At 69.7% G+C, this 191,245-nt stretch carries 183 protein-coding genes, 2 pseudogenes and 1 riboswitch (1 of these 186 only partly in view); of the genes and pseudogenes, 100 read left to right on the forward strand and 85 right to left on the reverse strand.

Annotated elements, in window-relative coordinates; all coding sequences use genetic code 11:
• Nucleotides 1-1,165, reverse strand: partial view of a DUF1266 domain-containing protein gene (locus AB0I69_RS26280; RefSeq protein WP_363098130.1) — the 5' portion only. Its footprint begins 86 nt before the window's first position; only the first 1,165 of its 1,251 coding nucleotides appear in the window; the start codon lies at nucleotides 1,163-1,165; its stop codon lies beyond the left edge, outside the window.
• A gap of 208 nt (nucleotides 1,166-1,373) precedes the next feature.
• On the reverse strand, nucleotides 1,374-1,949 hold the full coding sequence (locus tag AB0I69_RS26285) for a TerD family protein (RefSeq protein ID WP_200717071.1): 576 nt from the start codon (nucleotides 1,947-1,949) through the stop codon (nucleotides 1,374-1,376).
• 184 nt (nucleotides 1,950-2,133) lie between these two features.
• Here AB0I69_RS26285 and arfB point away from each other — a divergent pair, with 184 nt between their 5' ends.
• Together arfB and AB0I69_RS26295 are read left to right on the forward strand one after the other, a co-directional pair.
• The gene (gene arfB / locus AB0I69_RS26290) at nucleotides 2,134-2,562 is read left to right on the forward strand and encodes an alternative ribosome rescue aminoacyl-tRNA hydrolase ArfB (RefSeq protein ID WP_363098131.1); all 429 of its coding nucleotides are present in this window, start codon (nucleotides 2,134-2,136) and stop codon (nucleotides 2,560-2,562) included.
• An 82-nt stretch (nucleotides 2,563-2,644) separates the two neighbouring features.
• Nucleotides 2,645-2,975: pseudogene (locus tag AB0I69_RS26295) on the forward strand (sigma factor-like helix-turn-helix DNA-binding protein); the annotation flags it as partial.
• Nucleotides 2,976-3,069: 94 nt separating this feature from the next.
• On the opposite strand, the gene AB0I69_RS26300 reads toward AB0I69_RS26295, so the two are convergent.
• Nucleotides 3,070-3,642, reverse strand: a complete 573-nt coding sequence (locus AB0I69_RS26300; RefSeq protein ID WP_363098132.1) for a flavin reductase family protein — start codon at nucleotides 3,640-3,642, stop codon at nucleotides 3,070-3,072.
• Between the two features lie 316 nt (nucleotides 3,643-3,958).
• On the opposite strand from AB0I69_RS26300, the gene cdgB reads away from it, so the two are divergent.
• Entirely contained in the window at nucleotides 3,959-5,617 is a 1,659-nt protein-coding gene (gene cdgB / locus AB0I69_RS26305; RefSeq protein ID WP_363098133.1) for a diguanylate cyclase CdgB, read from the forward strand.
• Between the two features lie 119 nt (nucleotides 5,618-5,736).
• Nucleotides 5,737-6,708 carry a carbohydrate-binding protein gene (locus AB0I69_RS26310; protein ID WP_363098134.1) on the forward strand — a complete coding sequence of 324 codons (972 nt, stop codon included), beginning with the start codon at nucleotides 5,737-5,739 and terminating at the stop codon, nucleotides 6,706-6,708.
• A gap of 566 nt (nucleotides 6,709-7,274) precedes the next feature.
• Here the strand turns inward: AB0I69_RS26310 and AB0I69_RS26315 are convergent.
• The 3 genes from AB0I69_RS26315 to AB0I69_RS26325 form a co-directional block, all read right to left on the reverse strand.
• A complete protein-coding gene (locus AB0I69_RS26315; protein ID WP_363098135.1) occupies nucleotides 7,275-8,207 on the reverse strand; it encodes a 1-phosphofructokinase family hexose kinase in 933 nt (310 codons plus the stop codon).
• A 147-nt stretch (nucleotides 8,208-8,354) separates the two neighbouring features.
• Nucleotides 8,355-9,566 carry an N-acetylglucosamine-6-phosphate deacetylase gene (gene nagA / locus AB0I69_RS26320; protein ID WP_363098136.1) on the reverse strand — a complete coding sequence of 404 codons (1,212 nt, stop codon included), beginning with the start codon at nucleotides 9,564-9,566 and terminating at the stop codon, nucleotides 8,355-8,357.
• Nucleotides 9,566-10,510, reverse strand: coding sequence for an ROK family protein (locus AB0I69_RS26325; RefSeq protein ID WP_363098137.1), 945 nt, complete (start codon nucleotides 10,508-10,510; stop codon nucleotides 9,566-9,568). The genes nagA and AB0I69_RS26325 overlap by 1 nt, the downstream gene beginning before the upstream one ends.
• Before the next feature lie 131 nt (nucleotides 10,511-10,641).
• On the opposite strand from AB0I69_RS26325, the gene AB0I69_RS26330 reads away from it, so the two are divergent.
• From AB0I69_RS26330 to otsB, 3 genes are all read left to right on the forward strand, one after another.
• Nucleotides 10,642-11,886, forward strand: coding sequence for an extracellular solute-binding protein (locus AB0I69_RS26330; protein ID WP_363098138.1), 1,245 nt, complete (start codon nucleotides 10,642-10,644; stop codon nucleotides 11,884-11,886).
• A 42-nt stretch (nucleotides 11,887-11,928) separates the two neighbouring features.
• On the forward strand, nucleotides 11,929-12,180 hold the full coding sequence (locus AB0I69_RS26335; RefSeq protein WP_363098139.1) for a DUF3263 domain-containing protein: 252 nt from the start codon (nucleotides 11,929-11,931) through the stop codon (nucleotides 12,178-12,180).
• A gap of 65 nt (nucleotides 12,181-12,245) precedes the next feature.
• Nucleotides 12,246-13,109 carry a trehalose-phosphatase gene (gene otsB / locus AB0I69_RS26340; protein ID WP_363098140.1) on the forward strand — a complete coding sequence of 288 codons (864 nt, stop codon included), beginning with the start codon at nucleotides 12,246-12,248 and terminating at the stop codon, nucleotides 13,107-13,109.
• Between the two features lie 162 nt (nucleotides 13,110-13,271).
• Here the strand turns inward: otsB and AB0I69_RS26345 are convergent, their stop codons facing one another.
• Both AB0I69_RS26345 and AB0I69_RS26350 read right to left on the reverse strand, forming a co-directional pair.
• Complete coding sequence (locus AB0I69_RS26345; RefSeq protein WP_363098141.1) at nucleotides 13,272-14,777, reverse strand: trehalose-6-phosphate synthase; 1,506 nt, start codon at nucleotides 14,775-14,777, stop codon at nucleotides 13,272-13,274.
• A gap of 105 nt (nucleotides 14,778-14,882) precedes the next feature.
• Nucleotides 14,883-15,827 (reverse strand): glucosyl-3-phosphoglycerate synthase, encoded by a 945-nt coding sequence (locus tag AB0I69_RS26350; protein ID WP_363098142.1) that lies wholly within the window; start codon nucleotides 15,825-15,827, stop codon nucleotides 14,883-14,885.
• Nucleotides 15,828-15,998: 171 nt separating this feature from the next.
• A riboswitch (SAM riboswitch) is annotated at nucleotides 15,999-16,155 on the forward strand.
• Between the two features lie 17 nt (nucleotides 16,156-16,172).
• Between AB0I69_RS26350 and thrC the strand changes: the two genes are divergently transcribed.
• The 6 genes from thrC (at nucleotide 16,173) to AB0I69_RS26380 (ending at nucleotide 22,752) form a co-directional block, all read left to right on the forward strand.
• Complete coding sequence (thrC, locus tag AB0I69_RS26355; RefSeq protein ID WP_363098143.1) at nucleotides 16,173-17,468, forward strand: threonine synthase; 1,296 nt, start codon at nucleotides 16,173-16,175, stop codon at nucleotides 17,466-17,468.
• Nucleotides 17,469-17,553: 85 nt separating this feature from the next.
• The gene (locus AB0I69_RS26360) at nucleotides 17,554-17,829 is read left to right on the forward strand and encodes a MoaD/ThiS family protein (RefSeq protein ID WP_067371782.1); all 276 of its coding nucleotides are present in this window, start codon (nucleotides 17,554-17,556) and stop codon (nucleotides 17,827-17,829) included.
• Nucleotides 17,830-18,260: 431 nt separating this feature from the next.
• Nucleotides 18,261-18,467, forward strand: coding sequence for a cold-shock protein (locus AB0I69_RS26365; RefSeq protein ID WP_019057200.1), 207 nt, complete (start codon nucleotides 18,261-18,263; stop codon nucleotides 18,465-18,467).
• 339 nt (nucleotides 18,468-18,806) lie between these two features.
• On the forward strand, nucleotides 18,807-20,435 hold the full coding sequence (groL, locus tag AB0I69_RS26370; RefSeq protein WP_043673463.1) for a chaperonin GroEL: 1,629 nt from the start codon (nucleotides 18,807-18,809) through the stop codon (nucleotides 20,433-20,435).
• Between the two features lie 205 nt (nucleotides 20,436-20,640).
• Entirely contained in the window at nucleotides 20,641-21,771 is a 1,131-nt protein-coding gene (locus AB0I69_RS26375) for an NADH:flavin oxidoreductase (RefSeq protein WP_363098144.1), read from the forward strand.
• A gap of 114 nt (nucleotides 21,772-21,885) precedes the next feature.
• Nucleotides 21,886-22,752, forward strand: coding sequence for a metallophosphoesterase (locus AB0I69_RS26380; protein ID WP_363098145.1), 867 nt, complete (start codon nucleotides 21,886-21,888; stop codon nucleotides 22,750-22,752).
• A 270-nt stretch (nucleotides 22,753-23,022) separates the two neighbouring features.
• Here the strand turns inward: AB0I69_RS26380 and AB0I69_RS26385 are convergent, their stop codons facing one another.
• Nucleotides 23,023-23,589, reverse strand: a complete 567-nt coding sequence (locus AB0I69_RS26385; RefSeq protein ID WP_363098146.1) for a hypothetical protein — start codon at nucleotides 23,587-23,589, stop codon at nucleotides 23,023-23,025.
• A gap of 565 nt (nucleotides 23,590-24,154) precedes the next feature.
• On the opposite strand from AB0I69_RS26385, the gene AB0I69_RS26390 reads away from it, so the two are divergent.
• Nucleotides 24,155-25,234 (forward strand): hypothetical protein, encoded by a 1,080-nt coding sequence (locus AB0I69_RS26390; protein WP_363098147.1) that lies wholly within the window; start codon nucleotides 24,155-24,157, stop codon nucleotides 25,232-25,234.
• Between the two features lie 58 nt (nucleotides 25,235-25,292).
• Here AB0I69_RS26390 and AB0I69_RS26395 read toward each other — a convergent pair whose 3' ends face one another.
• Nucleotides 25,293-26,180 carry a hypothetical protein gene (locus tag AB0I69_RS26395; protein ID WP_363098148.1) on the reverse strand — a complete coding sequence of 296 codons (888 nt, stop codon included), beginning with the start codon at nucleotides 26,178-26,180 and terminating at the stop codon, nucleotides 25,293-25,295.
• A complete protein-coding gene (locus AB0I69_RS26400) occupies nucleotides 26,177-26,710 on the reverse strand; it encodes a SigE family RNA polymerase sigma factor (RefSeq protein ID WP_363098149.1) in 534 nt (177 codons plus the stop codon). The genes AB0I69_RS26395 and AB0I69_RS26400 overlap by 4 nt, the downstream gene beginning before the upstream one ends.
• A 277-nt stretch (nucleotides 26,711-26,987) precedes the next feature.
• Here AB0I69_RS26400 and AB0I69_RS26405 point away from each other — a divergent pair, with 277 nt between their 5' ends.
• Nucleotides 26,988-27,752 carry an SDR family oxidoreductase gene (locus AB0I69_RS26405; RefSeq protein ID WP_363098150.1) on the forward strand — a complete coding sequence of 255 codons (765 nt, stop codon included), beginning with the start codon at nucleotides 26,988-26,990 and terminating at the stop codon, nucleotides 27,750-27,752.
• 88 nt (nucleotides 27,753-27,840) lie between these two features.
• Here the strand turns inward: AB0I69_RS26405 and AB0I69_RS26410 are convergent, their stop codons facing one another.
• The 4 genes from AB0I69_RS26410 to AB0I69_RS26425 all read right to left on the reverse strand — a co-directional run bounded on the left by AB0I69_RS26410 (nucleotide 27,841) and on the right by AB0I69_RS26425 (nucleotide 29,868).
• The gene (locus tag AB0I69_RS26410) at nucleotides 27,841-28,449 is read right to left on the reverse strand and encodes a TetR/AcrR family transcriptional regulator (RefSeq protein ID WP_363098151.1); all 609 of its coding nucleotides are present in this window, start codon (nucleotides 28,447-28,449) and stop codon (nucleotides 27,841-27,843) included.
• A 79-nt stretch (nucleotides 28,450-28,528) separates the two neighbouring features.
• Nucleotides 28,529-28,729: a helix-turn-helix transcriptional regulator gene (locus AB0I69_RS26415; protein ID WP_363098152.1), complete on the reverse strand. Its 201-nt coding sequence runs from the start codon at nucleotides 28,727-28,729 to the stop codon at nucleotides 28,529-28,531.
• A gap of 106 nt (nucleotides 28,730-28,835) precedes the next feature.
• Nucleotides 28,836-29,045 (reverse strand): DUF397 domain-containing protein, encoded by a 210-nt coding sequence (locus AB0I69_RS26420; protein ID WP_363098153.1) that lies wholly within the window; start codon nucleotides 29,043-29,045, stop codon nucleotides 28,836-28,838.
• Nucleotides 29,026-29,868: a helix-turn-helix transcriptional regulator gene (locus AB0I69_RS26425; RefSeq protein ID WP_363098154.1), complete on the reverse strand. Its 843-nt coding sequence runs from the start codon at nucleotides 29,866-29,868 to the stop codon at nucleotides 29,026-29,028. The genes AB0I69_RS26420 and AB0I69_RS26425 overlap by 20 nt, the downstream gene beginning before the upstream one ends.
• A 110-nt stretch (nucleotides 29,869-29,978) precedes the next feature.
• On the opposite strand from AB0I69_RS26425, the gene AB0I69_RS26430 reads away from it, so the two are divergent.
• Together AB0I69_RS26430 and AB0I69_RS26435 are read left to right on the forward strand one after the other, a co-directional pair.
• A complete protein-coding gene (locus tag AB0I69_RS26430; RefSeq protein WP_363098155.1) occupies nucleotides 29,979-30,371 on the forward strand; it encodes a hypothetical protein in 393 nt (130 codons plus the stop codon).
• A gap of 26 nt (nucleotides 30,372-30,397) precedes the next feature.
• Entirely contained in the window at nucleotides 30,398-31,072 is a 675-nt protein-coding gene (locus tag AB0I69_RS26435; protein ID WP_363098156.1) for a class I SAM-dependent methyltransferase, read from the forward strand.
• Nucleotides 31,073-31,094: 22 nt separating this feature from the next.
• On the opposite strand, the gene AB0I69_RS26440 is transcribed toward AB0I69_RS26435, so the two are convergent.
• The gene (locus AB0I69_RS26440) at nucleotides 31,095-31,607 is read right to left on the reverse strand and encodes a MarR family winged helix-turn-helix transcriptional regulator (RefSeq protein WP_363098157.1); all 513 of its coding nucleotides are present in this window, start codon (nucleotides 31,605-31,607) and stop codon (nucleotides 31,095-31,097) included.
• 87 nt (nucleotides 31,608-31,694) lie between these two features.
• On the opposite strand from AB0I69_RS26440, the gene AB0I69_RS26445 reads away from it, so the two are divergent.
• From AB0I69_RS26445 to AB0I69_RS26455, 3 genes are all read left to right on the forward strand, one after another.
• Nucleotides 31,695-32,603, forward strand: a complete 909-nt coding sequence (locus AB0I69_RS26445; protein ID WP_363098158.1) for an alcohol dehydrogenase catalytic domain-containing protein — start codon at nucleotides 31,695-31,697, stop codon at nucleotides 32,601-32,603.
• Between the two features lie 54 nt (nucleotides 32,604-32,657).
• Nucleotides 32,658-33,053, forward strand: coding sequence for a limonene-1,2-epoxide hydrolase family protein (locus tag AB0I69_RS26450; protein ID WP_363098159.1), 396 nt, complete (start codon nucleotides 32,658-32,660; stop codon nucleotides 33,051-33,053).
• Between the two features lie 233 nt (nucleotides 33,054-33,286).
• Complete coding sequence (locus tag AB0I69_RS26455) at nucleotides 33,287-33,682, forward strand: DUF6234 family protein (protein ID WP_363098307.1); 396 nt, start codon at nucleotides 33,287-33,289, stop codon at nucleotides 33,680-33,682.
• Nucleotides 33,683-33,975: 293 nt separating this feature from the next.
• Here the strand turns inward: AB0I69_RS26455 and AB0I69_RS26460 are convergent, their stop codons facing one another.
• From AB0I69_RS26460 to AB0I69_RS26470, 3 genes are all read right to left on the reverse strand, one after another.
• Nucleotides 33,976-34,197, reverse strand: a complete 222-nt coding sequence (locus AB0I69_RS26460; RefSeq protein ID WP_363098160.1) for a hypothetical protein — start codon at nucleotides 34,195-34,197, stop codon at nucleotides 33,976-33,978.
• Nucleotides 34,198-34,380: 183 nt separating this feature from the next.
• Nucleotides 34,381-35,286 (reverse strand): TIGR03620 family F420-dependent LLM class oxidoreductase, encoded by a 906-nt coding sequence (locus tag AB0I69_RS26465; protein WP_363098161.1) that lies wholly within the window; start codon nucleotides 35,284-35,286, stop codon nucleotides 34,381-34,383.
• Between the two features lie 74 nt (nucleotides 35,287-35,360).
• Nucleotides 35,361-36,410 (reverse strand): AraC family transcriptional regulator, encoded by a 1,050-nt coding sequence (locus AB0I69_RS26470; RefSeq protein ID WP_363098162.1) that lies wholly within the window; start codon nucleotides 36,408-36,410, stop codon nucleotides 35,361-35,363.
• A gap of 91 nt (nucleotides 36,411-36,501) precedes the next feature.
• On the opposite strand from AB0I69_RS26470, the gene AB0I69_RS26475 reads away from it, so the two are divergent.
• Nucleotides 36,502-37,641: an acyl-CoA dehydrogenase family protein gene (locus tag AB0I69_RS26475; protein ID WP_363098308.1), complete on the forward strand. Its 1,140-nt coding sequence runs from the start codon at nucleotides 36,502-36,504 to the stop codon at nucleotides 37,639-37,641.
• Here the strand turns inward: AB0I69_RS26475 and AB0I69_RS26480 are convergent.
• The 3 genes from AB0I69_RS26480 to AB0I69_RS26490 form a co-directional block, all read right to left on the reverse strand.
• On the reverse strand, nucleotides 37,619-39,040 hold the full coding sequence (locus AB0I69_RS26480; protein ID WP_363098163.1) for a PTS transporter subunit EIIC: 1,422 nt from the start codon (nucleotides 39,038-39,040) through the stop codon (nucleotides 37,619-37,621). The two genes, AB0I69_RS26475 and AB0I69_RS26480, sit on opposite strands and share 23 nt — an antisense overlap.
• Before the next feature lie 16 nt (nucleotides 39,041-39,056).
• On the reverse strand, nucleotides 39,057-39,992 hold the full coding sequence (murQ, locus tag AB0I69_RS26485) for an N-acetylmuramic acid 6-phosphate etherase (RefSeq protein ID WP_363098164.1): 936 nt from the start codon (nucleotides 39,990-39,992) through the stop codon (nucleotides 39,057-39,059).
• Between the two features lie 186 nt (nucleotides 39,993-40,178).
• Nucleotides 40,179-41,099: a MurR/RpiR family transcriptional regulator gene (locus AB0I69_RS26490; protein ID WP_363098165.1), complete on the reverse strand. Its 921-nt coding sequence runs from the start codon at nucleotides 41,097-41,099 to the stop codon at nucleotides 40,179-40,181.
• A 55-nt stretch (nucleotides 41,100-41,154) separates the two neighbouring features.
• On the opposite strand from AB0I69_RS26490, the gene AB0I69_RS26495 reads away from it, so the two are divergent.
• Nucleotides 41,155-41,529, forward strand: a complete 375-nt coding sequence (locus tag AB0I69_RS26495; protein ID WP_363098166.1) for a hypothetical protein — start codon at nucleotides 41,155-41,157, stop codon at nucleotides 41,527-41,529.
• Complete coding sequence (locus AB0I69_RS26500; protein ID WP_363098167.1) at nucleotides 41,526-41,804, forward strand: DUF4031 domain-containing protein; 279 nt, start codon at nucleotides 41,526-41,528, stop codon at nucleotides 41,802-41,804. The genes AB0I69_RS26495 and AB0I69_RS26500 overlap by 4 nt, the downstream gene beginning before the upstream one ends.
• Here the strand turns inward: AB0I69_RS26500 and AB0I69_RS26505 are convergent.
• Nucleotides 41,786-42,859, reverse strand: a complete 1,074-nt coding sequence (locus tag AB0I69_RS26505) for a GNAT family N-acetyltransferase (RefSeq protein ID WP_363098168.1) — start codon at nucleotides 42,857-42,859, stop codon at nucleotides 41,786-41,788. The two genes, AB0I69_RS26500 and AB0I69_RS26505, sit on opposite strands and share 19 nt — an antisense overlap.
• Before the next feature lie 26 nt (nucleotides 42,860-42,885).
• On the reverse strand, nucleotides 42,886-43,530 hold the full coding sequence (locus AB0I69_RS26510) for a hypothetical protein (protein ID WP_363098169.1): 645 nt from the start codon (nucleotides 43,528-43,530) through the stop codon (nucleotides 42,886-42,888).
• Between the two features lie 44 nt (nucleotides 43,531-43,574).
• Here AB0I69_RS26510 and AB0I69_RS26515 point away from each other — a divergent pair, with 44 nt between their 5' ends.
• Entirely contained in the window at nucleotides 43,575-44,255 is a 681-nt protein-coding gene (locus tag AB0I69_RS26515; protein ID WP_363098170.1) for a maleylpyruvate isomerase family mycothiol-dependent enzyme, read from the forward strand.
• A 99-nt stretch (nucleotides 44,256-44,354) separates the two neighbouring features.
• Entirely contained in the window at nucleotides 44,355-45,047 is a 693-nt protein-coding gene (locus tag AB0I69_RS26520; RefSeq protein WP_363098171.1) for a copper homeostasis protein CutC, read from the forward strand.
• A gap of 14 nt (nucleotides 45,048-45,061) precedes the next feature.
• Here the strand turns inward: AB0I69_RS26520 and AB0I69_RS26525 are convergent, their stop codons facing one another.
• A complete protein-coding gene (locus AB0I69_RS26525) occupies nucleotides 45,062-47,026 on the reverse strand; it encodes a UvrD-helicase domain-containing protein (protein WP_363098309.1) in 1,965 nt (654 codons plus the stop codon).
• Nucleotides 47,027-47,381: 355 nt separating this feature from the next.
• Here AB0I69_RS26525 and AB0I69_RS26530 point away from each other — a divergent pair, with 355 nt between their 5' ends.
• The gene (locus tag AB0I69_RS26530; RefSeq protein ID WP_363098172.1) at nucleotides 47,382-47,564 is read left to right on the forward strand and encodes a hypothetical protein; all 183 of its coding nucleotides are present in this window, start codon (nucleotides 47,382-47,384) and stop codon (nucleotides 47,562-47,564) included.
• Between the two features lie 26 nt (nucleotides 47,565-47,590).
• On the opposite strand, the gene AB0I69_RS26535 is transcribed toward AB0I69_RS26530, so the two are convergent.
• Nucleotides 47,591-49,231, reverse strand: coding sequence for a DNA repair helicase XPB (locus AB0I69_RS26535; protein ID WP_363098173.1), 1,641 nt, complete (start codon nucleotides 49,229-49,231; stop codon nucleotides 47,591-47,593).
• 108 nt (nucleotides 49,232-49,339) lie between these two features.
• On the opposite strand from AB0I69_RS26535, the gene AB0I69_RS26540 reads away from it, so the two are divergent.
• Nucleotides 49,340-50,899 (forward strand): recombinase family protein, encoded by a 1,560-nt coding sequence (locus tag AB0I69_RS26540; RefSeq protein WP_363098174.1) that lies wholly within the window; start codon nucleotides 49,340-49,342, stop codon nucleotides 50,897-50,899.
• Between the two features lie 679 nt (nucleotides 50,900-51,578).
• Here the strand turns inward: AB0I69_RS26540 and AB0I69_RS26545 are convergent.
• The 4 genes from AB0I69_RS26545 to AB0I69_RS26560 form a co-directional block, all read right to left on the reverse strand.
• Entirely contained in the window at nucleotides 51,579-51,938 is a 360-nt protein-coding gene (locus AB0I69_RS26545) for an ASCH domain-containing protein (RefSeq protein WP_363098175.1), read from the reverse strand.
• Nucleotides 51,935-53,050, reverse strand: a complete 1,116-nt coding sequence (locus AB0I69_RS26550; protein ID WP_363098176.1) for a hypothetical protein — start codon at nucleotides 53,048-53,050, stop codon at nucleotides 51,935-51,937. The genes AB0I69_RS26545 and AB0I69_RS26550 overlap by 4 nt, the downstream gene beginning before the upstream one ends.
• Nucleotides 53,051-53,700: 650 nt before the next feature.
• On the reverse strand, nucleotides 53,701-54,141 hold the full coding sequence (locus tag AB0I69_RS26555) for a hypothetical protein (RefSeq protein WP_363098177.1): 441 nt from the start codon (nucleotides 54,139-54,141) through the stop codon (nucleotides 53,701-53,703).
• Between the two features lie 55 nt (nucleotides 54,142-54,196).
• The gene (locus AB0I69_RS26560; RefSeq protein ID WP_363098178.1) at nucleotides 54,197-55,426 is read right to left on the reverse strand and encodes a helix-turn-helix transcriptional regulator; all 1,230 of its coding nucleotides are present in this window, start codon (nucleotides 55,424-55,426) and stop codon (nucleotides 54,197-54,199) included.
• A 713-nt stretch (nucleotides 55,427-56,139) separates the two neighbouring features.
• On the opposite strand from AB0I69_RS26560, the gene AB0I69_RS26565 reads away from it, so the two are divergent.
• On the forward strand, nucleotides 56,140-56,451 hold the full coding sequence (locus AB0I69_RS26565) for a hypothetical protein (RefSeq protein ID WP_363098179.1): 312 nt from the start codon (nucleotides 56,140-56,142) through the stop codon (nucleotides 56,449-56,451).
• A gap of 121 nt (nucleotides 56,452-56,572) precedes the next feature.
• Here AB0I69_RS26565 and AB0I69_RS26570 read toward each other — a convergent pair whose 3' ends face one another.
• From AB0I69_RS26570 to AB0I69_RS26585, 4 genes are all read right to left on the reverse strand, one after another.
• On the reverse strand, nucleotides 56,573-57,211 hold the full coding sequence (locus AB0I69_RS26570; protein ID WP_363098180.1) for a hypothetical protein: 639 nt from the start codon (nucleotides 57,209-57,211) through the stop codon (nucleotides 56,573-56,575).
• Entirely contained in the window at nucleotides 57,204-58,466 is a 1,263-nt protein-coding gene (locus tag AB0I69_RS26575) for a hypothetical protein (RefSeq protein ID WP_363098181.1), read from the reverse strand. The genes AB0I69_RS26570 and AB0I69_RS26575 overlap by 8 nt, the downstream gene beginning before the upstream one ends.
• Nucleotides 58,466-59,218 carry an ATP-binding cassette domain-containing protein gene (locus tag AB0I69_RS26580; protein ID WP_363098182.1) on the reverse strand — a complete coding sequence of 251 codons (753 nt, stop codon included), beginning with the start codon at nucleotides 59,216-59,218 and terminating at the stop codon, nucleotides 58,466-58,468. The genes AB0I69_RS26575 and AB0I69_RS26580 overlap by 1 nt, the downstream gene beginning before the upstream one ends.
• Before the next feature lie 78 nt (nucleotides 59,219-59,296).
• Nucleotides 59,297-59,644, reverse strand: a complete 348-nt coding sequence (locus tag AB0I69_RS26585) for a hypothetical protein (RefSeq protein ID WP_363098183.1) — start codon at nucleotides 59,642-59,644, stop codon at nucleotides 59,297-59,299.
• A gap of 923 nt (nucleotides 59,645-60,567) precedes the next feature.
• Here AB0I69_RS26585 and fxsA point away from each other — a divergent pair.
• The 5 genes from fxsA to AB0I69_RS26610 all read left to right on the forward strand — a co-directional run bounded on the left by fxsA (nucleotide 60,568) and on the right by AB0I69_RS26610 (nucleotide 68,811).
• Complete coding sequence (fxsA, locus tag AB0I69_RS26590; protein WP_363098184.1) at nucleotides 60,568-60,876, forward strand: FxSxx-COOH cyclophane-containing RiPP peptide; 309 nt, start codon at nucleotides 60,568-60,570, stop codon at nucleotides 60,874-60,876.
• 157 nt (nucleotides 60,877-61,033) lie between these two features.
• Nucleotides 61,034-62,362 carry an FxsC protein gene (gene fsxC / locus AB0I69_RS26595; RefSeq protein WP_363098185.1) on the forward strand — a complete coding sequence of 443 codons (1,329 nt, stop codon included), beginning with the start codon at nucleotides 61,034-61,036 and terminating at the stop codon, nucleotides 62,360-62,362.
• Complete coding sequence (gene fxsT / locus AB0I69_RS26600) at nucleotides 62,346-66,317, forward strand: FxSxx-COOH system tetratricopeptide repeat protein (protein WP_363098186.1); 3,972 nt, start codon at nucleotides 62,346-62,348, stop codon at nucleotides 66,315-66,317. The genes fsxC and fxsT overlap by 17 nt, the downstream gene beginning before the upstream one ends.
• A 150-nt stretch (nucleotides 66,318-66,467) precedes the next feature.
• The gene (locus AB0I69_RS26605; protein ID WP_363098187.1) at nucleotides 66,468-67,679 is read left to right on the forward strand and encodes an FxsB family cyclophane-forming radical SAM/SPASM peptide maturase; all 1,212 of its coding nucleotides are present in this window, start codon (nucleotides 66,468-66,470) and stop codon (nucleotides 67,677-67,679) included.
• A gap of 61 nt (nucleotides 67,680-67,740) precedes the next feature.
• Complete coding sequence (locus AB0I69_RS26610; RefSeq protein ID WP_363098188.1) at nucleotides 67,741-68,811, forward strand: HEXXH motif-containing putative peptide modification protein; 1,071 nt, start codon at nucleotides 67,741-67,743, stop codon at nucleotides 68,809-68,811.
• Here AB0I69_RS26610 and AB0I69_RS26615 read toward each other — a convergent pair.
• Both AB0I69_RS26615 and AB0I69_RS26620 read right to left on the reverse strand, forming a co-directional pair.
• Nucleotides 68,801-69,703: a UTP--glucose-1-phosphate uridylyltransferase gene (locus tag AB0I69_RS26615; protein ID WP_363098189.1), complete on the reverse strand. Its 903-nt coding sequence runs from the start codon at nucleotides 69,701-69,703 to the stop codon at nucleotides 68,801-68,803. The two genes, AB0I69_RS26610 and AB0I69_RS26615, sit on opposite strands and share 11 nt — an antisense overlap.
• A 134-nt stretch (nucleotides 69,704-69,837) precedes the next feature.
• A complete protein-coding gene (locus AB0I69_RS26620; RefSeq protein ID WP_363098190.1) occupies nucleotides 69,838-72,423 on the reverse strand; it encodes a helicase-associated domain-containing protein in 2,586 nt (861 codons plus the stop codon).
• Between the two features lie 353 nt (nucleotides 72,424-72,776).
• On the opposite strand from AB0I69_RS26620, the gene AB0I69_RS26625 reads away from it, so the two are divergent.
• Both AB0I69_RS26625 and AB0I69_RS26630 read left to right on the forward strand, forming a co-directional pair.
• Entirely contained in the window at nucleotides 72,777-73,769 is a 993-nt protein-coding gene (locus AB0I69_RS26625; protein ID WP_363098191.1) for a hypothetical protein, read from the forward strand.
• Between the two features lie 61 nt (nucleotides 73,770-73,830).
• Complete coding sequence (locus tag AB0I69_RS26630; RefSeq protein ID WP_363098192.1) at nucleotides 73,831-74,463, forward strand: haloacid dehalogenase-like hydrolase; 633 nt, start codon at nucleotides 73,831-73,833, stop codon at nucleotides 74,461-74,463.
• Here the strand turns inward: AB0I69_RS26630 and AB0I69_RS26635 are convergent.
• The gene (locus AB0I69_RS26635) at nucleotides 74,442-74,690 is read right to left on the reverse strand and encodes a hypothetical protein (RefSeq protein ID WP_327403192.1); all 249 of its coding nucleotides are present in this window, start codon (nucleotides 74,688-74,690) and stop codon (nucleotides 74,442-74,444) included. The genes AB0I69_RS26630 and AB0I69_RS26635 overlap by 22 nt on opposite strands.
• Nucleotides 74,691-74,841: 151 nt before the next feature.
• Between AB0I69_RS26635 and AB0I69_RS26640 the strand changes: the two genes are divergently transcribed.
• Nucleotides 74,842-75,225 carry a cold-shock protein gene (locus AB0I69_RS26640; protein WP_019057239.1) on the forward strand — a complete coding sequence of 128 codons (384 nt, stop codon included), beginning with the start codon at nucleotides 74,842-74,844 and terminating at the stop codon, nucleotides 75,223-75,225.
• Nucleotides 75,226-75,274: 49 nt separating this feature from the next.
• Here the strand turns inward: AB0I69_RS26640 and AB0I69_RS26645 are convergent, their stop codons facing one another.
• From AB0I69_RS26645 to AB0I69_RS26660, 4 genes are all read right to left on the reverse strand, one after another.
• Nucleotides 75,275-76,138, reverse strand: coding sequence for a 1,4-dihydroxy-6-naphthoate synthase (locus AB0I69_RS26645; RefSeq protein ID WP_363098193.1), 864 nt, complete (start codon nucleotides 76,136-76,138; stop codon nucleotides 75,275-75,277).
• On the reverse strand, nucleotides 76,122-76,829 hold the full coding sequence (locus AB0I69_RS26650; RefSeq protein WP_363098310.1) for a futalosine hydrolase: 708 nt from the start codon (nucleotides 76,827-76,829) through the stop codon (nucleotides 76,122-76,124). The genes AB0I69_RS26645 and AB0I69_RS26650 overlap by 17 nt, the downstream gene beginning before the upstream one ends.
• Nucleotides 76,799-77,263: a DUF2771 domain-containing protein gene (locus AB0I69_RS26655; protein ID WP_363098194.1), complete on the reverse strand. Its 465-nt coding sequence runs from the start codon at nucleotides 77,261-77,263 to the stop codon at nucleotides 76,799-76,801. The genes AB0I69_RS26650 and AB0I69_RS26655 overlap by 31 nt, the downstream gene beginning before the upstream one ends.
• A gap of 73 nt (nucleotides 77,264-77,336) precedes the next feature.
• The gene (locus tag AB0I69_RS26660) at nucleotides 77,337-78,761 is read right to left on the reverse strand and encodes an MFS transporter (protein WP_363098195.1); all 1,425 of its coding nucleotides are present in this window, start codon (nucleotides 78,759-78,761) and stop codon (nucleotides 77,337-77,339) included.
• Between the two features lie 400 nt (nucleotides 78,762-79,161).
• Between AB0I69_RS26660 and AB0I69_RS26665 the strand changes: the two genes are divergently transcribed.
• Together AB0I69_RS26665 and AB0I69_RS26670 are read left to right on the forward strand one after the other, a co-directional pair.
• Complete coding sequence (locus tag AB0I69_RS26665; protein ID WP_363098196.1) at nucleotides 79,162-80,088, forward strand: DUF3027 domain-containing protein; 927 nt, start codon at nucleotides 79,162-79,164, stop codon at nucleotides 80,086-80,088.
• Nucleotides 80,089-80,126: 38 nt separating this feature from the next.
• On the forward strand, nucleotides 80,127-80,663 hold the full coding sequence (locus AB0I69_RS26670; protein WP_363098197.1) for a Uma2 family endonuclease: 537 nt from the start codon (nucleotides 80,127-80,129) through the stop codon (nucleotides 80,661-80,663).
• A 10-nt stretch (nucleotides 80,664-80,673) separates the two neighbouring features.
• Here AB0I69_RS26670 and AB0I69_RS26675 read toward each other — a convergent pair whose 3' ends face one another.
• The 3 genes from AB0I69_RS26675 to AB0I69_RS26685 form a co-directional block, all read right to left on the reverse strand.
• On the reverse strand, nucleotides 80,674-81,282 hold the full coding sequence (locus tag AB0I69_RS26675) for a Uma2 family endonuclease (RefSeq protein WP_363098198.1): 609 nt from the start codon (nucleotides 81,280-81,282) through the stop codon (nucleotides 80,674-80,676).
• A gap of 52 nt (nucleotides 81,283-81,334) precedes the next feature.
• Nucleotides 81,335-82,204 (reverse strand): helix-turn-helix domain-containing protein, encoded by an 870-nt coding sequence (locus AB0I69_RS26680; protein WP_363098199.1) that lies wholly within the window; start codon nucleotides 82,202-82,204, stop codon nucleotides 81,335-81,337.
• 214 nt (nucleotides 82,205-82,418) lie between these two features.
• Nucleotides 82,419-82,919: an ATP-binding protein gene (locus AB0I69_RS26685; RefSeq protein WP_363098200.1), complete on the reverse strand. Its 501-nt coding sequence runs from the start codon at nucleotides 82,917-82,919 to the stop codon at nucleotides 82,419-82,421.
• A 157-nt stretch (nucleotides 82,920-83,076) separates the two neighbouring features.
• Between AB0I69_RS26685 and AB0I69_RS26690 the strand changes: the two genes are divergently transcribed.
• The 3 genes from AB0I69_RS26690 to AB0I69_RS26700 are packed head-to-tail and all read left to right on the forward strand — an operon-like array spanning nucleotide 83,077 to nucleotide 84,355.
• Nucleotides 83,077-83,943, forward strand: coding sequence for a helix-turn-helix transcriptional regulator (locus AB0I69_RS26690; RefSeq protein WP_363098201.1), 867 nt, complete (start codon nucleotides 83,077-83,079; stop codon nucleotides 83,941-83,943).
• A complete protein-coding gene (locus AB0I69_RS26695; protein ID WP_363098202.1) occupies nucleotides 83,940-84,149 on the forward strand; it encodes a DUF397 domain-containing protein in 210 nt (69 codons plus the stop codon). The genes AB0I69_RS26690 and AB0I69_RS26695 overlap by 4 nt, the downstream gene beginning before the upstream one ends.
• Nucleotides 84,146-84,355 (forward strand): DUF397 domain-containing protein, encoded by a 210-nt coding sequence (locus tag AB0I69_RS26700; RefSeq protein ID WP_363098203.1) that lies wholly within the window; start codon nucleotides 84,146-84,148, stop codon nucleotides 84,353-84,355. The genes AB0I69_RS26695 and AB0I69_RS26700 overlap by 4 nt, the downstream gene beginning before the upstream one ends.
• On the opposite strand, the gene AB0I69_RS26705 is transcribed toward AB0I69_RS26700, so the two are convergent.
• Nucleotides 84,309-84,581 (reverse strand): hypothetical protein, encoded by a 273-nt coding sequence (locus tag AB0I69_RS26705; RefSeq protein WP_363098204.1) that lies wholly within the window; start codon nucleotides 84,579-84,581, stop codon nucleotides 84,309-84,311. The two genes, AB0I69_RS26700 and AB0I69_RS26705, sit on opposite strands and share 47 nt — an antisense overlap.
• Nucleotides 84,582-85,324: 743 nt before the next feature.
• Nucleotides 85,325-85,885 carry an RICIN domain-containing protein gene (locus AB0I69_RS26710; RefSeq protein ID WP_363098205.1) on the reverse strand — a complete coding sequence of 187 codons (561 nt, stop codon included), beginning with the start codon at nucleotides 85,883-85,885 and terminating at the stop codon, nucleotides 85,325-85,327.
• Nucleotides 85,886-86,262: 377 nt separating this feature from the next.
• Here AB0I69_RS26710 and AB0I69_RS26715 point away from each other — a divergent pair, with 377 nt between their 5' ends.
• From AB0I69_RS26715 to AB0I69_RS26725, 3 genes are all read left to right on the forward strand, one after another.
• Nucleotides 86,263-86,778: a hypothetical protein gene (locus tag AB0I69_RS26715; RefSeq protein ID WP_363098206.1), complete on the forward strand. Its 516-nt coding sequence runs from the start codon at nucleotides 86,263-86,265 to the stop codon at nucleotides 86,776-86,778.
• Between the two features lie 366 nt (nucleotides 86,779-87,144).
• Complete coding sequence (locus tag AB0I69_RS26720) at nucleotides 87,145-90,273, forward strand: molecular chaperone Hsp90 (RefSeq protein ID WP_363098207.1); 3,129 nt, start codon at nucleotides 87,145-87,147, stop codon at nucleotides 90,271-90,273.
• Between the two features lie 245 nt (nucleotides 90,274-90,518).
• Nucleotides 90,519-91,355, forward strand: coding sequence for a hypothetical protein (locus tag AB0I69_RS26725; protein WP_363098208.1), 837 nt, complete (start codon nucleotides 90,519-90,521; stop codon nucleotides 91,353-91,355).
• A gap of 128 nt (nucleotides 91,356-91,483) precedes the next feature.
• Here the strand turns inward: AB0I69_RS26725 and AB0I69_RS26730 are convergent, their stop codons facing one another.
• Both AB0I69_RS26730 and AB0I69_RS26735 read right to left on the reverse strand, forming a co-directional pair.
• Complete coding sequence (locus AB0I69_RS26730; protein ID WP_363098209.1) at nucleotides 91,484-93,880, reverse strand: cation-translocating P-type ATPase; 2,397 nt, start codon at nucleotides 93,878-93,880, stop codon at nucleotides 91,484-91,486.
• Between the two features lie 113 nt (nucleotides 93,881-93,993).
• The gene (locus tag AB0I69_RS26735; protein WP_363098210.1) at nucleotides 93,994-94,284 is read right to left on the reverse strand and encodes a DUF2530 domain-containing protein; all 291 of its coding nucleotides are present in this window, start codon (nucleotides 94,282-94,284) and stop codon (nucleotides 93,994-93,996) included.
• Nucleotides 94,285-94,416: 132 nt separating this feature from the next.
• On the opposite strand from AB0I69_RS26735, the gene AB0I69_RS26740 reads away from it, so the two are divergent.
• Nucleotides 94,417-95,811 carry an NCS2 family permease gene (locus tag AB0I69_RS26740; protein ID WP_363098211.1) on the forward strand — a complete coding sequence of 465 codons (1,395 nt, stop codon included), beginning with the start codon at nucleotides 94,417-94,419 and terminating at the stop codon, nucleotides 95,809-95,811.
• A 10-nt stretch (nucleotides 95,812-95,821) separates the two neighbouring features.
• Here the strand turns inward: AB0I69_RS26740 and AB0I69_RS26745 are convergent, their stop codons facing one another.
• Entirely contained in the window at nucleotides 95,822-96,013 is a 192-nt protein-coding gene (locus AB0I69_RS26745) for a ribbon-helix-helix protein, CopG family (protein ID WP_359606864.1), read from the reverse strand.
• 154 nt (nucleotides 96,014-96,167) lie between these two features.
• Between AB0I69_RS26745 and AB0I69_RS26750 the strand changes: the two genes are divergently transcribed.
• Nucleotides 96,168-96,605, forward strand: coding sequence for a MarR family transcriptional regulator (locus AB0I69_RS26750; RefSeq protein ID WP_363098212.1), 438 nt, complete (start codon nucleotides 96,168-96,170; stop codon nucleotides 96,603-96,605).
• Between the two features lie 121 nt (nucleotides 96,606-96,726).
• The gene (locus AB0I69_RS26755; protein ID WP_363098311.1) at nucleotides 96,727-97,998 is read left to right on the forward strand and encodes an MFS transporter; all 1,272 of its coding nucleotides are present in this window, start codon (nucleotides 96,727-96,729) and stop codon (nucleotides 97,996-97,998) included.
• Between the two features lie 37 nt (nucleotides 97,999-98,035).
• Here the strand turns inward: AB0I69_RS26755 and AB0I69_RS26760 are convergent, their stop codons facing one another.
• Nucleotides 98,036-98,563 (reverse strand): GNAT family N-acetyltransferase, encoded by a 528-nt coding sequence (locus AB0I69_RS26760; protein ID WP_363098213.1) that lies wholly within the window; start codon nucleotides 98,561-98,563, stop codon nucleotides 98,036-98,038.
• 9 nt (nucleotides 98,564-98,572) lie between these two features.
• Complete coding sequence (locus AB0I69_RS26765; RefSeq protein WP_363098214.1) at nucleotides 98,573-99,334, reverse strand: DUF4239 domain-containing protein; 762 nt, start codon at nucleotides 99,332-99,334, stop codon at nucleotides 98,573-98,575.
• A gap of 83 nt (nucleotides 99,335-99,417) precedes the next feature.
• Between AB0I69_RS26765 and thpR the strand changes: the two genes are divergently transcribed.
• Nucleotides 99,418-99,990 (forward strand): RNA 2',3'-cyclic phosphodiesterase, encoded by a 573-nt coding sequence (thpR, locus tag AB0I69_RS26770; protein ID WP_363098215.1) that lies wholly within the window; start codon nucleotides 99,418-99,420, stop codon nucleotides 99,988-99,990.
• Between the two features lie 330 nt (nucleotides 99,991-100,320).
• Here thpR and AB0I69_RS26775 read toward each other — a convergent pair whose 3' ends face one another.
• Both AB0I69_RS26775 and AB0I69_RS26780 read right to left on the reverse strand, forming a co-directional pair.
• Complete coding sequence (locus tag AB0I69_RS26775) at nucleotides 100,321-101,313, reverse strand: aldo/keto reductase (RefSeq protein ID WP_363098216.1); 993 nt, start codon at nucleotides 101,311-101,313, stop codon at nucleotides 100,321-100,323.
• Between the two features lie 56 nt (nucleotides 101,314-101,369).
• Nucleotides 101,370-101,963 (reverse strand): Uma2 family endonuclease, encoded by a 594-nt coding sequence (locus tag AB0I69_RS26780; protein WP_363098217.1) that lies wholly within the window; start codon nucleotides 101,961-101,963, stop codon nucleotides 101,370-101,372.
• Nucleotides 101,964-102,108: 145 nt separating this feature from the next.
• Here AB0I69_RS26780 and AB0I69_RS26785 point away from each other — a divergent pair, with 145 nt between their 5' ends.
• Nucleotides 102,109-103,638 carry a Stf0 family sulfotransferase gene (locus tag AB0I69_RS26785; RefSeq protein ID WP_363098218.1) on the forward strand — a complete coding sequence of 510 codons (1,530 nt, stop codon included), beginning with the start codon at nucleotides 102,109-102,111 and terminating at the stop codon, nucleotides 103,636-103,638.
• A 35-nt stretch (nucleotides 103,639-103,673) separates the two neighbouring features.
• On the opposite strand, the pseudogene AB0I69_RS26790 reads toward AB0I69_RS26785, so the two are convergent.
• Nucleotides 103,674-104,339, reverse strand: a pseudogene (locus AB0I69_RS26790) (SGNH/GDSL hydrolase family protein); the annotation flags it as partial.
• Nucleotides 104,340-104,418: 79 nt separating this feature from the next.
• On the opposite strand from AB0I69_RS26790, the gene AB0I69_RS26795 reads away from it, so the two are divergent.
• Nucleotides 104,419-105,420 (forward strand): WD40 repeat domain-containing protein, encoded by a 1,002-nt coding sequence (locus tag AB0I69_RS26795; protein ID WP_363098219.1) that lies wholly within the window; start codon nucleotides 104,419-104,421, stop codon nucleotides 105,418-105,420.
• On the opposite strand, the gene AB0I69_RS26800 is transcribed toward AB0I69_RS26795, so the two are convergent.
• A complete protein-coding gene (locus AB0I69_RS26800) occupies nucleotides 105,404-106,183 on the reverse strand; it encodes a TetR/AcrR family transcriptional regulator (RefSeq protein ID WP_363098220.1) in 780 nt (259 codons plus the stop codon). The two genes, AB0I69_RS26795 and AB0I69_RS26800, sit on opposite strands and share 17 nt — an antisense overlap.
• A gap of 86 nt (nucleotides 106,184-106,269) precedes the next feature.
• Here AB0I69_RS26800 and AB0I69_RS26805 point away from each other — a divergent pair, with 86 nt between their 5' ends.
• Both AB0I69_RS26805 and AB0I69_RS26810 read left to right on the forward strand, forming a co-directional pair.
• Nucleotides 106,270-107,274 carry an ATP-binding cassette domain-containing protein gene (locus AB0I69_RS26805; RefSeq protein ID WP_363098221.1) on the forward strand — a complete coding sequence of 335 codons (1,005 nt, stop codon included), beginning with the start codon at nucleotides 106,270-106,272 and terminating at the stop codon, nucleotides 107,272-107,274.
• Nucleotides 107,271-108,146, forward strand: coding sequence for an ABC transporter permease (locus AB0I69_RS26810; protein ID WP_363098222.1), 876 nt, complete (start codon nucleotides 107,271-107,273; stop codon nucleotides 108,144-108,146). The genes AB0I69_RS26805 and AB0I69_RS26810 overlap by 4 nt, the downstream gene beginning before the upstream one ends.
• Nucleotides 108,147-108,158: 12 nt before the next feature.
• On the opposite strand, the gene AB0I69_RS26815 is transcribed toward AB0I69_RS26810, so the two are convergent.
• Both AB0I69_RS26815 and AB0I69_RS26820 read right to left on the reverse strand, forming a co-directional pair.
• The gene (locus AB0I69_RS26815) at nucleotides 108,159-108,629 is read right to left on the reverse strand and encodes a hypothetical protein (protein ID WP_363098223.1); all 471 of its coding nucleotides are present in this window, start codon (nucleotides 108,627-108,629) and stop codon (nucleotides 108,159-108,161) included.
• A gap of 120 nt (nucleotides 108,630-108,749) precedes the next feature.
• Nucleotides 108,750-108,974: a DUF397 domain-containing protein gene (locus AB0I69_RS26820; RefSeq protein ID WP_363098224.1), complete on the reverse strand. Its 225-nt coding sequence runs from the start codon at nucleotides 108,972-108,974 to the stop codon at nucleotides 108,750-108,752.
• Between the two features lie 386 nt (nucleotides 108,975-109,360).
• Here AB0I69_RS26820 and AB0I69_RS26825 point away from each other — a divergent pair, with 386 nt between their 5' ends.
• The 5 genes from AB0I69_RS26825 (at nucleotide 109,361) to AB0I69_RS26845 (ending at nucleotide 112,324) form a co-directional block, all read left to right on the forward strand.
• Nucleotides 109,361-109,618, forward strand: a complete 258-nt coding sequence (locus tag AB0I69_RS26825) for a hypothetical protein (protein ID WP_363098312.1) — start codon at nucleotides 109,361-109,363, stop codon at nucleotides 109,616-109,618.
• Entirely contained in the window at nucleotides 109,593-110,126 is a 534-nt protein-coding gene (locus AB0I69_RS26830) for a DUF6879 family protein (protein WP_363098225.1), read from the forward strand. Before AB0I69_RS26825 ends, AB0I69_RS26830 begins: the two co-directional genes overlap by 26 nt.
• Nucleotides 110,127-110,148: 22 nt before the next feature.
• On the forward strand, nucleotides 110,149-111,000 hold the full coding sequence (locus AB0I69_RS26835) for a helix-turn-helix transcriptional regulator (RefSeq protein ID WP_363098226.1): 852 nt from the start codon (nucleotides 110,149-110,151) through the stop codon (nucleotides 110,998-111,000).
• A gap of 52 nt (nucleotides 111,001-111,052) precedes the next feature.
• Nucleotides 111,053-111,580 (forward strand): DUF6879 family protein, encoded by a 528-nt coding sequence (locus AB0I69_RS26840; RefSeq protein ID WP_363098227.1) that lies wholly within the window; start codon nucleotides 111,053-111,055, stop codon nucleotides 111,578-111,580.
• A 204-nt stretch (nucleotides 111,581-111,784) separates the two neighbouring features.
• Nucleotides 111,785-112,324, forward strand: a complete 540-nt coding sequence (locus AB0I69_RS26845) for a hypothetical protein (RefSeq protein WP_363098228.1) — start codon at nucleotides 111,785-111,787, stop codon at nucleotides 112,322-112,324.
• On the opposite strand, the gene AB0I69_RS26850 is transcribed toward AB0I69_RS26845, so the two are convergent.
• The 3 genes from AB0I69_RS26850 to AB0I69_RS26860 all read right to left on the reverse strand — a co-directional run bounded on the left by AB0I69_RS26850 (nucleotide 112,321) and on the right by AB0I69_RS26860 (nucleotide 114,204).
• Nucleotides 112,321-112,767, reverse strand: coding sequence for a PPOX class F420-dependent oxidoreductase (locus tag AB0I69_RS26850; protein WP_363098229.1), 447 nt, complete (start codon nucleotides 112,765-112,767; stop codon nucleotides 112,321-112,323). The genes AB0I69_RS26845 and AB0I69_RS26850 overlap by 4 nt on opposite strands.
• Complete coding sequence (locus AB0I69_RS26855) at nucleotides 112,764-113,441, reverse strand: hypothetical protein (RefSeq protein ID WP_363098230.1); 678 nt, start codon at nucleotides 113,439-113,441, stop codon at nucleotides 112,764-112,766. The genes AB0I69_RS26850 and AB0I69_RS26855 overlap by 4 nt, the downstream gene beginning before the upstream one ends.
• 343 nt (nucleotides 113,442-113,784) lie before the next feature.
• Nucleotides 113,785-114,204: an ATP-binding protein gene (locus tag AB0I69_RS26860; protein WP_363098231.1), complete on the reverse strand. Its 420-nt coding sequence runs from the start codon at nucleotides 114,202-114,204 to the stop codon at nucleotides 113,785-113,787.
• A 187-nt stretch (nucleotides 114,205-114,391) separates the two neighbouring features.
• On the opposite strand from AB0I69_RS26860, the gene AB0I69_RS26865 reads away from it, so the two are divergent.
• Nucleotides 114,392-115,255 carry a helix-turn-helix transcriptional regulator gene (locus AB0I69_RS26865; RefSeq protein ID WP_363098232.1) on the forward strand — a complete coding sequence of 288 codons (864 nt, stop codon included), beginning with the start codon at nucleotides 114,392-114,394 and terminating at the stop codon, nucleotides 115,253-115,255.
• A gap of 2 nt (nucleotides 115,256-115,257) precedes the next feature.
• Nucleotides 115,258-115,440: a DUF397 domain-containing protein gene (locus AB0I69_RS26870; RefSeq protein WP_363098233.1), complete on the forward strand. Its 183-nt coding sequence runs from the start codon at nucleotides 115,258-115,260 to the stop codon at nucleotides 115,438-115,440.
• Between the two features lie 124 nt (nucleotides 115,441-115,564).
• Here the strand turns inward: AB0I69_RS26870 and AB0I69_RS26875 are convergent, their stop codons facing one another.
• From AB0I69_RS26875 to AB0I69_RS26910, 8 genes are all read right to left on the reverse strand, one after another.
• On the reverse strand, nucleotides 115,565-116,398 hold the full coding sequence (locus tag AB0I69_RS26875; RefSeq protein ID WP_363098234.1) for a hypothetical protein: 834 nt from the start codon (nucleotides 116,396-116,398) through the stop codon (nucleotides 115,565-115,567).
• Between the two features lie 196 nt (nucleotides 116,399-116,594).
• Nucleotides 116,595-117,713, reverse strand: a complete 1,119-nt coding sequence (serC, locus tag AB0I69_RS26880; protein ID WP_363098235.1) for a phosphoserine transaminase — start codon at nucleotides 117,711-117,713, stop codon at nucleotides 116,595-116,597.
• 118 nt (nucleotides 117,714-117,831) lie between these two features.
• Nucleotides 117,832-119,052: a cytochrome P450 gene (locus AB0I69_RS26885; protein ID WP_363098236.1), complete on the reverse strand. Its 1,221-nt coding sequence runs from the start codon at nucleotides 119,050-119,052 to the stop codon at nucleotides 117,832-117,834.
• Nucleotides 119,053-119,171: 119 nt separating this feature from the next.
• A complete protein-coding gene (locus AB0I69_RS26890; RefSeq protein WP_363098237.1) occupies nucleotides 119,172-120,389 on the reverse strand; it encodes a cytochrome P450 in 1,218 nt (405 codons plus the stop codon).
• Nucleotides 120,386-121,084: an ATP/GTP-binding protein gene (locus AB0I69_RS26895; protein ID WP_363098238.1), complete on the reverse strand. Its 699-nt coding sequence runs from the start codon at nucleotides 121,082-121,084 to the stop codon at nucleotides 120,386-120,388. Before AB0I69_RS26895 ends, AB0I69_RS26890 begins: the two co-directional genes overlap by 4 nt.
• Entirely contained in the window at nucleotides 121,065-121,409 is a 345-nt protein-coding gene (locus AB0I69_RS26900; protein ID WP_363098239.1) for a DUF742 domain-containing protein, read from the reverse strand. The genes AB0I69_RS26895 and AB0I69_RS26900 overlap by 20 nt, the downstream gene beginning before the upstream one ends.
• Nucleotides 121,409-121,813: a roadblock/LC7 domain-containing protein gene (locus tag AB0I69_RS26905; protein WP_019057294.1), complete on the reverse strand. Its 405-nt coding sequence runs from the start codon at nucleotides 121,811-121,813 to the stop codon at nucleotides 121,409-121,411. Before AB0I69_RS26905 ends, AB0I69_RS26900 begins: the two co-directional genes overlap by 1 nt.
• Nucleotides 121,810-123,570, reverse strand: coding sequence for an ATP-binding protein (locus AB0I69_RS26910; protein ID WP_363098240.1), 1,761 nt, complete (start codon nucleotides 123,568-123,570; stop codon nucleotides 121,810-121,812). Before AB0I69_RS26910 ends, AB0I69_RS26905 begins: the two co-directional genes overlap by 4 nt.
• A gap of 199 nt (nucleotides 123,571-123,769) precedes the next feature.
• Here AB0I69_RS26910 and AB0I69_RS26915 point away from each other — a divergent pair, with 199 nt between their 5' ends.
• From AB0I69_RS26915 to AB0I69_RS26980, 14 genes are all read left to right on the forward strand, one after another.
• Nucleotides 123,770-126,643, forward strand: a complete 2,874-nt coding sequence (locus AB0I69_RS26915) for an FAD-binding and (Fe-S)-binding domain-containing protein (protein ID WP_363098241.1) — start codon at nucleotides 123,770-123,772, stop codon at nucleotides 126,641-126,643.
• On the forward strand, nucleotides 126,640-127,401 hold the full coding sequence (locus tag AB0I69_RS26920; RefSeq protein ID WP_363098242.1) for a metallophosphoesterase family protein: 762 nt from the start codon (nucleotides 126,640-126,642) through the stop codon (nucleotides 127,399-127,401). The genes AB0I69_RS26915 and AB0I69_RS26920 overlap by 4 nt, the downstream gene beginning before the upstream one ends.
• A 53-nt stretch (nucleotides 127,402-127,454) precedes the next feature.
• A complete protein-coding gene (locus tag AB0I69_RS26925; protein ID WP_363098243.1) occupies nucleotides 127,455-128,582 on the forward strand; it encodes a peptidoglycan bridge formation glycyltransferase FemA/FemB family protein in 1,128 nt (375 codons plus the stop codon).
• Between the two features lie 235 nt (nucleotides 128,583-128,817).
• A complete protein-coding gene (locus AB0I69_RS26930; RefSeq protein ID WP_327403241.1) occupies nucleotides 128,818-128,946 on the forward strand; it encodes a hypothetical protein in 129 nt (42 codons plus the stop codon).
• Between the two features lie 104 nt (nucleotides 128,947-129,050).
• Complete coding sequence (locus AB0I69_RS26935; RefSeq protein ID WP_363098313.1) at nucleotides 129,051-131,099, forward strand: ABC transporter ATP-binding protein; 2,049 nt, start codon at nucleotides 129,051-129,053, stop codon at nucleotides 131,097-131,099.
• A gap of 175 nt (nucleotides 131,100-131,274) precedes the next feature.
• A complete protein-coding gene (locus tag AB0I69_RS26940; protein WP_363098244.1) occupies nucleotides 131,275-132,156 on the forward strand; it encodes an EamA family transporter in 882 nt (293 codons plus the stop codon).
• Nucleotides 132,157-133,116: 960 nt separating this feature from the next.
• Nucleotides 133,117-133,920 (forward strand): TIGR03084 family metal-binding protein, encoded by an 804-nt coding sequence (locus AB0I69_RS26945; protein ID WP_363098245.1) that lies wholly within the window; start codon nucleotides 133,117-133,119, stop codon nucleotides 133,918-133,920.
• Complete coding sequence (locus tag AB0I69_RS26950; RefSeq protein WP_363098246.1) at nucleotides 133,917-135,638, forward strand: acyclic terpene utilization AtuA family protein; 1,722 nt, start codon at nucleotides 133,917-133,919, stop codon at nucleotides 135,636-135,638. The genes AB0I69_RS26945 and AB0I69_RS26950 overlap by 4 nt, the downstream gene beginning before the upstream one ends.
• A complete protein-coding gene (locus AB0I69_RS26955) occupies nucleotides 135,635-137,233 on the forward strand; it encodes a carboxyl transferase domain-containing protein (RefSeq protein WP_363098247.1) in 1,599 nt (532 codons plus the stop codon). The genes AB0I69_RS26950 and AB0I69_RS26955 overlap by 4 nt, the downstream gene beginning before the upstream one ends.
• 26 nt (nucleotides 137,234-137,259) lie before the next feature.
• A complete protein-coding gene (locus tag AB0I69_RS26960; protein WP_363098314.1) occupies nucleotides 137,260-139,116 on the forward strand; it encodes a biotin carboxylase N-terminal domain-containing protein in 1,857 nt (618 codons plus the stop codon).
• 70 nt (nucleotides 139,117-139,186) lie between these two features.
• The gene (locus tag AB0I69_RS26965) at nucleotides 139,187-140,317 is read left to right on the forward strand and encodes an acyl-CoA dehydrogenase family protein (protein WP_363098248.1); all 1,131 of its coding nucleotides are present in this window, start codon (nucleotides 139,187-139,189) and stop codon (nucleotides 140,315-140,317) included.
• A gap of 29 nt (nucleotides 140,318-140,346) precedes the next feature.
• Nucleotides 140,347-141,915 (forward strand): 4-coumarate--CoA ligase family protein, encoded by a 1,569-nt coding sequence (locus AB0I69_RS26970; protein WP_363098249.1) that lies wholly within the window; start codon nucleotides 140,347-140,349, stop codon nucleotides 141,913-141,915.
• Nucleotides 141,912-142,646, forward strand: a complete 735-nt coding sequence (locus AB0I69_RS26975; RefSeq protein ID WP_363098250.1) for an enoyl-CoA hydratase family protein — start codon at nucleotides 141,912-141,914, stop codon at nucleotides 142,644-142,646. The genes AB0I69_RS26970 and AB0I69_RS26975 overlap by 4 nt, the downstream gene beginning before the upstream one ends.
• Nucleotides 142,634-143,251, forward strand: coding sequence for a TetR/AcrR family transcriptional regulator (locus AB0I69_RS26980; RefSeq protein ID WP_363098251.1), 618 nt, complete (start codon nucleotides 142,634-142,636; stop codon nucleotides 143,249-143,251). The genes AB0I69_RS26975 and AB0I69_RS26980 overlap by 13 nt, the downstream gene beginning before the upstream one ends.
• A 75-nt stretch (nucleotides 143,252-143,326) precedes the next feature.
• Here AB0I69_RS26980 and AB0I69_RS26985 read toward each other — a convergent pair whose 3' ends face one another.
• Complete coding sequence (locus tag AB0I69_RS26985; RefSeq protein WP_363098252.1) at nucleotides 143,327-144,439, reverse strand: citrate synthase 2; 1,113 nt, start codon at nucleotides 144,437-144,439, stop codon at nucleotides 143,327-143,329.
• 138 nt (nucleotides 144,440-144,577) lie between these two features.
• On the opposite strand from AB0I69_RS26985, the gene pdxH reads away from it, so the two are divergent.
• The 4 genes from pdxH (at nucleotide 144,578) to AB0I69_RS27005 (ending at nucleotide 148,166) form a co-directional block, all read left to right on the forward strand.
• A complete protein-coding gene (pdxH, locus tag AB0I69_RS26990; protein ID WP_363098253.1) occupies nucleotides 144,578-145,285 on the forward strand; it encodes a pyridoxamine 5'-phosphate oxidase in 708 nt (235 codons plus the stop codon).
• 72 nt (nucleotides 145,286-145,357) lie between these two features.
• The gene (locus AB0I69_RS26995) at nucleotides 145,358-145,831 is read left to right on the forward strand and encodes a DUF3592 domain-containing protein (RefSeq protein ID WP_363098254.1); all 474 of its coding nucleotides are present in this window, start codon (nucleotides 145,358-145,360) and stop codon (nucleotides 145,829-145,831) included.
• Between the two features lie 342 nt (nucleotides 145,832-146,173).
• The gene (locus AB0I69_RS27000) at nucleotides 146,174-146,620 is read left to right on the forward strand and encodes a GNAT family N-acetyltransferase (protein ID WP_363098255.1); all 447 of its coding nucleotides are present in this window, start codon (nucleotides 146,174-146,176) and stop codon (nucleotides 146,618-146,620) included.
• A 130-nt stretch (nucleotides 146,621-146,750) separates the two neighbouring features.
• Complete coding sequence (locus AB0I69_RS27005; protein WP_363098256.1) at nucleotides 146,751-148,166, forward strand: PAS domain-containing protein; 1,416 nt, start codon at nucleotides 146,751-146,753, stop codon at nucleotides 148,164-148,166.
• Between the two features lie 4 nt (nucleotides 148,167-148,170).
• Here AB0I69_RS27005 and AB0I69_RS27010 read toward each other — a convergent pair whose 3' ends face one another.
• On the reverse strand, nucleotides 148,171-148,926 hold the full coding sequence (locus AB0I69_RS27010) for an SIS domain-containing protein (protein ID WP_363098257.1): 756 nt from the start codon (nucleotides 148,924-148,926) through the stop codon (nucleotides 148,171-148,173).
• A gap of 237 nt (nucleotides 148,927-149,163) precedes the next feature.
• Between AB0I69_RS27010 and AB0I69_RS27015 the strand changes: the two genes are divergently transcribed.
• Together AB0I69_RS27015 and AB0I69_RS27020 are read left to right on the forward strand one after the other, a co-directional pair.
• On the forward strand, nucleotides 149,164-149,856 hold the full coding sequence (locus tag AB0I69_RS27015) for a metal-dependent transcriptional regulator (RefSeq protein ID WP_352183275.1): 693 nt from the start codon (nucleotides 149,164-149,166) through the stop codon (nucleotides 149,854-149,856).
• Between the two features lie 567 nt (nucleotides 149,857-150,423).
• Nucleotides 150,424-151,281, forward strand: coding sequence for an alpha/beta hydrolase (locus AB0I69_RS27020; RefSeq protein WP_363098258.1), 858 nt, complete (start codon nucleotides 150,424-150,426; stop codon nucleotides 151,279-151,281).
• A 124-nt stretch (nucleotides 151,282-151,405) separates the two neighbouring features.
• On the opposite strand, the gene AB0I69_RS27025 is transcribed toward AB0I69_RS27020, so the two are convergent.
• From AB0I69_RS27025 to AB0I69_RS27035, 3 genes are all read right to left on the reverse strand, one after another.
• Nucleotides 151,406-153,013 (reverse strand): transporter, encoded by a 1,608-nt coding sequence (locus tag AB0I69_RS27025; RefSeq protein WP_363098259.1) that lies wholly within the window; start codon nucleotides 153,011-153,013, stop codon nucleotides 151,406-151,408.
• Nucleotides 153,010-153,780, reverse strand: a complete 771-nt coding sequence (locus AB0I69_RS27030) for an ABC transporter ATP-binding protein (RefSeq protein WP_363098260.1) — start codon at nucleotides 153,778-153,780, stop codon at nucleotides 153,010-153,012. The genes AB0I69_RS27025 and AB0I69_RS27030 overlap by 4 nt, the downstream gene beginning before the upstream one ends.
• A gap of 107 nt (nucleotides 153,781-153,887) precedes the next feature.
• On the reverse strand, nucleotides 153,888-154,550 hold the full coding sequence (locus tag AB0I69_RS27035; RefSeq protein WP_363098261.1) for a bifunctional DNA primase/polymerase: 663 nt from the start codon (nucleotides 154,548-154,550) through the stop codon (nucleotides 153,888-153,890).
• A gap of 256 nt (nucleotides 154,551-154,806) precedes the next feature.
• On the opposite strand from AB0I69_RS27035, the gene AB0I69_RS27040 reads away from it, so the two are divergent.
• The gene (locus tag AB0I69_RS27040; RefSeq protein WP_363098262.1) at nucleotides 154,807-156,192 is read left to right on the forward strand and encodes a transcriptional regulator; all 1,386 of its coding nucleotides are present in this window, start codon (nucleotides 154,807-154,809) and stop codon (nucleotides 156,190-156,192) included.
• Between the two features lie 189 nt (nucleotides 156,193-156,381).
• Nucleotides 156,382-158,220 carry a hypothetical protein gene (locus AB0I69_RS27045; protein ID WP_363098263.1) on the forward strand — a complete coding sequence of 613 codons (1,839 nt, stop codon included), beginning with the start codon at nucleotides 156,382-156,384 and terminating at the stop codon, nucleotides 158,218-158,220.
• Between the two features lie 25 nt (nucleotides 158,221-158,245).
• On the opposite strand, the gene AB0I69_RS27050 is transcribed toward AB0I69_RS27045, so the two are convergent.
• Nucleotides 158,246-159,556 carry an ABC transporter substrate-binding protein gene (locus AB0I69_RS27050; protein ID WP_363098264.1) on the reverse strand — a complete coding sequence of 437 codons (1,311 nt, stop codon included), beginning with the start codon at nucleotides 159,554-159,556 and terminating at the stop codon, nucleotides 158,246-158,248.
• A 117-nt stretch (nucleotides 159,557-159,673) separates the two neighbouring features.
• Here AB0I69_RS27050 and AB0I69_RS27055 point away from each other — a divergent pair, with 117 nt between their 5' ends.
• On the forward strand, nucleotides 159,674-160,174 hold the full coding sequence (locus AB0I69_RS27055) for a hypothetical protein (RefSeq protein WP_363098265.1): 501 nt from the start codon (nucleotides 159,674-159,676) through the stop codon (nucleotides 160,172-160,174).
• A gap of 91 nt (nucleotides 160,175-160,265) precedes the next feature.
• The gene (gene purU, locus AB0I69_RS27060; protein ID WP_363098266.1) at nucleotides 160,266-161,147 is read left to right on the forward strand and encodes a formyltetrahydrofolate deformylase; all 882 of its coding nucleotides are present in this window, start codon (nucleotides 160,266-160,268) and stop codon (nucleotides 161,145-161,147) included.
• 194 nt (nucleotides 161,148-161,341) lie between these two features.
• Here the strand turns inward: purU and AB0I69_RS27065 are convergent, their stop codons facing one another.
• Both AB0I69_RS27065 and AB0I69_RS27070 read right to left on the reverse strand, forming a co-directional pair.
• Nucleotides 161,342-162,526, reverse strand: a complete 1,185-nt coding sequence (locus tag AB0I69_RS27065; protein ID WP_363098315.1) for a zf-HC2 domain-containing protein — start codon at nucleotides 162,524-162,526, stop codon at nucleotides 161,342-161,344.
• Nucleotides 162,527-162,654: 128 nt separating this feature from the next.
• Complete coding sequence (locus AB0I69_RS27070) at nucleotides 162,655-163,236, reverse strand: sigma-70 family RNA polymerase sigma factor (protein ID WP_363098267.1); 582 nt, start codon at nucleotides 163,234-163,236, stop codon at nucleotides 162,655-162,657.
• 324 nt (nucleotides 163,237-163,560) lie between these two features.
• Between AB0I69_RS27070 and AB0I69_RS27075 the strand changes: the two genes are divergently transcribed.
• Nucleotides 163,561-163,947: an STAS domain-containing protein gene (locus AB0I69_RS27075; protein ID WP_363098268.1), complete on the forward strand. Its 387-nt coding sequence runs from the start codon at nucleotides 163,561-163,563 to the stop codon at nucleotides 163,945-163,947.
• Between the two features lie 142 nt (nucleotides 163,948-164,089).
• On the forward strand, nucleotides 164,090-164,602 hold the full coding sequence (locus tag AB0I69_RS27080) for an EF-hand domain-containing protein (RefSeq protein WP_363098269.1): 513 nt from the start codon (nucleotides 164,090-164,092) through the stop codon (nucleotides 164,600-164,602).
• Here the strand turns inward: AB0I69_RS27080 and AB0I69_RS27085 are convergent.
• The gene (locus tag AB0I69_RS27085; RefSeq protein WP_363098270.1) at nucleotides 164,581-166,098 is read right to left on the reverse strand and encodes an AMP-binding protein; all 1,518 of its coding nucleotides are present in this window, start codon (nucleotides 166,096-166,098) and stop codon (nucleotides 164,581-164,583) included. The genes AB0I69_RS27080 and AB0I69_RS27085 overlap by 22 nt on opposite strands.
• Before the next feature lie 86 nt (nucleotides 166,099-166,184).
• Here AB0I69_RS27085 and AB0I69_RS27090 point away from each other — a divergent pair, with 86 nt between their 5' ends.
• From AB0I69_RS27090 to AB0I69_RS27105, 4 genes are all read left to right on the forward strand, one after another.
• Nucleotides 166,185-167,381 carry an amidohydrolase family protein gene (locus AB0I69_RS27090; RefSeq protein WP_363098271.1) on the forward strand — a complete coding sequence of 399 codons (1,197 nt, stop codon included), beginning with the start codon at nucleotides 166,185-166,187 and terminating at the stop codon, nucleotides 167,379-167,381.
• A complete protein-coding gene (locus tag AB0I69_RS27095) occupies nucleotides 167,381-168,514 on the forward strand; it encodes an acyl-CoA dehydrogenase family protein (protein ID WP_363098272.1) in 1,134 nt (377 codons plus the stop codon). The genes AB0I69_RS27090 and AB0I69_RS27095 overlap by 1 nt, the downstream gene beginning before the upstream one ends.
• A gap of 3 nt (nucleotides 168,515-168,517) precedes the next feature.
• The gene (locus tag AB0I69_RS27100) at nucleotides 168,518-169,426 is read left to right on the forward strand and encodes an acyl-CoA dehydrogenase (protein WP_363098273.1); all 909 of its coding nucleotides are present in this window, start codon (nucleotides 168,518-168,520) and stop codon (nucleotides 169,424-169,426) included.
• A 509-nt stretch (nucleotides 169,427-169,935) separates the two neighbouring features.
• Nucleotides 169,936-170,406, forward strand: coding sequence for an ATP-binding protein (locus tag AB0I69_RS27105; protein WP_363098274.1), 471 nt, complete (start codon nucleotides 169,936-169,938; stop codon nucleotides 170,404-170,406).
• Between the two features lie 360 nt (nucleotides 170,407-170,766).
• Here the strand turns inward: AB0I69_RS27105 and AB0I69_RS27110 are convergent, their stop codons facing one another.
• Nucleotides 170,767-171,702, reverse strand: a complete 936-nt coding sequence (locus AB0I69_RS27110) for a cyclase family protein (RefSeq protein ID WP_363098275.1) — start codon at nucleotides 171,700-171,702, stop codon at nucleotides 170,767-170,769.
• Between the two features lie 95 nt (nucleotides 171,703-171,797).
• Between AB0I69_RS27110 and AB0I69_RS27115 the strand changes: the two genes are divergently transcribed.
• From AB0I69_RS27115 to AB0I69_RS27135, 5 genes are all read left to right on the forward strand, one after another.
• Nucleotides 171,798-172,709, forward strand: a complete 912-nt coding sequence (locus AB0I69_RS27115; protein ID WP_363098276.1) for an SDR family oxidoreductase — start codon at nucleotides 171,798-171,800, stop codon at nucleotides 172,707-172,709.
• 109 nt (nucleotides 172,710-172,818) lie between these two features.
• On the forward strand, nucleotides 172,819-173,973 hold the full coding sequence (locus tag AB0I69_RS27120; protein ID WP_363098277.1) for an acyl-CoA dehydrogenase family protein: 1,155 nt from the start codon (nucleotides 172,819-172,821) through the stop codon (nucleotides 173,971-173,973).
• A complete protein-coding gene (locus AB0I69_RS27125) occupies nucleotides 173,973-175,022 on the forward strand; it encodes a Zn-dependent alcohol dehydrogenase (RefSeq protein ID WP_363098278.1) in 1,050 nt (349 codons plus the stop codon). Before AB0I69_RS27120 ends, AB0I69_RS27125 begins: the two co-directional genes overlap by 1 nt.
• Before the next feature lie 157 nt (nucleotides 175,023-175,179).
• A complete protein-coding gene (locus AB0I69_RS27130; protein ID WP_363098279.1) occupies nucleotides 175,180-176,430 on the forward strand; it encodes an MFS transporter in 1,251 nt (416 codons plus the stop codon).
• A 162-nt stretch (nucleotides 176,431-176,592) separates the two neighbouring features.
• Complete coding sequence (locus tag AB0I69_RS27135; protein WP_363098280.1) at nucleotides 176,593-177,771, forward strand: beta-propeller fold lactonase family protein; 1,179 nt, start codon at nucleotides 176,593-176,595, stop codon at nucleotides 177,769-177,771.
• 32 nt (nucleotides 177,772-177,803) lie between these two features.
• Here the strand turns inward: AB0I69_RS27135 and AB0I69_RS27140 are convergent, their stop codons facing one another.
• Complete coding sequence (locus AB0I69_RS27140) at nucleotides 177,804-178,847, reverse strand: helix-turn-helix domain-containing protein (RefSeq protein ID WP_363098281.1); 1,044 nt, start codon at nucleotides 178,845-178,847, stop codon at nucleotides 177,804-177,806.
• A 114-nt stretch (nucleotides 178,848-178,961) separates the two neighbouring features.
• Between AB0I69_RS27140 and AB0I69_RS27145 the strand changes: the two genes are divergently transcribed.
• Complete coding sequence (locus AB0I69_RS27145) at nucleotides 178,962-180,272, forward strand: MFS transporter (protein ID WP_363098316.1); 1,311 nt, start codon at nucleotides 178,962-178,964, stop codon at nucleotides 180,270-180,272.
• 17 nt (nucleotides 180,273-180,289) lie between these two features.
• Here the strand turns inward: AB0I69_RS27145 and AB0I69_RS27150 are convergent, their stop codons facing one another.
• A complete protein-coding gene (locus tag AB0I69_RS27150; RefSeq protein WP_363098282.1) occupies nucleotides 180,290-180,823 on the reverse strand; it encodes a VOC family protein in 534 nt (177 codons plus the stop codon).
• Nucleotides 180,824-180,894: 71 nt separating this feature from the next.
• Nucleotides 180,895-181,506: a flavin reductase family protein gene (locus AB0I69_RS27155; protein WP_363098283.1), complete on the reverse strand. Its 612-nt coding sequence runs from the start codon at nucleotides 181,504-181,506 to the stop codon at nucleotides 180,895-180,897.
• Between the two features lie 225 nt (nucleotides 181,507-181,731).
• On the opposite strand from AB0I69_RS27155, the gene AB0I69_RS27160 reads away from it, so the two are divergent.
• Nucleotides 181,732-182,325 (forward strand): HAD family acid phosphatase, encoded by a 594-nt coding sequence (locus tag AB0I69_RS27160; RefSeq protein ID WP_363098284.1) that lies wholly within the window; start codon nucleotides 181,732-181,734, stop codon nucleotides 182,323-182,325.
• Between the two features lie 21 nt (nucleotides 182,326-182,346).
• Here the strand turns inward: AB0I69_RS27160 and AB0I69_RS27165 are convergent, their stop codons facing one another.
• The 4 genes from AB0I69_RS27165 to AB0I69_RS27180 all read right to left on the reverse strand — a co-directional run bounded on the left by AB0I69_RS27165 (nucleotide 182,347) and on the right by AB0I69_RS27180 (nucleotide 188,572).
• The gene (locus tag AB0I69_RS27165; protein WP_363098285.1) at nucleotides 182,347-183,135 is read right to left on the reverse strand and encodes an enoyl-CoA hydratase-related protein; all 789 of its coding nucleotides are present in this window, start codon (nucleotides 183,133-183,135) and stop codon (nucleotides 182,347-182,349) included.
• Complete coding sequence (locus AB0I69_RS27170; RefSeq protein ID WP_363098286.1) at nucleotides 183,132-185,357, reverse strand: acetate--CoA ligase family protein; 2,226 nt, start codon at nucleotides 185,355-185,357, stop codon at nucleotides 183,132-183,134. The genes AB0I69_RS27165 and AB0I69_RS27170 overlap by 4 nt, the downstream gene beginning before the upstream one ends.
• Nucleotides 185,358-185,492: 135 nt before the next feature.
• Nucleotides 185,493-186,686: an NAD(P)/FAD-dependent oxidoreductase gene (locus AB0I69_RS27175; protein WP_363098287.1), complete on the reverse strand. Its 1,194-nt coding sequence runs from the start codon at nucleotides 186,684-186,686 to the stop codon at nucleotides 185,493-185,495.
• 278 nt (nucleotides 186,687-186,964) lie between these two features.
• Entirely contained in the window at nucleotides 186,965-188,572 is a 1,608-nt protein-coding gene (locus AB0I69_RS27180) for a subtype B tannase (RefSeq protein WP_363098288.1), read from the reverse strand.
• 231 nt (nucleotides 188,573-188,803) lie between these two features.
• On the opposite strand from AB0I69_RS27180, the gene AB0I69_RS27185 reads away from it, so the two are divergent.
• From AB0I69_RS27185 to AB0I69_RS27200, 4 genes are all read left to right on the forward strand, one after another.
• On the forward strand, nucleotides 188,804-189,256 hold the full coding sequence (locus tag AB0I69_RS27185) for a DoxX family protein (protein WP_363098289.1): 453 nt from the start codon (nucleotides 188,804-188,806) through the stop codon (nucleotides 189,254-189,256).
• On the forward strand, nucleotides 189,253-189,660 hold the full coding sequence (locus tag AB0I69_RS27190) for an OB-fold domain-containing protein (RefSeq protein WP_363098290.1): 408 nt from the start codon (nucleotides 189,253-189,255) through the stop codon (nucleotides 189,658-189,660). The genes AB0I69_RS27185 and AB0I69_RS27190 overlap by 4 nt, the downstream gene beginning before the upstream one ends.
• Nucleotides 189,661-189,725: 65 nt before the next feature.
• Nucleotides 189,726-190,325, forward strand: a complete 600-nt coding sequence (locus AB0I69_RS27195) for a GNAT family N-acetyltransferase (RefSeq protein ID WP_363098291.1) — start codon at nucleotides 189,726-189,728, stop codon at nucleotides 190,323-190,325.
• A 58-nt stretch (nucleotides 190,326-190,383) separates the two neighbouring features.
• A complete protein-coding gene (locus AB0I69_RS27200; protein WP_363098292.1) occupies nucleotides 190,384-191,073 on the forward strand; it encodes a pyridoxal 5'-phosphate synthase in 690 nt (229 codons plus the stop codon).
• Nucleotides 191,074-191,245 lie beyond the last annotated feature (172 nt).

Raw genomic sequence — 191,245 nt, forward strand, 5'->3', positions numbered from 1 at the left:
CGAACTCCTCCTCGTCGAAGTGCAGGCAGCGGCCGAGGATGTAGCCGGCGGAGAAGTCCGGCCAGGAGCGGTAGGAGTGGGCGGCGGTGCGGCCGGCGCGGGCGACGGCGGACTCGGCCTCCGCCAGGGTGGCGAAGCGGGCGCCGAGTCCCCAGCGGGCCATCTTCGAGGCGCGGCCCAGGTCCCAGGCCTCGACCGAGGTGACGTAGCGGTTCTCGGCGAGGATGCCGTCGGCCCGCATGCGGGCCTCGTAGCGGGTGATGCGGCCTATGAGGCGTTGCACACCCTCTATACGGGCCTCGGTCTCCGACTCGGGGCGCGGGTCCGTCCGGGTGACGCCGTCCTTGGTGATCACCGTGGAACCCTCGGAGTCGGCGCGGATGACGGTGGCGACGGCCTGGCGCCAGTAGCCGGTGTCGACGTGGCCGCCGAAGTCACGGGAGATCGTGCGGCGCAGGCTCAGCGCGAACTCCCATACGGAGCTGGAGGCTTCGCAGGCGAGCAGGTTGCGCAGGTGGTACTGCCACTCGGCGCGGGTGGTGATGCCCCACCACTCGCGCAGCCGCCGGCGCTCACCGTCGTAGCCGTGTCCGTGCCAGGCCAACGCGTTCCAGAGGGAGCCGTTGTTGACGCAGAGGAGAGCTCCGCAGGCCAGGCCGTGGGCGACGGGGCCGTGCAGCACACCGCCGACGTGGAGGGCGCGCAGCCGCATCGACATGGAGGGGGCGGCCTGTCGCGCCACGTGCGACCAGTCCGTCGTGCCCGGTGGGCCGTAGGGCAGGGCGAGTTCGCACGGGGTGCCGGGGTTGACGACGATGGTGGGCGGGCACTGCGGATCCCAGGCGTCCGCGATCCAGTCCAGCGAGTTGCGCGAATACACCACGTCGGTCCGCGGTGCGGGCAGCATGCCGTCGGTGAAGAGTTCCCAGTGCCTGGCGCCGGTACGGGTGTCGCGGACGAACACGCGGTGCACACGGTCCGGTTGGGCGTCGTAGGCCTCGCGGGACATCACGTAGTAGAGGCGGACCCGGGCGAGGACGTCGTAGTACGCGGACCGGTCGCCGCGTGCCCTGGCCTCGGCCAGTGCGCGTTCCGTATCGGTCGGCGGGATCCAGGCGGGCGGTGGAGGAGGCCCGAAACCGGCGGGGGACGGTCCGAACGACATAGGGCTCGCTGTCCTTCCAGGGGCCAACGAAATGGTGATCCCGGCACATTCTCATACGGGACTGAGACCCCACTGTGGACCCCCCTGTGGACCTCCCGTGCGGGCCTCCCTGCGGGCCTCCCCGTCCTGTTCCGGACACGCCGAAGCCCCCGGCCACAACCGCAGCCAGGGGCCTCACACACGGCACTGCATACGAACGCGGCGAACCTCAGACGTTGACGCCGAAGTCCTGCGCGATGCCGACCAGGCCGGAGGCGTAACCCTGGCCCACCGCGCGGAACTTCCACTCCGCGCCGTTGCGGTACAGCTCGCCGAAGACCATGGCCGTCTCGGTGGCCGCGTCCTCCGACAGGTCGTAGCGGGCGATCTCCGCGCCGCCGGCCTGGTTCACGATGCGGATGTACGCGTTGCGGACCTGGCCGAAGTTCTGCGAGCGGGTCTCCGCGTCGTAGATCGAGACCGGGAAGACGATCTTCTCGACGTCCGCCGGGAGGCCGGCCAGGTTGACGTTGATCGCCTCGTCGTCGCCCGCGCCCTCGCCCGTGCGGTTGTCGCCGGTGTGGACGATCGTCTGGTCCGGGGTCGACTTGTTGTTGAAGAAGATGAAGTGACCCTCCGAGTAGACCTTCCCCTCGGGGTTGACCGCGATCGCCGAGGCGTCGAGGTCGAAGTCCGTGCCGGTGGTGGTGCGGACGTCCCAGCCGAGGCCTACGGTGACAGCGGTCAGGCCCGGGGCCTCCTTGGTGAGCGAGACGTTGCCACCCTTGGACAGGCTTACAGCCATTGTTGGGAGTCCTTCCCTCGTTGCGGTGCGGGCTTCGTACTGAGGACGAAGCTACCGGTACCTCTATGAACGCCAAGAGGGGTACCGAAGGTTCCACGTGGCTTTACTTTCTTTACCCGCGTCTCGCGGAACATCCGGGGTAATTGGCGTGACGTGGACCGGACAGGCAGGCGACCATGGGGGCATGTCCGGTCCCTATCTCATCCGCGGCTCCGTCTCCCTGCCCGAGGCCGAGCTCATGTGGCGTTTCTCGCGGTCGTCGGGGCCGGGCGGGCAGCATGTCAACACCAGCGACTCCCAGGTGGAGCTGCGCTTCGACCTGGCGAAGACCGAGGCACTGCCCGAGGTGTGGAAGGCACGCGCGCTGGAGCGCCTCGCCTCCCGGCTCGTCGACGGGGTCGTCACCGTACGGTCCTCCGAGCACCGCTCCCAGTGGCGCAACCGGGAGACCGCCGCCGTACGCCTGGCGGCGCTTCTCGCGGAGGCCACCGCACCGCCACCGAAGCCGCGCCGGGCCACCCGTATTCCTCGCGGCATCAATGAGCGCCGCTTGCGCGAGAAGAAGCAACGCTCCGACACGAAGCGGGGGCGGACCGGGCGGGACTGGGGATAACCCCGTCCGGAAAGGAACCGGGACGACGGCGAATTCCTCGCCGCCCGATTCGCATCCTGCCGCCCGCACCTCCGCGCCCGGCCCCGAGCAGGACGCACTCCTCGCCGACTCGGTCGGGGCGCGCTGCTCGTCGTACTGGAGACCCTGGCACCGGCCGAGCGCCTCGCGTTCGTGCTGCGCGACCTGTTCGCGGTGCCGTTCGAGGAGATCGCGTCCATCGTCGGGCGTACGCCCACGGCGGCACGGCAGTTGGCGAGCAAGGCCCGGCGCCGGGTGCAGGGCGCTCTCGCGCCGGACGCGGATCCCGCCGGCAGCGGGCGGTCGCCGACGCCTTTCTCGCCGCCGTGCGCGAGGGGGACTTCGATGCCCTGGTCGAGCTGCTCGACCCGGATGTCCTGGCGCGCTCCGAGGGCGCGGTGACCGCCAGTGCGGGCGGTTACGCGTGCTTCGCCGGCCTCGCGCGGCTCGCGGGCGGTCCTGCCGACCGTCACGCTGCTCGGCGGCTGGTCACCCCAACTGCCGGTACCTGCCCCGGAAGTAGGTCAGTGGGCCGCCCTCCGCGCTGCCCACCTCCGCCGTCAGTACCCGGCCGATGACGAGGGTGTGGTCGCCGGCCGGGATCCGTTGTTCCGTGCGGCATTCGAGGGTGGCCAGGGCGCCGCGGACCAGGGGGGCGCCGGACGCCTCGCCGTGGACGTACGGAATGTCGTCGAAGAGCAGTCGGTCGCTGATGCGGCCCTTCATGGCGAAGCGGCCCGCGATGTGGCGCTGGCTCTCGGAGAGGACCGAGACGGCCCACAGGGGCTGTTCGTCGAGGAGGTCGTCCATGCGGGAGCCGTTGCGGAGGCTGACCAGCACCAGCGGCGGGTCCAGGGAGACCGACATGAAGGCGGTCGCCGTCATGCCCACGTCCTCGCCGACCGGAGCCTGGGGGTCGTCCGGGTCGTACGGCTCCTCGTGCGCGGTCACCAGGACCACGCCCGCGGCCAGCCGGGCGAGGGCGGCGCGGAACTCGTCGTTGCTCACCCCCACAGCATGCCCGGAGGGAAGGGAGTTGGTGATCGACGCGGTGTTCAGCACGCCGGGAACGCTAATCTCCGAGTACCGCGCACCGCATCGGACCTCGGTCCCGACAGGATCCTCACAGGGTCCTAGGACCAATGGCCCACGTGACGGAACATCGTCGTGCATCATGTCCACACACCCGCATAGTTTGCGTTCAGTAAACGCACAGGGAAAATGCAGAAACTCCACTCAATTGTTCATCTTCTGCTGTGACTTGAGTCACAAGGGGTATTAATTGTTGACCCTGTGTACCGAGTGGGCAGCGCGCTGTGATTCAGTGGCGGGGAAGATGACCCTTGATTCGCTGCGAGGTCTCGGGGGGAGGGCGAGTATGGAGACCGAGTCGGAACCCTACGTCCGTCTTGAGAACCTGCGGCAACTGCATACGGTCATGGCGGACATGAACACCGCCCGCAGCCTGGCGGACACCCTGCAGACCGTCGCCGACGGCGTGGTCCACGGCCTCGGGTACGAGCTGGCGTGCGTCAACCTCGTACGCCCCGACGGCGACCTCGTGGTCGCCGCCTTCTCCGGCAACTCCGCCGCCGAGGCACTCATCACCGGCCGGGTCGGCTCACGCGCCTCCTGGGAGCGCCGGCTCGGCATGGGCGAGGACTGGGGCGACCTGCGCTTCATCCCGCACACCGAGGGCTGGGTCCTCGACGAGGACGACGTACCGCAGTGGTACACCGACGGTCCCGCACCCCGCTTCGACGACGAATGGCACCCCTCCGACCGGCTGTTCGCGCCCATGTACACGCCCGGCGTGCCCGGCGGCTCGTGCGGCGAGCTGATCGGCGTCCTGTCCGTGGACCGGCCGCGCAACGGGCGCAGGCCGGGCGCATGGGGGCGCGAAGCACTCCAGATGTACGCCTTCCAGGCCGCCATCGCGATCAGCAACGCACGTCTACGCGCAAACATGCAGCGCGCACTTGTCAGGCTGGAGCGCGAGCAACAGGCCCTGCGCGCAAGCGAGGAGAGCTTCCGGCAGGCCTTCGAGTACGCCCCCTCCGGCATGGCGATAGCCGAGATGGGCGGCGACCAGCACGGCCGAATACTGCGCAGCAACGACGCCCTGTGCCGCCTCCTTGGCCGCCCCGCCTCCGCGATGCGCCGCTACTCCTTCTCGGACCTCGTCCACCCCGAGGACATAGGCACCCTGCTGAGAACCTCGGCGGAGGGCGGACGCGCGGAGCTGCGCCTGGGCCGCCGGGACGGCACCTACCTCTGGGTCTCACTGCGCAACTCCGTCGTCGCCGACGCCGCCGACGGACCGCGCTTCCTCCTCACCCACGTCGAGGACATAGAGGACCGCAAGCGCCGCGAGCTGCAGCTCGCCCACCGCGCCGCGCACGACGCGCTGACCGGCCTGCCGAACTCGGCCGAGCTGCGCACCCGCCTCTCCGCCCGCCTCTGCCAGCGCCCGACGTCCGCGTTCCCCGGCGAGATCGAGTCCATCGACGCCGCGTACGGACACGCGGCCTACGACGCGAACGGCCACGGCTTCGACTTCCGGCCCGGCGCCGACCTCCTCGACGCCTACGACCACCACGTCCACACCATCGCCCCCGAGGGCGAGCGCGACGACGGCACCAAGGGGCTCGCGGTCCTCTTCTGCGACCTCGACGGCTTCAAGTCGATCAACGACCGGTTCGGGCACAACGCGGGCGACGCGGTCCTCATCGAGGTCGCGCGGCGGCTCGGCCGGGCCGTGCGCGACGGCGACACGGTGGCCCGGCTCGGCGGCGACGAGTTCGTCGTCCTCGCCGACGGCCTCGGCAAGGCCGACGCCGCCGACCTCGCCGTACGCCTGCGGAACGAGATCATCCAGCCCATCCGGGTCGACGGCCGGGCCATGCGGGTCGGGGCCAGTTTCGGCATCGGATGGGCCCACTGCGGCATGACGGCGGACGAGGTGTTGAAGTCCGCTGACGAACGGATGTACATCGAGAAACGATCTCGTCCCAAACAGCACAGACGCGCGGGATGATCTCCAGGTCAGCGATCTGATGCGACCCGAGTCACCCGTTTGGACGACGCGGAGCGGGTAGGCTCGCAGTTCTCCAGACGTACGTATCTGCACCCGCACCTGTTGAGGAGTACCTAGGGATGACGCCCGGCAACAACGGCGCGAGCACGCCCGAGGACGACGACCCGTTCGGCTACCTGTACGAGGACGGTCAGGCCGCCGGCGCCCAGCCGCCGTCCGGCGGCGGTTACGGCTACCCGGGTTCGGTCAACCGAGTGCGCCCGGTGGGCGAGCGCCAGTACGGCGGCCAGCAGGCCGCCGCGGCCCCCACCGCGCAGTACCAGCAGCCGTACGGCCAGACGGTCCCGCAGCAGCAGCCCTACGGCGCCCAGCCGAACGCGCACTACCAGGCCCCGGAGACGTTCCCCGGCGGCCCGCCCGGCGGCCAGCAGCCCCCGTCGTACGACGGCGGTCGCGGCGGCCGGGGCCGCGGCCCCAACACCAAGGGTCTGCTGATCGGCGCCATCGCGGTGGTCGCGGCGGTCGTCATCGGCATCAGCGTGGCGATGATGAACGGCAACGACAACAACAAGACGGGCGACCGGGCGGGGTCGACGCCGTCGGCGTCGCAGAGCGTTTCGTCGAGTCCGTCGCCGAGCACCAGCGCGTCGAGTGGGCTGGCGACCCAGACCATCGACGCCAAGGCGCTGAACCTCCAGGGCGGCGCCACACTGGCGTCGGACGTCAAGGGCGCCGACGCCGACGGCGGCATCTATGTGACGGGCCTGAACGCCGCTGGCGCCTCGGTCACCTGGCAGATCAACGGCATCCCCTCGGACGGCATCTACACGGTGTTCGCGCACTACAGCGCGACCAGCGACGACCAGCAGATGACGCTCAGCGTCAACGGCAAGAAGTTCGGCAGCCCGTTCGGTCTGAAGAACTACAGGGGCGCCAAGGACGGCGACTTCGCCAACGGCTGGACGACGAGCTTCGTTTGGCCCTCCCTCACCAAGGGAACCAACACGATCGCCCTGTCCTGTGAGAACCCTGACAACTGCAACGTCCTACTGGACCAGTTGTGGGTGAAGCAGGGACAGGTCAAGAAGTAACCGGGCCACCAGGTCAGGATTGGGCCGGGGCGCATCAGGCCGCGGCGTTCGACGGCCGTCGGAGAGTGAGCTTCCGACGGCCGTCGATCAGACGCCAGGCGATGACACCGCGTTGCTTAGATGCGTCCGCCTTCGACGCAGAGGATGGCTACCCAACCCGTCTTGCCGCCCCAGCTCACCTTGACCCAGTCGTTGCCGGAAGGCCCCCCGGACCAGCACGTGTAGGAGCCACCGCTGTTGTCTCGCGTGCAGGGAGTCGTGGTGCAGGGAACCCTGGTGCCAGGGTCGGTGATCGAGTAGAGCACGGTCGATGAAGTGCTGGCACTGCTTCGGATCTTGAAGGAGTGACCATCCGTCATCCAGACACCTGCCTGATCCGCCGACGCGGTGGAGCTCAAGGAGACGACGAGTCCCATTGAGGCCATTCCCAGAACAGTGAGTCGCTTGATGGCCGATGATTTGCGCATGTGTTCCCCCAGTGAGAGGTAGATCTTGGTCGCTGGCGACTATATGTTTTGAGGGTTGGCGGGTGTCGACGGTTGTCGGCCAAGGTTGGTTGGTCGGTTTCAAGCCGCGCTGGCGTCCCCCGTCACCGCGACCCGCCCCAGCAGCTCCTCGTAGGCCGAGCGGTCGAACTCGCCCGCCACCGGCGCCAGTACGGTCGCCGCCGACAGGGCTACGGCCCGTGCCAGGCGGTCCGGCCACGGCAGGCGTTCCACCAACCCTGACAGCAGGCCCGCGACCGCCGAGTCGCCGGCGCCGGTCGGGTTGCCGGGTACGCGTGTCGGGGGCGTCGCGTGCCAGTGGCCCTCCGAGGTCGCCGCCAGCAGGCCTTTCGCGCCGAGTGAGGCGACGACCGCGCGGGCGCCCCGGCGCCGCGCGTCCTGCGTGGCGCGCAACGGCTCGTGGGAGCCGGTGAGTTCGGCCAGTTCGTCGGCGTTGGGCTTGACGATGTCGGGGCGGGCGGCGACTCCGCGGCGCAGGGGTTCACCGCTGGTGTCGAGGAGGACGGGGACGCCGGACGCCCGCGCGGTGCGGATCAGGCCCGCGTACGCGCCCACCGGCAGCCCCGGCGGCAGACTTCCGCACAGGGCCACCGCCGAGACCCCGTCACCCAACAGGGCCTCGTACACGTCCTGGAACGCCGACCACTCCGCCGAAGTGACCGTCGGGCCGGGCTCGTTGAGTTGAGTCGTGTCACCGGTCAGCTCGTCGACCACCGCTATCGTGCGCCGGGTCGCGCCGGCGACCGGGACGAGCGCGTCCAACACGCCTGGCGTGCCCGCGAGTTGTTCCTGTACGACGCGTCCGGTGGCGCCGCCCGTGAACCCGGTGACCGTCACCTCGTGACCGAGGGCGGCGAGCACCCGGGCCACGTTCAGCCCCTTGCCGCCCGGCCGTTCGGTGACCTCGGACACGCGGTGCGAACCGTGCGGTCGCAACTCCCGTACCCGATAGGTGATGTCGAGAGCGGTGTTCAGTGTGACCGTGAGGATCACCCGGGCCGACCTCCCCCGAATACCGCATGAATGCGCTTGCCGTGTGTTCCGGAGGCTCGATGATGCCAAACGGACGGCGGTCCTCCCAGCCCCCCAGGACAACCGCCGCCCACCTCCATCGGTCTCCGCCTTCAACGGCGGTGCATATCAACCCAGTTGGGGATCGACCACCCATTCACCGCGGCGCATCACGCCCTTGAGGTCGAACGCGGAGTCCAGCAGCACGAGGTCCGCGTACTTGCCGGGTTCCAGCGAGCCGATCTCGTCGTAACTCCCCAGCAGCCTGGCCGGGTTGGCCGAGATCGCGGCGACCACGTCCTCGACCGGCAGCCGGTCGACCGTCACCGAGCGCTTGAAGGCCCGGTCCAGGGTCAGGGTCGAGCCCGCGATCGAACCGCCCTCCACCAGCCGCGCCACGCCCTCACTGACCTCGACCTCCAGCGGGCCGAGCATGTAACGCCCGTCGCCGAAGCCCGCCGCGTCCATCGCGTCCGTGATGAGCGCCACCCGGTTCGCGCGCGCGTGATGGAACGCCAACTCCAGGGAGGCGGGGTGGAGATGGGTGCCGTCATTGATCAACTCGACCGTGATGCGCTCGTCTTCGAGGAGCGCCGCGATCGGACCGGGTTCGCGGTGCCCGAGCTGCGGCATCGCGTTGAACAGGTGCGTGGCGACCGTCGCGCCCGCGTCGATCGCCTCCACCGTCTGCTCGTACGTCGCGTCCGTGTGCCCGATCGCCGCGATGACGCCGTGTTCGGCGAGCAGGCGTACGGAGTCCAGGCCGCCCGGCAGTTCGGTCGCGAGGGTGACCATCTTCGCCCAGCCGCGCGCCGCGTCGACCAGCTTGCGGACGTCCGCCGGGTCGGGCTCGCGCAGCAGCGCCTCGGAGTGCGCGCCCTTGCGGCACGGCGAGATGAACGGGCCCTCGAAGTGGATGCCGGCGAGGTCGCCCTGCTCGGCCAGCTCCGAGAGCAGTCCGGCGCGCTGGGCGAGGAAGTCCATGTCGCCGGTGACCGTTGAGGCGACGACGGTCGTGGTGCCGTGCAGGCGGTGGGTGTGGATGCCCTTGAGGACGTCCTCGACGGTGCCGGAGGTGAACGAGGCGCCGCCACCTCCGTGGTTGTGCAGGTCTACGAATCCCGGTACCAGCGTGAAGCCGGTGACGTCGAGTACCTGGGCGTTCTCAGGAGCGGCACCGGTGATTCGGGTGCCGTCGATGATGAGTCGGCCGTTCTTGACGGTTCCGGTGGGCAGGACCAGGTTGGCACCGGACAGGATCAGGGGGGCATTGGCCGTTGCGGGGCGCGGGCTCGTCGTGGCTGGTCGCGCAGTTCCCCGCGCCCCTGAGGTGGGTGCCATTAGGGTGCTACCTCCGTGCGGTCGGTTGAGTTGAGGAGATCCCAGGCCAGGAGGCCTGCACCTAGACATCCGGCTGTGTCCCCCAGGGCCGCCGGGACGATGGACGGCAATTTCTGGAAGGTGACCCTCTGCCGGACGGCGTCCCGCAGTGGTGTGAACAACGTTTGCCCCGCTTCCGCCAGGCCGCCACCGATGATGATCGTGCGGGGGTCCAGGAGGGTGAGGGCGGTGAGCAGGCCGTCGGCGAGGGCGTCGATGGCTTCCTGCCAGACCTTTTCCGCGCGGAGGTCCCCGGAAGCGACCGCCTTCGCGCAGTCCGCCGCGTCCGCCCCGGGGTCGCCGGAAACGGTCGCCCACGCCTCGGTCACCGCCGCCGCGGACGCGTACCGCTCCAGGCAGCCGGTCTGGCCGCAGGGGCAGGGGGTGCCGCCCGGTCGTACGACGATGTGGCCGATCTCGCCCGCGAAGCCGTGCGCGCCCGCCTCCACCCGGCCGTCGATGCCGATCGCGCCCGCTATACCGGTGCCCAGCGGCACGAACAGGAAGCGGTCGGCGCCCTTGCCCGCGCCGATGCGGCCCTCGGCGAGGCCGCCGGTGCGGACGTCGTGGCCGAGGGCGACCGGGACGCCCCCGAGTCGGGCGGCCAGCAGGTCGCGCAGGGGTACGTCGCGCCAGCCGAGGTTGGCCGAGTAGGCGGCGATGCCCCGCTCGGCGTCGACGATGCCGGGGACGGCGACGCCGGCGGCGGACGCGGGCTCGCCGTAGTGCTCCTCGCCGTACGCGCGCAGCTCGGCGGCGAAGTCGAGGATGTGCTCGACGACCGCGTCCGGACCGCGCTCGCGGCCGGTCGCCCGGCGGGCACGGTGGAGCAGCTCGCCGCCCGCGCCTACGAGGGCGGCCTTCATCCCGGTGCCGCCCACGTCGAGGGCGATGACATGTCTCACGGGGGACAGTGTGGCCCGTCTACCCGGGAGAGGTCTAGTCCACTCACGTGGTGTAGACCTTATGGGTTCGCAGAGCGAACGTCACGACAGCAAAGGTTGGGGATTCGGCAGTGCAGCGGCGTAGGACAGGAATGATCGCGGTGACGTCCGTACTGGGCATGACGGCGGTCCTCGGTGGGTGCGGCCTCGGCGGGGGCTCCGGTGACGTCACCCTGAAACTGGTCGCCGCCGACTACGGCGACTCCGCGTCCAACAGCTCGCAGAAATACTGGGACGCACTCGCCAAGGCGTACGAGGCGAAGCACGCGAACGTCAAGGTCGAGGTCAGCGTCTACTCCTGGAACGACGTCGACCGCAAGGTCAAGGAGATGGTCGACGCCGGCAAGGCGCCCGACATGGCGCAGATCGGCGCGTACGCGGACTACGCGGCGGCGGGCAAGCTGTACTCCACCGCCGACCTGCTCTCCATCCCCGTGGAGGCCGACTTCCTGGAGCCGCTCGCGGACGCGGGGGAGGTGGACCACAACAAATACGGCATGCCATTTGCCGCATCTACGCGCGTCCTCTTCTACAACAAGACCCTCTTCACCGAGGCCGGCATCACCCCGCCGAAGGACTGGAGCGAGCTGGCCGCCGACGCGGAGGCGTTGAAGGAGAAGGGCGTGAAGTACCCGTTCGCGCTGCCCCTCGGCTCCGAGGAGGCGCAGGCCGAGACGATGCAGTGGCTGCTCGGCGGGGGCGGCGGCTACACCGACGACATCGGCACCTACACCCTCGACTCCACGCAGAACGTCTCCACCTTCACCTGGCTGCGCGACAACCTTGTCGCCAAGGGCCTGACCGGTCCCGTCGCGCCCGCCGAGCTCAACCGCGCGGACGCGTTCGCCGCCTTCGCCAACGGTGACGTCGGCATGCTCAACGGGCACCCGACCCTCATCCAGCAGGCCACCAAGAAGGGCGTCAAGTTCGGCACGGTCGCGATGCCCGGCCGTACCGGCAAGGCCAAGACCACGATGGGCGTCGCCGACTGGATGACCGCGTTCAAGCAGAACGGCCACAAGGACCAGATAGGCGACTTCCTCGACTTCGTCTACAGCGAGAAGAACGTCCTCGCCTTCTCCCGCGAGTACGACCTGCTGCCGGTGACCAACTCCGCGTCCGAGGCGATGACGGTGTCGAAGCAGGACCAGAACCTACGGCCCTTCCTGGAGGAGCTCCCGCTGTCCACGCTCTACCCGGTCGGCAACACCTCCTGGGCCACGGTCAGCGCCGACATCAAGAAGCGGATAGGGCAGGCGGTGGCCGCGAACGGCAGCCCGGGTGCGGTGCTGGGGCAGCTGCAGGCGGCGGCGTCGTTGGCGGAGAGCGGAAAGTAGTAGCTGGGGTCGTTGTCAGTGGCGGGGGTTACGGTGCAGGGCATGGACAAGGACCGGCCCCCGCGGCTTCCCGCGCTGAACCGAAGGGAACAGGACATCCTCGCGTTGGAGCGCCGCGGCTTCCCGGGCCCCGGCGTGAAGGAGCGCGCGATACGCGAGGAGCTGGGCCTGGCCCCCGTGCGCTACTACCAGCTGCTCAACGCCCTGCTGGACGACGAGCGGGCGCTGGCGCACGACCCGGTCACGGTGAACAGGTTGCGACGGGTGCGGGAGACGCGTCGGTCGGAAAGGTGAGGGTCCCCTGGCCGTGCGGCGGTGAGCGAGGGGTGCGTTCGGCCAGGCCCGGATAGGGTCGCCGTATGGGCAGCCCTCAGGACTCCACCGATCCCCTGCACGTACTGCCGACCCCCGTCACCCGCGCCGGTCGCGAGGCTCTGGAGGCGATCCTCGCCAAACCGGCCTCCGCGGTGATCGGCCTCGACTTCGACGGCACGCTCGCACCGATCGTGCCGGACCCCGAGCAGGCCCGGGCGCACCCGGACGCGGTACCGGCGCTGGCCGCACTCGCCCCGAAGGTGGCGTCCGTGGCCGTGATCACCGGCCGCCCGGCCGGCGTGGCGGTCCGCAACGGCGGCTTCGCGGGCGTCCGCGGCCTGGAACACCTCGTCGTGCTGGGCCACTACGGCACGGAACGCTGGGACGCGGTGAGCAGCACGGTCAGCGCGCCCGCCCCCCACCCCGGGGTCGCGGCGGTCCGCGCCGAACTCCCGGGCTTCCTCGACCGGATCGGGGCCTGGCAGGGCACGTGGATCGAGGAGAAGGGCCGCGCGGTCGCCGTCCACACCCGCCGCGCCACCGACCCCCAGGCCGCCTTCGAGGCCCTCCGCGCCCCCCTCACCGACCTCGCCACCCGCCACGGCCTGATCGTCGAACCCGGCCGCCTGGTCCTGGAGTTGCGCCCGCCCGGCATGGACAAGGGCGTAGCCCTCCTCGACTACCTCCGCGAGACCGGCGCCGAGTCCGTCCTCTACGCAGGCGACGACCTCGGCGACCTCCCCGCCTTCGCGGCAGTCGAGAAACTCCGCTCGGACGGCGTCCCGGGGCTGCTGGTGTGCAGCGGCAGCGACGAGGTCACGGAACTACGGGAGCGGGCGGACCTGGTGGTGGACGGCGCGGCGGGGGTTGTGGCCCTGCTGTCAGCGCTCGCGGCTCAACTGGGGTGACTCGCTGCCGGGTGTTGGGGGCGTGGACCTACTGCCCCTCCGGAAGCTGGGGTCCTTTCTAACCATTCACTATCCACTTCAGTGGTTAGAAATGACCCCAGCTTCCAGCGACTCCCCGCTGCCGCCGCACCGCTCCTCCGACGCGCCCCGCCCCGGCCCCGCTCAACTCACTTGATCCCGCAGCGCGTTCAGTTGCTCCAGGAACCACTGAGCCGGAGGAAGCGCTGTAGCCGCCGCCGCCAACCTCTTTGTGCGCTCGGCTCGTTCCTCGACCGGCATGGTCAGGGCCTCGTGGAGGGCGGCGGCCGTGCCGATCACGTCGTACGGGTTGACGGTGATCGCGTCCTTGCCCAGCTCCTGGAACGCACCCGCCTCCCGGGACAGCACCAGCGCGCACCCCTCGTCGGAGACGACGGGCACCTCCTTGGCGACGAGGTTCATGCCGTCCCGGATCGGGTTGACGAGCGCCACGTCGGCGAGCCGGTACGCGGCCAGCGAGCGGGCGAAGTCGTCCTTGACATGCAGCACCACCGGGGTCCAACCAGGCGTCCCGTACTGCGAGTTGATCTCGTCCGCGAGCCGCTGCACCTCGGCGGTGTAGTCCCGGTACACGGCGAGGTCCTGCCGTGACGGGTAGGCGAAGGCCACGTGTACGACCTGCTCCAGCAACTCCGGGTGGTCGTCGAGGAGTTGGCGGTACGCCAGCAGCCCGCGCACGATGTTCTTGGAGAGTTCGGTGCGGTCCACCCGGACGATCGTCTTCCGGCCTGCGCCGATCTCCTCGCGCAGGGCCACCAGGCGCTCCTCGACGTCCGCCTGGTGCGAGCGGGCGTGCAGGAACTCGGCGTCGGCACCGAGGCTGTGGACACCGATGAGCGTCTTGCGGGTGATCCGCTCGCGGCCGGTATCCGGATCTTTCCGCAGGTGCTCGACCGCACGGGGAGCGCCCGACGGCCACTCGGGCAGCCACCGATAAGGGTCGAGACCCTGCACACACCTCTCGAACGCCGTCGCCCACGGCCAGGTCAGGAACGCCACCCGGTCCGCCCCGAGCAGGCCCTCCATCAGCCGCACCTGGATGTCGTCCGGCAGCATCGCGAAGTACTCCGGCGGCGCCCACGGCGTGTGCGAGAAGTGCCCGATCCGCAGATCCGGCCGCAGCTCGCGCAGCATCCCCGGCACCAGACACAGGTGGTAGTCCTGCACCAGCACCGCCGCACCCTCGGCCGCCTCCTGGGCCAACGCCTCCGCGAACGCCCGGTTGTACGTCTCGTACGACGCCCACTGGCGCCGGAACTCCGCGTCGAAGACCGGCTCCAGCGGGGTCTGGTACAGCATGTGGTGGACGAACCACAGCACGGAGTTGGCGATGCCGTTGTACGCGTCGGCGTGCACGTCCGCCGGAATGTCCAGCATCCGCACGCCGTCCTCGCCGACCCCGCGCCGGACCGCCTCCCGGTCGCCGTCGGACAGCGCCGAGCACACCCACAGCGCGCCCGCGTCGGGCCCGATCGCCGACAGCCCGGACACCAGCCCGCCACCACCGCGCCTGGCGTTCAGCGAACCGTCGTCGCCCACCTCGTACGAGACCGGACCGCGATTGGACGCGACGAGCACCTGAGCAGCACCGCGAGGGGGCGTGGAAGCCGTAGAAGCCGTGGAAGCCATACGCCACAACCTAGCCCGGCCCGGAAACGCTCAAACGTACGGACGGCCGTCGGCGGACTGCGAGAGTCCGTATACGACCGTCCGTGACCGTCTATGACTGTGCGGTTATGCCACCTTGCGGGACTGGTACTCGGTGATGTCCGCCATCGGCGGCCGTTCCTCCGTGTCCACGGAGTACGTGCGCGGCTCGAAACCGTCCGGGCCCCGCTCGAACTGGGTCAGGGACGGCCGGATCAGGTGACCGCGGGCCAGCCTCAGCTGCGCCGTGCGGTAGATCTGCGCGGCCATCCGCCCCAGCGCCTGCCCGTCCTGGTGCCGGTGCTTTCGCACACCGACGTCGACCTGGGCGAGGGCGTCCAGGCCCACCAGGTGCAGCGCGTCGACGAGCATGCCCAGCTCGACGCCGTAGCCGACGGGGAAGGGGAGCTGCTCCAGCAGCGAGCGCCGGGCCGCGTACTCGCCGCCGAGCGGCTGCACGAAACCGGCCAGCTGCGGCCAGTGCATGTTGAGCAGCGGGCGGGCCATCAGCTCGGTGACGCGTCCGCCCTGGCCCGCCGCGCCACCGAGCGGGCGGTCGTACATCGCCTTGACGAGGTCGACGCCGGGTTCGGTGAGCAGCGGGCCCACGATCCCGGTGACGAAGTCGGAGGAGAACTCCTTCAGGTCCGCGTCGATGAAGCAGACGATGTCGCCACTCGTCACCAGCAGCGAGCGCCACAGCACCTCGCCCTTGCCGGGCACGGCGGGGATCCGCGGCAGGATGTCGTCCCGGTGGACGACCCGGGCGCCCGCCGCGGCGGCCACCTCGGAGGTGCGGTCGGTGGACCCGGAGTCGACGACGACGATCTCGTCGACGAGCGGGACCTGCTGCATGAGGTCGTGACGGATGATGGCGACGATCTCGCCGACCGTCTCCTCCTCGTTGAGCGCGGGCAGCACCACACTGACCGACTGGCCCGTGCGGTGTTTGGCGGCCAGAATCTTATGGAGCGGGCGATCGGTCACAGACCAGGAGCGGGTGCTCAGCCAGCGCTCGACATCCTTCAGCACGTTGCGCGGCTCCTCTGCGTTCTCTCGGCGAGGGCTGGTCACAGACAGTGAGTATGTGATCCATCTCGCGGTTCGGACGGCTCACTCAACTGTCCTGGCCTTCGGTTACAGTCTTGAACAACGCTGATGACCATCGCATGTCGGGGGTCGTCGGTGTACACAATCGAATACCGCTCATCCAGAGGGGCAGAGGGATACGGCCCGATGAAGCCCCGGCAACCCTCCAGCCGGTCTTGTCACGCAGATGCACATTGACGTGGTGAGGCTCCCGGCTCGGGAAGGTGCCAAATCCGTCTCACGGCGAGATGCGTCGTGAGGAAGATGAGGAGAAAGGGCCTCCCCTCCATGTCTGCGCAGACTGTCGCAAGCACCACGAACCCCCTGAACAGCGTCGATCTCGGCCCCGCCGCCGCGCTTTCCTGCCGCGAGTGCGGCCACCGCGTCCCGCTCGGTCCGGTCTTCGCCTGCGAGGAGTGTTTCGGCCCGCTGGAGATCGCCTACGACTTCTCGGCCTACGACACCGAAGAGCTCCGCAAGCAGATCGAAGCGGGCCCCGCGAACATCTGGCGGTACGCGCCCCTCCTGCCCGTCCCCGCCGACGTGGCCGACAAGCCGAACATCAACCCCGGCTGGACCAAGCTCGTCCAGGCCGACAACCTCGCCCGCGAACTGGGCGTCGACGCGGGCAAGTTGTTCGTCAAGGACGACTCCGGCAACCCGACGCACTCCTTCAAGGACCGCGTCGTAGCGCAGGCCATCGAGGCCGCACGCGCCTTCAACTTCACCACCCTCTCCTGCTCCTCCACCGGCAACCTCGCCGGCGCGGTCGGTGCCGCCGCCGCCCGGGCCGGCTTCCGCTCCTGCGTGTTCATCCCGCACGACCTGGAGCAGGGCAAGGTCGTCATGGCCGCGATCTACGGCGGCGAGCTCGTCGGCATCGAGGGCAACTACGACGACGTGAACCGCTTCTGCTCCGAGCTGATCGGCGACCCGGCCGGCGAGGGCTGGGGCTTCGTCAACGTCAACCTGCGGCCGTACTACGCGGAGGGCTCCAAGACGCTGGCGTACGAGATCTGCGAGCAGCTCGGTTGGCAGCTTCCGGACCAGCTCGTGGTTCCCATCGCCTCCGGGTCGCAGCTCACGAAGATCGACAAGGGGCTGCAGGAGCTGATCAAGCTCGGGCTCGTCGAGGACAAGCCGTACAAGATCTTCGGCGCGCAGGCGGAGGGGTGCTCGCCGGTGTCCGTCGCGTACAAGGCGGGACATGACGTCGTACGTCCGCAGAAGCCGAACACGATCGCCAAGTCGCTGGCTATCGGGAACCCGGCGGACGGGCCGTATGTCCTCGACATCGCTCGGCGGACCGGTGGGGCTGTTGAGGACGTCAACGACGAGCAGGTTGTCGACGCGATCAAGTTGCTTGCGCGGACCGAGGGGATCTTTGCGGAGACCGCCGGTGGTGTGACGGTGGGTGTCGCTAAGAAGCTGATCGAGAACGGGTTGCTGGATCCGACGTTGACCACGGTTGTGCTGAACACCGGTGATGGGCTCAAGACGTTGGACGCGGTTGCCGGTACCGGGCTCACTGCGACTATCCGACCCAGCCTTGAGTCGTTCAGGGAAGCTGGACTCGCGTCCTAGCGTCGTTCTTTGGCTGCGGGCCGGTGGGGGCTGGTCGCGCAGTTCCCCGCGCCCCTAGGGCAATCATCTGACCGGAGGTTTCATCGTGAGCGTTAGTGTCCGCATCCCTACCATTCTCCGCACCTACACCGGCGGGCAGGCCGAGGTCTCCGCCGAAGGTGCCACCCTTGCTGAGGTCATCACCGACCTTGAGAAGAACCACACCGGGATCTCCGCCCGGGTCCTGGACGATCAGGGCAAGCTGCGGCGGTTCGTCAACGTGTACGTGAACGACGACGACGTGCGGTTCGAGCAGGGGCTGGAGACGGCGACTCCGGACGGGGCCGGCGTCTCGATCATTCCGGCCGTTGCCGGTGGCTGATAATTACCCTCGGTAACGCCGATTACTGAGAGTTCATCGAATTGCCCCCTCCGTGAGAGAAGCGGAGGGGGCAATTCTGTAGGGTTGAGCGGGGTACAGTTGGGGAACCCGCTCCACTCCGCATGCCGGACGCATATGAGTACCGGCTCCGCGTGCGATGAGAAGTAGCCAAAGTGTGCAGGTATTTTGCGCCTTATGTTCCCTTTGTCGGGCCCGACTTGCCCTGAAGTCGGACGAATTCTCCGTACATTCCCGACCGGTCCTGCCCGGAATTCTCGTCGGATTGACCTGTTGCAGAGGGCAGTTGGACGGATACATTCGGCCGCGGTCGACGCGTTCCGGCGCACGCCCCCAATCCTGTGGGGGGTGAGGTCTGACCCGGATCCGCGAAGTGTGGATCCGTGCAAGGGCCAGTAATAGGGGAGTTAGGCATGGCTCAGGGCACCGTCAAATGGTTCAACGCGGAGAAGGGGTACGGCTTCATCGCGGTCGACGGTGGTGCGGATGTTTTCGTCCACTACAGCGCGATTCAGATGGACGGCTACCGCACCCTGGAAGAGGGTCAGCGGGTCGATTTCGAGATCTCGCAGGGTCAGAAGGGGCCGCAGGCGGACATGGTCCGGCTCGCGACCAGCTGAAGCACGCGCCGACGAACAGCAGCGACGTTCTTCGTTCCTGACCGAAGGGCTCGTACTCCTGGGGGGCACCTCCTGGGGTACGGGCCCTTCGGCATGCCCGGCGCGTGCCTCGCGCGCCCCCGCGAGGGAGGGCCCAGAACCCGAGAGCCGCTTGCACTCGACCATGCCGAGTGCTAATCATTGGCGTTAGCACTCTGCAGGTGAGAGTGATAACGAAGGATCGGGTCGGTGAGGCCCGCAGGCCAAGTGGTGCAAGGAATCACGGGGCAGGCGAGCCGTCCGTCGCGGGCGCCAGCGCGGTCCGGAGCAATCCACCCCAGTCCGGGAGGACCACTTCACATGGCCAAGATCATCGCGTTCGACGAGGAGGCGCGGCGAGGCCTTGAGCGCGGCATGAACCAGCTCGCCGACGCCGTCAAGGTCACCCTCGGCCCCAAGGGCCGCAACGTCGTCCTTGAGAAGAAGTGGGGCGCCCCCACGATCACCAACGATGGTGTCTCCATCGCCAAGGAGATCGAGCTGGAGGACCCGTACGAGAAGATCGGCGCCGAGCTGGTCAAGGAAGTCGCCAAGAAGACGGACGACGTCGCCGGTGACGGTACGACCACCGCGACCGTCCTCGCCCAGGCCCTCGTCAAGGAAGGCCTGCGCAACGTAGCCGCGGGCGCCAACCCGATGGCTCTCAAGCGCGGTATCGAGAAGGCCGTCGAGGCCGTCTCCGGTGCCCTCCTTGAGCAGGCCAAGGACGTGGAGACCAAGGAGCAGATCGCTTCCACCGCCTCCATCTCCGCCGCCGACACCCAGATCGGCGAGCTCATCGCCGAGGCGATGGACAAGGTCGGCAAGGAAGGCGTCATCACCGTCGAGGAGTCCCAGACCTTCGGTCTTGAGCTGGAGCTCACCGAGGGTATGCGCTTCGACAAGGGCTACATCTCGGCGTACTTCGCCACCGACATGGAGCGTATGGAGGCGTCGCTCGACGACCCGTACATCCTGATCGCCAACTCGAAGATCGCCAACGTCAAGGACCTGCTCCCGCTCCTGGAGAAGGTCATGCAGTCGGGCAAGCCGCTGCTGATCATCGCCGAGGACGTCGAGGGCGAGGCCCTGTCCACGCTGGTCGTCAACAAGATCCGCGGCACCTTCAAGTCCGTCGCCGTCAAGGCTCCGGGCTTCGGTGACCGTCGCAAGGCCATGCTCGGCGACATCGCCATCCTCACGGGCGGCGAGGTCATCTCCGAGGAGGTCGGCCTCAAGCTGGAGAACGCGACCGTGGACCTGCTGGGTCGCGCTCGCAAGGTCGTCATCACCAAGGACGAGACGACGATCGTCGACGGCTCGGGCTCGGCGGACCAGGTTGCCGGTCGCGTCAACCAGATCCGCGCCGAGATCGAGAACAGCGACTCGGACTACGACCGCGAGAAGCTCCAGGAGCGCCTCGCCAAGCTCGCCGGCGGCGTCGCCGTCATCAAGGCGGGCGCGGCCACCGAGGTCGAGCTCAAGGAGCGCAAGCACCGCATCGAGGACGCCGTTCGCAACGCGAAGGCGGCCGTCGAGGAGGGCATCGTCGCCGGTGGCGGCGTCGCGCTCATCCAGGCCGGCAGCGTCTTCGAGAAGCTTGAGCTCGAAGGTGACGAGGCCACCGGTGCCGCGATCGTGAAGCTGGCCCTTGAGGCCCCGCTGAAGCAGATCGCTGTCAACGCCGGCCTCGAAGGCGGCGTCGTGGTGGAGAAGGTCCGCAACCTCACCCCGGGTCACGGCCTCAACGCCGCGACCGGCGAGTACGTGGACCTCATCGCCGAGGGCATCATCGACCCGGCGAAGGTGACGCGCTCTGCCCTGCAGAACGCCGCCTCCATCGCCGCGCTGTTCCTCACCACCGAGGCCGTCATCGCCGACAAGCCCGAGAAGGCCGGTGCCGGCGCGGGTGCCGGCGGCGGCATGCCGGGCGGTGACATGGACTTCTGATCGACCTCTGGTTGATCAACGGTCTTACCGAGGGCGGTACTTCCTGCTTCTGGCGGGGGGTACCGCCCTCGGGCGTGTCCGGGATCACAGGGTGCGGAGCGGGACGATCGGAATGAGGGACTTGGCCCGGAGGTTGTCGTTGACGCATGATCGATGCATACGCACATACCACCTGGTACCTGGTTATCCCGAGGAGCCCCCACTCGTGTCTACGACCGCCCCCGCCTCCCGAGCGGCCGAAGTCCTCGCCCGCCCGATCACCCTCAACGGCCTGACCGTCCCGAACCGGATCGTCATGGCGCCGATGACCCGGCAGTTCTCGCCGGGCGGGGTGCCTGGTGAGGACGTGGTCGGCTACTACTCCCGTCGCGCCGCCGCGGGCGTGGGCCTCATCGTCACCGAGGGCACCTACGTCGGTCACGACTCGGCCGGGCAGAGCGACGACATCCCGCGCTTCCACGGCGCGGAGCAGCTCGCGGGCTGGGCGAAGGTCGCCGAGGGCGTGCACGCGGCGGGCGGCACGATCGTGCCGCAGCTGTGGCACATCGGCATGGTCCGCGAGCAGGGCCAGCCGCCGTACGCGGACGCCCCCGCGGTCGGCCCCTCCGGGCTGCGCATCGGCAGCGACGAGGTCACCGGTACGGCCATGACGCAGCGGGACCTGGACGACGTCATCGGCGCGTTCGCCGAGGCGGCTGCCGCGGCGGAGCGGATCGGTTTCGACGGGGTCGAGCTGCACGGCGCCCACGGGTATCTCCTCGACCAGTTCCTGTACGCGGGCACCAACCGTCGTACGGATGCCTACGGCGGTGACGCGGTCGCCCGTACGAAGTTCGCGGCGGAGATCGTGGCCGCCGTACGGGAGACGGTGTCGGCGGAGTTCCCGATCATCTTCCGCTACTCGCAGTGGAAGCAGGACGTCTACGGTGCCCGTCTCGCCGAGACGCCGGAGGAGCTGGAAGCGATCCTGACTCCGCTCTCGGCGGCCGGTGTGGATGTCTTCCACGCGTCCACTCGTCGTTACTGGCTCCCCGAGTTCGAGGAGACCGGCTCCGATCTCAACCTCGCGGGCTGGACGAAGAAGCTCACCGGCAAGCAGACCATCACCGTCGGTTCGGTCGGCCTCGACGGGGACTTCCTCAAGGGGTTCCGGGGTGAGGGTGCTCCGGTCAAGGGCATCGACGATCTCCTCGACAGCCTGGAGCGGGACGAGTTCGACATGGTGGCTGTGGGGCGGGCGCTGCTTCAGGATCCGGAGTGGGCGGCGAAGGTGCTTGCGGGGCGGGTTGAGGAGCTGGCGCCTTATGACGCGGCTGCGCTGCGCTCGCTGAGCTGAGTTTGTGGCTGCGGGTGGGTGGGGGTGCGCGTCCCTGGGGGCTGCGCCCCCAGACCCCAGGCGTAGCCCCGTCCCCTGTCCGCCGCACCCCAACTCGGGCTAGCGTTCGCGCACATGAGGATCCTGCACCTGTCCGACACCCACCTGGAGCGTTTCGACGCCCCGAATCGCCACGGCATCAACGCGACCGACTCGCTGCGGCTGATGCTCGCCGAGTTGCGGCATCAGCGGGGTGTGGACGCGATCGTCGTCACCGGGGACATCGCCAACGACGGGGCGGTGGAGGCGTATGCGGCCGTGCGGGAGTTGGTGGGTGGGTTCGCGCGGTCGATGGGTGGGGTGCCGGTCTTCTACACGACCGGGAACCATGACGAGCGGGAGGCGTTCGGGAAGGTGCTCGGGAGTGGGCACGTGGCCGCGGACGCGGTGTTTCCGGTGGAGTTCGGGTGTGCTGCCGTCAGTACGGTCGGCGGGTATCGGTTCGTGACGCTCGACTCGCTCGTGCCAGGAGAGGTGTACGGGCAGTTGAGCCGGGCCCAACTGGACTGGCTGGAGGAGGAGTTGAGGACTCCGGCCGAGCACGGGACCGTTCTTGCCTTTCATCATCCGCCGATCGCCCTCGATTCGCCGATGCAGCGGGCCTTCGGGCTGCGGAATCCGGGGGAGTTGGCGGACGCGATCCGGGGGAGTGACGTACGGGTCGTCCTCACCGGGCACTTCCACGTTCAGCTCTTCGGGTTTCTGGAGGCGACTCCGGTGTGGGTCACGCCCGGTGTCGTGAACCGGATCGATCTGACCACCGCGCGCGGTACGGAGCGGGCGGTGCGGGGCGCCTCGGCCTCGCTGGTGGAACTGGGCGGGGAGACCGGGCCGATGTTCCACACCTTCCACGCGCGGGATCCGCGGGCCCACGAGACGGTGTACCAGCTGGACCAGGAGCAGGTTCGGTCGATCCTCGAACGGCACGCGCCCAAGGGCTAGGGCCTGTCCGGCGGATCATGCCGCAGACGCGGGGCCTGGCACGCACTCCCCCACTGCCTTAAAGGCGTGGGGGGACCCCCAGCGGCGTTGTCGTCGGTTGCCAACTCCCCTACGCTCGAACAACCTCGCGCGGGGGGACCCCCATCGCGTTGACGCCCTCCTCCGCCTTGCAGCTGCACGTACCAGGCCCCGCTCACCGGCGCTGATCAGGTGCCGTTGCTCTCCTGCGACCTGATCCGCCGGACAGGCCCTAGTTGGGCCGCTCAGGGACTACAGGTTCCCCAACGGCTCGATGTCCACGTGCACCGGCGTACCCCAGACGCGGAGCACCTCGTAGTCCGTGAACTCGTGCACGAGGCGGTACGCCATCGCCGGGCGGGAGCCGCGGCGTGCGGCGTTGATGTACAGCTCGGCCTCGTGGCGGTCGCGGCGCGGGGTGCCGCAGAGCTGCCAGGCCTGGCCGTTCCACAGTTCGGGGAGCCAGCGCTGCTGGGCCTGCGGGCGGTCCTCGCGCACGCCGTAGCGCGAGGGTGTGGTGTCGGTGGGCCTGGGTACGGCGGGGCCGTTGATCTCGGAGCGGCGGGCCGCGCGGCGCCGGGTCTCGCAGAGCAGGCAGAGGTCGGGGGCGTCGGCGTCGACCGGGCCGTTCGGGTGCTCGTTGCAGCGGGTGGTGGGCGCGGCGCCGCTGACGCTGTCGTCCAGCAGGTCCAGGGCGCGCTTGAGGTCCGCTTTGACCTCGTGGAGCTTGCCGTCGGGAGTGTCGGACGTGAGGGCCTCGCCGTGCTCGCCGAGGAGGCGGAGGGCGCGGCCTAGGGCGGTCTGCTGGGCGTGGTTCATGGTCCTGCGGGGCTCCAGAGGGCGGGGAGAGGGTTTTCCCTTCGGTCGACCATAGCCGCGCCGCTGGATGTTGGACGAACCTGTGGGGACGTGAGCCTGTGGGGACGCGAGCCCGTGACGACACGGGAACAAGTTTTCCAAAAAGGGACACGTGTTTTCCGTGCCGCCACATACGATGCCTCCATCGCACGGCTCGACACGAGCCACAAGAGTGCGATGAGTGTCATGCACACGACGGGGGTTGGGTGGCGTGAACAGTCTGTTCATTGTCGGTATGGGGTTCGGAACCACTGGGATTCCGCCCGCGAGGTCGTAGCCGCCGCCATCGGCGGCAGACCACCAGCGAGATGACGACACGCACGGCTTCGGCCGCGTACGTGTGCCTCCCGCCGGGCTGATCCCTGTCGGCATCAGAAACCGAACATCACCGGACATCAGCGAGCGACTTCGGCGCGGACGCGCCTCGGCCGCTGATGTCCTCGTCCCGTACCGAAGGAGAAACATGAGTCCGTTTCGGGCAACAGCAGTCTCCCGTGTCCGGAAAGTCTTAGTCGCGGCAAGCTCGATGGCGATCGCGACCGCCGCCTATGTCGCGGTCCCCGCGACGACCGCGAACGCCGTACCGGTGTCCGACACGGCATCGGCCACGGGGTGCACACCCCTCAGCGCCACGCGTACGCGGCTGATCGGTTCGGACGGCCGGACGGTGTCGTCGTCGGCCGCGGCAGCCGTCCGATCCGCAGCTGGCAAGGAGCTGACGTACAGCCTGCCGGACGGCGTGACCATGTCGACGGTCGTCCCGCCCCAGGGCTTCCGGCCGCAGACGGCGGCGCCCGCGACCGCACGGGCCTACGGCTTCAACGCCCCCGACAACCCGGCCGCGCTGACGGCATGGCGGGCGAAGTACAAGGGGTATCGCGAGACCGTCCCGTCCGTCCCGTGCCTGGGCGGGTCCGGCAGCTCGGCGGTGCGGTTCACCAAGTACAGCGGGAACTGGGGCGGCTACATGGGTACCGGCCACTCCAACTACAACGAGGTCTACGACGACCAGAACATCCCCACCTACTACACGACGTGCGGGGCCAACACCGCCTCGCTGGCAGCCCCGTGGATCGGGCTCGGCGGGTGGAACTCCGGCAAGCTGATCCAGCAGGGCTTCGCGTCGGGCTCGTCGAGCACGCAGAGCGGGCCGGGCACGGCCACCCAGGGCGCCTCGCTGTGGTTCGAGTACCTCAACGCCGCGCACGAGAACCCGCCCGTCTACATCGGGCGCACGACGAAGACCAATCACGTCATCTCGCAGTACATGACCTACACCGCGGGAAAGGTCGTATTCCACTGGTACGACCGGACCGCCGGATCCGGCTGGTCGCCCGTCACTGTCAACAGTCTGTCGTCGTACTACGACGGGACGACGGCGGACTTCATCACCGAGAAGCCGTACGGCTTCAAGCTGCGCAAGTTCAGCCGGCAGACGCTCAGTGCCGCCGGCGCGAGGTACGCCAGCACCTCCAAGAACCTCTTCAGCCTGCCGAACACGGAGGTGCGGCTGACCACCAACGGTGTCTCGTCCGGTGCCGCCCTGTTCACCGACACCCGCTCCAGTACGAGTGCGTTCTACCAGACCTGGAAGCGCTGCTCGTAGCGTCGGGACGACCTGACCCGAAGTGAGGCTCCCGACGGTCGGCCGGTCGGTCGGCCGTCTAGAGCCTCACTTTCCGGCCGTCGGCCGTGACCGCGTAACTGATGAGCGACCCCTTCTCCCTGAACGAGCAGTTGACGGCGACGGTGCCACCGGGAACGCCGGGCAGCACGTTCCCGGGATCGGGGTCCGTGGCCGCCAGGCGTTTCGCGCGGATCCGCTCGACGGTGGTGAACATGCCGTAGGAGACGGCCTTGGCTCCGAACGCCTTCTTGCACACGGTGTCGGGCGACTTGATCGTGGTGTCCTCGCGCCACTGTGCGACGAGCCGTTTGTGGCTGTCCAGGAAGCGCAGTGTCCGGGCGGCCGAGCCGCCCGCCTTGTCCACGGTGACGTAGGCGGTACGCCCGAGCGCGTCCCGGAGGTCCGGGGTCGGCGTGCTGAGCATCGGGCAGGACTGGAATCGCAGCGGGGGCAGCAACGCGGTGAACGAGCCGTCCTCCCGCAGTGCGAAGGTGCCGGCGATCAGTGGCCCGCAGGCCCCGTTCACCTGCCATCCGTTCTGTGATCCGTCGGCGCCGATCACGAGGTTCGCCGGGAGGCCACTGACGTCGCGCCACGACGAGACGTCGCGACCGTCGACCGAGACGGCGATCCAGCGTCCGCGGAGGTCTTCGGCGGGCAGGTTCGCGCCGCCGAACATGGGAGCGGTCAAGGTGTCGCTCCTGTCGTGGCCCGCCCGCGTGGCGACGGCCGCCGACCCGGCGACGGCCACGACGCAGGCGAACACGCCCGCGACGGCGAGCCGCCGGCGAAGGCGGCGCCTCGTCCCGGCGCGAACCGCCTCGTCGATGTCGACGCGGTCGGCGGGAGCACTGATGCGGAGGGACGCGATACGCGCGCCGAGTTCTTCCGGTCCTTCCGGAGTCTGCGTCTGGTCGGGGTTCACGATGCTCCTTCGAGCTTGGCCGCTGGTGCGATCTCTGCCGGTCTCGTCCGGAGCGCGGTGCGCAGTGCCTCCAGGCCGCGGCTCGTCTGGCTCTTCACATTGCCCCGACTCGTCCTGAGCAGGGTTGCGGTCTGCTCGACGGACAGATCCTCGAAGAAACGCAGGACGAGTACGGTCCGCTGGCCGGCCGGGATCATCAGCAGAGCGGCGATCAGATCGTCGTCACGCTCGGCCATGCTGGTGTCCGGGTGCCGGCCCAGCGTGGCCACATCCGCCTCGCTGATCTCGCGCCTGGCCGGCCGGCGCTGGTGGTCGGTGTGGAGATTGCACAGGATCCGACGGACGTACGCACGGGGATCACCGGCCGCCGACACCCGGCCCCACCGGGAGTAGAGCCGTCCGAGCGCCTCCTGGACCAGGTCATCGGCGAGGTACCAGTCACCGCACAGCAGAAACGCCGTCGTGCGCAGCCGTGTCCGATGCTCCAGCACCCAGGTGCGGAAGTCGGTCTCGCGGGGATGATCGGTCACGCTCTCCCTCGTCTCACCCATGCGGACGTGGCCCGCTCCGGATCCCCACCGACCCGGATCCGCCTCTCCCTGCTCTCCCTACGTCCTACACGGAACTCGGACCGAGCGGGGTTGCACGGGGCCGCGAAGTCGTCGCCGACCGGTTTGCGGACGTGTCCCGCCGCTCCTCGCCCTCGGACCGGGGCCACCTGCATTCTGGACTTGCAAGTCCAATTTCATCGTCGCACAGTGGCACTCCGCCGTGGAGAACCGACCGGACAACGGAGTGAACCGAACCATGTCGAAGAGGCTTGTGGGCAAGACCGCGCTGGTGACCGGCGCGACCAGCAACATCGGGCGGGCCGTCGCGGAGGCGTTCGCCGCCGAGGGGGCGCATGTCGCCGTCTCGGGCCGTAGCGCGGAACGCGGCAAGGAGGTCGTCGACGGGATCCGCGCCCGCGGCGGCCGTGCCGACTTCGTACGGGCCGACCTGGACGGCACCGCCGCCGCCTCGCAGGGGCTGGCGCGGGAGGCGACGCGGGTGCTCGGCGGCCGTGTCGACGTGCTGGTCAACAACGCCGGCATCTACCCCGCCGACCGCACCGCGGACACCGACGAGAAGACCTTCGACCAGGTCTACGCGGTCAATGTGAAGGCCCCGTTCTTCCTCACCGCGGCTGTCGCGCCCGCGATGGTGGAGGCCGGTGGCGGAGCGATCATCAACCTGGGTTCCTGGATCGCGCGCCTCGGCATTCCGATGGGCGCTCTTTACAGCTCGACCAAGGGGGCCATGGAGACCCTGACCCGGGCGTGGGCGGCGGAGTTCGGGCCGCAGGGGGTACGGGTGAACGCGATCTCCCCGGGTGTCGTGCTGGAATCCGCTCCAGGCGAGGCCCATCCCGCCGTGGTCATGATGAAGGGCACCCCCGCGGGCGGTCCGGGAACCCCGGACGCCATCGCGAACGCCGCCGTGTATCTGGCCGGTGACGAGTCCGCCTTCGTGCACGGCATCGTGCTCGACGTGGACGGGGGCCGGACCAACGTCGCCGTCATTGCGGGCTGACGCGCGTCCGTGGTGGGGCAGTTCGAGGCCGGGTGGGTGTGTGAAGCGTCCGTGCGCCCGTCGGGCGGGTGGCGCGTCCTGTGTTGGGTCACGTCACCGTGGAGCCCGCGCGGCGCAGGTCCGCGATTCCCTGGTCGAGAGCGGCGCGCAGGTGATCGGAGCGGCCCGTCGCCAGGAGGATCGACACGCCCCCCTGGATCGCGGCCAGCAGCGCCGCGGACCTCGCCTCGACATCGACATCGGCGGGGAGTTGACCGGTGGCCTGTAGCGACCGTATGCCCGCCGCCAGGCTCTCCTGCCACTGCCGCGTCAGCTCGATCATGATCGCCCGGGCCCCGGGAGTCGAGCGGCCGATCTGCTGGAACAGCGACCCGAGCGGACATGTGTCGCCCTGGGCCTCGTAGCGTTTGATCACCGTGTCCCGCCACTGCGCCCACGCCTCCCACGAGTCCAGGCAGCTCAGATACGGCTGCTGGTCCTCCAGGATCTGGTCCGCCTCGAACTGGGCGACCGCGAGGAGCAGTTCGTCCTTGCCGGCCGGGAAGTAGTGGAACAGCTGGCTCTTGCTGGTGCGGGTCTGTGCCATGACGTCGTCCAGCGTCGCCGCGGCGAACCCTTTCTCCCGGAGCACCGTGGCAGCGCCTACGACGATCCGGTTCCGGGTTGCCTTCCCCTTCGCCGTCAGCTGCCCGGGCATGGCTCGCCTCCCTGGAGTGGACTGGAGGGTCCAGAATAACCCGGGAGGCAGGCACGGGTCGGCACGGAGTACGGCTCGTTCAAGCTGCCGGGTGAGCGATGAACGTGACTTCTTCGTGGTCGTCGTCGAACGCGATGTTCAGCGAGGCGTCCAAGGCCGGGGCGAGGCGGCGCAGCAAGGGGAGGGTCGGCACGGTGTCGGCGCCTTCGACGCGGGAGATCTTCGCCTGCGTCAGCCCGGCACGCTCTGCGAGCTGTGGCGGGCGGCCACCGCGCGCCACCTGGGCCGCCTCACGCCGCCCAGTGTGGGGCGCAGTTCGTACACGCCCTCTTCCAGAGGGAGGGCGAAGGACGGAGGGTCACCGCATGGAGTGATGCGCGTCGGTGTCAGCCGTGCTTGAGATCCCCGACGAACGCGGACCAGGCGTCGGCCCGGAACGCGAGCTTCGGGCCGAGGGGGTTCTTGGAGTCGCGGACGGGGACGAGGGCGGGGTGGCCGTCGGCTACTTCGAGGCAGTCGCCGCCGCTGCCGCCGCTGTAGCTGGACTTGTGCCAGGTGGCCCCGCGGAGATTGTAATCAGGGGTGTTGTTCGCCATGTTCATAATCCTGAGCCACTGACTCGATCAACGCCAGGGAGTCTTCCGGGGACAGTGCGGAAGCGGCGAGGAACTCGAAGGTGATCCTGTGGCGGGCGACGGTGGCCGGGTCGTCCTCCAGCCGCCCGGTGCCGACGGAGTCGAAGTAGGCGAGGGGAGGGGCGTCGTCGAACTCCATCAGTTTCATGGAGCCCTCCATCGAGGCATGCCCTCCCGCGTTGAACGGCAACACCTGCACGATGATTCGGCGTTGGTGGATCAGTCCTGTCACGTGCCGCAAGGCTGCCGCCATCACCTTCCTCCCGCCGGTCTCCCGGCGCAGTACCGCCTCGTCCAGAACCGCCCACAGCAGCGGCTTTGTTGGATGCTTGAGGACGCGGGCACGGTCCACGCGGGTCGCCACCAGCTCGTCGACGTCCTCGTCCGTCGCGGTCGGCCGATAGGCGCGGAAGACGGCTCGTGCGTAGTCGCGCGTCTGTAACAGTCCGGGGATCAGCATGGCCTCGTACTGGCGGATCGCGGTCGATACGGCTTCCGCCTCCACCGCCTCCGCGAAGTGCTCCGGGTAGCGGGACTGCGCAGCCGCGTCGCAGTTGCGAGTGAAGAAATCATCCGTGCCGAGGACTTCGTCGAGCACGACGGCGTACTCCAGGTGCATCCGCCGTGTGCCTGCTTCGAGTTGGCCGATGAACGTGCCGCTCACGAAGAGCATCTGGCCCAACTCCGTTTGGCTGAGGCCTGCTTTCTCGCGGGCGTGGCGCAACTCTGCGCCAAGCATCGAGCGGGGGGACGAGGACGGGTCGAGATCCTTCGGGCCTGGCATGGCAACTCCATGTTGAACAGGCGGGTTGTTGGTGCGCTGCCTATGGCCAGGCTAGACATCTGACAGCCACGCTGTGTTGCAAACAGCAAACTCTGCGTGGAGGTGAAGGAATGTTGCGGTCGACGGAGGAAGTCGTCGCCTCGTTGCGGGACGCGCTTACCGGTGTGGGTGTCGCTCTGCCGTCCCTGTGTGTGGACCCGGTGACCGGTGCCAGCGAGGAACCGTTCGCGTTGGTGGTGCTGGGGCGTTGCAACGTACGTACCGCCGAGAAGCTCGCGTCCGTGCTGCGCGGGGAACGGCCGCCGATCGGGGCGCATGCCGTGGACGTACGGGACGGGCGGGTCGGCGAGGTGATGGGGCACGTGGGCGGCAACGTGCAGTTGAGGCCGGTCGGCGGGGGCCGGGAGTGGGACTGCCCGCCGGAGTCGACCGGGCCCGCGGCGCAGGAGGAGGTGTTGCGGGCGCGGGTGCGGGAACGGAATCGCGAGGCTCGGCTCCCCTGAGGTTGCCGGCGTGATCGACTGGCCCGATGGCCATGCTCCCGCCGCGAGTCCTCCAAGCCCTCAGCGACTTCAACTCCGCCCACCCCTGGAGCCACAACGCCCACTACCACCCCTGGCTGCTACGGCAGTTGCCCCGCCGGTTCGGGCGGGCGCTGGATGTCGGTTGTGGGAGTGGTGACTTGGTGCGGTTGCTCGCCGTACGGAGCACGGGTGGTGTGGAGGGGGTCGACTCCGATCCCGAAATCATCGGCCGGGCACGGGAGTTGACCCCGGCCGGTGTCCCCGCGGCCTTCGCCGTCGCCGATGCCTCGGCCGGACTCCCCGCCGGCCCCTACGACGTCATCACCTGCGTCGCCGTCCTCCACCATCTCCCGTTCGCCGAGGCGCTCAGCCGCTTCCGCGATCAACTCGCCCCGGGTGGAACCCTCGTGGTCGTCGGCTGCGCCCGCGAGGAGGATCTCGTCGACCACCTGCTCGGCGTGCTCTCGATCCCCCTGAACCTCGCCATGGGCTGGCTGAAGAACCGGGGTCGTAGGGCCGTGTCCCGGCCGGTGTCCATGACCGCCGTCACCCGGCCACCGGAGATGACCTTCTCCGAGATCCGCCGCGAGGTCGACCGCCTCCTGCCGGGGGCTCGGCTGCGGCGGCGGTTGTTCTGGCGGTACACGCTGGTGTGGCGGCGGGGGGAGGTGGAGGGGTGAGCTGTGGCTGTCGATCAGCCGATCAGTCCACCGGCGGCGGCAGCGTGCCCTGCGCGATGATGTTCGCGTAGACGCTCTCCAGCGCCTGGCTGAGCGGCCCGACGAGCTCGGGCGGCAAGCCGTCGAAGAACAGGCGACGTACGAGTTCCACGTGTCCCACGGCCGCGGCCTCAAGCACCTTCCGGCCGTGTCGGGTCAGGCTCACCTCGGTCACGCGCCGGTCGTTCGCGGACGGGCCGCAGCTCACCAGTTCCCGCTTGGCCATCCGCCGCACGTGGTGCGAGACCCGGCTGCGCTCCCAGCCGATCTGCGCGGCCAGCACCGTGATCGGCATCAGGCCCTCGTCGGCGTCGCTCAGGGCCGTCAGGACGTCGTAGTCCGGCAGGGACAGCTCGCTGTCGGACTGCAGCTGGCGATTCATCTCGTAGGTCAGCCGCAGCTGGACCCGGATGTACGCCAGCCAGGCCCGTTGCTGTTCGCCGTCGAGCCACCCGCCCTCGGGTACCGGCGCGCTGCCGTTGGCATTGCGTGACATGTCACCTATGCTTTCTGTCCAGCACCACCGTCGAGGCGTGCCGCTCCCTCATCATCTCGCGCGGACCGCCAGGAGCAGGAGGTACCGATGCCGTACGCGGCAGTGCTCACCGGATACGGATCGCCCGAGGCGCTCGTGTGGTCGGAAGTCGCCCTGCCCGTACCCGGGCCCGGCCAGATCAGGATGCGCGTCCACGCGGCGGGAGTCGGCCCGACCGACCTGAAGATCCGGCGCGGTGACCTCCGAGGGGTCTTCCCGCTGCCCGACCCCGCCGTTCTCGGCTTCGAGGCCGCCGGCACCGTCGACGCCGTCGGCCCGGGCGTGACCGGTGTGTCGCCGGGTGACGAGGTCGCCGCCCAACTGCCCACGCTCGGCGGGTACGGCGAATACGCCCTCGCCTCGGCCTGGACCGTCAAACCGGCCACCGTCAGCTGGGCCGACGCCGCGGCGCTGCCGGCCTCGGCCGAAGCCGCCGTCGGCGTCCTGCGTCAGCTCGGCGTCACCTCCGGCGAGACCCTGCTCGTCCTCGGCGGCGGAGGCTCGGTCGGCGTGATCGCCACCCAACTGGCCGTGACCCAGGGCCTCACGGTCTTCAGCGCCACCGGCCCGAGCGACGAGCGGTTCGCCAAGGATCTCGGCGCGATCCCGGTCCGCTACGGATCGGCGCTTCTCGCGCAGATACGCGCGCACGTCGGCACAGTGGACGCCGTCCTCGACGCCGGAGGCAAGGGCGGCCTGCGTGACGCCGTCGAACTCGCGGGCGGCCCCGCGCGCGTGATCACCCTCGCGGACGAGCACGCGGCCGACTTCGGCGTCGCCCTCTCCGCCCCGACCCCGGACCGCGCCCCCGACGCGGTCGAGCAGACCATGCCGCTCCTCGCTTCCGGGCAACTCCGCCTGCGTGCCCAGCGGTTGCTGCCGATGCGGGACGCGGCGCAGGCGCACGCCCTCCTCGAAGCGGGCACAGCGCACGAAAAGATCGTCCTCACTGCTTAACTGCTTAGTGGCCCGTCGCAGTGCACTGTTCAGATCAACCGCGGGAGGAGCCAAATGGAGAGCCTGATGGAGAGCCCGATCGAGGTAGTGCGCAGGTTTTGCGAGGCGTGGTCGGACAATGCCGGGGTCGCCGAACTGGCGGCGTTTTTCACCGACGACGCTATTTACCACAACATCCCGCTGACGCCGATCACCGGCCGGGAGGCCATCGCCGACACCATCACCTCGTTCATCCGCCCCGGCCCGCCGGGCATTGAGCACATCGAGTTCCGCGTCATCAACATCGCAGCCGACGGACCGGTCGTGATGACCGAGCGGGTGGACGTCTTCAAGCTCCCTGACAAGTCGTTCGAACTGCCGGTTATGGGGACCTTCGAGGTCACCGACGGCAAGATCAGCGCCTGGCGCGACTATTTCGACATGAACCAGTTCACCAGCCGGATGGGATAGGGCTGGACCTCCTCGGCGCTTGAACCCACCTTGAGCTTCTGAGGCAAGCCCACCGGCGGCCGGCCGTGGGCCCTGCCCCTGGAGGACCGCACCGCTCACACCTGAGCAACAAGCCGACAACGCCGTTCACCGCCGGCGAAACCGATCTCAAGGACCACGGCGCGTGGGGAGTGCCTAATCACACCCCCGCACCCATTTAAGTACGGATACTCATGACTCCGCGTGCCTGTCGGATGGATTCTGGCCGGGTGAGTACAGATCCTGAACGTACTGGTCGGGCCGTGGCCGTGTCCGTGGGCTTGGCTGTTTTCGAGCTGTTGGCTCTAGGCCTGATCTGGTTGTTCTGGATTTCGTCCTACTGGTCGGCCTTTGACGCGCAGGACTACGGCGCACCGCCGGGTCCCTATCTGCAGAAGGCTATGTTCGTGGCGGCAGCCGCCCTGGTTGCAGCTGTTGTAGCCGGAGTCCGCCGGGTACCTGTGGTTGCCGTCACCCAACTTGTCATGGTCCTCGCCATTTGCGCGGCCCTGACCGGCGCGAAGGTCGCTGGTGGACGCATTTATGAGTCCTCCTACCGGAATGCCTGTCTCTCAGGTCTGGCCTGTGACGCACCTTCGCCCCCGCGATGAGCTGTTCCTGACGCAGATCAGGCTCCCACCGGTCCAGGCACGTTGGGCGCCGCGGCGGGGCCCGACGGTCGCAGACCCGCCTCGGGCTGCCTCAGCGTCGGGGTCTTCATTCGGGAGAAGGCATGTTCGACGCGGGCTCCGGCCCGTCGGTGAACGGCGTTGTCGGCTTGTTGCTCAGGCGTGAGCGGTGCGGTCCTCCAGGGGCAGGGCCAACCCACTCCGGCTCGGCCGCCGGCACCACAGCATCCACACCAAGATCACCACATGTCTGAACAGGGCTTACTAGACATCGTTCAGTAGTCGACTTCTTGTGAGTGTGAATAGTGCGGCTTAAGGGGGCTGTTTTGCCATTCGCCGCTGTTCTTCGCAGTCGTTGTCAGCGCCAGGATGATTCCGCCGATGGCGATGCCGATGACGAGAACTATCCATTCATTCTCAATAAGGTCCGTGAGTCGGTTGACTAACCATATGGCGGCTACGGCTCCGACGATGATAAAGAACCCCGCAATTCCCATGTCTCCCCCGTGTGCATTCGCGTGGAGCCGAATCATCTCGCCGAGAAAAGATGATGTCAATTTACGGAAGGTAGGAAAATGGCGACTCCCTACCGGTCGTGAGGCAGAAGTGTCGACTCCCTCGAATGAGACGGCTGGGAATGGGGCAAAGGTCGCTACTACGGGACGGGGCATTCCGAATCCTCATGCACCGGTGAGCGCGGGTGCCAGCTCGCGCCACGGCTCCGTCGGTACCTCGAACGGGGACTCCATCAGGACCTGGACGCAGACATGGTCGGCGCCCGCGGCGAGATGCTCGCGCACCCGGCTGAGGATCGCCGCCTCGTCGCCCCAGGCGATCAGCGCCTCGGCCAGTCGGTCGGAGCCGCCGCGTACCAGGTCCGTCTCGTCGAAGCCGCCCCGCAGCCAGTTGTTGCGGTAGTTCGGCAGGCCGGTGTAGATGTCCAGGTGGGCGTGGGCCCGGCGGAGCGCGGTCTCGCGGTCCTTGGTGAGTACGGCGCCCATCTCTACGGCCACGATCTTGTCCGGCCCGAGAGCCGCGCGTACCTCGGCGGTCTGGGTCGGTGTCACCAGGTAGGGGTGGCTGCCGTCGGCGAGTTCGCGGGTCAGCTCCAGCATGCGGGGGCCGAGGGCCGCGACCAGGACGGGTGGGCGCGGGGCGTCGGCCTCGGCGGCGTAGAAGGTCGCGCCCGCCATCGCCGTGAGGTACTCGCGCATGGCGGCGACGGGTTTGGCGTAACTGCCGCCGCGGACCCGCTCGACCAGCGGCCGGTGGCTGACCCCGAGCCCGAGTACGAACCGGCCGCCGTACGCCGCGGACAGCGTGCGGGACGCCGCGTTGGCCGCGACCGCGTCGCGCGCCCAGATGGTGGCGATGCCGGTCGCCACGCGCATGCGTGAGGTGGCGGCGAGCAGCAACCCCGCCTGGGTGAACGCCTCCCGGCCGTACGCCTCGCCGAACCACAGGGTGCCCCAGCCCTGTTCCTCCAGCTCGCCCGCGAGCTGTCCGGCCGCCGCCGGAGGCACCGCGTCCAGGCTCGCGGTCCAGATGCCCACACGGCCGAGTCCCGCTTCTTCCAGCACTGTCATGCCGGGACTGTAGGGGCCGGGGCGCGGCGGATGCCGTGACCGTGGCGCTCATGGTCCTTGACCGGGGTGTTCGTTCAGTCGCCGCCGGGCCGGTAGGAGCGGGGCGCGGAGCCGGTCCAGCGTTTGAAGGCGCGGTGGAAGGCGCTCGGTTCGGAGAAGCCCAGCCGGTGTGCCAGGTCCTCGATGGAGACGGTGCCCTCGGCCAACGCCGCGATGGCCACGTCACGCCGCAGTTGGTCCCGGATCCGCTGGAACGAGGTGCCCTCCGCGGCGAGCCGGCGGCGCAGGGTCTGTGCGCTGACCGACAGCCGGGCCGCGATGTCCAGCGGGTCGGGCATCCGGTCGGGGAGCGACTGCCCGAGCAGTCGGCGGACTTGGGCCGCGGCGGTGCTGCCGTAGTCCAGGCGGGCGAGTACGTCGTCCGGGGCGCGGCGCAGGAAGGTGTGCAGCCCCAACTCGTCCTGGACTACGGGGAGTTCGAGGAGCGAGCGGTCGAAGACGAGGGCGGTGCGCGGGGCGCGGAAGGTGCACGGGGCGCCGTAGAGGAGGTCGTATTCGAGCGCGTGGGGTGGGGCCGGGTGGCTGAACTCGACCCGGGTGAGGCTGATCCGGCGGCGGATCAGCCAGCCCGCGAAGCGGTGGGCTACGACGGTGGCGGACTCGGCGAGGTAGTGGTCGGGGTCGTCGAAGGCCGTGAGGTCGAAGACGAGCCGTGCCTTGTCCGACTCGGCCGCGGGCTCCTCCTCCAGGTGAAACCTGGGACCGCCGGGGAACAGGCCGTAGAAGGTGCTGCCTCGGTTCAGGGCGGTTCGCAGATCGGGGCTGCAGTGCACCACGGCGTGGCACATCATCGCGAAGGTGCCCACCTTGAGGGGCTGCGGCCCCAGGCCCTGGAACTCGTCGTCGAGTGCCTCCCACACCGCCTTCGTGAGCCGGGCGAACTGCTGCGGCGACACCCGGGCGAGCGGGACCTCCAGCAACTCCGGTGGGATGGCGGCCTGTTCGAGGAGTGGGGTGATGTCCACGCCGTGCCGTTCGGCTCCGCGCAGCGCGGCCCGTACGTGGTGGATGGCGACCGAGCGGGTGGGCGCGCCGTACGCGTCGCTCTCCAGAGGTGCGGACATGGCCGCCGATCGTACGGGACGCGGAAGTCAATGGCGGTGAGCGCTGCGGTCATGACGGCCCGTAGCGCCACCCGCCTACCGTCGGGGCGTGATCAGAAACGGATATTTCGACGAGGCCCACGAGGCGTACCGGACCGCATGGCGCGGTTTCATCGAGCACGAGGTCGTGCCGAGGCAGGCCGGCTGGGAGCGCGACGGGATCGTCGGCAAGGACGTCTGGCGGCTCGCGGGCGAACAGGACCTGCTGTGCCCGTGGGCCGATCCCGCCTACGGAGGTCTGGGCCTGGCCGACCTGCGGTACGAGCAGATCGTGATCGAGGAGTTGGCGGACGCGGCCGAGTCCGGGTTCGCGGTGCCGTTGCACTCCGGGGTCGTCGCCCCGTATCTGGCGGCGTTCGGCACCGAGGACCAGAAGGCCCGCCACCTCACCCGCGCGGTCTCCGGCGAGACAGTGCTCGCCATCGCGATCACCGAGCCCGGTACCGGTTCGGACGTGGCCGCGATCCGTACGCACGCGGTGCGCGCCCCGGACGGGGACGGCTGGCTGCTCAACGGGGCCAAGACCTTCATCTCCAGCGGCGTCAACGCCGATCTCGTCATCGTCGCCGCCCGCACCGGCGAGGACCACGCGATCGGCCTGTTCCTGGTGGCCACCGGCACCCCCGGTTTCACCCGGGGCCGCACGCTCGACAAGCTCGGCATGCGGACCTGGGACACCGCCGAGCTGTTCTTCGACGACGTCCACGTCCCGGACGCCGACGTGCTCGGCGGGCCGGACCAGGGATTCACCCTGCTGATGCGGCAGTTCGCCCTGGAACGGTTGGGTGTCGCCATGGGCGCGGTGGCCCACGCGGGGGCCGCGCTGCGGGAGACGGTCGCCTACACCAAGCAACGCACCGCCTTCGGGCGGCCGTTGGCGAAGTTCCAGGACACCCGCTTCCGGCTGGCCGCGATGCGGGCCGGGATCACCTCCGCCCAGGCCTTCGTCGACGCCTGCGTCCTCGCCCACAACCGGGGCACCCTCACCGCCGACCAGGCCGCCGAGGCGAAGCTCGTCACCACCGAACTGCAGGGCCAGGTCGTCGACGACTGCCTGCAGATGTTCGGCGGCTCCGGCTACCTGTGGGAGTCCCCGATCTGCCGCCGCTACGCCGATGCCCGCGTCCAGCGGATCTACGGCGGCACGTCCGAGATCATGAAGGAGATCATCAGCCGTTCCATGGACCTCTGACCAACCTCCTTCTGTTCCGGGCGACTTGGTGCTGCCGGCTGAAGCCGAAGGCGTACGTGGCCAGGAAGCCGACCGCGTACCCCGTCAGCAGCCCACCCCCGTAGATCGCCACCGTCGTCCCGAGCCCCCTGTTCCCCGCCAGCAACGGGAACAGTGCCCACCCCGACGGTCCGATCGCCGTCGCCCCCACCCGGTCGCCCAGCATCGCGAAGAACCCGACGAACGCCCCGCCCGCCGCCCCGCCCGCGCAGGCGGTCAGGAACGGTCGGCCGAGGGGGAGCGAGACACCGTAGATGAGCGGTTCGCCGACGCCCAACAACCCTGCCGGAAGCGCCGACTTGATGGTCGTACGGATCGAAGTGTCGTGGCGCAGGCGGAAGTACACGGCCACCGCCGCACCCACCTGGCCCGCGCCCGCCATCGCCAGGAGGGGCAACAGGACGGTGTAGCCCTGCTGTTCGATGAGGGTGGTGTGGATGGGGATGAGGGCCTGGTGCAGGCCCAGCATCACCAGGGGGAGGAAGAGGCCGCCCAGGATCAGGCCCGCGAAGGGGCCCGTGGTCGACAGGAGCCAGTTCGCCGCCGTGCCGATCGCCGTGGAGATCTCACCGGCCGTGTACATGAGGCCGTAGAGCGTCGCGAGGCCCGCGACCAGGACCGTCAGGGTGGGGGTGACGAGGACGTCGAGGGTCGCGGGGACCCAGGTGCGGCACCACTTCTCGACGTACGTGCCGAGCAACGCGGCGGCCAGCGCGCCCAGTACGCCGCCCTGGCCGGGGGAGAGGGCGACCCCGAAGGCCGTGACCTTCGCGACCCCGGGGTACACCACGACCGCGGCCACTGCCCCACCCAGCACCGGCGTCCCACCGAACTCCTTCGCCGTGTTGTAACCGACGAACACCGCGATGAGGGTGAGAAACGCGGAGGGGATGACGGCGAGGGCGCCCGTCACTCCCGGGAGCCAACCCATGTTGATCAGCAGTCCGTTGAGGCCGGCGAGGACTCCGCAGCCGATCAGGGCGGGGATGAGGGGGACGAAGATGTTGGCGATCCGGCGGAGGAGGAGCTTGCCGGGGGTGGCGTTGCGTGCCCGCTGCTCCGCCTTCAACTCGGCGCCACGCGCGGCCAGTTCACCCGCGGCACCCATCAACTTCTCGAACTCGGGGGTCACTTGTGTCACCACCCCCGGCCCCAGCACGATCTGGTACGTGTCGTCGTCCACGACCCCGAGCACGCCGGGCAGCGCCCGCAGCGCCTCCTCGTCCACCAGCGACCGGTCGGCCAGGCCGAGCCGGAGGCGGGTCATGCAGTGGGCCACGGAGGTGACGTTCGCGGGGCCGCCGACGAGGGGGAGGATCGCGGCGGCGGTGGCGGTGGCGTCGGAGGGTGAGGTGTTCACCCTCCGAGCGTGCTGGTCAGGTGGTCGCCGCGGTCAGCGCCGCGCGCAGTCGGCCGCCGGACTCCTCCAGAAGGCGGGCGGCCGTCGGGCCGTCGACCTCGGCGAGGACCACCAGGATCGCGTTCTTCACCTCGCCGTCGGTGGCGGACAGGGCCCGTTCGATCTCCGCGTCGTCCGCGCCGGTGGCGAGCGCGACGATACGGCGGGAGCGGGCGCGCAGCTTCTCGTTCGAGGCGCGTACGTCGACCATCAGGTTCCCGTACGTCTTGCCCAGCCGGATCATCGTGATCGTCGACAGCATGTTGAGGACGAGCTTCTGGGCCGTGCCCGCCTTCAACCGGGTTGATCCGGTGAGGAGTTCGGGGCCGACGACGACCTCGATGCCGTGCTCGGCGGCTGCGGCGAGCGCGCTGTGCTCGTTGCAGGACAGGCCGATGGTCAACGCGCCTTCGCTCCGCGCGTGTTCCACGGCTGCGATCGCGTACGGGGTGCGTCCCGAGGCGGAGATGCCGACCACTGTGTCGTCGGCGGTGAGCGCGAGTGCGTCGAGGTCGGCCTCGGCCAGTTCCCGGGAGTCCTCGGCGCCTTCGATCGAAGTGACCAGGGCCTCCGGGCCGCCCGCGATCAGGCCGACCACCTCGGAGGGGTCGGTGTTGAAGGTCGGCGGACACTCGGACGCGTCCAGAACGCCTAGCCGTCCGGCGGTACCGGCGCCCATGTAGATCAGCCGGCCGCCATGTCCCATCCGGTCGGCTACGGCGTCGATCGCGGCGGAGATTTCAGGAAGCCGTTGCGCGACGGCGGCGGCCACCGTGGCGTCCTCGGCGTTCATGAGGCGGGCGATTTCGAGGGTGGGGAGTTGATCGATACCGGCGAGTTCCGGGCGGAAGGCTTCGGTGGTGAGTGACTCCAACTCGGCGCGGAGGTCACGGGGGTTGGACGTAGAGGACATGGAGAAGCGGCTCTTTCCGTTGTGTCTCGTCTGCTGCCCGGTGGGGGCTGGTCGCGCAGTTCCCCGCGCCCCTGAGGGAGGTACGGCCAGCGGTACTTTCAAGTGTGCGGCGAGAAGACTGACCTTTTAGGGGCGCGGGGAACTGCGCGCTCAGCCCCCACCGGGCCCGCAGACGACCACGAATCGTCAGCGCCTGTGCCGATGTGCCAGCGCCTCATAAGACGCCGACAACGCGGGCGCAGCCTGTTCATACGTCCGCTGCGCGACCCCGATGAACAAACAGTCCACCACCAGCAACTGACTCGTCCGGGACGACATCGCCGCCGGCCGCAGCTCACTCTCCCGAGCCGTGGACGTCGTAAGGATGTGATCGGCGTACTGCGTCACCGCCCCGTCCGGCCGCCCGGTGATCGCCACGGTCGTAGCACCGTGCTCGAAGGCCACCCGCAACGGCTCGATGACATCGCCGGTGGACCCGGAGTGCGTGATCGCGATCGCCACATCCCCCGCCTTCAGCTGCACGGCGTTGGTGACGGCGAGGTGCGGGTCGCTGTGGGCGTGGGCTATGAGCCCTATGCGCAACAGCTTCTGCGTGAGGTCCTGCGCGACGAGCCCGGACGCCCCGACGCCGTATATGTCGGTACGGCGGGCCGCGGCGAGCGCGGTGACGGCGGCGCCGAGCTGAACGGTGTCGAGCCCGGCCGCGGTGTCCGCGAGGGTCTGCTGCTCGTCGTAGGCGAGTTTCGCGACGACGTCGGCGATCGGGTCGTCGACCGCGATGTCGGTGGTGAGGGCGGGCGCGCGGCCGGACTGCTGGTGTGCGGCGAGGCCGGCGAGGGCGAGGCGCAGGTCGCGGTAGCCGGGGTAGCCGAGGATGCGCGCGGTGCGGACGACCGTGGCCTCGCTGGTGCCGGTGAGTTCGGCGAGGCCGGTGACCGTGAGGGCCGCGCAGCCGGCCGGGTCGGCGGCGACGGTCTCGGCGACGCGCTGCATGGAGCGGGTCATGGAGGGGGCGAGGGTGCGCACCTTGGCGGCCAGGGCCGCGGGTGGCGTGCTCCCGGAACTCCCGGAGGCGCTTCCGAAAATTTCCTTCACTTCCTGGGTCACCTCTGAAAGATATTTTCGGGGCGGTGGTCCGGTCAAGAGTGCGCACAATGGGTGCATGGACCCCAGTAGTGATCCCGTCAGCCCCCTGGAGCAGGCGCTGCACGCCGCCCGCGCGCTCGTGCTCGCCGATCTGGCCGCGCGCGAGGTCGTGGCGGCGGACGTGGTGTCGATGGTGGAGGAGTCCGTCGTGCAGCGGCGGTGGTGGGTGGAGCAGTGGCCGGAGGGTGTGGAGTACGTCGCCGGACTGGTCGCCCAGGACGTGCAGGACGCGCTGCTGGAGGCGTACGGGCGTTGGCCGCTCTGCCCGGTCTGCGAGGCCGGGGACCCGCACGCCCTGGAAGTCGAACCGGAACTCGGCCCCGACCCGCACTGGGTGTGCCACAAGGCGGGCGTGAAGGTCGCCGCGGTGGGCAGCCTGGGGTCCGTGTGACCGTGTACATCGACCCACCGACGTGGCCGGGGCACGGGCGCCTGTGGTCGCACCTCGTGAGTGATGTCTCCTACGACGAACTCCACCTGTTCGCCGATGAGTTGGGCGTGCCGCGGCGGGCCTTCGAGCGCGACCACTACGACATCCCGTCGCATCGTTACGCGGACGCGGTGGCCGCCGGTGCGGTGGAGGTCAGGAGCCGGGAGGTGGTGCGGCTGCTGACGGAGGCCGGGCTGCGCAGGCCCAAAGGGCGCGCTCAGCGCCCGAGTTCGTAGGCGAACTCGTTCTCCTCGTCGTCCTCGCTCACCTTCTTGAAGCCGGCGCGGGTGACGACGGCCTGGGAGGCGAGGTTGTCGCGGGCGATGGTCGCGAAGACGGTGCGTACGTCGTCCCTGGCCAGCGCCCAGTCGCACAGGGCGCGCAGGGCCTCCGTCGCGTAACCCTGACCGCGGGCGCCCTCCGCCAGGTCGTAGCCGATCTCGGTGCGGCCCTCCTCGTCGGGTACGCCGTGGAAGCCGATGCCGCCGACCGCGCGGCCGTCCTCGCGGCGGACGACGGTGAACACGCCGAACTCCGGGCGGTGTACGCCCGACACGTAGGCCTTCAGTAGGAAGGTCGAGGCCTCGCGGGTGCCTTCGTACGGGCCGCCCTTGATCCACTCGAACCCGCCGTCGCCGCCGTTGACCAGGTCGGCGGCTGCCGCCGGTGTGACGCCCTGGAGGGTGAGGCGGTCGGTGGAGTGGACGAGGTTGTTGTGCCAGCGCCAGTCGGTGACGGGGGCGCGGCCGGGCAGGTCGCCGCGGCCGGTCGCCCACAGCAGGGTGCGCCAGTGGTCGGCGGCGGGGCGGATGTGCGGGAAGATCCGGCCGAGGACGAACTCACTTAGTTCGGGGGCGGGTTGGTAGGTCAGCCCCAGGCCCTCGGCGATGTCGTGCGTGTGCAGCAGCACCTCGGCGACGCCCATCGCGGCGAAGCCCTCGCGGTTCGCGCTGCGGAACGGGTACGGGTGGAAGGCGCGCACCTCGCGGGGTGTGGTGCGGACGGTGGCGGCGAGCAGGGTGCCGGTCGTCTCGATCACGTCCAGGACACCGGAGTTGTCGGTGCCGTCGTCGAAGGTGATGTCGAAGGGGACGTACGCGTGCTGCGCGCGCCCGGCCAACTGCCCCGCGTACGCGATGAGATCACCGGCGATGTGCTCGGCGGTGAACCGGCAACTCCACTCCAGCCGCCCCGCCTTGGCCTTCTCCCAGTCCTGGCCGGTCGCCGTCCGGAGCAGTGCGACGGCCCCCGCGACGGCCGTCTCCACCTGTTCCCCACTCATGTCTCGCATGCGGGCAGGCTAAGTGGTGGGGCCGTTCAGGGCGACAGCATTTCCAGCTCGCCCCGCAGGTTGTAGCGCGCCGTCGCCTCCCACTCCGCCGCCCCGTACGGCGTCCTGAACAGCCGTGGCAGCGCGAGGAGTTGCCGCAGAATCGCCGAACGGCCCTCGCGGAAGGCGTCGTTGGGGACGAAGTGGTACTCCTCGCGGACGGCCGCGGTGTAGGCGGCGTACGGCGACGGCGGCGCGGCCAGGATCGCGAGGTCGGCGTCGCACAGCACCTGGCCGTCGCGGTCGTCGTCGGCGGGAGCGTGCGTGACGGTGAGCCGGACGAGGCGGGCGACCTCGGCGGTCCGCGCGTCCGGCACCCCCGCCTCGGGCAGCGCCCGCTGGGCCAGCCGCGCCGACCGCTCCTCGTTCTCGGAGCGGTCGGGGAGGTAGACCGCGTCGTGGAACCAGGCGGCGAGGCGTACGACGTCCGGGTCCTCGGCGTGCTTCTCCAGCACGTCGACGTGGTCGAGGACCGCGGTGAGGTGCGTGAGCGTGTGGTAGTGCCGCTGCGGCTCCTGCCAGCGGGCGAGGAGGTTCTCGGCGTACGGGGCGGGGTCGGGTCCGCCGCCGGGCGCCCGGGCCCCTTCGAGAGCACGGGTCCAGCGGGCGCGGAGGGCGTCAAGATCGGCCATGTTCCTTATTTTCCTCCCGCGGCCCGGCCCCTAGCGTGGAACGCATGACTTACGCCGACGCGACATCCGACGTACGTGACCCCGAACTGCCCGGCCGCCTCCTCACCACCGAGCGCGACGCCCTGATCCCGCTCCTGCGCTCCCGGCCCGACGAGGACTTCGCGCTCGCGACCCTCGCGTGTCCGGGCTGGACCGTGCGGGACGTGCTCGCGCACTGCTCGGCCGCGCTGACGCGCGTGGTGGAGGGCCGGTTCGAGAAGGGCGTGTTCTCGCCGGAGGCCAACGACCGGGACATCGCGGAGCGGGCCGACTGGACGAACGCGCAGGTCGTCGACGAACTGGAGCGGGGCATGACCGAGGCCGGCGCGGCCATCGCCCGCGCGGGCGGCGTGCTGGACATGGTCGCGCTGGGCGAGTGGGTGCACGCCGGTGACGTACGGGACGTCTTCGGAGCGCCCGGAGCCTACGGTGGTCAGGGGCTGGGGTCCGCTCTAACCCTTCTCACCCTCGTGACCCGTCAGAAACGCCACCAGCCTCTCCACGCCGACCTCGACGACCTGGACGATCCACTGCGGCTGGGCGATGCGTCGGGGGAGCTGACCCCGGCGCGGTACATCGGCGACGCGCCCACGCTCGTACGGCTGTACTCGGGGCGGCCGGTGCCGGACGGGACGGCGTACGAGCTGGCGGGCGCGCAGGCCGAGGACCTGAACATTTTCGGCTGATGTTCGCGGGGGCGATCTCGCGGCCCCCTGACCTCCCGCGTACCCTGGATATTGGACTAGACCTGTAGCCGCTCCAGGGAACACGACGGAAGGGGTCCTATGAGCACGCGTGCAGTCCTGGAGGTGATCGCCCTCGGCGCCGAGGACGCGGTCGCCGCCCAGGCCGGAGGCGCGGACCGTCTCGAACTGGTCACCGACATGGCGGCCGACGGACTCACCCCGCCGGTGGAGACCTTCGCCGCGATCCGCGCCGCCGTCGACATCGACCTGCGCGTGATGCTGCGCCTCGCGGACGGGTTCGCCGCGGGCGACGTGGACCGGCTGGTACGGGTCGCCGGGGAGCTGCGGACCGCCGGCGCCGACCAGTTCGTGCTCGGGTTCCTCGACCCGGACGGCCGCGTCGACCTGGACGCGGTGGAACGGGTCGTCGCCGAACTGGACGGCTGCGCCTGGACGTTCCACCGCGCGATCGACCGCGCCGCCGACCGCGACGCCCTGCGCAAGCAGCTCGCGGACCTGCCGGGCCTGGACGCCTACCTCACCGCCGGTTCGGCGGACGGCGTCGACGACGGCCTCCCCACGCTGCTCCGCGAGGCGGCACTGCGCGGGGAACCCGGATACGAGCAGCGCGTCCTGGTCGGCGGCGGCCTGCGCCTCGACCACGTGCCGACGCTGCTGGCCGCCGGAGTCGACGCCTTCCACATCGGCGGGGCCGCCCGGCCGGAGGGCTGGGAGCGGCCGGTGTCGGCGGCGGCCGTGGGCGAGTGGCGGGCGGTGCTCGACCGAGCCTGAACCACCCTCTCGACTCAGGCGAGTTGGGGCGGCAGCGGAGCCGTGTGCGTGACGATCAGGCCCGACACCGCTCGGGTCAGGGCCACGTACAGGCGGCGCAGACCGGTGCGTTCGTCCGGTTCGCCGTCGACCACGGCCTGCGGCTCGTCGAGGACCACGTAGTCGTACTCCAGACCCTTCGCGAGCGAGGCCGGGACCAGCGTCAGACGCGTGTCCACGGTCGTCTCCTCACCCGGGTCGATGTAGCCGATGCCTGCCGCCGTGAGGGCCTCCGCCAGTTCGGGGATGCGGGCGTCGGCCGCGATCAGACCCGTCGACCCCTCGTTGCCCAGCAACTCCTCGCAGGCGGCGACCACTTCGGCGGTGCCGGTGACGGAGCGGAGGTCGAAGAAACCGGGGTTCTCACGGACCGAGGCGACGGGGGTGAGCCCCGGGGCGATGTGGGGGAGGAGCCGCGAGGCATACGTGATGACGTCCGTCGGCACCCGGAAACCGGCCGTCAACTCCTCGATCACGCCCTCCGACTTGCCGAGGTGGGCCAGCGCCTCGTCCCAACTCCGCGTCGCCCAGGGCGTGGTGCCCTGCGCCAGGTCGCCGAGGACGGTCGCGGAACCGGTGGTGCAACGGCGGCCGACCGCCCGGTACTGCATGGGGGAGAGATCCTGCGCCTCGTCGAGCACGACATGCCCCAGCGAGTGCGTGCGTTGGACGAGGTCGGTCGCCTCGTCGATCAACACGGCGTCCGCGGCAGCCCACTTGGCGGCCTTCACGCTCCGCACGGCCTTCGCCCAGAGGATCGTCTTCTGCTCGTCCTCGTCGAGGATCCCGGACGCGTGGACGGCGAGGAAGCCGGCGTCTGTGAGCAGCCGCAGCACGAGCTTCGCGGGCTCGACCGGCGGCCACACCGCCTTCACGACGGCCTTCACCGAGGCGTTGCGGGCCACCGCGTCCTGCACCCGGTCGTCCGGCGCCTCACCCGACCGCTCCATCTGCACCAGCACGGCATGCGCGATGCGCTGCGGAAGGGCCTCGCGGGCGGCGCCGTAGCGGATGTCCCGGTCGAGCAACTCCCGCACGATGGCTTCGAGTTCGTACGCCGGGACCCGCCAGCGGCGTGAGCCGCGCACCACCATCACCGGTTCGGTGGGCATGCTGACGTGCGAGTAGAGGGCCTTCCTCAGGACCTCGGCCATGCGGGCGTCGCCCTTGATGACGGCGGCCGGTGCCTCGTCGGTGCCGTGCACCTCGACGTGCGAGACCAGGTCGTCGACCGTGCCCTGGCGGACCGTCAACTCGCCCAGCGCGGGCAGGACTTGCTCGATGTAGTGGAGGAAGGACTTGTTCGGCCCGATGACGAGGGTGCCGGTGCGGGCGAGCCGCTCGCGGTGGGCGTAGAGGAGGTAGGCGACCCGGTGCAGGCCGACGGCGGTCTTTCCGGTCCCGGGGCCTCCCTGCACGCACACCGTCCCGCCCAGCCCGCTGCGCACGATCTCGTCCTGCTCGGGCTGGATGGTGGCGACGATGTCGCGCATCGGGCCGACGCGGGGCCGCTCGATCTCCTGCTGGAGCAGCTTGCTGGTGGCGGCGGCCTCGGCCGGGTCCATGAGGTGCTCGTCCTCGTACGCCGTGAGGTCGCCGCCCGTGTAACCGAAGCGGCGGCGCAGCGCGATGTCCAGCGGGTCCTTCTTGGACGCCCGGTAGAACGGCTGCGAGACCGGCGCACGCCAGTCGATGACCATCGGGTCGCCGTCCCCGTCGTGCACATGCCGGCGCCCGATGTAGAACTGCTCTCCCTCCGTGCCCTCCGCCTGTTCGGCGCCGGGGGAGTGCAGGTAGTTCAGTCGACCGAAGAACAGCGGGGTGTCGCTCAGGTCGGCCAGCGCCTTGATGCGGTCGTCGATCTGGCGGGCGAGGACCTCGGCGTTGACCCAGTTCGCGGTGACGTCCTTGATGTCGAGCGACTCGACGTCCTCGCGCATGGCGCGCAGTGCGGAACGGGAGGAGGCGAGGTGGGTGCGTTCGCGGGCGAGCGGATCGTCAGTGGGCGTGGACAAGGGGGTGCCTCCGGAGGGCCTGCTGCGGCTGCTGAGCGCGTGCTGGGTAGGTGGTGCCGACCGGTTTCCGTCCGGGCGGCGGCACTCCCTGCGGGGAGGCGGGCAAGAGCGGAGAGTGTAATGACGCGGGCCTGGTGAGGGCCAATCGTTTTTCGTCCCCTAGGGGACACCCCCTCCACCCGGCGGGGGAACGGGTCAGCCCGGAGTCGTACACGGGCGGCCCGCAGGTTGGCTCTCTGGACCGATGCCGACCTTATGTCCCAAGACGCACCATGGATTCATGAGCGCAGCAACCATCCACCCGGTCCCCGTCCGCCCGTCCGGTGCCACACCGGCCACCGGCGGCAGCCACTCCCATCGCCTGGGCAATGCCCTGCGCGCCATAAAAGTCTTCGCGGGCGCCGCGTTCAGCGTGGTCGTCCTCGGTGAGTACGGCGAGGAAGCGGGCATACGCCGTAAGTGACCGTCGGGGTCACCTACGGCCGCAGCTCAGCTCTCCGCGAGGATCTCGTCCGCGTCCATGATCCGGTACGCGTACCCCTGTTCCGCCAGGAAGCGCTGGCGGTGGGCGGCGAAGTCCTGGTCGATCGTGTCGCGGGCGACCACGGAGTAGAAGTGGGCCTTGTGTCCGTCGGCCTTCGGCCGCAGCACCCGCCCGAGCCGCTGCGCCTCCTCCTGACGTGAGCCGAAGGTGCCGGACACCTGGATGGCGACGGTGGCCTCCGGCAGGTCGATGGAGAAGTTGGCGACCTTGGAGACGACGAGGACGCTGATCTCACCCTCGCGGAAGGCGCCGAAGAGCTTCTCCCGCTGGGCGTTGGAGGTCTCGCCCTTGATCACGGGTGCGTTCAAGTGCTCGCCCAGCTCGTCGAGTTGGTCGATGTACTGCCCGATGACGAGAATCTGCTGACCTGCGAACCGGCGCACGATCGCCTCGGTGACCTTCCGCTTCGTGGCGGTGGTCGCACAGAAGCGGTACTTCTCCTCGGCCTCGGCGGTGGCGTACGCGAGCCGCTCGGAGTCCGTGAGATTGACGCGCACCTCGACACAGTCGGCGGGCGCGATGTAGCCCTGCGCCTCGATCTCCTTCCAGGGCGCGTCGAACCGCTTCGGCCCGATGAGGGAGAACACGTCCGACTCCCGGCCGTCCTCACGCACGAGGGTCGCGGTCAGGCCCAGTCGCCGCCGCGCCTGCAGATCCGCGGTGAACTTGAAGACGGGCGCGGGCAGCAGATGCACCTCGTCGTAGAGGATGAGCCCCCAGTCGCGGGAGTCGAACAGCTCCAGGTGGGGGTAGATCCCCTTCCGCCGCGTGGTCAGCACTTGATACGTGGCGATGGTGACGGGCCGGATCTCCTTCCGCGTCCCGCTGTACTCGCCGATCTCCTCCTCGGTCAGCGAGGTCCGCTTCACCAGCTCGTGCTTCCACTGCCGGGCGGAGACGGTGTTGGTGACGAGGATGAGCGTGGTCGACTTGGCCTGCGCCATCGCCCCGGCGCCGACCAGGGTCTTCCCCGCTCCACAGGGCAGGACGACGACACCGCTGCCGCCGTGCCAGAAGTTCTCCACGGCCTGCTTCTGGTAGGGCCGCAGCGCCCACCCGTCCTCGTCCAGCTCGATCGGGTGCGCCTCACCGTCCACGTACCCGGCGAGGTCCTCGGCCGGCCAGCCCAGCTTCAGCAGCACCTGCTTGATCTGCCCGCGCTCGGAGGGGTGCACGGCGACGGTGTCGGGGTCGAGCCGGTTGCCGACGAGCGGGGCGACCCGCTTCGACCGCAGGATCTCTTCGAGGACCGGCCGGTCGGTGGTGGTGAGCACGAGGCCGTGAGCGGGGTGCTTGCTGAGCGTCAGCCGGCCGTACCGGTCCATGGTCTCGGCGATGTCCACGAGCAGCGCGTGCGGCACGGGATAGCGGCTGTACTCCACCAGCGCGTCCACGACCTGTTCGGCGTCGTGCCCGGCGGCCCGCGCGTTCCACAGGCCCAGCGGCGTCACCCGGTAGGTGTGGATGTGCTCCGGCGCCCGCTCCAGTTCGGCGAACGGGGCGATGGCGCGGCGGCAGTCGTCGGCTCGCTCGTGATCGACCTCAAGGAGCAGGGTCTTGTCGGACTGGACGATTAGGCAGGACACACATACCTCCGGAGATAGGGTCGCCTCATGACAGAAACAACGCCTGTCACAGCACGGGCTATGCCCCGTGCCCGACGCCGAAAGGGCGTCCCGGCCAGCGCGCCGGGGATGCGCGCCGCTATCTATGTTCGCCTATCGCGCGAAACCGACGAGACGACTTCGCCTGAACGCCAGCGCGCGGCCTGTGAAGCGTTGTGCGAAGCACGCGGCTGGGAGGTCGTGGCCGCCGAGGAAGACATCGACGTTTCGGGCTTCTCGCGCGGCCTTGACCGGCCGGGCCTGCAGCGCATCCTGACCAGGCTCGCCGAGCTGGACGTGATCGTGTTCTTCAAGATCGACCGGCTTGCACGCTCGACGGTCGACTTCGCGGAAATCATGCGACTCGCCGAGCACCAGAGCGTTGCGCTCGCGTCGGCGACAGAGCCGCTCGACCTCACGTCGTCCATGGGCCGGGCCATGGCGAAGGTGATCGCGGTCTTCGCCGAGCTGGAGTCCGACACCATCGGGATGCGGGTGTCCAGCGCGCATGAACACCTGCGCCGCGAGGGCCGCTACACCGGCGGTCGGGTCCCGTACGGGTACATGGTCGTCCCCAACCCAAACGGGGCGGGCAAGGTCCTCGCGGTCAACGAGGTCGAGGCCAAGACGATCAAGCGGATCGTGGAACGGGTCCTGACCAAGGACTCGCTCATGCAGATCATCAACGACCTCAACAAGGAGGGCGTCCCATCGCCCGGCCACGCCTCACGCCAGACCACGGGCAAGCGCAGCGACTCCAAGCAGTGGTACACGACGACGTTGCGCAGCATGCTGGGCAATCCCCAGTTGCTCGGCCAGGTCATCGAGGACGGAAAGCCGATCCTGCGGACGGACGGGCTGCCTCTGGTTAATCGCCCGCCGATTCTCGACACGGACACCTGGCAGGCGCTCCAGGACGAGTTGGAGCGCCGGGCCAACCCCGGTGAGAAGCGCCGGGAGGGGACGTCGCTGCTGCGCGGCATCATGCACTGCGGAGTCTGCGGCGAGCGCATGTACACCTTCAGCGGGCGCAACGGTCAGCTTCGGTACCGGTGCATCGGCCCTCTGAAGTACCGCCAGCGGGCGGCGAAGGGAGAGGAGAAGCCGGGCGTGAAGTGCTACGGGCCGACCGTGGCGGGGGTGACCACCGAGGAGCACGTCACCGAGCAGTTCCTCGCCAAGTACGGGCACCTTGCCGTGATGCGGATGGTCCAGGAGGTGGGCGAGGATTTCCGCCCGCAGATCAGGCAGGCTGAGGAAGCGTTGGCCGACCTGCAAAAGGATCGCTACGACCGGGGCCTGTTCAGAGGCGACGACGGAGCGATCCGCTACGCGGAGCAGTACGCCAAGCTGGAAGAGCGACTGGCGACCCTGAAGGAGAGGCAGCGAACGGCGAAGCCCGGCGGCGTGAAGGCGGAGCCGACCGGAGAGACGCACGCCGAGCAGTGGAAGCGCTCGGACGTGGCCGGTAAGCGAGATCTGCTGTTGAACGCGGGCGGCTACGTGGAGGTGGCACCCGCGAGGCGCGGCGGCAAGAAGCTGGACACGTCGCGTCTGTCGGTGCACTTCGGCGAAGAGGGGCACATGCGGCGGGCGGCAGCGGCGAAGGAGAGCGAACAGGAGACCGAGGCGGCAGACAGCCAGGGCTGACGCCGACTCCACCAGACAGACGAGAGGGCGCCCCCACCGGATGAGGTGGGGGCGCCCTCTCGTCTGTTCACGGTATGAGGGTCCGTCAGCAGCTGACGGACCCTCATGAGCGAGCGAGGTTAGCTGTGGATGGTCTCGCAAGGGTTGCCGTTGACGAGCGTCCCATTGGAGTTATGAATTTCCGTGCAGACCTTCGTGTTATTCGGGAAGTTGCGGTCGTAGGAGCCCAGCCGGTAAGCCGCGTCGGTGACGCCCAGGCTGGATCGAGGCGCGGCCTGTGGCGCATGGAAGAAGCGTGGCTGAGGCCGGTAAGGGGTTGCTGGAAACACACGTGACGGGTGCTCAGTCGGCGCACCCGCCGCCGTGGCTGACTTTCGGTGGTGCAGATCAGAACTGGCATGTAGCGGAGCGGACTTCAGCAGTGACCCTCTCTAACTTGACTATGGGGCACGTGGGTTGCAGCCGCACCCGCGTTCGAGTACGCCGACCGCCCCGGTACCATCGGCACCGGGGTCCTGACCAGGGATTCCAAGACCGGACCACCCCGGATCGCTGTCCAGGCTGAGGGGTGGTCCGGTCTCTTGTTGTGGGCGTCCGCCGCCCGCAGCACGGGCACGGGCGGCGGACGCCAGGAAGCCGCAAGCAGTCCCCTCGGGGGAGCGGGGACCGTGCAGCGGGCTTACTGGGGCGGCAGCTCGATTTCGATGGCGAGCGCGCCGAGCGCTTCCTTCTCCGCCGGGTAGATATCGCGGATGTTGGCGAGCTGCTGCTCACGGTTGGAAGCCGGGTTGACGTTCGCCGGACCCTCGCCGTCGAGCAGTTCCTCGAACGTCTTGTACTCCGTGACCCGCTTCACCAGGACGTCACAGGTCTCGTCCGTGCCCTTGATGCGGAAGCGGATGACGTCTCCGGAGGCAAGGTCTTCGAGGTGGGGATACTTCACCCGCACCTCGATCGTCTTCTGACCGGCGGCGACGAGTTCGAAGTACCGGCGGTAGAGGTTCAGTTCGCGGACGCGCGCGGCGGCAGTCTCCGTCATTGGGCGGGAACGCTCCTTGCTGTTGCAGTGGACATGAGCCGGCCGAGTTCACCGGCCGAGTACGAGCGGAAGAAATGGCGTGGGTCGGCGAGTAACACGTCGGTCAGACCGAGCAAGCGATCGACGTACTCTGCCAACGAGCCGGGCCACTCGCGAGTGTCGAGCATCCACGGGGCCGCACCGTCGGGCAAGAGCGCGCGCCCCTCTCGGATGAGGGACTTGGACAGCTTCGCGCCCGTGTCCGTGACGACCTGGGGGCAGAAGAGTCGGGCGGTCATCTGTCCGCGAGTAAGGCCCACAGCCTGTAGGGCGCCGTCGACGAGAAGGCATCCGGGCATCCAGTCGCCGCCCTTGACCATGACGTACAACGTGCCGTCCCGCCCGGCGATGGCCAGTTCCTTGACGAGGTTGCGGTACAGCGTGGCGAGGTCGAGGTATCCACCGGTCGCGGGTTCGATGACGACCTCGTATTCGCCGTGATGCAGGCACACAGCCGAGATGGTTGCCCGCTCGAAACCGTCGTCACGGACGCGGGTCCGCTCGGCGTACTTCTCGGCCCATCCGCATCCCGGGCGCGGGCAGGGAACGCGAACGTGTGGCACGCCGGACGATGGAGACAGGTGCCAGCGTGCGGCGTCCAAGCGGGGCAGCAGGCGCAGCCAGGTACGGCGGAAGTGCTCGCTCGCTTGCTGCTGGCTGTAGGTCTCGACGGAGTACGGCACGTTCAGGCGTTCGGACAGCGCGGTGAACAGTGGGCGGTACAACTTGTCGACCTGGTCAGCGATGCCCGCCTCGCCCAGGGCGTGCGCGTAGGCCCGTTGGTAGCGGTGACCGGTCTCCTTGTCGGTGACGATGGCGTACGGGGCGTTGTCGAGTGCGCCGAACTGAACTTCAGCCGGTACGCCGAACCTGGCCCGGATCCGGGCCGCCGTGACGAACGTGAGCGACTGAACCAGGGACGTGCCGACGTGCGGTGCTCCGTTGATCTGCGTTCCCACCACGAACACGATGCGTTCCGGAGCCACCTCGGCGATGTGCGGCCTCAGCAGGTCCTCAGCACTGGTCAGTGCGTTGGCGAGCACGGTGTTCGGCGATACGGGATAGATGGTCACCGCGTCTTCCCCTCGGTAGATGGGCAGGACTGCGCCGCAGAGCGGCGGGTGTGCGTTCAGCGGGTGAGCTGCGATTGCGTGGTGGACCCGCCCCCGCGCCGGGGGGAACCGGAAAAGACGCGGGGGCGGGAGTCATCGGGTCGGACGACGCCCGCGGGGACGTCGGTGACGGCCCGCCCTCACCGAGGGGTGAGGTAGCCCCCCGGCCAGGGCAGGATGCTGCGGAAGGCGAGGCCGGCGAGTCGGCAACGGGTACACACGGAGGCAGTACCGAGCGTCGTAGTCCGTCACGGTGAACACGAAGACGCGGCCTGCGGCGAGGGCTCGAAGGGCTTGCTCGTACGCCGGATCGCTGTCCGCCCACGCTCGCAACTCGACATCAGGGCGCGGGACTTCCGGATCCGCAAGGATGAGCGGCGCGTCACGGAGGCCCAGGGCCCCGACGTCAGGGGACAGCAGCCGTGCGAAACGGTGCGCGGACGCTCTCAACCACCGTGCCGCGAGGCGTGGGGAACGGCCATGATAAGTGGCGAGCAGGACTTCGTGGGAGCCGCTGAGGTCATGGGCAGTGGCCTCACACCGGAATGCGACGGGCGGTCGTACAAAGGCACGTGCAGAGGTCGGTGGGGCGATCATCAGCACGTCCGGGCTCACCGCCGACGATCCTGGGCCGATTCCCTCGCCTTGATCATGCGGCCGAGCTGGTTGTAGTACAGCTCGACTTGCGCAGGGGTGAGGACGAGCAGCGACTCGCAGGCGCCTCCGTCCTCGTAGTGGACGGTTACGGCCATGGCGGCCTGCTGCGCGCGGGGGTCGTATACGGCGTCGCGCCGCGCGGGCGTGACGTGCGTGACCGGAACCGGCACGGGGCGGAGGGTGCTTCCGTCCGACCTTGCGCGCCAGTCCACGCCTCCGCCAGGCGGACGGAGTTGGTACGACGCCGAGCTGTCGCTGGGCAGGGCGACGACGACCCCGATCGTTCCTGCCTTGGCCAGATCGATAGCGAGGTCGCCAAGGCGAGGATGAAAGGGGCTGCCTGCGCTCAAAGCGGTCTGGGAGGTGGGGGGTTGCTGCGAGGTTCGATCGGTCATGCCCCGAAGCTAGGTGGGTGCTCGGGGCCCAATATGAACCGCAGGAATACGACCCCTACCCGTCCAGGTGGAAGCGGTCTGACATGCGACGCAGCTTCTCACGAGTGCTCGCCCGCTCGGCGTACACGATGCTGCGCAGGGTTGACCGGGCGATGGGATGGTTCCGGACGAGTTGGGGGGCGATGACCTCGGCCTTCTCCAGTTCCTTCAGCGCCTTGTCCCGGTTCCCATCCCACAGCCACGCGCGGGCCACATCCATGTGGTGGTGCCCCTGACGGGAGTTGGGAAGAGACGCGATCAACTCCTTGCTTGTGCGCCGGTTTATCGACAGCGCCTCGCGCTGCTCATGCATCTCCAGGGCCACGCTGATCGCGTGAATCTGCACGTTGCCCGGCGAGAAAGTCAGGCTGTGTCGGTCGTAGATCGGGGGGCCGGCCGTCTCGGTCATCCGCTTGGCCGCGCTCCGTGCGTGCTTGATCCGATCCTTTGCTTCGGCCTTGCGACCGCCCCGTGCGGCCGAGACAGCCGCGCGCAGTTGCAGTGACCCCCACGCCCGAACGGCCAGCGGCTCACCCCGCTCGTAGTCCTGCTGCACGCTGCGGATTGCCTTGTCCGACAGGGCGACGGAGTCATCCCAATCCGCTGTGGCCCACATGTCCCAGACGCGCATCCAGTCGGCGACGGCGGGCATCACGGGGTCGCCTGACAGCCGTGCGGACCATGCTGCCCGTTCGCATGCCATGGAGACCAGCTCGGGGTGCCCAAGGGCGTGCGCGGCGGTGTGAGCGAACTTGCAGCACACCGCGTAGATCGCGTACGCCTCTTCCCGCTCGTGACCCGTGGCGACTTCGGCCAGGGCGCGCGCCTCGCGGAACAGGTCGGGGAGGATCTGCACGATCGCCACGTTCGCGGCAGCGTCTCGGAGGCGGTGCAGACGCGTGGTTTCCTGCCACAGCTGACCGGCCTGCCGGGGGGCTCCGTCGAAGACGGGAGCGAGGTCGTAACGGCGCAGCTCACGCATGATCGCTGCGGCAGAGACCTGCCACTGATTCTCCGCCGGAGAGCTGTTGTACGGCCGTCCGATCAGGTCGTTCGGGTGTATGTGCAGCTCCGAGGCGAGCAGGTTGAGCAGGCCAACGCGGTCGAGTTCGATATGTCCGCGTTCCATCTTGGACACCCAGCCCTGTGTCTTGCCCAGGGCTGCGGCTAGGTCGGCTTGGGTCATGCCGAGGCGGAGCCGTGCGCGGCGTACGCGACGGCCGATCTCTTCGGCTTCTTCCAGCATCAGCGCGCCCCCCTAGGGGTGAGGCGCCGGCGGTCCAGCGGGCGGCGAGGCATCGTGCTCCATCCATCGGGCTTCTACCCTTGACGGTACCCAGGCCGCGCGACTTGTGTGCAGAGCTACGGGTCAGGAAGTGCTCGCCAACACATTCAGCGGCCCCTGGGACCACGTACCGAGCGAACGACGGGGCTGGGGCGCAATAGCTGGATACGGCAACCCTGACGGCAACGACAGTGCTCTTGAGTACGGCTGTTGGCGATCACCTCGGAGCCAGGTGGGACGCCCTGCCACGGCGCTGCCCGACCCTGCTGGTCAGCACATGGATCACGACGTGATCAGGCCACTGCACAGCGCGAGTTCAACCTGCGTAACTCAGCCACCACCCGCAGCCCAAGGGTCTCCTGCGCCGACGGCGACAACCGCCATGCAGCCCCCAACAGTTCACTCACGCAGGGATCAGCGGCCGAGAACCTACCGTTCGATCAATATCCGGCAGCTTTCGCACTATTGTCATTGCGCCACAGAAATCCTGATGCGATCATGACAGTCGGCGTGAGCGTTCCACCGCTCACGCTTTTCAGTCAACCACCGGTAGCGGAATGACGGTTGGGGTTACGGCGGGGCAACGCCGCTATCCCGCCCCGTCGCCGGTCTGCACATCGGGAGAAATAAATATGGCGGAGCTCACTCAAACCGCGACGCGAGCGCGAAAGACGATGGCGCGAGCGGTTGCGATCACGGGCCTGGCCGCGGCGGCCGTTACGGTGGCCGCCCCGACCGCGCTGGCCAGCGGCACGAGCAGTACGACGTACGGCTGCTATTCCACCTGGGGCAACACCGGGTCCAACGGACACTGCGTCTCGGTGTCGCGTACCGGTGACTTCCAGAACGAGATCGACTGCAGCCTCTCCGGGGACTCGTCGATCTGGTACCTGTTCCACTCCGGGTCCGCCCACTCCAGTTGGGGCTATGTGGAGTGCACTTTCTCCGCGAACAAGTCCTGGATAAACTTCAAGATTGACTCGTAAGAGACGACGCGAGATCAGCACTGCGGGGGTGCTCCGGTTCGGGGCACCCCCGCAGTGCGTCCATTGAGTATACGTATGGACAATCAGAGGATCATGTACGTCGCAACTAATTTCCCTGCTGCTACCTGTTGCGCTGAAACACGCGTCGCAACCGGCTGACGCGCCATGGAGTCAACGCCATCGCGGCTCCGCCCGCAAGCACGCTGCCGATTGCGATTCCCCAGCAGGGAATCGAGGAGCCGGGCTGATCCGTCCAGTCCCACCACCGGAACCGTCCCAGGCCGTCGATCTGCCAGTACGTCAGGGGGAACAGAGTGACCAGCGGAAGGATCCAGGAGAATCTCCATCCCCATGCCCGCCCGGACAGCAGGGCGAGCCCGGCCCAGATCAGCAAGCCTCGGAGGAGCAGCAGAACGGTGCCCATGGAGCTTACGAGTGCTTCTGCCGCGACGAGCAGCACCGCAGCAGCTGAGACGGCTCCGACCAGGCAGGAGATCTCGACTCGTCTGAAGCCCTTCGCCGCCGCCTCTTCCAGGGAATCCATGGCGCTGCCGAGGCCGCCTACGGCGATCACGGCCAGGGCGAGGGGAATCTCATGCCTCAGAGGAGTTGCCGAGGATCCGCCGCCGCTGAAGGGAAAATCGAGACGGGCGGACCCGAACGCCACATCGCATGCGATCACCACAGCCCAGGCCACTGCGATTCCGGGGAACCGATGGGCCTGCAGGTAGCGGATCCAGGACTCGCGGAGATCAAGCACAGCGCGTCACCTTGATCACCTTGATCCGCTTCTCCACCCAGTCCTGCTGTGCCGACTGGGACTGCTTGATCAGCCTTGCGATCGCTCTCTGGTCAACACCAGGCGGCCCGCCGTGAATGTCGGACGGTTGCCCAGCGCCTGAGATCCGGGCTGCAAGCCATGAGTCCAGCTCGAAGTACGCCATCAGGCGCCGGTCTTCTGCGCTGCTGTTCGCTGCCTGGCAGAAAGCCGGAGTGGACGCCCGGGAGATTGCGATGGACATGCTGTCGGCAACCTCCCACATGGACCCTTCAAAGATCGAGAAGTCGGTGTCCTGCGCCTTGTGGCCCCTCAGTCCTTCCTCGTAGAACACCGAGGGCGACTTGATGGCAGGAGGAAGCCCGGATACGCGCTTTGCCATCGCATCGAGCTGCGGTATATACATGCGCTCTTCCGGCCATACGCAGATCTTCGGCACTGTACGCGTGCACGTCGGAGCACTCGGATTCGCTCGCGCTGTCTGCACCGGTCCTGCCGTGATCACACCCGCCAGGCATGCGACAGCCAGCGCCGAACTGCCGACGGTCGGCAGTCTTGCGATCAGTTTGCCGCGTGCACCGGTGTATCCGGGCAGGCTTCGTGGCGTGAGAACGGCGACGGCCACCGCGGCGAGTGCCAGAGCCCACCGAATGGCGAGACGCTCCGAAGTCACTTCCACCGCAGGGGCACCGGAGAGCACGAACAGGCCGGCCTTCGACGGGCCGCCGTTCATCGTCACCACCACGAAGCAGGCCAGACCGGAAATGACCGGGGTGGCGAAAGCGGACGGGAACCAACGTCCGGCGATGTGGCCGACAGCGATGCACAGAACGATGAGCGCCGCTCCCAGCAGCAGGTAACTGGGCCACAGGAAGCCGGGTCCGGCGTCGCGGTAACTGACTGTCGCGGCAACCGCGGCGCCCACGATGTACGCGCCGCCACCGTAAACGGCGACCGCCGCGATATGAGTTCCCTCGACCTGCCATCTGGGCCTGGTTCCCGCAGTGTGCTGGTCCTCGAAGCCGAGTCGATGGATCCGCCCGGAGGCCCAAGCGGCGTAGGCCGCCAGGAACGGGCCGAGATAGAAGGCGGGTATCTGGGCCGCCGCGCTGGCCTGCGGCCAGACCCCGATCCACCATTGAGACCGTCCGAAAAGAACTGCCACATCCAGGGCGACGAGGACGGGGAACCACCATCGCAGAGGAGAGCGCCGCAACTCCATCAAGAGGATACGCATCAGGCAAGCTCTCCCTGCCCTGACAAGGCCGCCATATACCCGCGCTCCAACGGGCTGTCGCCCGCCACTCCAGATCGGGTGTTGCCCGCAAGGGCCTCGGGGGTGTCGCGGAAGAGGAATCGTCCGGACTGCATGACGACGACCTGATCGCAGACAGCCGCCACATCCTCGACGAGGTGTGTGCTCAGCACGATCGCCGAGCCCGTCAGCGATCTGATCAGCTCGCGGAACTGCAGGCGCTGTTCAGGGTCCAGGCCGACGGTCGGTTCGTCCAGGAGTAGGAGTCTCGGCGAGCCGACGATTGCCGCGGCAATGCCTGCGCGACGCAACATGCCACCGGAGAGGGACTTCATCTTGGCCTGCGTCCGTCCGTCGAGAAGGACGGATGCGATTGCTTTCAGAGTCGCGCCGTGCGCCTCACCGTCAGGAACCCCGCGCAACCACGCGCTGTACCTGACGAAATCGTAGACGGAAAAGGATGGATAGTATCCGAATTCCTGAGGCAGGTAGCCGATCATGGGGCGAGCCGCCCTCGCCGACCGCTCGGAGTTCACCTTTCTGCCGCAGATCTCCAAAGTCCCCTCCAGGGGAGGAGCAACCGTGGCAAGAGTACGGAGAAGTGTCGTCTTCCCTGCACCGTTGGGGCCCAGGAGTCCATAGACTCGCTCGTCGAGATCCCAGTCGAGTCCAGTGATCACCTGGTGCCGGCCGTAGCCCTGAGCGATTCCCGACAGCGACGCGATCGGTCCCACGTTGTTCCTTTCACGTGCGCGACCGGGTGTCACCCGAGGGCGGCACCCGGTCGCATCACCTCTGACTGCCGATATACCTCAAGACGTGTACATGATGTAAGACTTCTCGATATCAAACGTGCACTCGACGCCGCCCCATTTCGAGTCCGACTCTCCGTACCCGAAGACCGTCCAGAGTGAGTCCTCATTACCAAAGGTGCACACGCCGCGGTTCTTGTACTGGCCGGACTTCGTCACAGAGACGCAGTGACCCACCGATCCGGTACTTCCCCAGGTCGAGTAGCAACCGTTGAGTTTGGCGCTCGTGCCGCTCGCCATCGCAGATGGCGCAGCCAGGGCGACGACCGCGACTGCCGCGCCCGCGAGTGCAGCGACCCGCGCTATGGTGTTCGACGCCCGTCTTGCGGGCTGAGTGTGCTCCGTCATCACTGTCTCCTCCTGATGTGCAGACCGATGGCGGGGGTGGGGTCGCAGCGTTGCCCCGCTGCGGCCCCAACCATGCTGCCCGTCATCGATGCTTGACCGTGAAGGTCTCGTGAAGCGCTTTCACGACTTGTCATGTTCACAGTTTTTTTTGGATCACGCAAGATCATATAAACCATGATCAGACCAGCCGGGCGGGTCAGATGGGCTACGTCCATCGCGCCTGCTGTGCGGGAGCGCTTCTCGCCGGAAGTGCCGACGCAGCCTTGAGTCTCCGAAGTTGACGGCAACGATGGCACGCGGACGCGCATCATCGTTGTACCGGGCAATCGGAGCGGCTGACCGTCGGCGGCCCGCACCGTACTCTGCCCGATCCCGCAGATCAGAGGTTGAAGACTCGAACGCTGCCAACCATGTGGTGATTGTGATTCTGGCGGCGTCGCCTGGAAGGCACCCCGGGGCCCACCGCTGTCCGCCGCCTCGGACCAGTGGCCGGATTCTCGGCTCTCAGGCGGGCCGCACGGAACGGTGATGGCTTGGTCGGTGATCACCGTTCCTCACTCAAGGAAGCCCTCCCGTTCGCTCCGTGACGACGTCGGTAGCCTTCCTTGGAGGGTCTTCGCAACCACACTGACCAGGTAAACCACTCCACAGCTCGGACCTATCCCTTAGTGTGTGCATCACACCTGATCGTATGGACGATGAGAGGACCGTTCGCGTAATACACCCTTCCGCACGAGCCAAACCTCCAGTGTGCCTCATGCCGTGCGACCGGGGGCGTTGCCGAGAGTGACAGGGCGAGCGCGGATGTGGTGTCCCGAAACACAATCCCTATAGGGTGCGCGTGCGGCCGGATCCCTTGTGGGATGCGGAAGTTTCCGCGTGCCCCGGCCCCGACAGTGCACGCGTTCGTGCAAAGGATGCCGATGGACGCTGAGCGCTCCGCTGGACGTGCGGTTACGTGCCGTCGATCGTCTGCGGCGGCGTCGTGGCTGGTCGCGCAGTTCCCCGCGCCCCTTCAGGGCGCGGCCGAGCCGCAGCGGACTTCAACCGACCCGCTCAGCGCCCCCGCCGACTCATGCCTGCTCGATGTCGCAGACCTGAGTATGGAAGCGCTGGACAGGGTGCTCGAAGCGCATCCCGACACGGTGCTTGGCGCGATGCTGCGACGCGTGGCGGACGAGGCGGTCGAGCCGGTCGGCGTACCGTACTCCGCTTTCGACTCCTCCATCTGACATCTGAGCCCGTCCGGGCACCCCTCTCCCGCACCCGCCCCGCACGGGTGTCCGAAGCCGATCGCTTGAGGCGTCACCGTGCTGGGTATGACCGGGACGTGCTCCGGCTTACAGGTGGCATACCGTCAGGTCGGCCAGGGCGGCATCGGGGGGCGACTTGGTTCAGGAGCCGTATTTCTTCCTCAGCTATGCGCGGAAGGACGATCGCGACGAGTTCGTGAAGCGGTTCTACGACGATCTCGTGCTGGAGCTCCGCCGGATCGGTGCCGACCCGGCGGCCCAGCCCGCGTTCCGGGACGTGGAGCGGCTGGGCCTGGGCGCGGACTGGGCCCGGGTGCTGGGCACGGCGGTCGGGCACTGCCGCGCCTTCGTCGCGCTGTACTCACCGACCTATCTGAGCAGCGAGTACTGCGGAAAAGAGTGGACGGCGTTCCGCGAGCGGCTCCACGAGTACCGCCGGGAGACCGAGATCGACGTCCCGGCACTGGTGCCGGTGCTGTGGGCGCCCATGGGCGCGGCGGTGCCGGAGGAGATCGCCCGCTTCCAGTACCAGGAGGCAGGCATGGGCCAGGAGTACTCCACGCACGGCCTGATGCACGTCCTGCGCACCGACCCCACGGGAGAGGCGTACCGCAGGATCGTCGAGAAGGTCGCCTTCCGGGTGCGGTTCGCCGCGGACCGGTTCCGGCTGCCGTTCCGGCCCGGCCTCGACCTCGGCGAGGTGCGCGGCCTGTTCCCGGTGGCCGAACCGCAGCGGGCCACCACGGCGGGCGACGGGCATGTCCAGGTCTTCCTGGCCGCCGGGGTCGCCGACCCGCTGCCGCAGGGACGGAACCGGCCGGAGTACTACGGGCGTTCACCGCGGGAGTGGACGCCGTACCACCCGCCCAAGCACCCCACGGTCGCCCACCGGGCGCAGAAGGTGATCGTGGAGGAGGGGTACACCAGCAACATCGAGGTCGTCGACGCCGGACTCAGCGGTCGCCTCGACGAGACGATGGAGAACAACCAGACCAGCATCCTGCTGATCGACCCGTGGGCCGTCCGCACCGAGGGCTACCGGGACGCACTCGCCGGCTACGACGCCCAGAACCGCCCAGCCACCGGCGTCCTGGTGCCCTGCCACGACGCCGACGAGGAGACCGGCGACGAGGCGATCTGGCACGACCTGAGCCGGGTGTTCTGGCGCAACTGGCGCCGGCGGAACGATCCGCACGACCCGCTGTTCCGGGTCAGGGTGGGCGCCGACGAGTTCGAGGACCGGCTCGCCGTGATGCTGACGGTGGCGCAGAACCGGCTGATGGAGATGGAGAGCACCATCCCCTACCGGCTTCCCGAGGGCCCGCCCCCGCCCCCGTTGAGAGGCCTCACCATCCCGGGCCCGGCCGACCCGACCGATCCGTACGTCCCGCCCATGGACTCCCGCTCGGCGCTCCCGCCCGCGACCCGCGACCAAGGACACAACGACGATGACCAGTACGACTGACGCACCGGGCAAGATCGTCACGTTCTACTCGTACAAGGGCGGCACCGGACGCACCATGGCGCTGGCCAACGTCGGCTGGATCCTCGCCAGCGGTGGCAACCGGGTGCTCCTGGTCGACTGGGACCTGGAGGCCCCCGGCCTGCACCGCTATCTGCACCCGCTGCTGGTCGATCCCGAACTGCGCTCGTCCAACGGCCTGATCAACATGGTGCAGCGCTACGTGCGCACCGTGCTCAGCCCCCAGGCGCCCGCCACCGCCGAGGCCGACGACTGGCTGCGGGCCGCCGCGGACCCGGCCCCGTACACCATCGGCCTGCTGCTGGAGCTCCCCTCCGGCGGCCGGCTGGACTTCCTGCCCGCCGGGCGCCAGTCGGCCGCCTACTCCGCCGCCGTCACCAGCTTCAACTGGCACAGCTTCTACGACCGGCACGGCGGCGGGCACTTCCTGCAGGCCCTGCGCGAGGAACTGATCGCCGCCTACGACTACGTCCTGATCGACAGCCGTACCGGCGTCAGTGACACCTCCGGCATCTGCACCATCCTCCTGCCCGACGTCCTGGTCGACTGCTTCACCATGAGCGCCCAGAGCATCCGCGGCGGAGTCGACGCGGCAGCCGCCGTAAAAGGCTCCGCGCCCCGCCCCATCAAGGTGCTGCCGGTCCCCATGCGGGTCGAGGAGGCCGAGACCGAGCGGCTGGAGGCCGGACGGGACTACTGCCGCACCGAGTTCGACCCCTTCCTGGAGTGGCTGGGGGACGAGGAACGCAGCCGCTACTGGGGCGAGATCGAGATCCCCTACAAGGCGTTCTACGCCTACGAGGAGATCCCCGCGACCGTCGCCGACCGGCCGCACCAGGAGCGCTCGCTGCTCACCGCGTTCGAGCGGCTCACCGAGTGGATCTCGGAGGGCCGGGTGCGCCGGCTCGCCCCGCTGCCCGCGGAGCGGCGCGCCGAACTGCGCACCGCCTACCTGCGCGTCCCCCGCACCCTGCCCACGCAGATCTACATCAGCTACGCGCCGCTCGGCCGGATGTGGGCCGAGTGGGCCGCAGAGGCCCTGGACTCGGTCGGCTACCAGGTCTCGCTGCACAGCACCGTCGGCCCGGACAGCGGCGTCGTACCCGAGGTGGCCGGCACCCTGAACGGCCTGGGCCGGGTGCTGGCCCTGCTGTCGCCGGAGTACGGGGCCCAGCCGCGCGCCGCCACGGTCCGCTTCCAGCTCACCGGGCACGAGACGGCCGGCGGCCCCGGCCTGCTCGCCGTCCGCCTCCAGGACCTCGACCCGCAGGCCGCGGAACCCTACCTGGAGAGCACGGTCGCCGACCTCAGCCGCTGCGGCCCCGCCGAGGCCTTCGAGCAGCTCCTCGCCGTCCTCGGGCCGCCCCCGAACCGGCGTCCCCAGGACGGCTCCACCCCCGCCCTCGGCACGGCCCTGCCCATCTTCCCCGGCTCGATCCCGGTGGCCCAGCGCCTGCCCTCCCGCAACCTCGGCTTCACCGGCCGCGGTCCGCTGCTGGAGCGCCTGCGCGACCACTTCACCGCCGGTCCCTCGGCCGCCGTACCGAGCCAGGTGCTCTACGGCCTCGGCGGCATGGGCAAGACCCAGACCGCGCTGGAGTACGCACACCGCTACAAGTCGGCCTACGACGTGGTCTGGTGGATGAACGCCGCCCAGCCCGGCCTGATCCGCTCCGCCCTCGCCGACCTCGCCCCCTACCTCGACCTGGAGGAGGGCGAGGACGTCGGCAGCACCGCCGAGGCCGTACTGCGCGCCCTCGGCCGGGGACGGCCGTACCAGCGCTGGCTCCTGGTGTACGACAACGCGGGCAGCCCCACCGAACTCGACGGCCTCCTCCCCGAGGGGCCGCCCGGCGGGCATGTGCTGATCACCTCGCGGGACCGGGCCTGGGTCAACAGCGTGGGCCGGGCCGAGGTGGAGGTCTTCACCCGGGCGGAGAGCGTCGAACTGCTGCACAGGTTCAGCCCGCAGCTCGCGGACGACGACGCCGAACAGGTCGCCCGGGAACTCGGCGACCTGCCGCTCGCGGTGGGACAGGCGGCGGTCTGGCTGAGCCAGAGCAGCATGCCGGTCGACATCTACCTCGCCCGGCTGCGCGAGCGCCCCATGGACATCCTCGACCACACCCCGCTGCCGCCCCGCGAGTACCCCAACTCCGCTGCCCGCACCTGGCAGATCGCGGTGGAGGAGCTGCGCGAGCGGAACCAGGCCGCCGCCGAGATGCTGGAGATCTGCTCCTTCTTCGGCCCCGACCCGATCCCCATGCGGCTGCTCTACAGCCGTGCCGTCACCCACGCCCTCACCATGGACGAACACGAGCCCCGCGACGAGATGGCCGTCGCCCAACTGCTGCGCGCCCTCAACCGGTTCGGGCTGGCCCGCAGCGACCAGGGCAGCGAGACCCTGACCGTGCACCGGCTCGTCCAGGCGGTCATCCGGGACGGCGTCGGCGCGGAGCGCTGGCGGGAACTGCGCGGAGTCGTGCACGCCGCCCTGGCGGACGCCAACCCCGGCAACCCCGAAGCCACCGCCGACTGGGGCGAGTACGACGAACTCCTGCCCCACCTGGAACCCTCGCGCGCCGCCGCCGACCCCAACCCCGAGGTCCGCAAGCTGATCATCGACTCGGTGCGCTACCTGTGGAAGCGCAGCCTCTACGGCACGGCCCACGACCTCGCCGTACGCACCCTGGAGCGCTGGTCACGGCCCGGTTTCCCGGGCGGCGAAGGCGACGACGTGCACACCTTGCTGCTGCGCACCCAGCTGGGCAACGTACTGCGCTCCCAGGGCCAGCTCGTGCTGGCGTACGAGCTGGACTCCGAGGTGCTGGAGCGGTTCACCGCGACCAGGGGGGCCGAATACCCCGCCACCCTCGCCGCGGCCGGCAACGTCGGCGCCGACCTGCGCGCCCTCGGCCGCTACCAGGAGGCCCGCGAACTGGACCGGAACACCTGCGAGGTGGCGCTGAGGGAGTTCGGCGAGGACCACCAGCGGACCCTGATGTACACCAACAACCTGGGCATGTCCGAGTACCTGGCGGGAGACCGCATGGCCGCCCTCGACCTGCACCGCTCGGCCTACGAACGGCAGCGGCAGAACCAGGGCAGCATGAAGCCGCGCACCCTGAACCTGGCCAACAACTACGCCCGCGACCTCCGCGAGACCGGAGAGCTGGGCGAGGCGCTGCGCCTGCTGGAGACGACCACCCGGCTCTACCAGCAGGTCCTCGGCGACGGCCACAGCGACACCCTGCGGGCCCGCAAGAACCTGGCCGTCGCACTGCGCCGGGACGGCCGCTACGCCGAGGCCCACGAGATCGACCTCGACATCTACAACCGCTACCTCCAGGCCCACGGCCCCGACCACTACGACACCCTCGCCGCCGCCTGCAACCTGGCCAGCGACCTGGCCGCGCTCGGCGACACCGAACAGGCACTGGACCTGGCCCAGCGGGCCCTCGGCCGCTACAAGGACTACCTGGACGAGGAACACCCGGTCACCCTGGTCTGCGCCAGCAACATCGCGGTGTACCTGAGACTGCGGGGCGAGACGGCGGAAGCGCTCGCGCTCTCGACCCGCACCCTGGAGCAACTGAGCACCGTCCTCGGCGCGTCCCACCCGTACACCTTCTGCTGCATGCTCAACCACGCGAGCGACCTGGTGTCGGCGGGCCGGGTCCAGGAGGCCGCCGACCTGGAGACCAGGGCGCGGGACGGGCTGCTGGCCGCCCTCGGGCCCGACCACTACGACGTCATCGGCAGCACCTCCAACCTGTCGCTCACCCTGCGCGCCCTGCACCGCACGGAGGAGGCGGACAACCAGCGCGCGGTCGCCCTGGAGCGGGCCAGACGCACCCTGGGGGCGGACCATCCGACCACGCTGGCGATCACCCGCGGGGTGCGGCTGGACTCCGACATCGAGCCGCCGACCACCTGAGGCGGCCGGCCGCGGCGGCGCTCGCGACCCGGCGTGCAAGGGAACTGACGGGCTGTAGGATGCCGCCATCCGCCAAGCCACCTCTTCCCGTGTCGCCCGGCCGTCGGCGGGAGCGGTTTCGGCACTGGTGCGATCCAGCGAGGCTGGCCCATGGTTGCCTTCCGGCAGTTCCTGCTGAAGATCCACAGCCGCTGCAACCTTGCGTGCGACTACTGCTACGTCTACGAGTCCGCCGACCAGAGCTGGCGCGACCGCCCCCGGGCCATGGCCCCCGGCACCGTGCTCCGCGTGGCGGCGCACATCGCCGAGCACGCCCGCACGCACGGCCTGAGCGAGGTCCACGTCGTCCTGCACGGCGGCGAGCCGCTGCTCGTGGGCGCCGTACGACTGGACGCCGTACTGCGCACGCTCGCCGACGCCCTGGACGGGGTGGCGGCCCTGCACGTCACGCTCCAGACCAACGGACTCAGGCTCGCCGAGGACCCTGCCCTGCTCCCGGTCCTGGCCCGCCACGGCGTACGGGTCGGGGTCAGCCTCGACGGCACCGAAGCCGGCCACGACCGGCACCGTCGGCGTCCCGACGGGCGCGGCAGCCATGCCGGTGTCGCCCGGGCGCTGCGGCTCCTCTCCGAGGGCCCCCACCGCGCCCTGTACGCAGGGCTGTTGTGCACGATCGACCTCACCGCCGACCCGGTGGAGACCTACGAGGCCCTGCTGGAGTTCGCCCCGCCCCGCCTGGACCTGCTCCTGCCGCACGCCACCTGGCACACCCCGCCGCCCGGACTGCCCGGCCGCACCGCCCCGCCCCGAACAGCACCCGGAGCCGACCCCGGGGAACCGGTGCCGTACGCGCGCTGGCTGTGCACGGTGTTCGACCGCTGGTACGGCGCCCCGCGCCGGGAGACCGGGATCCGGCTCTTCGAGGAGATCGCGGCCCTGCTGCTCGGCGGCAGCGCCCACAGCGAGGCCGTCGGACTGGCCCCGCTGGACCTCGTGGTGGTCGAGACCGACGGCACGATCGAGCAGGCCGACTCACTCAAGGTCGCCTACGACGGGGCCCCGGCCACCGGGTTGGACGTCTTCCGCCACACCTTCACCGACGCCGCCCGCCACGAGGCCTTCCGGGCCCGTCAGCGCGGGCGGGCCGGACTCGCCCCCGTCTGCGGGACCTGTCCCCGCTCGGCGGTCTGCGGCGGCGGTCTGTACGCCCACCGCTACCATCCCGGGACCACCCCGACCCCCTTCGCCGCCCCGTCCGTCTACTGCCCGGACCTCGCCGTCCTCGTCGACCACATCGCCGGCCGGCTGCGCCGGGACGTCAATGCGGCGATGAGCGCGGTGGCGGGGCCGGTCCCGAGCTGACAGCGGCGTGACGGCGGCGCCGCACGCCCGCCCCGCCCTGCCCGAGAGGAGCAAGTTCTCAGTGTCGGTCCCCCCTCCTGACGCACCCTCCGCCCTCGACGCCCTCACCCGGCACGGCTTCGACCCGGAGCTGTTCGACGCCGTCGCCCGCGCCCGCGGCGGCCCCGCGGCGGTGGCGGCGCTACGGCGCGGCCAGCTCGGCAAACGCATGCTGCTGACCGTGGCCGTACGCCGGTCGCTGCCTGCCGGCACCGGCTTCGAGGAGCCCTACCGGCTGCTGTCCCGCATGCACCAGGAAGACCCACCCCGCTGGCAGCGGACAATGCTCCACCCCTACCTAGACGAGGGCCTGGCCGGTGCCCTGGCCGAGTGCGCCCGCGGGGAGCGCCCCGATCTCTCCTGGTTCGGCGAGCTGGTCCACGGCGGACCGGCCGCGCTGTCCGGACCGCACCTGCTGTCCACCGAGTGCGACGGCGCCGTGCTGAGCGTGCGGCTGGCCGACCGCGGTCCCTTCCGTGCCGTCCACGGCCACCCGCCGGCCGGTGCGCAGAGCGCCGACGAGGTCCGCGACTGGCAGCGTGCGCTGGACGGCGCCTGGCAGGTCCTGGTCCGCCGTCACCCCTGGCACGCCGGGGCCGTCGCCGCCTGTCTGTCCACCCTGGTGCCCCTGCGCCCCGCGCCCGGCGGTACGGCGGTGAGTTCCGCGGCCCGCCGGGCCTACGGCGCGGTCGCGCTCTCCCCGCCCGGCGATCCGGTGCTCCTCGCACTGACCCTGGTCCACGAGTTCCTGCACGTCCAACTGGGCGCCCTGCTCGACCTGGTCCCGCTGCACGCTCCGGCGTCACCGACCCGCTACCACGCCCCCTGGCGCCCCGACCCGCGCCCACTGGACGCGCTCCTCCAGGGCACCTACGCCCACCTGGGCGTCTGCGACTTCTGGTACACCGAAGCGGCCACCGCGGCGCCGCATCACCTGGCCGAGCGGGAACACACCACGTGGTTCGGACACACCCGCGGCGCCGTGGACACGCTCCTCGGCAGCGGCGAACTCCTCCCGGCCGGCCTCCGCTTCACCGAGGAGATGCGCCGCGCCCTGCGCACGCTCCAGCGGCCGGGCGGTGTCACCCGCTAGGCGGCAGGTCCAGCTCCGCCAGCCGGCGCAGGTGCGGGCCGTACTCCGGGTCCGCGAGGGCCGCGGCGAACTGGGCGGTCAGGTAGGCCAGCGGGTTGCCGGTGTCGTACCAGCGGCCCTGGATCACCTGGCCGTACACGGCCTTGCTGCCGGCGTAGGCGTTGATGGCGTCGGTGAGGTAGATCTCGCCGGTGCGGTGCTGGTACCAGCGCTCGGTCTGCGCGCGCAGTTCGTCGATGATGCCGGGGGTGATGACATAGCCGCCGATCGCCGCGTACGCGGAGGGCGCGTCCTGCGGCTCCGGCTTCTCGACCAGGCCGGTGATGCGGAGCAGACCGTCGCCGAGGTCCTCCTTGACGCGGGGGACGCCGTAGCGCTGCGAGTCGGCCGGGTCCATCGGCAGCAGGGCGAGCACCGGGCAGCTGGTCGCCTCGTACGCCCGGATCAGCTGCTGGGCGCGGGGCACGTCCGCGACGAACACGTCGTCCGGCCACAGCACCAGGATCGGCTCGTCGCCGATGTTGCGGGCGGCGTTCAGGACGGGGGTGCCGTTGCCGTACGGGCCGTGCTGGTCGAGGTAGGTGATGTGGCCGCGCCGGGACAGCTCGCCGACCTCCTCCACGGCGTCCGCGTAGGCGGTCTTGCCGTCGGCCCGCAGCTGGGCGACCAGGGTGGGGTTCGGCCGGAAGTGCTCCTGGATCAGGCCCTTGCCGCCGGACACGACGATGGTGATGTCGGTGATGCCGGACGCCACCAGCTCCCGGACGGTGTGCTCGACGACGGGCTTGTCCCCGACCGGCAGCATCTCCTTCGGGATCGCTTTGGTCAGCGGCAGCAGACGGGATCCCAGCCCGGCGGCGGGGATGACTGCGCGGCGGATCGTCGTGGCCATGTGGCCCCTTTCATCGAATCATCGAAGAGCCGGTACCGGTACCGGCCCGGCTAAGTCCGGCCCGGTCAGGTTCGGCCCGGTGAGGTGCGGTCCGGTCAGGTGTGACCCGGTCCGGTTCGGAAAACGTCGCCCGCTCACGCCTCCTCCACCTCCACCTCCGCCAACTCCGCCACCCCCGTCACCCGGTGCAGCGGATACGTCCGCACCTCGTCCGCCGTGTGGTCGTACGCCGTCACGAAGCCGCCCTCCACCCGGATGGGCGCGATGACGCGCTGGCTGGCGGAGCCCTCGGCGTTGACGTAGCCGATCCAGAGGGTGCCGCCGGTGAGGACGGCGGCCTGCATGGTGGCGAGGGTCTCGGCGGAGCCGGTGCGGGGGAGTTCGCCGGTCGGTGACGGGGCGGTGGTCGGTTTGAGGGGGGTGGTGGAGGCGCGGTCGCCCGCCCTGATCGCGCGGACCGCGGCCGACAGGAGGGTCGTGTCCGGGGTCGGCGGGCCGTCCGGTACCGGGTCGGGGGCGGTGCGCGGCGGGGTGCGGTGGGCGTGGGCCCGGGTGATGACGACGTCGCCCGCCGCGGACTCGGCGGCCGGGGCGAAGCCCATCGCACGCAGGCCGTCGAGGAGCGCGGCGGGGTCGGCCTGGGCCGCCAGCACGGTCGGCGCCAGGCGGCGCAGGCGCAGGCCCGCGGACCGTTTGTCCGCCAGGATCTCGCTGAGCACCGCGTCGTCGTCGCAGCGCACGTAGGCCGAGGCCGCGCCGATCCGCAGATGACCGTGTCTGCGGGCCACGTCGTCGATCAGGTAGGCGAGGGGCTGCGGGACGGGCGTACGGGAGTGCGCGGTGAGGAAGTCGTGCAGGTCGGAGGCCGAGCGGCCGGCGTCCAGCGCGCGGCGCACCGAGCCGGGCGTGAACCGGTACACCGTGGCACCGCCCTTCGATTCCACGTCCGCGAGCACGTCCAGGGTGTCCGCCAACGGCCGTTCCAGCGGGCCGGGGGCCACCGCCGTCAGGTCCGCCTGGAGCAGGACGTGGTCCAAGGGCTCGGGCAGGAGCGGGGCGAGCAGCCGGGCGGCGGCGGCACTCGCCACGGCCTGTTCGGCGGGGGCGAGAGGCTCGGGGGGAGTGGGCGGGCGGTGGTGGACGGGGAGCTTGTCGCCGGGCCCGGAGGAGTCCGAGGCATCGGCGTGGGCAGCTGCCGCACCCCGAGGCCCCAGCAACGCCCGCCCCTGCGCCGACAGGGCCCCCCGCCCCGTCACCCCCAGCATCTCCGCCTCGCTCAGCGTCCACCGGGCAAGCCGACTACGCAGGTCGTCGTCCCCCTGAGCACTCTCCGCACTTCTTTCTGCACTTCTTTGCGCACCCCCCGCACCTCGCACCGGCCGCTCCCACCGCAACCGGGCCAGCACCGACTCGGCGGACGGCGAGGCGCCCTCAGGAAGCCCGGCGAGCAAGCCCAGCACCCGATGCCGAACCTCCGGAGCCGCCGAGCGGTCCAGCCCCGGACCCAGCGCCGACAACGTCCGCTCCTTCGCGTCCCGCCCGCCCACCAGCCCCGACGTCCGGGTCGCCGTCAGCCAGGTCTCCGCGAGCCGTGCCCAGCGCTGCGCGGCGGGCTGTTCCAGCCACTCGTCGTAGGCCGGGGTCGCCGCATACCGTTCGTCGGCCTCGCCGTCGGAGGCCAACAGGCCTGCCGCGTAGGCGAGTTCGACCCAGAACGCGGCGACGGGCTCCGCCAGGTCCAGGGCGACGGCGGTCCGCTTCAGGTCACGGACGCTGAGGCCGCCCGCCCGCATCACCGTCGGCCCGCCCTCGTCCCAGTCCTTCAGCAGCTCCTCGACCGTCGACAGCGCCGTGTACGCCTGCCCGGCCGCCGTCGTGTCCACCACCTGTGGACGGTGGGTCGCCTTCGCCTCCACGGCCGGCGCCAGCGGCTCCGTCGCGCGGTGCGCCCGCCCGGCCCGCAGGTGCAGGGCCACTTCACGTGGCAGTACGACCGTGCCGGGCGCGGTGGGCAGCAGCAGACCCCGGTCCAGGAGCCAGCGCAGCCGGGCCGCCGGGTCGGCGGTCACCTGGCCGTACGGCGGCCCCCAGACCAGCCGGGTCAGCACGTCGAGGGACTCCTCGGGGGCACCGGCGAGCAGCGCCTTCATCCGCCTCCGGGTCGTGAACAGCTTGGTCAGTGACGCCACCGCGGACACCGAGTCGTGCGTGGAGGGCAGGCCCGCCGCCGTCACGATCTCCTGGATACGGCCCGGCGACATGCCCGCCGTCGCCTCCGCGACCGTGGGACCGAGCCCGGTCGGCGACGGATGCTGCGGCGCCGGCGCCAGCAGCTCACGCGCCGTACGCACCAGCCGCAGCCGGTCGTCCGCACCCCACACCAACGCCTGCTCGCGCAGGGTCGCGAGGGCGCGCGGCAAGGCGTTCACCACGGCCGGATCACGCGCGTCGCCCGCCATCAGCCCGAGCAACTCGTCGTACGGCGCCGGGTCCGCCGCCACGGCCAGCGCCTCCGCCGTCTGCAGCGCGAAACGGTCCAGGCGCTCCAGCGCCCGGACGACCGACGCACGCGTCCCGGCCCTGGTCGCGAGCTGGGTGAGGTCGGTGGGCACGGGCGTGATCAGGTCGGGGCGGCTGCGCAGCAGCGCGGCCAGGGAGGCGTCGTCCCTGGTTCGGAGTGCCTCCGCGAGCGAACGGGGCGGCGTGGCCGGGATGCTCATCCGACCCACGGTAGCGGGTGGGTGTGACCGCGGGGGAGCGCGCACGACGTGAGGTTCCCGGCACCCGGCCCTCTAGGACCTGTCCGGCGGATCCTGTCGCAGACGCGGGGCGTGGCACGCACTCCCCCACTGCCTTAAAGGCGTGGGGGGACCCCCAGCCGCGTTGTCATCGGTCGGCGACGCTCCGCTCCGCTCCGCCTCCCTCCTCCGCCTTGCAGCTGCACGCACCACGCCCCGCTCACCGGCGCTGATCAGGCACCGTCACTTTCCTGCGACCTGATCCGCCGGACAGGCCCTAGCGGTAACGTCTGTCACCAAGGGGTATCCAACGCACCCGCCCCGGAGGGGACTTCGTGGGTATCGAGAGCGACCAGGTCGTCTACGAGTATCTGAGCCGCGTCGGCGACGTCGCGCACCGGCGCCAGCTGTCCTCGGTCACGCGGATGCGGCTCGTGTCCGAGCTGCGCAACGAGATCGACCGCCGCCGTGCCGGGGCCACCGCCGACACTCCCGCCGCCGTCCAGCGCATCCTCAAAGGGCTCGGCAGCCCGGACGAGGTCGTCGCCGCGGCCGGCACCGGCGCCGGCATCCCCCAGGCACCGCCCGCCTCCGTGCCCGTACAGCGGGACCACGAGGACGACGTACGGCCGAAGGGCCTGCGCCGGGTCGTACCGCTGCCGCGTACCCGCCTCACCAAAGCCGCACCCGAACCGGCGTCCCCGCCCGACAACTCCGCCTCCTCACCGCACCTCGCGAGCGCGTCCGACCTCGGCGCGAGCGTCATGCAGCCCGACTGGTGGCGGGCGGAGAACGGCAACGGGTTCGCGCTCGGCGACAGCGTGCCCGGGTTCACGGGCGGCGTCGAGATCCCCGAACTCCTCAAGCCCCCGCCCCCGAAGGAGCCGGAGCCGGTGGCCGCACCGGTGGTCGAACAGGCCCCGGTGGCCGTCCCCGAGGCACCGAAAGCCCCCGCCCGCCGACGCCGCGTGGTCCCCCGCCTCCCCGCCGGACGCTGGTCCAACCCCCTGCTGCTGATCGCCGCCGCGCTGCTCGTCGGGGGCGCCGTCCTCGGCAACTGGTTCGCGCTGCTCCTCGGCTGGCTCATCGCGTACGGCTCCCGGCGGCTGACCGACGCCGAGACGAAATGGGCGGTGATCGGCCTGCCGACCGCGGCCGTCGTGGCCGGCATCGGCTGGCTGTGGGGCAGGAACACCGGCCGCTGGGGCACCCCCATCGCCCAGGGCCACATGAACGACGCCCTCTCCGAGACCTGGCCGTGGGTCGTGCGGGGCGCGGCCGTGGCGTCGGCGCTGTACCTGGTGTGGCGGTCGCAGCGGCAGAGGTAGAGCGGTAGGGCGAAGGGGAGCGCCGGTGGGATTGTCGTGGCCGCTGGGCACAATGGCCTATATGACCTCGCACTCTGCGCCCGCCCCGACCGTCGGCTTCGACCTCGACATGACCCTCATCGACTCCCGGCCCGGGATCCACGCCTGCTACCTGGCGCTGGCGGAGCGCACGGGGACGTACATCGACGCCGATCTGGCGGTCACCCGGCTCGGGCCGCCGCTCGCGGACGAGTTGATCAACTGGTTCCCGGCGGACGAGGTGCCCGCCGTGTCCGACCTCTACCGCGAGATGTACCCGTCGATCGCCATCGCCGCGACCCCCGCGATGCCCGGCGCCCCCGAGGCGATCGCGGCCGTACGGGCGGCCGGTGGGCGGGCGATCGTCGTCACCGCGAAGTACGAGCCCAACGCGAAGCTGCACCTCGCGCACCTCGGCATCGACGCCGACGCCGTGATCGGCAACCTGTGGGCCGAGCAGAAGGCGGAGGCGCTGCGCGAGGAGGGCGCGAGCGTCTACGTCGGCGACCACGTCGGAGACGTACGCGGCGCCCGCACCGCCGAAGCCCTGTCGGTCGCGGTGGCGACCGGCCCGTGCGACGCGGACGAACTGCGCGCGGCCGGCGCGGACATCGTGCTCGGCGATCTCACCGAGTTCCCGCGATGGCTTTCGGACTACCTTTCGGCCCGCGCCTGACGGCGGCCCGCGGCGACGGACTGGAGCACGCCTCCGGCGGCCAGCAGGAATCCGACGCCCATGAGCATGCTCAAGAGGTACATGTACGTCGGAAAAGGCGTCGTGTGGAGCAACAGCGGTACCACGGTGACGAGTGTGGCCACCGCACCGATGAAAAAGACGATGGCACCGGCACGGATCAGTCGGTCACCGGCGGCGGCGGAATTCGTTTGGGTTTTGTCGCGCACTGGACCAGGGTAGTTCCCTGCGCAAAGGAACAACCCGGCGACGTCTTGTCACCGGCCTGAAGACCATTAGCCTTGGTACCGGCGGGTCCCGACGACCCGCCGGTCTGCTATCCGAAGCAGTTTTCCGACGAGTACGAGGACGAGGACAGACGTGCCTACCGGCAAGGTCAAGTGGTTCAACAGCGAGAAGGGCTTCGGCTTTCTCTCCCGTGACGACGGCGGTGACGTCTTCGTCCATTCCTCGGTTCTGCCCGCCGGAGTTGATGCCCTGAAGCCCGGACAGCGCGTGGAGTTCGGGGTTGTCGCCGGTCAGCGCGGCGACCAGGCCCTCTCGGTGACCCTGCTCGACCCGACCCCGTCGGTCGCGGCGGCCCAGCGCAAGAAGCCTGACGAACTGGCCTCCATCGTCCAGGACTTGACGACGCTCCTCGAAAACATCACGCCCATGCTGGAACGCGGCCGCTATCCCGACAAGCCCGCGGGCGCGAAGATCGCGGGGCTGCTGCGGGCGGTCGCCGACCAGTTGGACGTGTAGAAGTCCGGGAGATCCAGGGGATCTTGAGGACCCGGAAGCTCAGCAGGACCTAGGGAAATTCGAGTGCGCTCGGGCCGAGGGGCGGCACCAGCCCCTCGGCCGCCGCACGGGTGAGCAGACCCCGGATCGCCGCGTACCCGTCCTCGCCCAGGTCCGCCGTGAACTCGTTGACGTACAGGCCGATGTGCTGGTCGGCGACGGACGGGTCCATCTCCTGGGCGTGTTCCATGACGTACGGGCGGGAGGCCTCGGGGTCGGCCCAGGCGGCGCGGACGGACGTGCGGATGGTGTCGGCGAGCAGGTTCAACCGCTCGGCGCCCAATGACCGTTTGGCGATGATCGCGCCCAGCGGGATCGGCAGCCCGGTCGTGGCCTCCCAGTGCTCGCCCATGTCCGCGAGCTTGTGCAGGCCGTAGTTCTGGTACGTGAAGCGCGCCTCGTGGATGACGAGCCCGGCGTCGACCTTCCCGTCCCGCACGGCCGGCATGATCTCGTGGAACGGCATGACGACGATCTCGCCGACGCCGCCCGGGACCGTGTCCGCCGCCCACAGCCGGAACAGCAGGTACGCCGTCGACCGCTCGCTCGGCACGGCGACCGTACGGCCGGTGAGGTCCACGTCCGCGTCCCGGGTGAGGACGAGCGGCCCGCAACCCCGGCCCAGCGCACCCCCGCACGGCAGCAGCGCGTACTCGTCGAGGACGTACGGCAGCACGGCGTACGACACCTTCAGCACATCCAACTCACCGCGCTCGGCCATGCCGTTGGTGATGTCGATGTCCGCGAAGGTCACGTCGAGCGCGGGCGCACCCGGCACCCGGCCGTGCGCCCAGGCGTCGAAGACGAAGGTGTCGTTCGGGCAGGGGGAGTAGGCGATCTGCAGAGGCTCGGTGGATTCAGTCGATGCGGTCATGCCTGTTCCAACTCTCCAGTACGGGTGCGCACTTCCCGAATCCCTCCGTCAGGGCCGCGAGCGCGTCGCCGATGCGCCAGGCGGTGCGGTCGCGCGGGCCGACGGGGTTGGAGACCGCGCGCAGCTCCAGGACGGGGATGCCGTGGGCGGCGGCTGCCTCGGCCACGCCGAAGCCTTCCATCGCCTCGGCGAGGGCCCGCGGGTGGCGGGCGCGGAGTTCCGTGGCGCGGGCGGCCGTTCCGGTCACCGTGGAGACGGTGAGTACGGCTCCGGTGCGGGCGCCGGTCGCGGCTGCGAGGTCTCGTACGAGTGCACTCGGCGGACGGTGGGTGACGGTGCCGAAGCCGAGCTCGGTGACCGGGAGGAAGCCGTCCGGTGTTTCCGCGCCCAGGTCGGCGACGGTGATCTCGTCGGCGATCACGAGCGAACCGACGGGCGCCTCGGGCTGGAAACCACCGGCGATCCCGGCGGAGACGACGAGGGCGTACGAGGCGTTGGCGAGGGCGGTGGCCGTAGCGGCGGCGGCAGCGGCCGGGCCCACCCCGGCGGCGATGACATCGACCCAGCTGTCATTCGTGAACGCCCGTGCCACCGCGTCCCGTTCGGCGGGGACGGCGGTGGCGACGAGAATCCGTACGGAGGACGGGGCGGGAGACGTGGTCAGGAGCCCTTCTTGAACTTGAAGGACCAGATGCCCTTGACCGTCTTGTCGCCCTCCTTGATGGAGACGACGGTCGAGTTGCCGGTCGCGCCGTACTGGGTGTTGAAGAACACGCTGCCGGGGATCGTGCGGTAGGTCTTCTTGCTGGAGTCGGTCAGCGGCTGACCGTTCATCAGGATCGTCCAGCCGTTGTCGGCGATCTTCGGGTCGACACCGAAGCGCACGGTCGCGTCCGGGTCGACCGAGATCGACGTGGAGGCCTTCAGGCACTTCGTCAGCTCCGCGGTCTTCACCGCGTCGCCGTCGTTGTAGCAGGTGGCCTCGGTGTGGACCGAGTTCCTCCCGACGGTGATCGTCGAGACCGGCGTCGGCTTGTCGCACGCCGACAGGACGAGCAGTCCGGCGGAAACGGCGCCGGCGGCGGCGACGGCGCGGCGGCGTCGCACAGCGGATTGCATGGTCATGGGGCGAAGGTTATCGGGCCCGTCCAGTACTCCCCCCACGTGGGGTGCGGCGTGCCGGGCCGGGTGGTGCGGGTTAGGCCACTCGCGGGCGTCCGCCGGTCCCGTGCCGGGCCGAGGCGAGCAGGCCGCGCAGGGTGGTCAGCCAGCCCAGGGCGATGACTCCGGCGGCGAGGGTGAAGCCGAGGGCGCCGTTCAGCGGCATCACGATGCCGATCGCGCCGCCGAGCACCCAGGCCATCTGGAGCATCGTCTCCGAGCGGGCGAACGCCGAGGTGCGCACCAACTCGGGCACGTCCCGCTGGATCAGCGCGTCCAGGGACAGCTTGGCCAGCGCCTGGCAGAACCCGGCCGTGGCCGCGAGACAGGCCACCAGGGCCGCGCCGAAGAAGATCGCCGCCGTGACCGCCGCGCCCAGCACGACCGCCATCACCGTCACGATGATGAGTTCCGGCGCCCGCTGCCGCAGCCAGGACCCGACCGCCGTACCGAGCGCGTTGCCCACGCCCGCCGCGACGGCGACTATGCCGAGCGACACGGCGGCGCTCTGCCCGGTCATCGGATGCTCGCGGAGCAGGAACGCGAGGAAGAAGGTCAGGAAGCCGGACAGCCAGCGCAGGGCCGCGTTGGCGCCGAGCGCGTGGGTGACGGCGATGCCGACCGTACGCAGCCCCGGACGCTTGACTTCCTTGGGATGCGGGCCGTGCAGATGGTCCTCGTCCGCCGCGAGCAGCGCGGTGTCCTCGCCCTTGGCCGAGTCGACCTTGGGGTCCAGGAAGAAACACAGGACCGTACCCGCGACGAAGATCACGAAGGCGCCGTAGAGCGGCCAGGGGTCGCCGACGGCGTGCAGGCCGCCCGCGATCGGGGCGGCCACACCGGTGGCGAGGAGCCCGGCGAGGGTGACTCTGGAGTTCGCCTTCACCAGGGAGATGCGGGGTGGCAGCAGGCGGGGCACCACGGCGCTTCTGACGACCCCGTACGCCTTCGAGGCGACCAGGGCGCCCAGGGCCGCCGGATACAGCTCCAGGCTGCCGCTGGCGACCGCGCCGGAGATGATCAGCGCGAGGAGGGCGCGGGCCAGCATCGCGGCGGCCATCGCGGCGCGGCGGCCGTGCGGAAGCTTGTCGAGAAGAGGCCCGATCACCGGCGCCAGAACGGTGAACGGCGCCATGGTGATCGCGAGGTACAGAGCGACCCGCCCCCGCGCCTCATCGGTCGGCACGGAGAAGAAGACGGTCGACGCGAGGGCGACGGTGATCATGACGTCACCGGCGCCGTTCACCGCGTGCAGCTCGATGAGCCGGCCGAGGCCCGACTCGCCCGCGCCGTGCGCGTGGGTCGCCTTGCGGATACCCCGGGCGGTACCGGTGACGGGGAAGTGCAGGGCACGACCCATCGCGCGGACGGAACCGCTCACCCGGCCCGAACCGCCACCTCGGATGTTCCCCTTGGCTCCACCGACACCGGTGGCACCTTGGGGCGACCTTGCGGCTGCCACCCCGTCATAGTGCCCCGAGAAAGGCGCGAGTAGTGCGGTTACCGCACGTATGGAGGCGTGTGGGAGTGGATTATGGGCCGTTCCACAGGTCTCCGGGTGACGGTCGCACCGGTCTCCGTCCGACCGCCGCGCAGCGCCCAAGAGGCCGTCGGTGTGGGCGCATGGCGCGAGAGAAGGTAGCGTGCGTAGCGCGCCGTGGCGATTGTTCTCGGCCGCGCGCCTCTCGGCCATCCCGCAGAATGGATGGCGTAGGCGTGCCCGAGCGCGATCGGGTGCGGACGTCGACGCGGCCTTCCACCAGTGCCCCCAAGGGCCTGGTACATGTCTTTCAGCCGCTCCGTCCGCTCCCTTCGCCACAGCAGGCGCACCCGTGAGACGGCGTAGGAGAGAAGCGATACCTGTGAGCGCAGCGACCACGCGAAGCCGCACCCCCGACCGCCTGTGCGCCGAGGCCGTCGACCTCGCCCGTGCCGCAGCCGAGGAGGCCGCCGCGCCCGGCGTGGTCGGAGAGCACGCGGGCTTCGAATCCGAGGGCGACCGTGTGGTCACGCACTTCTTCGAGTGCAAGGAGTTCGGCTACCGGGGCTGGCGCTGGGCGGTGACGGTGGCGAGGGCGTCCCGCGCCAAGCTGGTCACCCTGGACGAGGTCGTCCTGCTCCCCGGCCCCGACTCGCTCCTGGCCCCCGAGTGGGTCCCGTGGAGCGAGCGTCTGCGCCCCGGCGACATGGGCCCCGGCGACCTGCTCCCCACCGACGCGGAGGACCTCCGTCTGGAGCCCGGCTACACGGGCGAGGACGAGCCCCCGCCGAACTCCGCGGTCTCCGAGGAGATGGCGGAACTGGTCGAGGCGGAGGACGCGGAGGTGACGGCCGGGGTACCCGCGGCCCTCCCGTTCGCGCCGACGCGCGGCTCGATCGCCTCGGTGGCGGAGGAACTGGGCATCCGCCGCGCCCGCGTCCTCTCCCGCTACGGCCTCCACGTCGCCGCCGACCGCTGGGAGGACGGCTTCGGCCCGAAAACCCCGATGGCCCAGGCAGCGCCCGCGGCCTGCGTCAGCTGCGGCTTCCTGGTCGCGGTCGGCGGCTCCCTGGGCCAGGCCTTCGGCGTCTGCGCGAACGAGTTCTCCCCGGCGGACGGCCATGTCGTGTCCTTGGCCTACGGCTGCGGCGGCCACTCGGAAGCAGCGATCATGCCGAAACCGCCGCAGCCGCCGGCCCCGGTGATCGACGAGACGATGGTGGACCCGTTCCCGTTGCGGCCTGCGGCGGATTCGGGGTCGGTTTCGGTGGGCGTGGATGGGGAATCGGCGGAGCTGGGGCACTCGTAGCTCTGTATTCTGACGGCATACGGGAGAGGAGCAGCGGAATGAGCATCGACTCGATCGCGCGTACCGAGTTCCCCGAAGGGCATGTGGTTTTCTTCGGAATCGACGGGAAGATCATCTTGACGCCGCAGAGCTTCGAGCACTCCAGCACCATCCGGTCGATGCACATCGACTCGCTCTCCCTCGGCCGTCAAGCGAAGGTCGCCTCCGACGTATACATCGACTTCCCCGCCGACGAGAACTCCGCCCCCGACCTGGCCATCCTCCGCGATGATGCCCACCGGGAAGGCAAGCGCTACAGCTTCGAAGACGTCCTGCTGATCTCTGAGGTCGTCTCGACCTCGTCCGTCCGCAAGGACTACGACGACTGCACGGCGAAGTACGGGCGCTACGGCATCCCCATCTACCTGGTCGTCGACCCCTACGCGCAGGAAGTCGTCCTCCACACCCAGCCGACCGGCACGGGCTACATCGCTGCCCACACCCACAAGTACGGCACCGGCAAGCTCCCCATCCCTTTGGCTGACGGCCGGACCTTCACCCTCGACCTCGACGAACTCCCGTTTCCGGAGGATTGAGCCGGTTGGTTCAGGGCTTGGTCTCCCTGTCTCCGTAGCGCGGCAGGTTGTCCGTGGAGATCGTCCAGTCGGCGATGGTGACGTCCTCGCCGTAGACGAAGTCCTTGCGGGTGGCGTAGCGGGGGCCTTCGGGGGTGGTGTGGATGTCGGTGAGGACGGCGCCCTCGCCCGTGCGGGGGTCGAAGATCACGTAGACGGGAATGCCGAGCAAGGGATAGTCGCGCATCTTGCTCACCCAGTCGTTGTCCGGGTTGGAGCGGGACACGACTTCGATGGCGGCGATGAGCGTACGTGGGTCGAACGCACCGTCGCCCTCCATGTCCGCCATGGCGATCACCATCACATCGGGGTGGCGCATGATGCCCTCGGGCGCGGCCTCCACGTCCGGCTCTCCCGTGTGGGCCACGAGTTCCTCCGGCATGGCCTTCTCAAGGCGCTTCCGGAGGTGCAGCACGGTGAGTTCGTGCGGCTTCACGGGGGACATCATGTCGTGGACGATCCCTTCCTTGGTGATCTCGAATTTGCCCGGGATGGTGTCGTCCATGGACTCAAGAAGGTCCCTCATGGCCCGGTAGAAGTGGGAGGCGCCCTGCTGCGCGTTGTCCGAGGCGATGGTCATGGCGCTCGCTCCTCGTCGTCTGTGCCCGGGGGCAAGGATCGTCCCCTTCATGCTAGGCGGCTCCTGGAAGATCGGTTCGGCAGTCATGGCAGCGTCCTGGGGTCGGGGAGCGGAAGGCGCGGTCGCAGCTGTCGCAGTTCTGGAGCGGGTGGCGGACCGGCGGTGGTGGTGCCGGGGCCCGGAACGGTGGTGGGGGCGGTAGTTGGGCGGTCAGGCGGTGGGCCAGGAGGGCTGCGGGCCGTCGTAGTACTTCGGGTGGCAGGTCTGTGGTGAGGGTGTGGCGTACGGCTGCGGGGGTGGCGTCTCGTTCCAGCCAGGTGGCGACGCCTGGGGCGAGGTGGGTCGTGTCGCAGGTCGACAGGAGCAGGCGGGAGTCGTGGCGGCGCAGGTCTGTGAGGAGGTCCGTGGCCTGCTGGATGAGGGTGGGGGAGGGGTAGGACGGGCGCGGTACGGGTGGGAGCGCCTTGCGGGGTGTGTGCTTCTTCGGCTTCTTCGGTGCTGCCGGGGCGTGGCTGTCCCTACGGCTGTCGCCGGGCTGGTTGCAGGAGATGGTGCGGGTGATGATGCGGCCGTCGGGGATGCGGTGGCGTTCGCGGCGGAGGTAGCCGTGGGTTTCCAACTCCCGTAGTGCGGCGGCGATTCGGGTCGTGCCCTCCGGGAAACGGGCCGCAAGCGTCTTGATGTCGACGCGGGCTCCTGCGGGGAGGGACTGGATGTGGGCGCCGAGGCCGATCGCGAGGGCCGACAGCTCGGGGTGCTGGGCGAGGTGGTTGCCGATCACCGTGAAGCGGGTGGTGTGGCGGGTGTTGTCGTGAGTCAGCCCGCCGGGCCTGCCGTGCGCGTCGCGCCGCTGGTTCGGGTGTTTGTCGGCGGTGTGCCGGGACTGGGCGCGCGGGGGCGCGCTAATGTCGCGTGTATCCATCGGGAAGCTGTTCTCTTCCTTGGTGGTCAGGCCCTCGCCTTGGGATTGCCGTCCCGGCGAGGGCCGTCGTATGTCCGCGGTCTGCGGTTGTGTTGCGCTGAGCGTAGATCACGCAACCTGCCCGGAATCCAGCCCAGTTGACGATGTTCACCCAGATGGGCGAGCGGTGGGCCTGGCTGCCGGGAGGGTGGGGTGGGGCTTGGTGGGGGTTCTTTCACCGTCGTGGTTCTTGGGGAAAGGCGTCACTTGCACCGGAGTTCGGGTTTCTGGAGTTCGGTGGCTCCGGTGCGAGGTCCAGTACCAGTTCCGCCCAGACCGTCTTGCGGGGGCGCCGCTCCGGGTCCCAGCCCCAGCGGTCGGCGAGCGCGGCCACGATCAGCAGACCCCGGCCCGACTCCTCGTCCGGCGTGGGGTCTTGGGGGCGGGGCGGGCGGTCATCACGGGTGTCGCTGACCTCGATGCGCAGGACGCCGCCGACGACGTAGAGCGTCAGTCTGAAGTCCCGGCCCGGTACGCGACTGTGCGTGGCCGCGTTGGTGGCGAGTTCGGCGACGATCTGGCGGGCCGGGTCCAACGGGACTGCCCAGGTGCGGAGTTGTTCGGTGGCCAGGAGACGGGCGAGGCGGGCGCCGCGTGGGGTGGGGGACAACTGCACCGTGAAGTTACGGATGGGGTTGTCGAGTTGGGGCTCGGAGGCGGTGGTTTCTTGGATCACGTCACTCAGCGTGGCCGCGCGTGCTTACCGTGAACAGTGACATGGCCGTTGCGTACGGTGACTGTCCAGGCGTTGTCCGGTCGTGTCCAGGCTGTCGGGACCGGTCGCGCGGGTAGGGGCGTCGCGGCATGGTCGTACGGATCAGGAGGGGTGCGGGATGAGCGAACCGGGGCAGGTCAACGGCGAGGCGGATGAACCGGGTTGGGAGGTGGACCCGGATGACGAGTGGGGGTTGGCGGTGCTCGCGACGGTTGGGCGGCAGTTGAAGCTGCGGCGCGAGGCGGTGGGGATGCGGGTCCCGGAGTTCGCGGTGGCGGCCGGGTACGGAGAGGACCTGGTCTACAAGGTCGAGGGTGGGAAACGGATCCCCCGGCCTGAGTATCTGGACAAGTCCGAGGAGGTGTTGGGGGCGGACGGGCTGATCTCGGCGATGAAGGAGGACGTGGCCAAGGTCCGGTACCCGAAGAAGGTGCGCGCGCTGGCGAAGTTGGAGGGCCAGGCGGTCGAGATCGCGTTGTACGTGTGCAGCAGCATCCCTGGCTTGTTGCAGACACCTGACCATGCGCGGACCGTGATTGAGGCGGCGCAGCCGCCGTACTCGCCGGACGACGTGGAACGAAGCGTCGCCGCTCGGCTGGCACGGCAGGCGGTCTTCGAGCGAGACCCGGCTCCGTCGATCCACTTCGTCCTGGAAGAGGCACCGCTGCACCGACAGGTTGGGGGCACAATGGTGTGGCGGCGGCAGCTCGAACGTCTGCTGGAGGTGGGGCGGTTGCGAAATGTCACGCTTCAGGTCATGCCGACGAACACCGATGCGCATCCGGGCCTGGATGGCCGGATCGAGCTGCTGAAGTTCCCGGACGGGACGGCGGTGGGGCGTGCCGACGGCGGCTTCGGCGGTCGCCCGACCTCGGAACCAAAACAACTCCGCATCCTTGAGTTGTGGTATGGCATCATCCGGGCGCAGGCTCTCACCCCACGGGAGTCGCTGGCCTTTATCGAGCAATTGCTGGGAGAGACATGATCCGCAAGGCCCCCACCGGGGATGGCTCCGAACTGGCGTGGTTCAAGAGCAGTTACAGCGACGGCACTCAGGGCGACTCGTGTGTCGAGATCGCCACCGTCCCCGGCGTGGTCCACGTCCGTGACTCCAAGACCGTGGAGGGTCCTCGGTTCACCGTCACCCCGGCCGCGTGGACGGGTTTCGTGCACAAGTTGGGGGAAGCGTGACGCCCGAACTCGCCTGGTTCAAGAGCAGTTACAGCGGCGGCACCAACGGCGAGTCCTGTGTCGAGATCGCGGTAGCCCCCCGCACGGTGCACGTCCGTGACTCCAAGCACACCGAGGGCCCCCGCCTCACCCTCACCCCCGCCGCCTGGACGGAGTTCGTCACGCACCCGCGAACGGGTCGCCCAGGACGCCGGCCAGTCGGATGAGCCCCGGGCCGTCTCCGTCGGGCGTTACCGCCGCGTAGACCGTGTAGGTCCAGTCCCGCTCGGCCGCGTACCGGGACGTCCAGGTGAGGACTTCGTCGGCGTCGACCTCGCCCAGGACCTCGTACTCGTACGCCGTCACCGTCGCCACGTCCCAGAAATAGACGCGGTACTGGGCATGGTCCAGCTCCCAGGTGGTGTCACGGGGATCGATGCCGCGAATGTCCATGAAGCGAGCTTAGGCAAGCGAACCCATCCGCCCCGGACTCGCGCCGTGCCTCGGACCCGCTGCTGCCTCGCATCCGCACCCGTCTGCCCTGGACTTGCTCTCGCCGCGGATCCTCTCCAGTGCCTTGCCTCGGACTGGCGCCCCGCCCCGGATCCGTGCCGAGGACGGGAGCTGCTCCCGTCTGTCCCGCGCCCGCCTCACGTCCGTACCGAGCCCCGCATCCACACCTGTCTTTCGAATCATGCCGAGCCCTGGACCAGCCCCCGCACCACCCCCCTCCAGGCTGGGGTTATTTCTAACCGGTCACCAGGCTGAATAGTGGTTAGTTTCACCCCCAGCCTCCAGCTACCCCCTGCACCCCCGCACCGGCACGGTCCGATGGTCCTGCACACCCTCACACCTCTCGGCGCGTCCCTACTACACGCTGCCACGAGATGAGGAGTCCAAAGGGTGTCGTTGCGGGCAGAGTGAACCTTTTAAGCGCTGCCGCTCCAGGATGAGGAAGGCGGCTGAGATTGACGACATTCGATTCGGGCTACACCGGGCCCGCCCACCAGCGCCCAAGCCGGACCCCGGATAGTCGTGGCGGGGCGGCTGGACGATAGTGGAAGCCCCGCCACAGCCGGGTTCTGGTCACTTCCGGCCGGACGGGGCTACGTGCACCGCATATGGTCGCCGCAGTCTTCAGACAGGGCGATCAGGCGAATCGCCAACCAGGGGGAATCGCCGCCCCGCCCAACGGTTTAGTTGTGCCACGCCTGGTAGGCATCGACGAAGCTCGAATTGTTGCAGGTGTAGAGACGTAGGCCGTAGGTGGAGCTGTAATCCATGCATTCCCCAGTGGCCACATTCTTCCAATCGACCCAGGCGCCGCTTGTTGTGGATTCGTATATTACCCACTTCTGGTAGCCGTTGCTGTAGCTCGCAGGGTTGCAGGCATAACCGCGTAGGCCGTATGTAGAGCTGCCGTCGAGGCACAGACCCGTGTTCACGTTCTGGAATTCGTAGGAGCCGCTGTTGTTTACCTCTACCCACTTCTGGTAGCCGTTGTTGTAGCTCGCATCGTTGCAGGCATACATCCGAAGGCCGTAGCTGCCGCTGTCGTCCACGCAGTTCGCGTAGTGACCGTTGACGAGGTTCTCGTCCCTGGCAGTGGCTGCGCTCGCGGATGTCGCTCCGAGTGCGACTCCTCCTGCTAGGAGGCCGGTTAACGCGGCCACGATGGTGATCAGAGACCTGGCCCGGTATCCGAGCCGCCCTACAGTATTTCGCATTGTCGATGTGCGAGGCTTGCAGAATCTCATCTGGTGCAACCCCTTTCCCGTCCGCTGGCCACATGCCAGCCGGATACCCCTACTCCGTGCCGTTGGAGAATTGCGGGTTCCCAAGGATCCTCGGAGCTGTCCGGTACGGCGATGCCCTTTAGTCTGGGCTTAAAAGCCCAGGCCCTCGCAAGGAACTCGATGCTCCGCATGTGTTCTCCTGTATGCACCAGGAATTCGGCGTAGTCGTCTGACGCCCGGTTCGTGGTGGCCTGTCGGCTCTGGGGGGGGAGAGACCGTGCCTGCCGACGCGTCATCGCTGATTCCTCCTGCCCTTGACCAACTCCGGGAGCATCCCGAGGTCGTGTCAGAGGAGGTCCCGAGCCTGCTGGAACGGCTGGCCGAGGTGCTGGACCCGCGTGATAGTGGACGGCAAGAGTCTGCGGGGCGCGGCCGGGGCGAAGGGCCGGAAGGTCCACCTGCTCGCCGCACTCGACCATACCGCCGGCCTGGTCCTGGCTCAGCTGGACGTCGGGGAGAAGACCAACGAGATCACCTGCTTCCAGCAGGCCGACGACATCGTGATCGTCAAGGGCAACCAGAAGAAGCTGCGCAGGCAGCTCAAGTCCCTTCCCTGGAAGGACATCCCGCTTCAGGGCCGTACCCCGGAGCCCGCCAGGCCTTCCAGATCAAGCGCCCGCGGCGCGGGAACGCTATCTGGCCGCGTACAACGGCTCCGACGCCCACATGGGGACCCTGACGCTGCCCAGCGGGGCCGTAGCGTACGGGTCGCGATGGAGGACACGTTCGTCCCGCAGAACGTGAACGGGATGTTCCAGAACTTCCTCGCCACCGACCGGCCTTACCAGTCGGCACTCGGCACCTGGCTGCGCCGCATGGCCCAGGCCGCCGCAGGCGCAAGTCTCGCCTCGTAGGCCGGAAAACAGCACTCCGAGGCCGCGACGGACCAGCGCTGCAACACCGCCGGCAACCTGCGCGGCACGCTCGCCGACCAGCGAAAGCTCTTCCTCAAGCGGCGGCCCGCGAGCACACTGGCCCGGCTGAACCAGATCGAGCAGGCCAGCCTGTCGGCGCTGACCCGCGCTCCGGCGGCTGCGACCTCGTGGTTGAAAGGGCGGAAGCGACCGCTGCCACCGATGAACGTGAACAGGATGCGCATCGGGCGAGGCCACGGGCACCGCACCCCTGCCGTCCGGATCCGCTCTACGCTCCTCCCCGGCATGACCTCCTCCTTCCGCGCGGTACCTTCATCGCGACGTCGATGAGGAGAGTGAACGTACGTGAGTAAGTTCGTGCGGCCCGCTGCCGAGGGTGCCGACCCGTTCGGGACCGCCCGTCTGCGGCGTGGGGTGCTCGACGCCTGGGCGACCAGCCCGGCCCGGTTCCGGGAGGACGCCAACGCCGAGGAGGACCTCGTCCTCGGGGGGTACCGGGACCGGCTCGTCGTCGAGCTCGCTCAGAACGCCGCCGATGCCGCCGCGCGTGCGGGCGTGGCCGGCCGGTTGCGGCTCACCCTCCGCGACGGCGTCCTCTGCGCCGCCAACACCGGTGCCCCGCTGGACGCGGCCGGTGTCGAGTCCCTCTCCACCCTCCGCGCCTCCGCGAAGCGCGACGCCGGTGACAGCGCGGTCGGGCGTTTCGGTGTGGGGTTCGCCGCCGTCGTCGCCGTTACCGACGAACCCGCCGTCGTCGGGCGGCACGGCGGTATCCGCTGGTCCCTCGCCGAGGCCCGCGAACTGGCCGACGACACCGCCCGGCACAGCCCCGGACTCGGCACCGAGATCCGCCGCCGCGACGGCCACATCCCCCTCCTCCGCCTCCCGTTCGCCGCCGAGGGCACCGCCCCCGACTCCTACGACACCGTCGTCATCCTCCCGCTGCGCGACACCGCCGCCGAGGACCTCGCCGAGCGCCTCCTCATCGCCGTCGACGACGCTCTCCTCCTTGCCCTCCCCGGGCTGGCAGAAGTCGTGATCGAAGTGGGTGACCAGGCACCCCGCACCCTCACGCGTCGCACCGACCTCGCCGACACCGTCGTGGACGACACCCGTGACGGGACCACCCGCTGGCGTACCGCAGCCGCGCACGGAACGCTCGACAAGGAGCTGCTCGCCGACCGGCCCGTCGAGGAGCGGCTGCGGCCCTACTGGTCCGTCACCTGGGCCGTGCCCGTCGACGAGGACGGGACTCCGGCCCGGCCCCGCACCAGCCCCGTCGTGCACGCACCCACGCCGAGTGACGAACCCCTGGGCGTGCCCGCCCTCCTCATCGCTTCTCTCCCCCTCGACACCACCCGTCGGCACGCCGCTCCCGGCCCGCTGACCGACTTCGTCGTCGAGCGCGCGGCGGACGCGTACGTCGAACTCCTCGCCGCCTGGCGTCCGGTGACCACCGGCATCATCGACCTCGTGCCCGGCCCGCTGGGGAAGGGGGAGTTGGACGGCACGCTCCGGCAGGCCATTCTGGAGCGGCTGCCACGCACCTCCTTCCTGCCGCCCGCCATTGAGCCCACCGGCGACGAATCCGACGAACTGCCCGAGTCCCTACGGCCCCGGGACGCCGAGGTCGTCGAGGGCGCCGGTGCCGACACCGTGCAGGTCCTCGCCGAGGTGCTCCCCACCCTCCTCCCCGCCGGACTCGAACGACGCGTGGAACTAAGGACGTTGGGCGTCGCCCGCGTCCCGCTCACCGACGCCGTGGACCGCCTGGCCGGTCTGGAGAAGGACCCCGGCTGGTGGCGACGGCTCTACGACAGCCTCGCGGGCGTCGACCCCGACCGGCTCAGCGGACTGCCCGTGCCGCTCGCCGACGGACGCACCACCATCGGGCCCCGGCAGGTACTCCTCCCCACTCCCGACTCCGCCCAGGTCGAACCCGAAGTCCTCGCCCGGCTCGGGCTCAAGGTCGCCCACCCGGACGCCGCGCACCCCCTCCTGGAGAAGCTCGGCGCGCTGCCCGCCACGCCCCGCGCGGTCCTCACCACACCCCAGGTACGGGCTGCCGTGGCCGCCTCCCTCGACGACGAGGGCGGGGCCGTATGGGACGAACCCACCCCGGACGCCGAGGAGTTGGCCGACACGGTGCTCGCCCTCGTGCGGGACGCGGGTCTCGAACCCGGTGACGAGCCCTGGCTCGGTGCCCTCGCCCTGCCCGACGAGGAGGGCGAACTCGCGCCCGCCGGTGAACTGGTGCTGCCCGGCAGCCCGTTCGCCCAGGTGATGCGGGAGGACGAACTCGCCTTCGTGGACTCCGAGTTGGCCGACCGCTGGGGCGAACAGCCCCTCGCCGCCTGCGGAGTCCTCGCCAACTTCGCCCTCGTCCGGGCCACCGACGTCGTCCTCGACCCGGACGAACTGGAGCCCCGCGACAGTGACTTCGCGGAACCCGACGACCCCGGCCTGCTGGACTCCGTGGACGTCTGGTCGGAAGACGTCCTCGACCGCTTCCCCGACACACCCGTACCCCCCGTCGCCACCGAACTCGTCGCCGTCCGCGACCTCGACCTCGTCGACGACGACCGCTGGCCCCAGGCCCTCGCCCTCCTCGCCCAGCCCCCACTCCGCGACGCGATCACCCAACAGGTCCGCATCCTCCTGCCGGACGGCACGCACGAGGTCGTACGGCCTTACACGGCTTGGTGGTTGCGCGGCCACCCGGTGCTCGACGGCCGCCGCCCGGCCGGCCTCCTGGCCGCCGGCGGAGACCCGCTCCTGCGCGGCCTCTACGACGAGGCCGACGCGACGGGCTTCGACGACGAACAGGTGCTGCGAGCACTCGGCGTACGCACCTCCGTGGCCGCCCTCCTCGACGAGCCGGGCGGCGCCGCCGAACTCCTCGACCGCCTCGCCGACCCGGACCGCGAGGTCACCGGCGGCCAACTGCACGCCCTCTACGGCGCGTTGGCCGACCTGGACCCGGAACAGGTGACCCTGCCGGACGACCTGCGGGCCGTGCTCGACGGCGAGGTCACGGTCGTGGACGCGGCCGACGCCATGGTCGTCGACTCACCCGACCTGCTCCCCTTCACCGCCGGCGTCCCCCTCCTCCCCGTACGGCCGTCCCGGGCCGCCGAGTTGGCCGAGCTCTTCCAGGTACGGCGCCTGAGCGAGTCGGTCACCGGCGAGGTCACCTCCGAGGGCACCGAACACGACGTACCGGAATCCGTCCGGACCCTCCTCGGCCCGCTCACCCCCACGACCTACGTCGAACACGAGGAACTCGTCGTGGACGGCGTCGAGATCGACTGGCGCCGGACACGGGACGGGGTGCTGCACGCCTCGACCCTGGAGGGAGTCGCCGCCGGGCTCGCCTGGGCGGCGGGGCAGTGGCCCCGGCGGTTCGAGGTGGCGGCCCTGCTGGAAGATCCCTCGCGGACGGCGGAGCTGGCGCGGGACCGCTGGTTCGACTGAGCGGTGGAGGCGGGGACGGAGACGGAGACGGAGACGAGCGATCTTCACGGATGCTCTCTCCGCACTTCACCAACGGTTCGCAATACCCGCACAAAGTCTTGATCCGCCGTACAACCTGTCCCACCCGTCGCGGATCAGATCACGTGAGCCAACAGGCTCCGCCATCACTTGGGCCCCGGCGCCGACGACGAGCCGTTCGGAACGACCACCGCGCCGGGGTCCCTTTCTCCACTTGGGGAACACGCATGCGCATACGCGCCACCGTGGCCGCCGTCTCCGGCGCCCTGGTCCTCTCCGCCTTTGCCGTACCGGCCGCACAGGCCGCCGACGCCTCGTCCGGCAAGGCAGCGTTCAGCTCCGCCACGTCCACCGCCGCGGCCACGCTCAACGTCACCTTCTCCAACATGAAGGTCAACAGCGGCAAGGCCGTCGTCGTCGGCGCCACCGCGAAGGTCGCCGTGCCGGTCACCTACACGCTGACGCACGCCGCCGGCCTCGACGTCAGCGCCGACAATTTCGCCAGCGGCCCGCTCATCTACCGGGGCACCTCGGCCACCAGCTTCACCAAGAGGATCATCAGCGACGACCCGGGCACCTGCACCGCCGCCTCGACGACCGTCCTGAACTGCAAGGCCACCATCTACATCCGCCCGACCAGCGACCTGGCGAACGCCGACGCCGCCACCTGGAAGGCGGGCGGCCTCGCCATCTCCGCCAACGGCGCCACGAAGACCCAGAGCGATCTGGGCAGCGTCCCTGTCAAGCGCCTGTCCCAGCTCACTGCCGACGCCACCCCGGAGCCCGTCAAGAAGGGCAACACCATCACGGTGACCGGCAAGCTGAGCCGCGCGAACTGGGAGACCAACAAGTACGCCGGTTACGCGAGCCAGCCGGTCAAGCTGCAGTTCCGCAAGAACGGCTCCAGCACGTACACCACGGTCAAGACCATCACGACAAGCTCGACGGGCACCCTGAAGACCACCGTCAAGGCCACGGTCGACGGCTACTTCCGCTACAGCTTCGCGGGCACCTCGACGACCCCGGCGGTCAACGCCACGGGTGACTTCGTCGACGTGAAGTAGTCAGCAATGCAGGCAGCTGCCCGCGCTCTTGTTTCAGGGGCGCGGGCAGCTGCTTTTAGGGGCGCGGGGAACTGCGCGACCAGCCCCCACCGGCCCGCACCCGACGAACTACGCACCCGGCTGACCACTCAAGCCGGCACCCGCCGATCGACCAACCTCCACACCACTTCCAGCACAACCCCCGCCACCCCCGAAATCCCCACGGCGACCCACGGCATAGTCACCCCCACCAACTTCAGCGCGAAGAAATGCTGAAGCCACGGCACGATCAGGACAACCACGAACGCCGCCCCCATCGACGCCACCAGGGTGATCCGCCACAAGGTGTAGGGACGGGCGATGATCGCCAGCACCCACATCGAGATCAGAAACAGCGTCAGGGTCGCCGCGCTGGTCTCGGCCCCCAACGACCCCTTCCCCGTGTAGTGATGACGGGCGATCAGATACGTCACGAAGGTCGCCGCCCCGGCGATCACCCCGCCCGGGATCGAGTACCGCATCACCCGCCGCACGAAGTGGGGTTGCGCGCGCTCAGTGTTGGGCGCCAGCGCGAGGAAGAACGCCGGAATCCCGATCGTCAGGGTCGACAGCAACGTCAAGTGCCGCGGCAGGAACGGATATTCAACCCGCCAGCACACCACCAGCACCGCCAGCAGCACCGAGTACACCGTCTTCACCAGAAACAGCGTCGCCACCCGCGTGATGTTCCCGATGACCCGACGCCCCTCCGCGACCACCGAAGGCAACGTCGCGAAGCTGTTGTTGAGCAACACGATCTGCGCGACGGCCCGGGTCGCCTCGGACCCCGACCCCATCGACACCCCGATGTCCGCGTCCTTGAGGGCAAGGACGTCGTTCACCCCGTCCCCGGTCATCGCGACCGTGTGCCCGCGCGACTGCAACGCCCCCACCATGTCCCGCTTCTGCTGCGGAGTGACCCGCCCGAACACCGTGCCCTCGTCGAGGGACTTGGCCATCTCCTCCTGATCCGAGGGCAGTTGACGGGCGTCCACGACCTGCCCGGTGAGCCCCAGCTTCCCGGCCACCGCACCGACGGACACCGCGTTGTCCCCGGAGATGACCTTGGCGTGCACGTCCTGCTCGGCGAAGTACCGCAGCGTCTCCGCCGCGTCGGGCCGCAACCGCTGCTCCAACACCACCAGCGCGCTCGGCACGGCCCCCCGCGCGACCTCGGGATCGTCCAGCTCACCCGCGGCCCGGGCCAGCAACAGCACCCGTAGCCCCTGCTCGTTGAGCCGCCCGGTCTCCTCCAACGCGGGATCATCCGCACCCAGCAGCACATCGGGCGCCCCGAGCAGCCACGTGCTCGACTCCCCGTTCCCCTCACTGAACGAAGCCCCGCTGTACTTGCGCGCGGAGGAGAAGGGCAGCGACTCGACGCACCGCCACTCCTCGCTGTCCGGGTAGGCGGTGATGATCGCCTGAAGCGACGCGTTGGGCCGAGGGTCCGACTCGCCCAAGGCACCCAGGACTTTGCGTATGTACGCCTCGTCGGCCCCGCCGAGCGGCCGCAACTCGGTGACGTTCATGCCGCCCTCGGTGAGCGTGCCCGTCTTGTCGAGGCAGACCGTGTCGATGCGGGCGAGGCCCTCGATGGCCGGAAGCTCCTGGACGAGGCACTGTTTCCGGCCAAGTCGGATGACCCCGATCGCGAAGGCCACCGAGGTGAGGAGGACGAGCCCCTCGGGCACCATCGGCACGATCCCGCCCACGGTCCGCGCGATGGAGTCCTTGAACCCGTGCTGTTTGACGACGAGTTGGCTGATGACCAGGCCGATCGCGGTCGGGATCATCATCCACGTCACGTACTTGAGGATCGTGGAGATACCGGTACGCAGCTCGGAGTGGACGAGCGTGAACCGGGAGGCCTCCTCGGCGAGTTGGGCGGCGTACGCCTCGCGCCCCACCTTCGTCGCCTCGAACGCGCCACCGCCGGCGACCACGAAACTCCCCGACATGACCGCGTCCCCGGGCCGCTTGACGACCGGATCGGCCTCACCGGTGAGCAGCGACTCGTCGATCTCCAGGCCGTCGGCCTCGACGCACTCCCCGTCGACCACGACCTTGTCACCGGGCCCGATCTCGATGAGGTCGCCGAGCACGATCTCGGAGGTGCTCACCTCCACCGCGGCCCCGTCGCGCCGCACCGTGGGCTTCGACTCGCCGATCACCGCGAGGGAGTCGAGGGTCTTCTTCGCCCGCCACTCCTGGAAGACCCCGATCCCGGTGTTGGCGATGATCACGTACCCGAACAGGCTGTCCTGGACCGGCGCCACGAACAGCATGATCAGCCAGAGCACGCCGATGATCGCGTTGAACCGGGTGAAGACGTTGGCGCGGACGATCTCGGACAGGGAGCGGCTGCTGCGCACCGGGACGTCGTTGACCTCCCCGCGCGCCACCCGTTCGGCCACCTCGGCCGTGGAGAGCCCGCGTGCCCGCGCCGCCGGGATGGGCACGGGGTGCACAGGGTCGAGTTCGGCGCCCGCGTCGGTGTGCGTCATGCATTCGACGGTACGTGCGGATTTACGGCTTCACCCGCCGAGTGCCCGGAAGATCCGACCAGGGGAGGACGGTTGGCGGGGCGGGGTGATGCCAGAGGTGTAGGGGAAGCTCCTCATTCCGCAGCAGGGGAGGGGGTCTCCGTAGCCGAAGCGGCGGCAGCGGCAGCCATGCGCTTCAGCGCCGCGTCCCGCCCCCGGACGTACCAGATGCCGATCAGCCCGAGCCCGCTTCCGGCCAGGCAGGTCCACAGCCACCACAGATGGCCGTGGTCGTCGAACCAGCCGTAGAAGGGGAGCTGTACCAGGAAGAGGGCGAACCAGAGGATCGTGAGGCCGATGATCGTCGGGACGATCGGGCCCTCCAGGGGCTCGGGTGCCTCGTGTGTCGGTGTCCACTTCGCCATGACCCCAGCTTACGAGGCGAGACAAGACCCGTGGATCTCCGTGTGTCTACGCGCGGAGATAGCGCCTGACGTCTTCATATGTTCATACTGAAACGGTTTCCGTCTGTCCACTTCTGCTCGTAGGAACATCCAATGCCGACCGCCCTCGACCGCTACTTCAAGATCTCCGAGCGGGGCAGCACGCTCCCCCGCGAGATCCGGGGCGGCTTCGCCACCTTCTTCGCGATGGCGTACATCATCGTGCTCAACCCGATCATCCTGGGCAGCGCGAAGGACATGTACGGGCACCACCTGGACAACGGCCAGCTGGTCACCGCCACGGCCGTCACGGCCGCCTTCACCACCCTCCTCATGGGCGTCATCGGCAACGTACCGATCGCGCTCGCCGCCGGACTCGGCGTGAACTCCGTCGTCGCTCTCCAGCTCGCGCCGCGCATGTCGTGGCCGGACGCGATGGGCATGGTCGTGCTGGCCGGTCTGGTCGTGATGCTGCTGGTCGCGACCGGGCTGCGTGAGCGCGTGATGAACGCGGTGCCGTACGGACTGCGCAAGGCCATCTCGATCGGTATCGGCCTGTTCATCATGCTGATCGGGCTTGTGGACTCCGGGTTCATCTCCCGCATCCCTGACGCCGCCCAGACCACCGTCCCGCTCCAGCTCGGCGCCGACGGTCACCTCAACGGCTGGCCGGTGCTGATCTTCATCCTCGGCGTGCTGCTCACGCTCGGGCTGATCGTCCGCAAGGTGTCCGGCGCGATCCTGATCTCGATCGTCACGATGACCGTCCTCGCGGTGATCGTGAACGCGGTCGCGACGATCCCCTCCTGGGGCCTGACCACCCCGAAGTGGCCCGGAAACCCGGTCGCCACCCCCGACTTCGGCCTGATCGGCAAGTTCAGCCTGTTCGGCGGCTTCTCCAAGGTCGGTGTGCTGACCGGCGTCCTCTTCGTCTTCACGGTCCTGCTGTCGTGCTTCTTCGACGCGATGGGCACGATCATGGGCATCAGCGACGAGGCGAAGCTGACCGACGGCGAGGGCAACATGCCCGGCATCAACAAGGTCCTCTTCGTCGACGGCATCGCGGTCGCGGCGGGCGGCGCCAGCTCCTCCTCCGCGACCACCTGTTTCGTGGAGTCCACGGCCGGTGTCGGCGAAGGCGCCCGCACCGGCTTCGCGAACGTCGTCACGGGCGGGCTCTTCGCCGTAGCGCTGTTCCTCACGCCGATCGCCACGATGGTCCCGTCCCAGGCGGCCACCCCCGCGCTGCTCGCGGTGGGCTTCCTGATCCTGGCGGGCTCCGTCAAGGAGATCGACTGGGCCGACCACACGATCGCGATCCCGGCCTTCATCACGATGGTGACGATGCCGTTCACCTACTCGATCACCAACGGCATCGGCATGGGCTTCATCACCTTCGTGGTGCTACGGCTGGTGGCGGGCCGGGGCCGGGAGGTCCCGGTGCCGATGTACGTCGTGGCGGCGGTGTTCGGCTTCTACTACCTGATGCCGGCGCTGGGTCTCACCTGATCGGGCCGGGTCACGTGACCCCGTTGACGCCGTAGAACTTCTCGGTCTCTTCCACGGCGGTCTGGAACCGCTCGTCGAAGTCGTCCCGAATGAGCGTCTGGACCACGTAGTCCTGGACGCTCATTCCCCTTTTCGCCGCATGGTGTCGGAGCCGTTCGAGCAGCTCCCCGTCTATCCGCAGGCTGAGCACGCTGGTCCCCATGTAGACGAGGGTCCGGGGCGGTCTCCGCCGCCGTGTCACGTTCCGCTCCCGGATCACTCATATGGGTGACGGAAGGGTTCAGTGGCCGGAGTCACGGGCATCTCGGCGTGTTGTCATTGGTCTTTAGCGAGAGTAATGAGTTACGCTAAAGAACATGCCGGACCTAACCCATGGCGACGACGCTGCCGCTGTGAACTCCCTGCGATCAGCCGTGATGCGGTTGTCCCGTCGACTCAAGCACCAGCGGGTCGACGAGTCACTCAGCCCCACCGAGATGTCGGTGCTGGGCACCCTGTCCAACTGCGGCAGCGCGACTCCTGGCGAGCTCGCTCGCAAGGAGCATGTGCAGCCGCCCTCGATGACCCGCATCGTCGCGCTGCTCGAAGCCAAGGGCCTGGTGCAGCTTCAGCCGCACCCCGAGGACCGGCGCCAGAAGGTCGTCACCAAGACCCCCCAGGCCGAGGCGATGCTCGAAGAGAGCCGCCGCAAGCGCAACGCGTTCCTGGCCGGCCTGGTCGACGGCCTGGACGAGGACGAGTGGGCGAAGATCGTCGCCGCCGCCCCCGTGCTGGAAAAACTCGCACACCTGTAAATCCGTCTATGTAGGAGGCGACCTTTTGAGTTCGGGACCCGGAGCAGACTCCGCCCCCGCGCCAGCCACCCCCGACTCCCCGCCCACCCCTGATCCCACCGGCACCACCGGCAAGTCCTCGATGTTCAGCTCGCTGAAGATCCGGAACTACCGCCTGTTCTTCATCGGCCAGGTCGTCTCCAACACCGGTACCTGGATGCAGCGAATAGCCCAGGACTGGCTGGTCCTCAGCCTCACCGGCTCCTCCGCCGCCGTAGGCATCACGACCGCCCTCCAGTTCCTGCCGATGCTGCTTTTCGGGCTCTACGGCGGTGTCCTCGTCGACCGGCTGCCCAAGCGCCCCACCCTCCTCGTCACGCAGTCCGCGATGGCCCTCACCGGCCTCGCCCTCGCCTTCCTGACCCTCTCCGGCCATGTCCAGGTCTGGCACGTCTACGTCGCCGCCTTCGCCGTCGGCCTCGCCACGGTGGTCGACAACCCGGCCCGCCAGTCCTTCGTCTCCGAGATGGTCGGCCCCGAGCAGCTGCAGAACGCCGTCAGCCTGAATTCGGCGAACTTCCAGTCCGCCCGCCTGGTCGGCCCCGCCGTCGCGGGCGTCATGATCACCGGCGTCGGCACCGGCTGGGCGTTCCTCTTCAACGGCCTGTCGTTCGTCGCCCCGCTGGCCGGCCTGCTCCTCATGCGCAACCGCGAGCTGAAGGTCGTGGAGCGCGCCCCGCGCGCCAAGGGCCAGCTCCGCGAGGGCCTGCACTACGTCGCAGGCCGCCCCGACCTGATCTGGCCGATCGTCCTCGTCGGCTTCATCGGCACCTTCGGCTTCAACTTCCCGGTGTGGCTGTCGGCCTACGCGGACGACATCTTCCACGCGGGCGCCGGCGCCTACAGCCTCTTCAACACGCTGATGGCGGTCGGTTCGCTGGTGGGCGCCCTGCTCGCCGCCCGCAGAGGCACCACCCGCCTACGCGTCCTGATCGCGGCGGCGACCGTCTTCGGCCTGCTGGAGATCGTGGCCGCCGTGGCCCCCTCCTACTGGCTGTTCGCCCTCCTCATGATCCCGATCGGCATCGCCGGCCTGACGGTCAACGTCACGGCCAACACCGCCGTCCAGATGGGCACCGACCCGGCCATGCGAGGCCGCGTCATGGCCCTGTTCATGATGGTCTTCATGGGCGGTACGCCGGTGGGCGCACCGATCGTCGGCTGGATCACCGACGCCTACGGCCCTCGGGTGAGCTTCGCCCTCGGCGGTGTCATCGCTGCCGCCGCCGCTGCCACGATCGGCCTGGTCCTGGCCCGCATCGGCGACCTGCGCCTGTCCGTCGGCTGGAACCACGGCCACCCGAGCGTCGCCTTCGTCCCGAGACAGCGGGAGCAACTGGCCGCGGTGGCCTGAGAGTTGCGCGGTTGTGCGGTGTGACCGGCCCGGGGACTCACACCCTCCGGGCCAGCACCTGCCCCGGCCACTTGTCCTCCCCGACGGCGAAGGCCTCCGTCGCCGCGAACCCGTTGCTCTCGTAGTAGGCGACGAGCTTGCGGTCGTCCCCCGCGTAACAGTCCACCCGCAGCAGGGAGATACCGGCTCCTCGCGTCACCTCCGCCGCGTGCGCGAGCAGCGCGCTGCCGACGCCGTAGCCCTTGAACCGGCGGTCGGAGGCGAGGAGATGGACGTACCGCTCGGGCTCGTCGGCGGGGTCGAGATACGGCCCCGGGGAGTCGGTGAGCGTCAGCGTGCCCGCCGGGACACCGTCGACCTCGGCGATGTACGGGGAGCCCTCCGTCACGTACCGCTCCACCATCGCCACGGACTTCGGGCTCCCCGACCACGACTTGGTGCCCCACTGCCCGGTGCGCCCCTGAGCGACGAGCCACTCCACGGCGCTGTCGAGCATGGCGAGTATCGCGGGGATGTCGTCGGGCCCGCCGTCCCTGATGCTGATCTCCCGGTTCGTCGTCGTCATGCAGGCAGGCTAGGCGATGGCCCTCATCCGCTCCAGGGCGAGCCGGAAGGCGGTCGGGGCGACCTTCAGGGGCCCGCTGAACGGGTAGTTGAACTCGTAGACGATGAGCAGCATCACGCCCACGGTGAACGCCAGCGAGAAGACGACACCCGCGTGGGCGCGCACGCTGTCCATCCCGAAGAGATAGACGAACCCGACGGTGACCAGCGCCCCGAGCAGCAACGCCACCCACAGCAGCTCCGGCACCCCGGCGGTGGCGGCTTCGTCCACCCGCTCCCGGCGGGCGTCCCCGAGCTGGGCGACGGCCTCCAACGCCCCCTGATAGCGCGCCTGATCGGCACCGGTCGTCGGCTGCCGCGTGTTGATGCTCTCCCTGATCTCGGTGAACTGCCGCCAGGCCCCCGCGTCGTCCCGCTGCTCACCCAGCAGCGGCCACTCCTTGTGGATCACCGTGTCGGTGTACTGCTCGGCCAGCGCGCCGAGCCGGCCCCGGTCGGGCTGCGGGAGCGTGCGGCTGTACCAGGCGATCTGCAGCAGCGCGTTCGTCTCCGTGTACGTGTTCTCGTGGGCCCGCGACCGGGCGTCCCACACCCCCACGACGACCATCGCCAGTACGACGGCGTAGACCACCCCGACCTGCGCGTACACGAACCCGATCGCGTCGTTGTTCGCCTTCCGCTTGGCGAGCGGCACCACGCGGGCGAAGGCCGGCAGCAGCGCCGCGGCGGCCACCGACCCGGTCAGAAGCAGCAGGATTCCGAGCACCGGCATCTGGTCGTCCCCCCGGTCGACGGCGCGTCACTCCATCGTGGGGGACGCCGGCCGGGTGATCCAGTCCCTGGAAGAGTGACGCCATGAGACTCTTCGCGGCGGTATTGCCACCGGAGCGCGCGCTGGCTGAACTCGGTTCGGTGGTCGACGAGTTGAGGCAGCTCCCGGGCGCGGACGACCTGCGCTGGACCGGCCGCCCCGGCTGGCACTTCACCCTCGCCTTCTACGGCGAGGTCGACGAGGACGTCGTACCCGAACTGTCGGCCCGGCTGGAGCGGGCGGCACGGCGGACCGAACCGTTCGGGCTGGCCGTGCGCGGGGGCGGGCAGTTCGGGCAGGGGCGGGCGTTGTGGGCCGGGGCGGAGGGGGACGTCACGGTGATGCGGCTGCTGGCGGACCGTTGCGAGGCGGCGGCGCGGAAGGCGGGCGTGGAGATGGGTGGGCACCGGCGTTACCGCGCCCACCTGACCGTGGCGCGGAGCCGGGAGGCGGTGGACGTGCGGCCGTATCTCGACCGTCTCGACGACTTCGCGGGGCGTCCGTGGACGGTGGACGAGCTGGTCCTCGTGCGCAGCAACCTGCCGAGGTCCGGGGTGGCGGGGGAGCAGCCGCGGTACGAGGCGGTCGGCCGCTGGGGGTTTGGAGCGGGCGGTTAGGCTCGGGTACGTGGACCCGAAATTCCGGAACCGGATCATGGCCGGTGCGCTTGTGCTGTTGTTCGTTGTTGTGGGGCTTGCGGCTGCGCTCGGTAAGTGAGGACTGAGGACTGGGGAACTGCGGTCGCATTTTGGCTGCGGGCCGAGTGTGGCTGGTCGCGCAGTTCCCCGCGCCCCTTTGGGGCGCTTGTCCTCGGGGCGTTTGCCAGGCGGAGGTCTCCGGGACTGGCCGGCTGTGACTGGTCGCGCCCTCGCGGCGGAGCCGCACAATGTCACAGCCCCGCGCCCCTATCGGGGCGCTGTCCTCACGGCATTGTCAGCCTCACGGCATTACCAGGCGAAGGCCTCCGGGGACGGGCCCGGGCCCGGGAAGATCTCGTCCAGTGAGGTGAGGAGTTCCTCGCTCAGGTCCAGTTCTACGGCGCGCAGCGCGGAGTCGAGTTGTTCGGCCGTGCGGGGGCCGACGATCGGGCCGGTGATGCCGGGGCGGGTCAGGAGCCAGGCCAGGGCGGCCTCGCCGGGCTCGATGCCGTGCTTGTCGAGGAGGTCCTCGTAGGCCTGGATCTGGGCGCGTGAGGTGGGGTTGGCGAGGGTGTCGGCGGCCCGGCCGCTCGCCCGGCGCCCGCCCGTGACCTCCTTCTTGATGACCCCGCCCAGCAGCCCGCCCTGGAGCGGGGACCAGGGGATGACCCCGAGGCCGTACTCCTGCGCGGCCGGGATGACCTCCATCTCGGCACGGCGCTCGGCGAGGTTGTAGAGGCACTGCTCGCTGACCAGGCCGATGGTGCCACCACGCCGCGCGGCGATCTCATTCGCCTGGGCGATCTTGTAACCGGGGAAGTTCGAGGAACCGACGTAGAGGATCTTGCCCTGCTGGATGAGGGTGTCGATCGCCTGCCAGATCTCCTCGAAGGGAGTGGCACGGTCGATGTGGTGGAACTGGTAGATGTCGATGTAGTCGGTCTGCAGCCGCTTGAGGCTGGCGTCCACGGCTCGCCGGATGTTGACCGCGGAGAGCTTGTCGTGGTTGGGCCAGGCGTCGCCGTCGGCGGCCATGTTGCCGTAGACCTTGGTGGCGAGGACCGTCTTGTCGCGGTGGACGGGGCTCTTGGCGAACCAGTTGCCGATGATCTCCTCGGTACGGCCCTTGTTCTCACCCCACCCGTACACATTGGCGGTGTCGAAGTAGTTGATGCCCGCGTCCAGCGCCGCGTCCATGATCGCGTGGCTGTCCGCCTCGTTCGTCTGCGGTCCGAAGTTCATCGTGCCGAGGACCAGTCGGCTGACCTTGAGGCCTGTGCGTCCGAGCTGCGTGTACTTCATGAGTACCTAGCCAACGACTTCGAGTGCGCTCCACGCAAGGGGGGTCAGAAGGGGGATCAGTCGCGGGGGAACTTGTCGGTCTTGAGGACGATGTCGACCACTGTGCCGGTCAGGTCGACGTCGGTGCCGAAGTCCACTCGTACGGGGTCCGCGTAGTCGCCGTCCTTGGGGTCGGTGTAGACGTGGCAGCGGCCTTGGTAGGGGTCGGCGATGACATAGACGGGGACCTCGGCCTCCGCGTACGCCGTCCGCTTCGGGCCGTAGTCGTTGGCGGCCGTGCCCTTGGAGATCACCTCGGCGACGAACTCCACGTCCTGGTAACGCCAGTGGCCCGTGTCGTCAGGCTTCGTCCCGTCCTTGAGCATGGCGACGTCCGGGCAGAAGCCGTTCTCGAAGCCGGGGAAATCGACACGGACGTCGGTGAAGACCAGGACATCCTCCCCGAACCTGTTTTCCAAGGCTCGCAGGATCCGGCGAATAATCTGCCAATGCGTGTTCCGCTGCGGCGTCATGTGAACGTTGCCCTCGACGATCTCGACCCTGAATCCTTCGGGGACGGGCATACGCTCAAGCCGCTCGAACCACTCGTCCAAGCGCTGGGTGTTGGCGTCGGCGTCGGCCATCGCGATCCTGTCTTCAAGGACGGTCATCGTGGCGCTCCTCCCCGGCTGCCCCACGGACGGGTGCAGCCGCGCAGTACAACGATACGCACGGTGACCGGGATGCGTAGTGATCACGCCATCGACCGTCGATATTCGGTTGCCGCACCCACTCCTACCCCCGAGCCTGGTCCCCGTGACCACGCCGACGGACACGTACTTCCTCTGCGCCACGCCCCGAACCGGCAGCTCCCTCCTCCTCGGCCTGCTCGACTCCACCGGGGTCGCCGGGCACCCGCAGGCCTACTTCCGGTCGCCGGACGAGGTCGCGTGGGCCGAGCGGTGGGGGATCGCGCACACGCCCCAAGGGGCCCTGGACTACGGCGAGTTCGTGCGGGCCGCGCTGGTGGCCGGCCGGACCGGCAACGGGGTCTTCGGAGCCAAGCTCATGTGGGGCACGCACGCCGGACTGACCGGCAGACTGGCGAGCCTTCACCCTGAACTCGCCGGGGACGAACTGCGGTTGCTGGAGCGGGAGTTCGGGCGGCGGGTCCGGTTCGTGCATCTGTACCGGGACGACATCCTCGCCCAGGCCGTCTCATGGCTGCGAGCCGAACAGACCGGGGTCTGGTTCATCGGCGGGAAGGGCGAGATCGGCGGAGGTGGCGGTGACGTCGCTGCTCAACCCCGCTTCGACCGTGACGCCATCACCCACATCATGCGAACCATCGAGGAGCACAACGCCGGTTGGGAGCGCTGGTTCGAGGCCTACGGCATCCAGCCGCACCGCATCCGCTACGAGGACCTCGCCGCCGATCCGCAAGCCGTCACCCACGGTGTCCTCGACCACCTCGGCCTCGGTCCCACCCTCCCCGCCGGACGGCAGATCACCCCCAGTCACCAACGCCAGGCCGATCGACTCACCGAGGAGTGGATCGCCCGGTATCGGCTACTGCCCCTGATCCAGGGGGTGTTCGGCGACGATCTGCTCGGGGTCTGTCTGCACGGGTCCGCCGTTATCGGCGACGGTGGGCTGCGGCCGGACAGTGACATCGATGTGCTCGTCGTCGTACGGCGCCGGATGGCTCGCGAGCAACGCCGTTTGTTGGTGCGGGAGTTGATGAAGATCTCCGGTGGGGATGCCCGGCCCGTCGAGCTGATCGTCGTAGTGGAAGGCGATGTACGGCCCTGGCGGTATCCGCCCCACTGCGAGTTCCTGTACGGGGAATGGCTACGGGCCGGGTTCGAGTGCGGGGTCGTGCCGGAGGCCGAAGTCAGTGCCGATCTCGCGCCGTTGCTCAGCATGGCTCTGCTCGGGGACGCACCGCTCTACGGGCCGTCGCCCGCCGAACTGCTCGACCCCGTCCCGCATGCCGACCTCCTGCGCGGGAGCGTCGCCGGAGTGCCGCAGCTCCTGGACGACCTGGACATCGACACCCGTAACGTCCTGCTGACCCTCGCCCGGGTCTGGACCACCCTCGCCACGGGGGGCATCCGTTCCAAGGACGGTGCCGCCGACTGGGCGTTGGAACGGGTTCCGGTGGAACATCGGGCTGTGCTGGAGCTGGCCCGGGACGGTTACCTCGGGCGGCGGGAGGACCGGTGGGAGGATCTTCTGCCGGAGGCGCGGGAGTGTGCCGTGTCCCTCGGCTCGAAGATCGAGGACGCCTGGGACATCGGGGGCATTGGGGGCATCGAGGTGGACAAGTCGGAGCCGGAGTCGTAGGCGGAGCCGGAGTTGTAGTCGGCGCCGTCTTCGCCGTACTCCTCGCCCATGCCCCATGCCTGATGCAGCGCCCCCGCGAACGCCCCCGCGATCTTGTGTTCGCCGGACGCGTTCGGGTGGGTGCCGTCGTACGTGTCGTGGGTCACGTCGTACGACTCCGGGAGGGAGGCGAGGAGGAGCGGTGAGCGCGGGTCGTCGAGGTCGGCGACCGCCTTCGCCTGGAGTTCGTTGAAGCGGGCGACCTCGGTGGCGAAGGGGGCGTCCGTCTCGGCGCGGACGTTCGGGATCACCGGCAGGAACACCATGCGGACGGAGGGCTTCGCGGCGCGGGCCTCCGCCACGAAGGCGCGCAGGTTCTCGGCCGTCTGGGTCGCGTTCGTGTAGAAGCCCAGGTCGATCAGGCCGAGGGAGACCAGGAGCACGTCCGCCCGGTGCGCGCGTACCGCCTCGCCGATCAGCGGGGCCATGTGCAGCCAGCCCTCGCCCCAGCCAGCGAGGTGGAAGTGCGGGAAGTCGGGGTCGGCGTACTCGTACGACGTGGGCGTGTCCGTCGCCTTGTCGTACAGCGTCTCGCGCGGGCCGACCACGGCGAACGGGCCGCCGTAGGTCGCGCGCAGGTGCTGCCACATCCGGTAACGCCATGTGTGTTCGCCCGCGCTCCCGATCGTCATGGAGTCGCCTACGGGCATGAACCTGAGCATCCGCTCATGATGGACGATCGGCGGCCGATCACTGGAGCCGATGGGGTGTGAGGCCTGCCACGATGGCAGGCTTGGGGGCATGCGTCGCTTCCTCGCGTTCCTCGGCGCCGGCTTTCTGGTCGGCGCGCTCGCCCTGCCCGCAACCGCAGCAGCACCGGCTGTCGCCGACGACGGCGGCAAGGGCGACAAGGGGTTCACGATCACGGACTCCCGGATCACGGAGTCCAGCGGGCTCGCCGCCTCGCACCTCCACCCCGGGATCTACTGGACGCACAACGACAGCAACGACGGCCCGTACATCTACGCCGTCGACAGCAGCACCGGCAAGACGGTCGCCACGGTCACCTTCAGCGGGGTCGGCAAGCCGCGTGACGTCGAGGCGATCTCCATCGGGCCGCACAACGAGATCTACGTCGGTGACATCGGCGACAACCTCGACGGGACCTGGCCGTACGTCTGGATCTACAAGCTGCCCGAGCCGAAGGTGCTCAAGGACCAGACGATCCGGGCGACGCAGTACGTCGTGAAGTACTCCGACGGGGCGCGCAACGCCGAGTCGCTGATCGTGCACCCCAAGACCGGGCGCGTGTACATCATCGACAAGAAGGAGGACGGCGGGCATCTGTTTGAGGGGCCCGCCACGCTCTCTTCCTCCAGCACCAACTACTTCAAGCCCGTCGCCGCCGTCGACCTCTGGGCCACCGACGCCGCCTTCTCGCCGGATGGCCAACAGCTCGCCGTACGCGGCTACTTCGGCGGTATCTACTACGACTGGAACGGCGGGAAGATCAAGCGCGGGGGCCGTCTCGACGTGCCGTTGCAGGGGCAGGGGGAGTCCGTCAGCTACTCCGTCGACGGGACGAAACTCATGTACGGGAGTGAGGGCACGGACAGTCCCGTGCAGGCCGAGGACGCTCCCGGGGGGAGTTCGGGTTCCTCCAAGTCGCCCTCCGGCGGCGGGAGTTCGGCGAGCGGTGACGGTGGGGGCGGCTCGGGCAATGAGGTGAAGGTGGGCGCGCTGGCCGTCGTGGTCGTCTGCGGGGCGGTCTTCGGACTGCGGCGCCTCACCCGTCGTAGCTGAACTCGCCTGCCTCGCGGCGCTGTTGGACCCGCACCTCCAGCCCGTCCAGGATGCGCCCGAGTCCGAACTCGAAGTGGTCGAAGTCCGCGGTGAACGTGTCGGGGGACAGGGACGCGAGGGTCGGGTAGGCGCCGGTGGCCATGGCCTTCTCCAGCGCCGGGACCTGGGCGCCGTAGAACTCCGCGTCGGTCAGGCCGGTGCTGCGGGCCGCCTCCTCCTGGTGGACCTGGGTGCGCGCGGCGCCGACGACGTAGCCGTCGATCATGACGACCGTCGAGACGAGTTCCGGGTCGGTCAGCCCCATCGGGCGGATGCGGCCGAGCAGGTGTTCCAGGGTGGCGAGGGCGCGGGGGCCGAGCAGCGGGCGGGACTGGTTGACGCGTAGCAGCCAGGGGTGCCGGCGGTGCACGGCGAGGGCCTCGCGGGCGGCGGTTTCGAGGGCGGCGCGCCAACTGCCGCTGCTCTCCCTGTCGTTGGGCCGGTCCGGGAAGCGGACGCGGTCCAGCATGAGGTCGAGGAGTTCGGCCTTGCCGGGGACGTACCGGTACAGGGACATCGCGCCCGTGCCCAGGTCGGTGGCGACGCGGCGCATGGAGACCGAGTCCAGGCCCTCCTCGTCCGCGATGCGGACGGCCGCGTCCACGATCCGGTCGACGGACAGCCCCGGTTTCGGCCCGCGGCTGGGGCGGGGGCCGGTGTCCCACAGCAGTTCGAGGGTGCGGGCGATGTCACCGCTCCCGCTGGACTCCTGACTGCTTGCCATGCGGGGAGTGTAGATCCCCGGGCGAAAACCGGGTACACCGTACGCGTAATCGGATACGGTGCACGCAGTTCGGGAGGGAGGGAACCATGAGTCACGGATACGTCGTGGAGGCCGAGGCGCTGGAGAAGCGCTACGGCGACAAGCGCGCCCTCGACGGCTTCGACCTGGCCGTCCGCGAGGGCACCGTGCACGGGCTGCTCGGCCCGAACGGCGCCGGCAAGACCACCGCCGTACGCATCCTCTCCACGCTCGTCCGGCTCGACGGCGGCAAGGCGACGGTCGCCGGTCTCGACGTGGCCCGGCAGCCGCGCCAGGTGCGTTCCCGGATCGGGCTCACCGGGCAGTACGCGGCGATCGACGAGATCCTCACCGGCCGACAGAACCTGGAGATGTTCGGCCGCCTCTTCCATCTCGGCCGCAGGCGCGCCAAGTTGAGGGCGACCCAACTCCTGCGCCAGTTCGACCTGGAGGCCGCGGCGGACAAGGGCGCGGGCGGCTACAGCGGTGGCATGCGCCGCCGCCTGGACCTGGCCGCGTCGATGATCCTGGCCCCGGCCGTCCTCTTCCTCGACGAACCGACCACCGGCCTCGACCCGCGCAGCCGGGGCGAAGTCTGGGAAGCGGTAAGGCAGTTGGTGGCCGACGGCACCACAGTCCTCCTCACCACTCAATACCTGGAGGAGGCCGACCGGCTGGCCTCCCGCATCACCGTCATCGACCAGGGCCGGGCCATCGCCGACGACACCCTCGACGGCCTCAAGAACCGCGTCGGCGGCGACCGCGTCGAGGTCGTGGTGCGCGAACCGGCCCACATCCCCTACGCGTTGCAGGCGGTCGCGAGGGTCGCCCACGGCGGCCAACCGGAGGCCGACATGGGGGAGTTGCGGGTGCACGCGCCGGTGGCCGACCGGGTGGGCTCGCTGACCGAGGTCGCCCGATACCTCCATCACTACGGCATCCCGGTCGAGGACATCGGCCTGCGCCGCCCGAGCCTGGACGACGTGTTCCTGCGGCTGACGGGCCGCCGTACGGAAGAAGAACCGGAGCCCGAGCGGGAGTCGGCGCCGGAGACCGAGGGGGCGGCGGCATGAGCGGCGGCGTCTCGGCGGCGTCCGAGGGCACCGGACGGACGTACCGCAGACGACCCCAACACGGCCGCCTCTTCTGGACGGTCGCCGACTGCTGGAACGTCGTCCGGCGCGGCCTGACCCACTACCGGCGCCAACCGGTCAGCATTCTCTGGCAGTTGGGCTTCCCGATCCTGTCCGTGCTGCTGTACGGGTACGTTTTCGGCAAGGCCATCCAGGTGCCGGGCGGCGGCGACTACAAGGCGTTCCTGATGCCGGGGATGTTCGTGATGACGGTAGCCATGGGCTTCGTCTCCACGGCGACGATCTTCGTGAACGACTCCAAGAAGGGCGTCATCGACCGGTTCCGCTCCATGCCGATGGCGCCGTCGGCGGTGGTGGCCGGGCGCGGTGCGACCGATCTGATCGTGTCCTGCGCGGAGTTGGGCATCATGATGGCCACGGCGTACGGCATGGGCTGGCGCCCGGAGTTCGGCACGGGCCCCCTCTTCGGCTACGGCCTAGGCTTCGTGAAGGCCGTCGCACTCCTCCTGTCCCTGCGCTTCGCGCTGATCTGGGTGGGCGTCTGGCTGGGGTTGCTGCTGCCGGGCCCCGAACAGGTGGGCGGCCTCTTCGCGATCGTCTTCCCGCTGACGATGATCTCCAGCATCTACGTCTCCCCGCAGCAGATGCCCCACTGGCTCGGCCAGGCCGCGCTCTGGAACCCGCTCTCGTCCACGGCGGGCGCCACACGGGCGTTGTTCGGCGCGCCGACGGGCAGGGGCGCGTCGTGGCCGGAACAGCATGCGCTGCTGCTGGCGGGGGTGTGGCCGGCGGCGTTGACGCTGCTGTTCCTGCCGTTGGCGGTGCGGAGGTTCCGGCGGTTGAGCCGGTAGGCGTCGTCCGGCTCACGTGCCCATGGGGCAGGGCAGATCGGGCCTTGTGCGGTTCGGTGAGCAGGTCACCAGGGCCAGGGAGAGAAACGAGGGGCGTTCGAGGTAGAAGCCGAACGCCGTGTCACTGCCTGAGCCCAGCCGATCGGTGGCAGAGGTCACGAGCCGGGCGAGGTGACCGGCGTCGCGTTGCGTCTCGTTCGCGAACCGGGGCGTGTACGCGGCGAGTTGGTCACCGAGCCAGGCTGCCGCGTCGGCAGGGGCCGCCCATGTTCCCTGTAGCAGCGAGCTCGGCTTGACCAGCCAGTACGACGTTTCCAGCGGGGGTAGATCGGAGGTCGGGAACTCGGCGGCCACTTCGCGATACCGCTGGATCAACTCAGGGCGGCTGCCGGGTGGGGGTGGTTCCGGGTGGGGCGGGCGCCGGAGCGCCTCCTGGTCGAAGCGGGCTTTCGGGCCGGTCCACAGGTAGGCGTGGTGGTGCACCGGTGGGGGTCCTGTTCGGGGTGGGCTCGGTCTCGGAGGTGGTGAGATCCCGGCCGGGGAGGGCGAGTTGGGGTCGCTACAGGGCCGGCCGGGATGGGTGGGACTGCGGTTCTGTGCGGCTCAGATGGTCAGGCCGAAGCGGGCCGGTTCGATGCCGGCCGCGCCCAGTTCCTCGGTGGTGAAGCGCAGAGGCTCCTTGTCGGGGCGCTTGCTGTCGCCGAGGGCCCAGGCGTCGTCGCCGATCCGGGCAAGGGTCACGCAGCCCTCGGTGCAGGGGCCGCCGCAGGCCTGCGTGAACGCGACTGCGGTGATGTCGAGTTGGTAGAGGTCGGTGCCGTTGAGCATGGGGGTGCCTTCCTGTGGTGGTCAGTTGGTGGGGCTTGCGTGCACTCCGGAGGCGTGGTCGCGGATCTCGGTGGCGTGGCGGGCGGCTTGAGCAATGTCGCCGGATTGCTTGCGGGCGGTGAGTTGGCGCCAATTCGCGGCGTAGATGTCGCAGTTGGGGTCCTCAGGAGCGTCGGTCGGCCATCACTCGGGAGACTCCGCAGTCTCGCCGGGGTTCTTCGTACAGCCCCAGGCTAAGAAGGAGATACGGGTTGCATCCAGCCTTGTGCACTAATGTGCATGCAAGCTTTTGGCAAGTTGCATGGCTGCTTTTTGCCCTTGACCGAGGCCCGCCCTGGCGTGAATCTGGTGCACATCAGCGCACTAACATGCAGCCGGAGGTCGTCATGCACTTACAGTTCATCGGGATCGATCCAGAGACGGGCAGGGACGGATCACCGACCGCATGGGTGGACGTGGACAACGCGGACATCGTGATCCAGAGCTATACGGCCGACGAGATGACGCGAGTGCAGTGCGCGAGGAACACAGCGCCTGGGCACGCGCAGGGCATCCCGGACCACGAGACCGTGATTCGCATTCCCGCCCGTCTGGCGCCGATGTTGAGGGAGGCCTGCGATGCCGCAGAACGTGCCCAGCTTTGACGAACTCATGGAGGCCACGCAGCGCTCTGCCGTACACCTCGAAATGCGTGATCAGTACGCCGTCGGCGACGAGGCGGATGACTTCAACGCGTGGCTGAGCACCGGGCGGAGGGACACCGATCCCAACTCGGAGTACTGGGCGCCCTGGGTCGACCTGATCTCCCGTGTGGTCGCCCGTGGTGTCGTCGTACGGCGTGCCCGTGTCGTCTCGGAACCGGTCACCGACTACATCCGCTACGAGCACGCGAGTACGGGTGTCAACGTGATGGCCGGCGAACAGGTGCGATGGCTGCCCCGCCCGAGGGCGGTCGACCTGATGCTGCCGGGCGCGGATCTGTGGATTTTCGACGGGACACGGGTCCTCTTCAACCACTTCACCGGCATCGGCGAATGGGCCGACCCGGGCAAGGAGTTGCGCACCGAGCCGAGTATCGTCAAGCAGTGCTCGGACGCCTTCGAGGCGGTCTGGGAACGCGCCGTCCCGCACGAGACGTACGAGATCCACTGACAGAAGCATCGTTGGCCAGCTCATGCCCATATCACCGTCTTCTTCGGCCCAAGCCGCGCGTGAGAACGTGGCGCGGCAACTGCGTGACCTGAGGAAGGACGCGGGCTTGACGGTCACTGAACTGGCCAACGAGTGCGGTTGGCACCACGCGAAGACCTCGCGCATCGAGAATGCCCGCACACCTCCGTCTCCGACCGACATTCGCTTGTGGTGTCGCGCGACAGGCGCCATCGACCGGACTCGGGACCTGATCGCGTCCTCACAGCATGCGGAATCCCTGTACCGCGAGTGGCGGCAGCGCGTTCGTGCGGGCCTGGCCAAGTTGCAGGACAGCTACGTCGAGCTGTATCGGTCGACCGAGTTGCTGCGGGTGTACTCCCCGGTCCTGGTACCGGGGTTGCTCCAGAGTGAGGGATACGCCCGGGCGTTGCTCAGCATGAGCGCCCGCTTCCACCGGGTTCCGGATGACGCGGCGGAGGCTGCCTCTGCGCGTGTGCGGCGTTCGCAGGTGATCCATGAGCCGGGCCATCGGTTCGTGTTCCTCATCGAGGAGGCGGCGCTGTACTACCAACTCGGTGACGCCGAGGCGATGGCCGCACAGTTGGGCTACCTCCTCACCGCCGGGGCGCTCCCACAAGTGTCGTTCGGCATCATCCCGACGGCGACTCGCGAGCGCACGATCTGGCCGCAGGAAACGTTCAACGTCCACGACGACACCCTCGCCGCCGTTGAGCTGGCCACCGCCGAGGTCAACATCACCCAGCCCTCCGAAATCGCGCTCTACATCAAGGCGTTCGAACAACTCCGAAGCATGGCCGTGTACGGGGCGGACGCCCGGTCGCTGATAGTGAAGGCCATCGACGCGCTGCGCTGATCCGGCCGCTGTCTGCACGCTCAGGTCTTGATTATGTTGAGGAAGGTGTGCGATGTCGCAGAACGTGCCGAGCTTCGCTGAACTCCTGGACAGTGCGCGGCGATCGGCTGTCCACCTGGAGATGCGAGACACCTACGGAGTCGCCGGTGAGGCCGACGACTTCGGCCACTGGCAGCGGACGGGAGAACGGGACAACGACCCGGAGTCCCCGCACTGGGGTCCATGGACGAGCCTCATCCGCCGTACGGTTGCTCGTGGAGTGGTGGTGCGCCGTGCCCGCATCGTGTCGGAGCCGGTCAGTGACTACATCCGCTACGAGTACGCGGGGACTCCGGTCAACATCGAAGCCGGTGAACAGGTGCGATGGCTTCCGCGTCGGCAGGCATCCGACATCGCGTTGCCGGGCAACGACTTCTGGCTCCTGGACGAGCGATTGATCCGCTGGAATCACTTCACCGGGAACGGCGCGTCCGGTGGCGGAGAGATCAGGGAGGATCCGGCCGCGGCGAAACTGTGCGCCGAGGCGTTCGAGGCGGTGTGGGCGCGAGCAACCCCGCACGCGAACTACGGGATCAGCTAGAGGAGAAGGCGTACGGTCGGCTCGTGCTCAGCTCCCCGTCGCCACGCCGGCAGATCAACGCACTCACGCAGGGCGGGCTGCGGTTGATGCAACTCCTCGTCCCGTTGCCGTGAAAGGTGGCGAAGCGGCTGACCTGCTTCCCGTCAGGTAACTACTCTGCGAACACGCCGCGTTACCCAGTGCGGCCACCGGAGGAGGAATCCTGTGTCATCGCCCTGCGACCCCGCGCACGCTCCCGTCGGAGATGTGGGCGCCGCGCTCATGATGGTCGACTCCCGGCTCAAGGCCGTTCATGCCGGAAAGTCCGCGACGGATCCCGAACAGCAGGCGCTGATGGACCAGTTGCTCGCGTCGCTGGGGCCCGATGGGCTCGATGATCTGCTGGACGGGGCCTGCACGCTCATCTATATGTTCATGACGTGGCTGAGGAAGGCCCACGAGAGCGAGGGCAAGGACGTCATCGAATACGTCGTGCCCACCCTCGTGGCCACGATGCGGATGATGCCCAGGAGTTGTCCCCCTGAGGTCATCCCGATGATGACCGGCCTGGTGATCGCCGCGGGTACCGAACTGAGCCCCAGCCTGTGGCGTCAGCAGTACGGCGACTGGACCAAGGAGGAGATGACTCCGCTGGAAGCCACGACGTTCCTGCTCGCGGAACACATCAACCGCATCGCCGACAACCCCGACTTCGCCACCCGCATGATCGTGGACGCGCTGACCAAGGCGGGTGGAGAAGGCTAGCTCGTCCCGTTCCCGTTCTCCTTCTTCTCCACGGGCCGCACCTCATAGTGCAACGTCGGCGTCCGCATCGCCTTGTGCGCCAGCGGTACCAACACCCCTTGCAGGAAAGGGTGCTTGTGGCGCAGTAGCTTCGCCGCGTGTTTGTCCTCCGGGCTGCCGTGGTCCAGCAGCCGCGCGCGGGCGTGGATCTCGGGGCCGGTGGGCTTGCCGCGGACGGTGGCGGGGGCGAGTTCCACCTCGGGGTTGTTGCGGATCCGCTTGGCCTTCCAGGCGCTGCCCGGCGTGCGGAAGTACGCGTGGTCACCCTCGACGGCCAGGCTCACGGGGGTGCCGACGCCCGTGCCGTCCCGTTTGTGGGTGGTGAGCAGGACGGCGTACTGCTTGGCGAAGGTGCCGAAGGTGACGAAGGGATCGGGCTCGGGGCTCGTGTGCGGACTGGTCATGCCTCCATGGATGCACTGTCGGCCCGATCTGTCACGGTGCTGGACTCGGGTACGTCATCCACGCCGCCGTCCCGTTTCGCCCCCACGCACAACCGGACGTAGACCAGGTCGAGCACGCTGCACATGATGCCGAGCCCGAGCAGGAACCCGTCATGCTGGAGGGCGCCGAAGAGGATCGTGGGCGCGAGCGTGCCGAGCCACTTGGCGACCGCGATCGTGACCGACTGCCCGCGCAGCCCGCGCCGTGCGACGAACATCGCGATGAACAGGGCGGACATCAGCAGGTTCTGGAGAAACGCCGAGTAGCCGGCCGCGTCCTCCGCGCCGAACTTCGCCAGGAACAGCCACTGCACGGCGAACGACATCCCGAACAGCAGCACGCTCAGGCCGGCGAACATCCGTGGCGTGACGAACGCCGGGAACTCGGCGCGGCCGTACCGGAAGAACGTGTACACGATCACCGCGTCGGCGATGCCCCACACCAGGTTGATGCCGCCCTGCACCGACGGGTCGAAGGCCAGGTTGTGCACCGCGTACGTCCACTCCCAGGCGAAGTTCAGGCCCAGCGCCACGGCGGGCATGGCGTACGTGCGTTCGCGGAACCCGACTCGGATCGCTTCGATGTACACGATCGTCCAGGCGATGCCGCTCGCGAGGATGAGGGCGATATCCATCTGCGTCTCCTGTTGTGGAGCTTTGCGGGGTCGCGCGGACGCTAACAGAGACGTTCGGAGATGTGAGCGACAACCGACTTACGTGAGTGTGACGTAGGGGCGTACCGGATCGTCCTCGGCGTGCCAGGACGGGGGTTGGGTGCGAGGCGTGGGCTGCCAACAGTCTTCTTCGGCAGGGAACGCCAGACAGTGGCCGGCCGCGAGAGAGCGTTTGTGCCAGCGGCGCCAACGGGCGTCGTGCGGGGTGGGGAGTCGCCAGACGTACGGGTCGGGTGTCCGGACTTCTTGCGCAAGGTCCGTGTAGCTCAGGGGAGTTCGGGGTCTGAGCCGGCGGGCCGCCGCCTCATAAAGTCGCCGGAACATGAGCCTGAACTCCCTCCAGCCTGAACCTCGCCCACACGCACTTCGCGTACGGCTCCTGTCGGCATCCCCAGTTGTCGGCCAGCGCGGCGACGAGCGCGAGGCCCCGGCCGCCTTCTTCCTCCGGGGTCGAGTCGTGAGGTCGGGGGAGTCTGTCCCGGTCCGGGTCTGAGACCTCCAGGACCAACTCCGTGCCGTTGAGGGTGAGTTCGACCTTGATCTGGGAGTAGGAGACCTGGCAGTGGGTCACGGCGTTGGTGACGAGTTCGTTCGCCAACAGGGTTACGGCGTCGGCCAGTTCGTCGGTGATGCCCCAGTCCGCGAGGGTCTTGCGGACGCGTTGGCGGGCGACGGGGACGTGGCTTCGGTGTTTGGGGATGCGGAAGCTTTCGGACGCGGGCATGGGGAACTCCGTCCTGACGTGGCGTCAAGTTGGGTTGCGCTGCGGCGCGTTCATGAAGCTACGGTCGGATTCGGCGTCTGTGCAACAGGTTCGAGTGAATGCATTCACCTGTCCACTCGATCGAGTGACATGCTCTCGGAGGGAGGGGTCCGTGTGGCATCGTTGCCGAAAGATGAGGGGAGGGCCCATGCCCGCAGGTGGACGGCCGACGGTACGCAGCAGGCGTTTGGGTACGGCGCTCAGGCAGTACCGGCACGCGGCGAAGCTCGATCAGCCGCAGGCCGCCGAGGTCATCGCGGCAAGTCAGGCCAGGATCAGCCGCCTTGAGAGCGGGCACGTCACGGCTCGTGTGATCGAGGTGCGGTTGCTGCTGGATGCGTACGGCGTCAAAGACCTCGAAGTGCGGGCCAAGCTGGAGGAGTTGGCCAAGCGCTCGAAGAACCGGGGTTGGTGGCTGGAGCATGCGCAACATCTGCAGCCGGACTACTTGGACCACATCGCGTTGGAGGACGACGCGACCTATATCCGACAGTGGCAACCAGCGCTGGTGCCTGGGCTGTTGCAGACTCCTGCCTACGCTGAGGCGATCATCGCGGCAGGGCCCGACTACATCGCTCCGGAAAATCTTGAGCAGTTGGTGAAGGTCAGGGAAGGGCGGCAGGCGAAGATCGGGGAGGGTGGGGCGTCGTACACGGCCATCTTCTGGGAAGCCGCCGTCGTGCACCCGTTGGTGAACGTCGACATCCACCGGGAGCAACTGTCCGCAATCCTCGGGGCCATGAAGAGGCAGAACGTCACTGTGCAGGTTCTGCCGCTCAGCGCGGGAGTGCTCGTGGGCTCGATCCCGGCGTTTTCATCGTTCAGCTTCGACTCGGAGCCCGCTGTCGAAGCTGTGGCCATGGAGAACCTGCGTGGTACGTCGGTCCTCGAAGCACCAGATGATCTCGCTGCTTACGGCAACGCGTTCGACCTACTACGATCGGCGGCACTGGCACCGGAGGCGAGCGCGCGGCTCATCCGGGACGTACTGCGGAGCATGAAGGAAGAATGATAGTGACCGAGGTTGTGGGCACCTTTCGAAAGTCGTCGTACTCCGCGCAGCAGGGCGACTGCGTCGAGGTCGCCCACACCGCCGCCCACGGCCGAGCCGTCCGCGACAGCAAGCACCCGGAAGACGACGGCCCTCTGCTCACCGTCTCCCGCGAGAGTTGGCACGGCTTCCTCCAGCAGTTCTGACCCCGCCAGAGCACACCCTCCCCGCAGAAATGTGACACTCCCCCCGTCGAGTGTCACATTCCCGCGCCTCGTACCCCCCGGCACCGAGGGGAACCAACGACGCCACGTGTCCGTCGGCGCCCCGTCAGCCGAGCTTCCGCAACACCTCGGCGATGGTGGCCCGGTACGTCTGCAGCGCGTGCAGCCCGGCGGCGTAGCGGTCGCGGTGTCGTGTGATGTCCACGGCCTGCTTCTGCACCCGTACGGCGTGCCAGACCTCGGCCGTATGGTGGCGTTGCTTGCAGGTGACGTCCGCGACGGCGGTGGCCCGCTCCCGCTGTGTTTGCCGGGTGTTGCCGTCGCTGCCTCGCTGCCAGGCGGTGTCCGTGTACGCCGCGACGGGGTCGGGATAGCGCGTGAATCCTTGTTCTGCCACACAGCGGGACCACACGTCCCACGCCGCGCGGAGGCGCGGGTCGCGCTTGACCGCCTTGTCGACCTCGATCGTCCGTGTACCTGCGTAGAGCCAGTCCCGCTTGAGGTCGATGCCGCGCATCAGCCGCCGGCCCGCCTCGGCGTTGCAGGCGGGGAAGTCCGCATACTCGGCGCTGGTCATCCGGCGGCCCTTCGGCTCCGGGACGAGGGGCTTTGCCGGGTTCCAGCCGTAGCCCCAGCGGCGGGCGGCGGCGAGATCCAGGGCACCGTAGTCGGTGCCGACCGCGGTGGCGACCACGGGATCGCTGGGGTAGCGGGGGTCGAGCGGGAAGTCCGGGTGGCCGCGCTCTGCCATGCACTGCCGGACCAGCAACGCCGTTGCCCGCTGCGATCGTTGGTAGTCCTGCGGCCTGTAGTCGTAGCTGTCGGCCGGGAGGGGGCCGAGGTCCGACACCGTACGGATGATCTCCGGGCTTTCCGGACCGGAGGCGCAGATCGCCGCCAGCACCGCCACGGCACCCAGCAGCCACCCCCGCCTCGTCATGCGAAGGGATGCTAGCGGACGGCGTGCGGCGGTCGGTCATGGCCCCCGGCAACGAACCCACGCACGCCAGGACTCCAACCGAGGCCCCACTCCGAAGAGTTGACGAAGGGCGCCCCGCCGTTGATCCGCGGGACGCCCTCCGTCGTCGTAGAACCGGAACCGGTCGTCGTAGAACCGGAACCGTAGGAGAAGACGACTACAGCTTCTCGATCACGTAGTCGATGCACTTCGTCAGCGCCTCGACGTCCGCCGGGTCGATCGCCGGGAACATCGCCACGCGGAGCTGGTTGCGGCCGAGCTTGCGGTAGGGCTCGGTGTCGACGATGCCGTTCGCGCGCAGGACCTTGGCGACGGCCGCCGCGTCGATCTCGTCGGCGAAGTCGATCGTGCCGATGACCTGGGAGCGCTTGGTGGCGTCGGACACGAACGGGGTCGCGTACTTCGACTCCTCCGCCCAGGTGTACAGGCGGCTCGACGAGTCCTTCGTGCGGGCCGTCGACCAGGCCAGGCCGCCCTGGCCGTTGATCCACTCCAGCTGCTCGTTGAGGAGGAACAGGGTGGAGAGGGCCGGGGTGTTGTACGTCTGGTTCTTGCGGGAGTTGTCGATCGCCGTGGGGAGCGAGAAGAACTCCGGGACGTGGCGGCCGGACGCGTGGATGCGCTCGGCGCGCTCGATCGCGGCCGGGGAGAAGACGCCGATCCAGAGGCCGCCGTCGGAGGCGAAGGACTTCTGCGGGGCGAAGTAGTACACGTCGGTCTCGGTGATGTCGACCGGGAGGCCGCCCGCGCCCGACGTGGCGTCGACGAGGACGAGGGCGCCCTCGTCGGCTCCCGCGACCCGCTTGATGGGGGCCGCGACGCCCGTCGACGTCTCGTTGTGCGTGTACGCGTACACGTCCACGCCCGCCTCGGCGGCCGGCTCGGGGTGCGTGCCGGGGTCGGAGGAGATGACGGTCGGCTCGGCCAGCCACGGCGCCAGCTTGGCCGCCTTCGCGAACTTCGAGCTGAACTCGCCGAAGGTCAGGTGCTGCGACTTGTTGTCGATCAGGCCGTGGGTCGCGACGTCCCAGAAGGCCGTCGAACCGCCGTTGCCGAGGACGACCTCGTAGCCCTCGGGGAGGGAGAACAGCTGGGAGACGCCCTCGCGCACCTTGCCGACCAGGTTCTTGACCGGGGCCTGGCGGTGGGACGTGCCCAGCAGAGACGTACCGGTGGCGGCCAGCGCGTCCAGCGCCTCCGTCCGCACCTTGGAGGGGCCAGCGCCGAAACGTCCGTCGGCGGGCTTGATGTCAGCGGGGATCTGGATATCAGCCACGAGCCGGAGGGTATCCCGTCGGTGAAACCGGACGGAAACGTGTCCGTTCGATGAGACGCCCCCGCCGATCTCTGAGACACCTTTTCCGGCTCGTGGACTGCCGACGACTGGTGATGATCTACGACGTCAGCCGTACCGGCAGCTCGAAGATGTCGTTCTGCGTCACCACCGGCTTGTTGCGGAGTTCGGACGCCGGGACGGCCAGGTCGAGGTGCGGGAAACGCTCGTAGAGGGCCGGGAGCGCCACCCCCGCCTCCAGACGGGAGAGGGCCGCGCCGGGGCAGACGTGCGGACCGTGGCCGAAGGAGATGTGGCGGTTCTCGCTGGTCCGGGTGATGTCGAACTCGCCGGCCGTCGGGCCGTGGGCCTCCTCGTCCCGGCCGAGCGCGGCGTACGACACGATCAGCGCGTCCCCGGCCGGGAGGACCTTGTCGCCGACCTGGACGTCCTCCGTGGCGAAGCGGATCAGGACGTGCGAGGTGGGCGTCGAGTGGCGCAGGGTCTCCTCGATCACCGAGGACCAGTCGGCCTCGCCGGCCAGGACGAGGGCGCGCTGGACGGGGTGCGTCGACAGGTTGACGACCGCGTTGACGATCAGCGAGATCGTCGTCTCATGGCCGGCCGCGACCATCAGCTGGAGCGTGGAGACGATCTCCTCGTCGGTGAGGTGGTCGCCGTCCTCCGATGCCAGGATCAGCGCCGAGGTCAGGTCGTCGCCGGGCTCCGCGCGCTTCGCCGCGACCGTCTGCGCCATGATCCCCGCGAGTTCCGTCAGCGTCGCGATGACCTCCGCGGGCGGCGTCTGCGTCGAGAAGAACTTCTCGAACAGCTCCTTCAGACGCGGGAGTTGGGACTCCGCTATGCCCATGAGGTCGGCGATGACGTACATGGGGAGCGGGTACGCGAACGCCGCCTTCAGGTCGACCTCGTCCCCGTCCAGGCCGTCGAGCAGGCCCTGGGTCCGCTTCGCGATCCGCTCCCGCATCTGCTCCACCCGGCGCGGGGTGAGCGCCTGCGCGACCAGCGTGCGCATCCTGCGGTGGTCGGCGCCGTCCACGGTCAGCATGGAACGGCCCGGATTCGCGAGCCCGATCAGCGGCCAGTCCGCGGGGATCTCACCGCGCTGCCAGGCACCCCAGACGTTGATGTCCTTCACCAGCCGCGGATCCGTGAGCAGCTGTTTCGCCTCGGCGTGATGCGTGACCGCCCACACGGGCACGCCACCGGGCAGTTCTACGGCGGCCAGCGGACCGGCCGCACGAAGCCTGGCGCTCTCGCCGTCCAGGTCGCCGACGAAGGGGTCCAGGACGATACGGGTCTCTTCGGTACCGGTGCTCATACGGGCGTGCCTCCAGGGCAGGGCTCAAAGGGCAAGGGCAGGGGCAGAGTTCAAAGGGCAGAGTTCAAAGGGCGGGGCTCAAAGGTCGGAACTCGGGATTCAGAACTCGGGACTCGGACTCAGAGCGCGGCGACGGGCGTGAACCGGACCGGCAGTGCGGTCAGGCCCCGCAGCCACGGCGAGGGTCTACGGGTGAGGGACTCGGCCGGTACCGCCAGGTCGATGTCCGGCAGCCGGTCCAGTACGACCTCGATGCCCGTGCGTGCGACGACCTCGGCGACCTCCTGCGCGGGGAACGGGCACCGGTGCTCCCCGTGTCCGAAGGAGAAGTGCGCGTTGTTGCCGCCGGTGAGCGCGGAGCCGTCGGTGCGGACCTGGGGGTCGGAGTTGGCGCCCTGGAGGCCCAGGAGGAGCAGGTCGCCGGCGCGGATGCGGCGACCGCCGAGCTGCGTGTCGCGGGAGGCCCAGCGGCCGGCCACGTTCTGGGTCGGGGTGTCCTCCCAGAGGACCTCGTTCATCGCCTCGGCGACACTGTTGCGGCCACCGAAGAGGGAGGCCGCGAACCGGTCGTCCGTCAGCATCAGGCGCAGCGAGTTGCCGATCCAGTCGGCGGTCGGCTGGTGGCCGGCCGCCATCATCACCATCAGGTCCTGGGCGATCTCGAAGTCGTCGAAGCCGGAGTCGTGCGTGAGCATCCGCGACACGACGTCGTCGGCCGGATCGTCCTTCCGGTCGGCCAGCAACCGCCCCATGGACGTGGCGAGATGGGTCTGCCCGGCGATGGCCCGCTCGCGTCCGTCGATCATGTCGTTGAGCGCCGTGACCAGCCCCGGTCCCTGCTCGTCGGCGAAGCCGTAGAGGCGGGCCAGGACCCGTACCGGCAGCAGCATCGCGTAGTCGCCGACGATGTCCGTCTCGCCCTTGGCGCAGATCCCGTCGATCAGCTCGTCCGCGAACTTCTCGGCGTACCCGCGCAGTTCGGACGGGTCCACGGCCTCCAGCGCGTCGCTGATCATGCCGACGCGCTCGCGGTGCCGTTCGCCGACCGTGTAGAGGATCGACGGCTGCTTACGGCCGATCATCGGCAGCAGCGGCCAGTCGTCGGGGATGTGGTCCCACTGGCTCCACAGGTCCGAGTCGCGGCTGAACAGGACGGGATCGCCGGTGACTTGGTGCAGCTCGCGGTAGCCGAGCACCAGCCAGGCCGGGACGTCGCCGTCGAGCACCACGGGGGTCACGGCGCCGTGCTCGCGCCTCATCTCCCGGTACAGCTGCGCCGGTTCGGTCTGGAACCTGGGTCCGCCGAGCGGCACGGGGGCGGGGGCAGGGGCGGTCACAGGGCCAACTCCTGGTGAGGGACGGGGACTTGGGGGCGGGCAGAGCCCTGGGCGTCGTAGCGGCCCTTGGTGTGTCGGCTCTCGGCGTGCTGGTTCTTGACGTGCTGGTTCTTGACGTGCTGGTTCTTGACGTGCTCGACCAGGGTGATCAGGACCTGTTTCGCGGACGCGCGGGAGCGGGCGTCGCAGTCCAGGAGCGGGACGTGCGGGTCGAGGTCGAGGGCCTCGCGGATCTGCTGCGGGGCGTAGGCGGTGCCGCCGAAGTCGTTGCAGGCCACGATGAAGGGGGTGCCGTGGTGTTCGAGGCGGTCGATGGCGTACCAGGAGTCGCCGATCCGGCGGGTGTCGACGAGGACGACCGCGCCGAGCGTCCCGGAGAACAGGCGGTCCCAGAGGAACCAGAACCGTTCCTGGCCGGGAGCGCCGAACAGGTACAGCACGTTGCGGGCGTCGAGCGTGACGCGGCCGAAGTCGAACGCGACGGTGGTCGCGGACTTGCCGCGCACCTCGCTGATGTCGTCGACGGCCTCGCCGGCCTTCGTCATCGTCTCCTCGGTGTTGAGGGGACGTATCTCGCTGACGGAGCGGACCAGCGTCGTCTTGCCGACGCCGAAGCCGCCCACGACCACGATCTTCAGGCCGTTGTCGGCGGAGGCACCCAAGGGGGTGCGCGCGTCAGAGGTTGCGGAGTCCAACGAGCACCTGTTCCAGGACGTCGGGATCGAGAACCGCCTTGCGCGGATGCCGGGCGCTGACCCGGCCCGCCGCGAGAAGGTCGGAGAGGAGAATCTTGGTGATGGACACCGGGAGTTTCAGTTCGGCCGCCAACTCCACCACTGCCGTGGGGTGTTCGGTGATCCGCAGGATCGCCGCGTGCTCCGACTGCATACCGGCCACCGGATCGCACTCGGCGACCACGAGGGTCACCAGGTCGAACGGGCTGTCCGGTCCGGAACGGGCGCGGCCTCCGGTGAGCGTGTAGAGGCGGTCGGGTGAGTCGTCCCTGCCGGGGCGGCTCATCACGAACGGGGTTCCGCGCGCAGGTGCTCGCCGAGCTGTTCCACCAGCTCGCTCATGTTGTGCCCGATCAGTCCCGCGTCCGCGTCCTCGGCGGTGACCAGGGCCAGGTGCGCGCCCTCGCCCGCCTCGACGATGAACAGCACCCCGCCGTAGAACTCCGTCATCGCGGAGCGCACACCCCCGCTGCCGTCCCCGAACTCCACCGACGCGCCGTGCGACAGCGACTGGATCCCGGCGGCTATCGCGGCCAGCTGGTCGGCCTGGTCGACGGAGAGTTCGGGCGTCCGGCACAGCTTCAGGCCGTCCCGGGACAGCACCAGCGCGTGCCGTGCGCCCGGGGTGCGCTCCAGGAGGCCCTCGATGAGCCAGGTGAGCTTCTCGTCGGCGGTCGTCGTGCCGGTCATGAGGTGGGGTTGCCTTCCGGGAGCGGGTGGGTGAGGGACTCTGCCGGTTCGGAGCGCTCCGGCCCCGACTCCGGTACGGGCGGCGGCAGTTGTTCGGTCATCGCGCCGCGTACGGCCTGCCGGAAGCTGTTGAAGCGGGCGGCCCGGGCCAGGGTGTCGTCGGCCGTGGGCGCGGGGCGCGGCACGGAAGCCGCGGCCTCCGCACGCGCGCGTGCACGCTCGGCCGCCGCCAGTGCCCGGCCCCGGCGCCGCTTGGGCAGGCCTTCCGGGAGGGCGTCCGGGGCGTCCGGCCGAGACTCGGCCAGCACCTCGGACAAGGCGTCGGACAGCGTGTCGCGGTCCGGGGACTCGTGCGTGGGGATCGGGTCCGGGTCCAGGTCGGAGACGGCGTGCGCGGAGGCGTACGACACCCGCAACTGTCCTACGGCGGCCGGTTCCGGCGCTGTCTCCGGCTCCGGCTTCCGCAGGCTGACCGGGGGCTCGGAGGGCGCGGAGGGCGCGGAGGGCGCGGGGGACTCCTGCGCCGCCACCGGGGCGTCCTGGGGCGTACGCATGTCCTGCGGCACCAGGATGTCCTGCGGTACGAGCATCAGGACGCCCGTGCCGCCGCGCGCGGAGGGCCGGTACGACACCTTCAGGCCGTACTTGCGGGCCAGCCGGCCGACGACCGCGAGGCCCAGCCGGGTGCCGGTGAGGCCGCCCAGCTCGGCGGAGTCGCCGGACACGGCACGCTCGGCGCGGCGCAACTGGATGTCACCCATGACCAGGCCGCTGTCCTCCACCGAGAGGATGACCCCGGCGGGCACTTCTTCCACGTACACGTGCACTTCGGCGCTCGGCGGCGAGAAGTTCGCGGCGTTGTCGAGGAGTTCGGCGAGCGCGTGCATCACGCCCTCGGCCGCGTGCCCGGCGACGGCGGCGTCGCTCGCGGAGTGCACGCGCACGCGCTGGTAGCCGCTGATGCGGCCCATCGCGCCGCGCAGGATCGACTCCATGGCGATGGGGCGGGCCCAACGGCGGCCGGAGCGGGCGCCCGTGAGGACGGCGACGGAGTCGGCGAGGCGGCCCGCCTGCGCGGTGCGGTGGTCGAGGTGGAGCAGGTCGGCGAGGACGTCCTCGTCGGAGTGCCGCTCCTCCATGGCACGCAGGTCGGCGAGCATGCCGGTGGCCAACGCCTGCATACGGCCTGCCGCGTTGGCGGTCGCGGAGAGGGCGGCGGCGCGCTCGTGGGAGTCCCGGCGGGCCCGCTCGGACAACTGCTTGTTCTCGGCGGACAGTCGGGCGCGCTCCAGCTCGCTCTCCTCCGTGAGGCGGGTGCGCTCCTCGGCGAAGGACGTGGTGAGCCGCATCCGCTCCTGGGCGAAGTCGGAGATCAACCGGGCGCGTTCCTGCGTGAGTTCCGCGGTCAGCCGGGCCCGCTCGTGGGTCAGCTCCTCGGTCAGCTGCACGCGCTCCCGGTCGAACTCCGTGTTCAGCCGGGCCCGTTCCTGCAACAGCCGTCCCGCGTCCAGGGTGACGGCCTCAAGGCGGCGGCGGGTGATCCGGGCCGTCTGGTAGGCGTGCGCGGCGATGGCGACGGCCGCGCACAGCAGCAGCGCGCCGGCACTCGCCCCGCAGGCGACCGCGAGGCGCTTCGCGCCGGGAGTCACGTAGACCGCGCCGGCGACCGCGAGCCCGGCCAGTACGGCGGTGAGCAGTGGGGCGGGGGCGATGGTGCGGAAGGTGGGTCGTTCGCCGGGAAGTATGGGGGCGGTCATGAAGGGGGTCCTCGGTCGGGTCCTCGGGCGTCTTTGGTCGGGGTCCTCAGTCGTCCTCGGTCGTGTCCTCGGGGGGTGCTCGTCGGGTTCCTGGGCGAGAAGCGACACCGGGTGCTCAACTGACGGTCACTATATGAGAGTTAGTGATCGAACTGGGGAGGTTCTGGATGCGTTTACAGAATCCCTTCATGCTGGGGCCATGGCGGATCTTCAGGCAGAGCTGCGGCGGACCGTCCGGGGCGAGATCGGTTTCGACGTCACGTCCCGGGCGCTGACGACCATGGACGCGTCCAACTACCGGCGCGTCCCCCTGGGCGTCGTCGCGCCCCGTGACGCCGAGGACGTGGCGGCGACGCTGGCGGCCTGCCGGGCGCACGGGGTGCCGGTCGTGGCGCGCGGCGGCGGCACCTCGATCGCAGGCCAGGCCACCGGCACGGGCGTCGTCCTCGACTTCACCCGCCACATGAACCGCCTGCTGTCCCTGGACCCCGCCTCCCGTACGGCGGTCGTCCAGCCGGGCCTGGTCCTCGACCGCCTCCAACAGGCCGCCACCCCGCACGGTCTGCGCTTCGGCCCCGACCCCTCGACCCACAGCCGCTGCACCCTCGGCGGCATGATCGGCAACAACTCGTGCGGCTCCCACTCCGTCGCCTGGGGCACCACCGCGGACAGCGTCCGCGAACTCTCCGTGATCACCGCACGCGGCGACCACCTGACGCTCGGCCGCGACTGGGCAGGCGCTCCGGAGGGCCTACGACCGCTCGTGGAGGCCGAGTTGGCCCGCCTGCGCACCGGCTTCCCGGACCTCCCCCGCCGCATCTCGGGCTACGCCCTGGACGCTCTCCTCCCCGAGAAGGGCGCGGATGTCGCCCGCTCCTTCTGCGGCAGCGAGGGCACGTTGGGCATCCTCACGGAGGCGGTCGTACGACTCGTCGAGGCACCCCGCGCGCGTGCGTTGGCGGTACTCGGGTACGCCGACGAGAGCGCGGCGGCGGAGGCGGCGGCGGGCCTGCTGGTCCACGGCCCGCTGACGGTGGAGGGAATGGCGGCCGACCTGGTCCGCTCCACGGCCGACCTCCCCCGGGGCGGCGCCTGGCTGTTCGTCGAAACGGGCGGTGACACGGAGGCGGAGGCACGCGCGCGTGCGGAGGCGATCGTCCGCGCGGCCGACGTCCTCGACTCCCTGGTGGTGACCGACCCGTCGGGCCAACGGACCCTGTGGCGGATCCGCGAGGACGCGAGCGGTACGGCGACGCGCATGCCGGACGGTTCGGAGGCGTGGCCGGGGTGGGAGGACTGCGCGGTGCCACCGGCTCAACTGGGCCCGTACCTAAGAGACTTCAGGGGACTGCTGGCCGCGCACAACCTACGGGGCACGCCGTACGGCCACTTCGGGGACGGCTGCATCCACGTCCGCATCGACTTCGACCTGCTGACGGAGCCGGGCGTGGCCCGCTTCCGCCGCTTCTCCGAGGAACTGGCCGAGCTGGTGACCGCCCACGGTGGCTCGCTCTCCGGCGAACACGGGGACGGCCAGGCGCGCGCGGAACTCCTCCCGAAGATGTACGGCGCCGAGATGGTGACTCTGTTCGAGCAGGTGAAGGGGGTGTGGGACCCGGACGACCTCCTCAACCCCGGGATGCTGGTGAGGCCCGCCCCGCTCGACACGAACCTCCGCTTCGCCGTGCTGCCGCGCAAGCCGGTGGATGTGGTGTTCGGCTACCCGTCCGACGGCGGTGACTTCGCGGCGGCGGTGCGGCGGTGCGTGGGGGTGGCCAAGTGCCGTACTCATGAGCCCGCCGGCTCGTCCGTGATGTGCCCGTCGTTCCGCGCGACGGGGGAGGAGGCGCACTCCACACGCGGGCGTGCCCGCCTGCTCCACGAGATGCTCGCGGGCGAACTGGTCACCGACGGCTGGCAGTCGACGGAGGTCCGGGACGCGCTGGACCTGTGCCTGTCGTGCAAGGGCTGCCGTACGGACTGCCCGGTCGGGGTCGACATGGCCACGTACAAGGCGGAGTTCCTGCACCACCACTACGAGGGGCGACGGCGGCCCGCGTCCCACTACACGATGGGGTGGCTGCCGCGCTGGCTGCGGCTGGTGGCACGCACGCGTACCGCGTGGCTGGTCAACTCCCTTGCTTCCGTACGGCCGTTGGGGGCGCTGGCGAAGCGGCTGGGCGGGGTCGCGGGGGAGCGGGGGATTCCTCGGGTGGCGGGGGTGACGTTCATGCGCGGGTGGCGGCGGGAGGTGAGGGCGGCGACGCGGCGGAGCATGCGTGCGGGAGTGGAGGATGTGGAGATGCCCGCGCGGGGTCATGTCTTCCTGTGGCCGGACACGTTTACGGAACACCTCTCGCCGGCGGTCGGGCGGGCGGCGGTGCGGGTGTTGGAGGCGGCGGGGCTGGGCGTGCTCCCGGTCCTGCCGGCGATGAGGAGGCTCAGGAAGCCGGTCTGCTGCGGCCTGACCTATGTGTCGACGGGCCAACTGGACCGCGCTCGCGAGGTGATGCGCCGCACGCTGGACGAGATGAGCCCACTGCTGGACCTGGGCTTCGGGCACGGCGCGGGCACTCCGCACATCGTCGTCCTGGAACCGAGTTGCGCGGCGGCCCTCCGCACGGACCTTCCCGAACTCCTCCCCGACGACCCGCGCGCGGCCCGCCTCGCCGCCTCGGTCCTCACCTTCGCCGAGGCCCTGGAACAGCTCGCCCCCGACTGGACCCCGCCCCGCGTCGACCGCCCGACGGTCGGCCAGACCCACTGCCACCAGCACGCGGTACTCGGCGACACCCCTGACCGCCGCCTGCGCGAGGCGGCCGGCCTCACCGGTGAACTGTCCGGTGGCTGCTGCGGGTTGGCGGGCAACTTCGGTTTCGAGAAGGGGCACTACGAGGTGTCGGCGGCGTGTGCGGAGGAACAGTTGCTGCCGTCGGTACGGGAGGCCCCGGAGGGGGCGGTGGTGTTGGCGGACGGGTTCTCCTGCCGTACGCAGCTGGAGCAGTTGGCGGGGGTGCGAGGGCGGCACCTGGCGGAGGTACTGGCGGACGCGCTGGACGGAGAAGGCAAGTGACCGACGAACTCGGCCGAGTCGCCGTCCTCTCCGACATCCACGGCGTGCTCCCCGCCCTGGAAGCGGTCCTCGCCGAACCGGAGGTGGCCGCGGCCGACCGCATCGTCCTGACCGGCGACATCACAGCCGGCCCCCAACCGGCGGAAGTGGTCGACCTGTTGCGTGCGCAGGGCGACCGCGTGCGGTGGATCGCGGGCAACGCGGACCGCGAACTGGTCGAGTACCGCAGGGGCGAGCGCGACGACATCCCCGACCCGATCGCCCCGTACGCCGCGACCGCGCTCCGCACCGACCAGATCGACTTCCTGGCCGCCCTCCCCAAAACCCTGACCCTCTCGGTCCGCGGCCTCGGCAAGGTCCTGTTCTGCCACGCCACACCCCGCGACGACGAGGAGGTCGTCCTCGTCGACTCCCGCCCCGCCCGCTGGACGGAGGTCCTCACCGGCCTCGACGAGACCGTCCGCACGGTGGTCTGCGGCCACACCCACATGCCGTACGTCCGCCTCGCCCACGGCCGCCTGATCGTCAACCCGGGCAGCATCGGCATGCCGTACGGCCGCACCGGCGCCCACTGGTGCCTGCTGGGCCCCGGCACGGACCTGCGCGTGACGCCGTACGACATCCCGGCGGCGATCACCCGCCTTGTGCGCGAGTCGGGTTACCCGGAGATCGCCGAATGGGCGGACTACTTCCTCAACGCGCGGGCGTCGGACACGGAGGCGCTGGAGACGTTCGGACCTCGGGACGGGCGCGGGTGACTGCCTAGGCTGGCCGTTCGACGACGGTTTCGACCAGCCAGGGAGCCCCGCGTATGACCGACCTCCGCCTCCGCCCCATCACCCCCGCCGAACACCTCGCGTTCATCGCCGCCCGCCCCTCCGCCAGCCATATGCAGGTGCCCTCGTGGGGTGAGGTGAAGCCCGACTGGCGGGCGGAGAGTCTGGGGTGGTTCGAGGAGGAGGACGGCCAACTGGTCGGGGTCGGGCTGGTGTTGTACCGGCCCGTGCCCAAACTCAAGAAGTACCTCGCGTATCTGCCCGAGGGGCCGGTCATCGACTGGCATGCCGCCGACCTCGACCGCTGGCTCGACCCGATGCTCGCCCACCTCAAGTCGCAGGGCGCGTTCACGGTGAAGATGGGCCCGCCCGTCGCCGTACGCCGCTGGAGCGCGGACGCGGTGAAGGCGGCGATCGCCGACCCGGACGCGCGCCGGCTGCGGGACGCGGAGCCCACGTCGTACGAACCGCGTGCCTACGAGGTCGCCGACCGCCTGCGCCGCGCGGGCTGGCAGCAGACGGAGCCCGGGGCAGAGGACGGGTTCGCGGCCGGACAGCCGCGGTACGTGTTCCAAGTGCCGTTCGCCGGACGGTCGTTGGACGACATCCACCGCGGCCTCAACCAGCAGTGGCGGCGCAACATCAAGAAGGCCGAGAAGGCCGGCGTGAAGGTGGTCCAGGGCGGCTACGACGACCTCCCCGCCTTCTACGAGCTCTACGCCGAGACCGCCGAACGCGACCGCTTCATCCCGCGCCCCCTGCCCTACTTCCAGCGCATGTGGACCGCCCTCACCGCCGAACACCCCGACCGCATGCGCCTCTACCTCGCCCACCACGACGGCGAGATCCTCGCCGCGGCCACGATGCTGACGGTCGGACAGCACGTCTGGTACTCCTACGGCGCCTCCACCAGCCGACGGCGCGAGGTACAGCCCAACAACGCCATGCAGTGGCGCATGATGACCGACGCCCACCAACTGGGCGCCGCCGTATACGACTTCAGGGGCATCACCGACACCCTGGAGGAGTCCAACCACCTGCTGGGGCTACTGCGTTTCAAGGCCGGCGCGGGCGGAGAGGCCGTCGAGTACCTGGGGGAGTGGGACTTCCCCCTCAACCGGCTGTTGCACAAGGCGCTGGACCTCTACATGGCGCGCCGCTGAGGGCGGAAGCACAGGTTCATTAAGGCTGCTCTCAGGTTTATTAGAGAACTCTCAGGTTGGCGGCCGTAACTCAGGATTCACAAAGGTATTCACAGCCCATGTTTGCCGTTCTCTCGACGACTTTGCTGCGACTTGGCTTCAGGGCCGTGTAAGTTTCTGGGTGTCGGGAATTCCCCGGGCGGTAAAACGCTCGACTTTGACGCACAAATTCCACTGCACAACCTAGGAGTTCGGAATGGGCCTCAACAAGCTCGCCCCGCTGCCCAAGCCCAAGAAGCAGCAGCTGCCGCCCCCGCCCCCGAAGCCGCGCAAGAAGCACCAGCCGAAGCCCCTGCCGAAGCCGCTGCCCGGCCAGGACAGCTGAACCGGCAGTAGAGGGAGGGCCGACCCACGCAGTCGGCCCTCTTTTCTTTCCTGAATTCGAAAATCCAAGGAATTCTGATGACGGAAAGCGAGCGTATGGTGGACATGGATACGGACGAGGAAGACCTCGAATACGAGGACGACGAAACTCCCACCATTCCCGCCCGCACGGCTTTCCGTCGTTTCTGGCCGCTCACCCGAGGCCTCAGACGCTGGCTGATCCTCGTCTGGGTGTGCACGGTGATCGCCGCCCTCGCCGAGACCGAGTCCATCCTCCTCTTCAGCGACCTCACCGACCACGCCCTGGCGAAAGGGTCGCTGAGCGCGTTCTGGAGCCCGGCCGCCAAATGGCTCGGCGTGGCCCTCGTCGGCGCGGTCGTCGCCTACGCCGGCAACTCCCTCGCCGCCTGGGCCACCGAACGCTTCGTGATGAGATTGCGCGAGCATGTCTTCGACCACGTACAGCAGTTGCCGCCGCACTTCTTCCAACGGCACCGCCAGGGCGACCTGTTGTCCCGCCTGACCAGCGACGTCGAGGCGATCGAGACCCTCGTCGTGTCCGGCGTCGTGGGCACCGCCTCCGCGATCTTCTCCGCGATCTTCTATGCCGCCGCCGCGTTCTGGCTGCGCTGGGACCTGGCCGCGGCCACCTTCGTCCTCGCCCCGCTGTTCTGGCTGGCGGCCCGCCGCTTCTCCGGCTCCATCAAGGACGTGTCGCGGGAAGGCCGGGTGGCCGACGGCGCGATCACCTCCGTCGTCGAGGAATCCCTCGGCAACATCGTCCTCACCCAGGCCTACGGCCGACGCGACGCGGAACGCCGACGACTGAACGAGGAGGCCGGCGCCTGGTTCCGCGCCTCGGTCCGCTCGACCCGCCTCAACGAGGCGTACGAGCAACTCGTCACCGTCATCGAGACGGTGTGCGTGCTCGCCGTCATCGGCATCGGCGCCTGGGAGATCTCCACCGGCCGCATGACCCTCGGCCAGCTCCTCGCCTTCTCCGCCTTCCTCGGCTACCTCTACCCGCCCGTCCGCGGCCTCGCCCAACTCGGCCTCACCATCACCGCCGCCACCGCCGGCGCCGAGCGCCTGATCGAGATCCTGGACGTACGCCCGTCGGTCGCCGACCCCAGCCACGGCACGGAGTTCGGCCGCCCCGACGGCACGGTCGAACTCCGCGACGTCTCCTTCAGCTACCCGGGCGCGGACCGCCCCGCCCTGGAGGGCCTCTCCTTCACCGTCAACCCGGGCGAGCTGGTGATCGTCACCGGCCCCAGCGGCGCCGGCAAGTCCACGGTCTCCAAGATGCTGCTCCGCTTCTACGACCCCGACGCGGGCGAAGTCCTCCTCGACGGCGTACCGTTGCGCGACCTCCCGCTGGCCCGCCTGCGCGAGTACGTCACCCTGCTCCCGCAGGAGACCCTCGTCCTGCACGACACCGTCCGCGCGAACATCGCCTGCGGCCGGCCCGGCGCCAGCGAGCAGGCGATCGTGGACGCGGCGATGGCGGCCGACGCCCACGAGTTCATCCTGCGGCTGCCCGACGGCTACGACACGAAGATCGACCCCAACTCGGCCCGCCTGTCCGGCGGTCAGCTCCAGCGGCTGGCGATAGCGCGGGCGATTCTGCGCGACGCCCCGGTCCTGGTTCTCGACGAACCGACGACGGGGCTGGACTCGATGGCGGCCCGGCGGGTCGTGAAGCCGCTGCGGCGGCTGATGGCGGGACGTACGACCATCATGATCACCCATGACCTCAACCTCGCCCCCGACGCCGACCGCATCCTGGTGGTCGACCGGGGCCGGATCGTGGAGACGGGGCGGCACGACGAACTGATGGCGCGGGGCGGGGCGTACTCGCGGCTGCATCGGTCGCAGAACAACGCGGTGATGGACACCGGGGAGCTGCGGTTGCCGTTGTTCGCGGAGGCGGGGGTTCCGGTGGGGGTTCCTGCGGCTGGGGTTGCCTACGGGTACCCGGCGCCGCCGGTCTTCACCGAGAGCTGGGTGCCTCAGACGTATCAGCCGACATACGCGGAGGCGGAGTACTCCGAGTACCCCGAGTACTCCGATCCGCTCTTCGGGCCGATGCCCACCACGCTCCCTGACGGCCGGCCCCTGTTCCGGGACGAGGTCCCTTGGGGCGGTGTCTGACGCTGCACCGCTGATCGCTTCCAGGGCTCCCCGATGACAGCTGCATAAAGGGTTCGCACACCTGTCGAAGTCCATTACTATGGACTGAGCAGTGCATCGTGATGAACGAATTCGAGCTGAGCCGAGCCCTGGAAGCCCCGTGAGCATCCCCAGTACGTCGTCGACCTCCGCCCCCGTGGCCACCGCGCCCGTCGCCCCGCGCCGCCTCGGCTCGCTCGGACCGGTGGGTCTGGTGCTGGCCGGGGGTGTCTCGGTGCAGTTCGGCGGTGCGCTGGCGGTGACACTGATTCCGAGGGCGGGGTCGCTGGGTGTGGTGACGCTCCGCCTGCTGATGGCGGCGGTGGTCCTGCTCGTGATCTGCCGCCCGAGCCTGCGCGGCCACTCGCGCATGGACTGGGGCACGGTCGTCGTCTTCGGCGTCACGATGGCCGCGATGAACGGCCTCTTCTACCAGTCACTGGCCCGCATCCCTCTGGGGCCGGCGGTGACGCTGGAGGTGCTGGGTCCGCTTGCCCTATCTGTGCTGACGTCCCGGCGCGCGCTGAACGCCGTGTGGGCGGGGCTCGCCCTGGCGGGCGTCTTCCTCCTCGGTGGCGGAGGTTTCAGCAGCCTGGACCCTGTAGGTGTGGCCTTTGCCCTGGCGGCCGGCGCCATGTGGGCGACGTACATAGTTTTCAGTGCCCGTACGGGGCGCCGCTTTCCGCAGGCCGACGGGCTGGCGTTGGCGATGGTTGTGGCGGCGGTCGTGTTCCTGCCGCTCGGTATCGCGGAATCGGGCACGAGACTTCTGAACCCCGTCACGATCGCCCTCGGCTCGGTGGTCGCGGTTCTCTCTTCCGTTCTGCCCTACACCCTTGAGCTTCTGGCTCTGCGCCGCCTTCCCTCCTCCACCTTCGCCATCCTGATGAGCCTGGAACCTGCCGTGGCTGCGACGGCGGGCTTCCTGATCCTTCACCAGGCGCTGTCCGTCCCTGAAGCCATGGCTATCGCCCTTGTTATCGCGGCGAGTATGGGGGCTGTGCGGACACAGGTGGGGCGGGGAAAGGTGAACGCGTAGGTGGCTGTTGGGCCACTCGCTTCTTGGTCAGTGTCGGGCTTCCACGGCCCGAGTAAAGGGCGCTCCGCTGCGCTGCGCGTCGGCTGCGCCGATTGCGCTGCGCTCCACCCTTGACTCGGGCCGCTCCAGCCCGTTGGAGAAGCGAGCGAGCGGCCCGGAGGAACGGGTGGCCGAGGCAGGATGGCCATCACCGGTACTGCGTTGCGGGCCGGGGTGGAGGGGCGCGTCAGCGTCTCGCCTGCACGCCGCCTCGGCTCAGCGGCCAACCGCGAGTGGGTGAGTGCGTGAGCGCGTGGGTGGGTGGGGGTGCTGGAAGGTGTGTGGGTCAGACTAACCACTGACCTGTCCCATGACTGGTTAGAAAAGTCCCCAGCCTCTGCAGTCCTGTAGGGAGAGGGGCGGGGGCTGGGGTGGGGTGGTCCGGAAAGTGTGACACTTCCGCTTCGACTGTCACACTTCCACGGACCGGGTACCCCGGGGGGCGCCTCAGGGCCGGGGGGAGCGGGGATGTGATCGTGTCCTGTCCGTCGGCGCCCGCCACCCACCGGGCCTCCACCCACCCCTCTTCACTCCCCACGCCCCACTCGCCGTTGGCCGCTGAGCCGGCCCGGCGTGCAGGCGAGACGCGAGCGCGCCCCCGAACACCGGCCCGCAAGGCAGTACAGGCAAGGGCCATCCTGCCTGGGCCACCCATCCCTCGGGGCCGCCCGCTCGCTTCTCAAACGGGATTGCGTGAGACGAGTCAAGGGTGGAGCGCAGCGGAATCGGCGCAGCCGACGCGACCGCAGGGAGCGCCCTTTACTCGGCTCACGCAATCCCGACACTGACAAAGAAGCGGGCGGCCCAACGACCACTTCACGACTCAGGCCCAGAGCAACCCGCCTCCCCATCTCATCCCAGCCGAACCTAAATAATGCAAGCACGCTTGATTGTTTCTGATGCCCCTGCCATGCTCCCCCCATGTCCGATCCGACGCGCGTGCTCGACGACCTGCGTGAGGAGAGCGAGGAACTCGACCGGCTTGTGGCCGAGTTGAGCCCGGAGGGCTGGGCGCTCGCGACCCCCGCTGCCCGCTGGACCGTCGCCCACCAGATCGCCCACCTGGCCTGGACCGACCATTCCGCCCTGCTTGCCGTGACGGACGAGGCCGCGTTCGGGGCGCTGGTCGAGAAGGCGCTCGCCGCTCCCGAGTCGTTCGTGGACGCGGGGGCGGAGGAGGGGGCCGCGAAACCGCCTGCCCAGCTTCTCGCCGACTGGCGGGCCGGGCGGGTCGCCCTGTTGGCTGCCCTGAGTGCCGCACCTACAAAAACCCGCTTCCCCTGGTACGGGCCACCCATGTCGGCCGCCTCTATGGCTACCGGCCGTCTTATGGAGACCTGGGCCCATGGGCAGGATGTTGCTGACGCGGTCGGTGTGGTTCGGCCACCTACAGACCGCCTTCGGCATGTGGTGCGCATCGGTGTGCGTGCACGTGACTTCGCCTTTGGCGTCCATGGGCTGACCCCGCCGAGTGAGGAGTTTCGTGTTGAAGTCCGCGCTCCGTCAGGTGAGTTGTGGAGCTACGGCCCTGACAGTGCTCCGCAACGTGTCACCGGAGCCGCCCTCGACTTCTGTCTTCTCGTCACCCGGCGAGCCCATCGCGCCGACCTCGCCGTGCGGGCCGAAGGGGCCGACGCCGATCGGTGGCTCGACATCGCGCAGGCCTTCGCGGGACCACCCGGTGCCGGGCGCCCGCCGAAGCAGGGGCAGGGGGGCGGCCAGTGAGCTCCCGGAGCGGACCGGGGCCCGTCCCGCTCCGGATAGGTAACGCCTCCGGCTTCTACGGCGATCGGTTCGACGCCCTGCGGGAGATGCTCACCGGTGGTCGACTGGACGTTCTCACCGGCGACTACCTCGCCGAGCTGACCATGCTCATCCTGGGGCGGGACCGGCTCAAGGACCCCGGCGCCGGGTACGCCCGCACCTTCCTGAAGCAGTTGGAGGAGTGCCTCGGCCTCGCCCATGAGCGGGGGGTGCGGATCGTCACCAATGCCGGGGGGCTCAACCCGGCCGGACTCGCCGACGCCGTAAGGAAGTTGGCTGATCGGCTCGGGATAGCTGCACGGGTTGCTCATGTGGAAGGGGACGATCTCGCCGGGCGGTATCCGGGTGCCCTTGCCGCCCACGCCTATCTCGGTGGGTTCGGTATCGCCGCCTGTCTCGACGCGGGGGCCGACGTCGTGGTCACCGGGCGTGTCACCGATGCGGCCCTCGTCACCGGTCCTGCCGTCGCTCACTTCGGGTGGGGGCCCGACGACTACGACCGGCTCGCGGGTGCCGTGGTCGCCGGGCATGTGCTGGAGTGCGGGACGCAGGCCACCGGCGGCAACTACGCCTTCTTCACCGAGCATGCGCCTGAGAAGCTCCGCCGGCCCGGCTTTCCGCTTGCCGAGATTCATGAAGACGGCTCCTGTGTCATCACCAAACATCCCGGCACGGGTGGGGTTGTGGACGTGGGTACCGTCACCGCGCAGCTGCTCTACGAGACGCACGGTGCCCGGTACGCCGGTCCCGATGTCACCGCCCGCCTCGACACCGTCCGGATCGGGGCGGACGGTCCCGATCGGGTGCGTGTCGAGGGTGTGCGGGGGGAGGCTCCGCCGCCGACCCTCAAGGTCGGGCTCAACCGGCTGGGCGGGTTTCGCAACGAGGTCACCTTCGTGCTCACGGGGCTCGACATCGAGCGCAAGGCCGCTCTCGTCCGGGAGCAGATGGATGCCGTGTTCGGCGAGGGGAACGCCAAGTCCCGGCCCGGTGAACTCCGTTGGGATCTCGCCCGTACCGATCATGTCGATGCCTCGACCGAGGAGACGGCGAGTGCGCTGCTGCGGCTCGTCGTGCGGGACTCCGATCAGGAGGTCGTCGGGCGGTCGCTGAGCGCTGCCGCCGTCGAGCTCGCGCTGGCCAGTTACCCCGGCTTCCATGTGCTGACCCCACCTGGAAAGGGAGCGCCCTATGGCGTCTTCGATGACGTGTATGTCCCCCATGGTGCCGTCGACCATGTGGCCGTCCTCCATGACGGGCGCCGGGTTGCTGTGGCCCCGGCCCACGACACCCTCGTACTGGAAGACGTTCCGCAGCCGGCCCTCCCCGAGCCTCTGCCACAAGGGGCCACGGCGCGGGCGCCCCTTGGTCTGGTCGCCGGGGCCCGTAGCGGTGACAAGGGAGGGAACGCCAACGTGGGGGTGTGGGCGCGTTCGGATGCGGCGTGGCGCTGGCTCGCCCATGCGCTGACCGTCGAGCGGTTCCGGCAACTCCTTCCGGAGACCGCCGAGTTGGGCGTGGTGCGGCACGTGCTGCCCAACCTTCGTGCCCTCAACTTCGTTGTCGAGGGGATTCTCGGTGAGGGCGTCGCCGCCCAGCATCGTTTCGATCCGCAGGCCAAGGCCCTGGGCGAATGGCTGCGTTCCCGTCGTCTGGACATTCCGGAGGTCCTGCTGTGACCGTCCTTCCGTCGGCCCTGGACACCAACGGTTCCGACTACGCGGCCAACCGCGAGGCCATGCTCACCAAGCTCGCCGACCTCGACGCCGAGCATGCGAAGGCTCTTGCGGGTGGCGGGCCGAAGTATGTCGAACGGCACCGTAAGCGCGGCAAGTTGCTCGCCCGCGAGCGCATCGAGCTGCTCCTCGACCCCGACACCCCCTTCCTCGAACTCTCCCCGCTCGCCGCCTGGGGGAGTGACTACGCGGTCGGTGCCTCGCTCGTCACCGGGATAGGTGTGGTCGAGGGCGTGGAGTGCCTGATCACCGCCAACGACCCCACCGTGCGCGGCGGGGCCAGCAATCCCTGGTCGCTGAAGAAAGCCCTGCGCGCCAACGACATCGCTCTCGCCAACCGGCTGCCCTGCATCAGCCTTGTGGAGTCCGGTGGTGCCGATCTGCCGTCCCAGAAAGAGATCTTCATCCCCGGCGGCGCCATCTTCCGTGACCTGACCCGGCTTTCGGCCGCCGGTATCCCGACGATCGCGGTCGTCTTCGGGAACTCGACCGCCGGTGGCGCGTACATCCCGGGCATGTCCGACCACGTCATCATGGTCAAGGAGCGCGCGAAGGTGTTCCTCGGCGGGCCGCCGCTCGTCAAGATGGCGACCGGTGAGGAGAGCGACGACGAGTCGCTCGGCGGCGCCGAGATGCACGCGCGGGTCTCGGGGCTCGCGGACCACTTCGCCGTGGACGAGCAGGACGCGCTGCGGCAGGCGCGGCGCGTGGTCGCCCGCCTCAACCACCGCAAGGCGTACGGCGATCCGGGGCCTGCAGCACCTCCCAAGTACGACGAGGACGAGCTCCTCGGCATCGTCCCGGGGGACCTGAAGACCCCCTTCGATCCCCGCGAGGTCGTCGCCCGCCTCGTCGACGCCTCCGACTTCGACGAGTTCAAGCCCCTCTACGGCACGAGCCTGGTGACGGGTTGGGCCACCTTGCACGGCTATCCGGTCGGCATCCTCGCCAACGCCCAAGGGGTCCTCTTCAGCCAGGAGTCCCAAAAGGCCGCCCAGTTCATCCAGTTGGCCAACCAGCGCGACATCCCCCTCCTCTTCCTGCACAACACCACGGGCTACATGGTCGGCAGGGAGTACGAACAGGGCGGCATCATCAAGCACGGCGCGATGATGATCAACGCCGTCAGCAACAGCCGCGTACCGCATCTGTCCGTGCTCATGGGCGCCTCGTACGGCGCCGGGCACTACGGCATGTGCGGGCGCGCCTACGACCCCCGTTTCCTCTTCGCCTGGCCCAGCGCCAAGTCCGCCGTCATGGGCCCCCAGCAGCTCGCCGGTGTCCTGTCGATCGTCGCCCGGCAGTCGGCCGTGGCGAAGGGGCAGCCGTACGACGAGGACGCGGACGCGGCGCTGCGCGCCATGGTGGAGCAGCAGATCGAGTCCGAGTCCCTGCCGATGTTCCTGTCGGGGCGGCTGTACGACGACGGTGTCATCGACCCGCGCGACACCCGCACCGTCCTCGGCCTGTGCCTGTCCGCCATCCACACGGCGCCCTTCGAGGGTGCGCGCGGTGGCTTCGGCGTCTTCCGGATGTGAGGCCCATGACCGACGTGAGGGACCACATGATCGCGACCGTCCTCGTCGCCAACCGGGGCGAGATCGCCTGCCGGGTCTTCCGTACCTGCCGTGAGCTGGGCATCCGCACGGTCGCCGTGCACTCGGACGCCGACGAGAACGCGCTGCACGCGCGCATGGCCGACGCGACGGTACGGCTGCCGGGGGCGACGCCCCAGGAGACGTATCTGCGCGGCGAGTTGATCGTGAAGGCGGCCGTCGCGGCGGGCGCGGACGCGGTGCACCCCGGCTACGGCTTCCTCTCCGAGAACGCCGACTTCGCCCGCGCCGTCCAGGCCGCCGGCCTGGTCTGGATCGGCCCCCCGCCCGAGGCGATCGAGGCGATGGCCTCCAAGACCCGCGCCAAGGAACTGATGGGGATCGCCTCCCTGGAGCACGTCACCGAGGCCGACCTGCCGGTCCTGGTGAAGGCGGCGGCGGGCGGCGGCGGACGCGGTATGCGGGTCGTACGGCAACTAGCCGATCTCGACGCCGAGTTGACGGCCGCCCGCGCCGAGGCGGTGAGCGCCTTCGGCGACGGCGAGGTCTTCGTCGAGCCCTACGTGGAGGGCGGCCGACACGTCGAGGTGCAGATCCTCGCCGACACCCACGGCACGGTGTGGGCCCTCGGCACCCGGGACTGCTCCCTCCAACGCCGCCACCAGAAGGTGATCGAGGAGTCCCCGGCCCCGGGCCTGTCGGATCAACTGGCGGAGGAACTGAGCGAGTTGGCCGTACGGGCCACCCGCGCGGTCGCCTACGAGGGCGCCGGAACCGTCGAGTTCCTGGTCTCTCCCGACGGCAAGGCCCACTTCCTGGAGATGAACACCCGCCTCCAGGTCGAACACCCGGTGACAGAGGCCGTGTTCGGCATCGACCTGGTGGCACTCCAACTGCGCATCGCGGAGGGCGAGCCCCTCGAAAGCGACCCCCCGCACCCGCGCGGCCACGCCATAGAGGCCCGCCTCTATGCCGAGGACCCGGCAACCGACTGGACCCCCCAGACAGGCACCCTGCACCGCATAGCCGTCCCGAGCGGCGTCCGCCTGGACACCGGCTACACCGACGGCAACGACATCGGCGTCCACTACGACCCGATGCTCGCCAAGGTCGTAGCCCACGCGCCCACCCGAGCGGAGGCCCTCCGCAAACTCGCCGGAGCCCTGGACCGGGCAACGATCCACGGCCCGCTCACCAACCGCGCCCTCCTCGTCAACTCCCTGCGCCACAAGGAGTTCACGACCGCCCACATGGACACGGGTTTCTACGACCGCCACCTCCCGGAACTCACGGAGGCAGCCCCCGACCCGCACGCCCCCCTCGCCGCCGCCCTGGCCGACGCCCACGGCCGCTCCCGCTTCGGAGGAGGCGGCTGGCGCAACCTCCCCTCCCAGCCCCAGACCAAGCGCTACGCCATGGGTGACACTGAGTACGAGGTCCAGTACCGCCACACGAGGGAGGGCCTGAGCGCGGACGGGGTGCGCGTCATCCACGTGGACGCCGGTCTGGTCGTACTCGAAGTGGACGGCGTACGGCGGAAGTTCGAGGTAGCGCGCTACGGCGACGGCGACCAGGTGTACGTGAACACCACCGCGCTGACGGCCCTGCCCCGCTTTCCCGACCCCGCCGCCCAACTGGCCCCGGGCTCACTGCTCGCCCCCATGCCGGGCACGGTGGTGAGGGTTGCGGAGGGCCTGGCCGTAGGAGTTGAAGTAACGGCCGGTGAGCCCTTGTTGTGGCTGGAGGCAATGAAGATGGAACACAAGATCACAGCCCCGGTAACAGGCAATCTGACGGCCCTGAACGCAGTACCTGGCCAACAAGTCCAGCTAGCCGCTCTATTGGCGGTAGTGAAGCCCACCTGAAGGGGCGCGGGGCTGTATCTATTTGCGGCTACCGCCGCGCGAGCGCGACCAGCCACAACGAGGGAGCCACATGCCCACGACCGAAACAAACGAGCACAAAGCCCTACGTGAAGCCGTATCCGCCCTAGGCAAAAGGCACGGCCGCACCTACGACCGAGAACAACTCTGGTCCGAGGCAGCAAAGCTCGGCTACCTAGGAGTCAACCTCCCCGAGGAATACGGAGGCGGAGGCGGCGGCATCTCCGAACTCTCCATCGTCCTGGAGGAGTTGGGAGCGGCAGGCTGCCCCCTCCTCATGATGGTCGTGTCACCGGCGATCTGCGGCACGGTAATCGCCCGCTTCGGCACGGCCGCCCAAAAGCAGGAATGGCTACCCGGAATCGCCGACGGAACCCGAACCATGGCCTTCGGTATCACCGAACCAGACGCCGGCTCCAACTCCCACCGCATCACCACCACGGCTCACCGCGACGGAGTCGACTGGCTCCTCACCGGCCGCAAGGTCTTCATCTCCGGCGTGGACCTGGCCGACGCCACCCTCATAGTCGGCCGCACGGAAGACTCCCGAACGGGCCGTCTCAAGCCCTGCCTGTTCATCGTCCCGCGAGACGCACAGGGCTTCACGCGCCGCCAGATAGACATGGAACTCACCGCCGCGGAGAAGCAGTTCGAGCTGACCCTGGACGACGTACGCCTGCCCGCCGACGCACTCGTCGGAGACGAGGACGCGGGCCTGCTCCAACTCTTCGCCGGTCTCAACCCCGAACGCATCATGACGGCCGCCTTCGCGATCGGCATGGGCCGCTACGCGCTCGCCCGGGCCGTCGAGTACGCGCGCGACCGCACGGTGTGGGACGCCCCCATCGGCGCCCACCAGGCCATCGCGCACCCCCTCGCACAGGCGCACATCGACCTCGAACTCGCCCGTCTGATGATGCAGAAGGCGGCGTATCTGTACGACGCCGGTGACGACGCGGGCGCGGGCGAGGCCGCCAACATGGCGAAGTACGCGGCCGGGGAGGCGTGCGTGCGGGCGGTGGACCAGTCCGTGCACACCCTCGGCGGGAACGGTCTGACGCGCGAGTTCGGGCTCGCTTCGTTGATAACTGCCGCGCGTGTGGCTCGTATTGCTCCGGTGAGCCGGGAGATGATTCTCAACTACGTCTCCCACCAGACCCTGGGCCTGCCCAAGTCGTACTAGCCACTCAGCGGCCCATGCCAGGAGGAACGATGTTCCGCAGCGAGTACGCAGACGTTCAGGCCGTAGAACTCCCCATCCATGACGCGGTGTTGGCCAGGGCCGCCGAGTTCGGGGACGAACCCGCGCTGGTCGACGGCACGGACGGCACCACCCTCACGTACACCCAACTGGACCGGTTCCACCGGAGTATCGCGGCCGGGCTCGCGGAGGCGGGCGTGCGCAAGGGGGACGTGCTCGCCCTGCACAGTCCGAACACGGTCGCCTTCCCCCTGGCCTTCTACGCCGCCACGCGCGCGGGTGCCTCCGTCACGACGGTGCACCCGCTCGCCACGCCGGAGGAGTTCGCCAAGCAGCTGCGCGACTCGGCGGCCCGCTGGATCGTCACCGTGTCACCGCTCGTGGAGGCGGCCCGCCGGGCCGCCGAACTCGCGGGCGGCGTCGAGGAGATATTCGTCTGCGACAGCGCGCCCGGACACCGTTCGCTGGCCGACATGCTCGCCTCGACGGCCCCCGTGCCGGTGGTCGACATCGACCCGGTGGAGGACGTCGCGGTCCTCCCGTACTCCTCGGGCACGACCGCCCTCCCCAAGGGCGTGATGCTCACCCACAGCCAAATAGCCACGAACCTGGCCCAGTTGGAGCCGGCGGTCCCCACCGGCCCCGGCGACCGCATCCTCGCCGTGCTGCCGTTCTTCCACATATACGGCCTCACGGCCCTGATGAACGCACCCCTGCGGATGGGCGCCGCCGTCGTGGTCCTGCCCCGCTTCGAGCTGGAGACCTTCCTCGCGGCCATCGAGAACCACCGCATCACCGGCCTCTACGTGGCCCCGCCGATCGTCCTCGCCCTGGCCAAACACCCGGCGGTCGCGCAGTACGACCTCTCGTCCCTGAAGTACATCATCAGCGCCGCAGCCCCCCTGGACGCGGACCTCGCCGCCGCCTGCTCACGACGGCTGGGCCTGCCGCCCGTGGGCCAGGCCTACGGCATGACGGAACTGTCCCCGGGCACCCACGTGGTACCGGTCCGGGACATGCCCACCGCACCTCCCGGAACGGTCGGCAAACTCATCGCCGGCACCGAGATGCGGATCGTCTCCCTCGACGACCCGGACAAGGACCTCGGCATCGGCGAGGCCGGTGAGATCCTCATCCGCGGCCACCAGGTGATGAAGGGCTACCTGGGGCGCCCCGACGACACCGCCGCGATGATCGACAAGGACGGCTGGCTGCACACCGGGGACGTCGGGTACGTGGACGCCGGCGGCTGGCTGTTCGTCGTCGACCGGGTCAAGGAACTCATCAAGTACAAGGGCTTCCAGGTGGCCCCCGCCGAACTGGAGGCCCTCCTGCTCACCCACCCCGGCATCGCCGACGCGGCCGTCGTGGGCGAGTACAACGACGACAACAACGAGGTCCCGCACGCGTACGTGGTCCGCCAGCAGACGGCCCCCGACCTCTCGCAGAGCGAGGTCCTGATGTACGTCGCCGAACGCGTCGCCCCCTACAAGCGCGTCCGCATCGTCACCTTCATCGACGCCGTCCCGCGCGCCGCCTCCGGGAAGATCCTGCGCCGGGAACTGCGAGGCCGCTCATGACGTCGATCGGTCGGGCACGCGCGCGTGGCATCGAGACCCTGAGCCTGGACTCACCGGACACGAGGAACGCCCTGTCGGCTTCCCTGGTAAGGGAGTTGGCGGACGCGCTGACCGAGTGCGCGAAGGACGCCGACGTACGGGCGGTCGTCCTCACCCACACCGGCAACACGTTCTGCGCGGGCGCGGACCTACGGGACCCCCCGCCCCCGGAGGCGCTGGTGACCCTGCTCCGGCAGATCATCGAACTCCCCAAGCCGGTGATCGCCCGAGTGACAGGCCACGTACGGGCAGGCGGCCTCGGCCTCCTCGCCGCCTGCGACATCGCGACGGCCTCCACGGAGTCCACCTTCGCGTTCACCGAGGTACGGATCGGGGTGGCCCCGGCGGTGATCTCCCTCCCCCTCCTGCCCCGCACGGACCCCCGCGCCCTGGCCCGCTACTACCTCACCGGCGAACGCTTCGACGCGACGGAAGCAGTCGGCGTAGGCCTGCTGACGACGGCGGGCGAGGACGTCGACGAGACTCTCACCCCCGTCCTCGACGGCCTGCGCAGGGCCGCCCCCGAGGCCCTGGCCGAGACGAAACAGCTGCTCACGGCTAGGGTGCTGGAAACCTTCGACCGGGACGCGGCCGACCTGACCGCGCTCTCGGCACGGCTGTTCGCCTCCGCGCAGGCCCGCGAGGGGATGACAGCTTTCCTCGAACGACGGGATCCCGCATGGGTGGTGTGAGCGCGACGACGGCGCCGGGCGCGGTCGACCGCAGACCCAAGCAGGACCGCAGCCGGGCCACCCGACAGCGCCTCCTGGAAGCCGCCGTGTCCTGCCTCGCCGAACACGGCTGGGCAGGCTCCACGGTCTCCGTCGTCGCCGAACGCGCCGGCGTCTCCCGAGGCGCCGCCCAACACCACTTCCCGACCCGCGAGGACCTCTTCACGGCGGCGGTCGAGTACGTCGCCGAGGAACGCTCCACAGCACTGAGGGCCCTCTTCCCGGAGGGCGCCGCAGACCGACGCGTAGTGATCGAGGCCCTGGTGGACCTCTACACGGGCCCCCTGTTCCGCGCGGCCCTGCACCTGTGGGTCGCCGCCTCGAACGAGGCCCAACTCCGCCCCCGGGTAACGGAGTTGGAGGGGAAGGTCGGCCGCGAGACCCACCGCATCGCGGTGGAATTGTTGGACGCGGACGAGTCTCAGCAGGGGGTGCGGGAGACGGTCCAGGGCCTCTTGGACATGGCGAGGGGCCTGGGCTTGGCCAACCTACTCACTGACGACAGGGCCAGGCGGGAGAGGGTTGTGGCGCAGTGGGCGATGCTGTTGGAACACGCCTTGGGGTGATGCCCTCAGGGGCGCGGGGAACTGCGCGACCAGCCACATCCGGTCCGCAGTCGCCCACGCATCTCAGCCCCCTCTTCAGTGGGCGATATCCCCAAACCCCGAGATCGACTCAGGCCCACGAGACTCCGGCCCCACATACCGCGCAGACGGCCGCACAAGCCGCCCCGTCCGCTTCTGCTCAAGAATGTGCGCCGACCACCCCGCCGTACGCGCACACGTGAACATCGACGTGAACATGTGCGCCGGCACCTCCGCGAAGTCCAGCACGATCGCCGCCCAGAACTCGACGTTGGTCGCGAGCACCCGATCAGGACGACGAGCGTGCAACTCCGCCAGCGCCGCCTTCTCCAACGCCTCCGCGATCTCGAACCGCGGCGCCCCCAACTCCCGCGCAGTACGCCGCAGTACACGAGCCCGAGGATCCTCAGCCCGGTACACCCGGTGCCCGAACCCCATCAACCGCTCACCCTTGTCGAGCGCCTGCCGCACATACGCGTCGGCATCCCCCGTCCGCTCGATCTCCTCGATCATCCCGAGCACACGGGACGGCGCACCCCCGTGCAGAGGCCCGGACATGGCACCCACGGCACCGGACAGCGCGGCGGCGACATCGGCACCGGTAGAGGCGATGACGCGAGCCGTGAAGGTGGACGCGTTCATCCCGTGCTCGGCGGCAGACGTCCAATACGCGTCCACGGCCGCGACATGCTTGGGATCCGGCTCACCCCGCCACCGGATCATGAACCGCTCGACCACAGACTGCGCCTTGTCGATCTCGCGCTGCGGCACCATCGCGTTCCCCTGCCCGCGCGCGGACTGCGCGACGTACGACAGAGCCATCACGGCCGCGCGGGCGAGGTCGTCGCGGGCCTGCTCCTCGTCGATGTCGAGGAGGGGCTTGAGGCCCCACACGGGCGCGAGCATGGCCAGCGCGGACTGTACGTCGACGCGGATGTCACCGGAGTGCACCGGGATCGGGAACGGTTCGGCGGGCGGCAGCCCCGGGTTGAAGGCGCCGTCGACGAGCAGCCCCCAGACGTTGCCGAACGAGACGTGACCGACCAGATCCTCGATGTCGACGCCCCGGTACCGCAGGGCGCCGCCTTCCTTGTCCGGCTCGGCGATCTCCGTCTCGAACGCGACGACTCCTTCGAGTCCAGGGACAAAGCCGGGGTCGAAGTCGGACATCAGGCGGCTCCTCATGCTGGGGCTCCACGGTCGCGGGGGACTCGCGGGCCGAAGGTAGAGACATCAGCACCATAACGCCGAGTGCCACACATGGGGAGGGTCTGCGGCACTGAGTGCCACCCGAACTCGTGGCCGCACATGGTCGTACGGCAGGATGACCGCGTGACCGACCGCGATCCCACCGCCGACCGTGATCCTCGCCTCGACCCCGCCGCGATGCGCAAGCAGTACCGCGTGGACGGCCTCGACGAGAACGACCTGGCAGCCGACCCCATGGCGCAGTTCGGCCGCTGGTTCGAGGAGGCGGTGGTCCAGGAGCTGGTCTACGAGCCGAACGCCATGGTCGTCTCCACCGCCGACACCGAGGGCCGCCCCAGCTCCCGCACGGTCCTCATGAAGGACTACGACGACCAGGGCTTCGTCTTCTACACCAACTACGGCTCCCGCAAGGCCCGCGAACTCGGCGCGAACCCGTATGTCTCGCTGCTCTTCCCCTGGCACCCGATGGCCCGCCAGGTCCTGGTCACCGGCACCGCCCGCCGCACCGGCCGCGACGAGACCGCCGCCTACTTCCGCACCCGCCCGCACGGCTCCCAACTCGGCGCCTGGGCCAGCACCCAGTCCTCGGTGATCCACTCCCGAGCCGAACTGGAGTCGTCGTACGAGGACCTTCTCGCCCGCTACCCGGAGGGCGAACAGGTCCCGGTTCCCCCACACTGGGGCGGCTTCCGCATCGCCCCGCAGACGGTCGAGTTCTGGCAGGGCCGCGAGAACCGCCTCCACGACCGCCTCCGCTACACCACCCAGCCGGACGGCACCTGGCGGGTGGAGCGCCTCAGCCCCTGAGGTCATGGCGGCCGGGACACCTGGGATAGCGTTTCTCGCTTTGGACAAGTGAGAACAAGTGAGAGGGACGTCGTGCGGTTTCAGGTGCGGGGGCTGGGTGCCCGTCGGTGGATCACGTTCGGGACGATCGTGTTCGGGACGCTGTTCCTGGTCATCGGGCTGATCCTGGCGGGGGTGTCGGTCTCGTTCCTGACAGGTGCGGACCGTGCCCGGGGCACGGTGGTGTCCCTGGAGTGGCGTACCGACCACAGCACCGGCACGTCCCGCGGGAGCCGGACGAACAACGGGCCCATGGCGTACCCGGTGGTCGAGTTCACACCGGCGCACGGCACGCGGCGGACGTTCCGGGACTCCACGGGTTCCAAGCCACCGGCCTACGAGGCGGGCGAGCGGGTCGAGGTGCTGTACCACGCGGACTCCCCCGAGGACGCACGCATCAACGGCTTCGCCTCGCTGTGGCTGATGCCGCTGGTCTTCGGCGGGATCGGACTGGTGATCGCCGGCATCGGCACGGGCGTCGCGTGGGCGACAAGGCGACGCCCCTGAACCGCGCAAGGCGCCGGACACGCAGGCGACCCGCGAGCTCAGGTCCCTCCACCTCGCGGTGGGGGAGCCGGCCGGACGTACCGGCGAGCTCGCGGGTCGGGTGACTGCGTTGGGTTAGGCCGGTTGCGTGCGACTCACACACGCCGGTCCGGCGCCGAACCGAGTACGACGGCGGGCCACTAGCCCGCAGTCACCTCTTCCGTCCGGTATTCATACATCTGCCGAACCACCTCCTTTCCGAAGTACTCGCCACCTTAAGAACCGTCCGCCGACGGATCAACCGCTTTTTACGAGACTTGTACTCGGTGGACGCGAATGTGCTGGTCACCTAGGGTCCGGCTCATGACCGACCTTCGTATCGAGCCGGTGGACGGGGAAGACGCGCTCCAGGACTGGCGTCACGTCCACAACCTGATCGTGCCGCCCGCCGCGATGTCCCTCGACGAGGTGCGGGAGCGGAGCGGGCGGAACCGGCTGGAGAACGCGTATCTGGGGGACGTGCTCGTGGGGTGCTCCACGGTGCGGCCCCCGGAGGGGAAGGACGCGGTGGTGACCGTCATCGTGCGCGTGCTGCCCGGGTTCCGGCGGCGGGGCCACGGAGCCGCCCTCTACGAGAACGGCCTCACGCGCGCGCGTGCACTCGGTGCCGGTGCGGTCGAGACCGTCGTCCTGGCCGCCAACGAGGACGGGGTGCGGTTCGCCGAGGCCCGGGGCTTCGTCGAGACCGAGCGCTATGTGCTGGACGGGGAGACCGACGTGTGGATCACCATGCGGTTGCGGTCGCTGTAGGCCGGTGCAGTACAACGATTCCTTCAATCTTGCGGGAAGTCGGTGTGTGCTGCGTCACGTTCGAGTTGAATGAGGGGGAGTGAGTGAACCGACGCTCCGTGTCCGCGGACGCAGCCTGCAGGGGGTCCAGGTGAGTGCTTCCCGGCGTAGTGGAACCACCGACGAGTTGGGTCCCGACGAGCCCGAGCGGGACAGTGGTCCCGAGGGGGTCGGTGGATCCGATCTGCTGGCCGCGTTGCTGGACGGGATGGACGCGGCACTGTGTGCCTTCGACGCGGACGGCGTGCTGACCCACTGGAACCGCGAGGCGGAGCGCATCCTCGGCTGGACCGCGGCCGAGGCCGTGGGGCGGCACGGGCTGGCCGGGTGGGCCGTACGGAGTGCGGACGCCGAGGAGGTCGAGGGGCGGCTCATGTCCGCCATGCAGGCGCCCGGGCGGCAGGTCAATGAGTTCGCCCTTCTTACGAAGGACGGTGGGCGGGTGCTTGTGCGGACCCAGTCCGCCGCCGTGCGCGGGCCCGACGGGAAGCCCGCCGGGGTCTACTGCGCCTTCAGCGAAGTGCATGCCCAGATCGACCTGGAGAGGTCGATCGCCTTGAGCGAGGCCCTCTTTGAGGACGCGTCGTGGGGAGTGGTGCTCGTCGACGCCGATCTGCGGCCCGCCGTCGTCAACTCGCATGCCGCTCGTGCGTTCGGTACCGGGCGCAGCTCCGTGCTCGGGCGGCCCCTCGGTGACCTGCTCGCCCAAGGGGTCGAGGAGCTGGAGGCCGCGCTCACGCATGTGCTCGCCGAAGGCGCCCCGCCCGCGCCCGCGGAGATCTGGGTGAGCGTACGGATGCCGGAGGGCAACCTGCGGCGCTGCTGGCGCAGCGGGTTCCTGCGGCTGGCCTCGCCGCTCACCGAGGAACCGGTGCCGCTCGGCGTCGGCTGGCTCTTCCAGGACGTCACGGAGGCCAAGCAGCTCGAACAGGAGGCCTCGCTGCTGCGCTTCCGCGCCCAGCAACTGCACCGGGCGGCCCGTGCCGCCGCCGAGTGCGAGGACCCGCGCGACGCGGCGACCGTCCACCTCGACTTCGCGCTCGCCGGCTTCGCCGACCACGCGCTCGTCGACCGGGTCGCGGGCGGATCGTTGAACGATGGCGACGGCGTACGTGCCACGGCCGTACGACTCGTCCGGGTCGCCGCCACGCCCACGGGGGCGCCGGGGCCCAGCCTGCTCACCGGGGCGGCCGGACTGCCCGTGCGCTACGGCGAGGGGCATCCCGCCCTGCAGTGCGTCGACCGCGTCGGTTCCGTGCGGGCCAGCATCGGCAGCGTCCCGCCCGAACAGGCACGGGAGTGGGCCCGGGTCCGGCAGTGGCCCGGGGACGCCGTACACGCGCTGTGCGCGGTGCTGCGCAGCCGGGGGCGGACGCTGGGCGTGGTGACGTTCCTGCGCGGCGCCGGACGCAGCCAGTTCGAACGGTCCGACTCGATCTACGCCGAGGACGTGGCCGTACGGATCGCGGCGGCGCTGGACCTGGCGGGGACCACAGGGGAGAAGTAGCGGCTCAGCGCTGGTAGAAGATCCGGTCCCGGTACTCCTCGAACACGCGGCCGTTCCACTCGTGGCCGCCGTCCACGTTCCCGGAGCGCAGCAGCGGCGGCTCGATCCCGCGGTCGGCCAGGGTCGCCGCCGTCGTCGCCATGACCGCCTGGAGGAGGGCCGCGGTGACGACCGTGGAGGCGGGGGCGAAGGGGGCCGGGATGGCGTCGAGGGTGAGTTCCGCGTCGCCGATCGCGATCTTCGAGTCGAGGACGACGTCGCAGTGGTCCTTGAGGTACGTCCCGGAGACGTGCCGTGACGTCGTCTCGGAGGCGTACGCCACGGAGGTGACGCCGATGACCCAGACGCCGAGGGAGCGGGCCTTCATGGCCATCTCGACCGGCAGGGCGTTGCGGCCCGACAGGGAGATGATCACCAGGGCGTCGCCGGAGCGCAGCGGCGACGTCTCCAGGACGACGCTCGCGAGGCCGTCGACGCGCTCCAGGGCGGAGCCCAGCGTGGCCGGCATGACGTCGACGCCGAGGGCTCCGGGCACCACGAGCAGGTTCATCAGGGCGAGACCGCCCGCGCGGTAGACGATGTCCTGTGCGGCGAGCGAGGAGTGCCCGGCACCGAAGGCGAAGAGGCGCCCCCCGCCGGTCACGGTGTCGGCGAGGAGCGTGCCGGCCGCCTCGACGGAGTCGGCCTCTTCGTCGCGGACCCGCTGGAGCAGGGTGATCGCGGCGTCGAAGAACTGGCCGGCCGGCGTACGGTCGCTCATGCGGGAGCCCCCTCGGTGAGTTTGTGTCGCGGATCACCGTGCGGTCTGGACCAAGGTGATGTCAATACGGCGACAGCACGTCTCCAGACGTCTCCGGGGGCCGCAGAGGGCGGCCGTAACCGGCTGGTTTCAGCGGCGCGGCACGGTTGTCAGTGCTATGCGTCAGAATTGAGTCCAGGGCCAGCGCACGCGCCGCGGAGCCGTCGAGCTTCGGGCAGAGGTAATCGAGGGGCACGTATGTCCGGACTGATCGACACCACGGAGATGTATCTCCGCACCATCCTTGAGCTTGAGGAGGAAGGTGTGGTCCCCATGCGCGCCCGCATCGCCGAGCGGCTCGACCAGAGCGGGCCGACGGTGAGCCAGACGGTGGCGCGCATGGAGCGCGACGGTCTGGTGGCGGTGGCCAGCGACCGCCACCTGGAGCTGACCGACGAGGGCCGCCGGCTCGCCACGCGCGTGATGCGCAAGCACCGGCTCGCCGAGTGCCTGCTCGTCGACGTGATCGGCCTGGAGTGGGAGCAGGTGCACGCCGAGGCCTGCCGCTGGGAGCACGTGATGAGCGAGGCCGTGGAGCGGCGGGTCCTGGAGCTGCTGCGGCACCCCACCGAGTCGCCGTACGGCAATCCGATCCCCGGTCTTGAGGAGCTGGGCGAGAAGGACGGGGCGGACCCGTTCCTCGACGAGGGCATGGTGTCGCTGGCCGACCTCGACCCGGGCGTGGACGGCAAGACGGTCGTGGTGCGCCGGATCGGCGAGCCCATCCAGACGGACGCGCAGCTGATGTACACGCTGCGCCGGGCGGGCGTGCAGCCCGGCTCGGTGGTGAGCGTGACGGAGTCGGCCGGCGGGGTGCTGGTGGGCAGCGGTGGTGAGGCGGCCGAGCTGGAGTCGGACATCGCCTCGCATGTGTTCGTCGCCAAGCGCTGACCGCGTCCTTTGCCCGGCGGGGCCGTCAACTCATGGGGCGGGTGGGGCAGTTGTGGCGTTCCGGCGGTCTGGGACATTCCAAGATTCAGTGTGCTGAATCGCAGCGCTCGGACGCTTCGCGTGCCAGGCTGTCGCATGAGGCATATGACCGTGAGGGGGCGGGAGGATGTGCCGCAGACGTGGAGAAGGCCCCGGCGCCGCACGGCGCCGGGGCCCGTCCTCCCCTGTGCTGACCCGGAGCCCCGAGCTCTCAAGGTCATTCCCCTCGGACCGGTTTCCCCGAGCGGTCCGCCTCCCGCTGAAGATCTCCCCTCGGCAGCGGCGATCATTCCTTGAGCCGGGTCACTCGAACGAGGGGTGTTGCGGCCGGAGACGGCATTTTCGAATCGACATTCGATAACTTGTCGGTGATGAAACGCGGGGGGCGCGAGCTGTAGGGAAGAGACGGAAGAAAGAAGAGACGGCAGCGACGAGAGACGGCACAAGCGGCAGAGCGTGGTTCACAGGACCGGTGGGCTCGAAGCGGGAGCGAGCGGTCCGTGCGGAGCTAGGGGGGTCCCAGGACCAATGGCGCGGCGCATCGACGTGACCGGAGCAGGCGGCGTACGCCTGGCCGCATGGGAGTTCGCGGACCCTCCCAAGCTGGGGGAGATCGAGCGGGCACCCGGAGTTCTCTTACTGCACGGCCTGATGGGCCGCGCCTCGCACTGGGCGTCCACCGCCCGCTGGCTCTCCGAGCGGCACCGGGCCGTCGCACTCGACCAGCGCGGCCACGGCCAGAGCGACAAGCCGCCGGAGGCGTCCTTCACCCGCGAGGCCTACGTCGACGACGCGGAGGCCGCGCTGGAACAGCTGGGGCTCGCTCCGGTCGTCCTCATCGGGCACGCGATGGGTGCGCTGACCGCGTGGCAGCTCGCCGCGAAGCGGCCCGATCTGGTGCGCGGGTTGATCATCTGTGACATGCGGGCGTCCGCGCTGGGCGCGGCCTCGCAGCGGGAGTGGTCGGACTGGTTCAAGTCCTGGCCCGTTCCCTTCGCCACGCTTGCTGATGTCCGCAAGTGGTTCGGTGAGGACGACCCCTGGGTGGAGCGGCCGAATCCCTCTCGGGGGGAGTTCTACGCCGAGGTCATGCACGAGTCCGCCGACGGGTGGCGGCCGGTGTTCGAGCCGGAGCAGATGCTGAAGTCCCGGGAGACGTGGGTGTACGACGCGCACTGGGAGGAGCTGGCTCAGGTGCGGTGTCCTGCTCTTGTGGTGCGGGGGCTGGATGGGGAGTTGGGGCGGGCCGAGGCGCAGGAGATGGTGCGGGTCCTTCCCAGGGGGGAGTATGCGGAGGTGGCTGATGCCGGGCATCTTGTGCACTATGACCAGCCGGCGGCTTGGCGGGCGGCTATCGAGCCGTTTCTTGATGGGGTGCTGGTGTGAGATTGCCTAAGAGCTCGGGGGATGCGGTTGTTTGGCGGGTGCGGGTGCGTTGTGGCTGGTCGCGCAGTTCCCCGCGCCCCTAGGGGACTGCAGGGCCCGGCGTCGAAAAGGTCCCCTTAACTCCTCAACCCTTGCTGACCGCCGTCAGGATCTCCGGGAGCCGTTTCGCCGTTCCCGGTGCCGCCAGTCGTAGGCCCGCGTATGTGATCGCCGCCCCGTAGCCCGCCCCCGCCGGGAGCAGTGCCCAGCTCCATTGGTCGCCCTCTGTGCTCACGTTGGCCCAGATGGTGAGGGTGATCACGGGGGCGCACAGGAGGGCCGCCGCGATCATGCCGCCGAAGATGGAGATCCAGGCGAGGCCGGCCTGGCCGGGGGCCACGTTCTTGTGGCTGCCCTGGGGGATGGAGTAGGGGAAGCGGGCCGAGGTCCAGGCGCCGGTCGCCAGCATCGCGCCGAGCAGCGCGAAGGACAGGCCGAGCACCTCGGGGAGCCTGGCCCAGTCGCCGAGCAGCGCGGTGGTCAGGACGGTCACGAGGGCCGCGTACGGCAGGGTGATCACCAGCAACGCGAGGGCGCGGGCGCGGAGTTCGACGTAGGCGTCCCGGGTCGTGGAGATCGTCATCGCGACCATCCAGAACGCGGAGGTGTCCTGTCCGAACTGGTTGTACATCTGGATGCCGAGCATCCCGGCGGCGAAGCACGCGAAGTAGACCGAGCCGGTGCCCTGCAGCGCGTTGAACACCGGCACGATCAGGCCGATCGCCAGCGAAGTCACCCAGGCGGCCTTGGTCTTGGGGTCGCGCCAGATGTAGCGCAGGCTGCGTTCCATGACCGTTCCGGTGCGGCCGGACGGGAGGAAGCGGGCCGGGCCGCCGGTGGACGCCCTGTCCTTCGCGGCCGGTTCCGCGGACTGGAGGGTGGAGCCGTCCGGTGCCGTCATCAGCTTGGTCAGGCTGCGCGACCAGAGGATGAGCAGGGCCGCCAAAGCAGCTACGGACAAGGCGAGTTGAGCGACGGCCAGGCCGTAGGAACCCCTGCTCACCGAGTCCACCGCGCCGACCGCCGACGCGGGCGGCACCCAGCGCAACACCTCGGCCGCCGGGTCGAGTTGGGACAGCCCGGACGAACCCAGGCGCTGCGCACCGAAGTTGACCAACTGCGCCCCGACCGCGATCACCAGCCCGCTCAGCACCGCCAGGTCCCGCCCCTTCCTGCTGGTCAGCAGGCGGATGTTGGCGGCGGCGACGGCCCGCGCGAGGGCTACGCAGATCAGCAGGGCGAGCGGGAGCGCCAGGACCGCCGTGACGTAGGCGGCGGCGCCGTGCGCGACCGCGATCACCGAACCGAGCAGCAGCACCAGCGTGAACAGCGGCCCGATCCCGACCAGCGAGGCCGCCAGCAGTGCCCGTACCAAGGGTTGGGGCCGAAGTGGCAGCATCACCAGGCGAGTCGGGTCGAGGGTCTCGTCGCCGGACGGGAAGAACAGCGGCATCACCGCCCAGCCCAACCCCAGTACCGCCACCAGGAGTACGACCACGGACACGGCGTGCGTGTCCCCGCGCAACGAGATCAGCCCCAGCAGCTGAAGCGCCGCGAACAGCAGCGCCACGACCGCCGACGCGACGTACGCGGCCCGTCGGCCACCGGACTGCCGTAGCCCGTTGCGGAGGAGCGACAACTTCAGTCGTACGACTACAGGGGTGATCGAGACGGTCGTCGTGGTGTCGCTCATCGGGTGCCGCCGCCCAGCCAGTCGAGGTCGGAACTGTGGTCGCGGGCGCCCGCTCCGACGAGTTCGAGGAACGCCTGCTGGAGGGTGGGGGATTCGCCCCGCACCTCGGCCAGGGTGCCCTGGGCGCGGATGCGGCCGGCGGCCATCACGGCCACCCAGTCGCAGAGCGACTCGACGAGTTCCATGACGTGGGAGGAGAAGACGACGGTGGCGCCGGAGGCGGTGTAACGCTCCAGGACGCCCCGGATGATCTGCGCGGAGACCGGGTCGACGCCCTCGAACGGCTCGTCCAGGAACAGGACTTCGGGGTTGTGGAGGAGAGCGGCGGCGAGCCCGATCTTCTTGCGCATACCGGTCGAGTAGTCGACGACGAGCTTGTGCTGCGCACCGGCCAGGTCGAGTACGTCGAGGAGTTGCGCGGCCCGCTTGTCGACCTCGGCCCCGGGCAGCCCCCGCAACCGCCCGCTGTAGCCGAGGAGTTCACGCCCCGAGAGTCGTTCGAAGAGTCGCAGCCCTTCCGGCAACACCCCGATCCGCGCCTTCACGGCCACGGGGTCCGCCCACACGTCGTGCCCGACGACCGAGACGCTCCCCTGATCGGGGCGCAGCAACCCGGTCACCATGGAGAGGGTCGTGGTCTTCCCGGCCCCGTTGGGCCCGACCAGCCCGATGAACTTGCCCGCGGGCAACTCCAGATCGATCCCGGCAACAGCAACCTGCTGCCCGAACCGCTTCCAGAGCCCACGCACACTCACAGCCGACGTCATACCTTGCAGCCTACGGTCAGGGGTCCTGCCTAAGGGCGCGGGACTGTGCCGATTTGCGGCTCCGCCGCGTGGGCGCGACCAGCCCCCACCGGACCGCACTCGCGCGACTACCGATCCCTCCCACACGCATAGGCGAGCGGCGAGATCAACTCCTCCGCATCCGGCAGCCAACGGTTGGCCGCAGTCGGCCGACAAGCCCACTGCACAGCCCCCCGAGACCCGAACCGCGTAGGCGGCGCGGCCACATACCCGCCCTCACCCAGCACCACGAGATCGAGAGTGGCGGGGGACCAGCCGATCTTCCGCACCAGATCCGGCACCTTCACCGAAGCCCCGGGCAGAACAAAGAACTCCATCCGCCGCGACGGCGTCAACGTGACAGGACCGAGCGTCAACTCCATGCGCTCCATCCGGGCCAGCGCCAGGAACCCCGCGGTCTCCGGGACGGAAATCGCGTCGAACGTACGCCCGGTGGGCAGCAGAATCGATGCGGCCGGCTGCTTCTGCCACATCCGCCGCGCGACCGTCGCGCTGCCCGTCGCCTGTGTCGCCCAGTCCTCGCGCGCCGGATGTGCGCCGGGTGCGGCGCACGCCGGGTCGCCACAGGAGCAGTGCTGCACCCCGTCGACGGCTTCCAGCCAGGTGCCGGAGAAGACGTCCCAGTGGCGCTCCTCGGCGTAGCGTACGGCTGTCTCCAGCAGCGATTCCCCGCGCTGCTTCGGAATCTGAGCGGCTTCGGTACCCGCGATCGTCTCTTCCACGCCCAACACAACTCCCGCACCCACCTCGGGTTACGGCTGTAGCGCGCGCGGGGGAGGAGCATCGATTCCGCAACTGGGGCGCATGGATGCAGATGTGGGGGCGCGCGGGAGGATCGACGGCGGGAGCTGGGTAGCCACGTGAGGGGTTGGCACCAGCCTTTACCCCGGCATTCCTCGCATGCTTCGCATTTTCGCCATGTTCGCTGGGCATTGATCTTCACGGCCGGATCTTTTCGCTTCAGGGGTTGTTCCCAGGGGGTACGCCATGGCCGCAAGGCCACTTGTCGCGCGGCAGCCGAACGAACGGCTGCAGGCGCTCATCCAGGAGGCGGGGTGCTCGAACGCCGGGCTGGCCCGCCGGGTCAACATGTGCGGCGCCGAGCACGGTCTCGACCTGCGCTACGACAAGACGTCCGTGGCCCGTTGGCTGCGGGGACAGCAGCCGCGCGGGCGGGCTCCGGCGATCATCGCCGAGGCACTGGGCCGCAAGCTGGGCCGTACGGTCACGATCGACGAGATCGGCATGGCCAACGGCAAGAACCTCGCGTCGGGCGTGGGCCTGCAGTTCTCGCCGACCGTCCTCGGGGCCATCGAGCAGGTGTGTGAGCTGTGGCGCAGTGACGTGGGGCGCCGGGACTTCCTGTCCGGTTCGTCGGTCGCCGCGTCCGCGCTGGTGGAGCCGAGCCGTGACTGGCTGATCTCCTCGCCGGACTCGCAGGTCGCCCGTGCGGCGGGACCGCGCGTCGGCCAGTCCGACGTGGCGGCCGTGCGCGCGATGACGCAGGCGCTGAGCGAGCTGGACCATCAATACGGCAGCGGGCATGTGCGCCCGGTCGTCGTGCACTACCTCAACAGTGTCGTCTCCGGGCTGCTCGCGGGGTCGTACCGGGAAGCCGTGGGGCGTGAACTGTTCGCCGCCGTCGCCCGGTTGACGGAACTCGCCGGCTACATGGCCATCGACACCGGCCAACCCGGCCTGGCGCAGCGGTACTACATCCAGGCGCTGCGCCTCGCCCAGGCGGCGGGGGACAGGGGGTACGGCGGGTACGTCCTCGCCGCCTCCATGAGCCACCTCGCCGCGCAGCTCGGAAACCCGCGTGAGATCGCGCAGTTGGCGCGGGCGGCGCAGGAGGGGGCGCGTGGGCGCGTGACCCCGCGGGCCGAGGCGATGTTCCACGCGGCGGAGGCGCGCGGGCACGCCCTGATGGGGGACGCTCGGTCCGCGCAGCTGGCGTCGGGGCGTGCGGTGAGCGCGCTGGACGCGGCGGATCCGTCGTCCGGGGACGACCCTGCGTGGATCGGGCACTTCGACGAGGCGTATCTCGCCGACGAGTTGGCGCACTGCCACCGCGACCTGGGGCAGGCCGAGGCGGCGGCACGCTGTGCGCAGGAGTCCCTGGACGGGCACCTGGAGTCGCGGGCGCGCCGCCGGGCCATCGGGTACGTGCTGCTGGCGAGCGCGCAGGTGCAGCAGCGCGAGGTCGAGCAGGCCTGCAACACGGGCCTGAAAGCGGTGGAGTTGCTCGGTTCGCTGCGGTCCAACCGTGGCGCCGAGTATCTGGACGACTTCCAGCAACGCCTGGAGCCGTACCGGGACGAGCCCGTGGTGCGGGAGTTCGGGGCACGGATGGAGTTGCAGGCCGCCGCGTGAACGAGGGGTGAACGAAGGCTCCGACATCGAAAGGAGGGCGCACAGCGGCACTTGGAGCGAATGCGGGCCCGGGACTGTTACCGGGGTCACAAGTGGAGAGGTCCAGTCCAGTGCTGCGTGGCACCGGGCTCGGGGTACCCGGTAGCGTGAGCCGACGATCCCGAAGGTCCCCCATTCGTAGGAGTCCCGGTGACGCAGAGTGGACAGGGCGAGGAGCCCTCGGCGCGGCCCGCGCGCGAAGGCATCGTGCTGCCCTCCGACGGAGGTGAACCCCTCCTGCCGGGTATGACGGGCGGACGCGGTAACCCGCAGTCGGGCCAGCAGCCGCCGATCGCGCCCCCCGGCGGCCAGGCCTGGGGCCAGCCGTGGGGCCCCGACCAGCAGCGCGACCAACAGCACCACCATCAGCACCAGACCCCTGCCCCGCCGCCGGGGCAGGGCTGGGGAGATCCGCAGCAGCAGCAGCCGCCGTCGCAGCAGTGGGGCACCGCCCCCGAGCAGCCCGCGCTGTCCCCGTGGGGCGCCCAGGACGGCATACCGAGCCAGCCCGGGGCCCTGCCCCAGGAGAGCGCCCAGCACGCGGCCTACGGCGTGCAGCAGCAGGCGTACGCACAGGAGTACCCGTCGGGATACGCCCCGGAGCACTCCGCCGGGTACGTCGGGGCGGGCTTCGCGTCCGACCAGGCGCCCGCGCTGCCACAGCCCGCCGCCCAGGCCGCACCGCTCCCGCAGCCCGCACCGCTCCCGCAGGCCGGAACCGACGCGCAGGCCTACGGAACCGACGCGCAGTCCTACGGCTACGGGTACAACACGTCCGGTTCGGGCGCGCCCCTGCCGCCCGCCGCCGCCCCCGCGTTCCCGAGCGCCCCGCTGCCGCCCGCCGACGACGGTGCGACGCAGTACATCCCGCCGGTGGTCAACGTGCCCGGCGACGAGGGCGCCACCCAGTTCCTGCCGCCGGTCACCGCCGCCGCCATGGACGAGGGCGCGACCCAGTACATGCCGCCCGTCGGGCCCGGGGCGCTGCCGCCGGAGATGCCCGCGGGCGGCATGCCGCAGGCCGCGCACGCCGACGCCCAGCCCACGCAGTTCCTCCCGCCGGTGCCCGCGCAGGGCGCCGCTCCCGGGTACGGGGTGCGGCCGGGCGGGCCGGAGGACCGGCAGCCGCCCGCCGAGTTCGACAACCTCTTCCGCAGCGACGCCGGGGCCGAGCACCCGGCCGGGGCCACGCAGCAGATGCCCCGCTTCCAGCAGCCGCCGCCGCAGGCCGAGCAGCCGGGCTATGCGCAACCTGGCTATGCCCAACCGGGCTATGCGCAGCAGCCGTACGCTCAGCCGTCGTATGCCCCGCCCGGGGACGGCGGCGGTCGGCGCGGGGCGCAGGGTGACGACGGCGGCCGGGGCGGGCGCCGTTCGCGGGTGCCGCTGATCGCCGGTGTCGGGGTCGGTCTCGCGATCCTCGGGGTCGGCGCGGGGGCGCTGCTCAGCGGGGGCGGCAGCAAGAGCGACGCCAACAAGACCGTCGCCGCCACGTCGGCCGCGACCGGCGGTTCCTCGTCGGCGGGCACCGACGCCGCCAAGGAACAGGCCGTCGCCCTGGACAAGTTGCTCGCCGACAGCGGCAGCAGCCGTGCCTCGGTGATCAACGCCGTGGGCAATGTGAAGGCCTGCAACAAGCTCGGTGACTCCGCCTCCGCCCTGCGGGACGCCGCCAAGCAGCGCGCCGAACTGGTGACGAAGCTGTCCCAGCTCACCGTGGACAAGCTGCCGGACAACGCCGCCCTGACCACCGCCCTCACCAACGCGTGGAAGGCGTCCGCGGCGGCCGACAACCACTACGCGGCGTGGGCCGACCAGGCCGCCGGCAAGAAGGGCTGCAAGAAGGGCCAGGCCCGCACCACGGGCCAGACCGCGGCCGGCAACGCGGCGAGCGGCACCGCCAGCAACCAGAAGATCAAGGCCGCCGCCCTCTGGAACACGATCGCGAAGACCTACGGCCTCACCCAGCGCCAGCCGACCCAGCTGTGAGCCGTACGACCGGACGGCGCGGGCCTCAGTCCAGGTTCGCGCTGTCCAGCGTGCTCGTCATGTCGAAGAAGCCCTTCTTCGCCGACACCAGGACACCCTTCCGTACGACCTGAAGGGTCACGGCGGCGTTGACCAGGCGGGAGAGGCCGACGGAGGCGAGGTTGTCGTCGGTCGAGGACCACTGGAGGGTCGGCGTGAGGCCGCCCGTGGTGACCTTGACGCCGTCGTCGAGGGCGCGCCGTACCGTGTCGGAGGTCACGTCACCGCCGCCGAGCGAGTTCACGACGGTCTTGAACGCGGTGTACGCGATCCAGGTGGTCTCCACCCCCGCGTCCGCGGGGTCGATGCGGTTGTCGCCGAAGGCCACCTCGTTGATCGCCTTCTTCATCGGGTCCCAGCGCGCGTCGCCCGCGACCGGGTACCAGCCGGTGATGTACGACCCCTCGTACGGCCCGGACTGCCCGCCCGTCGAGTTGATCTCGGTCTGGTCGACGCTGCCGAGGACGGTCGCCGTGCGGACCGCGGGATAGTCCTGGCGGTCGCGCCGGAAGGAGTCCATGAAGGTGTCGGTGCGGTCCCCGAGCGAGGGCACCACGCACCCCTTCTCCGACACGTCACCGGTCGCGCTCCGCAGCGCGCGCGTCGCCTGGTCCGTGTACTCGGTGGCGTCGTCGGCCGCGAGCTGGTCGGTCGCCGCCGCGTGCCCGCCCGCCGCGAGCCCGGCGTTCAGCAATGGGGGCAGGTCGTCGCCGGCGATGGAGTCGGGCCGTACGAGCGTCACCGGGCCGCAGGCGGGGGCGAGTTCCTTGCCGAGACCGGCCAGCAGCGCGGGCTGGCCGCCGTTGACGGGGTAGGACAGGGCGCGGGTGAACTCCTCGTTCGTCACGCCGTAGCCGCCTATGTACGGTATGCCCGCGCCCTCCAGCGGGGCGAAGTACGAGTCGCTGAACTCGCTGTAGGAGCCGACGACCGCGACGACGTTCTCGTCGACCGCCTGCCGGGCGCACTTCGCGGCGGACACGCTGTTGTTGTGGTCGTTGCAGGTCAGGACCTTGAGCTTGCGGCCGTTGAGACCGCCGTGCTTGTTGATCCACTTCGCGTACGCCGTCGCCATGGCGGGCATGCCGGGCTTGTTGGTCGAGTTGGTGTCCCACGGCGCCCAGGTCATGACGGTGATCGGGCCGTCCCCGGAGCCCCCCGTGGTACCGGGGACGACCCCGCAGCCGGCCGCGAGCGACGCACATGCCACCAGCGCCCCCGCCGACATGACGGTGGCTCTGACGGGCCGGGTGATCGTGGGGAGGAAGGTGCTGTGGTTGCGCCGCCTGCCGGTCATGCCCACACACGCTTCCGCCACCCCGCGAACCCGGGTGTGACTCTTGGTCAACAAGTGGTGACGTGGAGGTGAATTGCAGGGGGCGTTCCTGTGGGTGTGACGAGGAACGTACGATCGATGACCGTGCAAGCTCCGGAGAACTCTTCCCGTCGCCCCCGTCGCTCCTCCACCATGGGCGGCATGCCACTGAACGACATGCCGTGGTGGCGCTGGCGCAGCAACGTGCGTTCCGCGCTGCACATGCTCTCCGATCCCGCGTTCCAGAGAGATGTCTGGCTCGCCGGTGTCGACGGGTACGGGGACGTCACCGACGCCGTCTACCGCCTCGTCGAGGACACCTGGCTGGACAACTGGTCCGCCGAGAAATACGTCGGCACGATCTTCCGGGACTCCCAGGAGGCGGCCCTCGTCGATACGGCCGTCCTCCGCGTCCTGCGGATCATGCACCAGGTCGGCCCCGACGCCCATGTCTCCGTGTACGTCGACCACGAGGCGTGGCCGGAGGCGGTGCGGGCGGCGCGGGACGCGCACGTGCGGATGGCGGTGAGCGACGAGGAGGACCCGGACGCGCCGCCGCGCACGCTTGAGGTGCTGCAGATCATCACGCGGTCCGCGTAGGGGCGGGTGACATGGCGCCGGTCCACATGGCGCCGGTCCGGGTGGCGGACGCCGGTCTCCCTGCTCAGGGGGATATGGGACCCTGTCCCGCATGAACGCGCAGTCCACCCGAGCCGCGGCACCCGCCGATCAGTACGTCCTCACGCTGTCCTGCCCCGACAAGCAGGGCATCGTGCACGCCGTGTCGAGCTACCTCTTCATGACCGGCTGCAACATCGAGGACAGCCAGCAGTTCGGCGACCACGACACGGGACTGTTCTTCATGCGGGTCCACTTCTCGGCGGAGCCGCCGGTGACGGTGGACAAGCTGCGGGCGAGCTTCGCGGCGATCGGTGACTCCTTCCACATGGACTGGCAGCTCAACCGGGCCGACGAGAAGATGCGCATCGTCCTCATGGTCAGCAAGTTCGGTCACTGTCTGAACGACCTGCTGTTCCGGGCGCGGATCGGTGCGCTGCCGGTGGAGATCGCGGCGGTGGTGTCCAACCACACCGACTTCGCCGAACTCGTGGAGTCGTACCACATCCCCTTCCGCCACATCCCGGTGACGAAGGAGAACAAGGCCGAGGCCGAGGCGCAGGTCCTCGACCTGGTTCGCGAGGAGAACGTCGAACTCGTCGTCCTGGCCCGCTACATGCAGGTCCTCTCCGACGACCTGTGCAAGGCGCTGAGCGGCCGGATCATCAACATCCACCACTCGTTCCTGCCGAGCTTCAAGGGCGCGAAGCCGTATCACCAGGCTCACTTGCGGGGCGTGAAGCTGATCGGTGCGACCGCGCACTATGTGACCGCCGACCTCGACGAGGGGCCGATCATCGAGCAGGAGGTCGAGCGCGTGGGGCATGACGTGACGCCGGACCAGCTGGTGGCGATCGGGCGCGATGTGGAGTGCCAGGCGCTGGCGCGGGCCGTGAAGTGGCACGCCGAGCGCCGGATTCTGCTGAACGGGCGCCGGACTGTCGTGTTCGCCTAGGAGCGAGGGCGGTTCGGTTTCGGGGGCGGCCGCGGGCGCGTGGGGGCCGGTCGCGCAGTTCCCCGCGCCCCTTAGGTGGGACCAGTTCGCCTACTTAGGGGCGCGGGGAACTGGGGCTCCTTCGAAACCAGGGCCCAGTTTTCAGGGGCGCGGGGAACTGCGCGACCAGCCACGACGCACCCGCAGCCGCCCGACTACATCCGGCTCAACGACGCGGTGGCGAACAGTACGTCTCTGATCGCTTCCCGATCTCCCAGTTGCCCGGCAGCCGCCTCCTCAGGCGACACATGCCCAGCCGCCAGATGACAGAACTCCACACCGTCCAGCGCGATATGGGCCACCTCATGCTCGGCCGACCCCACCGCCCCGGGTGAGTCGAGGGAGATCAACCACTCACCCCCGCCGTGCCCTTCGATCTCCAGCCGCAGGCTACGACCAGGCGCCCCGGCAGCGACAAGATGCCGTCCACCCGGCGAAGCCAACCCGTGTCGGCGCCGCTCGGCCAGCACAGCGGGAAGCATGCGTGCCGCGAGGTCGATCATCCGGTTCAGATACCGCCCGGACGGCGGCTGGTACGGATAGTCCACCGCGTCCGCGATGTCCTCCGCGTGCACCCAGCACTCGAAGGCCCGGTCGAGCATCGCGTCGTGCAGCGGCAGCTCGAAGTCGCCGTAGGACACGGCCAGTCCGCCGGTGCTGCCGCCGGTGAACGACACCGTGCGGACGATGCTGTGGCTCTGCTCGCGCCAGGGTGTGCGGATGGAGTGGGTCGGCGGGAAGTGCGACGCCCGCCAGTACGCCTCGGTGCGCGCGGTCGGCGTCGTGGCCTTGTCGGCCTCCCCGCCCAGCGGGTCGTCGAGGCCCAGCGCCTTCGCGACCAGGCCGTCGACGGTCAGCAGGTGCGCGATGACCCCGGCGACGGTCGTACGACGGCTCGTCGGGGCCTGGCCGTCGAACCAGCGCAGCCGCACGGGCGCGTGCCACTCGGCGTCACCTATGTCCTGCAGCAGGGCGTCCAGGCGCGCGGTCTCGGCGTCGTACGGCGTCGCCCACTCCGGCACCGGGATGCGCGGCGGCCGGCGGTCGAAGGAGCCGGTGAGGACACGGGTGCGCAGGCCGGGGTCCAGGTCGAGGGGTTCGACGGGGTGGAGGAGTCCGACCGCGCCGCGCAGCCGCAGGGCCTCGTCCGCGCAGGCGCCGCATTCGCCGAGGTGCTCCTCCACGGCCGCCGTCTCCGCCGCCGAGCAGGCGGCCAGCGCCCACGCGCCGAGCAACGCCTTCAGCACCGGGTGTTCCAGCACCAGCGGCACGGGGCGGGACTCGGACGCGTCGAGCTCGGGCAGCGGCCGTCCGCTGTCCTCAACGGAGGCGCGGGGCATGGGGATGCGCGGCGGCTCGCCACCACCGCTCGGGGAGCTGCCGGGCGCGGAACCGCCCGGTGGCACGGCACCCCCGCCCTCGTCGGAGTGCTCCTCGCCGTACGCCTCGTGGTCGTCGTTCGCGTCGGTCACACCGCACCCCCTGGTCCCGCTGGTCCCGGCGGTGCGCCGGCGTCGTGGGCGGTGGACAGGAGTTGGAGGCCGAGGCGGAGGCGGCGGCGGGCCTCGTCCTCGGTGACGCCGAGGTCGACGGCGGTCTGGCGGTAGTCACGGCGCTGGAAGTAGGCCAGCTCCAGGGCGGCCCGCAGCGGGGCGGGCATGGACGTGACGATGTAGTCGGCGCGGGCGGCGACGGAGGCGCGGCGGACCTTGCGCTCCAGTTCCTCGGTGGAGCCCTCGCCGCTGTGGGCGAGGGCGACGGTCTCGGTGGCGCGCAGGCGCTGCACGGCGAGGCGGGCGGTCAACGCGGCCACCCAGGAGCGCAGCGGGCCCTGCTTGGGGTCGTAGGCGTCGGGGTGTTCCCAGACGTGGGCGAAGACCTCGCGGGTGATGCCGTCGGCGGCGCGCTCGTCGCCGAGCACGCGGTGGGCGAGGGCGTGCACGAGGGAGGCGAAACGGTCGTACAGCTCACCGAGGGCCGCCGCTTCGCCGCGGGCGAGCCGCTGCTGCATCTTGCGGTCCCAACGGGGCGGTGCGTCCTTTGTCGCCATGCGGCCCCCTCACCGTGTCCGTGCCCGGGTCAAGCGTGCGCTCACCGTCTCTTCGAATGTAGTCGGCACCTCGGACAGCGCACGCCCCTTCGTGCAATTGCACGCCCCCGAAGGGGCGCGCGTGGTAACGGATCTTTGCCTACCCGGTCCACATCTGATCGAACAGGATCGAAGCCGACTAAAACAAGCCTCTTCCGGCCTGTTTCCGTTTCTGTCGCCGTGTTTCAGGGAACGGCCGCTGGGCAGCCGCGCTGCAGGGAAGCGTAGGTACGGCTTCCGTTTCCGGACGGCTTCCGGGAGTTCCGGCTAGCGAAAGGCGCGACGGTGGCCTTCAAAGTGAACGACGGCGAGCGCGGCAGCTGGTCCGTGCTCCTCGTGTCCGGCGAACTGGACCTGGTGACCTCGCCGGTGCTGCGCCAGCGGGTGCACGACGTGGTGGCGGACGGTCACCACAGCCTGGTCGTGGACCTCTCCGAGGTGCTGTTCTGCGACTCCAGCGGTGTCGGCGTCCTCATCGGTGCCCGCCGCCTCATCCGCTCCTGCCAGGGCCACCTGCGCGTGGTCCTGCCGGCCCAGGGCGCGGTCGACGGCTCGCACGTCAACCGGGTCCTCAGCGCCCTCGGTGTGCGCCGCCTCTTCGACGTCTACCCCGATGTGATGGCGGCCACAGAAGAGGGCCCCGAGGAAGAGGCGGACCCCCTCTCGGCGTGACGCGTCGGTTTCCGGGGTGACGCCGTTGTTTCGGAATTTCCCCGGTCTTGGTACAAGCGTCGTTTTCGGCTCCCGGACCCGCCCCGGCGTCGTACGCTCCCTGCCAAGTGCACCCCCACATGAGTAAGGCGGCCCGAAAGACATGGTCAGCACCGAGTACGAGCGACGGATCGCCGCCCGGTTCGCCACCTTCGACCAGGACGGCAACGGCTTCATCGACCGGGAGGACTTCAGCTCGGCGGCCAAGGCGCTGCTCGCGGAGTTCGGTACGGCGGCCCGCTCCGACAAGGGCCAGGCCCTGTACATCGGCGCGGAGGCGTTCTGGCAGGGCATGGCCGGCATCGCCGACCGGGACGGCGACCAGCGCGTCAGCCGCGAGGAGTTCGTGAACGGCGCGGTCAAGAGACTGCGCGACAACCCGGAGCGATTCGCCGAGATCGGCCGCCCCTTCCTGCACGCGGCCCTCGACGTGGCGGACCCGGACGGCGACGGCTCGGCCACCATCGCGGACACCGTGCGCGTCCTCAAGGCCCTCGGTGTCCCCGCCGACATCGCCGCCATGGCCGCCGACGCCCTCGACACGGACAGCGACGGCAAGGTCGGCGAGGCGGAGATCGTCTCCTCCTTCGCCCGCTACTTCACCGTCCCGGAATAACGCTCACGCAGCTTGTACTTGAGCACTTTCCGCAAGGCGTCGTTGCGCGGAAGGGCGTCCACGATCTCCAGCTGCTCCGGCAGCTTGTGCACGGACAGCCCTTCCGCGCGCAGATAGTCCGTCACGGCGGACAAGGTCAACTCACCTGCCCCCGGCGGCTGTTCGACCACCGCGCACACCCGCTCCCCGCGCTCCACGTCCGGCAGCCCCACGACGGCCACGTCCCCGACGTCCGGATGCGCGGCCAGCAGATCCTCGATCTCCTTCGCCGAGATGTTCTCCCCCTTGCGGATGATCACGTCCTTGAGCCGCCCGGTGAGAATCAGATGCCCGCTCGCGGTGACCTCCCCGAGATCCCCGGTCCGCAGGAACCCGTCCGCGTCGAACGCCTCCGCCGTCTGCGCCGGGTCCAAGTACCCCTGACACACGGCCTCCCCGCGCAGCCGCACCTCCCCACCCGCCGCGATCCGTATCTCCATCCCCTCCGGCGGCCGTCCCTCGGTCGTCGCCAGATTCTCCACGGTGTCGTCCGGCGCCCCCATCGTGATCATCGGCACCTCGGTCATGCCGTATCCGTGGGTGAGTTGGACCCCCATCTCGCGTACGACGGAGTGGTAGACCTCCGGCGGCTTGGGAGCACCACCGCCCGCGAGCAGCCGTAGCGAGGGGATGACTTTGGTCCCCGGCTGCTTGCGCTGCTCGGCAAGGAACATGGAATAGAAGGCAGTTGAGCCACCCGCCACCGTGACCCCGTGCTTGCGATACCCCTCCAGCGCGTCCGGCAGCGCGAACTGCTCGAACATCACGGCAGGGAAGCCGTACAGCAGCAGCATCACCGTGTAGTCGGGCCCAGCGATGTGCGCGTACGGGAAGGCCATCGAGCCCACGTCGTCCGGCGTGAGACGGAGCGCGTGGGCGAGGCAGGAGCCGCCCGCGATCAGTGAACGGTCCGTGTGCAGCACGCCCTTGGGGTCGGAGGTGGTGCCGGAGGTCCAGTAGATCCAGCGGACCGAGGTGCCGTCGGCGGGCGGGGCGGGGAGCAACGCCGGGTCGCCGTCCGGGAGTTGAGCGCCGTCGTACGCCTCGAAGATCCCCTTCGCGCCGAGCCGCCGCGCCATCTCCTCGTAGTCGAAGCCGCGCCAGGTGCCCGGCACCGCGAAGTACTCCGCCTTCGACTCCCGTAGCGCGAAGCCGACTTCGCGGTCCCGGTAGAAGGGGATCACCGGTGTCTGTACGGCGCCCAGGCGGGCCAGCGCGAAGGAGAGGAGGGCCGTCTCGATACGGGTGGGGAGTTGCCAGGCGACGACCGTGCCGGGGCGGACGCCCATGCCGTACAGACCGGCCGCGACGCGCTCGGCCCGGTCGCGCAACTCGCCGAAGCTCAGGGCCCGGTCGTCCTGGAGGAGGACCGGGCGGTCGGGGGTCAAGTCGGCGCGGCGGGCGACCAGTTCCCACAGGGTGCGGGAGGAACTCAGGGAGTGCGGCGTCTCGTTCATGGTCCCCCTCCTTGGCTGACGACTCGTCAGGTGACATGCTATCTGACGGGTCATCAGATAAGTACCGTCCCGCCGGAGGGGAACCCATGACCACCGAACTGCCCCGCATCATCAGCGTCGACGATCACGTGATCGAACCCGCGCACCTCTTCGAGACCTGGCTGCCGAAGAAGTACCGGGACCGCGGCCCCCAGCCGCTCACCGCCGGCATCGGCGAACTCGCCTACGTGGCAGGGAAATACCAGATCACGATGGACCCGGACGGCCCGCCCACCGACTGGTGGATCTACGAGGACCTCAAGTTCCCGTACAAGCGGAACATCGCCGCCGTCGGCTTCGACCGCGACGAGATGACCCTGGAGGGCATCACCCGCGAGCAGATGCGCCCCGGCTGCTGGGACCCGGCCGAGCGGCTCAAGGACATGGACCTCAACCACGTCGAGGGCTCCCTCTGCTTCCCGACCTTCCCGCGCTTCTGCGGCCAGACCTTCGCCGAGGCGCACGACAAGGAGGTCGCGCTCGCCTGCGTCCGCGCCTACAACGACTGGATGGTCGAGGAGTGGTGCGGCGACAGCGGCGGCCGGCTCATCCCGCTGTGCCTGATCCCTTTGTGGGACGTGGAGTTGGCCGTAGAGGAGATCCGCCGGAACGCGGCACGCGGCGTACGCGCGATGACCTTCTCCGAGATCCCCACCTACCTCGGACTGCCCTCCATCCACTCCGGCTACTGGGACCCGTTCTTCGCCGTCTGCCAGGAGACCGGCACGGTCGTCAACATGCACATCGGCAGCAGCTCCCAGATGCCCGCCGCCTCACCGGACGCACCCCCCGCCGTACAGGCCTCGCTCTCCTTCAACAACGCCATGGCCTCGATGATGGACTTCCTCTTCAGCGGGGTCCTGGTGAAGTTCCCGACCCTCAAACTCGCGTACTCCGAAGGGCAGATGGGCTGGATCCCGTACGCCCTGGAACGCGCCGACGACGTGTGGGAGGAGCACCGCGCGTGGGGCGGGGTGCGGGACCTGATCCCCGAGCCCCCGTCGACGTACTACTACCGCCAGATGTTCTGCTGCTTCTTCCGCGACAAGCACGGGGTCGCTTCGCTGGACGTGGTGGGCCGGGACAACGCCACGTTCGAGACCGACTACCCGCACGTCGACTCGACCTTCCCGCACACCAAGGAAGTCGCCCTCGACCATGTGAAGGGCCTCGACGACGAGACGGTCTACAAGCTGATGCGGGGCAACGCGATCCGCATGCTGGGCCTGGACCTCGACAAGTAATGGACCTCTCGTACACGGCCGAGGAGGACGAGTTCCGGGGGCGGTTGAGGGAGTGGCTGGCCAAGGTGCTTCCCACCTTGCCTTCGAAGCCGTCGCCGGACGACTGGCCCGGCCGCCGCGTCTACGACCTGGGCTGGCAGCGGATGTTGTACGACGCCGGGTACGCCGACGTGCACTGGGACGCGTCCCCGACCACCCGGCTGATCTTCCTGGAGGAGACCGAGAAGGCGGGCGCGCCTTACGTGGGCGCCAACTTCGTGGGACTGCTACACGCCGGGCCGACGATCGCCGCTGAGGGCACGCCAGAGCAGCGGGAGCGCTGGCTGCCGCCCGTGCTGCGCGGCGACGAGGTCTGGTGCCAGGGCTTCAGCGAACCGGACGCCGGTTCCGACCTCGCGGCACTGCGCACGCGCGCGTGGCGGGACGGCGACGACTACGTGGTGAGCGGTTCCAAGATCTGGACCTCGCACGCCGAAGTCGCCGACTGGTGCGAGCTGTTGGTGCGGACGGATGCGGACGCGCCGAAGCATCGGGGGATCAGCTGGCTCGCGATGCCGATGGACGCGGCGGGGATCACCGTACGGCCGTTGCGGACGCTGGCCGGGTCTGCGGAGTTCGCTGAGGTGTTTCTTGATGAGGTGCGGGTGCCTGTCGGCAACCGGGTGGGGGACGAGAACGACGGTTGGCGCGTGACCATGGTGACCCTTTCCTTTGAGCGCGGTACGGCCTTTGTGGGTGAGGTCGTTGCCTGTCGGCGGGTGTTGGGGGAGCTGGCCTTGGAGGCGCGGCGGAACGGGCGTTGGGATGATCCGGTGCTCAGGCGTCAACTGGGGCGATTGAACGCGGAGTTCCGGGCGTTGTGGCGGCTGACTCAGTGGAATGTGAGTGAGGCGGAAGCCTCCGGCGGTGTTCCGGGTGTGGGCGGGTCGGTCTTCAAACTCCGCTACTCGCATGCGCGGCAGGAGCTGTACGACGCGGCGGCGGAGGTTCTGGGGGTGGAGTCGCTGGATCTGGAGCGGCCTTGGGTGCTCGATCGGCTGTCGTCGCTGTCGTACACGATCGCCGCCGGCACCTCGCAGATTCAGCAGAACATTGTGGCTGAGCGGATTTTGGGGTTGCCGAAGGGGAGGTGAGCGGTGCGGTTTCAACTGACCGGGGAGCAGAAGGCGTTGCGGGCTGCTGTGCGGGATGTGGTCGGTCGTTCGTCGTCTGCGGGTGCGTGGGGGCTGATCGCGCAGTTCCCCGCGCCCCTAAGGGGCGCTCCTCTAAAGGGCGCTCCTCGGCTGGACCGGGGTTTGTGGCGGGCCCTCGGTGACCTTGGGGTGTTCTCTCTGCGGTTGGCCGAAGCTGACGGCGGAGCTGGACTCGGGCTGCCCGAAGCCGTGTTGGTGTTTGAGGAGCTCGGGTGGGCGTTGGTGCCCGGGCCCTTGGTGGCTACGCATCTCGCCGCCGGGGTGGTGCCGGGGGCGGCCAGTGGGGAAACCGTTGTCGCCGCTGCCGACGGGAGTCTCGTGGAGTGGCTGGACGAGGCCGATGTCGTGCTGCCGGGGGCCGAGGGGGCCGTAGCGCTGCGGTCGGTGGATCCGTTGACGCCGTTGCATCGGGTGCCGGCCCCGGCGCGTACCGACCCTGTTGCTGTTCTTCTTACCGCTGCCGAGCAGCTCGGGACGGCCTCGCGTGTGTGTGGGCTGGCGGTGCAACACGCCCGGACGCGCGAGCAGTTCGGGCAGCCGATCGGGGCGTTCCAGGCCGTCAAGCACTTGTGCGCGCAGTCGTTGGTGCGGGTGGAGGTGGCTCGGGCCGCCGTGTACGCGGCGGCTGTGACCAGGGATGCGGTGGATATCGCGGCGGCGCGGTTGTTGGCCGACGAGGCCGCCGTGCGTGGGGCGCGGGACTGTCTGCAGGTGCATGGCGGGATGGGCTTCACCTGGGAGTCCGAGGTGCATCTGCATCTGAAACGGGCGTGGGTGCGCGCTCGGCGTGGTGGTGGGAGTACGGAGAGTGAGGAGTTGCTCGCGGCGGATCTGGTGGCCGGGGCGGCGTGATGGGCGGCTGGGCTGCGGCAACCGGATCGGGCTCGACAACGGTGTCGCGGATCGTGGCATATCGGAATCACGGAGCGTTGATATCGGGTTGTGTCCTACGCGTGACTTGTCACGGCCTGGAGTCGTCTGCGGGCTCCGGTACCTTGTGTGAGATGCGAGTGGTTCAAGGTACGAGCCATGCCGGTGTTGCCTGTGGGGCGACTCCGGATCGGGCGGCGCACTCCGCCGTTCGTACGGCAGAACGGGCTTTCGCCCCTGCCTGTTCGACTCCCCGCAGTGAGCGTCGCACAGTATCCCGCACACGTACTCCTTCGCGCTGGAATATGCCCGAAGCGCTTGTTGGGGTGACTGAACGTCAATCATGCTGTCTCGCAAGGGATTCACGTTCCGTGACCCTTGTTCTGGCCGTTGTTCTGGTCATGCAGGAAATGGCTACGATCGTGGCCCTCGTGAGGCGCGAGGCTAAGTGTCCGCCGGTTCGGATGGTGTGAGCGGTGCAGGTGCTTCAAGTGCAGCTGGAGATCCGGCCCGACCCCGCTGAGGTGGGGCGAGCCCGGCGGTGGGCGCGCTCGCGGCTCGCCGGGTCCGGGATAGACGTCGACGAACCGCTTGCGGAGACGCTGATCCTGCTCGTCTCCGAGCTCGTCACCAACGCCGTGGTGCACACCGGCTGTCCGGCCGTGCTGCGGCTCTCCCTGCCGGGCGAGGCGACCGAGTCGGCCACCGTCCGCCTGGAGGTCGCCGACACCAGCTGCCAGGCCCCCGTGCCGCGCTGCGCGGACGGTGACGAGACCGGTGGGCGCGGCCTGGCGCTGGTGGTCGGCCTCGCCGACCGCTGGGGCTGGAGCGCCGAGGGCACCGGCAAACGCATCTGGTGCGAGATCGACCGGGGCAGCGAACCCCGGGAGGCCGCGGCGGCGTTCGGGGGCGGCATCACGGCGTACGAGGGGTTCGAGGGCTTCGCGTACGAAGCGGTGTAGGTGCCCTTGTGTACCCCTTGCATGCCCCTTGCAAGTGCCGGGCGGAGATGCGCCGGGCTGTGCTTCCATGCGCGCCCTGTGACAAATGGCGCTTAGGGAACAAATCCCCGGATGGGCGTTGACGCGACGTGACCGCTTGGTCACGCTTGTGGGCAGCGATTCGCCGCGAGGGGACGGCGAGGGCTTCGGTGACGGGAGCCCTCGGCGAGTGTGGGTCGTGTTCGGCGTGGGTCCCCTCGGGGCAGGGGCCAGGACGGGTACGCCGGAGTCGGATGGCGGCACGCGGTGCCGTGCTCGGGGCGGGCAGCAGCGCGCCGCCATCCGACCGTAAAGTCCGGCCCTCGTCAAAACCGGACTGTCCTAGAGGATGGCGATAGGGGCCACCGGGGTTCCCGTGGCGCCCATGAAAGGTTCGGGCATCGCCGACAGGAAGAACGTGTAGCGGTTCTCTTGTCCACAGGCTGTGGACAACTCTTCGAGATTCCAGTTCTGCCCCTGCAGCATCCCCATCTCGACCAGATCGAGGGCGTGCACGGGCAGCCACAGGTCCTCGATCTCCGGCGGAAGAATCTCGAAGGTCAGGGTGTCGTTGGCGACCGCCGCGACATCACGCGCGTGGAACCACTCCGGCGTACGGACCGAGAGGCCCGGTGAGGGGTAGCTGTAGCCGTGCTTGTCACCGGCCAGATACACCTGGACCTGGCCGGTCCGTACGAGCACGATGTCGCCGGCTCGCACCTGCGCGCCGGCGAGTTCCTCGGCGGCCTCCAGGTCCTCCGGGGTGACCGCGTGGCCGCCGTCGAGACGGTCGACGCCCCGCGCGCGTGCCACATCCAGCAGGACCCCGCGCGAGACGACGTGCCGCGCCTTGTCGATACCGCTGAACTCGGCGCCGCCGTGCGGGGTCACGGTGCCGGCCGGGCGGCCGTTGTACAGCTTCCCGGAGTGCGAGGTGTGGGACAGCGCGTCCCAGTGGGTGCCGGCCTGCAGCCCCATGGTCACGGCGTCGTCGCTGAACGCCACTGTCCCCGGGCCGAAGAGCTCCTGGTTGATCTGCACCATCGCGTGCAGGGGGTTGACCCGGCCCGGGACCACCCCTGTCTGTACGCCGTCCTGTTGGAGGGGGAGCGCGAGGGGGATCCGGCGGCCGGTCCGGATCTCGGCGGCGGCCTCCCGGATCACGTCATCGGTGATCAGGTTCAGCGTGCCGATCTCGTCGTCCGCTCCCCAACGGCCCCAGTTGTTCACGCGCTTGGCGATGTCGTGGAACTCCGGACCGAGTGTCGGCAGTGACATCAGGGCCTCCCCAGGGCTTGTCTCCAGGCATCTGACGGGTCGTAGAATCTGAGTCGAATCTAACGGACCGTCAGAAACTGGGGGAGGGGCCGGACATGGGGAACTTCTTGGCAGGCAAGGTCGTCGCCGTCACGGGCGCGGGCCGGGGCATCGGCCGTGCGGTCGCGCTCGCGGCGGCGGCCGAGGGAGCGCGGGTCGTCGTCAACGACTACGGCGTCTCGATGGACGGGGCGTCGCCTACGAGTGAGATCGCGGAGGGTGTCGTCAAGGAGATCTTGGCGGCGGGCGGAGAGGCCGTTGCCGTTGCCGATGACATCTCGACCATGGCCGGTGGGCAGCGGGTTGTCGATGTCGCGGTGTCGTCGTACGGGCGGATCGACGGGGTGGTGTGCGTTGCCGGGATTCTGCGGGAGCGGATGCTTTTCAATATGTCCGAGGAGGAGTGGGATCCGGTTCTCGCTACTCATCTGAAGGGGACGTTCACCGTTTTCCGGGCGGCGTCGGCGGTGATGCGGAAGCAGCGGGCCGGGACGTTGATCGGGTTCACCAGTGGGAACCATCAAGGGTCGGTTTCGCAGGCGAATTACAGTGCTGCGAAGGGCGGGATCATTTCGCTGGTACGGAGCGCTGCGCTGGGTTTGAACAAGTACGGGGTCACCGCCAACGCGGTGGCGCCTGTTGCTCGTACGCGGATGTCGGCGAACGTTCCTATGGAGTTGGCGGAGATCGGGTCGCCGGAGGATGTTGCCGCGCTGGTTGTCTATCTGCTGTCCGAGCGGGCTCGGGAGGTGGGGATCACCGGGCAGGTCTATACCGTTGCCGGGCCGAAGATCGCGGTGTGGGCGCAGCCTCGGGAGTTGAGAGCGGCGTATGCCTCCGGCGGGTGGACGGCTGAAAAGATCGCGGAGTTTTTGCCGGGGTCTGTTGGGGTGGATCCGATGCCGATGCTTTCTCGGTTGCAGGAGATGGAGAGGGCTGCGCGGGATGGAGCGCGGCCGAACGCCTAATAGCTCGGGGGTTCGTGTTGTTTGGCGGGTGCGGGTTCGTTGTGGCTGGTCGCGCAGTTCCCCGCGCCCCTTAGGTGGGTGGACTTGACGGTGTTGTTAGGGGAGCCCTGTGGATTTTGGATTCACTGACGTGGACGAAAGGTTTCGGGTCGAAGCTCGGGATTGGCTCTTGGCGCATGTCGAAGGTGGTCAGGACCGTCGTGTTTGGGAGCGGACTCTCGGCAAGAGCGGGTGGATAGGGCTGGGTTGGCCCGAATCTGGCTATGGCAATCGCAGTGGCACACTCACCCAACAGGTCGCGTGGGCCGAGGAATACGCGCGGTCGGACGCGCCGCCGCGGTCCGGGCATATCGGGGAGAATTTGCTTGCCCCTACCCTCATCGCTCACGGTACCGATGAGCAGAAGGACCGTTTTCTGCCTGCTGTTGCTGCTGGGGACGAGTTGTGGTGTCAGGGGTACAGCGAGCCCGGGGCGGGGTCCGATCTCGCGGGGGTGCGGACCTCCGCCGTGCGGGATGGCGGGGACGGGACGTATCGGATCACCGGGCAGAAGATCTGGACCTCGCTCGCCCATGAGGCCGACTGGTGTTTTGTGCTGGCGCGGACCGAGGTGGGGTCGCGGCGGCATCACGGGCTGAGCTTTCTGCTTGTGCCCATGGATCAGCCGGGGTGCGTCGAGGTGCGGCCCATACGGCAGTTGACCGGGACGAGCGAGTTCAACGAGGTGTTCTTCGACGGGGCACGTGCGCGTGCCGAGCATGTGGTCGGGGGCGAGGGGGAGGGGTGGCAGGTCGCCATGAGCCTGCTCGGGTTCGAGCGGGGGGTGTCGACGCTTGCCCAACAGATCGGGTTCGCCGGTGAGTTGGGGCGGGTGGTCGAGGCGGCCGTTGACTCGGGTGCGGTGTCTGATCCCGTCCTGCGCGACCGACTCGTGCGGCAGTGGGCCGAGTTGCGGACCATGCGGTGGAACGCCCTGCGGACACTGGGACGGGCGGGGGACGCGGGGGCTCCCAGTGTGGCCAAGCTGTTGTGGGGCGGCTGGCATCAGCGGCTCGGGGAGCTGGCCATGGCGGTGCGCGGGGCCGCGGCGACGGTGGGGCCGGTGGACTGGTCGCCGTCCGCGTCCTACGAACTCGACCTGTTCCAGCACCTGTTCCTCTTCTCGCGGGCCGACACGATCTACGGCGGCTCGGACCAGGTTCAGCGCACGATCATCGCCGAGCGGGTGCTCGGTCTGCCCAGGGAACCCAAGGGAGTCGTCTGATGCGCGGTGTGGTCTTCGACGGCAAGCAGATCCAGGTCGTGGACGATCTGGAGGTGCGGGAGCCGGGGCCGGGTGAGGTGCTGGTCGCGATCTCGGCGGCCGGGCTGTGTCACAGCGATCTGTCTGTGGTGGACGGGACCATACCCTTCCCTGTTCCTGTGGTGCTGGGGCATGAGGGTGCCGGGGTGGTGGAGGTCGTGGGTGTGGGCGTCACCCATGTTTCGCCCGGTGACCATGTGGCTCTTTCCACGCTCGCCAACTGCGGGACCTGCGCCGAGTGCGACCGGGGGCGGCCGACCATGTGCCGGCAGGCCATCGGGCGGCCGGGGCAGCCGTTCACGCGGGGCGGGCAGCCGGTGTACCAGTTCGCGTCCAACTCGGCGTTCGCGGAACGGACCGTCGTGAAGGCGGTGCAGGTCGTCCGCATCCCCAAGGACATTCCCCTGCCGTCGGCCGCGCTCATCGGATGCGGGGTGCTGACCGGGGTCGGCGCCGTGCTCAACCGGGCGCGGGTCGATCACGGGGACAGCGTCGTCGTCATCGGGACCGGCGGGATCGGGCTCAACGTCATCCAAGGGGCGCGGATCGCGGGGGCGTCGACGATCGTCGCGGTGGACGCCAACCCAGGGAAGGAGGGCGTGGCACGGCAGTTCGGGGCCACGCACTTCCTCCCGTCGACGGAGGGCGTGCGGGAGATTCTGCCGAGCGGGGCGGATCACGCCTTCGAGTGCGTCGGGCGGGTGGAGCTGATCCGGCAGGCCGTGGATCTGCTCGACCGGCACGGCCAGGCGGTGCTGCTCGGGGTGCCGCCGGCCACGGCCGAGGCGTCCTTCCTCGTCTCGTCCATGTACTTGGACAAGTCGATCCTGGGCTGCCGGTACGGGTCCTCCCGGCCGCAGCGGGACATCGCCCTGTACGCCCAGATGTATCGCGAAGGGCGGTTGCTGCTCGACGAGTTGGTGACCGAGACGTATCCCGTCGAGGACTTCGAGAAGGCGGCGGGGGACGCGGAGGCGGGGCGGGTGGCTCGGGGGGTTCTGACCTTTTGACCTTCTGACCTCCTCGCCTTCTGACCTCCTCGCCTTCTGACCTCCTGGCCTCCTGGCCTCTTGGTCTTCTGGCGTTCTGACGGATGCATGCCGGGAGTTGTCCACAGGCCTGGGAAATTCCTGGGGCGTTGTCAGTCCCGGCCCGTAGCGTTTTGGCATGACCTACCGCGATGTCGTCTCCCGACAGGTCCTGACCTGGGCCTGCACCACCATCGGTGCCCGCATGCCCGTGGCCATGGCCCCGCTGGCCCTGGTCTTCCTCGTGCGCGAGCGGCCGGGGGGCTACTCGCTGGGCGCGATACTCGCGGCGGCCTACGTCATCGGGGAGATCGGCGGCGCTCCGGTACTTGGCATGCGGCTGCGGCCGGAGAGGGCCCGGGTGCATCTTGCCGTCGGCCTCGCGTTCGGGACCCTGGGGTTTCTGGGGCTCGGGGTGTTTCCGGACGCGCATCCTGCCGTGCTCGCCGGGTTCGCGGTCGTCGCCGGGGCCGCGCCGGCCGCCGCCACCGGTGGACTGCGCACGCTGCTCAGCGAGTTGGTGCCGGCGCGGTCCGTGGCGCAGGCGTTGTCCGTCGAGTCGATACTCACGGCGGGCGTGTGGGCCGTCTCCCCGGCCGCGGTCGCCGGGCTGGCGCTCGGTGTCGCGCCACGGGTTCCGCTGCTGCTCGCGGCCGGGCTGATGGCGTGGTCGGTCGCGGGGCTGTGGCTGCTGCCGGCCGCGTGGGGCGTGGACGACACGGGCGGCGCGGGCGGGGCCGGTGTTCCGCTGCTCCGGGTGCTGATCGGCGCCTGGCCGGTGTACGTCACGGGCGCGGCCAGCATGGCCCTGCTCGGCCTGTCCGAACTCGTCCTGCCCGCCCTGCTGGAACAGCGCGGCATCGGCGTCGGCTGGTCCGGCCCGCTGCTGACCGGGATGGCGGTGGGCGGCGGCCTCGGCGCCTTCGTCTACGGTCTGCGCGGCTGGCCGGGACTGCTGCGCACCCGCAGCGTGCTGCTGATGGCCGGGACCTCGACGTGTGTGGCGCTGGCCGCGCTGATACCGGCCACGGCGGGGATCGCGGTCGCGCTCGTGGTGGGCGGCACGCTCCAGTCGGGCGCGATGCTCACCCGGAACCTCTCCCTGCGCGAGGTGCTGCCGCCGAGCACCCTGGCCGCCGGTTACTCGATCATGTACGCGGCGGCGGGGGCGGGTTACGCGGCCACGGGCTCGCTGGCCGGTGCCCTGCTCAAGGTCGCCGCACCGTCGACGGCGATCCTGGCGGGAGTCGGCCTGACCGCGGTGCTGACTGTCACTGGCTGGTGGGGCGAGGTGCGGCGGGCGGGGCGTGTGGGGCGGGCGGCGCGGGATGTCGATGTCGCCGTAGCGCGGTCTGTGAAGTCAGGTGCCTCGAAGCGGAGTTGGCGGTGATTCTTACGAAGCCCGGACGTCGGGCCTGAGCGAGCTTTTTGTCCTCTTATGTACCGCGGTCGCGGGCTAGCGTTACAGCCGTCCGGCAGTGAGCGCGAGTCGCTCCGCCGGCTCCTGATCCCGCGTTCCGTGTTCCGTTTTCCGCAAGAGGAGTACCCACACATGGCTCTCTCCAAGGCCCGCGCCTCCCGCACCTCCCGCGCCGTCCGGATCGCCCGTACGGCGGGTACGGGCGCCGTCGCGCTCGCCGCCGCCGCCCTCTTCGCCGCGCCCGCGGCCAGTGCGGCCGACGGGCACCGCGGCTCCGACTCCCGTGCGCACCACGGCAGTTCGACGGTGTTCGTGCAGACCGACGACACGACCGCCAACTCCGTGGTCGCCTATGAGCGCGCCGCCGACGGCACCCTCGGCCAGCAGGGCGTCTACCGCACCGGGGGCAAGGGCGGCGTCCTGGCCGGCACCGTCGCCGACCACCTGGCCTCGCAGGGTTCGCTCGCCTACGACCGGCACAACCAGCTGCTCTACGCCGTCAACGCGGGCAGCGACACCGTGACCGTCTTCGCCGTGCACGGCACCCACCTGCGCCGCGTCCAGGAGATCTCCAGCGGCGGCACGTTCCCGGTCAGCGTCACCTTCCACGGCGACCGGGTCTACGTCGCCAACGCGCTCGGCGGCGGTTCCGTGCAGGGCTTCGCGCGGACCGGCGAGCGGCTGGTCGAGGTCCCCTCCTGGCACCGCGAACTCGGCCTGGGCGCGACCGCTTCGGCCGTAGGACAGATCTCCTTCACGCCCGACGGATCCAAGCTCGTGGTCACCACCAAGGCCGCCGGGCAGAGCATCGACGTCTTCCCGGTCAGCCGGTACGGCGGGCCGTCCGCGCGGCCCGTGGTGACCTCGCTCCCGGGGGCCGTGCCGTTCGGCTTCGACTTCGACTCCGCCGGACGGATCCATGTGACGGAGGCCGGGACGAACTCGGTGGGCACCTTCGGCGTCGCCGGCGACGGCAGACTGACCGCGAAGGGCACGGTCCCGACCGGCCAGACCGCCACCTGCTGGGCGGTCACCGCCGGCGGCAACGTGTACGTCTCCAATGCCGCCAGCGGCACGGTGTCCGGCTACCGGGTGGGCCCCCAGGGCGAGTTGACCGCGCTGGGCAACACAGCCACCGACGCCGGCACGGTGGACGCGGCGGCCTCCTCGGACGGCCGGTACCTCTACGTCCAGACCGGGATCAAGGGCATCGTGGACGAGTTCCGGGTCGACAAGAGCGGGTCGCTCACCGCGATCGGTTCGGTCGTGGTGCCGGGTGCCGTCGGCGGGGAGGGCATCGTCGCGGGCTGACCGGTAAGGGCGAGACGTGCGGGGGCACGGGTTCAGGGCGCGGCGCCGACACCGCCGTGACTCTTGGACCCGTGGCCCGTGGTGGTGCCGGTGCGGAACGTGCGGCGGTACGTCGTCGGGGTGACGCCGAGCGCCGCCTGCAGATGCTGGCGCATCGACTGGGCGGTGCCGAAGCCCGCGTCCGTGGCCACCTGGTCCATGGACAGGTCGGTGGACTCCAAGAGGTGCCGGGCGCGTTCGACACGCTGCTGGGTGAGCCACTGGCCGGGGCTGATCCCGACCTCCTCGCGGAAGCGGCGGGTGAAGGTGCGGACGGACATCGCCTCCTGCTCCGCCATGTCACGCAGCTGGATCGGCTCGTGCAGCCGTCCCAGCGCCCAGGCGCGGGCGGCGGTCGTGGTCGCCAACTGCGGGTCGGGGACCGGGCGGTGGATGTACTGCGCCTGCCCGCCGTCGCGGTGCGGCGGCACGACCGTGCGGCGGGCCACGTCGTTGGCGACCGTCGTGCCGAAGTCCCGGCGCACCATGTGCAGGCACAGGTCGATGCCGGCCGCGACACCCGCCGAAGTCAGGATGTCGCCGTCGTCGATGAACAGGACGTCCGCGTCGACCTCGATCCGCGGGAAGAGCCGCTGGAAGCGCTCGGCATCCGCCCAGTGCGTGGTGGCCGGGCGGCCGTCGAGGAGACCGGCGGCGGCGAGGACGTAGACGCCCGTGCAGATCGACGCGAGGCGGGTGCCGGGGCGGATCCGGGCGAAGGCGGCGACGAGTTCGGGGGTGAGGACACCCTCCTCGAAGACCGGGCCGAGTTCGTACGACGCCGGGACGATCACCGTGTCGGCGGTGGCCAGGGCCTCCGGGCCGTTCGGGACCTGGATGGCGAAGTCGGCATCGGTGTCGACCGGCCCGGGCGGTCGGACCGAGCAGGTCACGACCTCGTACAGCAGCCGCCCCTCGGCGTCCCTGGGCCGCCCGAAGATCCGGTGCGGGATGCCCAGCTCGAAGGGCAGGAGACCGTCGAGGGCGAGCACGACGACACGGTGCGGGCGGAAACCGTCGGTGGTGGCTGTGGCCATGACCCGATTGTATGGCCCGATCCTAGTGAATGCTGTCCTTCGGGCCAATGGATCGGATCGGCCGCAGACCGGAAGCTGTATGGCGTGACCCAGACAACCGAACCGACCACAGTCGTGGACGAAGCCCGGCCCGCCCGACGAACCCGCCCGCGGCGGAGCCGCACATTGTCACTGCATCGCGCCTGGTTCGTCGCCGCCGTCACCTTCGTGACGATCATCGGCGCGGCGGCCTTCCGTTCGCTGCCCGGGCTGCTGATCGATCCGCTGCACCAGGAGTTCGGCTGGTCGCGCGGCACGATCGGGGCCGCGGCCTCCATCAACCTCGCGCTGTACGGGCTGACGGCGCCGTTCGCGGCGGCGCTCATGGACCGCTTCGGCATCCGACGTGTCGTCGCGGTCGCGCTGACCGTGATCGCGCTCGGCTCCGGCCTGACCGTGTGGATGACGGCACCCTGGCAACTGCTGCTGTGCTGGGGCCTGTTGGTGGGGCTGGGCAGCGGTTCGATGGCCCTCGCCTTCGCGGCGACGGTCACCAACCGCTGGTTCACCGCACGGAAGGGCCTGGTCACCGGGATCCTCACGGCGGCCTCGGCGTCCGGCCAGCTGATCTTCCTGCCCCTGCTGTCCTGGATAGTCGAGGAGCACAGCTGGCGCCCGGCCGCCGTCACCGTGTCCCTCGCGGCCCTCGCGGTCGTCCCCTTCGTCTGGCTGCTGCTGCGCGACCACCCGGCGGACGTGGGCGCGAAGCCGTACGGCGCCACCGAGTTCGTACCGAAGCCGGAACCGGTCACAGGTGCGGCCCGCCGTACGATCGCCGTCCTGTTCAAGGCGGTCCGCACGGGCCCCTTCTGGCTGCTGGCCGGTACCTTCGCGATCTGCGGCGCCTCCACGAACGGCCTGATCCAGACCCACTTCGTGCCCGCCGCCCACGACCACGGCATGCCCATCACGGCGGCGGCCTCACTGCTCGCGGTGATCGGCGTCTTCGACGTGGTCGGCACGATCGCCTCCGGCTGGTTCACCGACCGCTTCGAACCGCGCCGCCTGCTCGCCGTCTACTACGCCCTGCGCGGCATCTCCCTCCTCTTCCTCCCCATGCTGCTGGCCCCCACCGTCCACCCGCCCATGCTCTTCTTCATCGTCTTCTACGGCCTCGACTGGGTCGCCACGGTCCCGCCGACCCTGGCCCTGTGCCGCGAGCAGTACGGCGAGGACAGCGCCATCGTCTTCGGCTGGGTCCTCGCCTCCCACCAGATCGGCGCGGCACTGGTGGCCTTCCTGGGCGGGGTCGCACGGGACGCGTTCGGGTCGTACGACATGGTCTGGTACGTGGCGGGAGCGCTGTGCGCGGTGGCCGCGCTGATGGCGTTGGTGATCCGGCGGCGGGGCGTGATGCCTACGGCGGTGACGCCTGTGGCGGCGTGAGGACGGGAAGCCTCCTGTCAGCCGGCCGTCCGCACCGGAGCACTGCTGCGTCCGCGGCCCCGGCCACTGACTTCGGCGTCGAACGTCGCCTGGGCGACACGCATGACCTCGGCGTACTCGGGTTGTTGCAGCCGCTGCCACATCTCGTCCTCGGGGACGTCCTCCACGTGGGCGACCACCCACCAGATGGTGCCGAAGGGGTCCTTGATCCGCCCGCCACGCTGCCCGAAGGCGTCGTTCGCGAGGGGTGTGACGATACGGCCGCCGGCGTCGACGGCCCGTGCGAACGCCCGGTCCGCGTCGGGCACGAACACGCGGAGCAGGCTCGGCATGACGGGCCAGTCCGCGGCCCGGTCGAAGGCCAGGACGACGGTGTCCCCGACCCGGATCTCGCCGTGCCCGATCGCCCCGCCCTCGGTCGCCACCCGCCCGAGCTCCTCTCCGTCGAACGCCGCGGCGACGAAGTCGAGAAAGGCTCCCGTGTCGTCGGTGACGACCCAGGGCGCGACGGTGGTGTAGCCCTCGGGCGCGGAGTTGGTCTGCTGAGGCATGGGAGTTCCCTTCGTCGCTGCCGGGTGTCGGGGCGACGATAGGAGCGGGGTAGGTCGGATTCCGTCCTACTTCACGGTCGGAGGAACCGGCCCCGGTGGAACAACAGCGGCGCCGCGTCGGCGTCTTCGGTGCCCAGCCCGTCCACCCGTCCCACCACGATCAGATGGTCGCCCCCGGTGTGCACCGCGTGGATCGTGCAGTCGACCCACGCGGTCGCGCCGGTGAGGCGCGGCGACCCGGAGACGGGCGACGCGTCGTACGGCACGCCCGCGAACTTGTCGGTGCCGCTGATCGCGAAGCCGCGGCACAACTCGCCCTGGTGGGCGCCGAGTACGTTGACGCAGAAGACACCGGCGCGGGCGATCCGCGGCCATGTCGTGGACGTACGGCCGACCATGAAGACGACGAGCGGCGGGTCGAGGGAGAGGGCGGAGAAGGACTGGCAGGCGAAGCCGGCCGGGCCGGGCTCGCTGCCGGCCGCGGGGGCGGTGATCACGGTCACGCCCGTCGCGAACGCGCCCAGGACGCGCCGGAATTCACCCTGGTCGACCGGTGCCCGCTCGTCGTCCGTGACGCAGCGGAGCTCCGGCCGCGGCAGCGCCTCGACAGGCTGCGCGGCCGGAGCGCTTCCGGCCGACCTGAGGTAGCGGACGGCGGCTGCTGCCGCCCCTGCGTGTCCCATCACAGCATCCATTGAAGCTGACGGGTCATCAGATAGGAAGGGGTGCGGGCGCCGACGTGCGGGCACTGACGGCCAATTCACAGAATGCCGGTCAGAACATGGGAGTCACGTCGCCGCACGGACCTCCCGGAGTCACTTCCCGCACACCCGCCACCAGCAGTGTTGCGAAACGACTGCCACCGGTACGGAACCAGTGGCTGCCGTGACCTGAGGAGCACCCACCCGATGAACCGTCTCACCGCACGCGGCGGCGCCCTGGCCGCAGTGGCCGGCCTCGCCCTGACCCTCGCCGCCGCGCTGCCCGCGCAGGCAGCCGACTCGACCGTGACCGAGTCCCAGTGGCTGACCGACGTCGCCGCCGTCACCGGCCCCGCGCAGACCTACATCGACTCCCGTGCCGCCGCCAACACCTCGGGCGCCAAGCAGGCGATCGTCCTCGACATCGACAACACCTCGCTGGCGTCCTACTTCGAGGGCGGCTACCCCACCCCGGCCGTCGCGCCGATGCTCGCCCTGGCCAAGGACGCGCACGCCAACGGCGTCAGCGTCTTCTTCGTCAGCGCCCGCACCAACCTGATCGACGTCGCCACCAAGTACAACCTGACGCACGTCGGTTACACCGTCGACGGCCTCTACACCCGCACACTCAGCGAGATCGCGAACGAGAGCATCGCCGACTTCAAGACCTCCCAGCGCAAGGCGATCGAGGCCGGCGGCTACGACATCATCGCCAACCTCGGCAACAGCGCCACGGACCTCTCCGGCGGCTATGCCGACACGACGTACAAACTCCCCGACTACGACGGCCTGTTGGACTGACGCCCACCGGGGAGGGGGAGTTCACCGTCCCCGGTACTCGGGACTCCTGCGCTCCACGAAGCTCGCCACACCCTCCCGGGCGTCCTCCGTGGTCATGTTGATCTCCTGCGCCGCCGCCTCCGCCGCGAACGCGGTCGCCCGGTCGCTGTCCAAGGACGCGTTGACGAGTTGCTTGGTGAGGACGAGGGCCCGGGTGGGGGCGGTGGCGAGACGTTCCGCCCACTCCCGGGCCGTCTTCGCCAACTCCCCGTCCGGTACGACCCTGTTGACGAGGCCGAGCCGTTCCGCGTCCGCCGCGCTCACCGCGTCCCCGAAGAACATCAGCTCCTTGGCCCGCTGCGGCCCGATCAGCCGGGCCAGCAGATACGCGCCCCCACCGTCCGGGACCAGCCCCCGTCGTACGAACACCTCGATGAACCTCGCCGACTCCGCGGCCAGTACGAGGTCGCAGGCCAGGGCGAGATGCGCGCCCAGGCCCGCCGCCGTGCCGTTCACCGCCGCGATCACCGGTTTCTCGCAGTCCAGGACGGCGGCGATCAGACGTTGCGCGCCCAGGCGGATCGTGCGGGCCACATCGCCGGCCACCCGCTCACCGGCCGCGGGCCCGCCCCGCAGGTCCGCGCCCGCGCAGAAGCCGCGCCCGGTGCCGGTGAGGACCACCGCCCGGACCGCCGGATCGGCCGACGCCTCGCCCAACAGGCCGATCAGCCGGTCCCGTTGGGCCGGGGCGAGGGCGTTCAGGGCCTCGGGCCGGTTGAGGGTGAGGTACGCGACCCGGCCCGCGACGGTGTGCACCACCTCGGTCGTCATCGGCACACCGCCAGCGCGTCCAACGCCACCGCGCCCTGCCCCCGCGGCAGCACCATCAGCGGGTTGATGTCCAACTCGCAGAGCACATCGCCCAGTTCGAGCGCCATGCGCTGCACCCGCAGGATCACCTCCACCAGCGCGTCCAGGTCCGCCGGTGGCCGACCCCGTACTCCGTCCAGCAGGGGACGCCCGCGCAACTCCCCGAGCATCTCGCCCGCCTGGTCCTCACCGAACGGCGGCACCCGTACCGCCACGTCCCGCAGCACCTCCACCAGCACCCCGCCCAGCCCGACCGTCACCGTCGGCCCGAACAGCTCGTCCTGCGTGACGCCCACGACCATCTCGACGCCCCGCTCGACCATCTGGCAGACCAGCACACCGTCCAGGGTCACGTCCTCGTAGCGCGCGATGTCGGTCAACTCCCGGTAGGCGTCCCGGACTTGACTGGCCGACGTCAGCCCCACCTTCACCAGGCCCAGTTCCGTCTTGTGCGCGATCTGCGCCCCGGACGCCTTCATCACCACCGGGTAGCCCACCAGCCCCGCCGCCCGTACGGCCGCCGCCGCGCTGGTCACCAACTGCTCGCGCGGCACCCGGATGCCGTAGGCCCGCAGCAGTTGTTTCGCCGCGTGCTCGCTCAACTGCTGGCCCGGGCGCATCAGCGCCTGCGCCTTGCGGAAGGAGGGGGAGACGGTGCGGGGGGCCTCGTCGAAGGGGGAACGGTAGGCGTGCACGAAGCGGTGGTGGGAGAAGTAGGCGCGCAGCGCCGTGATGCAGTTGCCCACCGTGCGGAACGTCGCCACCCTCGACGATCCCAACAGCACCTCGCGGTACGCCGGTTCGGTGCCCACCGGCGAGCCCCACACCACGCACACCACCTTGTCCGTGCGCTCGGCCGCCGCCACCAGGTCCTCCACCAGCTTGTCGCTCAGTGGGGGGAAGGGGCCCGTGACGGGGCAGACCAGCACCCCTACCTCCGGGTCGTCGAGGATCGCGTCGATGATCTTCCGGCCGCGCCAGTCGCCCACCGGGTGACCGCCGTTGTCCACCGGGTTGGCCACGCTCAGGTACGGCGGTATCCACTCGTGGAGTTCGGCCTGTTTCGCGTCCGACAGCTGCGGGAGGCGTAGGCCTGCCTCGCTCGCCAGGTCGGCGAAGTGGGCGCCCGTGCCGCCGGAGATCGAGTACACGACCACCCCCTCGGCCACCGGAGGCTTCGCCCGCGCCAACAGCGTTGCCGTGTCCTGGAGTTCGTCGAGGCCGTCGACGCGGATCACGCCGTACTGGCGCATCGCCGCGTCCACCACCGTGTCCGCGCCGGTGAGTTTGCCGGTGTGGGAGGCGGCCGTGCGGGCGCCGGTCTCGGTGCGGCCGACCTTCACCGCGACGACGGGCACCTTGCGGCGGGCGGCGCGGTCGGCGGCCAGGAGGAAGGAGCGGCCGTCCTTGAGGCCCTCCACGTAGCAAGCAATGGTGCCGACTTCGGGGCGCTCGGCGAAGTAGGAGATGAAGTCGGCCGTCTCCAGGTCGGCTTCGTTGCCGGTGGGCGCCCAGTGGGAGAGGCGGATGCCGAGTTCCTGGAGGGCGAAGACCGGGCGGCCCTGGTGGCCGGACTGGGTGATGAGGGCGATGGCGGGGCCTTCGAGGTCCTCGCGGAAGTTCTCGAAGGCGTTGAGGTTGGTGTTCGGACCGAGGAGACGCAGGCCCGACCTCCCTACGGCGGCGGCGAGTCGGGCCTGTGCCAGCGCACCCTCCTCGCCCGTCTCCGCGAAGCCCGACGCGAAGGCGACCGCGAACTTCACCTTCGCCTCGGCGAGTTGCTCGATCACCGGGAGGGGGTCGGCCACCAACACCACGGCCAGGTCCACCTGTTCGGGGAGATCGGCGACGGAGGGGAAGCAGGGGATGTCGAAGACCGTCGCGCGGGTGGGGTGCACCGGGTGCAGACGGGCGCCCACCCTCCCTGCCCAGGCCATGAGTTGGCGGGTGATGCCGGTGTTCGGCCGTCCCTCCGCGTCCGAGGCGCCGATCACGGCGACCGACTCGGGGCGGAAGAAACGGTCCAGGTCGGGTACGCCGGCGTACAACGGCCGCCCGCTGATGTCGAGGTCGTCGACGTCGGCGGGCCTGCCGTGGACGGCCGGGCCGGGTTGCTCACCGCAGGCGATGACCCGGGCCCGGCGGGAGTCGGTGGTGAGGGTGCCGTGGGTTGATCCAAGCATCGGTCCGCCCGCTCCTGTGTGACAGTCGTGACAGCACAATTAACTGACGCAGTGTCAGATTACTGAACTGACACTGCGTCAGGAACTGTCGTGCACGCAAAGAACATAGATGTCTCGGCCTGCGGCAGAGGACCCTTATGCCAACTGGCCCTTGCGGACGCCCTTGGCGACCGCCTTCGCGATCTTCTCCGCGTCGATCGCCATCTCGCGGAACATGCCGCTGATGGGGTTGGTGAAGCCGGTGAAATACAGGCCTGGCGCGTCCTTCGGGGTGTGCGCGCCGGTCGCGACCGGCTTGCCGCGGGCGTCCAACACACCGAGGTGGCCGACGAGTTGCTCCAGGGAGCGGACGTATCCCGTGGCCGCGATCACGGCATCCGGCCCGATGCGGTCGCCGCCGGCGAGGACCACCTTGCCGTCCTCGAAGCTCTCCACGGCCGCCACGACCTCGACCAGCCCCTTGCGCACGGCATCGATCAGCCCGACGTCCTGCACCGGGATCGACCCCTCCTTGACCCGGCTGTACAGCCCGGTGTCGGGGTGCGGCAGCCCCTGCGCCGCCAGGTCCGGCACGCTGAGCTTGGCCATCGGCCCCGCGAGCCGGTCGACGACGCCGACCGGCAGCCGTCGTACGAGAACGCCCGTGTACTGCGCCGCCCAGCCCGCGGTCGAGCGGCGCACGATGTGCGGGGTCGTGCGGACGGAGAGCCGGACGCGGGACGCTCCGCCCTCCACCAGGTCGACCGCGATCTCCGCGCCCGTGTTGCCGACGCCGACGACCAGGACGTCGCGGCCGGCGTAGGGCTGGGCGTTGCGGTAGTCGGCGGCGTGCAGGAGGTCGCCGGTGTAGGTGTCGCGGCCGGGCCAGTCGGGGAGCTGGGGGGTGTGGTTGGTGCCGGTGGCGATGACGACCGCGCGGCCGGTCAGCTCACGGCCGCCGGTGGCGTGCAGCAGCCAGCCGGCGCCGTCCGCCGAGCGCTCGACGCGGGAGACCTCGACGCCGGTGACGATCTCCAGCTCGTGGACCTCGGCGTACTTCTCCAGATAGCGCACCACGTCGTCCCGCGAGACCCAGCGCCCGAACCGGCGCGGCATCGCGAGCCCGGGCAGCCCCGACAGGCGCCGGGTGGTGTGCAGGTGCAGACGGTCGTAGTGCCTCCGCCAGGACGCCCCGACCCGGTCCGACTTCTCCAGTACGACGGCACGGATGCCCTGCGCGCGCAGCGCGTACGCGGCGGCGAGTCCGCCGGGGCCGCCGCCGATGACGTACACGGGGCGGTCTGCGTGGTTCTGCGCCGCGGGGATCGGGGGCGCTGTGGAGTCGGCCATGAGCGCGAGCGTAATCACGTCCCACGTTGATGGGTCTCGGTCAAGCCCGGAATTGGTTGCGGATTGATCACGGGTGTGGAGGACTGGGTGAGGTTGCTGGCGTAGGGCCTCTGGTTGTGGGATGTACAGCCTCTGGTTGTGGGGGACGGATGAAGGCGCTGCGGCCGGGAAAGCACACGACGCCGAGCCCGCATCGTGCGCGAAGGGGCTCGGCGTCGTGCCGGCGGCGACCGGAATGTATGACGGGAAACCGGCACCGCGGCTGAGGGGAGGGCGGCTTACCGGCGCTTGGCCTTGTGGCCCGTCACCTGGGCGATCCACTTGATGAAGTCGCCCGGGTCGGTGTTGGCGCCGTGGCCCTCGTCCCAGTAGTAGATGTGGTTCACGTCGTCGCCCAGGTTGTCGAGACGGGCGGCGAGGTTGGCGGCGACCGTCAGCGAGGTGTCCGAGTCCTTGGTGCCGAGGCGGATCCACCAGTGCTTGGAACGGTTCGGGTTCACCTTCTCCACCAGGTGGAACATCGGGTTCATCAGGTCGAGCTTCGCGGGGATGTCGCTCGCAACACGCTTGCTGCTGAGGCCCGTTGAGTCGTTCTTCGCGCCGTACGCCGTGAAGTGCCGGGCCAGCGTCGTGCCCGTGCCGAACTCGTTGTTCTCGCCGGCTGAGAGGTCGAAGGCGTCGAAGGCCGGGGCGTCCTTCTTGCGGGCGCCGACGTGGGTGAGGAAGTCGGCCCAGGTGAAGGTGGCCTTGCCGCCGGACCAGGTGATGAAGGTGTTGGCCTTCAGGTAGGTCTCGCGGGCGGAGTCCGAAAGGGCGGCGAGGTATGTGGTCGCCGACGGCTCCAGGTACTGCTCGACCATGTACGCGTCGAGGTTGCGCGCGTTCAGCGGACCGAAGCCGCCGAGGCCGCGCAGCTTCAACCCGGCCTGGTACTCGGCGAACTGCGCCTGCAACGCCTTGGAGACGGTCTGGTCGACCGTCTTGCCGGTGCTCAGGTCGTTGGCGCCCCAGTTCCACTCGTAGGCGCCGTCCGCGTGCTCCAGGTCGGTGATCGGGCACCAGGCGCCGGTCGCGAAGATCGCGTCGGAGGCGTCGGCCGCGCCCAGCTCCTTCAGGTACTTGTCGTAGATCGGGCTGTCGCCGGACGCGCCCAGCAGCGAGGACAGGGCGCCACCCGCACTGGTCCCCGCGGAGACGATCCGCTCGACGTCGCCGGGGATGCGCCCCTTGTTGGCCTTCACGTACCGGACCGCGGCCTTGAGGTCGACGATCGCGGTCGGGGCGGTGCCGTAGTACTCGCCGCTGGAGTTCTTGAGGGTACGGCCGCGGGCGCCGGGCTCGATCACGACGTAACCGGCGGCCAGCGCGAGGAGCTGGTTGCTGGAGGTCGCACCGCCGGTGGCGTTGGTGTTGCCGTTGGCGCCCGGGGCGGAGGCGCTCGCGGAGGCCGAGGCGGAGGCGGAGGAGCTGGGGACACCGGACGGAGCCGCGCCGCCGCCCATGGCCGAACCGCCGCCGCCGACCTCGGTGGCGGTCGACACGGAGGAGGGCAGGTAGCCGCCGACGGAGTTGGCGAGCAGGATCGGCGCGTTGCTCGCGTCGACCGCCTTGCCGTCGATCTCCACCGGGGAGCTGACGATGAGGGACTGGTAGGTGGCGTCCACCGGCTTGGCGACGTACGTGATCGCCTTCCAGAAGTGGTAGACGACCGTGTGCTTCGTGCCCTCGGTGTCCGTGATGGTCTTCGTGAGCTTCGTGTAGGCGTCCGGGTCGAAGACCAGGGTGTCCGACGAGGAGGACGACGAGGACTTCGAGTCGCTCGACGCGTTCGCGCTGAGCGCGATGCCGCCGACCGCCGCGACACCGGCGGTCGCGCCGATGCCCATGACTACCGTCCTGCGCTTCACTGCCCTGTGCTTCACCGTGCTGCCTCTCGTCTTCCGACCGCGTCTTCCCGACCGCTCCTTGACCTTGCGCTTGCGAACGTAATCGGCGTTGAACAAAATCGTCAACAATCTGCCGGGCATTCATGGGGGACCCACAGCGGCACGGCCGGAACACAGGAATTTCATGGCCCCCTCTCGGCTTTCTTCAGGTTCTGACGTACCGTCAGATTCATGGATGCGATCTGGCTCAGCGCAGCGGACTGGCTCGCGGTCCTGCGCATAGGACTCGGCCTGTGGTGGCTGGAGAGCTGGCGACACAAGGACAAGAAGGCCTGGTTCGAACGCGGCACCGGCATCGCCTGGGCCGCCGACGTCGCCGCGAAACACCGCTGGACCGCGGTCCGTTCGGGCTTCGACGTGATGGTCGCCCCACGCCCGCGCACGATGGCGTACGTCGTCGTCTACGCCGAGCTGGCGGTCGGCCTCGGCCTGGTCGTGGGCCTCCTCACGCCGGCCGCGCTCGTCGGAGGCCTACTCCTCAACGTCCTCTACTTCACGCTCATGATCCACGACTGGGCCGAGCAGGGACAGAACGCGATGATGGCGCTCATCTCGGTGGTGGGCCTGTTCGCGATGTCCTGGCAGGTGTGGTCGGTGGACGCCGCGCTGGGCTGGTTCCGATGACCGCCACTCCGCGCTACGACATCCCCGAGACCGACGCCTTCACCCGCACCTACTGGCACGCCGCCGAACAGGGCCGGCTCCTGATCAGGCGCTGCGCCGACTGTGGACGCGCCCACCACTACCCCCGCGAGTTCTGCCCCCGCTGCTGGAGCGAGAACGTCACCTGGGAGACCGCGAGCGGACGCGCCACGCTCTACACCTGGTCCGTCGTCCACCGCAACGACCTGCCGCCCTTCGGGGAGCGGGTGCCGTACTTCGCCGCCGTGGTCGATCTCGTGGAGGGGCCGCGGATGATGACGGAGATTGTGCAGTGCGAGGCCGCCGGGCTGCGGGCCGGAATGGCGCTGGAGGTGACCTTCCGAGACGGGGTCGGCGTCGGGGTACCGGTGTTCCGGCCGCTGTGAGCCGGTGCCCGCGGACCGCCGAAAACGACGTACACGGCCCACGGGGAGCTTGATTCAATGGCGCGATGGCCCACATACGCGAGCGGTCCCGCCGACACCCCTTCCCTGAACTGAACGGTCACGGACTGCGGCTGCGCCCCTGGGACCCCGACGACGACACCGACGTGACGGACTGGCTCCGCGGAGTCTCCGACCCCGAGTTCCGCCGCTGGAACACCCCCCTACGGCCGATCACCGACCTCACCGGCGCCCGCAACTCGCTGCGCTCCCGCGCCGAGAGCGCGGAGGACGGCGTCAGCGCGTCGTTCTGCGTCACGGACGCGGCCGACGGTACGACCCTCGGACACATCGGCGTCAACGACATCGACCACACCATCCGCGTCGCCCGCGTCGGCTACTGGACCCTCCCCGAGGCCCGCGGCCGAGGCGTCACCATCCGCGCCCTCACCCTCGCCGCCCGCTGGGCCCTGACCGACCTGGGCCTGCACCGCCTCGAACTCGGCCACGCCCTCGGCCACGACGCCTCCTGCCACATCGCCGAACGCTGCGGCTTCCCGGCCGAGGGGACGCTGCGCGGGGCGATGTTCGAAGCGGGCCGCCTGGACGCGTTCCGTGACGTCCACCTGCACGGACGGCTGGCGACGGACCCGGAGACGGAGGTGTGACGGCCGACGGCTGACGCATCACCGGTGACTCCCGGCCGATGGAGGTGATACTCGCCCCATGGCAACGGGAACGGACCTTCACGAACTACTCAGATCACTACGGGTATGGGCCCCGGAGGTCACCGACCTACCACCCTTCGACCCGACCGCGGCACCGGCGACCCCACTGGCCCTCTTCACCACCTGGTTCGCGGAGGCGGTGGCGGCGGGGGAGCCCGAACCGCACGCGATGTCGCTGGCGACGCGGGACGGCGACCCGGAGACCGAGGGCGGGGGCCTCCCGGACGTACGGATCGTGATGCTGCACGGCGCGGACGACGAGGGCTGGTCCTTCGCGACCCACGCCACGAGCCGTAAGGGCCACCAGCTGAAGGGCTTCGCGTACGCCGCCCTCGGTTTCTACTGGCCCCGCCTCGGCCGCCAGGTCCGCCTGCGCGGCCCGGTCCTCCCGGCGACCCCGGCCGAATCTCAGTCCGACCTGCACGCCCGCTCGACAGGCGCCCTGGCGGCGGCGCTGACCGGCCACCAGAGCGAAGTCCTCCCGTCTCTGGGCGAGTTGACGCAGGCATCGGAAGCGGCCTGGGAACTGGCACAACGGGAGCCGGAGACGCCGGTGGAGTCCTGGACGCTGTACCGCGTGTTCCCGGACGAGGCCGAGTTCTTCCAGGGAGATGCGCTACGACGACACGTGCGCCTGAGCTATGTCCGGGAGGAGCGGGGCTGGTCGAAGGGGTTGCTCTGGCCCTGAGTTGTGAAGTGAACGTTGGGCCACTCGCTTCTTGGCCAGTGTCGGGCTTCCACGGCCCGAGTAAAGGGCGCTCCCTGCGGTCGCGTCGGCTACGCCGATTGCGCTGCGCTCCACCCTTGACTCGGTCCGCTCCAGCCCGTTTCAGAAGCGAGCGAGCGGCCCGGAGGAATGG

The organism is Streptomyces sp. NPDC050508 (genome assembly GCF_040655155.1).
In the GTDB taxonomy this organism is placed as follows: Bacteria; Actinomycetota; Actinomycetes; order Streptomycetales; family Streptomycetaceae; genus Streptomyces.

Coding starts and splice junctions, on each gene's coding strand:
- AB0I69_RS26285 (WP_200717071.1), bottom strand. CDS start 1,949: ATGGCTGTAAGCCTGTCCAAGGGTGGCAACGTCTCGCTCACCAAGGAG.
- arfB (WP_363098131.1), top strand. CDS start 2,134: ATGTCCGGTCCCTATCTCATCCGCGGCTCCGTCTCCCTGCCCGAGGCC.
- cdgB (WP_363098133.1), top strand. CDS start 3,959: ATGGAGACCGAGTCGGAACCCTACGTCCGTCTTGAGAACCTGCGGCAA.
- AB0I69_RS26310 (WP_363098134.1), top strand. CDS start 5,737: ATGACGCCCGGCAACAACGGCGCGAGCACGCCCGAGGACGACGACCCG.
- nagA (WP_363098136.1), bottom strand. CDS start 9,566: ATGGCACCCACCTCAGGGGCGCGGGGAACTGCGCGACCAGCCACGACG.
- AB0I69_RS26330 (WP_363098138.1), top strand. CDS start 10,642: ATGATCGCGGTGACGTCCGTACTGGGCATGACGGCGGTCCTCGGTGGG.
- AB0I69_RS26335 (WP_363098139.1), top strand. CDS start 11,929: ATGGACAAGGACCGGCCCCCGCGGCTTCCCGCGCTGAACCGAAGGGAA.
- otsB (WP_363098140.1), top strand. CDS start 12,246: ATGGGCAGCCCTCAGGACTCCACCGATCCCCTGCACGTACTGCCGACC.
- AB0I69_RS26345 (WP_363098141.1), bottom strand. CDS start 14,777: ATGGCTTCCACGGCTTCTACGGCTTCCACGCCCCCTCGCGGTGCTGCT.
- thrC (WP_363098143.1), top strand. CDS start 16,173: ATGTCTGCGCAGACTGTCGCAAGCACCACGAACCCCCTGAACAGCGTC.
- AB0I69_RS26365 (WP_019057200.1), top strand. CDS start 18,261: ATGGCTCAGGGCACCGTCAAATGGTTCAACGCGGAGAAGGGGTACGGC.
- groL (WP_043673463.1), top strand. CDS start 18,807: ATGGCCAAGATCATCGCGTTCGACGAGGAGGCGCGGCGAGGCCTTGAG.
- AB0I69_RS26380 (WP_363098145.1), top strand. CDS start 21,886: ATGAGGATCCTGCACCTGTCCGACACCCACCTGGAGCGTTTCGACGCC.
- AB0I69_RS26385 (WP_363098146.1), bottom strand. CDS start 23,589: ATGAACCACGCCCAGCAGACCGCCCTAGGCCGCGCCCTCCGCCTCCTC.
- AB0I69_RS26390 (WP_363098147.1), top strand. CDS start 24,155: ATGGCGATCGCGACCGCCGCCTATGTCGCGGTCCCCGCGACGACCGCG.
- AB0I69_RS26405 (WP_363098150.1), top strand. CDS start 26,988: ATGTCGAAGAGGCTTGTGGGCAAGACCGCGCTGGTGACCGGCGCGACC.
- AB0I69_RS26410 (WP_363098151.1), bottom strand. CDS start 28,449: ATGCCCGGGCAGCTGACGGCGAAGGGGAAGGCAACCCGGAACCGGATC.
- AB0I69_RS26420 (WP_363098153.1), bottom strand. CDS start 29,045: ATGGCGAACAACACCCCTGATTACAATCTCCGCGGGGCCACCTGGCAC.
- AB0I69_RS26425 (WP_363098154.1), bottom strand. CDS start 29,868: ATGCCAGGCCCGAAGGATCTCGACCCGTCCTCGTCCCCCCGCTCGATG.
- AB0I69_RS26430 (WP_363098155.1), top strand. CDS start 29,979: ATGTTGCGGTCGACGGAGGAAGTCGTCGCCTCGTTGCGGGACGCGCTT.
- AB0I69_RS26435 (WP_363098156.1), top strand. CDS start 30,398: ATGGCCATGCTCCCGCCGCGAGTCCTCCAAGCCCTCAGCGACTTCAAC.
- AB0I69_RS26440 (WP_363098157.1), bottom strand. CDS start 31,607: ATGTCACGCAATGCCAACGGCAGCGCGCCGGTACCCGAGGGCGGGTGG.
- AB0I69_RS26445 (WP_363098158.1), top strand. CDS start 31,695: ATGCCGTACGCGGCAGTGCTCACCGGATACGGATCGCCCGAGGCGCTC.
- AB0I69_RS26450 (WP_363098159.1), top strand. CDS start 32,658: ATGGAGAGCCTGATGGAGAGCCCGATCGAGGTAGTGCGCAGGTTTTGC.
- AB0I69_RS26455 (WP_363098307.1), top strand. CDS start 33,287: ATGGATTCTGGCCGGGTGAGTACAGATCCTGAACGTACTGGTCGGGCC.
- AB0I69_RS26460 (WP_363098160.1), bottom strand. CDS start 34,197: ATGGGAATTGCGGGGTTCTTTATCATCGTCGGAGCCGTAGCCGCCATA.
- AB0I69_RS26465 (WP_363098161.1), bottom strand. CDS start 35,286: ATGACAGTGCTGGAAGAAGCGGGACTCGGCCGTGTGGGCATCTGGACC.
- AB0I69_RS26470 (WP_363098162.1), bottom strand. CDS start 36,410: ATGTCCGCACCTCTGGAGAGCGACGCGTACGGCGCGCCCACCCGCTCG.
- murQ (WP_363098164.1), bottom strand. CDS start 39,992: ATGTCCTCTACGTCCAACCCCCGTGACCTCCGCGCCGAGTTGGAGTCA.
- AB0I69_RS26495 (WP_363098166.1), top strand. CDS start 41,155: ATGGACCCCAGTAGTGATCCCGTCAGCCCCCTGGAGCAGGCGCTGCAC.
- AB0I69_RS26505 (WP_363098168.1), bottom strand. CDS start 42,859: ATGCGAGACATGAGTGGGGAACAGGTGGAGACGGCCGTCGCGGGGGCC.
- AB0I69_RS26510 (WP_363098169.1), bottom strand. CDS start 43,530: ATGGCCGATCTTGACGCCCTCCGCGCCCGCTGGACCCGTGCTCTCGAA.
- AB0I69_RS26515 (WP_363098170.1), top strand. CDS start 43,575: ATGACTTACGCCGACGCGACATCCGACGTACGTGACCCCGAACTGCCC.
- AB0I69_RS26520 (WP_363098171.1), top strand. CDS start 44,355: ATGAGCACGCGTGCAGTCCTGGAGGTGATCGCCCTCGGCGCCGAGGAC.
- AB0I69_RS26525 (WP_363098309.1), bottom strand. CDS start 47,026: ATGCGCGAGGACGTCGAGTCGCTCGACATCAAGGACGTCACCGCGAAC.
- AB0I69_RS26530 (WP_363098172.1), top strand. CDS start 47,382: ATGAGCGCAGCAACCATCCACCCGGTCCCCGTCCGCCCGTCCGGTGCC.
- AB0I69_RS26540 (WP_363098174.1), top strand. CDS start 49,340: ATGCGCGCCGCTATCTATGTTCGCCTATCGCGCGAAACCGACGAGACG.
- AB0I69_RS26545 (WP_363098175.1), bottom strand. CDS start 51,938: ATGACGGAGACTGCCGCCGCGCGCGTCCGCGAACTGAACCTCTACCGC.
- AB0I69_RS26555 (WP_363098177.1), bottom strand. CDS start 54,141: ATGACCGATCGAACCTCGCAGCAACCCCCCACCTCCCAGACCGCTTTG.
- AB0I69_RS26560 (WP_363098178.1), bottom strand. CDS start 55,426: ATGCTGGAAGAAGCCGAAGAGATCGGCCGTCGCGTACGCCGCGCACGG.
- AB0I69_RS26565 (WP_363098179.1), top strand. CDS start 56,140: ATGGCGCGAGCGGTTGCGATCACGGGCCTGGCCGCGGCGGCCGTTACG.
- AB0I69_RS26575 (WP_363098181.1), bottom strand. CDS start 58,466: ATGCGTATCCTCTTGATGGAGTTGCGGCGCTCTCCTCTGCGATGGTGG.
- AB0I69_RS26585 (WP_363098183.1), bottom strand. CDS start 59,644: ATGACGGAGCACACTCAGCCCGCAAGACGGGCGTCGAACACCATAGCG.
- fxsA (WP_363098184.1), top strand. CDS start 60,568: ATGGACGCTGAGCGCTCCGCTGGACGTGCGGTTACGTGCCGTCGATCG.
- fxsT (WP_363098186.1), top strand. CDS start 62,346: ATGACCAGTACGACTGACGCACCGGGCAAGATCGTCACGTTCTACTCG.
- AB0I69_RS26605 (WP_363098187.1), top strand. CDS start 66,468: ATGGTTGCCTTCCGGCAGTTCCTGCTGAAGATCCACAGCCGCTGCAAC.
- AB0I69_RS26615 (WP_363098189.1), bottom strand. CDS start 69,703: ATGGCCACGACGATCCGCCGCGCAGTCATCCCCGCCGCCGGGCTGGGA.
- AB0I69_RS26620 (WP_363098190.1), bottom strand. CDS start 72,423: ATGAGCATCCCGGCCACGCCGCCCCGTTCGCTCGCGGAGGCACTCCGA.
- AB0I69_RS26630 (WP_363098192.1), top strand. CDS start 73,831: ATGACCTCGCACTCTGCGCCCGCCCCGACCGTCGGCTTCGACCTCGAC.
- AB0I69_RS26645 (WP_363098193.1), bottom strand. CDS start 76,138: ATGACCGCATCGACTGAATCCACCGAGCCTCTGCAGATCGCCTACTCC.
- AB0I69_RS26655 (WP_363098194.1), bottom strand. CDS start 77,263: ATGACCATGCAATCCGCTGTGCGACGCCGCCGCGCCGTCGCCGCCGCC.
- AB0I69_RS26670 (WP_363098197.1), top strand. CDS start 80,127: ATGAGCATCGACTCGATCGCGCGTACCGAGTTCCCCGAAGGGCATGTG.
- AB0I69_RS26675 (WP_363098198.1), bottom strand. CDS start 81,282: ATGACCATCGCCTCGGACAACGCGCAGCAGGGCGCCTCCCACTTCTAC.
- AB0I69_RS26680 (WP_363098199.1), bottom strand. CDS start 82,204: ATGGATACACGCGACATTAGCGCGCCCCCGCGCGCCCAGTCCCGGCAC.
- AB0I69_RS26690 (WP_363098201.1), top strand. CDS start 83,077: ATGAGCGAACCGGGGCAGGTCAACGGCGAGGCGGATGAACCGGGTTGG.
- AB0I69_RS26695 (WP_363098202.1), top strand. CDS start 83,940: ATGATCCGCAAGGCCCCCACCGGGGATGGCTCCGAACTGGCGTGGTTC.
- AB0I69_RS26705 (WP_363098204.1), bottom strand. CDS start 84,581: ATGGACATTCGCGGCATCGATCCCCGTGACACCACCTGGGAGCTGGAC.
- AB0I69_RS26710 (WP_363098205.1), bottom strand. CDS start 85,885: ATGAGATTCTGCAAGCCTCGCACATCGACAATGCGAAATACTGTAGGG.
- AB0I69_RS26725 (WP_363098208.1), top strand. CDS start 90,519: ATGCGCATACGCGCCACCGTGGCCGCCGTCTCCGGCGCCCTGGTCCTC.
- AB0I69_RS26730 (WP_363098209.1), bottom strand. CDS start 93,880: ATGACGCACACCGACGCGGGCGCCGAACTCGACCCTGTGCACCCCGTG.
- AB0I69_RS26735 (WP_363098210.1), bottom strand. CDS start 94,284: ATGGCGAAGTGGACACCGACACACGAGGCACCCGAGCCCCTGGAGGGC.
- AB0I69_RS26740 (WP_363098211.1), top strand. CDS start 94,417: ATGCCGACCGCCCTCGACCGCTACTTCAAGATCTCCGAGCGGGGCAGC.
- AB0I69_RS26745 (WP_359606864.1), bottom strand. CDS start 96,013: ATGGGGACCAGCGTGCTCAGCCTGCGGATAGACGGGGAGCTGCTCGAA.
- AB0I69_RS26750 (WP_363098212.1), top strand. CDS start 96,168: ATGCCGGACCTAACCCATGGCGACGACGCTGCCGCTGTGAACTCCCTG.
- AB0I69_RS26755 (WP_363098311.1), top strand. CDS start 96,727: ATGTTCAGCTCGCTGAAGATCCGGAACTACCGCCTGTTCTTCATCGGC.
- AB0I69_RS26760 (WP_363098213.1), bottom strand. CDS start 98,563: ATGACGACGACGAACCGGGAGATCAGCATCAGGGACGGCGGGCCCGAC.
- AB0I69_RS26765 (WP_363098214.1), bottom strand. CDS start 99,334: ATGCCGGTGCTCGGAATCCTGCTGCTTCTGACCGGGTCGGTGGCCGCC.
- thpR (WP_363098215.1), top strand. CDS start 99,418: ATGAGACTCTTCGCGGCGGTATTGCCACCGGAGCGCGCGCTGGCTGAA.
- AB0I69_RS26775 (WP_363098216.1), bottom strand. CDS start 101,313: ATGAAGTACACGCAGCTCGGACGCACAGGCCTCAAGGTCAGCCGACTG.
- AB0I69_RS26780 (WP_363098217.1), bottom strand. CDS start 101,963: ATGACCGTCCTTGAAGACAGGATCGCGATGGCCGACGCCGACGCCAAC.
- AB0I69_RS26795 (WP_363098219.1), top strand. CDS start 104,419: ATGCGTCGCTTCCTCGCGTTCCTCGGCGCCGGCTTTCTGGTCGGCGCG.
- AB0I69_RS26800 (WP_363098220.1), bottom strand. CDS start 106,183: ATGGCAAGCAGTCAGGAGTCCAGCGGGAGCGGTGACATCGCCCGCACC.
- AB0I69_RS26805 (WP_363098221.1), top strand. CDS start 106,270: ATGAGTCACGGATACGTCGTGGAGGCCGAGGCGCTGGAGAAGCGCTAC.
- AB0I69_RS26810 (WP_363098222.1), top strand. CDS start 107,271: ATGAGCGGCGGCGTCTCGGCGGCGTCCGAGGGCACCGGACGGACGTAC.
- AB0I69_RS26820 (WP_363098224.1), bottom strand. CDS start 108,974: ATGCTCAACGGCACCGACCTCTACCAACTCGACATCACCGCAGTCGCG.
- AB0I69_RS26825 (WP_363098312.1), top strand. CDS start 109,361: ATGCACTTACAGTTCATCGGGATCGATCCAGAGACGGGCAGGGACGGA.
- AB0I69_RS26830 (WP_363098225.1), top strand. CDS start 109,593: ATGCCGCAGAACGTGCCCAGCTTTGACGAACTCATGGAGGCCACGCAG.
- AB0I69_RS26835 (WP_363098226.1), top strand. CDS start 110,149: ATGCCCATATCACCGTCTTCTTCGGCCCAAGCCGCGCGTGAGAACGTG.
- AB0I69_RS26840 (WP_363098227.1), top strand. CDS start 111,053: ATGTCGCAGAACGTGCCGAGCTTCGCTGAACTCCTGGACAGTGCGCGG.
- AB0I69_RS26850 (WP_363098229.1), bottom strand. CDS start 112,767: ATGACCAGTCCGCACACGAGCCCCGAGCCCGATCCCTTCGTCACCTTC.
- AB0I69_RS26855 (WP_363098230.1), bottom strand. CDS start 113,441: ATGGATATCGCCCTCATCCTCGCGAGCGGCATCGCCTGGACGATCGTG.
- AB0I69_RS26860 (WP_363098231.1), bottom strand. CDS start 114,204: ATGCCCGCGTCCGAAAGCTTCCGCATCCCCAAACACCGAAGCCACGTC.
- AB0I69_RS26865 (WP_363098232.1), top strand. CDS start 114,392: ATGCCCGCAGGTGGACGGCCGACGGTACGCAGCAGGCGTTTGGGTACG.
- AB0I69_RS26875 (WP_363098234.1), bottom strand. CDS start 116,398: ATGACGAGGCGGGGGTGGCTGCTGGGTGCCGTGGCGGTGCTGGCGGCG.
- AB0I69_RS26885 (WP_363098236.1), bottom strand. CDS start 119,052: ATGAGCACCGGTACCGAAGAGACCCGTATCGTCCTGGACCCCTTCGTC.
- AB0I69_RS26900 (WP_363098239.1), bottom strand. CDS start 121,409: ATGAGCCGCCCCGGCAGGGACGACTCACCCGACCGCCTCTACACGCTC.
- AB0I69_RS26905 (WP_019057294.1), bottom strand. CDS start 121,813: ATGACCGGCACGACGACCGCCGACGAGAAGCTCACCTGGCTCATCGAG.
- AB0I69_RS26910 (WP_363098240.1), bottom strand. CDS start 123,570: ATGACCGCCCCCATACTTCCCGGCGAACGACCCACCTTCCGCACCATC.
- AB0I69_RS26915 (WP_363098241.1), top strand. CDS start 123,770: ATGGCGGATCTTCAGGCAGAGCTGCGGCGGACCGTCCGGGGCGAGATC.
- AB0I69_RS26925 (WP_363098243.1), top strand. CDS start 127,455: ATGACCGACCTCCGCCTCCGCCCCATCACCCCCGCCGAACACCTCGCG.
- AB0I69_RS26930 (WP_327403241.1), top strand. CDS start 128,818: ATGGGCCTCAACAAGCTCGCCCCGCTGCCCAAGCCCAAGAAGCAGCAG.
- AB0I69_RS26935 (WP_363098313.1), top strand. CDS start 129,051: ATGGATACGGACGAGGAAGACCTCGAATACGAGGACGACGAAACTCCC.
- AB0I69_RS26945 (WP_363098245.1), top strand. CDS start 133,117: ATGTCCGATCCGACGCGCGTGCTCGACGACCTGCGTGAGGAGAGCGAG.
- AB0I69_RS26960 (WP_363098314.1), top strand. CDS start 137,260: ATGATCGCGACCGTCCTCGTCGCCAACCGGGGCGAGATCGCCTGCCGG.
- AB0I69_RS26965 (WP_363098248.1), top strand. CDS start 139,187: ATGCCCACGACCGAAACAAACGAGCACAAAGCCCTACGTGAAGCCGTA.
- AB0I69_RS26970 (WP_363098249.1), top strand. CDS start 140,347: ATGTTCCGCAGCGAGTACGCAGACGTTCAGGCCGTAGAACTCCCCATC.
- AB0I69_RS26975 (WP_363098250.1), top strand. CDS start 141,912: ATGACGTCGATCGGTCGGGCACGCGCGCGTGGCATCGAGACCCTGAGC.
- AB0I69_RS26980 (WP_363098251.1), top strand. CDS start 142,634: ATGGGTGGTGTGAGCGCGACGACGGCGCCGGGCGCGGTCGACCGCAGA.
- AB0I69_RS26985 (WP_363098252.1), bottom strand. CDS start 144,439: ATGTCCGACTTCGACCCCGGCTTTGTCCCTGGACTCGAAGGAGTCGTC.
- pdxH (WP_363098253.1), top strand. CDS start 144,578: ATGGTCGTACGGCAGGATGACCGCGTGACCGACCGCGATCCCACCGCC.
- AB0I69_RS27000 (WP_363098255.1), top strand. CDS start 146,174: ATGACCGACCTTCGTATCGAGCCGGTGGACGGGGAAGACGCGCTCCAG.
- AB0I69_RS27010 (WP_363098257.1), bottom strand. CDS start 148,926: ATGAGCGACCGTACGCCGGCCGGCCAGTTCTTCGACGCCGCGATCACC.
- AB0I69_RS27015 (WP_352183275.1), top strand. CDS start 149,164: ATGTCCGGACTGATCGACACCACGGAGATGTATCTCCGCACCATCCTT.
- AB0I69_RS27020 (WP_363098258.1), top strand. CDS start 150,424: ATGGCGCGGCGCATCGACGTGACCGGAGCAGGCGGCGTACGCCTGGCC.
- AB0I69_RS27025 (WP_363098259.1), bottom strand. CDS start 153,013: ATGAGCGACACCACGACGACCGTCTCGATCACCCCTGTAGTCGTACGA.
- AB0I69_RS27030 (WP_363098260.1), bottom strand. CDS start 153,780: ATGACGTCGGCTGTGAGTGTGCGTGGGCTCTGGAAGCGGTTCGGGCAG.
- AB0I69_RS27040 (WP_363098262.1), top strand. CDS start 154,807: ATGGCCGCAAGGCCACTTGTCGCGCGGCAGCCGAACGAACGGCTGCAG.
- AB0I69_RS27050 (WP_363098264.1), bottom strand. CDS start 159,556: ATGACCGGCAGGCGGCGCAACCACAGCACCTTCCTCCCCACGATCACC.
- AB0I69_RS27055 (WP_363098265.1), top strand. CDS start 159,674: ATGACCGTGCAAGCTCCGGAGAACTCTTCCCGTCGCCCCCGTCGCTCC.
- purU (WP_363098266.1), top strand. CDS start 160,266: ATGAACGCGCAGTCCACCCGAGCCGCGGCACCCGCCGATCAGTACGTC.
- AB0I69_RS27065 (WP_363098315.1), bottom strand. CDS start 162,526: ATGCCCCGCGCCTCCGTTGAGGACAGCGGACGGCCGCTGCCCGAGCTC.
- AB0I69_RS27070 (WP_363098267.1), bottom strand. CDS start 163,236: ATGGCGACAAAGGACGCACCGCCCCGTTGGGACCGCAAGATGCAGCAG.
- AB0I69_RS27080 (WP_363098269.1), top strand. CDS start 164,090: ATGGTCAGCACCGAGTACGAGCGACGGATCGCCGCCCGGTTCGCCACC.
- AB0I69_RS27085 (WP_363098270.1), bottom strand. CDS start 166,098: ATGAACGAGACGCCGCACTCCCTGAGTTCCTCCCGCACCCTGTGGGAA.
- AB0I69_RS27090 (WP_363098271.1), top strand. CDS start 166,185: ATGACCACCGAACTGCCCCGCATCATCAGCGTCGACGATCACGTGATC.
- AB0I69_RS27095 (WP_363098272.1), top strand. CDS start 167,381: ATGGACCTCTCGTACACGGCCGAGGAGGACGAGTTCCGGGGGCGGTTG.
- AB0I69_RS27110 (WP_363098275.1), bottom strand. CDS start 171,702: ATGTCACTGCCGACACTCGGTCCGGAGTTCCACGACATCGCCAAGCGC.
- AB0I69_RS27115 (WP_363098276.1), top strand. CDS start 171,798: ATGGGGAACTTCTTGGCAGGCAAGGTCGTCGCCGTCACGGGCGCGGGC.
- AB0I69_RS27125 (WP_363098278.1), top strand. CDS start 173,973: ATGCGCGGTGTGGTCTTCGACGGCAAGCAGATCCAGGTCGTGGACGAT.
- AB0I69_RS27130 (WP_363098279.1), top strand. CDS start 175,180: ATGACCTACCGCGATGTCGTCTCCCGACAGGTCCTGACCTGGGCCTGC.
- AB0I69_RS27135 (WP_363098280.1), top strand. CDS start 176,593: ATGGCTCTCTCCAAGGCCCGCGCCTCCCGCACCTCCCGCGCCGTCCGG.
- AB0I69_RS27140 (WP_363098281.1), bottom strand. CDS start 178,847: ATGGCCACAGCCACCACCGACGGTTTCCGCCCGCACCGTGTCGTCGTG.
- AB0I69_RS27150 (WP_363098282.1), bottom strand. CDS start 180,823: ATGCCTCAGCAGACCAACTCCGCGCCCGAGGGCTACACCACCGTCGCG.
- AB0I69_RS27155 (WP_363098283.1), bottom strand. CDS start 181,506: ATGGGACACGCAGGGGCGGCAGCAGCCGCCGTCCGCTACCTCAGGTCG.
- AB0I69_RS27160 (WP_363098284.1), top strand. CDS start 181,732: ATGAACCGTCTCACCGCACGCGGCGGCGCCCTGGCCGCAGTGGCCGGC.
- AB0I69_RS27165 (WP_363098285.1), bottom strand. CDS start 183,135: ATGACGACCGAGGTGGTGCACACCGTCGCGGGCCGGGTCGCGTACCTC.
- AB0I69_RS27170 (WP_363098286.1), bottom strand. CDS start 185,357: ATGCTTGGATCAACCCACGGCACCCTCACCACCGACTCCCGCCGGGCC.
- AB0I69_RS27175 (WP_363098287.1), bottom strand. CDS start 186,686: ATGGCCGACTCCACAGCGCCCCCGATCCCCGCGGCGCAGAACCACGCA.
- AB0I69_RS27180 (WP_363098288.1), bottom strand. CDS start 188,572: ATGGGCATCGGCGCGACCGCCGGTGTCGCGGCGGTCGGCGGCATCGCG.
- AB0I69_RS27185 (WP_363098289.1), top strand. CDS start 188,804: ATGGATGCGATCTGGCTCAGCGCAGCGGACTGGCTCGCGGTCCTGCGC.
- AB0I69_RS27190 (WP_363098290.1), top strand. CDS start 189,253: ATGACCGCCACTCCGCGCTACGACATCCCCGAGACCGACGCCTTCACC.
- AB0I69_RS27195 (WP_363098291.1), top strand. CDS start 189,726: ATGGCCCACATACGCGAGCGGTCCCGCCGACACCCCTTCCCTGAACTG.
- AB0I69_RS27200 (WP_363098292.1), top strand. CDS start 190,384: ATGGCAACGGGAACGGACCTTCACGAACTACTCAGATCACTACGGGTA.